We start from the raw sequence: 227,719 nt of genomic DNA on the forward strand, positions 1-227,719 counted from the left end.
AGTCGTAGCCGGCCTCGTCCTGCCGCCAGGTGCGGACCTGCTGCGCGGTCAGCTCCGGCGGCGGGTCGAGCAGCGCCATCCGGTCGCCCATCTGCTCGCAGTGCGAGATCAGCGCGAGCTGCGCGGCCTTCACCGCCTCAAGATCGATGACCCCGGCCTGGTACGCCCCCATCAGGTCCGGCGCGGCGACCATGGTGATCTCGTCGATCGCCTCCAACCCGGCCAACCCGGTACGGCTGTCGACGTCCCCGGTGAACTCGTCGGCGGAGAGGCTGGTCGGTACGGCCTCACCGGGAGCGCTGGGCGGGGCCAGGGTGACCGTCTGCTTGGCCGGGCGGGCCAGCGCGTTGGCGGCGGTGGCCTCCTCCATGGTGATCAACTTGGACCGTTCCCGGACCTGGTTGACCACGTAGCTCTTGTTGCTCTTGCGGAACGAGGCGTCGTACTCCTCCGCCGGCCGGCCCTCGGCGCGCACCACCAGCCGGAAGCGGTCCTCGCCGACCCCCTCGCCCTCGACGTCGGCCACCTCCACGGTGACCTCACCACCGGCGGCCGGCAGCGCCGCCACCCGGAAGGTGCCCAGCGCCGACGGCTCCCCGGCGGGCAGCTCCTTCGGCGCGCCCCGACCGCTGCTCTTGCGGGCCGCCGACGAGTCACCGATGCGGACGATGTAGCAGATGCCACCGCCGTTGGCGAAGTACCCGTACACCGAGTGGGCCAGGTAGCTGCCCTCGACCATCCCGCCGAAGAGCTGGACGAACTGGCTCCAGTTGGTGACCAGGGTCGGAGTGTGGAAGGGCCCCTTCTCGGCGAACCCCACGAAGGCGGTCACGGCGGTGCCGACGCCCTCGATGGGACGCGAACCGCTCTGGACCTCCTCCACGTACACACCTGGGGACAGGTACGTCGGCATGCAAGCTCCTCTGCCAGGTCGGCGGACGTTGGCCAGCCTTGCGCGCCGTACCGCCGTCGGGAAGGTCCGTAGGGACCTGCGCCGGGGCAGAGTCGCGTACCACAGGGGCAGGCCGTCCGTGATCCTGTCCGGATGGTCCTGCCCCGCGCCGGACGGGCGGACCTACGCTGGAGGTCGACCCGAGGAGGTGGCCGGGCATGCGCCAGCACCGCTCCGAGCAGGCGTCGAGCACTCCGGACCGTCCCACGTCGACCCACACCGGGCCCGCCGGTCCCGCGTCGACCCACGCCGGGCCCGCCGGTCGACGGGCCGAGGGGCACACCGTCCGGCGGGGCGAGGTCGCCCGGTCCGGACGTCCCGGTGTCGGGCGCAGCCCGCAGGAGATCATCGGTCTGCAACGGACGATCGGCAATCGTGCGGTGGCGCGGGCGATCGAGGAGGACCGGCACGAGCACGCCGCCGGCTGCGCCCACCCGCCCGCCGAGCAGGTCCAGCGGTCGGTCGCCTCGGTGCTGGGCTCCAGCGGGCGGCCACTGGACGATACGACCCGGGCCGACATGGAGTCCCGCCTCGGCTCGGACTTCTCCGACGTACGAATCCACGACGACTCGGCGGCCCGGTCGTCGGCGGCCGGGATCGGGGCGCGGGCGTACACCTCCGGCAACCACGTGGTCCTCGGCGAGGGCGGCGCCGACCGGCACACCCTGGCCCACGAGCTGACCCACGTCATCCAGCAACGGCTGGGGCCGGTCGCCGGCACCGACAACGGCTCCGGCCTGCGCATCAGCGACCCGGGTGACCGCTTCGAGCGGGAAGCCGAGGCGACCGCCCGCCGGGTCCTCGCCGGTGCTCCACCAGCGGCCACCGAGCAGCAGCACACCGACGGCCCGACGGCCGCGGAGTCGCCGGTGCAGACCGCCGTGCAGCGGGTGCCGAAGGCGGACACCGAGCCGACCAGCAGCCGCCAGCAGCCGTACCCTCCCGAGGGTCGCCGGACCCGGGGCAAGGTCAGGGAGGAGGAGCGGGCCAAGCTGCCACCGGTCGACCCCAAGCAACTCCGGCTGCGGTTCAGGTCCGCCTACGACGGCCCGGACGAGCAGGAGTTGGACACCAAGCAGGACATCGGCTTCACCCAGACCGCCACCCTGATCGCCCCGGCCAACCTGCCCCGCAACGCGGAGTTCACCTACGACTTCCGGCAGTTCGCCGCGGACCAGTACGTCTACTGGGAGCGGCAGGACGACGAGACGTACAAGAAGGGTCAGCGGACCTCGACCGCCTGGCGGCTGGACGGGCCCTACCATCCGCCGTACGACGACAGTGAGATCGACAAGACGCCGACCACCATCACGTTTCGCGACGCCCCGGGGTGGTCCCGTAACGTGGCGATGACCCCGGGCTCCTGGCTCGCCTCGTACACGGTCCGTTTCCGGTGGGAGATCAAGCTCGCCGGTTCCACGGACGAGCCCTGGGTGAGTGACGTGGTCAGCCACACCTTCACCTCCCCGTTCGACCGGCGGAACCCGGCGGAGTCCGGGCCGTTGCAGGCCGCTCCGGTGGGCAGCCGCGACTGGGACGTGACCCTGCCCTAGCGGCCGTGCCGACCGGGCTCGGCCGGGGTCCTTTCCGCAGGGCTGACCCCCACGGACGCCACTGGCGTGTCGTCAGTCCGGGTCGCTTCGGCGCTTTGCGGGCGATCAGCCGTGGCCAACGCGAGGTTTTCTCGTTGGGGCAGACGTGAGCCGACCTCCTTTGCTGCCGACCAGGCAGGATGCCCGACAGGGCCGATATGATTCGAGTATGACCAAGCGGGTGACGGTGAGTCTGCCGGATGACGTGGCGGCCTACCTGGCCGGCGAGGAAAACGCCTCAGCGGCGGTCGCCGACGCCCTGCGGGCCCGCATGGACCGGGCCGCCGCCACCGCGGCGATGCTGCGAGCGGTCGGGGTGGACGTGACGGAGGAGGGCATCGCCCGGGTCCGGGGCACCCTGCCGCCTCCGACGGCCGAGCAGCGGGCCGAGAACGCGCGACGGCGTGACCTGCTCCGGGCCGGCAACTGGCCGGAAGGTTCCGGGAGACCGGCAGATGCCTGACGAGGTCGTGATCCGGGCCGTGCTGGACGCGTCAGCGATGCTCTCCTACTCCCGGGGGCACGTGCACGTCGGGGAGTTGCTGCTCGACATCTCCGAGGAAGGCGCCTACGTGGGGCTACCCACGGTGGCGTTGCTGGACGCGTACGCGCAGACCGGCGCCGACCGACTGACCAAAGCGCGACTCAAGGTGCTGGCCACGCTGCCCGGCGTCGCGGTGCTGTCCCTAGGTGCTGCGGACGCGGTGGAGGTGGCCAACACGGTACGTCTGGTCAAGGGCGACCTGGCGCGGGCGCACGCCGTCTGGACCGCACTCGACCACGACGCGTACTACCTCACCAGCGAGCCGCACCTGGTTCCCGACGTGATCGCCCCGGAGTTGGTGCACCACATTCCGGTCGACGACGTCTGACGGGACGCTGCCCGCCCGGGAGCTTCCGAGGCGGCGTTGATCGACTCGGTTGGGCCGATATGGCTGTGTCAACCTGCCTCGGACCCCGCCATATCTACCCAACCGAGTCGATCAACCGGGACGTCAGGGGCGGCGGGGCGGGGTGGGGCCCGGCAGGACCAGCCGGCCGAGTTTGCGGTACTCCGCCTGGGCTGCGGCGACCACCATCGCCATGGTGACCGGGCCACCGGACTCGGCGGCCAGGTAGCCGGCGCTCACCGCGCAGGCCCGGATGCCGCCCCCGCTCAGCTCGAACGACCGGGCGCAGTGATCCAGGTCGACGTCGTCGGCGCGGGGCAGCTCGGTGCCGAGACACCGGTCCCAGAGGGCCCGCCGCTGGGCGGTGTCGGGGACCGGGAAGTCCACGATGACGTCGAGCCGACGCAGGAACGCCTCGTCCAGGTTGGCCCGCAGGTTCGTGGTGAGCACCGCGACCCCGTCGAACGACTCCATCCGCTGCAGCAGGTACGCGCTCTCCAGGTTGGCGTACCGGTCGTGGGCGTCGCTGACCTCGGAACGCTTACCGAAGATCGCATCCGCCTCGTCGAAGAGCAGCACCCCGTTCACCCCGGCCGCCTCGGTGAAGATCCGTTCCAGGTTCTTCTCGGTCTGGCCTACGTACTTGTCGACCACCGTGGAGAGGTCCACCACGTACAGGTCGAGGCCCAGATCTGCGGCGACCACCTCGGCGGACATGGTCTTGCCGGTGCCGGAGTCCCCGGCGAACAGGGCGGTCACCCCGTGACCGCGCCCACCGCCGGGACGCAACCGCCACCGGCCGAGCACCTGCTCCCGGTGGCGTACCCGCCGGGCCAGCTCGGCCAGCTGTTCCCGGGCGGCAGCGGGCAGGACCAGGTCGTCCCAACCGACCCCGGGCTCGACCCGGCGGGCCAGCTTCTCCAGCGCCGCCGCGTTCTGCGAGCGCACCCCGGCCCGGACGTGGTGCACGGTGAGCGGACCGGACCCGGCCAGCACCGCCTGCTGGGTGGCGGCCACCGCGGCCCGGCGTACCTGGTCGGGCCCGAGGACGTAGGCGGCCAGTTCCCGCTCCGGGTCGACGTCGGCGGCCAGCTCCACCGGCCGCCCGGCGAGGGTGTCCCGCCACAGCCGGGCCCGCTCGGCGGCGTCGATCGGGGTGGCGGTCACCAGCAGCGGCGACCGGTCCGCCCAGTACGGATCCCAGCGCAGCCGGCCGGTCAGCAGCACCGGTACCGGCAGCGCGGTGAGTCGGCGCAGCAGCCGGGCGTTGGCCGGACCGGCCGTCGGATCCAGCACGTCGACCGGTCCGACGACGAGTCCCGCGCGGCGTAGCCGGGCCTCCCGGACCGCGACCGCCAGCGCCTCCTCGGGTGCCGGGTCGGCGTGCAGCGCGTCCAGGTCCAGGGCGAGCACCGCCCGCCCGGCCCCGACCAGTGCGGCACGGGCCAGTTCGTCGGCCGCCCCGCCGGGCTCTTCCCGCAGGTAGACGAGCTGGTCACCGGCCTTGATCGCCGCCGCCAGCCCGGCCGTCGGCCCGTCGTCGGTCGGCCCGTCGTCGGTCGGTGGTGGCGCGGTCGGGGAAGCGTGGCCTGGTGGCCCGGTCGGGCGAGTGCGGTCCGCTGGCGTGGTGGGGCGAGTGTGCTCCGGTGGCGTGGTGGGGCGAGTGCGGTCCGGTGGCGTGGTCGGGCGAGTGCGGTCCGGTGGCCCGGTCGCCGGGAAGGTCGGTTGGCCCGGTACCGGCCGGAGCAGGCCGGCGAGCCGGCCCACGGTGTGCCGCTCGCCGAGCAGGTGCCCGGTCACCCGGTCCGGCACCCGCAGTGACCGGGTCAGGAAGGGGCGGTCGTCCTCCTCGACCTGGAGCAGGCCGCCGGTGACCAGGGGACCGGTGTGGGCGATCCGGGCGCGGGCGCTGCCGGCGAACGGGGCCGCGCCGCAGAGCCGCAACGCCAGCCCGATGCTCGCCCGCCGCCGGGTCACGTCGTCGTTGAGGTAGCCGTACAGCCGCTCGTACCGTGGGTCGAGGTCGGGCAGCATCGCGATCAGCAGCAGCTCCACGTCGAGCGCGGTGAGCGCGAAGTCCTCGGCCAGGTCGCGTAGCGGCACCCTTGCACCGGCGGCCCGCGACTGGTCGGCCCAGCGGTCGGCGGTCTCGACCGCGTCGGCCGCGATCTCGTCCGGCACCGGTGGGGCCGGGTCGTCCAGCAGCCGCCAGGCGTCGGAGTCGGAGACGTGCAGGCCGCGCAGCGGGTCGTCCGGGGCCGGGTCGGACTGCCGCGCGGTGACGACCGCCCGCCGGACCCGCTGCTCGACCAGGAAGAGCCGAGCCCGCAGGTACGTCGTCCCGGCCGACTCCGCTCCGGCCGACTCCGCTCCGGCCGACTCCGCCTCGGTCGACTCCGCTCCGGCCGTTGGCTGGTCGATGTGCGACGGGGCAGCGGTCACCGCTGGCCGTCCCGGATCGGACCGCCGGTGCCCTGGCGGCGCTGGCGGTCGGCGGCGGTGCCCCGGGCCCGTCGGACGCCGACCGGGGTGGCGGGTTCCGGCTCCGCCGGGTCCGGGTACCGCAGCCGTCGGGTCTCCGCGCCGACGATCTCCCGTCCCGCCGCCCGGTTCCGGGCGGCTGCCCCGTCCCGACCCGGGGCGCCGGCGCGCTCCTCGGTGGGGCCGGTCCGGGCACCGGTACGCAGCCGCAGGCCGTCGGTGACCGGCTGGACGGTGAAGCCGGTGGAGGCGGCGATCGGCGTGGTCACCACCAGGTCGAGGGAGGGCTTCAACGAGCCGCCGAGGGCGGACCAGATGTCGGCGAGCCCCCGGTCCCGTTTCGGGGGCACCGCGACGGTCACCGGCACGGTCAGGCCCAACTCGGCCAGGCCGCCGACCAGGCGTCGTGGGGGCAGCACGTCGTGGGTGACCAGGCCGGTCAGCAGCACCGAGAGCAGCCGGTGCTCGTCCTGCGGCCGGGCGGTCCAGGCGGTCACCAGGTACGACAGGGTGAAGTACCGGGGTGGCTGGTGTTCGGCGACGACCACCCCGGCGCTGTCGTACTCCTCGATCCGGCCCTCCCGGCGGTGGGCCATGTCCTCCCGGATGTCGTAGAGGAAGAGGTTGACCGTCGGGGCGTTGCGTCGCGCCTCCCAGTCCTTCGTCGGCGCGTCGAAGGCCACCTGTACGTCGGTGCCGGCGAGCACCTCCTCGGTGAGCAGCGCGTGCAGCACCTCGTCCACCTCGTGGATCACGGATTTCCTCTTCTCACCAGCCGCGCTGGACCAGGCCGGGGGGTTGCTGGGCGGGCAGTACCACCCGGAAGTCGGCGCGCAGCGTGCCGAACCCGGGGCCGGTGGCCAGCACCTCCCGGGGGCCGAGCTGGTCGCGGGGCACCACCAGCAGCTGCGCGGCGAAGGTGCCGTTGGCCGCCGGCACGGCCGGGTTCGCCGCGGCGGTCAGCCCGACGTCCCAGGCCAGCCGGACCGGTACGCCGGGCGGGAAGTCGACCCCCCGGACCGAGGTGACGAAGCCGGGCGGCCCGATCTCCGGAACGGTCACGATCCGGGGCTGGAGCACCCGGAACGGGGCCTGGGCGGTGTCGTCGAGACCGTCGTCGGCGGCCACGGTGCCGCGCACCGTCGTCGTGGTCGCCGCCCTCGGCACCAGCACGAAGGTGAGGCTCCGGCTGGCCGCCGGGGCCAGGTCGGGCACCGGGCAGGAGGTCGCGGTGCAGCCGGCCGGTCGGGTCCGCACCGGCACTCCCGAGGGCAGCCGTGGCGTGATCCGGATGCCGGTGACGGGCAGCTCACCGATGTTGCGCACGGTGTAGGTCACGGTGATCCGGCCGCCCACGTACCCGGGGGTGGGGTTGACCCGCACGGTGATCCGCACGCCGGTCACCGGTGGGGCGGGCGACGGCACGACCGGCGGGCTGGTCGGCGGTGCGGTGGTGGGTGGCGGCGTGGTCGGCGGTGGCGTGGTCGGCGGTGGCGGCGTGGTGGGTGGTGGCGGGGTCGTCGGTTCGACGACCGGGGTGACGACCACCGGTACGGACGCCGTGTTGTCCGAGGGGCGCGCGTCGACGACAGTCGAGCAGCCGGCCGTCCACTGCACCTGGTACGTCCCGGCGGTGACCCCGAGCAGCTCGACGCGTACCCGGACGGTGTTGCCCAGGCCGATCGCGCCCAGGTCGCAGCCGGGTGGGTCGAGCTGACAGGAGCCCTGCTCCGGCTCCAACGCGGCGACCTGGAGGCCGGCCGGCACGTCCAGCGTCAACTGGACGTCGATGGCCGGGCTCGGCCCCCGGTCGGTGACGGTCAGGGTCAGCGCGGTCCGCTGACCGACCGGCACCGGGGCCGGCGGCTCCAGCACCGCCGTGGCCACGTCGACCGACTGCTGCCAGGTCGGCTTCCGCTGCCGGCCGGCGGGCAACTCCCAGGTCAACCCGTCGTGGTACGCGGTACCGAAGTCGTACGTCTTGACGTACTCCGGGCTGGTCGAGGCGTCGTAGCGGCGGGCGTTGTAGGCGAGCTGGCTGCCGTCGGGTGACCAGGCCACGTCGCGGGGCCGGTGCGGGCCGTCCTCCGGGGCGGTCAGCGGGCCGGCACAGTCGGCGGTCGGGGTCTGCGGCGCGAGCACCTCGCAGTCACCACCGGCGAGGTCGGTCGTCACCAGCCCGTCCACGCCCCGACCGAAGGCGATCCGGGTGCCGTCCGGGGAGAAGGTGGGGCCGTAGTCCGCGCCGGTGCACTCCGGACAACCGTCGGCGGTCAGGTCCTGCTGGCCGGTGCCGTCACGGGCGTCGACGGTCCAGATGTGACTGTCCGCGCCGGCACCCTCCGGTTGGCCCCGGACGAAGGCCAGCGTGGAGCTGTCCGGTGACCAGGCGGGCTGGCTGTCGGCCAGCTCCCCACCGGCCGCCGGTGCCACGGTGAGCAGCCGTTGGCCGGTCTCCAGGTCGGCCACCACGATCCGGGTCGGCAGACCCGGCGCGGCCAGCGCGTACGCCACCCGGGTGCCGTCCGGTGACCAGGCCGGGTCGGTCTCCCGTTCACCGGCGGCCCGGTCGGTCAGCGGCAGCAGCGCCGCGTTGCCGCCGTCGGCGTCGACCGTCCAGAGCCGGGAGACCCGGCTGCCGTCGACGGTCTCGAACCGGTTGACCACGATCCGCCGGCCGTCCGGCGAGTAGTCGGGGCGGGCGGTCCACGGATCCCCGTTGACGGGCTGCCAGAGCAGATCCGGGTCGTCCGCCGCACCGGGATCCTCGCGCAGCACGGTCAACCCCAGGTCACGCGGGTCGGTGGCGTCCGGCCGGATGTCCTGCAGGGTCACCGTGTACCGGTCCTCGGCGGTGGTCCGGGTGACCAGCAGCTCCGGTTCGCCGCCGGTCGGGGCGTACCAGGTGGGTCGGTCGACCGAGCGGTCCTCGGCGAGGCGCAGGACGGCCTCGCAGGGGCACCAGTCGTCGCGCGGGACCCCGGTGTAGACCAGGTCGATCTCGCCCCGGGTGCCCTCGGTGTCGGTGGTCCGGCTGAGGAACGCCACCGTCGTACCGTCCGGGGACCAACTCGGCCGATGGCTCTCCCACACGTCGCTGAGCAGCAGCCGGTCGTCGCCCCCGGCGCTGTTCATCAGGTGGATCTGCCGGTCGTCCGGGATGTCCGGTGCGGCCGTGTACGCGATCCGGTCGTTGGCCGGGTCCGGGTCCCAGGCCGGCTCACCGGCACCGTCCGGCCGGACGGTCAACGGGGTCGACGGGCCACCGTCGACCGGCACCCGGTGGATCTGCGGTACGCCGCCGTCACGGCGTTCGAAGGCCAGGGCGGTGCCGTCGGGTGACCAGGTGGGCCGCCGGTTGTCACCGATACCGTCGGTGACCTGGCGTAACCCACTGCCGTCGACGCCGATCACGAAGAGGTCGTGCCAGCTGTTGACCCCCTCCCGGGTCTGCTCGAAGGCGATCCGGGTGCCGTCCGGCGACACCGACGGTGCCCCGGCCACCTGCACCGGATCGTCGGTCAGCCGGGCGATCTCCCCCGAGCTCCGACGGACCCAGAGCTGGGCCAGCTCCGACTCGCGCCGGCTGACCCAGGTGACCACGTCCCGGTGGGCGGCTGCCTCGTCGTCGAAGTGCGTCGGCCCGGCACCGAGGAAGGGCACGGAGACCGCCTCCGCCCCGGTGCCCTCGATCAGGCCGATGCTGCGGTGCCCGGTGGCCAGGTAGGCGATCCGCAGGTCGGTGACGGGTGGCAGGTCGGCCGCCGCCTCGACGGGTGCCGCGCCGCCCGGCGGGGCGACCAGCACCCACCCGCCGAGCAGGGTGGTCACGGCGACCACGGTGGCGAGCAGCGGGGATCTTCGGTGGAGACGCAACAGACACCTCGGCGGGCGTGGGCCTCGGGTGGGTCAGGTCGCCATCATCTGCCTGCGGCCCGCGATGGCACAGGGCCCGCCGGACAGGGACACGGGCACGATCCACCGGCGGTACGGGCACCGCGCCCCGCTGCCGGGACGGCACGCCGCGGCCCGCTGCCGGGACGGCACGCGTGAGAGGGGTTCCCTTCTCGACCGAAGGCGTTAACAGGGGGCCCTTCCTTTCAGATGAGGTCGTGGCGGAGGGCGTAGGCCACGGCGTGGGCCCGGTTGCGCAGGTGCAGCCGGGTGGTCATGCCGTGCACCACGTTCTTCACCGTCCGTTCCGAGTAGGACAGCTTGGCGGCGATCTCCCGGGTCTCGAACCCGTCGGCGACCAGCCGCAGCACGTCGACCTCGCGGGTGCTCAGCCCGCCCAGGGTCAGTCCCCGGGGGTCCAGCACCTCCCGTTGCAGCCGGCGCATCTGGTTCAGCAGGCGGCCGAGCAGATCGGCCGGGACACTTCCCTCACCCCGGGCCGCCGAGGTGATCACCTCGACCAGGCGGTTGCCGGAGGCCTCACCCCGGCGCACCACCCCGACCACCCCGCACTCGACGGCGGTGGCGAGCTGGGCGTCGTCGATGGCGGCGGGGACCAGGACCAGCCGGTTCTGCTCCCGGCGCAGCCGCCGCAGGGCCTGCGTCGCCGGGCCCGTGAGGGTGTCCACGACGATCAGGGTGACCGCCGCCTGGTCGGCTTCCGCCTCGTTCAGCACCCTGATCTCCGGGTGTCCCGCGAGCTGGCCGGTCACCCCCGCCCACGAGATCGGATCCGTCGCGTGCACGTAGACCGGTACCCGCTGCATCCTCGTCTCCTCACTCACCGTGCCCCGGCCGGCGTGCCGGCGGCTCGGAGAGTATGCGCGGGATGTCTTTGCGTTCACTTAACGTCGTCCACAGGGGCAGCCGCATCTGCCCGTCGCCGTACCCGGATGACCGGTGGCAGGGGCGGGAACCGTACCTACGCTCGGGCAGATGCGGGCATCGGCGAATCTGGCCAGCACCTCCGTGAGCGTCGCCCCCGGTGGGGAGGCCGAGGTGCCGGTCACCGTGCGCAACGCCGGTGACACGGTCGAGGCGTACCAGATCGAGGTTCTGGGGGTGCCGGCCGAGTGGGTGACGGTGGAGCCACCGACGCTCACCATCTATCCGGCGGGCTCGGACGGCGTCGTGGTGACGTTCCGGCCGCCCCGTTCGTCCCGGGTGGACGCCGGTGACCGGACCTTCGGCGTGCGGGTGGTCCCCTCCGAGTACCCGGACTCCGCGGTGGTGGAGGAGGGCGTCCTCACCGTCGAGCCCTTCTCCGAGCTGGCCGCACAGGTGCAGCCGCCGTCGCGCAGCGGCCTGCGGGGGGCCCGGTACCGGATCGACACCGACAACCTCGGCAACGTCACCGAGGAGGTGGCCTTCGCGGTCGCCGAGGGCACCGACCAGGTGGCCTTCGCGCTGCCCGCCGATGCCGTCGCGGTGCCCAACGGCACCCGCGCCGAGACCCGCCTGCGGGTACGCGCCCGCCGGCTGCTCTGGTGGGGCGAGCCGAAGGAGTACCCGTTCGCCGTCGAGCTGCGCCCCGGTGCCGGGCGAGCGGTGAACCTGGACGCCACCTTCGTGCAGCGCCCGGTCATCTCGGCGGGGTTGTTGAAGCTGCTCGCCGCCCTGCTGGCCCTGCTGCTGGCGTTGCTGGCGCTCTGGTTCGGGCTGCTGCGCCCGCAGGTGGAGTCGGCGGCCCGGGAGGCGGTCGAGGCGGAACGGGTCGCCCAGGCGGAGCAGACCCCGTCGGCCGAACCGGTCCCGCCGGCCGCGTCCCCGTCGGCACCGGGCGGCGGTGAGCCGGGTGCCGGTGAGCCGGGCACCGGTACGCCCCCCGGCGGCACCGGCCCGGGTGGGGTGGGTGGCCCCGGTGGCGCCCTCGGCGGTGAACAGTTCGCCGCCGCCATCACCTTCCGGACCAGCCCGAACGGCTCGGCGGAGCGCAGTTGGACCGTGCCGGAGGGCCGGACCTTCCTGCTCACCGACTTCCTGGTGGACAACGTGCAGGGCGACGAGGGCACCCTGACGGTCACCGCGAACGGCGTCCGGGTGGTCACCTACGCGCTGGAGAACTTCCGCAACCAGGACTACCACTCGGTGACCCCGATCCGGGTGCCCGAGCGGGGGCGGGTGACCCTGACGGTGGTCTGCCGCCGGCCCGGTCAGCCGGCCAACGCCCCCCGCGCCACCACCTGCCGCGAGTCGCTCTACCTCAACGGCGTGCTCACCGATCCCCCGGCGGAGGACCAGGACTGAGCCTGCTCCGGCGTGGTGGCGTCCCGGCTGACGGGCGGGCTGCTGGGCGGGGTGCCGTCGTCCTCGTCGGGCTCCGGCGAGGCGGTCGGCCGCGGCGGGTCGGGTGAGTCGGTCGGCTCCGGCGAGGGGGTACCGGTCGGGGCCGATGGGCTGGGGACGATCGGCTCCGGCTCGGTCGACCCGTCGTCGTCGGGCGGGCTCGTCGAGCCGGTCGGGATCGGCAACGGGCTGGTCCTGACGGTCCGGTCCGGCTGCGGGCGCTCGTCGGACGGCTGGCCGTCGGCCGCGCCGATCCCGCTGGTGTCACCGCTGCCGCCCGGCGTCGACTCGGTGGTGCCCGATGCCGAGGTCACCGTGGCGAAGGCCCGTGCGCAGGGGGTGCCGTTGAGGCTGAACTCCCGGGGTGCCCCACCGTCGGTGACGTCGTGGGTGCCCCGCAGCGACAGGGTGGTGGTCTGGCCCGGGGCGAGCCGGTGTGCGGCACGTACCGTCACGCTCTGCTGCTCCTGGCTGAGCTGGACGTCGTCGGCGCTGTCCACCATCCGCTGACCGTCGGGCACGGAGAAGACGAGCTGCCAGCCCGACAGGGTCACCCCGCCGGAGTTGGTGACGGTCAGCCCGGCGACGAAGGTGCCGTCCAGGTCGTGCTGGGCGGTGTACCGGGTGGCGCAACCGGCGGCGGGCACCGCCGGGGCGGCCTCGGCCCGGGTGCCCTCCGTCGGGTCGTCGATCGAGCCCAGGCCGGGTAGTTGGGTACCGAGGATGGCCAGCAGGACGGCCGCCGGTGCGGCTCCGAGCAACATCGGCCGGCGCAGTGACCGACCGGTGCGGCCCTGCCGGGGTGGCGTCGCGGCGGCGGTCCGCTCCCGACTCGACCGGTTGGTCACGGCGCGCGCCCGCCGACGCGGAGCGACCGGGTCCCGGTCGGCTCCCGGTACGGCCGGGTCCCGGTTGGCTCCCGGTACGGCCGGCGCCCGGTCGGCCCCCGGCCCGGCCATGGCCGCGCCGGTCACGGTGGTGAGTGGTCGGGGGCCGGCGGCCTCGGCCAGGATCTCGAACGCCTCGACGGCGCTCGGCCGGTCGGCCGGATCCGGGGCGAGGCAGCGGCGGCACAGCTCGGCGACCGGCTCGGGTAGCCCCGGCACGGTGGGCAACTCCGGCCCGATGCCCGCCTGGCGTTGCCGGATCAGCTCCGTCGGGGTCGATCCGTGCGCCGGTGGCCGACCGGTCAGGCACTCGATGAGCAGCAGGCCGAAGGCGTACAGGTCACTGCCGGAGACCGCGACCTCCCCGCGGGCCTGTTCGGGGGCCATGTAGCGCGGGGTGCCCAGCACCTCGCCGGTGCCACCACCGGCGGGCTGACCGATGGACTCGGCGATGCCGAGATCCACCACCTTGACCCCGGTCTCGGAGAGCATCACGTTGCCGGGCTTGACGTCCCGGTGCACCAGGCCCGCGACGTGCGCGGCGGCCAGGGCGGCGGCCACGTCCATGCCGATCCGGACGGTATCGGCCCAGTCCAGGGGGCCCGAGTCCCGCAGCCGGTCGGCGAGGGTGCCCCCGTCGACGAACTCCAGCACCAGGTACGGCACCCGACGGTGCCGGCCGTGCCGGGTCTCGCCGTAGTCGTACACGCCGGCGATGTGCGGATGGTTGAGCTGGGCAGCCGCGTACGCCTCCTGGCGTACCCGGTCGCGGAAGCGCTGGTCGGCGGCGAGGCGCGGGACGAGCAGCTTGACCGCGACGGTCCGGCGCAGCACCCGGTCGTAGGCCCGCCAGACGACCGCCATGCCGCCTTCGCCGACTGGCTCGACGAGCTGGTAGCGGCCTCCCAGCAGTTGCATCCGGCTCCTCCCAGGTGAGTCGGTCGAGACGACCCGGGGTGATCGCCTCGGCGACCGCGCCTTGGGATGAGCCGGGCCGCCTGGGTTGACGTCACCTGTACCCGGTCCGGTCCGCGGAGAAACGCGTTCGACCGGACCCGAAGGTCGCTGGCCGGTCCGGGGTGTCCCGGACCGGCCAGCGACGACGGGTCTCAGCGGGCGGTGACGACGGTCCGGGTCACCATGTCCGCGATGGTCTGACGCTTGGCCGTGAAGAGCGGAAACAGGTATCCGACGAAGAAGACGAGGCCGTCCAGCCCGTGCGCCAGGTCCCGGACGGCGGCCCGCACCGGCCCGGCCGGGCGCTTGCTCCCGGCACCCAGCAGCTGGATCCCGACCAGCCGGCGGCCCCAGCTCTGCCCGGTGCGGCCGGCCAGCCACCACCGGTTGTACGCCCAGACGGCACTGCCGGCGGCCGCCAGGGAGTAGTAGAGGACGGGGTTGGCGGGCTCGCCCAGCAGCCCCGCGACGAGGAAGAACGGTGCGGCGATCAGGAAATCGACGAGGTACGCGCCGGCGCGGACGAACCAACCCGAGAACTTCATGGTGACTCCCCTTGAGTGAACTGGCTGAGCGGTGATGGGAGAAGCCTGTCAGCGCGTCCCTGGTCAGCGCGTCGGCGACGGGATGGATCCGTACCGCCGCCGGATGGTGCCTTCGAGGACGGGGCGTACGCGAAAGTCGCAGGTCGTCACTCGCGCAGCTCCCGCTTCTCCACAAGCGCGCCGGCGCGGAAGCAGAACCGGTAGAGCACTACCTGTTCACCGGCCCGGACCTGTTCGGACAGGGGGGCCAGGTAGGTGACGCAGGTGGCTGCGGGCGGCGGCGGCTCGGTGGTCTCGTCGTCGACCGCGTGCGCCGGCGGGGGCAACACCTGGCGGACGTCGGTCTCGGGTTGCCCGATCCGGACCGCCGCGAACTGGTCGGCGGCCACCGTGGTCGGCGGTGCGGTGGCGACGAAGAAAACGGCCGCGCCACAGCAGCCGAGGACGGCGGTGATCGCGACCGTCAACGTGATCAACGCGATCCGGGAGCGGTGCGCCGACCGCCGGACCAGCAGGTCGAAGTCACCCGCAGCGTCCATCCCGGGTACGGCGGCGGGGCCGGGATGCGGGTCGGCCGTGCTCTCCGTGGCCAGGACCCGGTACGGCAGCATCGCGGCGAGCCGGAACCCGGTGCCGGTGGTCGTACCGTGGTGGAGCACGCCGCCGGCGAGGCGGACCCGCTCGCCGAGTCCGAGCAGGCCCTGCCCCGAGGTCGGCCCGGGATGACTGGCCCCCGGCCCGTTGACCACCTCGACGACGAGGGTGTCCGGCTCGTAGCGCAGCGCCACGTCGATCGGGCCACCCCGGGCGTGCCGCAGCGCGTTGGTCACCCCCTCCTGGACCACCCGGTACGCGGCGTGCTCGATCAACGGCGGCAGCGGACGGGAGGTGCCGCTGCGGGTCAGGGAGAACGTCGCTCCGGTCGACCGGGCCGAGTCCGCCAGGGCGTCCAGACTGTCCAGTGGCTGGGCGACGCCCACCTCCTCGCCGTCCTCCTCCTGGCCGAGGACGCCGAGGATCTGCCGCAGGTCGGCCATCGCGTCGGTGGCGGTGGAGCGCAGCAACGCCACGTGCTCGTCCCGCTGGGCGCCGGTGGCCGCGGGCAACGTGCCGGCGTACAACGAGATCAGGGTGAGTCGATGACCCAGGGAGTCGTGCAGGTCCCGGGCGATCCGGTTGCGTTCCCGGGTCCGGGCCTGCCGGGCCACCGCCACCTGCTGGCTGTGCAGTTGCACGTTGCGCCAGTGCATCGCGCCGACCACCCGGCGACGTCGGCCGACCGCCCAACCCACCAGCGCCGGCACCAGGTGCGTGGGGACGAAGAAGGCAGCGGTCAACACCAGGTCGACGAGGTCACCGACCACGTTCAGTTGCACGGCGGTGGCGACCCAGCAACACGCCACCAGCAGCAGCGCCAGCAGACTGCGGCCGAGGTGCCGCAGGCGGTACCCCGCCGAGAAGCAGAGCATCACCACCAGCAGCCCGCCACCGTCCCCGACGACCACACCTACCGTTGCGGCACAGAGCAGGGCGGTCAACGGACGCACCAGACGCAGCGGTACGACGACGGCGGCGGTGACGGTCGCGAGAACCGCCGCCACCGGCGCGGGGAGCGGTCCGCTGTCGTAGACGAGCGGAGCAATCGGGGCCAGGGCACAGAACGCGAGGGCCAGTACGACCTCGTAGGTCAGGCGCAGCGCCCCGACCGGGCGGATGCCGAACGTCACAGTCAACCCATTCGATCGAAGGTCCGAAGAGGACGGCATCCGGGGTGGTGACCCGGAATGCCGTGCCCCAGCCTCACAGACCTTCCGCCGACGGCACACCGACGCCGGAGGTATCCGCACCCACGGCCGGTACGACTTTCGTCGCACGCCGCGTCGCGTGGGTTTCGCCGCCTGCCCGCGCCGTGCAGTGGACACCGGTCCCGCCCCGCGGGGGAGATCACCTACAGTCTGGCCATGGCCGAACCCATCCGGGTACTGATCGCGGACGACGACCGGCTCGTCCGCGCGGGCATCGGACTGATCCTCAAGCCGCTGGTGGACGTCGACATCGTCGGGGAGGCCGCGAACGGGCGGGAGGCCGTCGAGCTGACCGTCCGGCTACGGCCGCACGTCGTGCTCCTCGACATCCAGATGCCGGTGCTGACCGGCCTCGCCGCGCTGCGCGAGATCCGTACCCTGGCACCCGCCTCGGCGGTGCTCATGTTGACCACGTTCGGTGAGTCCGGGTACGTCACGGAGGCCCTCTCCGGTGGTGCCGCCGGTTTCCTGCTGAAGGACTCGGCCGTCGACGAGCTGGAACGCGCCGTCCGGGTGACCGCGGCCGGGGAGGCGTTCCTGACCCCGGCGATCACCCGGCAGATTCTCGACCGGTTGCCCGCCTCCCGCACGCCCGATGCCGGCGACAAACTCGCCGTGTTGAGCGAGCGCGAGCGCGAGGTGATCGTGCTGGTCGCCCAGGGGCTGTCCAACGTGGCCATCGGTGAGCGGTTGTGGATCACCGAGGGGACCGTCAAGACGCACGTCAGCCGGATCCTCACCAAGCTGGAGTGCGAGAACCGGGTACAGGCCGCGTTGCTGGTGCACCGCGCCGGCCTGGCCGGCTGACTCAGCCCGGTGCGCCGCGCCGGCCTGGCCAGGCTGACTCAGCCCGGTGTCCCCGCCGCGCCGGGCGGCTGCGGCAGCCGCTCGACCAGCCGGGTGAGCGCCCCGTTGGCCATGGTCGCGCCGACCGCCGAGCCGGTGGCGATGCTCCAGCCGACCGGGCCGAGCGGGGTGCAACCGAAGAACTGACTCAGCCCCGGGGTCTGCACCACCACCACGAGTACGCCTACCGAGGCGGCGGTGGCCAGCAGGACGCCGGGGCTGGTCCCGCCGGCCAGCACGGTCTGGCCGAGCTGGGTGCCGACCAGGGAGACCAGCCCGACCGTGCCGGCCCGCCGCCGGGTGCCGGTCCACCGGGCCAGCGTCCAGCCGGCCGTCGCGCCCAGCGCGGTGGCGGTGGCCCGCAACGCGATCTCCCGGTCCAGGGTGCGGCCCAGGGAGGTGTCCGGGCCCTCCCGTAGCAGGTCCTCGCTGTGTTTCGGGTTCGGTGGCCGGACCGCGATGGCCAACGCCGGCGCCAGGTCGGTGAGCATGTTGACAAGCAGCAGTTGCCGGCCGTTGAGGGCGGACCGGCCGGTCGCGGCGGCGCTGACGATGCTGAACGCGATCTCGCCGAGGTTGCCGCCGACCAGGATGCTCAGCCCGTGCCGGACCGAGGACCACATGGCCCGCCCCTCGGCCAGGGTGGCGATGATCGTCTCCAGCCGGTCGTCGGTGACCACCAGGTCGGCGGCGGCCCGCGCGGCCGGGGTGCCGTGCTGCCCGAGCGCGATCCCCACGTCGGCGAGGCGGATCGCCGCCGCGTCGTTCGCGCCGTCCCCGGTCATCGCCACCGTGCGGCCGTGTGACCGCAGCGCCTGGATGATCCGGACCTTGTGGGTAGGCGTGCAGCGGGCGACCACGTCGGTGTCGGCCAGCCGGTTCGCCACCGCCTCGTCGTCGAGGGCGTCCAGGTCGGTGGCGGTGACCACCCGGGGCCCGGCCCCGGGGCTGATCACCTTGGCGATGGCGGCGGCGGTGGCCGGATGGTCACCGGTGATCATGATGGTGTGCACGCCGGCCCGCCGGATGTTGGCCACCGCCGGTGCGGCGCTGGCGCGTACCCCGTCGGCGAGGGCGAGCAGGCCGACGAAGGTCAGCTCCCGCACGTCGGAGTCGTCGAGGTGGCCGGCGTCGACGGAGCGTTCCGCCACCGCGAGGACCCGCTGCCCCGAGCTGGCGTGCCGGTTCAGCTCGCGGTGGATCCGGTCCCGTCCGGCCTGGTCCAGCGGCACCACCCCGGACGGGGTCCGCCGGGCGGTACAGCGGGGCAGCACCGTCTCCGGTGCACCCTTCACGCTGAGCAGCACTCCACCGTCGCCGGAGCCGGTGGTCGCGTGGTACCCCCGGGACGGCTCGAACGGCAGGTTCCCCACCGGTTTCCAGGCCGCCGCCCCGGTCTGCTCGGTAACCTCCGCCCGGCCGGCTCCGCGACGTACCGCGCGGTCGGTCTGCTCGGGCAGCTCCTCCGGGTCGTCGGCGGCGGGGGTGGCGCGCAACGCGGTGGCCAGCACCGTCCGCAGGTGCGGATCGAGCTGGTCGGTCGGGGCGTACCGGTCGCCGTCGCCGACCCCGGAGAGCAGCAGCCGTCCCTCGGTGAGGGTGCCGGTCTTGTCGAAGCAGAGCACGTCGACCCGGCCGAGCGCCTCGATGGTGCGCGGGTTGCGGACCAGCGCGCCGTGCTCGGCCAGCCGCCGGGCCGCCGCCAGCTGCGCCGCGCTGACCATGAAGGGCAACCCCTCCGGCACCGACGCGACGGCCAGGTTCGCGGCGGTCGAGGCCGTCTCGGCCAGCGGTACGCGCCGAGCCAGCCCCGCCCCGGCGACCGCCACCGCCGAGGCGAGGGCCAACGGGACGGACTTGCTGGTCAGCTTCCCCAGTCGGGCCTCCACGCCGCCGCTGGGCGCCCCCTGCCGGGCCAGCGCCAGACTGCGCCCGGCCTCGGTGTCGGTGCCGGTGGCGACGACCAGCGCGCAACCGTGGCCGGCGGCGACGGTGGTGCCCTCGTAGACCATCGACCGGCGCTCGGCGACCACCGAGGCCACCACCGGCTGGTCGGTCTTGCCCACCGGCAGGGACTCACCGGTGAGCGAGGACTCGTCGATCTCCAGTCCGACCGACTCCAGCACCCGGCAGTCGGCTGGCACCGCGTCCCCCGGTGCCAGCACGATCACGTCCCCGTCGACCAACTCGTCGGCCGACACCTCCCGCTCCGCGCCGTCGCGGCAGACCCGCGCGGTGACCGCCGAGCGGGACAGCAGCTCGGCCAACGACCGCTCGGTCCGCTGCCGGTGCACCGCGCCGACCACGGCGGTACCGCCGACGACGCCGCCGACCAGGGCCGCGTCCACAAGCGAACCGAACGAGGCGGACAGGATCGCGCCGGCGGCGAGCACCGGGGTGAGCGGGTTGTTCAACTCGTCGACGAAGGCCCGCAGCAGACCCGCCGGCCCGGCCTGCGCCGCGGTGTCCCGGGTGCGCCGACGGGCCGCCTCCGCCTCGCTCAGGCCGGCCCGGTCGGTGCCGAGCCGACGCAGCGCGGTCGACACCGGCATCAGGTGCCACGCGGTGGTCGGCGCGGTCGGGGTGTCGGCCGGGCCGGGTAGCTGGTGCGCCCGCCACACCCCGTGCGCGAACGCCAGCGCCCCCGCGCCGTTCACCGCGGCCAGGGCCCGGCCCGGCAGCTGTCCGGTCGCCGCGGTGAACGCGCCCAACGCGCCCAGCCCGGTGCCCGCCATGGCCAGCCGGATGTTCTGTCCGGTCATCCGGCGGGCCACCCCGACCGCCCCGACGATCAGCGCCGCGAGTCGCAGGTCGGTGCCGATGAGCAGGTGCGCGCCCCAGGGTGGCAGCTCGTCCGGGCCGGCCACCCCGAGGCCGCAGTCCGCCGCCGCCAGCGCCGCCCGGTCACCGGAGACCACCAGCACCACCGCACCGTCGCGTTGCAGTTGGCGTACCGACTCGGCCAGTCGGGGCCCGCCGGGCAACACCGCGTCGGCGAAGCCGTACCGCGCCCTGCCGCTCGTGCCGGCGCTGCCGCTCGTGCCGGCGCTGCCGGCGGTGCCGTTCGTGCCGGCGGTGCTGGCGGTGCCGTTCGTGCCGGCGCTGCCGACGCTGTCGTTCGTGCCGGCGCTGTCGGCGGTGCCGTTCGTGCCGGCGGTGCTGGCGGTGTTTTCGTTGCCGACGCTGTCGGCGGCCACCACCAGGCGAAGGCCGGCCTGGCGGGCGGCGGTCGGCAGGGCCTCGACGCCGGGTGCGGGTTCCGGCTCGACCCGCAGCAGCGCGGCGAGCCGATCCCCCCGGGCCAGGCCGAGCAGGCGGGTGCCGTCCGAGCGGAGCTGGCGGCTGTGCGCGGTGTCCCCGGGGTCGGTGGCCGCCAACTCGTCCAGCGGCCCGAGCCGCCACCCGTCCGCCCGGTGCAGCCCGTCGGGGGTGGCCGGGTCGAACAGCTCGAAGGCCCGCGCCGCCACCTGACCGGTCTCCACGCCCGACAGCGGGGCCAGGTCGGCCAGGCTGCCCCGGTCCGAACCGAGGACCGCGGCGTCCACCAGCACCGTGTCGATCCGGTCCAGCTCGCGCAGCACGCTGCGGTCCATGGCGATCACACCGCGCCGGGCCAGCAGGGCACCGAGCTGGGCGGCGTACCCCTCGCGGCCACTGCCGGGGGCCTTGGGCAGGCTGGACAGGGCCAGCGCGGCGGCCCGCTTGGCACCGAGGGTCGGCAGCGCGGCGGCACCCGCGACGGTCCCGGCGGCCAGCGCCTGCTTGACGTACCGTTCGGCCGGTCCGTCGGGTCGCGGCCGCGGCCGGTCACATCGGGGAGCCCGCGCGACGGCCCGGTCCGGGGTGCCGGTCAAGCCGGGTTCGGCCTGCTCCCAGGCGTGCAGCTGGGCCCGCGCCTCACCCCACTGGACCACCCGCTGGGCGCCGTCGAGCACGATCCCCGCCCAGCCGCCGGTCAACCCCTGCACCACCGCCTCGGCCAGCGGAAAGAGCACCTCGGCGCGGGGGTCGGCGCGCAGTCCCCGGCTGGCCAGCTCGTGCAGCCGGGGATGCAGGTCGATCGCGGTGAGCAACCCGGAGACCTCACCGGGTACCGGCGTCAACGGCAGGATCCGGGTGGCCGCCGAGATGGTCAGCCCGAGCGCGTCGGAGACCAGGGCGCCCAGGGTCCGGGCGGTACGCGGGCCCTCCTCCGGAGGATGTGGTGGGGGCACCTCCGGGTCCGGGTCGTGGTCGCAGTGGCGTTCGGTGCGGTCGATGGTGGCGATCAGCTCCCGCAGCCGGGGCCCCGGCTGGTCGACGGCGACCACCACCCGGCCCGACGGGGCGTTGACCCGGGCCCAGCGGACGCCGGGCAGCCGGGCCAGGGCCGCCTCCACCTGCCGGGCCAGCCGGTCCCCGCCGTCCTGGCAGACCCCGTGCACCTCGATGTGGTGGCGGCCGTCGGCCGACCAGACCCGACGCCTGGTCAGACCGGCCGCGCGGGCCAGCCGGGCCGCGGCGGCACCGGCGGTCCGCGACGCGCCGTCGACCACCCGGGGTACGCCCGGCAGCTCGGGCAACCGGGTCGGAACCGGCAACGGGGGTGCCACGGCCAGCGGACGGAGCAGACCGACCAGGCGGCCCAGCGAGGTCATCTGGTCTCGGGGCCGGACGCCGGCCGGCCGGTCACCGTCGTACCGGTCCCGTTACCCAAGCCCCTGACCTGGCCCATGTCACCCTCCCGTGCCGTTTGCCCGGCGGCCTGCCTTCCCCGCGCAGCGTCCGTCATGCCCGGTCGAGCCGCCCGGTTTCGCCGTCGCCGCGCTTCGAACGGGTGCAGCCGGGCCCGCCCGTCGGGCATGGACCGGGCCGGCGGTGGAATCCCGGTGAGATGGTCGAGCAACCCGGGAGGACGTGATGAACATGGTGTTGCAGCATCTCAGCGGGGCACACGAGATGATCCGGACATACAGTCGCAGGGTGGAGCTGCCGGTGCTGGGCGAGGTGGCGGTGCCACCACCGGACAAGGTCGCCTACTACGCAGGGGTGGGCGTGCTCGCCGCCATCGGGGTCATCGAGTGGCCGTTGGCGCTGGTCATCACCGCCGGTCACGTCCTGGCCGACCAGCACCTCTCCGGCCTGGCCAAGGGAGTCGGCGAGGCGCTGGAAACCGCCTGACGAAAACGGGTTGACCTGAAGCGGGGTTGAGGGAGCAGGCTCGACCCCATGGTGATCGAAGCGTCGGTCGACACCGACGACCGGCTGTACGCCCCGCGGCTACGGGCGATGACGGTGGGCAGCGTCGCGCTGGTCTCCCTGCTGGCCTTCGAGGCGCTGGCGGTCGGCACCGCCATGCCGACCGTGGCCCGCGCCCTGGACGGCCTGCCCCTGTACGGGCTGGCCTTCGGTGGCGCGTTCGCCTCCGGTGTGATCGCCATGGTGCTCTCCGGCATCTGGTGCGACGCGCGGGGACCCCGGGCACCGATGTGGCACGGGGTGGGCTGGTTCGTGGCCGGTCTGCTGATCGCCGGGACCGCCCAGGTGATGGGGCAGCTCGTGGTCGGCCGGCTGGTGCAGGGCTTCGGGTCCGGCCTGCTCATCGTGGCGCTGTACGTCATCGTCGGGCAGGCGTACCCGCAACGGTTGCGCCCGAAGGTCTTCGCCGCCTTCGCGGCGGCCTGGGTCGTACCGTCACTGGTCGGTCCGGCGGTGGCCGGACTGGTCGTCGAACACCTGGGCTGGCGGTGGGTGTTCCTGGCGGTGCCGGTGCTGGCCCTGCCGGCGGCGCTGCTGGTCCAACCGGGCCTCCGCGGGCTCGCACCGCAGGTCGCGACCCGCCCGGCGGAGGGTGCCCGGGCGCGGATCGCCTGGGCCTGCGTGGCGGGGGTGAGCGCCGCACTGCTGCACTACGGGGGGCAGCAGCGCGGCGCGCCCGCCGCCGTCCTGGTCGGGGTGGCCCTGGTCGGGCTGGCCGGCTCCGCGCCCCGGTTGCTGCCGACCGGATTCCTGCGGGCGGCGCGCGGGCTGCCCACCGTGGTCGGCCTGCGTGGGCTGGCCGGGGCCGCCTTCGCCAGCGCCGAGGTGGTGATCCCGCTGATGCTCTCCCGGGAGCGGGGCTTCTCACCGACCGCCGCCGGTCTGGTGCTCACCACCGGCGCCCTCTCCTGGTCGCTGGGCTCCTGGCTGCAGGGACGGGTGTCGCCGCCCCGGTCACCGGCCACCCTGCCCCGGCTGGGGCTGACCTGCCTGACCGCCGGTACGGCGACGGTGGCGCTCGGCGTCCTGCCGGCCGTGCCGGTGGCGATCGGGATCCTCGGCTGGGCCGTCGCCGGCCTCGGCATGGGGCTGACCTTCCCGTCGCTGTCGGTGCTCACCCTGGGCCTCTCCGCCCCCGGTGAGCAGGGCCGCAACAGTTCCTCCCTGCAATTGGCCGACAACCTGTGCACCGCGACCGTGCTGGCGCTGACCGGTACCCTGCTCGCCGCCAGTGCCGCCCCCGGCCCACCGACGTACCTGGCGATGTTCGCCGTGGCGGTCGGCTGCGGCGCGCTCGGTGCGGTGCTCGCCGGCCGGGTCGTGGTGCCGACTGCTCCCCCGCTCGGGGCGCTGTCCGGCTGAAACCCGTACGGGCCGGGCGGCCGGCCGGCAGGATCGGGGACGATGAACTTCCTGACCCTCCTGCCGATGGCCGTGGTGATGGTGGCCGGCACCCAACTCGTCGCGGCGGTCTTCCTCGCCTCGGGCGACCGGCCGCGCCCGGCGTCGCTGGGCTACCTGGCCGGTGCCGCGTTGGCCGTCACCACCGGGGTCACCGTGAGTTGGCTGGTCTTCCGGTTGGTCAAGGGCAGCGTGGACGACGACGGCGGCGGGCATCGGCGGATCGAGACCGTCATCGACTGGGTGGTGCTGGCCCTGCTGGTCGTGCTGGCGGTGATCGTGTTCGTCCGACGACACTCCAGCGGCCCGCCCCGGTGGATGGGCAAACTGCAACAGGCCGGCCCCGGGTACGCCTTCCGACTCGGGCTGCTGCTGATCCTGCTGATGCCCTCGGACGACATCACCATGGTGACCGTGGGGGCCAGCGCCGCCAGGCACGACCTGCCGTGGTGGCACCTGCTCCCGTTCATCCTGCTCACCCTCCTGCTGCTGGCCATCCCGCTGCTGACGCTGGTGCTGGCCGGCCGGCACGCCGCAGCGGAACTGCCCCGCATCCGGGACTGGGCGAACCGGCAGTCCTGGCTGGTCAGTGAGATCGTCATCGCCTTCTTCATCGTTCTCACCGGGGTGGACCTGCTCCGCTGACGGCCGACATCGAGGCGGCGGCGCGGGCTGACCCGTTCGGGGGACCCCGGCGGCGACCGGACCCGGCGGCGTTCCCGGTCCGCCTAACGTGACGGCATGTTCACACTGGTGGCGATGGCGATCCTCTACGTCTTCGGTTTCGTCTTCCTCTACGGCGTGATCCGGGTGGCGGTCCGGCACGCCATGGAGGATCTGGACGCCCGCCGGGCGGAAGCACACCGGATGGACCGGGCGGTCACCGCGCACGAACGGAACTTCATCCGCGAGAACGAGTTCCTCGCCAACGGCTGACCTGGTGCTTCACCTGTCGGGGGTGGGTGCGAGGATCGCTGTCGTGATGGGGACGCTGAAGACCGAGCCCGCCCGCAGCCGCCTGGACCTGCTCGCCGCGCCGGTCGCCGCCGCGCTCGGCCAGTGGCCCGCCGACGCGCCGATGGACGTCGACGACGTACTGGTCGCGCCGATCGATCCGGAGCTGGCCGACACGGCCGCGTTCTGTGCCGCGTACCAGGTGGAGTTGGCGGCCTCGGCAAACTGCGTGATCGTGGCCGGCAAGCGCGAGGGCGAGATCCGCTACGCCGCCTGCATGGTCCTGGCGACCACCCGGGCCGACGTCAACGGCGTGGTGCGGCGGGCGCTCGACGTGCGCAAGGCCAGTTTCGCCCCGATGTCCGACGCGGTCGAGCTGACCGGCATGGAGTACGGCGGGATCACCCCGATCGGGTTGCCGGAGCAGTGGCCGATCCTGGTGGACTCCCGGGTGATCGCCACCCGACACGTGATCATCGGTTCCGGCGTACGGCGCAGCAAGATCGCGCTGCCCGGTCCGGCACTCGGCGCGCTGCCCGGGGCGCGGGTCGTCGAGGGACTGGCCCGCGGCTGAAAGCTCTTGGAGGATTTCGGCCCGGAGGGGCACATTTCTTCCAAGATCTCCCTCGCGGGTCTATCACGTGTGTCGATGTTGTTGCACGTGAAACATTGCCGGAGTGCAGGTCAGTGTGGTGCGGACTCGCGCTGGGCCACCTCGGTCAGGGCGGCGAGCAGGGTCTGCGGCTCCTGAGCGCCGGTCACCGCGTACTTTCCGGCCAGGACGAAGGTCGGCACGCTGGTGACGCCGAGCTCCCGCGCGGCGGCCAGGTCGGCGGCGACCTCGGTGCTGCCGGCGGTGGAGTCCAGGTGGGCGCGGGCGGCGGTGGCGTCCAGACCGACCGAGCCGGCGATCCCGGCCAGCGCCTCCCGCGAGCCGATGTCCACCCCGTCGGCGAAGTGCGCCTGGTAGAGCGCCTCGACCAGCTCGGCGCTGTGCCCCTGCCCGTCGGCGTACCGGACCAGCCGGTGCGCGTCGAAGGTGTTGGCGGCGATCGCCCGAGCGAAGTCCATCCGCAGTCCGACCCCGGCCGCGACCTGGGTGACCTGACCGACCATCTGCTCCATCCGGTCCGGGCCGCCGAACTTGGCAGCCAGGGCCTCGACCAGGGGCACCGGTCGCGGCACCGGCGAGGGGTCGAGCTGGAACGGTCGGTACCGGATGGTGGTCGTACCGTCGTACGACGCCAGCGCCTGCTCCAGCCGCCGCTTGCCGATCCAGCACCAGGGGCAGACCACGTCCGCGTAGATTTCGATCTCCATGCCCGTGGGCAACACCCTGCTCAGGCGCTCTGTTCCCGCCCGGCCTCGGCTCAGGCGGTCTGCCCGGCGGGCGCCTGGGCTCCGGTGGCTCTGCTCGGGGTGCCCAGGCTCAGGCGGCGTACCGGGTGGGGGGTTTGCGCTCGGCGGCTCTGTCGGTCCCGAGGCTCAGGCGGTCTGCTCGCGGACCTGGCGCTTGAGCCGGGCGAGAATCGCGGTGCCGCCGCGGACCCGCATCGGGCTGATCGCCTGGGCCAGCCCCATCCGCTGGTACATGTCGTCCGGCACCGCGAGCACCTCGGCGGCGCTCGCCCCGGCCAGCCCCTCGGCGAGGATGCCGGCGAAGGCGCGGGTGGTCGGTGCCTCCGGCGGGCAGTCGAACCAGGTGGTCACGGTGCCGTCCGGGGTGACCTGGGCGCGCAGGAAGAAGGCCGTCTGGCACTCCGGCACCTGCTCCATCCCGGCCCGGTCGGCCAGCTCGGCCGGCAATGGCGGGATGACGTCGGCGTACTCCAGCATCATCTCCAGCACCACGTCCCGGGGTGCGGCGGCGAACTCGTCGACGATCTCGGCCAGCTTGGTGGGCATCTCGGGCATCAGATCAGGCTACCGCCGACGGCCGGCCCGGTATCGGGTGCCGGGCGGTGCCTCCGCCCAGCCCGGGTTGCTGCGTCGGAGCTGGTGACCGCCCCGGGTCGGCGGGTGGTCACCAGCTGCCGGAGACTGCCCGGTCTTGCCGGGCGGGGTGCCTGCCCAACGGGATCGACGAGGTTCACGTACTGGGGGCGTGTTCGCTGATCTCACTGAGCGCAGAGGTGGGGTCGAACTGCATCGCCAGGTCGCCGAGGGAGACGATGCCTACCAACTTCCGCTCGGCATCACAGACCAGCACCCGGCGGATGCCCCGCTCGCGCATGAGCGCCGCCGCCTCACCGGCGCTGGCGTTCTGCTCGATCATCACCACCTCCCGGGTGGTGATCGACCCGATCGTGGTGACTCTCGGATCACTGCACTCGGCCACCGATCGCACCACGATGTCCCGGTCGGTGACCAGGCCGGCGAGAGTGGCACCCTCGGTGACCACGACGTCTCCGATGTCCGCCTCCTTCATCACCCTGGCAGCCTCGTCCAGAGTGGTTTCGGCGGGTAGGTAGACGACCTGTCTGGTCATGACGTCGCTGACCCGGTAACCGGTCATAAGAGCCTCCGAAGCGCAGGAATCCCGATCCGAGGGAGTTACCCCGTCACGTGATCGCTACACCCCCGGCCGCCCGCAGCCGCAGCGACGCGGAACGCATCGGTCAGGTCGGCAACCCACAACCGGGAACATGGCGTCTGGAGTAGCGACAGCGTCCCGCACCTTCCCACCGAAGGGCCAGCCCGGGTGGACTTCCAACCAACGGAGTTCGACGACTTCGTCCGCAGCCGCACCCCTGCGTTGCTGCGGTCGGCCTACCTGCTCACCGGGGACCAGCACCTCGCCGAGGATCTCGTCCAGTCCGCGCTGGCCCGTACCCACCGGGCCTGGCACCGGGTGGGGCGCTCCGGCAACTTCGAGGCGTACACCCGGAAGACGATGTACCACCTGCAGGTCTCCTGGTGGCGTCGTCGACGGTTGGCCGAGTCGATGCCGGGTGACCTGCCGGAGCCGCGTGGCGCCGCTCCTGACCACGCCCAGCAGACAAACCTGCGCCTCACCCTCCACGACGCGTTGAGCAAGCTCACCGCCCGGCAGCGGGCGGTGCTCGTCCTGCGTTTCTTCGAGGACCGCTCCGAGGCCGAGGCTGCCGACGTGCTCGGCGTGACCATCGGCACGGTGAAGAGCCAAACGGCGAAGGCGCTGGCGAAACTACGGGTCGTCGCCCCGGACCTCGCCGACCCGATTGTCCCGGAAGTTGACCCGTGTTCTCTGGAAGAGGTTCTTCGATGAGCAACGACCGGCTTCGGTACGCGTTGACGGAACTGGCCGACGAGGCGCTTCCGGTCGACCTTCGGGACCGGACCCTGCGCAGTTCCCGTCGCCTCGGTATCCGGCGTACGGTAGCCGGCTCGGCCGCCACCCTGATACTGCTCGGCGGCTCAGCCGGGGCCCTGCTGGCGAACCCTCGGCAGCACACCGACCCGCCCCCGATCGCCGCTACCCTGCCGAACCCCCGGCAGCTTCCTGGGCAGGCGTGGCCGGTACCGGAGGCCGGTGGCGTCGAAACGGAGAATCCGACGTTCGGCCGACTCTTCTACCTGCCACCGTCGACCGAGGGGAACGACGGCCCCATGGCGTCGGTGCCGCTGTCGTCGTGGCGGCCCGGAACGGCCCCCGACGAACTGCTCGATCTGCCGGTGCAGACCGCCTTGAACACCGTGGCCGTCTCTCCGGACGGCCAGCGGGTCGTCTGGGTGGAGCAGGAAGGGTTGCTCTTCCGGTCTGACCTTGCCGACCCGGCACGAATCGTGGTGGCCAGTAGCATCGACGGCTCGTGCTGGGTGCCAGCGTGGCTACCGGACTCCCGGCGCCTTGGCATCGCCTTGGCTGTCGACAGTAAGCAGCAGCAGAGCGGTGACAGCAGGGAGTACCGGACCCGTTTCTTGGAGCTTCCCCGGGCGAAACTCAGCGGTGACGCGCCACGCGAAGGTTGCTTTCCGCTCTGGTCGGCGAACGGCCGGGTGTTGGCGTACACCGGCTTCGCAGACGGTCGGGCGTTCGTCACCGAGCCGGCCAACGGAACCCGCCGGACCGTACCTGGACTGGGGGCGGGCGAGAAGCACGAGACGTGGGGACTGACCAGCATCGCGCCGGACGGCCGAATGGTCGCCCTCCACGTCCGGCAGCGGGAGACGACCGCCTCCGACGATCCGGGGCCGATCGTGGTGCTGGACACCCGGACCGGTGCCCAGATCGACCTGCCGCTGGACGGTCGGCCGCTGCGCCAGGCGTACTTCCAGGCTGATGGCACCCTGGTGGCGCGGGTCTCCGCCGGCAGTGCCACCGTCCTGGTGCTGATCGGTGCCGACGGCCGGAAACTCGACGAGGTTCGGGAGCCGGTCGAGCTGAACGGCCTGCGGGTCATCTCCGTCACCCGATGATCCGGCAGTACGGTCCCGGGAGGGTGCCGCCGGGCAGACGGTTGCCGATCAGCCGCCGTCCGCCCCGCGCGACCCTGTCCGATGTAAGGAGGGGACCCTTCTCTACCGTATGCGTTAACAGGGGGCCCTTCCTTACCTGCGGAGCGGAGGTTTTTGGTGGGCTGGCGCAGTTTCGTGGCGGTCGGGGACAGTTTCACCGAGGGAATGGACGACGCCTACCCGGACGGCAGTTACCGGGGGTGGGCGGATCTGGTGGCGACCCGGCTGGCCGCCGAGGTCGGGCCGGAGTTCCGGTACGCGAACCTCGCCATCCGGGGGCGGCTCTTCCTGAACGTGGTGGCCGAGCAGGTGCCGGTCGCGGTGGCGATGAAGCCGGACCTGATCAGTTTCGCCGCTGGCGGCAACGACGTGCTGCGCCGCAACTTCGACTCGCAGTCCCTGGTGGCGCGCTACGACCGGGTGATCGGCCGGCTGCGCTCCGGCGGTGCGGACGTGGTGGTCTTCCGGTTCGCCGACCTGATGGCCCGCCTACCGGGGCAGCGGCTGGTCGCACCCCGGGTCAAGCTGCTCAACCAGGCTGTCGGTGAGACCGCCGAACGACACGGGGCGATCATGGTCGACCTCTTCGCCGACGACACGTTCCTCAATCCGATGCTCTGGAGTACCGACCGGCTGCACCTGTCGCCGGCCGGGCACCGGCGGGTGGCCGGACAGGTGCTGACCGCGCTCGGGGTCGGCTGCGACGAGGAGTGGCTGCTGGTTCCGCCGCACCCGCACCCGTCGCCGTGGCTGGCGGCCCGCGCCGCCGACCTGCGCTGGGCCGGTCGCCATCTCGCCCCGTGGGTGAAGCGGCGGCTGACCGGGCGCTCCTCCGGCGACACCGTGACCGCCAAGCGTCCGCTGCTCGGCCCGTTGGCCGACTGACATGCGTACCCTGCACGTCGCCGACGCGCTGCGGCTCGGCCCCGACGGGAGTGCCCGGCCCGGGTCGGCGGTGCTGGTCGGCGGGGAGCGGGTCGAGGCGATCGGTCCGGCCGACGAGCTGCTCGGCGCGTACCCGGGGGTGCGGGTGCGGCGGTGGGCCGGCGTGCTGGGGCCGGCGCTGGTGCACGACGGACCACTGCCGGCCGCCTCGACGCCGCGCGAGCGGGTGCACGCCCTGTTCCGGATGGGGGTGAGCGCGGTGCCGGCGGCCTGGCTGACCGACCCCGAGCTGCGGGCGGTGGCGCTGCGCAGCCGCCTCGCGGTGCCCGAGACGGGTGCCCCCCGGGTGCTCACCGTCGGTGGCCGGGCCGACCTGGCGGTCTTCGGCCCCGACGGGGTCTGCCGGGCCACCGTGCTCGCCGGTCGGCTGGTGCACCGGGCCACCTGAGCGGCCGGGATCGGCGTAGGTTGGATTTCATGTCTGTGCCGAACGATCCGAACCCGCGCCTTCAGTCGTACGCCGACCCGCAGCGCCTGGTCACCACCGAGTGGCTGGCCGAGCACCTGGGCGAGGCGGGTCTCGTCGTGGTGGAGTCCGACGAGGACGTGCTGCTCTACGACACCGGGCACCTTCCGGGTGCCGTCAAGGTGGACTGGCACACCGAGTTGAACGACCAGGTCACTCGGGACTACCTGGACGCGGAGAGCTTCGCCGAGCTGTGCGCTGCCAAGGGCATCGGGCGGGACGACACGGTGGTCTTCTACGGCGACAACTTCAACTGGTGGGCGGCGTACGCGCTCTGGGTCTTCTCGCTCTTCGGCCACGCCGACGTCCGGCTGCTCGACGGCGGCCGGCAGAAGTGGGTGGCCGAGGGCCGTGAGCTGACCCGGGAACGGGTGACCAGGCCACGGGCCGAGTACCCGGTGCCCACCCGCAACGACGCGCCGATCCGGGCGTACCGGGAGCAGGTGATGGCGCACGTCGCGGCGGGACGGCCGTTGGTCGACGTCCGCTCGCCGGGCGAGTACACCGGCGAGATGCTGCACATGCCGGACTACCCGCAGGAGGGGGCGCTGCGCGGCGGGCACATTCCGGGCGCGGTGAGCAAGCCGTGGAAGTCGGCGGCGAACGAGGACGGCACCTTCAAGTCCGCCGACGAGCTGCGCGCCATCTACGCCGACCAGCTCGGGTTGAGCCCGGACGACGACGTGGTGGCCTACTGCAGGATCGGTGAGCGCTCCAGCCACACCTGGTTCGTCCTGCGGCACCTGCTCGGCTATCCGCAGGTACGCAACTACGACGGCTCGTGGACCGAATGGGGCAACCTGGTCCGGGCACCGGTGGTGCGGGGCGACCAGCCGGGCGGCCTCGCCGGCTGACAGCGCTGCTCGGCCTCGCCGTTCGGGCCTCACCGTTTGGGCCTCACTGATGGGCGCCTCACTGTTTGGGCGCCTCGCTGTTGGGCGCCTCGCTGTTTGGAAGGGCCCCTTGTTAACGCGCGCGGGTGAGAAGGGAGCCCTTCTCTACCGTATGCGTTAACAAGGGGCCCTTCCTTACACCTTGGGGGTGGGGTTGCGGAGGTAGCGCTGGATGGTGGGGGCCACCCAGGCGACGAGTTCGGCCGGGTCGGCGTCGGCCACCGGTGGCAGTCGCAGCACGTACCGGGTCAGCGCCAGGCCGAGGATCTGGCTGGCCACCAGGCCGGCCCGGCGGGGCAGTTCCGCCGGGTCCGGGACGACCGGGGCGATCGCCGCGCCCAACTGGTCGGTGCAGATGCCGCGCATCCGTTCCGCCGCGCCCGGGTTGGTGGTGCCGGCCCGGAGCAGGGCGGCCATCGTGCCGTCGGACTCCCAGCGCCGGAAGAAGTGCGTCACCAGGGTCTCGCCGAGGCGTTCAGGGGGTACGTCGGTCAGGTCCGGCAACCGCAGGTCGAACTCGGCCGCCGCCGCGAAGAGCCCCTCCTTGCTGCCGTAGTAGCGCATCACCATCGAGGGGTCGATCTTCGCGTCGGCGGCGATGGCCCGGATGGTGGCTCGTTCGTAGCCGTCGGCGGCGAAGCGTTCCCGTGCGGCCCGCAGGATCGCCGCACGGGTGGCGTCGGATCGGCGCGTCGTGCTCATGCCAACAACCGTAGGCCAACACCTGTTGACAGGAGGAGTCGGGGCGGCTTACCTTGCCAACAAGTGTTGGCAAACATCTGTTGGCATGAGGATCGGGGGTACGGGATGCTGCCGGAGAAGACCGATGTCCTGGTGGTCGGCGCCGGGCCGGTGGGGCTGGCCACCGCGTTGACCCTGGCCCGGCACGGGGTCGAGGTCACCCTCGTCGACCAGGCCGAACGATCACCTCTGACCTCGCGGGCCGCCGTCGTGCACGCGTACACACTGGAGGAGCTGGACCGGATCGGTGCCGCCGCACCGCTGGTCGCCCGGGGCCTGCGCGCGCCGCGCTTCACCATCCGGGAACGAGACCGCACCCTCTTCACCACCAGGTTCGACAACCTGCCCACCCGGTTCCCGTACGCCCTGATGGTGTCGCAGGCGGAGACCGAGACGGTGCTCGAAGAGCTGCTGGCCAGCGTCGGCGGGCGGGTACTGCGGCCGTACCGGCTGGTCGGTCTGGACCTCGACGCCGCCGGCGCGGTGGCGCGGTTCGCCGACGGCGCGACCCTGCGCGCCCGGTACGTGGTCGGTGCGGACGGCATGCACAGCGCCGTCCGGCGGCTGGCCGGGATCGGGTTCCGCGACCCGCACGGCGGCAACGGCCGATCCGGGGCGGGCGGCGGGTCCGACGTGAGCGACCGGCCCGACGGTGGTGGTGAGGCAGCCGGTGGTGCGGGGTCGTTCGTCCTCGCCGACGTGCGGATCGACGGTGGGCTTCCCCGCGACGAGGTGATGCTCTTCTTCGCCCGGCAGGGGCTGCTCGTCTGGGCGCCGCTGCCCGACGGCGTGGTCCGACTGGTGGCTCCGCTGGCCGACCCGCCCCGGCACCCCGGGGCACGGCAGTTGCAGGCACTGGTCGACGAGCGCGGCCCGACCCGGCCGGGCCGGATCACCGAGGTGCTCTGGGGCTCCCGGTTCCGGGCCCACCACCGACTGGCCGACACCTTCCGCGCCGGCCCGGTGCTGCTCGCCGGAGACGCCGCGCACGTGCACAGCCCGGCTGGCGGCCAGGGGATGAACCTCGGCCTGCGTGACGCGGTGGCCCTCGGCAGCACGCTCGCCAGCGTCCTGACCGCCGCCGGGGACCCCCCGCGCGACCCGGTCGAGCCGCCGCGCGACCCGGTCGAGCCGCCGCGCGACCCGGTCGAGCGTCCTCGCCGGTCCGCCGGGCGTCAGGGCCGCGACGCGCTGTCGGTGGTCGACCCCGACGCCCTGCTCGACGGGTACGCGGCACAGCGCCGCCCGGTCGCCGAGCAGGTCCTGCGCCTCACCGACCGGTTGACCCGGTTGGGCACCGCGCCCGCCACCGGCCGGGCGGTACGCAACTCGGTGCTGAGGCTCGCCGCCCACCTGCCCCCGGTCCGGCGTCGGGCCGCCCGGCAGATCTCCGGCCTGGCCCAGCGCGACGACCCGAGCTGACCCCGTCCACCGCCGCCGGGCGGCTGGTCGGCCCGCCGCCGCTGGCTGGTCGACTGGCCGCCGCCGCGGGTCAGCTGGCCGCCAGTGCGTGGCCGGTCCGCTCACCGCAAGGAAGGGCCCCTTGTTAACGCGCGCGGGTGAGAAGGGAACCCTTCTCTACCGTATGCGTTAACAAGGGGCCCTTCCTTACACCTCAGGTGGAATCTGGCGGTTGTGCCGGCGGGACCGGCCGGGTCGGGGCAGTCTGCGGAGGGACCTGTCGGCGAGACCGGTGAGGGGGCAGCGTGCGACGCCCGGACACCCGGTTCACCGCCCTGCTGCTGCTGGCCGCACTGCCACCGGCCGTGGAGGCGTTCGTGCTGGTGAAGGTGAACTTCATCTCCGCGCAGGGCCTGCCACCGCAGATCACCGCCGTCTGGCCGTACGACACGTACCACGATCTGCGGTGGATCTTCGTGTACCACAACTCCTGGCTCGCCTTCGGTGTCCTGATGGTCGCCGCGATCCTCCTGCGCGGCCTGCTCACCACCGGATTGGTGGCCCTGGCCTGGCCCGGGGAGGTGGACCGGCCCAGCGTGCGCTGGCTGCTGACGCGCAACACCTTCCTGTCGGTCCTGGTCGCGCTCTTCGTCAGCCCGTGGGCGGTCGCCTCGGTGGCGGCCTCGGTGGTGGCGCTCTCCTGGCTGCTGATCGCCTCGCTGCTGCCGATGTTCCTGCTCGCGCCGTTCCTGCAACGGGCCGCCGTGGTCGGGCCGTGGTGGCGGGGGCTGCCGTCCTGGCCGCTGGTCGGCTGGTCGAGCCTGAACTTCGTACTGATCACCGTGACCGGGGCGGTCGCCTGGAGCGTGCCGAAATGGTGGACGGTGCCGGTGGCCGGCGTCGCCGGGATGCTCAACGGGTTGCTCTGGCAGCGGACCGTACGCGCCGCCGTGCTGGCTCCGCCACCGCGGCTGGCCTGGGTGCCGGTGACCCCGCTGGTCGCGCTCCTGGTGCTGGCGGTGCCGTTCGCGGTGCCGGCGCTGATCCGGCTGCTGCCCGGCGGCGGCACGAAGGTGGACGCGGCGGTGCTGACCAAGCCGCTGCCCCCCACGGTCCGGCATGCGGTGATCGTGCTGGCCGGCTACGGCTCGACCTACGACGGGACCCGACCGCCGGACCCCAACGTGCAACGTTTCTCCTACCGGGGGCTCGGCCCGACTGGCGAACCCCTGCCGTACGGGTCCACCGACACCTTCCAGTCGATCAGTTCCAGCGTGGACCTGCTGGCCGACCAGGTGGAGCGGCTGCACCGGCGGACCAACCGCCCGGTGGCCCTGATCGGGCAGAGTCAGGGTGCCATGGTGGCGCGCACCTACCTGGCGCAGCGCCGGCACCCGGCGGTGGACAGCCTGGCGATGTTCAGTCCGCTGGTCAACGCCGGTCGGGCCTACTATCCGCCACCCGGGGACCAGACCGGCTGGGGAGTCGCCACCGGTTGGCAGCTCCGGGTGATATTCGGCGGGGTCAGCCTGGTCCGGCCGGTCGCCACCGGGCCCGACGAGCCCTTCATCCGTTCCCTGCTGGACGACGCACCGTTCTACCGCAACAACCTGATGTGCCCGGTACCCGGTGTTCGGCTCGTGGCCTTCCTGCCCACCGCCACCGCCACCGAGGCCCCACCGGGGGACTACACCCAGATTCCGGTCTTCCAGCAGCCCGGTGTGCACGGCACCCTGCTCGGTCGGCGGCAGGCCCAGGAGAACCTGATCGCCTTCATCACCGGCCAGTCGATCGACCGGCCCCGCCGGGAGTACTACCTGCTGCAACGGATCAGTGCCGCCTGGCAGGCACCCCCGCTGGCGATCTGGATCAACCCGGCCTGGCAGGCGCACCGGGAACCGGACCCGGCCTTCACCGGGAAGGTCTGCCTACCGAACTGACCCGCTCCGCCCGCCGACGCCACCGGCCGTGCCGCAACAGCAGCCGGGCGGCGGCCACTGCCAACCCCGCCGTGATCAGTGCCTGCACCGGATGGAACGGCCCGATCACCAGGTGCACGCCGATCCCGAGCGTGGCGGCGGCCAGTCCCAGCCGGGTCGACCAGACCCGCCCGAGCGGCGCGACCAACCCGGCCACCCCCAGCAGTACGCCGACCGCCAGGTGCAGCCAGGCCCAACCGGTGACGTCGTGGCGGACCAACCCCTGCTCGGTGAGCGAGACGTACCGGTCGGTGCCGAGATCGTCGATGGCAATCAGCACGTCGAAGAGTGCCGCCGTACCGAGCAGGATCCCGGCCAGCAGCAACGGTCGCTCGCGCCGGTTCGGCGTACTCCCGGTCCGCACTCCTGTCGACGCCCGACGGTCCACGGTCCCAGGTTAGGAGCATCCCTCCGCCCGGTTCACCGACTTGAACGATCTGCCGACTCGGCTGATCTGTCTTTCTCCGCCAGCACCGGGCGCGTCCGGGCAACCACGAGGGGTGGACGGGGGACTACGCTGGCCGGGTGACGGTGGGGCAGCAGAGCCGGGGTGCCGGCAACGGCACGGCGAGCGGGGGCCGACGGCGTTCCCGACGCGAGGAGATCCTGACCATCGCGGTCGGGCTGTTCGCCGCCCGTGGCTACCACGGGGTGTCGATGGACGACATCGGTGCCGCCGCCGGCGTCACCGGGCCGGCCCTCTACCACCACTTCGCCGGCAAGGAGGCGATGCTGGTCGCCGCGCTGGTCCCGGTCAGCGAGGGGCTGCTGGCCGGTGGCCGGGACCGCGCCCTCGGGCATCCGGGCGATCCCCGCGCCGCGGTCGAGTCGCTGATCGGCTTCCATGTCGAGTTCGCGTTGGCCAACCCGGCGGTGATCGCCCTGCACCTGCACGAGCTGGACCGGCTGCCGGAGGAGCCCCGGCGGGAGATCCGCCGGCTGCAACGGCTCTACGTCGAGGAGTGGGTGACGGTGCTGACCGCGCTGCACCCCCGGCTGGACGCCGCCGAGGCCCGGGTGCTCGCCCACGCCGCGTTCGGCCTGATGAACTCGACGCCGTTCCTCGGTGGCGAGGTGGACCGGCTTCGCTGCGCCGAGCTGCTGCGCGCCGCCACCCTGGCCGCCCTGCTCGACCACCCCCGCAGATAGCCGGTGCCCTACCGGACATCGCCCTGAACCGACCGCGTCCCTGGGCCGTTGTACCCGTCGGCGACGATGCTGGTGCTCGGGAGGGCGTGTGGACGATCGGATCTCCGACAGCGATATCGAGCGGCTGGCGGTCTGGGTGTTGAGAGGAGACATATGGCGGTCCGCCGGGTCTCCACGGTGGAGCGGTGAAAGCCGTGACTGGGTGAAGGCCGAGCGGTTCATCGATGAGACGCACCGTGCCCTTCGGCCGGAGGCGGGGCGACTCGGCGCGCTGGTACCCGGCCTCAAGCAGATGATGGGCCGGCTGAGGGGCAGGTCCGCTTCCGCGCGTGATTGGAAGCGTGATTGGCAGCGGGTCGACCCGCCGCCCTACGGGAGATCCGATGCCACGGTCCCTGCTCCGACCTTTCGCAACCTGGCGCCTTACGGTTTGCCGGCGAATGAATCACCGATCTCCGGTGTGGAGATGTCATTGAAGAATGATGTGGAAATTCGCCTGGCGGTTGCCGCCAAAATCAAGGATATGATATCGGCCGATGCCAGCCTTGACAGGCTCCACAAAAAGGGTGCTCTGTCCGTAGTCTCGGCCTATTATTACCAGCACCGCCAAAGTCAATTCTCGACACACCTCGGTGGGCTGGATCACGGTGGCTGGCTGGCCGAGTCTGTTTTGAATCACGAGGGTGCGGTACGGCCGGAGATCACAGAGCTGCTCAAGTCCCCGCCCTCGTTCCGGTACGGCGATTATGTGCAGCAAGTCCTGGCGAGCAACCAGCAGGCGATGGAGTACGAGCGCCGGGAGCGTCTCGCGGGCAAGTGGTTGTCGACCGAGTTCAAAAGCATCGCGCCTCCGCTTGAGGCCTATCTGATGGAAGCCCGGGAGCGGGCTTCCGCCCAGCGTCAGGCGGAAGCCCGCCGGGTGGCCTGGGAGCCGCCGGTCTTCCAGGCCGGGAAGGCCGAGCAGGCGAGGGCGGCGAGCGCAACCTACCAGCCGCCCTCGGCCTCGTCGACCACTTCGAACAACCCGTGGGCGCAGCACCTGCGCGGGCCGGCACCGGCACAACTCGGCTCGAACAACCCGTACCACCCGGACAAAAACCCCGCCCGTTCGCAGCCGTCGCCAGTGCAGCACGGCGCCCCCACATCTCGGCCGGGATCCGCCCGGAGCCGGTGACCCTGGTTCCGGAGGCTCCTGTCCCGTCTGGCTGGACCGCGGGTCATCATGGTTCGCTACTGGCGTTCGCCACCCCCCCTGGAAGCTGGAGGAAACATGATCGAGTCGCTGCTGGTCGCCAACCGGGGCGAGATCGCCCGCCGGATCATCCGTACCGCGCGGCGGCTCGGCATCCGGACGATCGCGGTCCACTCGGAGGCCGACGCCGAGCTGCCCTTCGTCGCCGAGGCCGACGAGGCGGTCTGCGTGGGCCCGGCGAACCCGGCGTTGAGCTACCGCAACACCGACGCGATCCTCGCCGCCGCCAAGTCCACCGGCGCGCAGGCGATCCACCCCGGCTACGGCTTCCTGTCGGAGAACGCCGACTTCGCCCGTACCGTCGAGGCCAACGGCCTGATCTGGGTCGGGCCGGGCGCGGATGCGATCACCGCGATGGGCGACAAGATCAACGCCCGGAACCTGATGGCCGCCGCCGGGGTGCCGGTCGCCCCCGGCACCACCGACCCGGCCGCCGACCTCGACGCAGCGGTCACCGCCGCCGCCGAGATCGGCTACCCGGTGATGGTGAAGGCCGCCGCCGGTGGTGGCGGCATGGGCATGGGCGTGGCCACCGACGAGGCCGCGCTGCGCACCGAGTACGACAAGATCCGCTCGTTCGCCGAGCGGATGTTCGGCGACGGCTCGGTGCTGATCGAGCGTTACTTCCCCCGGGTACGCCACGTCGAGGTGCAGATCCTCGGCCTGGCCGACGGTCGGGTGGTGGCCCTCGGCGAGCGCGAGTGCTCGGTGCAGCGGCGCAACCAGAAGCTGGTTGAGGAGTCCCCGTCCCCGGCGGTCTCGCCGGAGCTGCGGGAGCGGTTCCTGGCCGCGGCCGTCCGGGCCGGCGAGGCGGTCGGCTACCGCAACGCGGGTACGGTCGAGTGCCTGCTGGTCCCAGGAACCAACGAATTCTTCTTCCTGGAGATGAACACCCGGCTCCAGGTCGAGCACCCGGTGACCGAGCTGGTCTACGGCGTCGACCTGGTCGAGGAGCAGCTGCGGGTGGCCGCCGGGCTGGCGCCCACCTTCGACCCGGACGCGCTCGCCCCCCGGGGGCACGCCATCGAGCTGCGGATCAACGCCGAGGACCCGAAGCGGTTCCTGCCCGGCCCCGGCAAGATCGCCACCTGGACCGAGCCGGCCGGTGAGGGCGTCCGGGTCGACTCCGGGTACGTCGCCGGCAACACGGTCACCCCGTTCTACGACAGCCTGATGGCCAAGTTGATCGTCAGCGCCCCCACCCGCGACGAGGCGATCGAGCGGGCCCGCGCCGCCGTGGCCGGGTTTGAGGTGGCCGGTCCCAAGTGCAACCTGCCGTTCTTCGCCGAGCTACTGGAGAACGACGAGTTCCGCTCCGGCGACTACGACACCGGCATCGTCGGCCGGATGCGCTGACCCTCCCTGCTCTGTCTTCCCCGGCTGGCCGGTGCGGCTCGGCTGGCCGGTGCGGCTCGGCTGGCCGGGGTCGATCGGCGGGTCTGCGCTGGCCGGGCCGGTCGGGGTTGGTCGCCTGGGCGGGTTGGAGCGGGTTGATCGACTCGGTTGGGCCGATGTGGCGGTATCCGGACGTCCTGGACCCCGCCACATCGCCACAACCGAGTCGATCACGGCAGCGGGGGTGAGCCGCGCTGGCTCCTGGGCAGCGAGCGCGACGGATGCCTCGGGTGTGGTGAGAGGGGTGCCCCGCTCTACCGTAAGTGTTAACAAGGGGCCCTTCCTTTCCCGTGGTGAGGTGGCGAATGTCTTATATGCCGGAATCTGTGGTGATTCGTGAGGTCGGGCCGCGGGACGGGTTGCAGAACGAGGATCCGATCCCGACCGAGGCGAAGGTACGGCTGCTGGACGCGCTCTCCGGCACCGGCGTGCGGCGGATCGAGGCGGTGTCGTTCGTGCATCCGAAGGCGATCCCGCAGATGGCGGACGCGGACGAGGTGTGGCGGCGGGCCGCGAAGGTCGACGGGGTGCGCTACTCGGCGCTGGTGCCGAACACCCGGGGTGCGCAGCGGGCGCTGGCCGCCGGGTTCACCGAGATCGAGGTGGTGGTCTCGGCCAGCGACACGCACAACCGGCGCAACGTCAACCGTTCCACCGATGAGTCGCTGGACGACATCGCGGCGCTGATCGACCTGCTGCACTCCGCCGGGGCGACCGCCGAGGTGATCGTGGCGACCAGCTTCGGCTGCCCGTACGAGGGGGATGTCGATCCGGCGCGGGTGGCCGCGATCGTGGACCGGGTGGTCGCCGACGGCGCGGACCGGGTGGCCTTCGGCGACACCACCGGCATGGGTACCCCGCGCCGGGTCCGCGAGCTGCTGACCGCGGTACGCGACCGCAACGCGCAGGTGCCGGTGCTGCTGCACTTCCACAACACCCGGGGTACCGCGTTGGCCAACCTGCTGACCGCGCTGGAGCTGGGGGTGACCGAGTTCGACGCCAGCGTCGGTGGCCTGGGCGGTTGCCCGTACGCGCCGGGGGCCAGTGGCAACCTGGCCACCGAGGAGGCGGTGCACATGCTGCACGACATGGGCATCGACACCGGCATTGACCTGGCCGCGCTGCTCGACGCCGCCGCGCTCGCCGAGCGTCTGGTCGGTCGCCAGCTCCCCTCGGGGGTGCTGCGGGCCGGCCCCCGGGACCGGCTGACGCCGATGCCAGCGCTCGGAGCGGGTTGACACCGATGCCGGCCCTCGGGACCGGCTGACGCCGAGGTCGGCCTGACCAGCGGCCGGTGCTCCCGAGGACACGCCGGCAGCTGTGCCGGATGCCACCGGATGCGCTAGCCTAACGATCGTTCAGGCAGGCTGGCCCGGAGGCCGGCAACGCGGCGAGGGAGTCGGCGTGACGCTCGACGGTGAGGCACTGGAGCAGCTGCGCAAGCGCGCCCGGGCGGGCGGTGCGGACAGATACCACGCGGCCAACGCCGCCAAGGGCAAGCTCTTCGCCCGGGAGCGGGTGGCGTACCTGGTCGACGAGGGCTCCTTCGTCGAGGACGGGCTCTACGCCAACGCCACGGCCGACGGGTTGCCCGCCGACGGGGTGGTCACCGGCACCGCCACCATCGACGGCCGGCAGGTCTGCCTGATGGCCAACGACTCCACGGTCAAGGCCGGTAGCTGGGGCGCACGGACGGTCGAGAAGATCATCCGGATCATCGAACGGGCCTACGCGACCGGCGTGCCGATGGTCTACCTGGTCGACTCCGCCGGTGCCCGGATCACCGACCAGGTCGACCTCTTCCCGGGCCGGCGCGGCGCGGGGAAGATCTTCTGGAACCAGGTGCGCGCCTCGGGGGCGATCCCGCAGGTCTGCGCGCTGTTCGGCCCGAGCGCCGCCGGTGGGGCGTACATTCCGGCCTTCTGCGACGTGGTGGCCATGGTGGACGGCAACGCCAGCATGTACCTCGGCTCGGACCGGATGGTCGAGATGGTCACCGGGGAGAAGACCACCCTGGAGGCGATGGGCGGGGCGAAGGTGCACTGCGCCGAGTCCGGCGTCGGGCACTTCCTCTGCAAGACCGAGGCCGACGCGCTCGACGTGGTGAAAACCTATCTGTCGTACCTGCCGGCGAACTGGCAGCAGCAGCCGCCGACGGCACCCGCCGTCGACGCGCCCGCCAAGGCCGACCTGGCCGCGTTGGTCCCGGCCAGCGAGCGGCAGGCGTTCGACATGCGCCGGTACGTCAGGGGCCTGCTCGACGACGGCAGCTTCTTCGAGATCCAGGCGCTCTGGGCCAGGGAGCTGACCATCGGCTTCGGCCGGCTGAACGGCGAGGTCGTCGGGGTGGTCGGCAACAACTCGATGTTCAAGGGTGGCGTGCTCTTCGTCGACTCGGCCGACAAGGCGACCCGGTTCGTGCAGCTCTGCGACGCGTTCAACGTGCCGCTGCTCTTCCTGAGCGACGTACCCGGTTTCATGGTCGGCAGCGCGGTGGAGAAGCAGGGCATCATCCGGCACGGGGCCAAGATGATCACCGCGATCTCCGAGGCGACCGTACCCAAGATCTGCGTGGTGGTCCGCAAGGCGTACGGGGCGGGGTTGTACGCGATGGCCGGCCCCGGGTTCGAGCCGGACGCGACGATCGCCCTGCCCACCGCGAAGATCGCGGTGATGGGGGCGGAGGCGGCGGTCAACGCGGTCTACGCCAACAAGATCGCGGCGATCGCCGACGAGACCGAACGGGCCGCGTTCGTCGCCGCCCGCCGCGAGGAGTACGAGCGCGACATCGACCTGGTCCGCCTCGCCAGCGAGCTGGTGATCGACGCGATCGTCGAGCCGCACGAGCTGCGCGGCGAGCTGATCCGGCGGTTCGTCGCCGCCCGGGGCAAGGACCGGCAGTTCTCCCGGCGGCGGCACGGCGTCACCCCGGTCTGAGCGAACACCCGGCACCATCCGCTGTCACCGGCGTCACGAGCGTCGGTGGTGGCCCGGCCACACAGGAGGAACCATGGACTTCCGGCTCAGCCAGGAGCAGGAGGCGCTGCGGGAGAGCGTGCGCGAATTCGCCCGCGAGGTCGTCGCGCCGGTCATCGCCGAGCACTACGAGCAGCACACCTTCCCGTACGAGATCGTCCGGCAGATGGGCAAGATGGGCCTGTTCGGCCTGCCCTTCCCGGAGGAGCACGGCGGCATGGGCGGCGACTACTTCGCGCTCTGCCTGGCCCTGGAGGAGTTGGCCCGGGTCGACTCCAGCGTGGCGATCACCCTCGAGGCGGCGGTCTCCCTCGGTGCCATGCCGATCTGGCGCTTCGGCACCGACGAGCAGCGGGCGCGGTGGTTGCCGAAGCTGCTCAGCGGGGAGGCGCTGGCCGCGTTCGGGTTGACCGAGCCCGGGTTCGGCTCGGACGCCGGCGGCACCCAGACCCGGGCGGTGCTGGACGAGCGCACCGACGAGTGGGTGATCAACGGGTCGAAGGCGTTCATCACCAACTCGGGCACTGACATCACCTCGCTGGTCACCGTCACCGCGGTCACCGGCACCCGGCCGGACGGCAGCAAGGAACTGTCCACCATCATCGTGCCCGCGGGTACCCCGGGCTTCACCGTCGCGCCGGGCTACTCCAAGGTCGGCTGGACCGCCTCGGACACCCACGAGCTGACCTTCGACGACTGCCGGGTGCCGGCGGCCAACCTGCTCGGTGAGCGGGGGCGCGGCTTCGCCCAGTTCCTGCGGATCCTCGACGAGGGGCGGATCGCCATCGCGGCGCTGGCCGTGGGGCTGGCCCAGGGCTGCGTCGACGAGTCCGTCCGGTACGCCAGCCAGCGCGAGGCCTTCGGCCAGCCGATCGGCAACTACCAGGCGATCCAGTTCAAGATCGCCGATATGGAGCTGCGGGCGCACACCGCCCGGCTGGCCTACTACGACGCCGCCGCCCGGATGCTCGCCGGACAGCGGTTCAAGCGGCAGGCCGCGATCGCCAAGCTGCACGCCAGCACGGTGGCGGTGGACAACGCCCGGGACGCCACCCAGGTGCACGGCGGCTACGGCTTCATGAACGAGTACCCGGTGGCACGGTTCTGGCGGGACGCCAAGATCCTGGAGATCGGCGAGGGCACCTCCGAGGTGCAGCGGATGATCATCGCCCGCGATCTCGGCATGTGATCCGGGCGCACCAGCGGCCGTCGGCCGGCGCCCGCAATCGGGTCGGCCGGCGGCACTGTCGGGAATCGGCGCGCCTGCGTCGGTAGTACGACGATCGACTGCCGTCGGTCGTACCCGGTCCGTACTCTTCCACCCCATGACTCCGGTCCATGATCGATCAGGGCGCCCGGACGGCCGTGCCGCGTTGCCGGATCTGTTGCGTGGGCACCGCCGCTCCGCCGGGCTGACCCAGGCCGAGTTGGCCGCCCTGGCCGGGGTCGGGGTCCGGACGATCCGGGACCTGGAACGGGGTCGTGCCGCGCGTCCGCAGCGCACCACCGTGGAGCTGATCGCCGGTGCCCTGGGGCTCACCGGGGTCGTCCGGACGGCGTTCCTCGCCGCGGCGCGCGGGACCGGGTCCGCCCCCGCCGCGCCCACCGACCCGATGACGAAGGACCTCGACGGTACGCGTACCGCCCTGCCGGCCGCGGTGGAGCTGACCGGCCGCGAGCAGGACGTCGCCGAGCTGACCCGACTGGTCACCGGTGACCGGCACCCCCCGGTGGTCAGCCTGGTCGGGCTGGCCGGCGTGGGCAAGACGGCCCTGGCGCTGCGGGTCGCGCACACCGTCGCGGCCGAGCACCCGGGCGGGGTCGCCGGAGTGCTGGTGGGCGAGGGGTCGGACGTCGGCGACGTACTGGCGGCGGTGGCGGCGTCCTTCGGGGTCAGCCGGGATACCGAGCTGGCCACCCGGATCGCCGGCCGGCCGGCGCTGCTGCTCGTCGACGCGGTGGAACGGGCCCCGGACCCGGTGGCCGCCGCGTTGACCAGGCTCGGCGTGACCCTGCCCGACCTGCGGATCATCGTCACCGGACGGCATCCGGTCGGGGTGCCCGCGGAACGCGTCTGGCCGGTTCCGCCGCTCGACGTACCACCGCCGGACTTCGACCCGGACGGGCCGGCGGCGTTGGCGGCGTACCCGGCGGCGGCGCTCTTCACCACCCGACTCGCCCAGGTACGCCGGGAGCCACCCCGGCCGGCCGAGCTGCCGGCGTTGGCCGCGCTGGTCCGGCGGCTGGGCGGGCTGCCGCTGGCCATCGAGCTGATGGCCGCCCGAGGCCGGATCCTCGACCTCAACGAACTGCTCGACCGGTACGGCGACCGGGTGCTGGACCTGGCCCGCCCCCCGGAGCGCATCTGGCCGGAGGCGCGTGGCGGTCTCTCGCCGGCGGCGGTGACCCTGCGCGAGGCGGTGGCGACCAGTTACCGACTGCTCGCCCCGGACGAGCGCACCGCGCTGCGTCGACTCTCCGTGTTCCGCGACCGGTGGTCGGTCGAGCTGGCCGAGGAACTGCTCGCCGACCCGGACGGCACACCTGTGGACCGGGCGCCGATGCTGGACCGGCTGCACGAGCTGGGGCTGCTCAGCGTGGCGAGCCACGGCTCGTTCCGGTTCCGGCTGGTCGACGCGGTACGCGAGTTCGCCGCCGAACAGGCCGCCGGCGCCGGGGAGGCGACCGCCGTCCGGCGGCGGCACGCCGAGATCGTCACCCGGCTGGTGGTCCGCACCGCACCGGAGCTGACCGGCGCGGGCCTGGCCGCCGCCGTACGCCGGTTGGACGAGGTGAGCAGCGACATCGCCACCGCGCTCGGGCACGCGGCGGTCGACGACCCGGTCACCGCCCTGCGGCTGGCCGCCAGCCTGACCCGGTGGTGGCGGTTCCGGGGCCGCGACGTCCAGGGCCGGCAGTGGTTGCGGCGGCTGCTGGCCGATCCCCGTACGGCCGACGCCGATCCGGTGCTGCGGGCCTGGGCGGCGCTGGGGGTGGCCCGACTCGCCGCCGAGCACCGGGCGGGCGCCGCCGAGCTGCCGGGTGCACGCGCCGCCCTGGCGGCCTTCACCGCGGCCGGTGACGTCGACGGGGAGCTGGCGGCACGGGCCGTGCTCAGCTCGCTGCTCATCGCCGCCGGCGCACCCGACGAGGCGCGGCAGCAGGCGGAGGCGGTGCTCACCCTGGCCACCGGCACCGGGCGGGTACGCGACACGGCGGTGGCCCAGAACAACCTCACCTGGCACGACATCCGCCTCGGTGACCTGGTCGGGGCCCGACGGCGACTGGCCGCCGCGGAACGACTCGCCGCCCAGTGCGCGGAGCAACGGCTGCGCCTGCTCGTCCGCGCCAACCTGGCCGAGGTGGCCCGGCTGGAGGGCCGGTACGTCGACGCGGTGGACCAGGGACGACGGACCGCGGCGGCCCTGGTCGAGCTGGGGGATCCCGGGCACCGACGCCGGGTGCTCGGCACGGTCGGGTTGGCCCTGGCCCAGGACGGCCGCTGGGCGGAGGCCGCCGAGGTGCTGGCCGAACTGCGCAGCTCCGCCGGAGGGGGCCGGGTGGACACGGCGGCCGGTTCCCCGACGCGGGGCGACCGGTCGACCGGTACGGCGATCCGGCCCGAGGACGGCATCTGCGCGCTGATCGAGGGCAACGTGGCCCTGCTGCGGGGCGACCGTGAACTGGCGACGGAGTGGTTCGCCGCTGCGGCCGAGGCGGCCACCGGCGGTCAGGACCGGCGGGACGTGGTGGAGGCGCTGGTGGGGCTGGCGGCGAGCACCGGGGACGCCGAGGTGCTGGACCGGTTGGAGCGGGTCTGCCGGGACAGCGGGATCCGGTTGTTGCCACAGGAGGAGGGGCTGCTCTACGCGCTCCGGGTGACCCGACCGGGACCGCAGGGAGGGTGGCGCGAGCGACTTGCCCCCTGACTGTCCCTCGCTCGTCGCTCGCGCCGGCACCCCCCGGTGCGCCCCCGCTGACAGGGAGACTAGTCAGCGCCATCAAGGCACTACGTACCTTTTGTGGGGTTATTAAGGCTGTGTAAGGCACTTCTGCCGGTCGTTCTGCCGGTGTCGTGGCGCGCTCTGGCCGTCGCCGGTCGTGATAGTGCGTGGTCGTCGGGCTGCGCGTCGTCGGTGAAGCGGTCGGGACGTTGCCCGCCCGGGGTCAGTGGGACCCGGCGTCGCCCGGACGGTGGTCGGCCGGGTCGGTGCTGCCCGCGGTCGCGCCCGGATGTACCGCGTCGCGGACCCGGCGCAGGCCGTCGAGGAGGGCGGCCAGCGCCGCCGGGTCGAGTTGGCCGGTGAACCACTGCTCGATGATCCGCAGGTGGCCGGGGAGGGTGGCGTCCAGCCGGTCCAGGCCGGCCTCAGTGACCCGCGCGTACGAGCTGCGCCGGTCGGAGGGGCAGGCGCGGCGGCAGAGCAGGCCGTCGCGTTCCATCCGGTCGACCACGCGGGTGACCCCGCTGGTGGAGAGTGAGGTCTGGGCGGCCAGGTCGGTCATCCGTAGCTGGTTGCCGGGCGAGCGGGCGAGGCGGGTCAGCACCTCGAACTCGACCGGGGAGAGGCCGTGCTCCTCAAGTTGCTCGGCGAACCGGGCCGACAGCCCGGCGTGCGCCTCGACGAGCAGGCCGACGGCGGTGATCCGGGGGTCGTCGAACACGTTCTGGTCCACCTGGCCAGCATACCAGTGCTTGACACGGGGAATATTGCTTTGGCTATAGTTGCTCAGGCAAACGTCGAACCACTCCATACAACCCGCCAGGAGCTGTGCCATGACTGTCAACGCCAACCCCGAGGTCACCCGGGAATGGAACGGTCTCACCATCCCCACCCCGGGCACCTACGCCCTGGACGCCGCCCACAAGCGGGTCGGGTTCGTCGCCCGACACATGATGGTGAGCAAGGTGCGGGGCGAGTTCACCGAGGCGACCGCCACCATCACCGTCGCCGAGGACCCGCTGGCCTCCTCGGTCACCGCGACCATCCAGGCCGCCAGCATCACCACCGCCCAGGACGACCGGGACGCGCACCTGCGCAGCCCCGAGTTCCTCGACGCGGAGAACCACCCCACGCTGGAGTTCCGCAGCACCGGGGTGAAGTCCCAGAGCGGCAACGAGTTCGTGCTCTCCGGTGAGCTGACCATTCGCGGCGTCACCCGCCCGGTCGACCTGGAGGTCGAGTTCGAGGGCGTCGGCCGCAGCCCGTTCGGCCAGGACATCTTCGGCTTCACCGCGAGCACCGAGATCGACCGGGAGGACTTCGGCCTCACCTGGAACGTCGCCCTGGAGACCGGCGGCGTGCTGGTGGGCAAGAAGATCAAGATCGAGATCGAGGGCGAAGGCATCCGCCAGGCCTGATCCCCGCCACGACCCGCCACCGGGCCCGCGCCGTCGACGACGGTGTCGGGCCCGGCGCCGTACCACCGGCAGGTCTTCTCGGGGCGTACCCGGGGGTGTCGGTCCGGCGGGTCGTGTGGCACGCCTCATTTCCCCCCGCCGGTGGTGGCCGGCCCCTCCGGCGGGGTAGAGATGCCGCCGGGAGCGCCGCCGCCCGGTCAGGGCCGTCCGGGTCGTGCTTGGCGGGCCGACGCTGGCCGAGACGGGTACGCGCTCCTAACGTGGGTGGTTCACACCGCGCTTCCGGGACGACGCGTTCCGATCGCGCCACGCGCCGGGAGGCCAGCATGGGCAAGGACGTCGAGCAGAGCGACTACTCCCGAGACGATCGGGTCCGCTACCGGCAGAAGGTCCGGCGGTGCCTGGACGTCTTCGCGCTGATGCTGGACGACTTCGGCTTCGACGCCGACCGGCCGATGACCGGTCTGGAGATCGAGCTGAACCTGGCCGACCCGGCAGCCGAGCCGGCGATGCGCAACGACAAGATCCTGGCCGACATCGCCGACCCGCTCTTCCAGACCGAGCTGGGGCGGTTCAACCTGGAGCTGAACGCCCTGCCCCGGCTGATCGAAGGCAACGGCTTCGCCGACTACGAGAAGGACCTGCGCGGCAGCCTCACCCGGGCCGACGAGCGGGCCGCCGACTCGGACGCCCGGATCGTCCTGGTCGGCATCCTGCCCACCCTCACCGAGCAGCACCTGGTGGCCGACAACCTCTCCGCCAACGAGCGCTACCGGGTGCTGAACGACCAGATCGTGGGGGCCCGGGGCGAGGACATCGAGCTGGACATCCAGGGGGTGGAGCGGCTCCAGACCCACACCGACTCGATCGCACCGGAAGCGGCCTGCACCAGCCTGCAGTTCCACCTCCAGGTGGCACCGGACAGCTTCGCCGACTACTGGAACGCCTCCCAGGCCATCGCGGGAGTCCAGGTCGCGGTCGGTGCCAACAGCCCCTTCCTGTACGGCCGGCAGCTCTGGGCGGAGACCCGGATCGCCCTGTTCCAGCAGGCCACCGACACCCGCCCGGACGAACTCAAGGCCCAGGGGGTACGCCCCCGGGTGTGGTTCGGCGAGCGCTGGATCACCTCGATCTTCGACCTCTTCGAGGAGAACGTCAGGTACTTCCCGCCGCTGCTACCGATCTGCGAGGACGAGGACCCGGTCGAGGTGCTGCACGCCGGCGGGGTGCCCGAGCTGGCCGAGCTGCGCCTGCACAACGGCACCGTCTACCGCTGGAACCGCCCGGTCTACGACGTCACCGACGGCCGGCCGCACCTACGGGTGGAGAACCGGGTACTCCCCGCCGGGCCGACGGTGGTGGACATGCTCGCCAACGCCGCCTTCTACTTCGGGCTGGCCCGGGGACTGGCCGAAGCCGACCGGCCGATCTGGAGCCAGCTCACCTTCAGCGCCGCCGAGGAGAACTTCCACGCCGCCGCCCGCCGCGGCATGGACGCGAGCCTGCACTGGCCCCGCCTCGGCGAGGTGCCGGTCACCAAGCTCGTGCTCGACGTACTGCTGCCGAAGGCCGCGACCGGTCTGGACCGCTTCGGCGTCGACCCGGCGGAGCGGGACCGCCTGCTCGGCATCATCGAGCAGCGCTGCCGGACCGGCCGCAACGGGGCGGTCTGGCAGACCGAGACGGTCCGGGCGGCCGAGCGGCAACGGGGCCTGGACCGACCGGCCGCCCTGCAGCACATGGTGCAGCGCTACGTGGAACTGCAACGCACCAACACCCCCGTCCACACCTGGCAGGTGTAAGGAAGGGCCCCCTGTTAACGCTTTAGGTCGAGCGGGGCACCCCTCTAACAGGTCGAGGTGGGGGCTGGACTCGGACCGGAGTGTTCAGCCGGGTCGGCGGGGGCCGGGGCGAGGCTTCGGGGCCACCGGGGAGCCCGCGTCGGTCCCGGTACCCGCGTCGGTCCCGGTACCCGCGTCGGGCATCGTCCCGGCCGGGCCGACGGATCCCGTGGGAGCGGCTGGGCCGGTGGGCCCGGTAGGAGCGGCCGGGCCGGTGGGCCCGGTGGAAGCGGCCGGACCGGCGGAGCCGGCGGAGGCGGCCGGACCGGCGGAGCCGGCGGAGGCGGCCGGACCGGCGGAGCCGGCGGAGGCGGACGGTCCTTCGGCGCCGCTCGCCGAGGCCTGGCCGGACGGGCTCTGGGACGCGCGGCTCCGCGGCTTCCGCTTCGCTGTCGCCGGACCGGAGACCCGGCTCCGGCCCACGGCCGCGGTCGGCGGGTCCGCTGCCGGGCTGGGCGGGTCGACAGCGTCGGGCGGGCCGGACCGACCGGTTGCGCCGGGTGGATCGGGTGCCGATCGTTGCCTGGGTACGCCCGGGGCCGCCCGGTCGGTGCCGGACGACAACCCCGCAGTGGTCGACCCCGTACCGGCCGCCGGAGGCGTGCCGTCGGCGTCCGGCACCGAAGACCCTGGGCCGGCCATCGAGGTCACGCCGTCCGGGTTCGGTACGGCGCGCCCGGTCCGAGCCGATCCCGCAGGTTCGGCCCCGGCCGCCGAACGGGCGCGGCGGGCGGCGGACCGTTGGCCGAGTGCGGTCACCGCGACCGAGGCACCCGCCCCGACGATGACGGCGTACGGGGCCATCAGATGCGCCGACACCTGCTCCGGGCCGAGCACCGCGAGCCGGGGTACGACCAGGAAGTACGCCAATGCCACCAGCAGCGGGCCGGCCGCTCCGGACACCGCCGTGCCGACCTGACGATGGGGCTGTCGGGCACTGCGTCTGGCCGCGAACCCGCCGATGACCAGGGCGGATCCCAGCGCCAGCGCCGCACCGGGCCAGTAGAAGTAGTCCCGGAACCAGAAGCCGGGGTTGTCCGCGCTGAGCTGCCAGATACCGAGCTGGGCGGTGGTCAGTCCACGGCCGGAGAGCACCCCGTCCACCACCGCGGCCACCGCGAGCAGCCACAACCACCCGACGGTCGCCACCAGGTTGGCACGGGCCGCCGGGGAGTGCAGCGCCCAGAGGGCGATCAACAACCCGACCAGTACGCCGACGCCCGCGTACCCGCCGGCAACGCTCTGCGGTGAGAAGGTGTCCGGTACGTCGGCCATCCGGGCCGGCACGGCGACCAGTAGTACGGTGATCATGGCGCCGACCGCAGCTGCGACGGCCAGTGTCAGCCGGCCCAGCACCCCGCCCGTGACCCGCCCGCGACCGTCCTCGGGTGGCGCCCCGCCTTCGCCCCGGGCCGGGTCGTCGCCGGCCCGGTCCCGACCGGCCCCGGTCCGGGCCGCCTCGTCGCCGGTCGAAGCCCGATCGTCTCCCGTCCGGATCGGGTCCTCCCTGGTCCGCAGCAGCCCGTCTTCGGTACGGGGCAGCCCGTCTTCGCCCCGGGCCGGGTCGCTTCCGGTACGGGGCAGCCCGTCCTCGGTTCGGGCCGGGTCGTTCCCGGCACGGGGCAGGGCATTCGCGGTCCGGGCTGGGATGTCGCCCGACGGTTCGTGCAGTCGCTGGGCGCAGGCCGCGCCGACGATGGTCGAGGTGGCCGCGATCCAGGTGGCCCAGGCCAGGCTGGCCACCCAGGCGGCCTCGTCCGGGTCCGTCGCCGGGGTGAAGTTGATGATGCCGAGTCCGTAGCCGAAGCCGAGTTGAGCCGCACCCGCGCCGGCGGCGACGCCGATCGCGGTGATGATGGATCCTGCCCAGCCCCTGGCCATGCGGGGGAGCGTAACGTCCGCGCGGCACACCGGCGAGTCGTGGCGATTGTGGTGGACTGATCGCAGGTGGCCGGTGACCCGGGGTTGACCCTGTTCGTCTCGGTCGAAGGCTGCCCGGCCCGCTGGGTGGACCCACGAGGGCCAGGAAGCCCGCCCGGAGGGGACGTGCCATGAGCGAGCCCGCGAGCGAATCATCCCGGCCGCACGAGCGTGCCACCGCCGACACCGAAACCGCCGCTGCCGACACCGCTGCCGACACCGAAACCGCCGCCCAGATCGTCGACACCGCCGCCACCATCGGCCCGAGTGCAGCGAGCTGACGACATGAGCGACGACCACCAGCAACCATCCGACGCAGCGGACGACGACCGTACCCGGGGACTTCCGCCGGTCGGGCCGGAGGTCACCCAGCGGGCCGAGCCGCCGGTCGGGCCGGAGGTCACCCAGCGGGCCGAGCCGCCGGTCGGGCCGGAGGTCACCCAGCGGGCCGAGCCGTCGGTCGGGCCGGAGGTCACCCAGCGGGCCGAGCCGTCGGTCGGGCCGGACGTCACCCAGCGGGCCGAACCGCCGGTCGGGCCGGACGTCACCCAGCGGGCCGAACCGCCGGTCGGGCCGGACGTCACCCAGCCGGTCGTACCGCCGCACCGGACCGTGGCGCCGCCGGACCGGACGGTGGCGTTACCGCTGGGGCGTACCGGGACGGGGGTGGATTCGACCGCTCGGCGGGCCGGGCCGGCGGTCTGGTCGGGACGGGCCGGGGTGCCGCCGCCCCGTCCGCCGGAGCCGGGCACCGAGTGGTACGACGACGAGCCGGTCGACCGCCGGTGGTGGGCTCCCATCGCGCTCGCGGTGGTCGCGCTGGTGTTGCTGGGGCTGCTCGGGACGGTGTTCTGGTTCGCGGTGCAGCAGGTGGACGAGCCGGGTCCGCAGTTGCCACCGTCACCGCAGCCGAGCGTCGCACCGACCACGGTGCCGCCCAGTTCGCCCGCGACCACCCCGCCGCCGACCACGGCGCCGGCCACCACCGCGCCGCCGACGACCGCCCCGGCCACCACCGCCCCGGCCGTTCCCGGGCAGGTTCCGGTACCACCGGTGGTCGGCCTGTCGCAGGCGACCGCGCAGGCGGTGCTGACCGGTCTCGGGTTGAGCTACCGGGTGGAGTACCAGCCGTCGCCGCAGCGCCCCGGCACGGTGATCGGGGTCAACCCGGGAGTGGGCGTGCCGGTGCCGGCGGGACAACAGGTGCTCCTGGTCGTCGCGGCCCAGAACCCGTCACCGACCAGCCCGGCTGCCCCGACCGCCACTGGGGAGGCGACGGTTACCCGCTGACCGGCCCACCGTCGCCGGCCTGGCCTCCCGACCGGTCGGGTCACCACTGCCGGCGGCGGAAGCCGATCATCCCCATACCGACGAACGAGACGGCGAGGCCGAGGAGGCCCGACCAGAACAGCGAGCGCCGTACGCCGTCGTCTGCGGTCCGGGCCGCCGAACCGGATCGAGCCGCCAGACCGGACTGGGCCGCCAGATCCGAATGGGCCGCCAGACCGGACGGGTCAGTCAGACCGGACTGGGCAGTCGAATCGGGACGGGACGGTGCCCCGAGGGCCGTCCCCGTACCGGTGCCGGCCGCTCTCCCGGCCGCGTTCTCCGCGGTGCCGGCCGCTCTTCCGGCCGCGTTCTCGGCGGTGCCGGCCGGTCTTCCGGCCGCGTTCTCGGCGGTGTCGGTGGCCCCGGGGACGGCCCAGGGATCGACCCAGGGTTCGGTCGGGGGTGCCGACTCCTCGGCGACGAAGATCTCCGGTGCCGGCACCGGGGCCGGCAGGCGGGTGGCGGAGTAGGCGGGGCCCCGGGCCAGGACCACCAGGGTGGTCGCGGCTCCGAGCAGCAGGAGAGCCCCGAGGGCGTAGCGGATGCGGTGTCGCTGCTGCGTGGCGGACATTCTCAGCATGGCCATCCCAGGTTCGGGGTCCGGGCCGCGCGGGGTGGAACGTGCCGGGGTGGGCGTACCGATTCTATGCCGGTAGCCCACCCGGCGGACGGAAAACTACGAGGTCAGCCCACCCGGACCGGGGTCCGGGCGACCGGGCGGCGGGTCCGCACGGTGTGCGGTCGGGGCTCAGCGATGTGGAGCTGGCGCAGCCCCTCGTGCTTGACGTAGATCGACCGCCGGCTGACCGCGTCCCCGGTCGCGTCCAGCTCGTAACCTTCGAGCCAGACCCAACCTTGGTACGTCGGCCAGTCGTGCACCTTGATCACCCGGAAGATGAGCGGGCGGCGGAACTGGACGCTCGCCGCGCGAGTCACGTGCAGAACGTCACCAGGGCGGGGAAGCACATGGGCTCCTGAAGGGTTGGCCGGCGGTCACACCGGCGGGAGCTGAACGGGGAAGGTCACGTTCCGGCGACAAGGTCGTGCCCTGTCCGCCGGCTTGGGTCGGACGGTGCTGGTCGGTCCGGCTCACTGGTGGCGTGCCAGCGTCCGATCAGCACCTGGTGCGCCCGGCTGGCGTCCCACCGCCGTAGCCGGTCGGCCTACCTCGGCGGGGTTGTCTCTCCGGGGCGGTCCCGCGTGTAACCGCAGCTCAGGAAGGTTTCACCTACCTGCTCCGGTGGGGCGAAGCAGGTAGGTCCGAAGGTCGACACCAACGGTGAGTAACCCGAGTCACACGGTTAGAGTGCATCAGTGTTCGGATACATGCAAGTTGCACCTTGGCTTTTGCCGATGCGTGAACGGCTGGCGGAACTGCGTACGTGAACACGCCACACGGGTGCGCTTGAAGCTCTCGATCCCTAGCGGCACACTGGACGCCCGTTTCGCCGTCGCGGCCGGCCGACGAACGGCACCACCCCCATGCCGCGAACGATCGCCCGCCGCCCGACGGTCGCGCCCCCGGCGGGCGTCGCGAAGTAGGCGCGATCAACCGGAGGTAGCTCGGTGAGCGCGAGTGTCTCGCTGCCCGGACCGGCCCTGACTCGAGGTGAGTCGTGAGTGAACGGCGTAGCCCCACCATCCGACGTCGCCGGCTCGGCGCCGAACTACGCCGTCGGCGGGAGCACGCGGGCGTCACCATCGAGGTGGTGGCCCAGCAACTGGAGTGTTCGACGTCGAAGGTCTCCAGGATCGAGACCGGACACACCACCGTCACCCCCCGCGACGTCCGCGACATGCTCCAGATCTACGGGACATCGGAGGCCGAGAGCGACGAGTTGGTGCAGTTCGCCCGGGAGGCCCGGCAGAAGGGCTGGTGGCATCCGTACAGCCACGTTCTCTCCGGCGCGTACGTCGGCCTGGAGGACGCCGCCCGGACGATCAGGACCTACGAGCAACAGGTCGTCTCGGGCCTGCTGCAGACCCAGGAGTACGCCGACGCGATGCTCCGGCTCGCCCGCCCCGACCTGTCCGAGGAAGAAGTAAAGCAGAAAGTCCGTGTCCGAATGGCCCGCCAGTCGTTGTTGACCCAGGACGATCCGGTCAATCTGTCGGTGGTGCTCGATGAGGCGGTGGTGAGTCGACCGGTGGGCGGCGACGCAGTGATGCGTGGTCAGCTCCAGCGGTTGGTGGAGGTGGCGCAGTGGCCGAACGTGACGCTCCAGTTGTTGCCCTTCGAGGCGGGCGCGCATGCCGGCATGGACGGCACCTTCACCATCCTCAGCTTCCACGAGCCCGGTGACCCGGGAGTCGTGTACGCGGAGAACGCCACGGGTGGGCTCTTCCTGGAGAAGAGCGACGAACTAGACAAGTACCACTCCATCTTCGAGCAGATCAGAGCAGCCGCCGTCGGACCCGAGGAGTCCATTGCACACATCGTGACACTGGCAGAGGAGCCGTTGTGGAAGTGGCGACCAAGGGGTTCCCCGCGAACCTGACGCAGGCGGTCTGGTTCAAGAGCTCCAAGAGCGGACCGAACTGCGACAACTGCGTCGAGGTGGCGTACGCGAGCAGCGCGGTCGGGGTCCGGGACACCAAGGACCGGTCCGGGCCGGCGCTGGTCTTCGCTCCGGGTGACTGGCACGCCTTCGTCGCCGGTGCCAGGCAGGGTGTGTTCGGCCGGGACTGACCGACCGGCAGCAGAGTCGAGGGGCGCGGAACCGTCCGGCAGCGTGGCCGGCCGGGACCGCGCCCCTCGCGGTGCCGGCACCGGGCGACGATTCGGGTGCCCCCACGGGTGGTCCCGTCGCCACTTCCGTCCCGACTCGTTGTACCCCTCGGTACGGCGCTGGTCGACAACCCGCCGCACGGATCCGCAGACCGAGCGAGGCAGGCGAAACGGATGACGACGATCGGGTCAGAGAACCACACCAACGGTCCGGGGAAGTCGGAACGGTTCGGTGGCAAGTACCGGGGTGCCCGCCGGGACAGCGTCCTGACGGAGGTGGTCTCCACCGACTCCGAACTCGACCGCCGGGAGACGGCACCGCCCGGCCCGGAGCAGGTCGGGGTGCCGCTGGCACTGCCCTCGCTGGATCCGAACCCGCTCACCGAGCCCTCGTTCCCGCCGAGCGGCTGGCCGTTGGAGTCGACCGAGTCCCTGGTCGACCACCCCCTGCTGCGCGGCCTGCTGATGGAGCTGCCGCCCAAGGGCAGCGTGCCCCCGCCGGGTTGGCTGGACCGTTGGTTCGAGGCGACCCGGGCGATCCTGGAACTGCTATACGTGCAGGGGGCTGGCCGAGCGCGGTGAGCTGGTGGCGGGCTCGGCCAGGGCCCGCTCGGCGAGCCGGTTGTGCCGCAGCGCGTGGCGGATCGCGATGGCGATGATGCCGAGTACGCCGACGGTGATCGCCGGCCCGGTCACGCCACCGCCGTCGAAGAGGTCGATGCCGGTGGCGGAGAGCACGCCCGGCACCGTCGCCAGGCCGGTGATCTGCAGCGGCAGGCCGATCAGCGGGTGCGCGGCGGCGGCCCGCAGGCCGTGCGGGGCCGGGGTCCGCGGCGCGGTGGCGAAGGCGGCGGCACCGGCCTGGAGCCGGCGCAACCGGCGTACGGTGCAGACCGCGACCACGGCCGCCGGTGCCATCGCGAGGGCGAGTCCGGCGGCGGCCCGGTCGGCCGGCGCGGAACCGGCGCTCTGCAGGCCAGCCATCAGCACCCCCGCGGTCAGCCCCAGCCCGGTCAGGGTGAGTACGAACAGCCAGTGCACCCGTCGGCGCAGGACGCGCGCCCGGTCCAGCCGGGGCATCCCCTCGGCGAGGAGACCGGCGGTGAGCCAGACGGCGGCGACCGCGAGCAGAACGGTGAGATGACTGTCCATGCCATGAGACTTGCCCATTATCCGGCGGAGCGAATCCGGGTCGGCACCCTGGGCCCGCCCCCACTTCACCCGTAGGGGCCATCCCACCGGGGTGATGGGGAGTTCGGCATGTTTACTGGCAACTTCCATGCCCTAGCCTCAGCGTGATCGGTCGTTGTCGGTCCGTAACCACGAGTGTCCGGACGTCGGCACCGGTCAGAGGGAGGTAGGAGAATGGGTATTCCACACAGGTCCGTCCTCGTCGGAGTGGCCGCGCTGGCCATGCTCGCGGCCGCCACCCCCGCCATGGCCGCCGAGCCGGTCGGTCCGGTCCGGGCAGCCGGTGGGGCCACCGCCGTCGCGGGCAGCTACATCGTCGTGTTCAAGGACAGCGCCGTCGGCCGCAGCCGGGTCGGTGACAACGCCAACCGCCTGGTCGGCCGGCACGGTGGCACGGTGGCCCGCACCTACGGTGCCGCGCTCCGTGGCTTCGAGGCCCGGGTCGACGCCGACGCCGCCGCCCGGATCGCCGCCGACCCCGCCGTGGCGTACGTCGAGCAGAACCACACCGTGTCGATCGCCGGCACCCAGGCCAACCCGCCGTCCTGGGGGCTGGACCGGATCGACCAGCGCAACCTGCCGTTGGACAGCTCCTACACCTACCCGAACACGGCGAGCAACGTGCACGCCTACATCATCGACACCGGCATCCGGTTCAGCCACAGCGACTTCGGGGGCCGCGCCGTCACCGGGTTCGACGCGGTCGACGGCGGCCCGGCCGACGACTGCAACGGCCACGGTACGCACGTCGCGGGCACCGTCGGCGGCGGCGCGTACGGGGTGGCGAAGGGCGTCACGCTGGTCGGCGTACGGGTGCTCAACTGCGCCGGCAGCGGCACCATCGCCGGGGTGGTCGGCGGGGTGGACTGGGTCACCGCGAACGCGGTCAAGCCGGCGGTGGCCAACATGAGCCTCGGCGGCGGCGCGAACGCCACCCTCGACACCGCCGTCCGTAACTCGATCAACTCCGGGGTGACGTACGGCCTGGCGGCGGGGAACGACAACGGCTCCAACGCCTGCAACAGCTCACCGGCGCGGACCACCGAGGGGATCACCGTCGGCTCGACCACCAACACCGACGCCCGTTCCTCGTTCTCCAACATCGGTACCTGCCTGGACCTCTTCGCCCCCGGCTCGTCGATCACGTCCGCCTGGTACACCAACGACACGGCGACCAACACGATCAGCGGCACCTCGATGGCGACCCCGCACGTGGTGGGGGCGGCGGCCCTGGTGGCCAGCGTCAACCCGACCTGGTCCCCGCAACAGGTCCGTGACTTCCTGGTGGACAACGCCACCGACAACGTGGTGACCAACCCGGGCACCGGCTCACCCAACAAGCTGCTGTACGTGGTCAACGGCAGCACCCCGCCGCCGGCCGACGACTTCTCGGTGTCGGTGTCGCCGACGTCCGGCTCCACCACGCCGGGCGGTTCGGTGACCGCCACGGTCGCCACCGCCACCACCAACGGCTCGGCCCAGTCCGTCAGCCTCAGCGCCAGCGGACTGCCCAGCGGGGCGACCGCCTCTTTCAGCCCGGCGAGCGTCACCTCGGGCGGCTCGTCGACGCTCACCGTCGCCACCTCGGCGGGCACCCCGGCCGGCTCGTACCCGGTGACCGTCACCGGCACCGGCGCGTCGGCCACCCGGACGGCCACCTTCACCCTGACGGTGACCGGCCCGGGTGGCTCCTGCTCGGGCAGCAACGGCACCGACGTCTCGATCCCGGACAGCGCCCTGGCCGGGGTGACCAGCTCGATCGCGATCGCCGGCTGCGGCCGGGCCGCCTCGGCCTCGTCCTCGGTCGCGGTGAAGATCGTCCACACCTACCGGGGTGACCTGGTCATCGACCTGCTCGCCCCGGACGGCACCGCCTACCGGCTGAAGAACAGCAGCATCCTGGACGGTGCCGACGACGTCGACGCCACGTACTCGGTGAACCTCTCGGCGAAGGCGGCGGACGGCACCTGGCAGCTGCGCGTCCGGGACGTCTTCTCCGGTGACACCGGCTACGTCGACACCTGGTCCCTGACCCTCTGACCCGACCCGGCCTGCCCGCATCTCCCGTGCGGGCAGGCCGGTGGCCAGTTTCCTGGTTGTGGTGGCTTCCACTCCTGCCGTGGTCCCCCACAACCAGGAAACTGCGCGATCCCGGGAGCCGGTCAGGCGGGCCGCCGGGCGGTGCAGGGGGTCTCGTGGCCGGCGCGGAGGATGCATCGGCGGCCGTTGGCGAGCCGGATGTCGCAGAAGACCCGATGATGCACTGTCTGGTCGTCCTCGGCGGAGACGGTGGTCTCGCCGGGGTCGATGCTCGTGATGAAGGCCAGCGATCGGGCAGCGGTCCTGGCGAGTAACTTGGCGCGAACCAGGTCCGGGGCGTCCACCGGCAGGTGGATGACGTAGCGATCACTCATGTCGGTTGGTTCTGGTCGGCGCACTGGGTCAGGTGCCAGGTCTGCCAGGCAGCCAGTGCGTTCCGTAACCGGGCAGCCTCCGCCCGGCTGGCGACGAGCGCCGTCTGCGCCGTCGTGAGTTCCTTCGCGACCCGATCGAGGAAGGCGGCGACCTCGAACAGGTCCGCACCACGGCGGCGCACCGTGAAGGTGCGCCCCCGGACCTGCCTCGGTCGTAACGGCATGTGCAGGACCGGTTGGTACGCCTCAACGGGCGGTCGGTTCGGTGCACCGGGACGAACGTCTCCAGGGGAACTGCGTCTGCTCATGAGAGGCCGGAGGAGGCTGCGCATCGCGTCGGTTTCCTTTCACTCCCGTTCGGTGGTGTCGTCTTGCCGGTGTAGCGGGGGCGGTGGGTACGCCCGGGGACGGGCTTGCGCGCTGGTGCGTGGCAGTGGAGCTGGCACGACCGGCCGGAGGGTGGACGGTCGTGCCAGCCGGCGCGGTGGTCTACCGAAAGCCGGTTGCCTACCAGGCTTCGCAGGAGGATCCGCCTGGACAACATACAATGCAAAGCATTAGATGACAGGGAGTGACCAGATCTCCTACTCGGCGTGTTGGCCGACAACCTGCGGGCGTGCGAAGATCTTGGGGCCTACCAGGAGTCGCCATGCCCCGAATTTCTGATCGCCAACGGATCGCGCAGGACATCCGTGACAAGGTCGCCGCAGGTGAGTACGCCCCCGGCGACAAGCTGCCGTCGCTGCGGGAGTTGACCGTCCAATACGGAGTGTCGGCCGAGCCCGTACGGTCAGCGCTGTTGATTCTCCAGGCCGAGGGCCTCGTCCAGGGACACCAGGGCAAGGGCGTCTACGTCACCCCGCGATCAGACCCCGCCTGACCTCCGGCCTGCCGGCGCATCGGGTGAGAAGACCCCTACATGAAGGATCCTGCGCGAACCACGCCCGGGTGGTCGCGCAGGATCCTTGATGTGGTGGGCACCGCGGAGGCGGGGCGACCGTGAGGTGTCAGTGGGGTCACGCTCCGGCGGTTGGGTGGGTCAGACCGCGAAGGTGGTGGGGCGGTCCGTGGCGGGGGCCGGTGGACGGGCCTTCCAGACGCCGGTCTTCTGCGCCGCCAGGCGACCCAGGTAGGCCGGGTTGAGGATGACGTACCGCTTCCACAGCCGCTTCGGCTCCAGGCCGAGCCGCCAGAACCACTCCAGGCCCGCCTTCTGCATCCACGGCGGGGGGTTGCGCAGCAGACCGGCGTGGTAGTCGAAGGCCGCGCCGACGGCCATCATCGGCATGTCCAGCAGCGGGCGCATCGCGTACGTGAAGATCTCCTGGCGGGGGCAGCCGAGCCCGACCAGGACGAGCCGGGCCCCGCTGGCCTTGATCCGGTCGGCGATCTCGACGTCCTCGCCCGGCTGGACCTGGCGGAACTTCGACGGCTCCATCCCGGCGATCTTGATGCCGGGGAACATCCGCTCCAACGCCGGCACCAGTCGGGCCAGGGTCTCCTCGGTGGAGCCGTACAGGTAGACCGGCAGGCCCTCGTCGGCGAAGCGGTGCAGCACGTGCAGGGTCAACTGCGGGCCGTAGACCCGGTCCGACAGTTCGGCGCGGTGCAGCAGGTTGAGCGCCCAGCGCACCGGCTGCCCGTCCGGGGTGACCACGTCGAAGGAGTTCAGCCGGGCGTTGTGGGCCGGGTCGAGTACCCCGGTCATCACGCCGTGCACGGCCAGCGCGGTCAGCGCCAGCGGGCGACGGTCCCGGGCGGCGGAGACCACCTCCTCGGTGGCCGAGGCGTAGTCGGTGGCGTCGACCATGACGCCCAACACGTTCCGCTTGGTCTGGGTACTCACGCCGGCACCCACTTGCCGACGTTGGCCTCGTGGATCTCTCGCATGATCATCGGTACGTCGTACACCTGTTTCCAGTCGGGGTAGTCAGTCTGGAACGCCTCGTTCGAGCCGATCCACCACTTGTGGTCGCCGATCCGGTTGGCCTCGACGTACTCGGTGCGCATCTCCTCGCCGGTGATCTGCTCGGCCAGTGCGAACGCCTCGCGGTTGGAGGTGTTGGAGTGCCGGCCACCGCCGAGGTTGTAGACCGCCGCCGAGCGCGGGTTGCGGAAGAAGGCCTCGAACGCCGAGACCACGTCCGAGCTGTGGATCGCGTCCCGGACCTGCTTGCCCTGGTACCCGAAGATCTTGTACGTCCGGCGTTCCATGTTGGCCCGCATCACGTACCCGAGGAAACCGTGCAGCTCGGTCGCGGAGTGCGCCGGGCCGGTCAGCGTGCCGCCCCGGAAGCAGGCGGTACGCATGCCGAAGTACCGGCCGTACTCCTGCACCATCACGTCGGCGGCGACCTTCGAGGCCCCGAAGACCGAGTGCAGGCAGGCGTCGATCGACATGTCCTCGCGGATGCCCTGCTCGTACGGGTGCCCCGGCTCGATCTCCCACCGGGTCTCCCGCTCCACCAGCGGCAGGCTGTTCGGGCGGTCGCCGTAGACCTTGTTGGTCGAGCAGTGGATCACCGGCGTCTCGACGCAGTGTTCCCGGACGTTCTGCAGCACGTTCAGCGTGCCGCCGGCGTTGACGTCGAAGTCGGTGAAGGGATCGCGGACCGCCCAGTCGTGCGACGGCTGCGCGGCAGTGTGGATCACCACAGCGATCTCGCGGCCGTACCGGGCGAAGAGCTTCGCCATCGAGTCCCGGTCGCGGATGTCGATGCTGTGGTGCGAGTATGCCGACCCCAGCTCGTCGGTGAGCTGGCGGACGTTCCAGGCGGTCGACGCCTCGGCGCCGAAGAACTCCTGGCGCATGTCGTTGTCGATGCCGACGACGTCCAGACCGAGGCCGGCGAAGTGTCGTACCGCCTCTGATCCGATCAGACCGCCGGATCCGGTCACCAACGCGACACTCACTCGCCACTCCTGGGTTCGGACGCTGGAGAAACCACCGGAGCATAGCGCGGTGTCCGATACGCCCCAGCGTGGAGCTTGGCCGGCCGTCCCGCCCCGACCTACCCCCGTGGCGGCCGGCCTAACGGGTGGCGTCGCCCGGAACGAAGCAGGGGCCCCGCATCGCTGCGGAGCCCCTGCTCAGTGGTGGGGATGGGGGGAGTTGAACCCCCACGTCCTTTCGGACACACGGACCTGAACCGTGCGCGTCTGCCATTCCGCCACATCCCCGTGGCATGACCCGGAACACCCTAGCCGCTGCGGTCCCGCTGTCTCCAGCGAGCCCGGCAGATACTACGCTGTCCCTGGCGCTTGCCACGATCGGTTACCGTTCGTGGCGGACGAAAGAGTAGCACGACAGCATTGGCCCGTCCGAGCGGGCCGACGACAGGCGGCCGAGCGGCGTGTGAGCTGCGCGCGCTTCGGCCGGATACCATCATGTCCTCGGGACCCGAGGAGGAGCCGGTGAGCGTGCTGCAACGCTTCGAGAAGCGACTGGAAGGCCTGGTCGAAGGGGCCTTCGCCAAGGTCTTCAAAGGGGTGGTCCACCCCGTGGAGATCCTCAACGCCATGCAGCGGGAGGCCGAGGCGCACAAGGCGATCCTGGCCGGTGGGCGCACGTTGGTGCCCAACCGCTACGTGATCGATCTCTCGCCGTACGACCACAGCAGGTTGGCACCGTACGCCGCCGCACTGGCCCAGGAGCTGGCCCAGTCGCAGGCGGAGTTCATCGGTGAGCAGGCCTGGACGGTCTACGGCGACGTGATCGTCGAGATCGAGCGGGGCGAGGGCCTGGACACCGGTATGTTCCGGGTCACCGCCGAGGTCTACACCGGGGGTGACGTCGCCCCGGTCTCGGCCCCCGGCTACGACCAGGGCGGATACGACGCCGGCCCGCCCGGTTACCCCTCCTACGACCAGGGTGGTGGCTACGGCCCGCCACCCGGGCACGGTGGCGGTCGCAACGTGCGACTGGTCTCCGGCGACGGCCGTACCTATCCCCTGCAGATGGGTTCGACGGTGATAGGGCGTGGTGATCAGGCCAACCTGCGACTGCCGGACGTCGGCATCTCCCGGCGACACGCCCGGCTGGACTTCGACGGTGGGCAGGTTGTGCTGACCGACCTCGGATCGACCAACGGCACCATGGTCAACGGGCAGCGGGTCTCCGCCGTCGCGCTGAACCCCGGTGACATGATCCAGCTCGGCACCACCACGCTCACCTTCCGCGTGGACGGCTAGCCGCCTTGCCGGAACTCGTCATCACGGTCGCCCGGTTCGGGTTCCTGATCCTGCTCTGGATCTTCGTCTTCACGGTGGTCGGTGTGATCCGTCGGGACCTCTTCGCGGGTGCCCGGTCGGGTCGACTGGTGGCCGCGCCGCGTGCGGTGGGTGCCTCGACCGGACAGCCGCCGGCCAAGCAGGCGAAGGTCAAGCGGGGCAGGGCCGCGCACCAGTTGGTGGTGACCGCCGGTCAGCTGGCCGGCACCCGAATCACCCTGGGCGAGGCCCAGATCACCATCGGTCGGGCCGAGGACTCCACGCTCGTCATCACCGACGACTACGCCTCGGCGCGACACGCCCGACTGCTGCCGCGTGACGGGCAGTGGTTCGTCGAGGACCTCGGATCGACTAACGGCACCTACCTCGATCGCGCTAAGGTCACCGGACCAACCCCCGTCCCCCTCGGCGTGCCGATCCGGATCGGCCGCACCTCTCTCGAATTACGGCCATGACTCTGACCCTGCGCTATGCGGCCCACAGCGACCGCGGTCTGATCCGAGACGGAAACCAGGACTCCGTCTACGCCGGGCCGCGGCTTCTCGCCGTCGCCGACGGCATGGGCGGCATGGCCGCCGGTGACGTCGCCAGCAACATCGTCATCGGTGCCCTGGCGCCGCTCGACGAGGACGTCCCCGGGGACGCGCTCGTCGACGCGTTGCGTTCCGCCGTCGGCACCGCCAACCAACAGCTCCGCGACACCGTGGAGGCCAATCCCCAACTGGAGGGGATGGGCACCACGCTGACCGCGACCCTCTTCTCCGGCAGCAAGATCGGGATGGTCCACATCGGGGACTCCCGGGCCTACCTGCAGCGCAACGGCGAGTTCGCGCAGATCACCAAGGACGACACGTACGTCCAGATGCTCGTCGACGAGGGGCGGATCAGCCCCGAGGAGGCGAGCAGCCACCCGCAGCGGTCCCTGCTCACCCGGGCGCTGGACGGCCGCGACATCGACCCGGAGTACAGCGTCCGCCAGGTGCTCACCGGCGACCGCTACCTGATCTGCAGCGACGGCCTCTCCGGTGTGGTCAGTGCCGAGACCATCGCCGACACCATGCGGGAGTACACCGACCCGCAGCAGTGCGTCGAGCGGCTGGTGCAACTCGCGCTGCGCGGCGGTGGCCCGGACAACATCACGGTCATCATCGCCGACGCCACCGACCGGGACATCGTCGAGGCGGCCCCGATCGTGGGTGGCGCCGCCGCCCGGGACCGGGGGATGGCCACCTCCGCCGACGTCTCCACGCCGGCCGCCCGGGCCTCGGCGCTCTCCGCCCCCCGACCGCCGGCGCCGGAGGACTCCTCGACCAGCCGGGACGACGAGCCGGAGCGCCCCAAGCGCCGTCCGGTCCGTACCGCCGCGATGCTGGCGGCGTTGCTTGTCATCCTCGGTGGTGGCCTCTTCGCCGGGTGGAGCTACACCCAGCGGCAGTACTACGTCGGAGCCACCGACGAGGGGCAGCTCGCCGTCTTCCGGGGGGTGCCCGGCCAGGTAGCCGGAATGGACCTGTCCACCCTGCACTCCACCAGCCCGGCCCGGCTGGACGATCTCACCCTGGCCGCCCAGGAGCAGGTCAAGCAGGGCATCCAGGCCAGCAACGAGCCGGACGCCGTCCGTCGACTGGCCGACCTGACCAACGACGACCCGACCAACCCGAACCTCAAGCCGGTCTGCCCGCCGAGCCCGGTGCCGACCCCGGAGGTCACCGCCTCCCCCGAAGCGCCGGCCTCGCCGGCGGCCAGCGGACGGCCGACCCCCCGGGGCACGGCGGCCAGCACGTCCCGACCGGCCCCGACCCCCACGCCCGAGGTGCTCCCCTCCGACCTGGCCCCGCCGGTGCTCGACCCGGCGGGCTGCCGGCCGGCCGAGTGAGCGCCGGCACCAACCCTAGGGACGACGCGTGACCGCAGCGGCCAACCCGGCAAGCTCGCCCGTGACGACGGGCGGGCAGTCCGGCGTACGCCTCGCCCGGTCCCGGCGCAACTCCGAGCTGTGGCTGCTCCTGCTGGCGATGGTGCTGGTCGCCGCCTACCAGGCGACCATCGAGGCGACGCTGCTCGACACGATCACCGCGGACTTCTGGATCCCGGCGGCGGCGCTGGGTGCGGTCTTCCTCGGTCTGCACCTGGTCATCCGGTTCCTGGCCCCGTTCGCCGATCCGGCCCTGCTGCCGGCGGTCGCCCTGCTCAACGGCATCGGGGTGGGCTACCTGCGCCGGATCGACCTGGACAACGCCGCACCGGCCCAACGGGACGACCTGGCCATCTTCGCCGGCATCGGTGGCCGGCAGCTCGCCTGGACGCTGATCTCGGTGCTCCTCGCCGCCGGGCTGCTCGCGCTGGTGCGCGACCACCGCTCGGTCTCCCGGTACGCGTACACCCTGGGGCTGGCCGGCATCGTGCTGGTGCTGATCCCGGCGGTGCTGCCGGCGAGCATGTCGGAGATCAACGGCGCGAAGCTCTGGATCCGGATCGGCAGCTTCTCCATCCAGCCCGGTGAGTTCGCCAAGCTGGCGCTGCTGGTCTTCTTCGCCTACTACCTGGTTCGCAAGCGGGAGGTGCTCTCGCTGGCCAGTCGGCGCTTCCTCGGCGTCGACTTCCCCCGGGGCCGCGACCTCGGTCCGGTCCTGGTGGTCTGGGCCGTCAGCCTCATGGTGCTCATCTTCCAGAAGGACCTGGGCACCTCGCTGCTGTACTTCGGCATGTTCGTGGTGACCCTCTACATCGCCACCGAACGGGTCAGCTGGCTGATCATCGGTCTGCTGCTCTTCTCCGTCGGGGCCTACCTGGCGTACTTCCTCGGCAGCACCGTCGGCGGCCCGTTCGCCAACTTCTACGTCCGGGCCGAGATCTGGCTGGACCCGTTCGCCGACCCCACCGACAAGGGTTACCAACTGGTCCAGGGGCTGCTCGCGCTCGGCACCGGCGGGCTCTTCGGTGCCGGTCCGGGCGGCGGTGAGCCGGGCATCCTCCCCGAGGTGGAGAACGACTTCATCTTCGCCGGCATCGGCGAGGAGATCGGCCTGTTCGGGCTCTCCGCGCTGCTCGTGGTCTACCTGCTGATCGTGGTACGCGGCCTGCGGGCCGCCCTGGAGGTCCGGGACTCGTTCGGCAAGCTGGTCGCCGGTGGTCTCTCCTTCACCCTCGGTCTGCAGGTCTTCGTGATCGTCGGTGGGATCAGCGGTCTCATCCCGCTCACCGGCCAGACCACCCCGTTCCTGTCCGCCGGTGGCTCGTCGCTGATGGCGAACTGGCTGCTCATCGCGGTGCTGCTGCGGGTCTCCGATGCGGCCCGCCGTCCGGTCGTCACCGGTGGTGGGCCGTCCGCCCGACCCGGTGGCGGCCCGCCGGAGCAGTTGCACGGCGCCAAGACGGAGGTGATCCGCCCGTGAACGCACCCCTGCGTCGTGTCGGTGTGGTGGCTATGGTCCTGTTCGGCCTGCTCTTCGCCAACCTGAACTGGGTCCAGGCGTACAAGGCCGACGACTACCGCACCAGCGACTACAACGGTCGGGTCCAGGTCGCCGAGTACGAGCGCCGGCGCGGCAACATCGAGGCCGGCGGGACGGCCCTGGCGACCAGCAAGGCCACCGACGGCAACCTGAAGTACCTGCGTACCTACCCGGCCGGGGCGCAGTACGCCCACGTGCTCGGCTACAAGCCGGTGAACCTCGGTGACACCGGCATCGAGCGGCTGGAGAACGACTTCCTCGCCGGTACCAGCGACCAGTTGATCGCCAACCGGGTGAAGGACATGTTCACCGGGGACGAGAGCGGCGGCGGTAACGTGCTGCTCACCCTCTCCCGGCAGGCGCAGAAGGCCGCGTACGAGGGGCTGCGCGAGAACCGCAACAACGTGAGCAAGGGTGCGGCGATCGCCATCGACCCGCGTACCGGCGCGGTGCAGGCGCTGGTCTCCATGCCGAGCTTCGACCCTAACCCGCTGGCCAGCCACGACACCCGGGAGGCCAGCGCGGCGTACAACAAGCTGGAGCAGGACGAGGACGGTCCGCTGCGCAACCGGGCGTTGGCCGAGGTCCTGCCGCCGGGCTCCACCTTCAAGATCGTGGTGGCCGCCGCCGCGCTGGAGGACGGGGTTGGTCAGCAGACCCAGATCCCGGCCGGGTCGAGCTGGCGGGCCTCCACCGGCGGTAACACGATCACCAACGCCGCACCGTCGATCTGCCCCGAGCGGCAGGTCACCCTGCTCAACGCGGTCACCGAGTCGTGCAACACCGGCTTCGCCCAGCTCGGCGTCCGGCTCGGCGCCGAGACGATCAAGGAGAAGGCCCGGCAGTTCGGCTTCGAGCAGGAGGACCTCACCGTCGGGCACCTCGGCGAGGGGGGCGTCCCGGTGGCGGCCAGCCGGACCGGCGACATCCAGAACCCCGACGGCGGCACCGACGAGGCGGCACTCGGCCAGTCCTCGATCGGCCAGCGGGACGTCCGGATGACCCCGTTGCAGGGCGCGCTGATCGCCGGCGCGGTCGCCAACGGCGGTAGCCAGATGCGGCCGCACCTGGTCCGCCAGCTCCTCGCCCCGGACCGCACCACCACCTACTACACCGCCAAGCCGCGCGAGCTGCGTCAGCCGGTGAGCGGGCAGGTCGCCGGCGACCTGCGGGACATGATGGTCAACGTGGTCCGGGAGGGCACCGGCCGCAACGCCGCGTTCCGCGGCTACACCGTCGGCGGCAAGACCGGTACCGCCCAGTCCGGCCCGGACACCCGCGACCACGGCTGGTTCATCGGCTTCGCGCTGGACAAGAACGGTACGCCGGTCTCCGCGGTCTGCGTGGTGCTGGAGGAGGCCGGGCCGGGCGGCAGCGCCGAGGCGGCGCGGATCGCCGGCCAGATAATGCAGGCGGCCGTCGCCGACACGGGGGGCCGCTGACATGCTCAGCCCTGGCGTTCAGCTCGGCAACCGGTACCGCCTCGACGAGCGGATCGCCAGCGGTGGCATGGGTGATGTCTGGCGCGGCACCGACCAGGTCCTCGGTCGTACGGTGGCGGTCAAGAGCCTGCTCCCCGCGCTGATGGACGATCCGGGCTTCGCCGAGCGGTTCCGGGGCGAGGCCCGGACCATGGCCACCATCAACCACCCGGGGGTCGTCGACGTCTACGACTTCGGCAGCGACCAGCAGATCGCCTTCCTGGTGATGGAGTACGTCGAGGGTGACGCCCTCGCCGCCACCCTCAACCGGGTCGGCCGGCTCACCCCGGCCCGGACGATGGCCCTGGTCGCGCAGGCCGCCGACGCGTTGCACGCCGCGCACGAGAAGGGCATCGTGCACCGGGACGTGAAGCCGGGCAACCTGCTGGTCCGCCCGAACGGCACCCTGGTGCTCACCGACTTCGGTATCGCGCGCTCGGACATGGTGGGGCAGCTGACCGCCGCTGGATCGGTGCTCGGCACCGCGTCGTACATCTCGCCGGAGCAGGCCACCGGCGCGGTCGCCACGCCCGCCTCCGACGTGTACGCCCTCGGTGTGGTCGCGTACCAGTGCCTGGCCGGCCGGCGCCCGTTCGAGGGTGACAACCCGCTGGAGATCGCCATGAAGCACGTCCGGGACAATCCCCGGGCGCTGCCCCGCGACATCCCGCCACCGGTCCGTTCGATCGTGGAACGGGCCATGGCCAAGGACCCGAAGGCGCGGTGGCAGAGCGCCGCCGCGCTGGCCGGGGTGGCCCGCCAGGCCAAGCAGCTACTGTCCCAGCAGAACCGGGGCGGCGGTCCCGCCGGTCCGATCTCCGCCGCTCCGGCCTCGCCGGCCGCGCCGCCGCCCGGCCGGGCCCAGGTGCCCGCCCGGCAGCAGCCCCGCCCGCCGGTCTCGGCCCAGCCCCTCTCACCCGTGGCCCAGCAGCACGGAGCCCAGCAGCACCGGCCGCCGGCGGCCCAGCAACATGGTTCGCCCGCGGCCCAGCAGTATCGGCCGCCGGCGGCGCAGCAGCTCCGCCCACCCGGGATGGCCCAGCAGCATCGCCCGCAGCCGGCGCTTCCGCAGCCCCGGCCGCCGATCGTGGCCCGCCCGCCGGCCGGGGCCCACCTGCCGGGTCCGCTGGCCGGGCAGCCCGCCCGCCCGCAGCAGCCGCAGCGGGCACCCTCGACCCCGCCGCAGGGTTTCCCGCCGAACCAGCATCCGATGCCGCAACCCCCCGGACGTCCCCTCGGGTACGCTCGGCCGCCGGCGCCCCAGGCCGCCCCGCGCCGGTCCAGCTCCGCGATGGTGCTGATCGTCATCCTGCTGGCCGCGGTGGTCCTGCTCTGCTCCGGAATTGTCACCTACTCCAACAAGATGGCGCTGGCCGGGGAGCCGGCCGTACCGAGCGTCACGGTCGGTGTGCTGGCTGGCGGTGGACGCGACGATCCGGCCCAGACGCCGTACCGTCGGATGGAACGGATCCTGCCGGTGGACGGCGACACGACGACGAGCGAAGGACGACAGACGCGATGACAGCGCAGGCCCGCCTGCTCGGTGGCCGGTACCAGGTCGGCGAGCTGCTCGGCTACGGCGGCATGGCTGAGGTCCATCGTGGCCGGGACCTGCGCCTCGGCCGGGACGTCGCGATCAAGATGCTCCGGACCGACCTGGCCCGGGACGCCACCTTCCAGATGCGGTTCCGCCGGGAGGCGCAGAACGCCGCGTCCCTCAACCACCCGGCGATCGTCGCGGTCTACGACACCGGTGAGGAGATCGCCCCGACCGGCGAGACCCTGCCGTTCATCGTGATGGAGTTCGTCAACGGACGGACCCTCAAGGAGGTGCTCGGCGCCGAGGGCCGGCTGCAGCCGCGTCGGGCGCTGGAGATCTGCGCCGACATGGCCGCCGCCCTGGAGTTCAGCCACCGGCACGGGATCATCCACCGGGACATCAAGCCGGGCAACGTGATGCTCACCCAGACCGGCCAGGTCAAGGTGATGGACTTCGGCATCGCCCGGGCGCTGGCCAGCGGGGCCACCACGATGACGCAGACCAGCGCGGTCATCGGCACCGCCCAGTACCTCTCGCCCGAGCAGGCCCGGGGCGAGGCCGTCGACGCCCGCTCCGACGTGTACGCCGGCGGCTGCGTCCTCTTCGAGCTGGTCTGCGGCCACCCGCCGTTCGTCGGTGACAGCCCGGTAAGCGTCGCCTACCAGCACGTACGTGAGCAGCCGCCGACGCCGAGCGACATCAACCCGGACGTCACGCCGGCGATCGACGCGATCGTGCTGAAGGCGCTGTCGAAGAACCCGCTCAACCGCTACCAGAGCGCCGGTGAGATGCGGGCGGACCTGCTCCGCGCGGCGGCCGGCCGGCCGGTGCTGGCCACCCCGGTACTGCGCGAGGACGAGACCACCCAGCTCGCCCCGCAGGCGGCCGCGGCCGGGTACCCGGCTGCCGGTGGCCCCGCCACCACCCGGCAGGTACCGGCCCGGGTAGGTGACCCGCAGCGGCGGCGTACCTCGTCCTGGTTGATCGCGGTCTTCGCCGCGGTCGGGGTGCTGGCGGTGATCGCCCTGGTCGCCGCGCTGATGCAGAACCGGGAGCCCGAGGACACCCGGATCGCGGTGCCGACCATGGCCGGTAAGCAACAGGCTGCGGCCGTCACCGAGCTGCGCGCCGCCGGCTTCAATCCGGTGATCGGCGAGCCGGTCTTCGACAGCAACTGCACCGAGGACACCGTCACCAGGCAGACCCCGCCGGCCGGCACCAGGCTGGAGCGGAACGAGACGGTGACGATCCAGATCTGCGGCGGCAAGCCCGAGGTCGAGATCCCCAACGGGCTGGTCAACTCCCAGTTCGAGAACGTCGAGCAGCAGCTCGACGACCTGGGCCTCGACGTCGAGCGCAAGGACGTCAACAGCGCCCAGCCCAAGGGGATCGTCACCAAGGTCACCCCGGGCGAGGGGACGAAGGTCGCCGAGGGTGCCGAGGTCGTGGTGGAGGTCTCCCGGGGCAACATCCGGCAGGTGCCGAACGTCGACGGGATGACCCGGGACCAGGCCAAGCGGGAGCTGGAACGAGCCGGTTACAAGGTCAGGGTCGTCGACGGCGAGGAGGTCCCGGCGGCGCAGGCCGGTCGGGTCAGCGGGCAGAACCCGGCCGCCGGCCGGTCCCTGCAGACCGGCGAGACGGTGACCATCGAGGTAAGCGTCGAGGAGCCCGAGCCCGAGCCCGACCCGACCTCGGAGAGCCCGGATCCGCCGGAGCCGACGCCGACGCCGACCGCCCCGGGCGACGGTGGTGGCGAGGGTGGCGGCCTGCCCCGCGTCGTCTCCCCGCCGGCCCGCTTCACCGACTGACCGATCGTTGCTCGCCGGGTCACCGAGGGTGGCCCGGCGGGTCGTGGGTCGGTCCGGTGCGGCCGGTCAGGTCGCGGGCCGGTCAGGTCGCGGGACGGTCAGGCGGTGGCGAAGGCGGCCAGCCGGCGGGCGTCGACCTCGGCGGCCAGTTCGGGGGCGCGCTCCAGGGCCGCCGGGTGCCCGCAGGCGGACAGCCAGTTCGCCAGCATCAGGTGACCGCCCTCGGTGAGCACCGACTCGGGGTGGAACTGGACCCCCTCGATCGGGAGAGTGCGGTGACGCATCGCCATCACCACCCCGGAGTCGGTCCAGCCGGTGACCTCCAGCTCCTGCGGGAGGGTCTCCGGCAGGACGGTGAGCGAGTGGTACCGGGTCGCGGTGAACGGATCCGGCAGCCCGGCCAACACCCCGACCGAGCTGTGCCGCACCTCGGAGGTCTTGCCGTGCAGCAGCTCGGGGGCGCGGGCCACGGTGGCCCCGAACGCCTCCCCGATCGCCTGGTGACCGAGGCAGACGCCGAAGATCGGCAGCTCGCCGGCGTACCGGCGGATGACGTCCAGGCAGATCCCGGCCCGGTCCGGACTGCCCGGCCCCGGTGAGAGCAGTACGCCGGCCGCCCCGAGCCGCCCCACCTCGGCGAGGTCGATCTCGTCGTTGCGCCGGACCTCGCACTCGACACCGAGCTGGCCGAGGTACTGCACCAGGTTGAAGACGAACGAGTCGTAGTTGTCGATCACCAGAACGCGCATCTCGTCACCGGTCCGGGGAGGGTGGGGTGTTGTTCTGCTCGGTGTCGTACGGCAGGTCGTGATCGTCACCGGCGGGGGCGTCCTCGCCGGGCAGGTCCGGGTTGCCGCCGGCCGGCCCACCGGTGTCCCCGGTCGGCTGCTCGACCTGTACGTCGTCGAAGGGCAGCAACGGCTCGGCCCACGGGAAGATCACGTACCAGAGCAGGGCGACGGTCGCCGTCGCCAGCATGACGCTGCCGAGCAGTTTGCCCGGCACCCCGAACGGCAGCTTGCGCCAGATCCACGCGTACACCGGCTCAGCCCTCCAGCTCCGACGGGCGCCCCTCGGACTTGGCCATCTTGCGGTCGAGTTCGGCGTGCACGATCAGCCGTTCGTAGTTGTCGAACTTGGGGTTGCAGGTGGTCAGGGTGAGCATGGCCTGGGTCGGCTTGGCCCGGGGCCGGCCCGGCACCGGGGCCACCACCTCGACCTGCGACGGCTTCACGATGTGGTTCTTCGACACCCGGTAGACGAACCAGGTGGTCTTGGACTCGGCGACGATGACGTCCCCGTTGTTGAGTTCGTCGAGTCGCCAGAAGGTGGCCCGGTTGCGGTGTCCGGCGACGGAGAAGTTGCCGACCTGGCCGGGCATGGCGCTGTCCGGGTAGTGGCCGGGGGCGTACCGGATGTCCTTCTGGCTCACCCCCTCGACCACGATCCAGCTCTTGTCGAGCTTGGGGATGTAGAGGCCGGCGATCGGCTTGCCCTCCACCGGTGGCTTCGGGGTGGCGGGGGCGCTCGGCGTGGCCGACGGGGCGACGGTGGGGTCGTCGGTCGGGGCCCATTCCTGGGCGAGCTGGTCGGAGAGGTCGCTCTGGTGGGCGTCGACCATCACCGACTTGCCCCAGATCTCGTAGCCGGCGAAGAGGAGCACCACCAGGCCGAAAGTGATCAGGACTTCGCCGGAGAACCGGATCCCGGTACGCAGTCGCGACCAGAACGACGGCCGGGTCAGCTCGGAGTAGACGCTCTTGTAGCCCTCGCCGGTCTGCTCCGGGCGGAGTTGGACGACGCGTTCGCCGCGTCGAGCAGGTGGCGGCGTCGCTGGTCCGTCGGCCGGGCGGTCGCTCTCCGGCATCCGGGGGACCGCACCCATCAGCGCGGTCGAGTCGAGAGCGGGGTCGGTCTGCGGGGGCCGCCGGGTCACCGCCGGGATGAGCGCGGTGGCCGAGGGGTCGACGGGTCCTTCCCGCCCGCCCGGCTCCGGACGGGGCTTGGCCGCAGCGGGACCGACCGTGGACAGGAAGGCGGTCGGCTGGTCCGTGCCGGTGCCCGGTCCGCCCTCGTGCCGGGGGTGGGCGGGTTGTTGGTGCGACGACTGCTGGTGGGCCGGATCGGGCTCGTTCGGGGTCGACCCCTCCGGTCGGTTGCCCCGCCACGGCGGGGGCGCGCTGCCCGGACCGGACGCCGTCGCCGGACGTCCGGTGGGCTCGGCAGCGGGGTGCCGGTCCGCCCAGGTGGCGGCCTCCCCGGTCCGCTCAGCACCCGGGTACCGGCCCGGCCCAGACCCGCCGGACCAGAGCGAACCAGCCGGTACGGCGCCGGTTCCCGGTTGCGGCGCGGCGGGGCGTACCTGGTGGGCGCCGGTCGGGGCGGAGTCGCCCGGCCGGGTCGTCGCCGGTGGGCCGTACCGGGAATCGGTCGGGTGGGTCGGTCGCCCGGATTCGGTCGGGTGGGTCGGTCGCCCGGATTCGCGCGGGTAGGGCTGGGGGCGACGGTCCACGGCGGGGCCGGTCTGCGGGTGCCCTGCCGGTCTGCCGGCCTGCGGGTGCTCTGCCGGGCGGCCGGTCGGCTCCGGGCGGGCCGGCGCGCGGGGTGGCAGCACGGGCGTCGGCCAGGGGCCGGCGGGCGCGCGGTGGGCCGCCGCCGGGTCGGGTCGGTTGGTCCGGGTCAGGAACTCGGTGGACTCCTCGGGCCGGCTCCGGTGGCGACCGTCGCGGTCGTCCCGCCAGTCGTCGACCGGGCGGCTCACCGGGGGACCGTCGCGGAACGCAGCGCGGTGGAGTCCTCGAACGCCGGCACGGTGACCGGCGAGACGGTCTCCCGGTAGCCGAGCTGGTAGTCGTCGACCGCTTCCTTGAACAACCGGACTCCCTTGGAGCCGGCGAGGGCCTGCTGAAGTGCGGCCGGATCGCCGATTGCTACGATCTTGAACGGTGGGGAGTACACCCGGCCGTGCAACAGCAGGGTGTTACCCACGCAGCGTACCGCGCTGGTCGACAGCACGCGGACGTTCATGATTGACATGGCCTCGGCGCCGCCGGCCCAGAGCGCGTTCACCACCGCCTGGACGTCCTGCTGGTGGACGACCAGCTCGTCGTTGCTCACCCCATCGGGTAGCACCTGGTCGCCGAGGCGCTGCGCGTCGTTGAGCTCGACGGTCACCCCGGTGCCGGTGAGCGCGGTGAACCCGGCCTGCTGCAGGCTCCCGGTGCCCCGGTCCCGCTGCTCCTTGATCGGCGTGTCCGACTCGGCCAGGGTGGCCGTGGTGTTCTCCACGTCGGCCCGCAGGGCCGCGGCCCGTCGTTCGCTGGCCGCGACCTGCTCGCGGCGGTCCTCGATCACCTGCTTGAGCTCGGGGCGTCGGTCCTCGCGCAGGGCGGTGCCGCCCGCGGTGGTGGCGGTGGTGGTGAAGAGCAGGCCGGCCGCGGCGGCGATCAACGGAACGCCGATGGACCAGCCCGGCCGCCGCTGCCGCGGCCGCCGTGGCAGCAGTCCGGCGACCAACCGCCGGAGCACCTTCTGCCAGGAGGCCGCACCGGATGTGTACTCCACCGTGCGCTCCTTTCCCGTCGCGGAGGCCGGACCCGCCGAACGCGGGTCGTCGTCCTCGGTGACCGGAATACTTACCTATATTTCGGTCACTCCGACCAGCGAAGTGACCCTGTTCGTGGCTTGAACGGGTCTTCCGGACTACGCTGGCTGACGAACATTATTGGCCATGGACCGTCGCCCTGCGTCCGGTTGTCAGGCCGGACGAGGTAGTCACCCCCTCTGGAGAGCGTCGTGCCCAAGTCACAGGTCCGCAAGAAGAAGGTGTACACCCCGCCGACGGATGTCCGTCCGACGACGACGGCGTCGACGCGTAAGCCTAGCCCGGTGTGGCTGCCGGCCTCGGCGGTCGCCCTGATCGTCTTCGGCATCGGGTGGCTGGTCGTGTACTACCTCTCCGAGCAGGAGTACCCGGTCATGTCGTGGGGCTACTGGAACCTCGCGGTCGGGTTCGGTGCCATGGTCGGCTCGCTGGCCCTGCTCTCCCGCTGGCGCTGACCCGGTTGGCGTAGGCCGAGGCCGGTCGGCGGCGTGCGGGGCTCCGGCCCGGGCGGCGGTGCGTCGACCGGGGTCGCCGCTGTGACGTTGTGGTGCCGCGTAACCCCTGCTGAGGCGCTTTCCAGCCGGTCCGCCTAAGGTGTCCGCAGGGCGGCGCGGCCCCCGGGTGCGAGGATTCTCACGTTACTGGTGGGTAACCTTGCGCGTAGGCTGCACGCGACAGGCAGCAGACCGGGGAGGCCAACTCGATGGGCAGCGTCCAGATCGGCACCACGATCCTCGCCGCCGCCATCACCGCCGTTGCGGTGTGGCTCGCGGTACGCGCGGTCATGAAGATGACCGCCGTCATCCGGCTGGGGCAACCCGATCCGACCCGCTCGGCCGACAAGGGCGCCCGGGTCAGGGCCATGCTGACCGAGACCGTCGGGCACACCCGGATGCTGCGCTGGAGCCTGGTGGGCGCGGCGCACTGGTTCGTGATGGTGGGCTTCGTCGTCCTGTCGCTGCTGGTGCTGGAGGCGTACTTCGAGGTCGTCTCCCCGACCGGTGGGCTGCCCCTGATCGGTGGCTGGGCGGTCTACGGCCTGGTCACCGAGTGGATCGGCATCCTCGGCCTGGTCAGCATCCTGATCCTGATCGGCATCCGGCTGCGCAACCGGCCGACCCGCCCCGGCGGCCGGTCCCGGTTCACCGGCTCCACCATGTGGCAGGGCTACTTCGTCGAGGCGGTCGTCCTCGGCGTACTGGTCATGGGCTTCGTCATCCGGGGCTTCAAGGTCGCCACCGACCACTTCGAGTACCCGGCCTGGGCCACCCCGCTCAGTCACGCCGTCGGCGCGGCGCTGCCCGGCTGGGAGACCGGGGTGAGCATCGCCGCCCTGATCAAGATCTCGATCTCGATGATCTGGGTCATCGTGATCTCCCTGAACGTCACCATGGGCGTCGCCTGGCACCGCTTCCTGGCGTTCCCCAACATCTTCTTCAAGCGTGACCCCGCCGGTAAGGTCTCCGGGCTCGGCGCGCTGCGCCCGATGACCAGCCAGGGCAAGCCACTGGACTTCGAGGAGGCGGATCCCGAGTCCGACCAGTTCGGGGTGGCCCAGGTCGAGCAGTTCACCTGGAAGGGTCTGCTCGACTTCAGCACCTGCACCGAGTGCGGCCGCTGCCAGTCGCAGTGCCCGGCCTGGAACACCGGCAAGCCGCTGTCGCCGAAGCTGCTGATCCTCAGCCTGCGCGACCACGCGTACGCCAAGGCGCCGTACCTGCTGGCCGGCGGCGGCAAGGACCTGACCGGCGAGGAGAAGGCCACCGCCGCCCAGCTCGCCCACCTGGACGTGCTGACGTTGGCCGAGGCGGAGAAGCCGCTGATCGGCGACGCCGAGGCTGGCGGGGTGATCGACCCGGACGTGCTCTGGTCCTGCACCACCTGCGGGGCCTGCGTCGAGCAGTGCCCGGTCGACATCGAGCACGTCGACCACATCGTCGACATGCGTCGCTACCAGGTGCTGATCGAGTCCAGCTTCCCGTCCGAGGCCGGGGTGATGCTGCGCAACCTGGAGAACAAGGGCAACCCGTGGGGCGCTCCGCAGAACACCCGGGAGGACTGGACCAAGGGCCTGGACTTCGAGGTGCCCCGGGTGGGCGAGGTCGAGGACTTCGAGTACCTCTTCTGGGTCGGCTGCGCCGGCGCGTTCGAGGACCGGGCCAAGAAGACCACCCGGGCGGTGGCCACCCTGCTCAACGAGGCCGGCGTCTCCTTCGCCATCCTCGGCGAGGGGGAGACCTGCTCGGGTGACCCGGCCCGGCGGATCGGCAACGAGTTCGTCTTCCAGATGCTCGCCCAGCAGAACGTGGAGACCCTGAACGAGGCGTTCGAAGGCCGCGAGCCCGCCAAGCGCAAGATCGTCGCCACCTGCCCGCACTGCTTCAACACCCTGGGCAACGAGTACGGGCAGCTCGGCGGCGAGTTCGAGGTGGTGCACCACACCCAGCTGCTGGCCCACCTGGTCGCCACCGGCCGGCTCACCCCGGTACAGCCGGTCGACGGCGGGGTGACCTACCACGACCCCTGCTACCTGGGCCGGCACAACCGGGTCTTCGCCCCGCCGCGTGAGGTGCTGGGCAGCGCGATCTCCGGCAACGGCAGCGCCGGCGACGGCGCGGACGCCGGTCTGATCGAGATGCCGCGCAACAGCGAACGCTCCTTCTGCTGCGGGGCCGGTGGGGCCCGGATGTGGATGGAGGAGAAGATCGGCAAGCGGGTGAACGTGGACCGGGTCGAGGAGGCCATGTCCACCGGCGCGAAGACGGTCGCGGTCGGCTGCCCGTTCTGCTCGACGATGCTCAGTGACGGGGTCAACGGCAAGGGTGCCGGCGAGCAGGTCGAGGTGATCGACGTGGCCAGCGTGCTGCTCCGCTCGGTCAGGCCCCAGCGGCCGGCGGCGGGCCGGGAGGACGAGCCGGTCGGCGGCTGAGCGCGGACCGTGGTCGACCCCTCACGCATCGCCATACTTCATTGAAGCGATCGCCGATACCGTTGGTACGCAAGCGATTCTTTCTGCGTGATGGTGAAACAGGTCGCCTTGATCCGGCCCGGAAGGCGACCTAGTGTTGGGCACCGACCGGGCCGGGAAGTCTGTCTCGCCCCCTCTCCGCGAGCGCCCGTGGGTCGGTCGGCAAAGGAGTCGATGCCGGTGGCAACCGCGCCCCTTCATCGTCGTGTCTCGGCACCGTCCCCCCGGAGCACCGGTCCGCGCCGGGCGCTTACCCGGTTGCTCGCCCTGGTCGCCGCCGTCGCCGTCGGCGCCGGGCTGCTCGCCACACCGGCGTACGCGGAGCCCACGGTCGACGAGATCGAGGCGCAGATCGACAAGCAGTGGCGACAGCTGGAGCCCACCATCGAGCAGTACAACAAGGTGCGCTCCCAGCTGAAGGTGAACCGCCGCAAGTCGGCCGACCTGGAGAAGAAGATCCTGCCGCTCCAGATGGAGAGCGAGCTGGCGATGAACCGGATCGGTGAGCTGGCCAGCCGCTACTACGTCATCGGCCCGTCCCAGGAGTTGGGCGCGGTGCTGCTGAACAGCCGGCCCGGTGCGCTCGGTGAACAGCTCACCATGCTCGACCGGGTGGCCATCCAGGAGCGCAAGGAGATCGAGGGCGTCCTGGCCATGCAGGCCAAGTACGGCACCCAGAAGCAGAAGCTCGACACGCTGGTGGCCACCCAGGTCAAGCAGGAGAAGGAGCTGGCCGCCAAGCGCAAGAGCATCACCGCCGAGATCAAGCGCCTTGAGGCGTCGATGCCGAAGACCACGGTGAAGACGGCGAACTGCCCGACCATCGACGGGGTGGTCAACGAGGCCGCACGGGTCGCCATCCGGACGGCGTGCGCCCAGGTCGGCAAGCCGTACGTGTTCGGCTCCACCGGGCCGAACTCCTTCGACTGCTCCGGCCTCACCCAGTACGCGTACAAGGCCGCCGGGATCAGCCTGACCCACTTCACCGGGGCCCAGTGGAACGAGGGCAAGGCCATCCCGCGCAACGAGGCCCGCCCGGGTGACCTGGTCTTCTTCTTCAGCGACCTGCACCACGTCGGCCTCTACCTGGGCAACGACACGATGGTGCACGCGGCCCGCGCCGGCAAGCCGGTGAACGTCTCCAGCATCAACACCATGCCGGTCGCCGGATTCCGCCGGCCCGGCTGACCGACCGCACCGACCACGAGGGCCCCCGACGGCGCGTCGGGGGCCCTCGCCGTCGTCGGAGCGGGTCCGCGAGTGAGCAAACGTGAGACGGAGTGTCATGGCCGAATCCGTTGCGGATCGATGGGGGCCTCTCTACGCTGGTGAATCGTCGGCCGGTCGCAGGTCCGCCCAACCCGGGCGGTAACGGCCGACACCGCCGAGTCGCCGCCCCAGGCGATCCGGGGACCCAGGTACGCCGGGGTGAATCCACAGCCACTGTGGTAGGGCGTCCCCTTCCGCCCGAACCCGTCAGCTAACCCGGTAGGCGGTTCGTCAGAAGGAGTACCGAGCCCGGTGGCACACCATGCCCCGCGGCCACCGTCGACCCGGTCGGCCTCCGCCGACCAGGTGACGGCTACGCCGCGCCTTCGCTGGTTCCGCTGCACCACCGTCCTCGCCGCGCTGGCGGTGACCGCCGGCATCCTGACCGGGGTGCCCGGCGCGGCCCACGCCGACCCGTCGGTGTCGGACATCGAACGCCAGATCGACCAGGACTGGAACCGACTCGAACCGATCATCGAGCGACACAACGCCGTCCGTCAGGACCTGGCCGAAAAACGCCGGGAGGCCGCTGCTCTCGGCGCCCGGATCGAGCCGCTGCGACGCCAGGTGGACGCGGCGCTGAGGAAGGTCAGCGCGCTCGCCGTCCAGGCGTACAAGGGTGAGACCGTCTCGGCGGTCAACGCGCTGCTGGCCGGCCGTACGCCGGGTGAGCTGATGAGCCGGATCGAGCTGGTCGACCGGTTCGCCCACCGGCAGCAGGAGCAGGTCCGGGCGGTACGGCTGCTCCGCGACGAGCTGGCCGCCCGCAAGGCGCCCCTGGACCGGATGATCATCCAACTCAGCCGCACCGAGGCGGGGTTGGCCGCCAGTCGGAAACAGATCGACGCCGAGATCGCCCGGCTGCAGAAACTCCGGCTCCGGGTCTACGGTCGGGGCGGCGGTGGCTCGTTGCGTCCGGCGCCCTGCCCGGCCACGTACCCGGGAGGCGCGGCCGGGAAGGCGGTCACCTTCGCCTGCGCCCAGATCGGCAAGCCGTACGTCTGGGGGGCCGAGGGGCCCGACGCGTACGACTGCTCCGGTCTGATGCTCGCCGCCTGGGCGAAGGCCGGCGTCCGGCTGCCGCACAACGCGGCCCGGCAGCGCAAGGTGACCCCGTCGGTGAGCCGGACCGAGCTGCGCCCCGGCGACCTGGTCTTCTACTACCGCGACCTGCACCACGTCGGGATGTACGTCGGTGCCGGCTGGGTGGTGCACGCCTCCCGGGCCGGGGTGCCGGTCCGGATGAAGCGCCTCGACGACAGTCCCGTGCACAGCTTCGGCCGCCCCGGCTAGGGGCGACCTCGCCGCCGCTGCCGGTGGTGAACCGGGGTCCCCGCACCAGGATCCCGGCCACCCCGGTCAGCCGCGGGGCCCGGGTACCCGCCGCCCGGCGGGGCCCTGTGCGCCGCCCCCGCCGGTCCCGCGGGGGCGGCGCCGGGTCCCGTCGAGGCTCGGCGTCCCGTCGGCGCTCGGCGTTTCGCCGGTCAGCGGGTGGGCCAGGTCTGCCAGCTCTGCCAGGAACGGCTCGGGGTGGGGCCCCGCTGGCCCTGGTACCGGGAGCCGTACCGGGCGGAGCCGTAGGGATGCTCGGCGGCGGAGGAGAGCCGGAAGATGCAGAGCTGGCCGATCTTCATGCCCGGCCAGAGGGTGATCGGCAGGTTCGCCACGTTCGACAGCTCCAGCGTGACGTGGCCGGAGAAGCCCGGGTCGATGAAGCCGGCGGTCGAGTGGGTGAGCAGCCCCAGCCGGCCCAGGCTCGACTTGCCCTCCAGTCGGGCGGCGAGGGTGTCGGCGAGGGTGACCACCTCAAGCGTGGAGGCGAGCACGAACTCGCCGGGGTGCAGCACGTACGGCTCCCCGTCGGGCACCTCGACCTCGGTGGTCAGGTCGTCCTGCTGCTGCGCCGGATCGATGTGGGTGTACAGGTGGTTGTTGAAGACCCGGAAGAGCCGGTCCAGGCGTACGTCGATGCTGGACGGCTGCAACAACTCGGGCTCGAACGGCTCCAGCGCGAGCGTGCCCGCCTTGATCTCGTCGAGCAGGTCGCGGTCGGAGAGGAGCATCGGATCACCTTAGCGACCGCCGGACGCGGAACTCGATCCGGTGCCGGTGACCAGCGCGTCGGGTCGCTTGTCGTACACGTGTTCGATAAGATGTCCACATGGCATCCTGGTCCGAATTCGCCGCTGACGAGCCTCGCCTCGCCGACGGGATCCGCGTTCTCATGCAGCAGTACGGGCCGGGCTTCGGCTACCTGGCCACCGTCCGCGCCGACGGTGGGCCCCGGGTGCACCCGGTCTCCCCGGTGATCACCGACGAGGGGCTGTTCTGCTTCGTCATCGACTCACCCAAGCGCCGCGACCTGGAGCGCGACGGGCGTTACGCGCTGCACTCGTTCCCGCCGGAGGAGAGCGACGACGAGGCGTACGTCGCCGGCCGCGCCCGCCCGGTGACCGACCAGCGCCGGGTCGCCCGGCTGGCCGAGATCGGGCGGGCCGCGCCGCAGGTCGACTGGCGGCTCTTCGAGTTCACCGTCGACGTGGCGATGCTGGCCCGGCACGGGCAGGGCCAGGCGGTGCCGGGTCAGGCCCCTGAGCGCCCGGCGGTGCAGGTCTGGCTCGACCCGCACGGCGGTGCCGGCGCCACCCGCCTCGTCACCGCCGACGTGCCGGACCAGTGGGCCGGTCGACGACGCGACCGTGACCCGCACTACTCCGCCGCCTGACGGCGGATATCCGCCGTGCGCCGCGCCGCCGGGTGCCGGCCCCGTCGTGCGGAGCCGGCACCACGGGCACAACCCCGGTCAGACCGCCCGGTACGCGCTCCACGCGCTGCTCATCCGGCTCGCCTGACCAGCGGTGAACTGGTACATGCACGAGTCGTAGCTGTAGTCCATGAAGTTGGTGATCGGGTCGAGCCCCGCCGCGCTGCAGGTGTCCCGGCCGGTCGGGCAACCCGAGGCCGCCGACGCCTCGGCCGGGGTGTCGCTGACGCTGTCACCCGTGCTGGAGCAGCCGCCCTGGAAGGTGTGGTACAGGTTCAGCCAGTGCCCCACCTCGTGGGTGCCGGTGTCGCCCTGGTTGTAGTTGGTGGCGGTGCCACCTGGCAGTGACTCGCTCAGAACCACCACGCCGTCCATGGTGCTCAGCGTGCGCTGCGGGAAGGTCGCCCAGCCCAGCAGGTTGTTGCTCAGCTGGCCGAGGTAGATGTTGAGGGTGTTCTTGCCGCCCGTACGCAGCGAGGACTTCATCGACCGCTCCGCCGAGGAGCCCTGCCTGATCGGATACCACGCCGAGTTGGTGACCCGGTTGATCTGCTGCAGCTGGAACCCGAACGCGGTGGACGCCCCGCCGGTGGCCCCGCTGAACGCCTGGTTCAACACGCTGATCTGCGAGTTGACCATCGAGTCCGGGATGTTGCCGCCGGCCCGGGTGCTGTCCCGCTGGATCACGTGCACCACCACCGGGATCGTGATGGCGGCCAGCGGACCCACGATCGCGTTACGCGAGGAGGCCCGCTCCCGCAGCGCGGCGGCCAGGTCGGCCTCCCGCGCCTGCACCTGCGCGGCGGTCAGCTCGTTGGGCTCCTGCGCCGCCACACCACCCGGCCTGATCCGAGCGTCGGCATGGCTCTCCGCGGGCTCGACGCAGACCTCGTCGGCTGCGGCGGGTACGGCGGCGACCGCGGGTGCCACACCCACGGCGGCGGTGCTGAGCAGCAGCGCCAAGGTCGTCGAGGCGACACCGGCGGCACGCCGGGTCAGCAGGGAGGGACGGGGTCCCATGGGCCCACCTCTTTCTGGCGACGCGACCGGGGGTGTGTCGCGTCGGGGCGAAAACGTGGGCCAGACGTTACAACCCATCCAAGTATTTGAGAACGTCTAAATGTTGCCGGCGTGAAACTTCTTGCCGGTGAGCCCTCCGCCATGGGCTCTGGAGGTGGGGCTGTCGAGGGGCTCTGGGTTGGAGCCGCCGAAGGGCCGGGGGCGGGGCGGTCCGGCTCGTCCGGGGGCGGCTGCTGCGTGGTGGGGGTGACTCAGGTACAGTGGTGCCGCCTGCGGGTGTAGTTCAATGGCAGAACATCAGCTTCCCAAGCTGACAGTGCGGGTTCGATTCCCGTCACCCGCTCCAGCGTGAAGGCCCTGACCAGGATGTGAATCCGAGTCAGGGCCTTCGATGTTCTGACACCCGGGCGCGAGTGCAGTCCGACGTCAGCCGTACGCCTGCGCCTGCTCCCGATACAGCTGCGCGTACCGGCCACCGGCGGCCAGCAGGCTGCGGTGATCTCCGGTCTCGACGACCTGGCCCTGCGCCAGGACGACGATCAGGTCGGCCGACGCGACGGTGGAGAACCGGTGCGAGATGAAGACCGTGACCGCGCCGCTGGCCTGACCGGCCTGCTTCGCCGTCGTGGCCAGCCGTTCGAACAGCAGGTGCTCAGCCTGCGGATCCAACGCCGAGCTGGGCTCGTCGAGCACCAACAGCAGCGGAGTACGCCGCATGAACCCCCGGGCCAGGGCCAGCTTCTGCCACTGCCCCCCGGACAGTTCCGTACCGGCCGCGTACGCCGTGCCCAGCGTGGTGTCCAGCCCCGCCGGCAGCTGCGCCGTCAGGTCGGCCGCGTCGGCGCGGCGCAGCGCCTCCCGCACTGCGTCGTCGTCGTCCAGCCGCGGCAGGTCACCCAGACCGACGCTGTGCCGGGCCGACAACTCGAACCGGACGAAGTCCTGGAAGCCGACCGCCATGCGCTCCCGCCACCGGTGCACGGGGAACCGGCGCTGGTCCACCCCGTCGATCAGGATCCGGCCGGCGGTCGGCTCGTACAGCCCGCACAGCACCTTCACGAAGGTCGACTTGCCGGCGCCGTTGTCGCCGATCACCGCCACGGTCGAACCGGCCGGCAGGCTCACCCGGACCTCGCGTAGGGCGGCGCGGTCCGCGCCGGGATGGACGAACGACACCCCGTCGAAGGTGATCCCCTGCGTCAGGCGCGGCGGCGGATCGCGGTCCGCGTCGCTGGTCGGCGGCAACAGTTCGGCCCGCAGCTCGTCGACGTGCCGGTACGCGCTGGCGATCCGGTACAGGTCCCGCACCAGCGCGACCGCGGCGGTGATCTGGTGGTTGACCTGCATGGCCAACGCGACCACCAGCACGACGCCGCCGAGGTCGCCACCGCCGACGACCGCCTGGCGGACCGCGACCAGGACGGCACCGCAGTAGGCCAACGCGAAGAGTCCCTGACCTGCGGCACGTACCCAGGCCGACCGCAGGTGCCCGGCCCAGAGCCGGTCGGTGGCGGCCCTCCAGAGGGTGTCGTGGCGGCGGCGCAGCTGCGCACCGAGCCCGAAGATCCGCAGCTCACCCGCGTACCGCACCGAGGTGCTCAACCCGAAGAGGTTGCGGGCGACCCGGGTGTTCTCGGCCGACCCGGTGCGGGCCCGGTCCTGGATCCGCTCGGCCAGCCGGGCGGCGATCAGGGGCGGCGCCACCGCCAGCGGGAACAGCAGCAGCAGCGGGCTCACCTGCGCCAGCAGTACGACGGTGACGGCCATCGCGACGGCCAGCCCACCGAGGCTGAGCACGGCGCCGAGCCCGGTGTGGAACTGCCGGGTCTCCCGCTGCAGAACGGTGAACCGGTCGGCGAGATCGGGCCGTTCGTGGTGCGCGATGCCGGGCGGCCCGTGCGACAGGTCGGCCAGTTCCCGGTCGAAGTCCAGCTCGGTGAGCTCGGCCAGTTCGAAGTAGGCGACGTGGCTGAAGTGCGCGCAGACCAGCGCCGCGACCGCGGCCACCGCCACGGCCAGACCGGCGAGCGCGGCCGAGGTGGTGTTGCCGGCCACCACCTCCCGGGTCAGCGAGGCGAGCCCGACCGCGACGAGCGGGGTGGCCACCGCCCCGACGACGGTCAGCGCGCCGGCGGTCAGGGTCCGGCCACGGCTGGCCCGCCACGCCGTCCCCAGCATCCGGCCGATCGCCCGGATCACGCCCGCACCTGGCCGAACCGGGCGGCCTGCAACCGGAACATGCCCGCGTAGCGGCCCTGTTGAGCCAGCAGCTGCGCGTGGCTGCCCTGCTCGGCGACCCGACCGCCGTCGAGCACGACGATGTGGTCGGCGCGCCGCACGGTCGAGAACCGGTGGGAGATCAACACCGTCGTCGCCCCACCCACCAGGTCGGTGAACTCGTCGAAGAAGCGCGCTTCGCTGCGGACGTCCAGGCTCGCGGTCGGCTCGTCGAGCACCAGGATCGGGCAGCCGTGCCGCAGCGCGAACACCGCGCGGGCCAGGGCGATGCGCTGCCACTGGCCCCCGGAGAGCTGCACCCCGCCGCCGATGTGCCGGGCCAGCGGCGCGTCCGGCCCGCCGGGCAGCCGGTCCAGGTCCGCCGCGATGCCGGCGGCCTCTGCGGCGGCGCGGATCCCGGACTGGTCGTCGATCGCCCGCACCGCACCGAAGCCGATGTTGTCGGTGGCCGAAACCTCGTACCGGGCGAAGTCCTGGAAGATGACCGCGAGCTTGCGCCGCCAGGCGTCCAGCGGATAGTCGGCGATGTCGGTGCCGTCCAGCCGCACCGCCCCCTGGTCCGGGGCGTGCAGCCGGGCGAGCAGTTTGACGATCGTGGACTTACCGGCTCCGTTCGCCCCGACGATCGCCGTGCACTGTCCGGCGGCGAGGGTGAGGTCGAGGCGGTCGAGCACGGCTTCCCGGCGCCCCGGGTAGCGGAAGGTCACCTGGTCGAAGTGAATCCCGTCGCGAGGGTCGGGCACGCGGGACTGCGCCGGGTCCGGGATTCGGGGGGTGACCGTGGCACCACCGGTGCGCTGCCGGTCCGGGACCTTGACCACCTCGGTTCGGAACCGCCGCACCGCGTCGTACGCCCGCATCCCGACTGTGACCTGCAGGTCGGTCTCCGGGTAGAACTCCCCGAGCCGGACGGCACCCAGCGTGGCCTGGGTGACCAGGAAGAATCCGGTGAGGCTCAGCGCACCCGACGCGGTCGCGCCCAGCCCGGCGAGGACCCCGCCGACCGCCACCACGCCGACTGCGGTGACCAGGTAGAACGGTCCCAGGTAGGCCTTCCGGCGGGCGGCCCACACCGGCGCCAGCCAGGCCCGGTACGCCGCGCCCAACTCGTCCCACAGCCAGCCTCGCAGGCCGAAGACCCGGATCTCCGGGCCGGCACCCGGCTCGACCGAGAGCCGGCGCAGGTAGTCGACGCGCCGCTCGGCGCCGTCCAGCGCGGCCCGGGCCTCGGCGTAGCGCCGCAGCCCGCGCCGCTGCGCCCGACGGAACAGCAACACGACCGCGCCGAGGACGAGCCCGGCCCACCAGGCGAACAGCACCGCCACCGCCAGGCAGTAGCCGAGCCACTCGACCACCCGGGCCAGCAGCGCGAACGCGCCGGCGGCCGCCTGGCCGGGGCTGCGCACCCCCTCCTCCAACTCCCGCACCGCCGTCCGCAGCGCGTCGGTGACCCGCGGGTCGGTCAGCGGCACGAGGTCGTCGGTGCCGAGGGCCGCAGCCATCAGGTCGTCGATCAGGACACCGTCGATCCGCCGGGCGAGCAGCTCACCCACCGCGTCCCGCAGCGGGGTCAGCGCCTCCCGCAGCAGCAGGGCCCCCACCGCCACCGCGAAGTTGGTGACCAGCAGTCGCTGGGTGGAGGCGTTCCAGCCGGCGTCGGCGACCTGCGGCACCGCGCCGAGCAGCCGGCTGCTCGCCACCACGAACACGATCGGCAGTACGCCGATTGCGGTGTTCAGGACAAGCAGGGCGGTCACCGGGCCGGGGCCGGCCAGCGGCGCGAGCCGCAGGGCCCGCGCCGGGGTCCACTGGCGGATCACGGGTTGGCGCCCAGCACGTCGGCGCAGCGGGGGAGGTCGAGGTGATCCGCCACCTGGTCCAGGTTGAACGGGTTGATGGTCGGGATCGCGGGGAGCAGCCGGACGGTCGGGGTGTCGTACTTGGCGGCGATGTAGCAGTAGTTCGGCACCAGGGTGGTCAGGTTGTCCGCGAAGAGCTTGTCGTGCGGATAGTGCAGCGAGGCCGCCGCCCGATCGACGACGAACCGCGCCCCGGCCAGGTGCAGCCGGATGCCCAGGTCGACGTCCTCCCCGCCCCAGCTGCGGAAGGTCTCGTCGAAGGCGCCGACCTCACGCAGCGTCGCGGTGCGCACGGAGACGTTGCAGGTCCAGAAGACCGTCCAGGGTGCCCGGAGCGTCGCGATGTCGTCGTCGTGGCTGCGGTAGAAGTCCTCCCGCATGTCGGGCCAACGGCCGTCGGCCGCGAGGGCCTTGATTGCGGCGTCCGCGTCGGTCGGATCCACCAACCCCCGGATCGCCTCGGCATCCTCGTTGTCCAGGTTGAAGCCGTAGACGTAGCCGATGACCGCCTGTGGTGGTCCGTCGGCGGCGTGGCTGTCCAGGTGGGCGCGGAGGCACCCGGAGTGCGGCAGTACCCCGGAGTCGAGCAGGACGCAGACGTCGTTGCGGGCCGCGTTGATTCCCACGTTGCGGGCGGCGGCGACGCGGTAGCCGTCGTCCGGCTGGAAGTGGTAGCTCAGGTCGAGCCGGTCCCGGTACGCCTCGACGACGGCTGCGGTGTCGTCACTGGATCCGTCGTCGACGACGACGACCTCGAACCGGTCCGCCGACAGGTCCTGGCGGGTCAGCGCGGCCAGGGTGTACCCGAGCAGCTGAGCCCGGTTGTACGTGGGGACGACCACGGTGGCGGTAAGCGATTGCGCCATGGCGGGTTGCTCTCTCCTGTCCTAGCTGGCGGCGCGCACGGCCGCGACGAACCGGTCGATCCGCTCGTGGGTGACGCCCGGGGTGCAGACGATGTGGCTGATCTCGCCGACCGCCGGCATGGGCCACCGGTCGAGCACGGCCGGCGGTGGGGTCCGGAACACCACGGTCAGGGCGTACCGGTGTGCCCGCCACGCCGGCCAACCGGCGGCGCTGAGGCGCCGGGCCGCGTACTCGGCCACGGCCTGGCAGCGCAGCGCCATCCGCCGCAGGCCGCCGGCTCCGTGCCGCCGTAGGTGGTACCAGAGGAGCAGGGCCGCATGCCCGTTGCGGGAGCTACTCGTGCCGTCGGGTGCCCCGCACAGGGTGCTTCCCGGGACGGCCGTGGGTAGCGGGCCGGACCGGGCGAGCAGCAGTCCGGTGGGGAATGGAGTGCCGAGGAACTTGTGGCCGCTGATGGAGAGGCTGTCCCCGCCCTGGTTGTGCAGGCCGAAGCTCGGCGGACACCCGCTGGCCAGGGCGATCGGCATACCGGCCAGCGCGGCGTCCACGTGCAGGTACTGGTCGGTCACGCCGGCGTCGGCCAGGACGGCGCGGATGCGGGGCACGTCGTCGACCGCCTCGGTCAGGGTGGTGCCGACCGTCGCGACGACGACCGCCGCACTGCCGGGGGTCCGTGCGCACCGGCTACGCAGGGCGGCGTAGTCCAGCTCGCCGCGCCCGTCGGTGGGGACCGCCACCGCCGGCATCCGCAGCAGCGCCGCGGCCCGGAGCACGCTGGGGTGGGCAGCGGTGGAGTGGAAGACGCAGGCGTGTGGGAAGCGCTGACGGGCGTGCCAGAGTCCGTACAGGATGGCCTCACCGCTGCCGACCGTGACCATTCCCCAACGACTGTCCAGACGTGCCCCGAACATCTCCGCGACCTGGTCGATCACCTCACGTTCGAGGTCCTTGGTGTGCCAGGGGAACACCGGGTCGCCGTCCGGGTCGCCGTAGTTGTTCAGCTCGTGGGAGAAGAACGGCAGCAGCGCCTCCGGCATCGGTGTCGACCAGCCCGGAAACCCCACCTTGTACGGCTCGGCCGAACGCAGCCGGTCCAGTCGATCGGCCAGGGCGGCGGGCAGCGCGCCGTCGCGTACCGGCATCACCGTCACCGGCGGGCCCGCCCCGGCGCATGGGCCTCGACCAGGTCGGCGATCGTGCCCAGCGGGTCGAAGCGGGACAGTTCGTCCTGCAACGCCCGCGCGTTGCGCCGGAAACTGTCGTCACCGAGGACCTTGCGGACCGCTGCGGCGACCGCGTCCGGGCCGGGATGCCCGGTGCGCAGGTCGAGGCCGACCCCCGACCACTCGACCCGGGCGGCCACGTCTGGCTTGTCCTCCGTGTCGCCGCAGACGACCAGCGGCACCCCGTTACGCAGGGCCGCCTGCACCCCGCCGTACCCGCCGTTGGTCACCAGCACGTCGGCGTGCGGCAGTAGCTGGTCGAAGGGGATGTAGCCCTCGACCCTCGCGTTGTCGGGCAGGTTGGGCAGCGACCGGCGCAGGTCTGTGGGCCCGTCCGGGCGGGCGGTCGCGACGACCAGCAGCAGGTCCATCCCGGCGAGTCCGCGGACGGTGGGTTCGATGAGTTCGGAAAGGTCCTCGTTGGCGAGGGTCCCCTGGGTGACCACCACCACGGGCCGGTCGTCGGCCAGTTCGGGCCACCAGGTCGGCTGCTGGAATCCGGGGGTGGGCTGCTGGGGCAGGGCTCCGACGCACCGGAAGGTCTCTGGCGCGTCGGAGCGGGGAAACTCGAAGCCCGGCGCGGTCAACTGCAGGTAGTGGTCCGGTGCCGCAGTCACGCAGTCGAAGATGAAGCCGGGCAGCTTGACGTCGACCTGCGCGAGGACCTGCTCGATGTAGTGCTGCATGCCGGCGTAGACCGTTCGGATCTCCTCGTTGAGTTGCCGGTGCCGGTCGGCCGCACCGGGGCCGGGCAGTGGGCGCTGCCCGGTCGTGAACGGCGGCGCGTCCGCGCTCAGCAGCATCGGTGGCAGGACTCCGACGCAGACTGTGGTGGGCCGGGTGGCGGCGGGCTCGCGCAGGGGGAACGGCAGTGCGCCCAGAAAGATCGTGTCATGGATGAGCACGGTGGCGGGGAAGTCGGCGAGGATCTGCCGCAGCTGGTGGTACTGGGCCACCGCCGCGTCGGCGAAGACCCGCTGCCAGAAGAAGATGTGCAGCTGCGGGCCGGGTGCCACGGTGGCGAACTCCGGGAACTCGTCTGACATCACCCGGTCGTCGAAGTCCGCGCTGGGGTCGAGCGCGACGAAGCGCATCCCCGACTCTGTGATCTTCTCTGCGAACCGCGCGCCGGTCAGGAACAGCACCTCGTGTCCGCGCCGGGAAAGGTCGGCCGCCACCGCGTACAGCGGGGTCACGTGCCCGTGAAACGGCGTTGCCGCCACGATGATTTGCGCCATGGGGTTTCCTCGACTAAGTCATCTGTACTTGAACCCCGTGATATGGCGCGTAAGGCTACGGAGCAGTCAGTCAGGCAGTAAATGCGCAGGCGTTGTGATCATCATGACCCATGGGAGCGCTTCCATATACCCATGCAGGCCGCTACGATGCCTCGCGGTTTGGGGTGGTCGCCGGTCTCACTGGGCGGTGCCGGCCAGCAGCCACCGGCGTACCGGCACCTCCAGCAGCACCCGGTCGTCGCCCCGGATGTCCCAACCGGCGTACTTGCCGGCGAACGCGGTCACGATCGGCGCGGGGAAGTCGGCGTGGTGCACCCGGGCGGCACCTTCGGCGACCACCGGGGCGACCCCATCCTCCAGGGCCAGGGACACCCGGGGATCGGCCCGGACGTTGCGGACCTTGACGCTTCGCCCGTCGCAACCGATCCACCAGACGCAGTCGAGGTACACGAACCAGACCGGGGTCACGTGCGGGGAACCGTCGCCGCGCAGCGTGCAGAGCCAGACGTTGCGCTCATCCGCCAACCGCAGCCGGACGTCGTGCGGCAGCGGAACCGTCGAACCACTCATCGAGCCATGGAACCAGGTCGACGCCCACCGCACCCCCAGCGCGGCGCAGCCCAGCGGCGGGGTCCCGCCCTCCTCCTGCCGTCGTAGGCTGGCGGCCATGCGGATCGGCATCGTGATTCTTCCCGACCAACGCTGGGCGCGGGTCGAGCACCGGTGGCGGCAGGTGGAGCAGTGGGGCTTCGACCACGCCTGGACGTACGACCACCTGGGCTGGCGGGATCTGGTGGACGGGCCGTGGTTCGACGCGGTGCCGACGCTGACCGCCGCCGCCGCAGTGACCTCACGGATCCGGCTGGGCACGCTGGTGGCGTCGCCGAACTTCCGGCATCCGGTCTCGTTCGCCCGACAGGTGACCGCGCTCGACGACATCTCCGCCGGTCGGTTGCTGCTCGGTGTCGGCGCCGGCGGGATCGGTTTCGACGCGACCGTCCTCGGTGGTGAGACGTTGCCGCCGCGACGGCGGGTGGACCGGTTCGCCGAGTTCACCGAGCTGCTCGACCGGGTGCTGCGGACCGACGGTACGACCTGGCGCGGCGAGTGGTACGCGGCGGTGGACGCGCGGAACAACCCGGGTTGCGTGCAGCGGCCCCGGGTGCCGTTCGTGGTGGCCGCGAACGGTCCCCGGTCGATGCGGTTGGCGGCCCGGTTCGGGCAGGGCTGGGTCACCATCGGGGCGGACGTCGAGGATCTGGAGGCCTGGTGGGACAGCGTGGCCGAGTTGGCCGAGCGGTTCGACCGGACGTTGGCCGCGCAGGGCCGCGACGCTGCCACGGTGGACCGGTACCTGTCGTTGGACTCGGCACCGGTCTTCTCGCTGAGCAGCGCCGAGTTCTTCGCCGCGCAGGTACGCCGGGCCGCCGACCTCGGCTTCACCGACGTGATCACGCACTGGCCACGGGAGCGCAGCTGGTACGCCGGTGACGAGGCGGTGCTGACCGAGGTGGCGACCTCGGTCCTGCCGGAGATTCAAGCCAGCTGATCGAGGCGGGCCGGGTCGAGCAGGCCGCGTATCCGTAGTGTCGTGGCGATCTCGGGTGGGCAGGTGACGACGACGGCGGCGGTGCCGACCAGCAGTGCTCCCCGGGCCGCGCAGATCTCGGCGATCGCCCGGACCTGTGCCCCGGTGGCCACCCAGTCGTCGACCACCAGCACCCGGTCGGAGGCGTCGAGGTGCTGGTCGCGGAGGCCGAGTGCGACCCGTCGGCCCCGGAAGTCCGGTGCGCTCTGCGCCCAGGTCGTCGCCCCGGGTGGCAGCCTGCCGTCGGTCGGTTTGTGTGCCGGCACGAAGCCGACCCCGAGGGCGGTCGCCGCGAGCGGGCCGAGGATCAGGCCGGTCACGGCGGGTGAGACCACCACCGTGGGACGCTCGCCCCGGAACGGCGCGACCAACGCAGGCCCCAGCTCGGCCAGGATCTCCGGGTCGCGCCACCACCCGGAGACGTCGCTTACCAGGTGACTACTGGCCGGCCCCGGATCAACCCAGCGGAACCGGCTGACCAGCCGCTCGGCCAGGTCGGCGCGGCGCGTAACCAGGTCGGCCCGGCGGTCGCCCGAGTCGGCGCGGCGCTCACCCAGGTCGGGGCGGTCGCCCGGGTAAGTAGGGCACTCACCCAGGTCGGGGCGGTCGCCCGGGTCGGTACGGCGGTCGTCCGGGCCAGGACGGGTCGGATGATCGGCCACACGTATCCCCTCAAATGCAGACTTAACATCATGATCAGGTTGACTTCGTAAGTGCTTCTCTCGTTACGGTCCGACCGATTTGTTGCAACGGTGAAAGGACCGGCCGGTGACTGGCAGCTCCCTGCGTACCCGAATCCTCTCCTCGCCGGCCGGGATCGCGGCCACCGCCGTCGTCGGTGTCGCGCTGGCCGTCGGCGGCACCGTCGGTGCCGTACAGCTGACCGCCGGACCGGCCGGGACGGCGCCGCAGCCGGCGTTCGTCGATCCGCTGCCGCCCAGCTCCGTCCCGGTCGAACCGAGTGTGACGGGGTCACCCGGCGTGACCGCTTCTCCGAGCCCGACCACCTCACCGAGCGCCTCGCCCAGCCCGAAGCCGAGCCGTACCGAGGCGGCGTCGCGCAGCCGGGCCCGCACCACCGCGCCGAAGCCGAAGCCGAGCCCACCGAAGTCGACGGCCGCGAAGCCGGCCGCACCGGCGACGACCGCGGCGAAGAAGCCCACCGCGACCGTGGTCGACAGCGGCACCTGCGGGGCCTCCTTCTACGCCTCCGGGCAGGTCACCGCGAACGGTGAGGCGTTCAACCCGAACGAGTTGACCGCCGCGCACAAGACCCTGCCCTTCAACACCCGGGTCCGGGTCACCAACCCGGACACCGGCGCCTCGGTCACGGTACGCATCAACGACCGCGGCCCGTTCATCGCCGGCCGCTGCCTGGACCTGTCCCGTGCCGCGTTCGCCGAGATCGCCTCGCTGGACGTTGGCGCGTTCACGGTGCGTTACGAGGTGCTCGGCTGAGCCCGGTTTCCGTCGGCCGTCGGTCCGGCGCGGGGGTCCAGCCGGGCAGAACCGGCTAGGACGACGGGCCAGGTTCATTCACCTGTTCACGAGGATCAGGCATGCTGTCCCTCGTACGCACGCATCCCTCCCAGTCGGGTCGCGGCCCGCTGAACCCCGGATCCCGCGCCGGCCTCGGCGCGGCCGTCGTCCTGCTCGCGTTCGTCTGCGTGCTGGAGCTGGCCGACCGCAGCACCGTCCGGTTCGTACCGTTGGCCGCCGCCGCGCCGCTGCTGGCCGCGGCGGTCACCTCCTGGCGGGTGGTGCTGGGGGTGGGCGCGGCGGCGACCGTCGTCGGCGCGGTCTTCGCGCTGACCGAGCCGACCATGTCGGTGGTGGCTGCCGTCGGCGTGACCACGGTGGCGGTGGCCACCGTGCTCTCCGGGGTGGTGGCGGCGATCCGGCAGCGGCAGGCCGAGCAGCTCGTCGAGTTGTCGAAGCTCGCCACCGTGGCCCAGCAGGCGGTGCTCCGGCCGCTCGGCCCGCAGGTAGGCACGCTCGCGGTCGCCGGCCGGTACATCTCCTCCACCGCCACCGCCGAGATCGGTGGTGACCTCTACGAGGCGATCGACACCCCGTACGGCGTCCGCATGATCATCGGCGACGTGCGGGGCAAGGGGCTGGACGCGGTCCGGCTGGCCAGCATCGTGCTGGGCTCCTACCGGCACGTGGCGTTCGAGCGGGCGGATCTGCGGGCGATCGTGGCCGACCTGGACCGGGCGGTGGCCCGCAACGTGGGCGACGAGGACTTCGTGACCGCCGCCCTGGTGGAGGAGCGTGGCGGCACGCTGACCATTGTGAACTGCGGCCATCCGCCGCCGCTGCTGTTGCGCCGGGGCAAGGTGATCCCGCTGGAGCCGCCCGCCCCGGCACCACCGCTGGGCTTCATGCCGGTGGTCCGGACCCGGGTGGAGCGGCTCGAACCCGGCGACCGGTTGCTGCTGTTCACCGACGGGTTGGGTGAGGCGCGTCGGGACGGTGAGTTCTTCCCCACCGCCGACCGGGCCTGGCGGTTGCTCGGCCACGGCACCGTCGGCGACGGTCTGGCCTCCCTGGAGGCCGCGCTTGTCGAGTGGGTGCACGGCCAGCTCGACGACGACATCGCCCTGGTCCTGATGGAGTACGCCGGGCCGCGCAGCACTCGGGCCGTGGCGGTGCCGAGCTGGGAGGTGGGCGCGGCCGAGGCGTGAGCGTCCGCCTACCCACCGCGAGAAAATTCGGGTTGTCGCTGCCTACCGGTCGGTAATATAGTGTGGTTACTGATCGGTAACGCCTGTCCGGGAAGCGGGGCCAGCGGAACATGACCCACTACAAGAGCAACCTCCGGGACCTTGAGTTCAACCTGTTCGAGGTCTTCGGCGCGGATCGGGCGTTCGGCCAGGCGCCGTACTCGGATCTGGACGTCGACACCGCACGCAGCTTCCTCGCCGAGGTCGACCGACTCGCCCGCGAGGACCTCGCCGCCAGCTATCTGGACGGCGACCGCAACCCGCCGGTGTACGACCCGGCCACCCACACCGCACCGCTGCCGGAGTCGTTCAAGAAGTCGTACCAGGCGTTCATGGACTCCGAGTTCTGGCGGCTGGACCTCCCGGGCGACCTGGACGGCACCCCCGCCCCGCGTACCCTCTGGTGGTCGCTCGCCGAGATGGTGCTCGGCGCGAACGCCCCGGTCTGGATGTACGCCTCCGGCCCCTCCTTCGCCCACGTGCTGCACGTCGAGGGCACCGAGGAGCAGAAGCGGTGGGCCAAGTTCTTCATCGAACGGCAGTGGGGCTCCACCATGGTCCTCACCGAGCCGGACGCCGGTTCGGACGTCGGCGCCGGCCGGACCCGGGCGATCCCGCAGCCGGACGGCTCGTGGCACCTGGAGGGCGTCAAGCGCTTCATCACCTCCGGCGAGCACGACCTGAGCGAGAACATCGTGCACTACGTGCTGGCCCGCCCGGTCGGCGTCGAGGGCGTCGGCGGCCCCGGCACCAAGGGGCTCTCGCTCTTCGTGGTGCCGAAGTTCCACTTCGACTCCACCACCGGTGACCTGGGTGAGCGCAACGGCGTCTACGCCACCAACGTCGAGCACAAGATGGGGCTGAAGGTCTCCAACACCTGCGAGGTGACCTTCGGCGAGCACGGCGTACCGGCCAGGGGCTGGCTGCTCGGCGAGAAGCACGACGGCATCCGGCAGATGTTCATGATCATCGAGTACGCCCGGATGATGGTCGGCACCAAGGCCATCGCCACCCTCTCCACCGGCTACCTCAACGCCCTGGAGTACGCGAAGAACCGGGTGCAGGGCGCCGACCTGACCCAGATGGCCGACAAGACCGCGCCCCGGGTCACCATCACCCACCACCCGGACGTCCGCCGTTCGCTGATGCTGCAGAAGTCGTACGCCGAGGGGTTGCGGGCCCTGGTCTGCTACACCGCCTCCTGGCAGGACCGGGTGGCCATCGCCGAGGCGGCCGGTGACGAGCCGACCGTGGCCCTGGGCAAGCGGGTGAACGACCTGCTCCTGCCGCTGGTCAAGGGGGTCGGCTCGGAGCGCGCCTACGAGCTGCTCGGTCACGAGTCGTTGCAGACCTTCGGCGGCTCCGGTTTCCTCCAGGACTACCCGCTGGAGCAGTACGTCCGGGACGCCAAGATCGACACCCTGTACGAGGGCACCACCGCCATCCAGAGCCTCGACCTGGTCTTCCGGAAGATCGTCCGGGACCAGGGCAAGGCCCTGCTGACGGTGGCCGGCGAGATCCAGGAGTTCATCACCGCCGAGGGCGGCAACGGCCAGCTCAAGCAGGAGCGGCAGGCGCTCGGCAAGGCGCTCACCGAGGTGCAGAGCATCCTCGCCGTGCTGACCGGCTGGCTGGGCGAGGCCCAGGCCGGTGACACCCGCGCCCTCTACAAGGTGGGGCTGAGCAGCCGCCGGTTCCTGCTGGCGATCGGTGACGTGATCGTGGGCTGGCTGCTGCAGCGGCAGGCCGACGTGGCCCTGCGCGCCCTGGCCGGCGAGGTCTCCCCGACCGACCAGGCGTTCTACACCGGCAAGGTCGCCGCCGCCCGGTTCTTCGCCCGCGAGGTGCTGCCCCGCATCGGCGCCGACCGGCGGATCGTCGAGGGCACCGACCTGGACCTGATGGACCTCCCGGAAGAGGCCTTCTGACCGCTTCCACCCACCCTGGCCGGCGAGCTCCACCCACCCTGGCCGGCGAGCTCCACCCACCCTGGCCGGCGAGCTCCGCTCGCCGGCCAGCGCGCTTCCGCTCTTTCCTGGATGTGGTGGACGTCCGCCCGTCCGCATTGCCTCTTTCCTGGATGTGGTGGACGTCCGCCCGTCCGGATCGCCTCTTTCCTGGATGTGGTGGCCTGATGGGGGCGTGGCGCGCTGAATCAGGGATGTGGTGACCTGATGTGGGTGTTGGCGCGCTGAATCAGGGATGTAGTCCGGTCAGGGCGACGGGAGAGCACTGTTTCCTGGAAAGAGAGCTGCCGTCTGCCGTGGGGCGGTTCCGGGCGCGGTATCGGTGGGGCGCGGGCGGGTAGGGGCGGGACAGGTCGGGTATGCGGGGGTCGGCAGCAGACGAGCACGCCCGCAGGCCACCGCACGGGGGAGTGCAGCGGACATGGGTATTGGTAGCGGCATCTTCCTGATCGCCATCGGCGCGATCCTGACCTTCGCCCTCAGAGCCAACATCTGGTGGGTCGACCTGCGCGCGGTCGGCTGGGTGTTCATCCTGGCCGGGCTGGCCGTACTGCTTACCACGCTCTGGTTCTGGCAGGACCGGCGCAAGCGGGCCCGGACGCTGATCGTGGAGGAGAACCGGCTGTCGCACCCGACGGCGATGATGCCGCCACCGCCGGACCCGCCGCCGCCCACCGCACCTCCGTCCTGACCCGCCCGGCGCCTGGCCGAGGTGCCCGCCCGGCCGCCTGGCCGAGATGCCCGCCCGGCGCCTGGCCGAGGTGCCCGCCCGGTCGCCTGGCCGAGGTGCCCGCCCGGCCGAAGTACCGGGCCGCTGCGGCCAGGCTGCGGGGATCAGTCGAGCAGGCGGTGTTCCCAGGCCCAGGCGGCGATCCCGGCGTTGGTGGCACCCCGGGCGACCAGCCGCGCCACCTCCAGCTCCCGTGGGGAGAAGGCTGCCCGGTGGGGCGCCGGCCGGGGTGGTCGGCGCGTTGAGGTGCCGCAGCAGTCGTACCGTGATCGAGGGGCTGATCAGCGCGTCGCCGGAGGCGGCGGCGCGGACCGTCTCCACCACGGAGTCCCCCGGGGACGCCGTAACCCTCGCTACGGCCTGATCGGCGCGCTGCTCGGCCTGCTGCTGGCGGGACCGTACGCGACCCTGGCGGTGCTGGCCGTCGGCGAGCACGCGCCGGTCACCTTCCCGACAGGACAGTTGCTCCTGGTGGCCGTGGCGTTGACGGGGGCGACCGCGCTGGCCGGGCTGTTGCCGGCAGACCGGGCCGCCCGGGTCAGCCCGGTCACCGCGCTGGCCGCCGGCGACTGAGCCGTCACCGGTTCCGGGGGGCCCGGCCGGCGGCCAGCGTCGACCAGGGTCCCCGGAACCGGTGCGTCGCCAGTTCGGCGGTACGCAGTTCGACCGGGACCCCGGCCGGATCCAGCAGGCCGGAGAGCAGCGACACCCCCGGGTTGTGGCCGACCAGCAGGACCGTGGTCGCCGTCGACGGCACCGTCCGGAGCAGCGCCAACAGGGTCTGTGGCAGGGCCTGGTAGATGCCGGCCTCGGCGCGGACGACCGGGGTGGCGCCGGCCGGGCCACCCTCCGGCGGATCGCCGGTCATCCCCACCGCCACGGCCTGCCAGGTTTCCCGGGTCCGGCGGGCCGGTGAGCAGAGCACCACGTCCGGCAGCAGGGTGTGCCGGGCCAGCCAGGCCCCGACGGCCGAGGCGTCGGTCTCGCCCCGGGCGCTCAGCGGCCGGTCGACATCCGGGACGCCCCGGGGCGATTCGGCCTTGGCGTGCCGCAACAGCAGCAGGGTGCGTTCGGTACCCGGGTCGTCCGTCATGGTGCCAGCTTGCCGGATTGGTGATCTCGATGCCGGGGTATGTCGATGGGAGCCGCAACCTCAGCAGTGGCCGCGGCGGTAGGAAACGCCAGCTGGACGCCAAGGAGGCGACAAGATGGGCATCGGTGGCAGTATCTTCCTCATCGCGGTGGGGGCGATCTTCGCGTTCGCCGTGGAGGCGAATCTCGGGTGGCTCAACCTGAGTGTCGTCGGCTGGGTGCTGATGCTCGCCGGGCTCGCCGGCCTGATCACCACCCTCTACTTCTGGAACTCCCGCCGCCGCCCGGTGGTCGCGGCCCCGGTCGCCGAGAACCGGGTGGTCACCGAGCGCGCCGTGCCCGTCCGCGAGCAGGTGGTGCGGGAGCACCGCGAGGTACGCGGCCCGGGCTACCCCGTCTGACCGAACCACCCGGACCTCTCGGGGGACCCGCAACGACGCGGGTCCCCCGAGTGCTGTCCAGGGGTGTCCGGGACTCGGTCGAACAGGGACTCAGGCGAACAGGGACTCAGGCGGACAGGGTCTCAGGCGACAGGGTCTCAGGCGAACAGGGCGAAGTAGATGGCGATGTGGTGGCAGATCGCGGCCACCAGGGTGCAGGCGTGGAAGAACTCGTGGTGGCCGAAGACCGTGGGCCACGGGTTGGGCCGGCGCAGCGCGTAGCAGACCGCGCCGACGCTGTAGATCGCGCCGCCGACGGCCAGCAGCACCAGCGCGGTCACCCCGCCGACGTGCAGGATCGCCGGCAGCATCACCACCGACACCCAGCCCAGGGCCAGGTAGAGCGGGGCGGAGACCCAGCGCGGCGCGTGCGGCCAGATCAGCTTCACCGCCACGCCGCCCAGCGCGCCGCCCCAGACCAGGGCGAGCATCGCGGTCGCCGGTCGGGGCTCCAGCAGCAGGACGCAGAACGGGGTGTACGTGCCGGCGATGAACACGAAGATCATCGAGTGGTCCATCCGGCGCATCACCTGGTAGCCGCGCTCCGTCCAGACCCGACGGTGGTAGAGCGCGCTGGTGCCGAAGAGCCCGCACACGGTCAGGCTGTAGATGGCCGTGCTGACCAGTGGGGCCCAGCCTGGTCGGGAGGCCGCGATCGAGCAGAGGACGATGCCGCAGACGAGCGCGACGAAGAACGCGTAGGTGTGCAGCCAGCCGCGCATCCGGGGTTTGCCGATGTCGACCGGCTTCATGCGAAGCGGTGCGGAGGTGGTCACGACTAAAGGTTACGGCACCGTAGGTTACTTTCAGGTAGTGGCACCGGTCACGATGTTCGCGTCGCCGGATGCGGCAGGATGACGGGATGCGGATCCGACCCGTCGGCCGACACGCCCTGTTGCTCGACTGCGCCGACCCGGCACAGGTCGAGGCGTGGCGCGCGGAGCTGTGGCGACGCCGCCAGGGCGGGGAGCTGACCGCCGTCGAGATCGTGCCGGGGGCGCAGACCCTGCTGCTCGACGGGGTGCCCGACCCGCACCGCCTCGCCGCCCGCCTCGCCGGCTGGACCCCGGGCCCGGCACCCACCGCCGAACCGGATCCCACCAGCGCCGGTACGCGGCCCACCAGCGCCGGCACGCGGCCCACCAGCGCCGGCACGCAGACCACCAGCGCCGAGCCGCAGCCCACCAGCGCCGGCCCGGGTGCCGGCTGGCTGGTCGAGGTGCCCACCGAGTGGAACGGCCCGGACCTCGCCGCCGTCGCGGAACACTGGCGGACCGGCGTACCCGAGGTGATCCGGCGGCTGACCGGCACCGAGTTCCGGGTGGCCTTCTGCGGCTTCGCACCCGGCTTCGCGTACCTGACCGGGCTCCCCGCCGAGCAGGCGGTGCCCCGACGGGCCACCCCGCGGACCCGGGTGCCGGCCGGCTCGGTGGCGCTGGCCGGGCCGTACGCCGGGATCTACCCGACCGAGTCGCCCGGCGGATGGCAACTGGTCGGCCGCACCGACCTGCCCCTCTTCGACGTACACGCCGACCCGCCCGCCCGGCTCACCCCCGGCACCCGGGTCCGGCTGGTGTCCGCGTGACGTCGGCTCCCGCCGGGACGCTGACCGTGCTCCGGGCCGGCGCGTTGACCACCGTGCAGGACCTCGGCCGGCCCGGCTGGGCGCACCTGGGCGTACCCCGGTCCGGTGCGCTCGACCCGGGGGCGCTGCGGCTGGCCAACCGGCTGGTCGGCAACCCGGAGACGGCCGCCGGCCTGGAGATCACCCTGACCGGCTGCGAGCTGACCCTGTCCCGGGCCGGCACGGTCGCCGTCACCGGCCCGCCCGCGCGGGTCCGGGTCGGGAACCGGCCGGCGGACGTCGACCTGCCGATCGCCGTACCGGCCGGGGTGCGGTTGCGGATCGGCCCGGTAGACCAGGGGGTACGCAGCTACCTGGCGGTGGCCGGCGGCCTCGACGTGCCACCGGTGCTCGGCAGCCGCGCCACCGACCTGCTCTCCGGCCTCGGCCCACCCCCGCTCCGCGACGGCGACCGGCTGCCCCTGGGCACCCCGGTCGGCGGCCCGGCCGGGGTCGACGTCACCCTCGGCCGGCCGGTGCCCGAGCAGCTGCGGCTGGACCTGCGACTCGGCCCGCGGGAGGACTGGTTCACCCCGCAGGCGGTGGAGCGGCTGCTCGGCACCCCGTACACGGTGGGGGTGCGGAGCAACCGGATCGGGGCGCGACTGACCGGCGCGCCGCTGCCCCGCGCGGTGGCCGGGGAACTGCCAAGCGAACCCTTGGTGCTGGGGGCGGTGCAGGTGCCGGCGGACGGCCAGCCGTTGATCTTCCTGGCCGACCATCCGACCACCGGCGGGTACCCGGTGATCGGGGTGGTGACCGACGTGACCGGGCTCGCGCAGGCCCGGCCGGGGACTACGGTGACATTCCATGGACCTCAACGCTGACCTCGGCGAGGGATTCGGGATCTGGCGGCTCGGCGACGACGAGGCGCTGCTCGACGTGATCACCTCGGCCAACGTGGCCTGCGGCTTCCACGCCGGTGACCCGTCCACCATGCGCCGGGTCTGCGCCGCCGCCGCCGATCGCGGCGTCGCCGTCGGCGCCCAGGTCGGCTACCGCGACCTGGCCGGCTTCGGCCGCCGGCACATCGCGTACGACTTCACGGAGCTGCGCGACGAGGTGACGTACCAGCTCGCGGCCCTGGACGGGTTCTGCCGGCTGTACCGGACCCGGGTGCGCTACCTGAAGCCGCACGGGGCGCTCTACCACGCGGCGGCCACCGACGAGACACAGGCAGCGGCGCTGGTGGCGGCGGTCAACGACGTCGACCACGAACTGCCGCTGCTCTGCTCACCCGGCTCGGTGCTGGCCCAACTCGCGGTCGGGGCCGGGCTGCGGGTGGTCGCCGAGGGCTTCGCCGACCGGGGTTACCTGCCCACCGGCGCGCTCACCCCGCGCACCCACCCCGGTGCCCTGCTCACCGACCCCGACGCGGTGGCCGCCCAGGCGGTCCGGCTGGCCACCGAGCGGACCGTCGTCGCCGTCGACGGCACCGTGGTCGCCTGCCCCGTCGAGTCGATCTGCCTGCACGGCGACACCCCCGGCGCGGTCGCCGCCGCGACGGCGGTACGGGCCGCGCTCACCGCCGCCGGGGTCACGCTCACCCCCTTCGCGTGAAAGGAAGGGCCCCTTCCTAACGCTTTCTGTACTAAAAGGGCCCCCTCCTTACACCTCAGGGGTCCAGGCCGCGCAGGACTAGCGGGAGCCGGGTGGGGGCACCGTCGACCACCCGGACCGGCACGCCCCAGTCCTGACGGGTCAGGTGGCAGGCCGCGTGCTCGACGTCCGCGTCGCAGGTCGCGGCCTGCGCCACCACCTGGAGCACCCCCTCGGCGACCGCCGGATTGACCACCAGCGGCCGGGACAGGTCGGTGCCGGTGCCCGCCCCGGAGAGCAGCAGCTCCGGTGGCGAGGCGGAGACCACCAGCCGGGTCGACGGTCCGTACGTCTCGTCGAGCTTCTGCCCCGGCGCGGGGGTGAAGACCACCTCCAGGGTGACCTCACCCGGAGCCAGGTCGGTGGGGCGGCGCTCGGTCCGGTGCCGGGGCCCGGCCACGGTGTCCGCACCGGTCGCGGTGAGCGCCCCCGGGGCGAGCTGGGTCAGCCGGTGCGCCGCCGACTCGACCACGAGCACCGCGCCGTCGGCGGTCAGCACCAGGTCGCTCGGCTCGGCGAGCCCACCGGCCACCGTGCCGACCAGCCCGGTCGCGGGGTCGAACCGCCGGACCGCCCCGTTGTACGTGTCCGCCACCAGCACCGAACCGTCGGGCAGCGCGCAGACCCCGAGCGGATGCTGCAGGAGCGCCTGGTCGGCCGGCCCGTCCACGTGCCCGAAGTCGAACAGCCCCTGCCCCACCGCGGTGCTCAACACGCCGTCCTCGACGTACCGGAGGGCACTGGTCTCGCTGTCGGCGACCCACAGCCGGATGCCGTCGGCGGAGGCGGCGAGGCCGGAGGGCTGGGCCAGCCAGACGTCCGGCAGCGGGCCGTCGCGCAACGCCTCCACCGTGGTGCCGGCGTACATTCCGGCGGTCCGCTTTACCGGGTCGAACCACCAGAGCTGGTGAATGCCGGCCATCGCCACGATCACCTTGCCGTCGTACCAGGCCAGGTCCCAGGGGGAGGAGAGGTCGACGGAGACCGCGTCGTGCGCGTGGTCGTCCACCGTGGAGCGCCACGGCCGGCCCGTCCCGGCCACCGTCGTCACCTCACCGGTGGCCAGCCGTACGCCGCGCAGCAGGTGGTTGACGGTGTCCGCGACCACCAGGTCGTACCCGGCCACCTCGGCGACGTGCCTCGGCAGCAGGCACAGCCCCTGCGGCTCGGCGAAGCTGGCCGCCTCGGCCGGCCCGTCGGCCCGCCCCCGCTGACCGCTGCCGATCACCCGGACCGGGGTCTCGCCGTCCGGCTCCAACTCGACCAGCCGGTGCCGGGCCGAGTCGGAGACCAGCAGGTGCCCGTCGGGCAGCGCCACCGCCTTGCCGGGGAAACGCAGCGCCGTCTCCGGCTCGGCGGGCGGCACGTACGGTCCGTCGCCCCGACGTAGCGTGCCCTTGGCCTCGTGTACCCCGATCAGCTCGTCGATCAGCCGGGTCAGTCCCTCGGCGTGACCCTCGCCGGCCATGGTGGCCACCACGTACCCCTCGGGGTCGACCACCGCCAGCGTCGGCCAGGCGCGGGCCGCGTACTGCTGCCACATGTCCAGCTCCGGGTCGTCGAGGACCGGATGGTGTACCCCGTACCGCTCGACCGCCGCCGCCAGTGCCGCCGGGTCCTTCTCGTGCTCGAACTTGGGCGAGTGGACGCCGACGGCGACCAGGACGTCGGCGTACTTCTGCTCCAACGGCCGTAGCTCGTCCAGGACGTGCAGGCAGTTGATGCAGCAGAACGTCCAGAAGTCCAAGATCAGAATGCGCCCGCGCAGGTCGGCGAGGGTGAGGTCCCGTCCGCCGGTGTTCAACCACTGACGGCCCTTGAGTTCGGGCGCACGGACGCGGGGCGAGGTAGCCATGCGATCAACCCTGCCACGCCACGGTGCACCCCGCCCGGCACCCCCGGCAACCCGCCGCCGGCCGGGCCCGCAATGCGAACGGCGCGGGTCCGGCGTCAGCGGTGGGTCACCGGGGGTGAGGCGGCTGGCCGGAGATCAACTATCGGTCACGGGCCCTTCGGCGCGGCCTTCCTGCTGCTTGCCTGTCCATACTGTTGTCCCTGCTGGGCGGGGGGCTGACCGCTGCCAGGGCCCTGCCCGGAGCCCCCGGCCGGGAAACTGGACTGCCGCATGGCCGCGGCCCTTGCGATTTCCCGCTCGACGTCAGTCGCAGTCTGGGACGTGTGGGTCTGCCGCGAACTGAAGGCCGCGGAAGGCTGCTGGCTGCTGCTCGCTCCGCTGGTCGGCCCCTGACCCGAGAAGGGGACCGGCGTGTACGCGGCCTGTGCCGTCTGCTGTTGCCTCAGGTCAGCGGCATTCTCCTGCTCGCGACGGGTCAGAAAGCTGCTGTAGACGTTGAGGCCATCGCTGGCCTCGTTCATCCTGCCGAGGTACCGCTCATCACGCTGCCTGTCGGACAGACTTCTGCCGTCGGACGGGTCGACGCCAGTCGCCGCGTACCAGCTGTTGCTTGCGCGGGCTCCCTGATAGGCATTCGCCAGCCTCTGCTGATCGTCGGAGTCGAACGGGTTGTAATTCGGCGGGCCGTGTGAAGGCATGTCGGACCCTCTCCAGTCCTTGGTCACCCTCCGTGGGTGACCGACCTCCTCGACTACGGTCCGGAGGCCCTGCGGTTCAAGAGGAACCGAGTCGATAGAGCGACGAACCTCACTGTTTATCCCGCCCGACACCGCAGCCGGGTCCGGCTCGTACGGCGGTGGTGGGACGCCGACGGGGGCTGCGGTGTCACACCGCAGCCCCCGTGACGTGCCGGGTGGTTACTTCGCCGGCTTCAGACAGAGCACCTTGTTCGGTACGTTGCCGCGCAGTTCCGCGTGCGGCTGGCTCGGGTCGGCGCACTTGTCCTTGGCGTCGACCTTGGACACGATCGTGAAGGCGCCCTCGTCCTCGCAGTTGGCCGCGAGTGCCCGCTCACCGGACTGCTTGACGCAGGAGTTGACCGCCGGGTCGAAGGCCGCCGGGTCGTCACCGCCGCCGATCTTGCCCAACAGCAACAACAGACCCAGCGGTACGGCGAGGATCAGCGCCGCCGCGACCAGGACCGCTGCCAGCACCCGTCCGTTGCGGACCTTCGGTGCCGGCGCCTCGGGCTTCGGCTCGGTTGCCTCGGGCTTGAACGAGTCGAAGCGGCTCTGGTCCGCCTCGCTGCCACCGGTGGCGCCCGGCCAACCCGGCCCGGTCTGCTGTCCACCCGCCTGGTACGGGGGCGGGAAGGCACCCGGGCCCGGCTCGTTGCCCGGCACCGCGTGCTGCACCGCCGTACCACCGACCACCGGGGACTGCGGACCGCCGAAGCGGTCGTCGCCCTCCGGCGGGGCGTCGTGCGGCCGGGTGCCGTTCATCGGGCGCTTGACGCTGGTCGGCTCGCCGAACGACGGGGCTGCGGCGGGCGGGAAGGCCGGCGGAGCGGAGGTGGGGTGCGGCTCGCCGAAGCCCTGCGGGTGTGCGGTGGTCCGCTCGTGCTCGTCGAAGCGCGACTGCGGAGTCGGCCCGGGGCCCGGCCCGAAGCGGTCGGCACCTGCCCCGAACTGGTCCGGCCCCGGCCCGAATCCGCCGGAGCCCGGCTCGAATCCGCCGGGTGCCGGCCCGAAGCCACCCGGGCCCTGGTCGGATCCGCCGGGACCCTGGTCGAACTGGCCCGGTGCGCGGCCGTACGGCTCCGGACCCCGGTCGTGCTGCCCGGGAGCGGGGCCGAAGCGGTCGCCGCCCTGGTCGGCACGGTCCGCAGCCGGCGGGAAGCCCTGGCCGAACTGCCCCGGCGGCTGGCCGAAGCCGCCCGGTCCCTGCTCGAACTGGCCCCGGCCCTGGTCGAACTGGCCCGGCCCCTGCTCGAACCGCCCGGTCGCCTGGTCGAACTCTCCCCGGCCCTGGTCGAACTGCCCGGCCGCCTGGTCGAACTGGCCCGGTCCCTGATCGGGTCGGCCCGGCCCGTCGTCGACCTGCCCACGGCCCTGGTCGAACGGGGCCTGGGCACCGTACGGGGCCGGCTCGGGGTCGCTCTGCTCGTCGCCTTCGGCGCGGGCCGGGCGACCGTAGACCCGGGGTTGGGGGACCGGCTGTCCGCCGGGCGGCAGCTCCTGGTCGGTCGGGGTGATGCGGCTGCCGGTCGGCACCGACGCGCTGGCCGAGACGCTGCCCTGGCCACCGGCCTCGTCGGCCTCGGCCGGTACGGCAGCCCGACCGCTGCCGGCCTCGACGGCGGCACGCGGGGACGGCACCAGCGGCCCCGCCGGGGGCTGGGACTGCTCCTGCGGGCTGTCGGCCGGCGGCCATCCGCCGCCGGAGCCGTACTCGTGTCCGCCGGAGTTGCCCGGCTCGTAGGCCTGCGGGCCGCCGAACCCGGCCGGCGGGCCGAAGTCGGCCGGCGGTGCGGCGGCCAGGCTCGCCCCCGGTACCCGCTGCTCCTGACCCGGCGGCAGCGGCACGGCGTTCCCGGCCGAGATGCCGGGCCCCGGTGCCGGGCGGTACACCGGCGGTTCTTCGGGGCGGTCCGTGGCCTCGGCGGCGCGGTCCGGGCCGGCGTCGTTGCGGCCCCACGCCTCGCCGGGGGCCCACGGCTCGGCGTCCGGCAGCACCGGTCGGTCGGCACCGGCCCACTGTGGTGGTTGTTCGGCCCCTCCGGCTCCCCAGGCGGCGGGTGGGGCACCCGGCACCGAGGCGCTGCCCCGGCCGGGTGGGGCAGCGCCGGGCGTCCACCCGGCGGGCTCCGGTCGGTCGTCCGGGGTGGGCTGGCCGCCCCAGCCGCCGGGCTGCCCGGATCCACTGGGCTGCCCGGATCCACTGGGCTGCGCGGAGCCGCTGGGCTGCCCGGATCCACTGGGCTGCGCGAAGTCACTGGGCTGCGCGGAGTCACCGGCCGCCGGCCACTGCGCCGGCTGGGACCGGTCGGCCTGACCGTCGTGGGGTGGCGACTGCCAGCCGGCCGGGGACTGCGGGGCCGGCGGTGCCCACGCCGCACCGGTGCCCTCGGCCGACGGTGGGGCCCAGGCGGCTGGCCGGCCCTGGTCGTCATCGGCGGGAGCCCAGCCACCCGATCGGGCGGGATCGTCCGATCCGGACGTGCCGGGGGCCCAACCGCCGGGCTGTGCCATGGCCCCGGTGGTGGCCCTGGTCGGCTGGTCCCGGGTCTCGGCGTCGTTCGGCGCGGGCCAGTTGTCGTGGGTAGGTGCCGGCTGCTGCGGCACCGAGGCAGCACCCCGGGCACCCGCCGGCGACGGCGGCTGCTGGGCCCAGTCCGGTGTGGCCGGTGCCGCTGCCTGTGCCCAGGCGGGCTGGCCGGGCTCCGCCGGTGCCTGCGCCGGCGCGGCGGCCCAACCGGGGCCGGCCTGCTCGGGCGGCGGGTTGCCGGCCCAGGCCGGTTGGGGCTGGCCGGCCTGCTCGGACTGACCGGTGGCCCAGGCCGGTTGGGACTGCTGGCCGGCGGGGCCGCCCCAGTTGCCCGGCTCGCCGTGGCCCTGGGCGGCCCAGTTGGCGGTGGCGGGCTGGTCGTTCTGGGCGGCCCAGGCCGGGGCCGCCGGCTGGTTGGCCGGTGGCGGCGGGGCCCAGCCCAGGTCGGGAGCGTTGCCGTAGCCTTCGTGTTGTTGCGCTGGCCGGTCGCCGTACGGCGCCGGTCCGCCGGCGCCCGGCGACACCTCGTCCGGCTCTCGGCCGGGGTGGTGTGAGCCTTCGGACGTCATCGGTGCGCCTCCTCCATCATGTCGGCTGCCGGCGCCGGTCGGGTCCCGTCGGCGTGGCTGCCGGCGTCGCCAGCGGTCCCGGCCGCCCGGACTTCTCGCACCCTAGCCGGTGTCCGCCCGGGGCGACCGGCGAGCATCTAGCCGTCACTCCGCGTCGCCGGACCGTTTCGAGGAGCTTCTATCGGCTCGATCCGGGTCACCGGCCGCGGTGACGGCCGGGTCCCACCGTACCGGGCGCGCGCACCGAGGTGGAATCCCGGTGTCGACCGGAACGGATGGCGAAGACCCGCCCGGGAGGTCGGGCGGGTCCGTGGGTTGCGCGGCGCTGGAGTGAGGGGTCGGGGGCTCAGCTCACGTGACGCTGAGCGATGGCGATGATCTCGTTGCGGACCGAGGGCGAGTTCGCGGAGCGCAGCGCGTGCTCGATGGCACGGGCGCGTCGGGTGGCGTCGCGGCGGTCGCGGATTCGCTTGATCATGCTCATGGTTCTCTCCTCCTGGCTTATTCGGTTGTCAGCCTGTCGTTGCCTCTAATTCAAGCGCAGAACGCGGCGGGTTGCCATCGATTATTAGGTGAGCTGCAACACCAGCCGAACGATCGAAGGTTCATCCCGTCTTTCGCCGACGTAACCGACTGCCAACGGCGACGGCCGGTGTGCCGGGGAGATCCCCGGGCACACCGGCCGTGGCGGGTGGTGCCGTGCTCAGGTCCAGGCGAGCAGGGCCGCCTCCGGGTCGCTGAGGAATTCACCGATGTCCCGCAGGAACTTCGACCCCAGTTCACCGTCGACGATCCGGTGGTCGAAGGAGAGCCCGAGGGTGGTCACCTGGCGGGGACGCACCTTGCCCTTGTGGACCCAGGGCATCTCCCGTACCGCGCCGAAGGCCAGGATGGCCGACTCGCCGGGCGGCAGGATCGGGGTACCGGTGTCCACCCCGAACACGCCGACGTTGGTGATGGTCAGCGTGCCGCCGGACATGTCCGCAGGTGAGGTACGGCCGGCCTTCGCCGTCTGCACCAGGTCGGTCAACGCGTCGGCCAGTTCGCGCAGCGAGAGCCGGCCGGCGTCCTTGACGTTCGGCACGATCAGGCCGCGCTCGGTGGCCGCCGCGATGCCCAGGTTGACGTAGTCCTTGACCACGATCTCGTCACCGGCCCAGGTGGAGTTGACCATCGGGTGGCGCTTGACCGCCAGCAGCACCGCCTTCGCCACCAGCAGCAACGGCGATACCCGGACGTCCCGCCACTCCCGGCGGGTCCGGAGCCGGTCCAGGGCCTTCATCGCCCGGGTCACGTCGACGGTCAGGAACTCCGTCACGTGCGGCGCGGTGAACGCCGAACGGGACATGTTCTCCGCGGTGAGCTTGCGTACCCCCTTGACCGGGATGCGCCGCTCCCGCTCCGCGCCGACGGCCGCGACCGCACCGGTGCCGGTCACCGTACCGGCGTCGGCCACCACGGCGGACGCCGTCGACCCGGCAACCGCGGCGGACGCCGTCGACCCGGCAACCGCGCGCTGGACGTCCTCGCGCGTGATCGAACCCGCCGGGCCCGAACCGGTCAGGGTGGCCAGGTCGACCCCGAGATCCCGGGCCAGCTTGCGTACCGGCGGCTTGGCCAGGACCGACGCCCGACCGTGACCGTTCGTCGACGCCGGGACCGTCGCGGCCGTGGTCGTCGAGGCGTCGGCCGTCGGCGCGGTGGTGACCGGCGGCGGGGCCGTCGGCGTGGCGGTGACCGTCGGCGTGGCCGCCGGTCGGGGCACGTCGGTGGCCCGGGTCGGTGCGGCGGCGGAGTGGGGCGGGGCGGTGCCGCGCCGGGGGCGGCGCTTGGCCGCGGTGGTGCGCGGGCCGTAGCCGACCAGCACGGCGGTCCGGCCGCCCGGCGCGGGGCCGCCGATCAGACCCGGCTCGACCGGCTGGTCGGCCGGTGCCACCTCGACCGCGGCCAGCGAACCCGCCGACGGTGCCGGCAGGGCCGCGTCGGGCTGGCCGGTGGTCGACACCTCGGTCGGCTCCAGCGGCGGGGCGTCCGGGTCGGTGTCGATCGCGATGATCGGGCTGCCGACCTCGACCGTGGTCCCCTCGCCGTGGAAGATCGTCTGGACCCGGCCGGCCCACTTGGCCGGGATCTCCACGGCCGCCTTGGCCGTCTCCACCTCGACGATCGGCTGGTTCAGCTCGATGACGTCGCCCACCTTGACCAGCCAGGCGAGGATCTCGCCCTCGGTCAGGCCCTCGCCCAGGTCGGGCAGGTTGAACTCCTTGATCCGTGACATCCCGCTCACCAGCCGAAGGCGCGGTCGACGGCGTCGAGCACCCGGTCGAGGTCGGGAAGGTACTCCTCCTCCACCCGGGACGCCGGGTAGGGGGTGTCGAAACCGGTCACCCGCAGCACCGGGGCCTCCAGGGAGTAGAAGCACTCCTCGGTGATCCGGGCCGCGATCTCCGAACCCAGGCCCAGGTTGCCCGGGGCCTCGTGCACGACCACCGCCCGGCCGGTGCGGCGCACCGACTCGTGGACCGCGGTCAGGTCCAGCGGGGAGAGGGTGCGCAGGTCGATGACCTCCAGCTCGCGACCGTCCTCGGCGGCGGCGGTCGCCGCGTCCAGGCAGGTGCGGACCATCGGCCCGTAGGCGAGCACTGTCGCGTCGGTGCCGGGCCGCGCCACCCGGGCCGAGTGCAGCGGGTACGCCTGCGACAGCGGGACGTCCGACTCGACCGGACCCTTCTCCCAGTAGCGCCGCTTCGGCTCGAAGAAGACGATCGGGTCGTCCGAGGCGACCGCCTGCTGGATCATCACGTACGCGTCCTGCGGGCTGGCGCAGGTCACCACCTTCAGGCCGGCGGTGTGCGCGAAGTACGCCTCCGGCGACTCCGAGTGGTGCTCCACCGCGCCGATGCCCCCGCCGTACGGGATCCGGATGACCATCGGGATGCGGACCTTGCCCTGCGAGCGGTAGTGCAGCTTGGCCACCTGGGTGACGATCTGGTCGTACGCGGGGAAGACGAAACCGTCGAACTGGATCTCGCAGATCGGGCGGAAGCCGCGGATGGCCAGGCCGACCGCGGTGCCGATGATGCCGGACTCGGCCAACGGGGTGTCGATCACCCGCTGGTCGCCGAAGTCCTTCTGGAGACCGTCGGTGATCCGGAAGACGCCGCCGAGCTTGCCGACGTCCTCGCCCATGATGACGACCTTCGGGTCGTTCTCCAGGGCTTTGCGCAGGCCGGCGTTGAGCGCCTTGCCGAGGGTGAGCGTCTGCGTGGCCATCAGTGGGCGCTCCCCTCGAACGACTCCAGGTACGTGCTGAACTGCGCCCGTTGCTGGTCCAACTCGGGCGAGCCGTGCGGGTAGACGTGGTCGAACATGGTCACCGGTGCCGGGTCGGGCATGGCGAGCACCCGCTCGCGCAGGTGCACCGACTCGGCGCGGGCCTGCTCGTCGACGGCGGCGAAGAAGTCCGCGTCGGCGATCTGCTGCCGCTGGAGGAACGCCTTCATCCGGGCGATCGGGTCCTTGGCCTGCCAGGCCTCGACCTCGCTGGCGATGCGGTACCGGGTCGGGTCGTCGGAGGTGGTGTGCGCCCCCATCCGGTAGGTGTACGCCTCGATCAGGCTGGGGCCCTGGCCGAGCCGGGCGTTGTCGAGCGCGTGCCGGGTCACCGCGTACGTCGCCAACACGTCGTTGCCGTCGACCCGGACCCCGGGGAAGCCGAAGCCGGCGGCCCGCCGGTACAGCGGCACCCGGGTCTGCCGCTCCAGCGGCTCGGAGATGGCGTACTGGTTGTTCTGGCAGAAGAAGACCAGCGGGGCGTTGAAGACGCTGGACCAGACGAAGGCCTCGTTGACGTCACCCTGGCTGGTGGCGCCGTCACCGAAGAAGGCGATCACCGCCTCGCCGTCCTCGGTCCCGGTCTTGCCGTCCATCGTGACGCCCATGGCGTAGCCGGTCGCGTGCAGGGTCTGCGCCCCGATCACGATCGTGTACATGTTGAACTTGAACTCGTTCGGGTCCCAGCCGCCCTGGTCGACGCCGCGGAACAGGCCGAGCGGCATGATGGGGTCGATCCCCCGGCAGTAGAGCACCCCGTGCTCCCGGTAGGTCGGGAAGGCCATGTCCTGGGTGCGCAGCGCCCGACCGGCACCGACCTGTGCCGCCTCCTGGCCCAGCAGGCTCGCCCACAGGCCCAGCTCGCCCTGGCGTTGCAGGGCCGTCGCCTCGGCGTCCAGCTTGCGTACCAGTACCAGGTCCCGGTAGAGGCCGCGGTACTCCTCGTCGGTGAAGTCGACGCGGTACTCGATGCCGTCGGAGCCGGTGACGGCCTCGACCCGTTCGCCTTCCGGAGTGAGCAGCTGCACCAGTTCCGGGTCGCCGGTGGCGCGCTTCCTGGACCGTGGCGCGGCTCGTCGGCCACGGGCGGTGGCCCCGGGGTCTCCCTTTGCCATGCGTCTCTCCCTGTCATGTCGGTGCTGGCGGCGGGGGTCACCCGGCCGCACGACTGGTGCGACGGCCCGGCTGGCGCCGGACCGTCCTGGTTGCCGCGCCTGGCCCGGGTGGGGCTGCCGCACGGCGTGAGCCAGGCCCGGTGTGGCCGAACCCGACTCGGGAGCGCCGGCACCAACCGCGCCTACCGCGAGGGTGCGCGGAGGGTGTGGCTGCGTTGCCGTCGTGCTCCATAGTCGCAGAGAGGTGAGCGGGCACACAGTACGGCCGGCCCTCGATCGGGTTTACGGACCAGTTCGTGACACCCGCCTGAGCTGGGCCTGACACGACGAATTCCGGGTGTCGACACGCTGTGCGGGATAGCCAACCGAGCGTCACTGGTGCACCCTGATTGATGCGAGATGACAGCGATTCGAGGGTTTTTCCTATTTGGTGGTTGTCCTCCGGTTCGCCGGAGAGCGGACGAGGAGGATGCGGTGTCCGAGCATGGAGCGGGTCCCGGGTCGCCGCTGCTCGGCCGACACCGCCCGGCCGGTTACCGACGGGTGGTCGGCGTGCACCGGGCCACCGGCACGACCGGTCCCAGCCGGGGTTACCTGCTCACCGTCGCACTGCTCGCCGGTACGGCGTCGATGCCGATTCTCGCCGCGATCAGCACCGGCTCGGCCACGATCGGCAGTACGGCCCCACCGGGCAGCGAAGCCCTGTTCATCCCGACGCCCTCGGCCGGGCCGGTGGTGATCCCCTGGCCGACGGCCAGTCAACCGGCGGTGACGCCGCCGCTGCCCGTCCCGGCAACGACCGCCACCGCCACGGCCGCCCCGGAGACTCCCGGGCCGCTCGTCCCGGTGGCCCCCGCGGCCCGTAGCGAGCCCGGCCGGCCGACGCCGCGCCCCTCGCCGCCGTCGAGCCCGGTCAGGCCGGCACCCGGACCGGATCCCTTCCCCGGCCACCCGTCGCCCGGCCCGACACCGCGTCCCTCACCGGCGCCGTCGCCCAGCCCCGCGCCGTCGCCCAGCCCGGCTCCCACCGCCACGTCGGGCCCACGGCCGGCACCGACCCCGTCCCGCCTGGTCGAGCCGACCGCCGCGCCGGGCGCGACCGCGCACCCCGATCCGGTGCCACCGGAGGAAGCGCCGGCCCCGGGTCCGGTGACCTCCGAGGCCCCTGCGGCCCCGGCCCCGTTGGCCTCCGAGGCACCCGCGGCCCCGGAGGCCTCCGGCCCGGTCCCGCCGACCCTGGCGGCACCAGTCCCGGCGGGGTCGGACGCGGAGGTGCACCCGGGCCGGGTCAGAAACCCTCGTCGGTGAGGCGTTGCCGGTTCGCCTCGATCCAGGCGTTCAGCGCGACCGGATCGTCCGGGTCGATGCCGTCGGCCATCAGCTGCGCCACCGCGGCGGTGGCCGGGCTGCGCCGCTCACCGGTGGAGTAGAGCCGGGCGAACTCCGGCACCATCTCCTCGATGGCCTCGTCGGTCTGCGTCGCCGCCCGCTCCGGCAGGGCGCGCTGGCGGGCCGCGTACCCGGCCCAGGCGCGCAGCACCCGGGGCAGCATGGCCGCGTCGTCCATGTCCAGCACCGCCCGCCGGTGCACCCAGTCGAGCAGGAACAACCCGGCGACCGCCGGGCTCCACCGCATCGGGTCGGCCTGCGGGAAGGTGGCCGCGTGGTCCAGCAGCAGGCTCAGGCAGAAGTGCAGCGAGGCCTGATCGGCGCCGTCGACAGCGTCCAGGCCGAACCGGGCGGCCTCCGGGCCGGCGAGGAACCGGCGTACCAGCTCGGTCCGCTCGGCCGCGGACAGCGGCTCCGCCGCGCCGGCGTCGACGGTGGTGTCGGTGTCGGGCAACAGGGCCAACCGGGCGCCGAACAACGCCCGGTCGGTGGCGAGGGAGCCCTCCCCGGGCAGCTCGGTCAGCTCGTCGGTGATCGCCAGGTGGCGCCCCACCTCGGCACGCATCCGGGCCGGATCCTCCTGCCGGAACCAGGTCAGCTCGTCACCGGCACACATCTGCCGGACCTGTTCCAGGATCGGCGCGGCGGGGCTGCCGACGAAGACGTCCTTGGTGATTCCGATGTTGTGGTCGACCAGGGCGACCAGGGCGTGTTCCGGTCCGCCGGCGTCGTCGTCGTAGGCGAAGGTGGCCAGGTAGGAGGTCTGGTCGCCGTACACGTCGCCGTAGGCCCAGGTGCCGGTGAGATGCACCCGGCCGAGCTGGCCGGACCAGGTAGGCGCCTGGGCGCCGGGGCGGACCTTGGCGGTCCCCTCGGCGTCGGGAACCAGGGCGGCGAAGACCGCCCGGATGGTGGTCGCCGCCGCCGTGCGGCGACGGGAGGTGACGGTCAGGAAGCCGCCGACGAACTCCCGCACGGCGGTGTTCCGGTCGGTCTCGGCGATGGCGTAGACGCTGCCGAGCAGGGCGGTGCCGAGCATCTCGGCGTCGAGGGCACAGTCCAGCCTGGTCACGTCGCGGGCGGCGTGCAGTACCGCGTCGTAAGGGGTCTTTGGCGTGGCCATGCACCGAACCCTACGCCGCCGACGCGCCCGTGACACCGGTTGCCGACCCGCCCACCCGTCGACGGGGAGGGGTCAGCGACGGGTGGCGGCCCGCAACGCCGCGCCCGCCTCGGCGTACGACGCGAGCACGGTACGCACCGGCGAGACGACGTACTCCTCGCCGACCTCGGCGACCGCGGCGGTCAGCCGCTGCTCGGCGCGGTGCCGGGCCCGACCGGCGGCCCACCGGACGACCGGACGGGTCACCACCGCCACCAGCAGGCCGGCGAGCAACCCGCCCAGCAGCAACAGGGTCGGCAGTGGAACCGCACCCACCTGTGGATTGTCCAGCGGCGGCAGCCCGATCGCCCGCAGCCCGTAGCCGAGCACGAGCCAGCCCAGCCCGGCCACCGCGGCGAGGGTCACCAACCACTGCAGCCCGCCGACGACGCGCCACCAGAGCGGACGGGAGTCCATGCCCAGGTCGGTGCCGGCGACCGCGCGGTCCAGCGCGTCCGGCAGGTCCGCCAGCCGGGACCGGGCGGCGCCGGTGACCGCGGCCGGCCAGGTGCCCGGCAGCCCCTCGCCGGCCTGGTCTGCGACGGTCCGCACGGCCAGCCCCAGCGCGGACCGCTGGGCGGCGGTGGGGTCCGGCACCGAGGTGGCGGCCAGCGGCTTCTCCGCCGGTGCGTCGGTGTCCGTGCCGGCCGGGCCGGGCAGGTGCAGCCGGCGCAGCGGATCGGGGCGCAACCGGCGCCAGCCGCGGACCAGTGGCCAGTCCGTCGCCCCGCCGGCCCGATGCCGGTACGCCTGCCCGACCGCCTCGGCCACCACCGGCACCCCGGCCGTACCCGCCAACGCCCGGTGCAACGCCCGGACCGCCGTCTCGTCGGGCCCGGCGGCCGACCTGTCCGGACCGACCAGCTCGTCCAGCCCGGCCACCACCACGTCCACGTCCCCGGCGAGCCGGCGCAACACCGCCTGGCGCTCGGCCACGGTGCGTTCCAGGGCGGCCCGCAGGTCGTCCAGGCCGCCCGGATCGACAGCCGCGGTGGCCAGCAGCGGTACGCCGTCCAGCCGGTCGGTGTCGAGCAGCCGGCGCAGGTCGGCCATGACCCGGGGCAGTTCGGTCGGGGGCAGCCGGTCGGCCTGGTTGAGCACGACCACCGTGACGTCCTTGTGCCGGTGGAACTCGCGCAGGTAGCTGGTGTGGATCACCCGGTCGGCGTACTTCTGCGGGTCGACCACCCAGACCACGAGGTCGACCAGGCCGAGCAGCCGGTCCACCTCCAACTGGTGCGAGCGCTGCACCGAGTCGAAGTCCGGCAGGTCGAGCAGGACCAGTCCGTGCAGATCGGACTCGTCGTCACCGTCCAGCACGCTCTCCCGGACGAACCGGTGCCGGGGCAACACCCCCACCCAGTCGAGCAACCGGTTCGCGCCGTCCAGCGGCCCCCAGACACAGGCGTGTGCCACACCGGTGGTGGGACGCCGCACCCCGACCGGGGAGAGACTCATCCGGGCGAGCGCGTTGAACAGGCTCGACTTGCCACTTCCGGTGGACCCGGCAAGCGCGACCACGGTGTGGTCCCGGGACAGCGCGAGCCGGGTGCCGGCCCGCTCGACGAGGGTGTGCGCGGGCACGAGCTGGCTGTCCGGCAGGTGACCGTCGACCGCCGTCAGGAACCGGCGGACCGCGTCGAGTCGCGTGAGCAGCTCGTCGGCGTCGACCCGCTGGTCACCGCGGAACGCCTGCCGCATCCGACCCACGATGTCGGTCACGGACCGAACCTCCTCGCGCTCACGGGTTGAGCCTTTCGTTCGCGACTGCGGGGCTCGCAAGCTCACTCCTCGCGCTCACGGGGTTGGCTTTTCGTTCGCGACTGCGGGGCTCGCAAGCTCACTCCTCGCGCTCACGGATTGAGCCTTTCGTCGGCCAGCCCGCTGTGCTGGCGGTTGATCTCGACCCAGGCGGCCGCGCCGCGTAGCTCCGCGGCGGTCGCCGGGTCGGGCCGGGCCTCGGCGGTCCGCGCGAGGTAGCGGGCCGCCTCCTCGTCCAGCAGCGTGCGGACCCGCTCCAGCAGGTCGGCCCGTGCCTTGGCGGCCAGCGTACGCACCGCCTGGTCACCGAAGATCGCCTGGAGCACGGTCTGCGCGGCGACGGTGGTGCCGGCTCCGGCGGCCACCTCGGCGCCGGTCGGGATGAAGGCCGTCGAGGCGAAGACCGCGATCATCACCGCCAACCCGGTCGCGTTCACCGCGTACGCGGCCGTACGGGCCACGAAGCGCCGGTCACCGCCCTCCTCGCGGACCAGCTCCAGCACCCCCCGCTGCCAGTCCCGGACCAGCCGTTCGGCACGCTCGGAGAGGTCGTCGGCGGGGTGGGCGAGCCCGGGTTCGAGCAGTGCCGCCCCGGCCGGATGGGCCCGCCACGCGGTGTGGGTGTGCTCGGCGGCCTCGGCGGCCACCCCGCGGAGCAGCGTGACCAGCTGCGACTCGATCGCGGTACGCAGCTCGGCGGCGGGTGCGGGTCGGCCGGTGACCGCCGCCACCACCCGGTCGCGCAACCGCCCGATCCGGGCCTCCAGGGTGCGGAAGAACTCGCCGGTGCCGACGAACTCCTGCCACCGGGCGAGCACCTCACCCCGGAGCAGCCGGCCGTCCCGCAGCCCCTGCTCGACGGTGCGGTGCGCCCCCCGGTACGCGGCGTCGACCCGGTCGTCCAACGCGTCGGCGGCGGCGGTCTGCTCGTCGGCGGCGGCGGCGAGGCCCTCGACGGTCGGCAGCAGGGCGGCCAGCGCGCCGTCCAGTGTCTGCCGGACCACTGCGGCGCGGGCCTCGGCGTCGGCGGCGAGTCGGGCGAACCAGGTCGACAGCGGGGCGGTGGCCCAGTCGGGCAGCAACCCCTGCCCGTCGACCTGGGTCTCCGGCAGGACGAACAGGGGCGCGGCGGCCAGGTCCTGCTCGGCGAGCATCTCGGCCAGGTGGGCGCCGACCTCGTCGGTCGCCTCCGGCGGCACCCGGTCGAGCACCATGGCGATGGCCGCTCCCCGGCCGCGGGCGCTGCGCAGCAGCTCCCAGGGGACCGCGTCGGCGTACCGGGCGGCGGTGGTGACGAAGAGCCAGAGGTCGGCAGCGGCGAGCAGCTGGCCGGCCAGGGCCCGGTTGGCGTCGACCACCGAGTCGATGTCGGGGGCGTCAAGAAAGGCCAGGCCCGGCGGGAGCGCGGGCGCGGCGACGATCTGCAGGGTGCCCGGGTCCTCGCTGGGCTCGTTGGTCCGGGTCAAACCGGGCAGCAGCTCACCCCGGCGGAACCAGCCGGAGTCGGCCGGGTTGCAGACCAGCACCGGGGACCGGGTGGTCGGGCGGAGCACCCCGGCGGTGCTCACCCGGGCCTGCACCAGGCTGTTGACCAGGGTCGACTTGCCGGCGCCGGTGGAGCCCCCGACGACCACGAGCAGAGGTGCGTCGAGCCGGCTCAACCGGGGCAGCAGGTAGTCGTCGAGCTGGTCGGTCAGCGCGGTGGTGGTGCGTCGGGCCGGCTCCGCCGAGGGCAGCTCCAGCGGGAAGCGGGCGGTGCTGATCGCCAGCCGCAGATTGCCGAGCGCGGCGGGCAGGCTGCCGTCCGCGCCGAGGTCAGGAGGGATCTGCACGGCATCCGGTTGCCCGGGGCGGGCCACGGTGGTGGGCGCGCCGGACTCTGTGGCGGGATCGCCGTGCGGAATCACCGCTAAAGCGTGCCCGACCGATGCAACAGAAGACAACCGGTGGGTAGCCGAACGTCGGGTTGCGTCGGGTCGGCTCAACCCGGATTTGACGAATGGCGTGAGCGTGGCACTATTGAGTCACGTTCACTCAACTTGACGCGGGTGCACTCCCGTCACCTGCTCCAACGGTATGAAGCGAGGAAGCGAACATGGCACGTGCGGTCGGTATCGACCTCGGCACGACGAACTCCTGCGTCAGCGTTCTTGAGGGCGGTGAGCCCACCGTCATCGCCAACGCTGAGGGCTCGCGGACGACCCCGTCGATCGTCGCGTTCGCCCGCAACGGTGAGGTGCTCGTCGGTGAGGTCGCCAAGCGCCAGGCGGTGACCAACCCGGACCGGACCATCCGGTCGGTCAAGCGGGAGATCGGCACCAACTGGTCCGTCGACATCGACGACAAGAAGTACACCCCGCAGGAGATCTCGGCGCGCACGCTGATGAAGCTCAAGCGGGACGCCGAGGCGTACCTGGGCGAGCAGATCGCCGACGCGGTGATCACCGTCCCGGCCTACTTCAACGACGGCCAGCGGCAGGCCACCAAGGAGGCCGGTGAGATCGCCGGCTTCAACGTGCTGCGGATCGTCAACGAGCCGACCGCGGCCGCCCTGGCGTACGGGCTGGACAAGGGCTCCAAGGAGCAGACCGTCCTGGTCTTCGACCTCGGTGGGGGCACCTTCGACGTCTCCCTGCTGGAGCTGGCCGAGGGGGTCATCGAGGTCAAGTCCACCAGCGGTGACAACAACCTCGGTGGTGACGACTGGGACCAGCGGATCATCGACCACCTGGTGAAGACCTTCCGGGGCGAGCACGGCATCGACCTCGGCCAGGACAAGATGGCGCTGCAGCGGCTCCGGGAGGCCGCCGAGAAGGCCAAGATCGAGCTGTCGGCGGCCACCACCACCAACATCAACCTGCCGTACATCACGGCCGGCTCCGCCGGCCCGCTGCACCTGGACGTGACGCTCAGCCGCGCCGAGTTCCAGCGGATGACGCAGGACCTGCTGGATCGCTGCAAGGGCCCGTTCGAGCAGGCGATCAAGGACGCCGGCATCAAGCTGGCCAGCGTCGACCACGTCATCCTGGTCGGTGGATCGACCCGGATGCCCGCCGTGACCGACCTGGTCAAGCAGCTCACCGGCAAGGAGCCCAACAAGGGCGTCAACCCGGACGAGGTCGTCGCCGTCGGCGCCGCCCTGCAGGCCGGTGTGCTCAAGGGCGAGGTCAAGGACGTCCTGCTGCTCGACGTGACCCCGCTGAGCCTGGGCATCGAGACCAAGGGCGGCATCTTCACCAAGCTGATCGAGCGCAACACCACCATCCCGACCAAGCGCTCCGAGGTCTTCAGCACCGCCGACGACAACCAGCCGTCCGTGCTGATCCAGGTCTTCCAGGGTGAGCGGGACATCGCGGCCTACAACAAGAAGCTCGGCACCTTCGAGCTGACCGGCCTGCCGCCGGCGCCGCGGGGCGTGCCGCAGATCGAGGTCACCTTCGACATCGACGCCAACGGCATCGTCAACGTGCACGCCAAGGACCTGGGCACCGGCAAGGAACAGAAGATGACGATCACCGGCGGCTCGTCGCTGCCGAAGGACGACATCGAGCGGATGCGCCGGGACGCCGAGGAGCACGCCGACGAGGACAAGCGTCGCCGCGAGGAGGCCGAGGCCCGCAACGTGGCCGAGGCGCTGCAGTGGCAGACCGAGAAGTTCCTCGCCGAGAGCGGTGACAAGCTGCCCACGGAGAACCGCGACCAGATCAACGAGGCGCTCGGCGAGCTGCGTGGCGCCCTCGGCGGCACCGACATCGAGAAGGTCAAGTCGGCGCACGAGCGGCTGGCCAAGGTCTCCCAGGAGGCCGGCGCGCTGCTCTACGCCCAGCAGGCCGAGCAGGGCCAGCCGGGTGCCGAGGGCCCGGGTGGGCCGGGCGGACCGGGTGCCGGGCCGGCCGGCGGCGCGCAGGCCGGTGGCACCAACGCCGGGCCGGCCGGTGGCGCGGACGACGTGGTCGACGCGGAGATCGTGGACGAGGACAAGAAGTGACAGCCCGTCCCCGCCACGTACGCACCGCACAGGGATCGAGGTAGCCGCGATGACGGATAAGCCACGAGCCGCCGACCCGGAGACCACCGGGTCGGTGCCGGGTGGCTCCGCGCCCGGCCGGCACGCCGCCGCCGAGCCGCAGGTCGTCAGCCCGGACAGTCAGCAGAACGACGAGGTCGAGCAGGAGCCGGCGGCGACCGACGCGAGCGCCGACGTCCCGGCCGACGGCCTGGTCGAGGAGGCCGAGGTCGTCGTCGACGAGATCGAGGTCGAGGAGGCCCCGGCCGGGCCACCGGTGGTGGACGCCCCGGCCCAGCCGGCGGAGAGCACCAAGCCGGCGGAGAGCACCAAGCCGGCAGCGGAGAGCAAACCGGCGGCGGAGAGCAAGCCCAAGGACGCCGCGCCGGCCCTCGGCGCGGAGCTGGCGGCCCTCCGCTCCGACCTCGACGAGCGGACCCGGGACCTGCAGCGGGTGACGGCGGAGTACGCCAACTACCGCAAGCGGGTGGACCGGGACCGGGGCGTCGTCCAGGAGCAGGCCACCGGTTCGGTGCTGGCCGGGCTGCTGCCGATCCTGGACGACCTGGACCGGGCCCGCGAGCACGGTGACCTGGTGGGTCCGTTCGGCGCGGTGGCCGAGCAGCTCACCACCGTGGTCGGCAAGCTCGGGCTCACCCCGTTCGGCGAGCAGGGTGACCCGTTCGACCCGACCCGGCACGAGGCGGTGGCGCACCAGACCTCCGCCGACGTCACCGAGCCGACCTGCGTGCAGATCATGCGTCGGGGCTATCTGCTCGGCGAGCGGCTGCTGCGGCCAGCGCTGGTCGCGGTCGCCGACCCGGAATAGTGCGAATCCGTGGCCGGGTCGTCCCGTCCGTCGACGATCGGCGGGCGGGACGACCGGGCCACGCCTGGCAGGGGGTGGACCGGTGAGTTCCAAGGACTGGATCGAGAAGGACTTCTACGCCGTGCTGGGCGTGGACAAGTCCGCCTCCTCGGACGAGATCAAGAAGGCGTACCGGAAACTGGCGCGGGAGTCGCACCCGGACCACAACCCCGGTGACACCAGGGCCGAGGAGCGGTTCAAGGCCGCGTCCGAGGCGTACAACGTGCTCTCCGACGACAACCGCCGTCGGGAGTACGACGAGCTGCGTGCCCTCTTCGGCTCCGGCGCGTTCCGGCGTGGAGCCCGTACCGGTCAGCCCGGTGGCACCCCCTTCGACGTCTCCGACCTCTTCGGTGGCGGCGCGGGCGGGGGTGACCGGCGCTTCGGCGGGGCCGGCGGCGGTTTCTCCGACCTGTTCACGTCGATCTTCTCCGGTGGTGGGGCCGGCGGTGGGCCGGGTCGCCCCGCCGGGCCGGCCCGGGGCCGCAACGTCGAGGCCGAGGTCGCCCTGGACTTCACCGATGCGGTACGCGGGGTGACCATCCCGTTGACGTTGCGCTCACCGGGGGTCTGCGACACCTGCCACGGCAACGGCGCCAAGCCCGGCACCCAGCCACGGACCTGTCCGGTCTGCCACGGGGCCGGGACGACCACCCGCAACCAGGGTGCGTTCAGCTTCGCCGAGCCGTGCCGCAACTGTCAGGGCGTCGGCACCGTCGTCGAGGAGAAGTGCCCCGAGTGCCAGGGCACCGGCGGCGTGACGAAGACCCGTACGTTGAAGGTCCGGTTCCCCGCCGGGGTGGCCGACGGCCAGCGGATCCGGCTCAGTGGCCGGGGCGAGGCCGGTGAGCGTGGCGGCCCGGCCGGCGACCTCTTCGTACACGTGAAGGTCCGGCCGGACGAGTTGTTCGGGCGTACCGGGGACGACCTGACCCTGACCGTGCCGATCACGTACGCCGAGGCGGTCCTGGGCACGGACCTGCGGGTGCCGACCCTCGACGGGGTGGTGACGCTACGGGTGCCACCGGGTACGCCGAGCGGGCGGGTGCTGCGGGCCCGGGGCAAGGGAGTCAGCCGTCGCGAGGGCCAGGCCGGCGACCTGCTGGTCACGCTGGACGTGGTGGTACCGGCGAAGGTGTCCGACGAGGCGCAGGCCGCCCTGCGGGCGTTCGCCGAGCAGACGCCGCCGGCCGGGCGGGAACATCTCGACGCGCGGGTACGTCGCTTCGGGTAACCGTGGAGTGCATGCGGAGGTGAGCGGGATGTCGGACGAGTTCGCCGGTTCGGGCGACCCTGCCTACGAGGCCAAGGTCCTGATGATCTCGGTCGCGGCGCGGATGGCGGGGATGCACCCGCAGACGCTGCGCCAGTACGACCGGCTGGGGCTGGTGCAGGCCGGGCGGGCCGCCGGTGGCGGTCGGCGGTACAGCGTCCGGGACGTGGTACTGCTCCGTGAGGTGCAACGGCTCAGCCAGGACGACGGGGTCAATCTGGCCGGGATCAAGCGGATCATCGGCCTGGAACAGTTGCTGGAGCAGGCCCAGCAGCGGCTGGCCCGGATGGAGGCGGAGCTGGACGCCGCGTACCGGCGGGTGGCCGAGCTGGAGTCGCTGGCCCGCTTCCCCGGTCGTGACCTGGTCCAGACCACCCGGTCCTCGACGGCGCTGGTGGTCTGGCGGCCCCGCCGCAACCCGGACCGCTGAGCCGGCTGCGGTTCGGTCGGATCCCCGGCGCGGTCGGTCCACCCCGTCTAGCCTGTGACCAGGTGTTGTCCGCCCGATCTGGGCCCTTGGTGAGGGGGAGTAGTGACAGGAGCGGCCAAGAAGGTGGCGCAGGCGGCGGAGGACCAGCTCGACCGGGTCGCCGAGGGCGTCCGCGAGAAGTTCGACGAGATCACCGACGCCCGGCTCTCCGGTCGCACCGACCGGGCCGCCGGCCACCGACCGCAGTCGGGCCAGGACGCCGGCCAGCGGTCGCAGTCGGGCCCGGATGCCGGGCAGCGGTCGGACGCCGACCAGGGTGCCGAGCGGGCGAAGCCCCGACCGCCGGCTGGTGGCGGCGCGGATCGTCGTCCGCCGGCTGGTGGCGGCGCGGACCAGAACAGCGAGCGCGGCCGGCCGGAGCGCCGGACCGAACGGCACGGCCGGTCGATCGGCTGACCGCCGCACCAGGCCGGTCGCTCCGGCTCGGTCGCTCCGGCTCGGTCGCTCCGGCTCAGGGCCGCGAACGGGCCGGGACCCACGGGGGGTCCCGGCCCGTTCGCTGGCTGCGGGTCGCGGGTGCGTCGGCGGCTCAGTCGAGTCGGCGGTTCTCCCGGACCAGACCGCCCTCACACCAGTCCCGGTAGACGAAGAGGGTCGGGCGGGCCAGCAGCACCCGCGAGTTGTGCGCCCAGGTGCGCATCAGCTCGTCGCCGGAGCGCTCGGCCTGGTCGACCAGCTTGCGGAACCGGCGCCTCGGGTGGGCCCGGAAGCCCGTCCGGATGCCGTCGGCGGCGTAGATGTAGAGGCAGTGCAGGGCGAACCGGCGGGCCGGACAGGTCGGATCCATCGCCAGGTCGAAGAGGGTCGTCACCAGCCGGTCTCCGGCGACCAGCAGGTCCCAGTCCTGCGGCATGCTGGTCAGCGGCACCGAATCGGGTTGGTACGCCCAGGCCCGCAACTCCGCGGGGGACGGGTCGACGGGGTTGGCGAAACCGGAGAAGCTCGATTCCTGCACGCTCAACCGGCCAACCTTCCGCATCGCGCCCGCGCCGGCACCGGCCGGCCCGCAGGCCCCCTGGGCTGCTGGGGCGACACGTTAACGCGGTACCGGTGACCTGCGGTAGCCCCTTGCTGGGAGATTTCGGCAACCGTCGGTCCGACCGGACCGGCCGTACGGGCAAGCCGCCTGGACACGGTGCCGAAGGTCACGCCGGTGAGGTGGCCGCCGGCGTCGGCGACGGCACCGGGATCCCGGTGCCGCCGGTCGCGGCGACGCGGGCCTGCCGGAGCGACCCGGGCCGGTCCCCGTCGCTCAGTCCGGGGTGGGTAGCGGCGGTCCCTCGGGGGTGGGGACCGGCCTGGCCAGCCGGGCCGCCGACCGCTGGCGCAGCCACTGCTTGAACCACGCCAGGTCAGGCAGTCGGGCCAGCATCGGCCCGGTCACCACCGTGATCAACACGTACGCGGTGGCGAGCGCCGTCAACCGGGGTTCCACCGTCCCGGCGGCGACCGCGAGCCCGGCGATGACGATGGAGAACTCCCCGCGTGGCATCAGGGCCAGGCCGGCCCGCCACCGGCCGGGCTCGGCGATGCCGACCCGCCGGGCGGCCAGGTACCCGGTGAGCAGTTTGGTCCCCATGGTGACCACGGCCAGGGTGAGCGCGGGCAGCAACACCGGCGGCATCTCCCGGGGGTCGGTCACCAACCCGAAGAAGACGAAGAAGACCGCGGCGAACAGGTCCCGCAGCGGGGAGAGCAACTCGGTCGCGTGGTGCGCCACCGGCCCGGACAGGGCGATGCCCACCAGGAACGCGCCGACCGCCGCCGACACCTGTAGCTTCGCCGCGATGCCGGCGACCAGCAGGGTGAGCCCGAGCACCCCGAGCAGCAGCGCCTCCGGGTCCCGGGCCGACAGCGCCGCGGAGATCCACCGGCCGTACCGGATGGCGACGACCAGGACGACCATCACCGTGCCCGCCGCGACGGCGAGGGCCAGGCCGCCCCGGACCAGGCCGACGCCGGCCAGCAGCGCGGTGAGCAGCGGGAGGTAGAGCGCCATCGCGAGATCCTCGATGACCAGCACCGACAGCACCACCGGGGTCTCCCGGTTGCCGACCCGACCCAGGTCGCTGAGCACCTTGGCGATCACGCCGGAGGAGGAGACCCAGGTGATGCCGCCGAGCACCACCGCGGCCAGCCAGCCCCAACCGAGCAGCAGGGCGAAGGCGACCCCCGGCGTCGCGTTGAGCACCGCGTCGATCAGCCCGGCCGGGGCGGCCGACCGCAGGTTGCCTACCAGTTCGTTGGCCGAGTACTCCAGGCCGAGCATGACCAGTAGCAGGATCACGCCGATCTCGGAGCCGACGGCGATGAACTCCTCGCTGGCGGTCAGCGGCAGGATGCCGCCGTGGCCGAAGGCCAGGCCGGCCAGCAGGTACAGAGGGATCGGGGAGAGCCCGATCCGGCGGCTGAGCCGGCCGAGCAGGCCAAGGCCGAACAGCAGGGCGCCCAGCTCGACGAGGAGCGAGGTCTCCGCCGGCATCCGGCTCAGCCGTCCGGGTCACTGTCGGCGAAGATGGCGGTCACCCCGTCGAGGCCCTGTCGGGTCCCGACCACGACCACCACGTCACCGGCCGCGAAGCGGAACGAGGGGACGGGCGAGACGATGACCTCGCCGTGCCGTAGCACCGCGACGATGGAGGCACTGGTACGCGTCCGTGCCCTGGTGTCGCCGAGCAGCCTGCCGACGTAGGCGGAACCGGCCGGAATGGCGATCTGCTCGGTGAGCAGCCCGGCGGCCTGCTCCCGCAACCCGGCGAGCTGGCCCAGCATCAGCGACGCGCCGAGAATGTCGGCCAACGCCTCCGCCTCGTCGTCGGTCAGCGGGATGTCCGCCTGACACGCGTCCGGATCGTCCGGGTCGTAGAGGACCAGGTCACGGCGGCCGTTGCGGTGGGAGACCACCCCGAGTCGGCGACCGGACTCCGTCACCAGGTCATGACGCATGCCGATGCCCGGCAGCGCGGTCTGTTCGACGCGTACTCGCACCAGCCCACGCTACTCCGCTTCACCGAAGCTCTCCGCCCCTCGTTCTCGTCGACCGCGCGGGGGCTCGGAAAGCGTTAACAGGGGGCCCTTCCGCGGTTGCGCAGGTTGGTGACGCGGCCGGCCAGGATGCGGTCGGCCCGGGCCTCGTCGGCCACGACGATGCCCTCGATCGCCGACGAGGCGGTGATGCTGGCGACCCGGGCGCGGTCGGCCAGTTGGCTGAGCAGGCCGGGAAGTTGGTCGCGGTAGAGCGCCTCGGAGCCACGTCCCACATCCACCGTGCTCAGCGCGGTCACCAGGGTGCCGGGGATCTGGCCGAGGAGTCGGTCCAGGTCGACGAAGCTACGCATCAGCTACCTCGAGAATTAAGTGCATAACCACCAGCCAGATTATTTAGTTTGTCGGATTCCGTTGGGTAGTTAACGACGTCGGCGTGACCGAGGGGCGGGGGTGGAGGGTGATGTGGGTCACCGGTTAGAGTTGAGTGGAATACGCTCAACTCTGGCTTCGTCCTAACCACTGGACACGCCTATCCGGGGGAGCCCATGAACACGGAACGTCTCACCACTAAGAGCCGCGAATCCATCACCGGTGCCGTCGCCCTGGCCAAGCGGGGCGGCCACGCGACCGTGGAGCCCTGGCACCTGCTGCTGGCCCTGCTGGACACCGACGGGTCCACCGCCGCCGGCCTGCTGCGCGCCGTCGGGGCGGACCCGGTCGAGCTGCGCCGGGCCGCCCAGCGGGCGGTGGACGCCCTGCCAGCGGCCCGGGGCTCCAGTCTCGCCGAGCCCACCCTGGCCCGCGAGTTCGTCAACGCCATCGGGGCCGCCGAGCAGATCGCCCGGCCGCTCGGTGACGAGTACACCTCGACCGAGCACCTGCTCGCCGGGCTCGCCCAGGTCGGTGGCGGGGTCTCCACCACGCTGAAGAACGCGGGGGCCACCGAGGAGAGCCTGGTCGCCGCCTTCCCGTCCGTGCGGGGCGGGGACCGGCGGGTGACCAGCGCCGACCCGGAGCAGACCTACCAGGCCCTGACCAAGTACGGCGTCGACCTGACCGCCAGCGCCCGGGACGGCAAGATCGACCCGGTGATCGGCCGGGACTCCGAGATCCGCCGGGTGATCCAGGTGCTGTCCCGGCGTACCAAGAACAACCCGGTGCTGATCGGCGAGCCCGGGGTCGGTAAGACCGCGATCGTCGAGGGCCTGGCCCAGCGGATCGTCGCCGGTGACGTGCCCGAGTCGCTGCGGGACAAGAAGCTGGTCTCGCTGGACCTCGGGGCGATGGTGGCCGGCGCGCAGTACCGGGGGCAGTTCGAGGAGCGGCTCAAGTCGGTGCTGGAGGAGATCAAGGGCTCTGACGGCCAGGTGATCACCTTCCTCGACGAGCTGCACACCGTGGTCGGCGCGGGCAAGGGCGAGGGCTCGATGGACGCCGGCAACATGCTCAAGCCGATGCTGGCCCGGGGCGAGCTGCGGATGGTCGGCGCGACCACCCTCGACGAGTACCGCGAGCACATCGAGAAGGACCCCGCCCTGGAGCGCCGCTTCCAGCCGGTGCTGGTCGGTGAGCCGACCATCGAGGACACCATCGGCATCCTGCGTGGCCTCAAGGAGCGGTACGAGGTGCACCACGGGGTACGGATCACCGACGCCGCCCTGGTCGCCGCCGCGTCCCTGTCGGACCGGTACATCACCGACCGGTTCCTGCCGGACAAGGCGATCGACCTGGTCGACGAGTCCGCCTCCCGGCTCCGGATGGAGATCGACTCCCGGCCGGTCGAGGTGGACGAGATCGAGCGGGCCGTCCGCCGGCTGGAGATCGAGGAGATGGCGCTGGCCAAGGAGCCCGACGAGGCCTCCGCCCAGCGGCTGGAGCGGCTGCGCAAGGAGCTGGCCGACAAGCGTGAGCAGCTCACCGCCCTCTCCGCGCGCTGGCAGACCGAGAAGGGGCACATCACCAGGCTCTCCACCGCCAAGGAGGAGCTGGAACGGCTCGGCGGCGAGGCCGAGCGGGCCGAACGCGACGGCGAGCTGGAACGCGCCGCCGAGCTGCGTTACGGCCGGATTCCGGCGCTCAAGGCCGACCTGGCCATCGCCGAGGAGGAGCTGGCCCGGTTGCAGGCCGACGGCGCGATGCTCAAGGAGGAGGTCGGCGCGGACGACATCGCCGCCGTGGTCGCCTCCTGGACCGGCATCCCGGCCGGCCGGCTGCTGGAGGGCGAGACCGCCAAGCTGCTGCGGATGGAGGAGTCGCTTACCGAGCGGGTCATCGGCCAGGCCGAGGCGGTCACCGCGGTCTCCGACGCGGTCCGGCGGGCCCGGGCCGGCATCGCCGACCCGGACCGCCCCACCGGCAGTTTCCTCTTCCTCGGCCCCACCGGTGTCGGCAAGACCGAGCTGGCCAAGGCGCTCGCCGGGTTCCTCTTCGACGACGAGCGGGCGATGGTCCGCATCGACATGAGCGAGTACGGCGAGAAGCACTCGGTGGCCCGCCTGGTCGGTGCCCCGCCCGGTTACGTCGGGTACGAGCAGGGCGGCCAGCTGACCGAGGCGGTGCGCCGCCGGCCGTACTCGGTGATCCTGCTCGACGAGGTGGAGAAGGCCCACCCGGACGTCTTCGACCTGCTGCTCCAGGTCCTCGACGACGGCCGGCTCACCGACGGTCAGGGTCGTACCGTGGACTTCCGCAACACGATCCTGATCCTCACCGCCAACCTCGGGTCGTCGGTGATCAGTGACCTGACGCTGGCCGACGAGCAGCGTCGGGAGGGGGTCCTGGCGGTGGTCCGGGCGCACTTCAAGCCGGAGTTCCTCAACCGCCTCGACGACATCGTGGTCTTCGCCGCTCTCCGGGGTGACGACCTGCGGGCCATCGTGGACATCCAGCTGGGACTGCTGGGCAGGCGCCTGGCGGACCGCCGGCTGACGCTGGAGGTCACCGACCCCGCCCGGGTGTGGCTGGCCGAGCACGGTTACGACCCGATCTACGGTGCCCGGCCGTTGCGTCGGCTGGTCCAGTCGGCGATCGGCGACCAGCTCGCCAAGGCCCTGCTCGCCGGCCGGATCCGGGACGGCGACACGGTCCAGGTCGACCTGGCCGACAGCAAGGACGCCCTGACCGTCACCGCCGCCTGAGCCCGGCCGTCTCCGCGCGGCCTGAGCCGGCCGTCCGCCCGCTGCCGCCCCGTCGGGTCCGCCCGTCGGGGCGGTGTCGTGACGCAATCCGGGAGTTGTCGCCCCGAAGAGGGGCGAAGTGCGCTACGCATGTGCGCATGCGTATCCAACGGATCGACCATCTGGTGCTCACCGTGACGGACCTCGACCGGACGGTCGACTTCTACACGAAAGGGCTGGGCATGCGGGTGGAGACGGTCGACGAGGGGCGCCGGGTGCTCAGCTTCGGCGGACAGCGGATCCACCTGCACGAGGCGGGCCGGGAGGTCGACCCGAAGGCGACCCGCCCCACCCCGGGCAGCGGCGACCTCTGCCTGGTCACCGACTCGCCGCTGGCCGAGGTACGGGAGCACCTGGCCGGCCTGGGCGTCACCGTCGAACTCGGACCGGTCCGACGTACCGGGGCGATGGGGCCGATGACCAGCATCTACGTCCGGGACCCGGACGACAACCTGATCGAGGTCGCCAGCTACCGCCGGGAGCCCACCGCGAGCTGAGCCCGCCCCAGGAGCTGAGCCGGCCCGCCCCGGGAGCTGAGCCGGCCCGCCCCGGAGGCTGAGCCGGCGCGTTCCGGAATGTTCGGCCGGGGCCCCGGCTGGGAACAGTGGCCGGCATGGCCGACAACCCGGGACCGGACGAGCGCCTGGCCGTGACGATCGCCGAGCTGGACGCGGCGACCGGAACACTGGCCGGGTCGGACACCCTCGCCTTCGGCGGGGTCGGCCTGGCCGGCACGATGCTGCCCGCCACCGAGGCGTACCAGCGGTTGCTTACCGCCGTGGCGGCTCGACCGGACGAGGTACGGACCCGGCTGGACTGGTTGCTCGGCAACGGCTCCCCGGCCGGTCGGGCGTACGCGGCCACCCTGCTGGACCGGCTCGACCCGAGCGCCGGGCGGGCCGCCTGGGCGGGGCTGCGGGGCGAAACAGGGGAGTTGACCACCTTCACCGGCTGCCTGATGGAGCGCACCACCCTGGGGCAGTACGCCGACGCCCGGCTCGTCGCACCGTGAACCCGTCGCGGGCGGGACTCCCGGTAGTCGGCCGATCACCGGTCGGCCTTCGAGTTCCCGCAGGTGCGCGAGGTTGTTACCGTCTGCGCCAACACACCTGGGGGGTCGAGTGTTGAACGGTTCAGTCGCGTACCTGGTCTCGGCGGTCGGCTGTCTGGTCGGGGTGGCCGGGCTGGTGATCGCCCTGGTCGCACTCCAGAAGAGCAGGTCCCGGCCGGCACCGGCACCCGCCGCGCCCGCCGACCCGTTCCGGGACGTCGACGCCGACGCGCTGCGGGGCGACCCACGTCGGCTGCGCCCCGGCGACATCATCGACGTACGTGGCCGGTCCTGGACCGTGCGCGGCTCGATCCACCTCGTCGAGGGAAGCTGGAGCTGGGCCGAGCACCTGCTCGACGACGCCGGGGGCGTCAAGCGCTGGCTCTCCGTCGAGGAGGACCCCGACCTGGAGCTGGTGCTCTGGGAGGCCGAGCCGGGGGCCACCGTGACCCCGGGCGCGCCGACCATCGACTTCGGCGGTCGCCGCTACAACTGGGACGAGACCGGACAGGCCCGCTACACCGCCGTCGGCACCACCGGTCTCGACCCGACCGGCACCATGCGGTACCACGACTACCAGGGGCCCGGTGGCGCCCGGCTCTCCTTCGAGGCGTACGGCGACGCGGGCTGGGAGGTCGCCCGGGGTGAGCTGTTGCACCGCGGCGAGGTCATGATCTACCCGCAGGGCGGTCCGGAGAAGGTGAACTGAGCGGTGCTGGTCACCCTGGACACCCCCTACGTCGACACCAGCGCCGCCGACCTGAGCCTGGCCCTCGGTGACGCCGAGCGACCCGCCCTGCACGTGCTCGACCTCGTCCTGCCCGGGCCGGTCGAGCTGCGGCTGCGCCTGCTCGGCGCCTCGCACCAGGTGCTGTTGCGCACGGCCGGCACCGAGCTGAGCGAGACCGTCGCCTGCCTGCCGGGCCGGCCGCCGGAGCTGCCCGACGCGGCGTACGACGAGGCGGCCGGTCACCGGTTCACCGCCTCGGTGCTCCGGCTGGCCCCGGCCGAGCTGAGCGCCCGGGTCGCCGAGCTGCGCGCTGAGCTCGCCGACGATCCGTACGCGCTGGTGGGTGTCTTCGGCGGGGACGTGGACGCGGTGACCGCGCTCTCGGTACGCCGGGATCCGCCGGCCGGGGCGGCCGGTTGGCGCACCTGGCACGCGTATCCCCAGACCGGCGAGCTGGTCCTGACCGAAACGGTGGTGGCACTGAGATGACGTACCGGCGGTGGTTCGTGATGGGGGTGGCCGTCGCGATGGTCGGCGTACTGCTTGCCGGGTTCGCCATCTTCTACGGCAACTTCTCCCCGCGCGGGTTCGTCGAGGACCGGTACAACCGGGCGGCGAACCGGGACATCGGCCGGGAGGCGATCGCCTACACCTCCAGCCGGCCACCGAGCGCGGTGGCCAAGGAGGTCACCGACGCCTGGCAGCCGGCCGACCAGTACGTCGACGGCAGTGGTGTCTACCTCCGTTACGACGACGACTCCGTGGTCATCCTGCCGGTCGCCGCCGGTTCGGTCATCCTGCTGGAGCGGCTCTCGACCGCGTACCCGCGCTACCACTCGACGGTCGGTGGGGGTTGGGGTTGGGGCGGCGGCAGCACCATTCGGGGCGGCGGCCCCGGCAGCGGCAAGTGAGCTTCGCGTAAGACACCCCCCTCACCCTGGAGCCTCCTGTGCAGAACCTCGTCACCGATCTGCTGGCCACCCTCGCCTACGGGGTGGTCGGCGTCCTGTTGATGGGCATCGGCTACGTCCTGGTCGACGTGGCCACCCCCGGCCGGCTCAACCAGCTGATCTGGAACGAACGCAACCGCAACGCCGCCGTGCTGCTCGCCTCCAACCTGGTCGGGGTCGGCACCATCGTGGTCGCCGCGATCGTCGCCAGCGACCACAACTTCACCCTCGGCCTGATCGGTGCCGGCGCGTACGGTGTCCTCGGTCTGCTCATCATGGCGGGGGCGTTCGTGCTGCTGGACGCGGTGACCCCCGGCCGGCTCGGTGAGATCCTGGTCGACCCGGAGCCGCACCCCGCGGTGTGGGTGTCCGCCACCGTGCACGTCGCTGCCGGCGCGATCATCGCAGCCGCGATCAGCTGATGGCGTCGACGAAGCAGCTCACGGATGGGAGAGCCTCCCGGGGGGTCGTGATCGGGTCGATGGCCGCGGTGTTCGTGGTGTTCGGCTGCTGCGTGGGTGACGACTTCAGCAATGTCTTCACGAGTGACAGCGGCAGCACGGCGGTGCCGCCGCCCACCAGCACCCAGCGCCAGGACACCGTGCCGATCCTGGCGCGGGCCGCCACCGAGCAGGGCCTCTGCTACGGCTGGAAGCTGGTGGACGGCTCGCAGGCGGTCACCGTCGGCTCCAACCTGGGCGACGGGATCGCGGTCGAGGACAATCCGGGCTGCCCGCGCTGGTTGCAGCTGGTGGCCGACGTCGACTACACCTCCGCGAGCAGCGAGTTGGAGGACTCGGCGTCGTTCCGGGTGGCTGGCTCGCCGGACCTGGACCGGGCCAGGCTGGGCGGGCTCGACACGGACCTGGCGCGGTTCGGGCTGACCGAGGAGGTCTTCGTCGACGATCCGGGCTGGGCGGTGACCCGGGCGGCCAGCGTGCTGCCACTGCTGGCCGCCGAGGCGGGTCTGGTCGAGCCGCTGGCCACCGCTCCGGCAGCGCCGGCGGCCCAGGTCACGGCCCTGCCCGATGCCGGTAGTGACCTCTGGCGGGACCGCAGTGGCTACCTCTTCGCCGTCGGGGCGCTGCTGCTGGCCGCCGTACTGTTGATCATTGTTGGTCTGGTGCAGCGCAGCCGGCAGCGGCGAGCGGCCCCGGCCCCGACCGGCCGACAGCGGGCCCGATGACCGTCGCCGCCGCCGGGGCCGTCGTCGGACCGCCCGAGGAGGACGCGCCGGTACGGCCGTACTGGCGGCTGGCCCGCGCCGCGGTGCTGGTCGCGGTCTTCGTCTGCGCGGCCTGCGGCCTGGTGTACGAGCTGGCGCTGGTGGCGCTGGGCAGCTACCTGATCGGCGACACGGTCGGGCAGGCCTCGATCGTGCTCGGCGTGATGGTCTTCGCGATGGGCATCGGCGCGCTGGCGGCCAAGCCGTTGCAGTCCCGGGCGGCTCCCGCCTTCGCCCTGATCGAGCTGGCCCTGGCGCTGCTCGGTGGCCTCTCGGTGCTCGGGCTCTATGCGGCCTTCGCCTGGCTGGACCTGTACGGCCCGGCGCTGGTCGGTACCGCCTTCGTGCTCGGTCTGCTGATCGGCGCGGAGATCCCCCTGCTGATGGTGCTGCTGCAACGGATCCGCGAGCAGTCGGCCGGCAGCGCGGTCGCGGACCTCTTCGCCGCCGACTACATCGGGGCGCTGCTCGGTGGACTCTCCTTCCCGTTCCTGCTGCTGCCGCTCTTCGGGCAGCTCAAGGGCGCGCTGGTGGTCGGCGCGGTGAACGCCGTCGCCGGGGTGGCGTTGGTCCTCACCGTGTTCCGCCGGGACCTGAGCCGCCGGGCCACGGTCACCATCGTCGCCAGCACCGTCGTGGTCGGACTCCTGCTCTCCTACGCCTGGGTGACCGCCCGCGACTTCGAGCTGACCGCCAGGCAGCAGCTCTACCGGGATCCGGTGGTGCACGCCGAACGCAGCCGCTACCAGGAGATCGTGCTTACCCGGTCGGTCGCCGAGCCCGGCCGCAGCGTCACCGACCTGCGCATGTTCCTCAACGGCGACCTCCAGTTCAGCTCGATCGACGAGTACCGCTACCACGAGGCCCTGGTGCATCCGGCGCTCAGCGGGGCCCGGGGTGAGGTGCTGGTCCTCGGCGCCGGTGACGGCCTGGCGGTCCGGGAGGTGCTGCGGTACCCGGACGTGCGCCGGGTGACCGTGGTGGACCTGGACCCGGCGGTGGTGGCGCTGGCCCGCAGCGAGCCACAACTGCGCCAGCTCAACGGCGACGCCTTCGCCGACCCCCGGGTACGGGTGGTGCACGCCGACGCGTTCACCTGGCTGCGCGAGTCGGCCGAGCGGTACGACGCGGTGGTGGTGGACCTGCCCGACCCGAACGAGACGGCCACCGCGAAGCTCTACACGGTCGAGTTCTACACCCTGGTCCGGGTGGCGCTGGCCGACGGGGCCCGGATCGTGGTGCAGTCCGGCTCGCCGTACTTCGCGCCCCGCTCGTACTGGTCGATCGAGGCCTCCATCCGGGAGGCCGGGTTCGCCACCGTGCCGTACCACGTGGACGTGCCGTCCTTCGGCAACTGGGGGTTCGTGCTGGCTGAGCCGGGTACCCGTACCCCGCAGCTGCGGCTGTCCGACGACGTACCCCGGTTGCGGTTCCTGGACGCGGAGACGCTGCGCTCGGCGGCGACCTTCCCGGCCGACCGCCGGCGGGTGGACGTGCCCGCCTCGACCCTGCTCAACCCCCGGGTGCTGGAGTACGCCCGGACGGAATGGCGAGGCTACTGACCGTTCCGGCGGGTCGCGACGCCACTTGGCGTGCCGCACTGGCCGGTTGTCGATACGGTGTGCTGATCTAGGAGAGGAGAACCGTGGTCGATTCCCAGAACACGCCCGCCCGTGCCCGGCCGAGCGTCGTCACGATTTCCAGTTATCTGATTCTCGCCTTCGCGATCACCCAGGTGATCGGCCTGATCCTGTCCTTCCTGACCATCGGTCCCACCCGGGACGCGTTCCAGGAGGCCTACCAGGGGTCGGACCCCGACGGTGCCGCCACCCTCGCCAACGTGGGGGTCGCCTTCGCCATCGGCGCGAGCGTCCTGGTGGTGCTGCTCGCGGTCGGGCTCTTCGTGCTCGCCATGCTGAACAACCGGGGCAAGAACTGGTCCCGGATCACCACCTGGGTGGTCGGTGGGGTCCTGGTCTGCTGCAGCGGTGGCGGCCTGATCAGCGGCGCGGCCGGGATGGCCGGCAACCAGAGCGGTGGCGACATCGACACCGACGCGCTGCAGCGTCGGCTGGAGGCGGACCTGCCGTCCTGGTACAACGGGGTAAGCATGACCCTGTCCGTGCTCGGTCTGCTGGCGCTGCTCGCGGCGCTGATCCTGTTGGCGCTGCCGGCGTCCAACGAGTTCTTCCGCAACAAGCCGCAGGGTTGGGAGCCGCCGGTTCCCGGCGGCAACTACCCGGGCCACCCGCAGGGACAGCCGGGCTACCCGCAGACTCCGGGGCACCCGCAGGGCTCGAACGATCCGGGCTACCCGTCGCCGTCCGGACCGCCCCAGGGCTCGGGCGACCCGGGTTACCCGCCGCCGGGGCAGTCGCCGGGCGGCCAGTTCCCGCCGTCGCAGGGCGACCAGTTCCCGCCGTCGCAGGGCGACCAGGGCCCGTCGGACCGGCCGTCTGGAAGTTGACGGCCGGATAAGCGCGCCACCGACGATCCCTCCGAGTAGGTTGCAACCCGACACCTACTCGGAGGGATCAGTCGTGTCCTGTCCCGATCCGGCACCCGTGCGCCGCCCCGCCGTGGTCACCTTCGCGGCGGCCGGGCTGCTGCTGATGGCCCTCGGTGCGCTCGGCTACGCCGTCGCCAGCCTGGTCAACCTGGCCGGCACCGTGGACCGGTTCCGCTCGACCGTGGCCGGCACCGCCGACGACGGCGAGATCGACACGGTGGTCACCCTGGTGCGGGTCACCGTGGTGCTGTCGGCGGTGGTCACCGTGCTGGTCGGCCTCCTGCTCGCCGGGCTCGCGGTCGGGCTGCTGGCCGGTCGCCGGGGCGCCCGGGTGGCGACCTGGGTGGTCGCCGGGTTCGGCGGGTGCTGTGGCGGTGGCGCCCTGGCGCTGCTGCTCGGTCAGCGCCTCGCGCCGCTGCGGCTGGCCGACGACGACCCCACGACGGCCGCCCTACTCGCCGCCGTGCCGGAGGCGTACCCGTCGTGGTGGATTCCGTTGAACGCCGGGGTTTCGGTCGGACAGCTCGTCGGTTACCTTGTGGTAATCACGTTGCTGGTGCTGCCGGCGGCGCACACCTGGTTCGCCCGGCGCACCCCGTCGACCGGCTCGACGGACCAGGCCCCGGGTGGTCCACCCGCCCAGCCGCCCCGCGACCCCGTACCCCCGGTGAGGATGACCCCGTGACGTCCGATGCGATCCCGACGCGGCGGTGGGCCCTGGTCACCGGGGCGACCGCCGGGATCGGTGCGGCCTTCGCCCGTCGGTTCGCCGCCGACGGGTGGGACCTGGTCCTGGTGGCGCGGGACGCCACCCGGCTCGACACGATGGCGGCCGAGCTGACCGGGCGGCACGGTCGACGGGTCGAGACGTTGCCGGCCGATCTGTCCACCGAGGACGGTTGTCTCGCCGTCGAGCGGCGGATCACCGCCGGGCCGCCGGTCGAGATGCTGGTCAACAGCGCCGGGATCGGCCTCAAGCGGTCGTTCCTGAACACCAGCGCCGCCGACGAGGCCCGGGTGCTGCACCTCAACGTGTACGCGGTGATGCGGCTGACCCGGGCGGCGCTGCGGTCGATGACCGAACGCCGACGCGGGGCAGTGATAAATGTCTCTTCCGTCGCCGGGTTCGCCGCCTTCGCGCCCGGATTGACGTACGCGGCCAGCAAGGCCTGGGTAACCAACTTCAGCGAGTCGGTGGGGCAGGCCGCCCTGCCGTTCGGTGTTCGGGTGTTGGCTCTCTGTCCCGGCTACACCCGCACCGAGTTTCACGAACGGGCCGGCATCGACCCGGCGACGATCCCCGCCTGGCTCTGGCTCCGGACCGACGATGTCGTTGACGCAGCCCTTCGTGACCTGCGGAAAGGCAAGTTGGTAAGTGTCCCGGCGTGGAAGTACAAACTGGCCGTGGCGGGGCTGCGGCACACTCCGCTGCGCCTGCTGCACGCCGCGACCCGGGACCGCCGCCGGCGACCGGAGCGCGCCACCGGCTGACCGGGCCCGCCACCACTACTTGCGGGTACGTCCGGCCGCTGGACAGAGCACCGTCGCACAGAGTAGCGGATCATTGCTACAGATCAGTCGCTCGCGGGGTTGACCCGAGCGGACCCCACACCTGACTCCCAGAGTTGCGCAGTACCCTCTATCGGCATGGGGGACCACGACGACCTGCGTAAATTCATCACTGACCTGGCTGTTGTGCATGGCCGGGTGGTGCTCTCCTCAGGTCAGGAGGCGGACTGGTACGTCGATCTGCGGCGCGTCACGCTCCATCACCGGGCGGCACCGTTGGTCGGCCGGGTGCTGCTCGACCTGACCGCCGACTGGCAGTACGACGCGGTGGGTGGCCTCACCCTCGGCGCGGACCCGATCGCCCTGTCGATGCTGCACGCGGCATCGGCGGACGACCGCCCGTTGGACGCGTTCGTGGTGCGTAAGACAGGCAAGGCGCACGGCCTGCAACGACGGATCGAAGGCCCCGACGTAGTGGGACGTCGGGTGTTGGCGGTCGAGGACACGTCGACGACGGGGGGCAGCGTGTTGACCGCGGTCGACGCGTTGCGCGAGGCCGGAGCCGAGGTGGTGGGTGTGGCGGTTATTGTTGATCGAGGCGCTGGTGCCGCGGTGGAAGCCGCCGGACTGCCGTATCGGGCCGCCTATACGTTGGCTGACCTCGGCCTTGTGGCGTAAAAGTTTACCGATTCGGATCTGCTGATATGCAGGCGGATCGATGCTGCTGGTGGAAGGATGTAATTCGTGGGAACTGCGTTGGCTGAAATGACCATGCCTCAGATCTCGCCGCTTGCCGGCGAGCCGATCGAACGTGCCGATGCCGAGCGGCTGGCCGGGGTGCTCAAGGCCCTTGCCGATCCCGCCCGACTGCGGCTGCTCAGCCTGATCCAGTCGGCTCCCGAGGGGGAGGCGTGCGTCTGTGACCTGACCGCGCCGCTCGGCCTCTCGCAGCCGACGGTCAGTCACCACCTGCGTATCCTCACCGAGGCCGGCTTGCTGGAGCGGGAGAAGCGCGGTGTCTGGGCGTACTACCGGCTGGTGCCGGCGGCGATCGCCACGATCGCCGACCTGCTCACCCCGCCGCGCAAGCGCGCCACCAAGAAGGCTCGCTGACGGTGACCGTCACGCTCCGGTGACCGGTCAGGCCGGTCACCGGAGCGGGCGGGGTCGTCCGTGGCCTCAGCGGTCGACCGGCGTCCGGTAGGACGCCGGTGGCTGGTACGCGGGCTCCTCGGTCAGTGCCTCGGCGGCCCGCCGCAGTCGGCGCTGCTCGGCGACGATCATCGCGCCGACCAGGGCGAGACCGAGCAGGAAGAGCCCGAGGATCGGCAGCAGGTTGTCGCCGGGGGCGGTCAACGTCCGGTCCTCGGTCTGCCACGGCCACAGTGCGCGGAGACTACCCAGCAGTGCGCCGGCCATCACCGCCAGCGTCATCCGGCGGTGCTTGTCCAGCAGCCACTGCAGCAGCTTCACGAACGAGGCCAGGCCGAGCACCATGCCGGTGCCGAAGACCGCGAGGTAACCGAGATCCCGGTCGTTGAGCGCGGTGATGGTCGGCTCGTAGAGCCCCACCGTGAGCAGCAGGAACGACCCGGACACCCCGGGCATCACCAGGGCGCAGACCGCCACCGCCGCGACGATCAGCACGATCACCGGGTGGGGCGTGAGCTCCGCCTGCGGCAGACCGGTGAGCAGGAACGCGCCGACGGCGGTGGCGATCAGCGCCACCAGGTGTCCGGCGTGCCGGGGTCGGGGAATCATCGACAGCGGCACCAGCACCGAGGCCAGCACCAGGCCGAGGAAGAGCCCCCGGGTGTGCTCCGGATACTCCGTCAGCACCGGTTCGAGCAACATCGCGGCGAGCAGCAGGCCCGGCACCATGCCGAGGAACACCGGCAGTACCACCGACCAGTGCACGTACCGGAACTGCTGGCCGGCCCGGGCCCAGCCCCGTTTGCGGGGGACGTCCGCCACGGCGTACCGGAACGCGTTCACCAGGTGGCCGGCGGAGACGATCAGCCGCTCGTACACGCCGGTGACCAGCGCGATCGTGCCTCCGCTGACTCCTGGTACGGCCTCGGCCACCCCGATGGCCGCCCCCCGGAAGACATGACCGACCCGTTCACCCAGTGCCATAAGAATCCGTTCGTCCGTCCGCCCGGACCGCCGTACGCGGACCGGTCACGTGGCCAACCAGGCTACCGGGGCCGGTCAGGGTAGCCCGGAGCCCCGCTTGACTGAGTCGCGGGTCAGCCGGTATGGCGCTCGTGGCGGCAGCCGGCGGCGGTGTCGCGGGCGGCCCGTGGCGGTGTCCCGGGTCAGGCGCGGCGGTTGGCCGCCAGCCGGGCGCGGAGCAACTCGAAGGCGATCGGCAGCACCGAGAGCAGCACGATGCCGATCAGGATCGCCTCGATGTTGGCCTTCACGAAGGGCACCTGGCCGAGGAAGTAGCCGAGCACGGTGACCCCGGTGCCCCAGAGGATGCCGCCGACCACGTTGTAGGTGACGAAGGTGCGGTAGTTCATCCGGCTCACACCGGCCACGATCGGGGTGAACGTCCGGACGATCGGCACGAAGCGGGCCAGCACGATCGACCGGGCACCGTACTTGGCGAAGAACTCGTGCGCCTTGACCACGTTCTCCTGTTTGAACAGCCGCGAGTCGGGCCGCCGGAACAGCGCCGGCCCGACCTTGCGACCGAAGGCGTACCCGACCTGGTCGCCGGCGACGGCCGCGATGGTGATCAGCAGGCAGACCAGCCAGAGCGGGTAGGTGATGTACTGCCCGTCGGCGGTGAGCAGACCGGCGGTGAAGAGCAGCGAGTCACCGGGCAGGAAGAAGCCGATCAGCAGACCGGACTCGGCGAAGACGATGGCCAGGATGCCCAGCAGCCCGAACGTCGAGATGAGGAACTCCGGATCGAGCCAGTCCGGCCCCAGGGCGACGGTCATGCTGGGCGGCACGGGGGACCTCCGAAGTCTGCCAGGGCAGAAGGCGGCACTCCGCCCTCGATAACGGCACTGCGTAGTCTAGAGCCCACCGTCCGACACCATCACCCGCATCGCCCGTCACCGGATGACCTGCCCGTTCTCGGCTCAGGGCCGCCAGCGGCGGGTGAGGGATGAAGGCGACGGATGAGGGCCGCCGGCGACGGCTCAGGGCTGCCGGCGGCGGGTGAAGAAGAAGAGGGCGGCACCGACCAGCAGGAGGCCGCCGCCGATGGCGGCGATCGTGACGACCGAAGCTCCGGTGATCGGCAGACCGCCACCCTGACCGCCGTCGTCGTCACCGTCACCGCCGCCCTGGGCTGCGGTGTCGACCACGATCTTCGCGGTGTCGTTGCCGGGATCGAGATCCACGGGGACCGTCGACCCGTTGTGGCCCAGCGTGATCGTGCTGCTGTGCCGGCCCGCCTTGTCGATCCGGAGCGAGAACGGGAACTCGGCCCGCTCGCCGCTGGGCAGCGGCCCCGTCCGGAAACAGCTGTAGTGTCGGCCACCCGGCCGGCCCGGCTCCTCGCCCTGGTCCTCGTCGCTGCGGCAGTTCTTCGGGGCGCGTACCGCCGTGGTGCCCTCGGGCACCAGCACGGCCACGATGGTGTAGAAGCTGCGGCCACCCGCGTTCAGTACCGCCGGCCCCTTGTTGGTGTAGCCGACGGTGACCGGCACGGTCCGGCCGACCTCGCCGCTGACCCGGGCCCCGTTGGCGGCCGCGTCGGCCTGCTGGTCACCCTGGACGGTGAGGACGATCTCGGTCGAGTTGTCACCCGGGGTCAACTCCGACTGGGGCTCGCCGGCCCGCTGCGGTGCGGCGGAGACCGACGCCAGACCGAGCACCCCGTCGGTGCCCCGCTCGCCGTCCTGGTTGGCCGGCGACCGCTGCGAGCGCAACGCCGCCCAGTCGGCCGGGGTGAGCCACACAGCGGTGCCGTGCTGGGTGTTCGGTGCCCAGGAGTCCCGGGGCAGGGCGAACGAGAAGTCACTGTCCACCCGGACGGCCGCACCGGGTGCCAGACTCCGGTCGAAGGTGCAGGCGAACGTCACCGGCGTGCTGTGGTGCGGCCCGGTGGCGAAGTACTCGCAGTTCCGGTACCGCTTGGCCGGCGCCAGGCTGTAGTTCCCGACGACGTAGAGGACAAGCTGCTCGACGGCCCGCTCACCCTGGTTGCGTACGGTCAGCGGGGCCGTGACGGTGGCACCCGGCCGACCGGTCAATGCCGCCTCGGCGGGCGCCACCAGGTCGACGCCCGCGCCGACTGAGACCGTCGAGCGGAAGGTGCTCCGGCCGCCGCCTGGCTCGGTCACGGTGAAGGCCAGCTCACCCCGCTGACCCGCCTCGGCATTCTCGCGCAGCGACACCACCAGCGAGAGCAGGCCCATGCTGGGCCCGTCCTCGTCGAGCACCTGGCAGGTCAGCACCGGACCGGCCGCGGAGCAGTCACCGCCGGAAGGGGCCACCGTGGCGAAACCGTCGACACCGCTGCGGTCCACCGTGACCGTCGCCGACGGCAGCGGCCGGTCGCCCAGCACGGTCAGGTCGACGCTCTTCTTCGGGCCGCCGGGCGCGAGCGCCACGTTGTTGGCGTACAGGTCGAACGCGACGGCCGGGCGGACGTCGGCCGGCTCCGGCGCGGCGGCACCGGGGGAAGCCGCCACGGCGACCACCAGGCCGACGACGCCGAGCCCGGCCAGCAGACGCCGAATCGAGCGGGTACGCATCACGGGGCTCCTCCGATGGGTGGCCCGTGGATCGTAAGCGCAACGGCCGGCTTTCGATGTCCCCCGGCGGGACGGTGCGGCTGTCGGTCGCTGCCCTAGCGGTAGTCGTCCTCGTCGCCGGCGACGACCCGGGCCTGCTCCATGGCGTCCCAGTCGGCGACCTCCAGCCCTCGGTGCGGTTCGGTCTCGCCGTCGGCCGGGTCGATCGAGGTGGCCTGCTCGACCGCGTCGGCGGCCGGGGCCTCCAGGTCACGCTCGTTAGGCGTGAGGTGGTCGCTCGGGGCGAAGTCCTCGTCGGGCTGACCCATCGTCTCTCCCTGGATAAACAGCGGAAATCTACCCACACCGTACGGGGTGTGGGCCGGGTCCGCTCGGCACGCCGGCCACCCCGGTCGGCCGATTGCCGCCCCGGAGGGCACCGGCCGGTGCCAGGATGGACGGCGTGGGCTTTCTGATCCGGTTGGCGATCACCGCGATCGCGTTGTGGGTCACCACCCTGGTCGTACCCGGGGTGGAGGTGACCGGCCGGTCCGGGGCGAACACGGCGTTTACCCTGGTCGTCGTCGCGTTGATCTTCGGCGTGGTCAACGCCGTGCTCAAGCCGGTCATCCAGGTGGTCGGTTGCGTCTTCTACCTGCTGACCCTGGGACTGTTCGCGCTGGTGGTCAACGCGCTGCTGTTCCTGCTCACCGACTGGATCGCCGGGAAACTGGACCTGCCGTTCCGGGTGAACGGCTTCTGGGCGGCCTTCTGGGGGGCCATCGTGGTGGCGGTGGTGAGCTGGGTGATCAGCGTCGTCGTGCCGGACGCCCCGGATCGCCGGTGAGCCGCTGGTCCGGGCCGGTTGTGCCGGCGCAGGGCTGTTACGGGATACTTCCGGCGATGGACAGTGCGGTCCGGCGGACCAACGGAAGACAGCGGCCACCCGGCCGACAGCGGTAAGTAAGGAGCGTTTCGAGATGCCCATCGCTTCCCCAGAGGTCTACGCGGAGATGCTGGACCGCGCCAAGGCCGGCCGGTTCGCGTACCCCGCGATCAACGTCACCTCCTCGCAGACCCTGAACGCCGCCCTGAAGGGCTTCGCCGACGCGGAGAGCGACGGCATCATCCAGGTCTCCACCGGCGGTGCCGAGTACCTCTCCGGCCCGACCGTCAAGGACATGGTCACCGGCGCGGTGGCCTTCGCGGCGTACGCCCGCGAGGTGGCGAAGAACTACCCGGTCAACATCGCCCTGCACACCGACCACTGTCCCAAGGACAAGCTGGAGAAGTTCGTCCGCCCGCTGATGGCCATCTCCAAGGAGCGGGTCGCCCGGGGCGAGGACCCGCTGTACCAGTCGCACATGTGGGACGGCTCCGCCGTACCGGTCGCGGAGAACCTCCAGATCGCCGCCGAGCTGCTCGACCGGGCCGCCGAGGGCAAGATCGTGCTGGAGATCGAGGTCGGCGTGGTCGGTGGTGAGGAGGACGGCGTCGAGAACGCCATCAACGACAAGCTCTACACCACCACCGAGGACGGCCTGGCCATGGTCGAGGCGCTCGGCCTGGGCGAGAAGGGCCGCTACATGGCGGCGCTGACCTTCGGCAACGTGCACGGCGTCTACAAGCCGGGCAACGTCAAGCTCCGCCCGGAGATCCTCAACCAGATCCAGCAGGCGGTCGGCGCCAAGTACGGCAAGGACAAGCCGCTGAGCCTGGTCTTCCACGGCGGCTCCGGCTCGCTGCTGGAGGAGATCCGCGAGGCGCTTGACTACGGCGTGGTGAAGATGAACATCGACACCGACACCCAGTACGCCTTCACCCGCCCGGTCGCCGACCACATGCTGCGCAACTACGACGGCGTGCTCAAGGTCGACGGCGAGGTCGGCAACAAGAAGCAGTACGACCCGCGGGCCTGGGGCAAGCTCGCCGAGGCCGGCCTGGCCGCCCGGGTCGTCGAGGCCTGCGAGCACCTCCGCTCCACCGGCACCAAGCTCAAGTAACCCCGGTGTAAGGAAGGGCCCCCTGTTAACGCTTACGGTCGAGAAGGTCACCCCTCTCACCGCCACGTGTTAACAAGGGGCCCTTCCTTACGCACGAGGGTCAGTGGGTGAGGATCTGGACCGCCTCGTGGACGTCGTCGGTGAGGTGGATGCTCTTGGCCAGGTCACCGAAGGGGGAGCCGGCCAGCAGCGGGCGCAGCAGCGCCTCGACCGGCAGCTCGCGGGTCCAGTAGGCCCGGTCCAGGAAGACGTACGCGCCGCTGGCCCCGTCGGTGCCGTAGAACGTCTTCGTCGCCGCCTGGAAGACCTCCTGCACGGTTCCGGCCCGGCCCGGCGCGAAGACGATCCCGCCCCGGGCCAGCCGGAGAATGGTGTCCTCCCGGATCGCGTTGGAGAAGTACTTCGCGATCCGCCCGGCGAACAGGTTCGCCGGCTCGTGCCCGTACAACCAGGTGGGGATGGCCAGCCCACCGCTGCGGGCCCAGTCCACGTCGGCGACCGCGCGCTGGTGCGGCACCCCGCCACCGGCGACCCCGCCATCGCCGGTCCCACCAGCGCCGGCCCCGCCACCGGGCGCTGCCGGGGTCGGCGTTCCACCGCCGCTGGCCGTCGCGACCCCGGCGCCGCGGCCGTAGCGTTGGCGGACCGCGAGCGCCGCCGCCGTGTACCGGTCGTGGTCGGTGAAGTCGGGCGCCTCGGCGAGCAGGTCGATCGCGGCGGTCAGCTCCGCGGCCGGGTACGGGGCGAGGAACGCGCCGAGGTTCGCCGCCTCCATCACTCCTGGGCCGCCACCGGTGACGATCAGCCGGTCGGCCCGCGCCAGCTCCCAGCCCAGGGTGGCGGCCAGCCGGTACGGCACACTGCCGCGTGGCACCGCGTGCCCGCCCATGATCCCGACCACCGACTGGGGCCCGTGGGTGGCCAGCCAGGCCCGGGTGGCGTCGGCGAGGGCGTTGTCCACCCCGTGGTCGTGCAGCCGCTGCGCCAGCGCCTCCTTCACCTCCGGCAGCGCGCCCCCGTGAGCGCGGAAGTGTTGGTAGACGCGGGTGTCGTACATTCCGGCGAAGCCGTTGTCGGCGAACCCGGCGGCGAGTTCCTCCGGGGTGTAGAGGTGCGACGGCTGGGTCGGATAGGGCAGTCCGGAGAACGGCGGCACCACGTTCGCGCCGCGCCTGACCAGGTCCGCGCCGATGTCCCGGGAGGCGAACCGGCACCCGATGAAGAGGGTGCCGGTGACCTCGATCCCGCTGAGGTCGGGGATCGGGTCCAGGTCGAGGCGGAGACCCTGCACGGTCAGTCCGGTCAGGCTGCCGGTGGTGAGCCGCTGGTCGAACGCGGCCCGGGTCTCGATCTCGGCGGGGGCGGTGTGCGGCTCGATGACGTCCGCTGGCGGTGGGGTCGGCACCCGACCATCCTTTCCGACGGCTGCGGCGATCGCACCCGGCCGTCTCCTCCGACGGGTTCGGGTGATCCACACCCGGCTGCCTTCTCCGGACGGGGCAGCTACCGAAAGGCCGTCTCTGCGGGCGGAATCCGGCTGCCGGACACGGGCCGCAACGGCGGGAGCCCGGCGGTCAGACCGCCGGGCTCCCGTTGTTCCGGGTCCTGGGGAGGCTCCGGACCTACAGTTCTAGCCGACGTGCCAGGCCGGCGACACTGGTCACCAGGCGGTGTCGGGTCATCCGTTCAGGTAGTCGACCGAGGCCAACCCCCCTCGCGCAGCCGAGGGCGAAGCGGGTTGAATGGGGCGATGCAGAACCTGTTGCCGGAGCCACCGGCCACCCTTCTCCCCGAGAACGTCGAGGCTGACGCCGCCCTTGGCGCCGCCGAACAGTCCGGCGGCGAGGAGGCGTACGCCGAGGCCGCTGCCCGTTTTCCGACCCACAGCGCGGCCTGGGCGGCGCTGGCCACCCGGGCCCTCGACGCCGGCCAGGTCGTCGCGGCGTACGCGTACGCGCGCACCGGATACCACCGGGGTCTGGACCAGTTGCGCCGCAGCGGCTGGAAGGGGCACGGCCCGGTGCCCTGGTCGCACCGCCCCAACCGGGGATTCCTGCGCTGCCTGTACGTGTTGTCCCGGGCGGCCGGGGAGATCGGCGAGGCCGACGAGGCGGCCCGCTGCGCCCAGTTCCTCCGCGACTGCGACCCCGCTGCCGGAGACGCCCTCGCCGGCAGCTGATCCGGCCGATGGATCGAGCCGGTCCACCGTCCTGGACCGGCTCCGAGACGGCACCGTTTCGTGGAAGTAGTGGCCTCATGTGGGCCACTACTTCCACGAAGCGTGGAGTTCGCGAAGAAGACCTGCTCAGAGGCCCTCGGCGACCGAGGCAGCGATCTTCAGCCAGGCATCCCGGGTGGCGGCGGAGAGGCCGCCGTAGCGGATCGGCTCGCCGGAGTCGATCAGTCGCTCGTACGGGGCGAGCAGCACCGCCCGGGTACGCGCCGCGAAGTGCTGCTGGATCGCCGGTAGGTCGATCTCCTTGCGGGACGGTGGCATGGAGACGACCGTCACCGCCTGCCGGACCAGCCGCTGCCGCCCGCTCTGCTCCAGGTGGTCGAGCATCCGGGCGGCGGTCTCCGCCGAGTCGTTCCGCGCCGACATGGTGACCAGTAACTGGTCGGTGGCGTCCATGGCGGCCTGCCAGTTCTGGGCCCGGACGTTGTTACCGGTGTCGACGAAGATCAACTTGTAGAAGCGGCTGACCACGTCCCGGATCTCGGCGAACGCCGCCGCGGTGAGCATCTCGCCACCCGTGGCGGACTCGTCCGAGGCGAGCACGTCGAACATCCCCTCGCCCTGCGAGCGGACGTACTGCGACAGGTCACCGACCCGCCCGTGCGCCCCCTGGAACTGGCCCAGGTCGCGCAGCATGTCGCGCACCGTACGGGAGTGGAAGTCCTGCTGGGCCCGCATGCCGAGGGTGCCCTGGGTCTCGTTGTTGTCCCAGGCCAGCACGTACCCGCCGCGCTTCTGCCCGAAGGTCATCGCCAGCAGCAGGATGGCCACCGTCTTGCCGGCCCCACCCTTCGGGTTGACCACCGTCACCTGACGCAGCCCACCGAAGTTGCGGCGCACCATCTCGATGTCGCGCCGCAACTCCTGCTCGTGCCGCCCGGGTGGCAGCTTGACCAGGCCGGTCTTGTTGACCATCGCCCGGAAACCGGTGGCCGCCACCGGGTCCGGGGGGCGGAGCTGCCGCCGCCGGGCGAAGTCCTCCGCCGTGGGCGCGGCGGCCAACTCCGCGGACCAGGAATCCGGGTACGCCGCCGGCCCGGCTTGTGGCGTCCCCGGCTGCCCGGTGCCGTGCTGCCCGGTGCCGTGCTGCCACGGTGGCGGGTACCAGCCAGCCGGGTCCCGGGGTGACGGACCGGGCAACCCCGGTGACAGCTGACCGGGTGGTGGTCCCGGCTGCTGGGCCGCCGGATCGGATGGTGCTCCCGATTGCTGCGCTGACGGGTCGGATGGTGACCCGGGTTGCTGGGCCGCTGGTCCGGGCGGCGGCGCGGGTTGCTGGGCCGCTGGTCCGGGCGGCGGCGCGGGTTGCTGGGCCGCTGGTCCGGGCGGCGGCGCGGGTTGCTGGGCCGCTGGTCCGGGCGGCGGCGCGGGTTGCTGGGCCGGAGGGCCCGACCGGTACGGGGGCGGCAGCGGTCCGGGCGGGTTGAACGTCGGGTCCAGCGGCCCGGGTGGGTTGAATGTCGGCGGCAACGGTCCGAGCCGGGGCCGTGCCGGTTCGGCCGGGTGCGCGGAAGTGAGCGGGCCGGGCTCCGGCGGCACCGGTGCGGGTGGCACCGGTACCGGCGCCGGTTGCGACGGCACCGGCCCGACGCCCCTGGGCGCGTCCGGCACCGGCCCGTACCCGGCTGGTCCGGCGCCGGACTGGGCCGTCCCGGCGGTACCGACCTGAGCCTGTTCCGGCACGCTGGACTGGGCCTGTCCCGCCACGCCGGCTTGGGCCTGTCCCGTCACGCCGGCTTGGGGCTGTCCCGCGACGCCGGGTTGGGCTGGCTCGGCGACGCCGGCTTGGGGCTGTCCCGCTACGCCGGGCTGGGCTGGCTTGGCGACGCTGGGCTGGGTCGCCCTGGCGGTGTTGGACTGGGGCAGTCCGGCGGTGCCGGGCTGGTGGGGCGGTGCGGCACCGGTCGAGACCGGATCGGGGGCCGGTCCGCTGGTCCGCTGCGGGGGTTGTGCCCACGGTGACTCCGGCTGGGGCCGGACCCCGGTCGTCGGCGGGCGCTGGCCCGCCCTGCTCCGGTGTACCACCGGCTCGTCCAGGGTGAAGGGCGCGCTCAGGTCGACCGGAGCCGGCGGCGCACCGCGCTGCGCCGGCACCTGGTCACCCGATCCCGGATCCGGTGCCGACGCCGCACCCGATCGCGCACCCGATCCTGGATCCGGTGCCGACGCCGCACCCGATCCCGCACCCGATCCCGGATCCGGAGTCGGTGTCGCGGACGGGGATGAGGGCGGGTGCGGGGCAGGTGCGGCGTCCGGGGCCGGAGGCGAGGGCGTAGGTGGAGGCTGGTCGGTCACCTCCGGAACTGCCCGGTGGCGAGCTGTCGGAGCCGGGTCGGCGGCGGGCTCGCCGGGGCGGGCCGGGACCGGTGGACCCGGCGGGACCGGTACCCGTGGCGGGATCGGCGTCCAGCCACCCGTACCGTCGGGTGGGCCGGTCATCGCCCACGGTGCCGGCGTCGTCCCGGTTGCCGGCGGTGGTGGGTAGCTCAGTGACGGGTACGCGTTCGCGCCGGGCAACGGCTCGACCGGCGTAGGGCCCGGATCCGCCCAGGGCTTCCCGGGTACCGCCGGTGCGTCGGGCTCCGGTGGCCAGAGCGGCTCGATGTCTCGTTCCGGCACGGGGTGCTGCCCCGGGCCCCGGACCGGGTCGTTGTGGTCAGCCACGTTCCTCCCCCATTCCTCCTGCCGAGGATAGGCTCCCGCCCGCTGCCGGTCCTGCTGACGGCGGCCGATGTGGACCAACCCTGCCTCAGCTCGTCCAGACCGCCCAGGCGCCCGGCTCTGTCCACCAGGAACGTTTCCGGCTCAGCTCCCCCTCAACCCCGTCGTCGAGATAGGGCACCCGCTCGTCACGGGGGATCACCGCCACCGCCCGGCCACGGGCTCGTCGGACCTCCAACCGCACCCGCTTCCTGCCCAACGTCCGCCGGGTGACCACGGGAACGGCCACCGCCACCTCGACCACCCCGTCGGTCGGGTCGGGCGCGGCCAGCAGGGCCACGTCACCGAGGCGCGCGTACCCTCCGGAGTTGCCGACCGCGCAGGCCAGCAGGGGGTCGTCACCGGTGGACAGGACGACGTCGTCCACCTCCACCCGGCCCCGCCACGGTAGCGGCCGACCGGCGTCGTCGACCGCCCCCAGCAGCGCGCCGTCCAGGGTCACCGAACCGCCGTCGTTGCGCAGCAGGTCGAGCCGGCGGGCCGTCCCGTCGAGCGCGGCGGTGGCCACCGCCGCCGGGTCGCGTGGCAATCCGAGCTGCGCGGCAAGGTCACGGTGCGGGGTGCCCCGGGCCGGATCGAGCGGGAGTACGCCCACCGGTGGCAGGTCCGGCACCGTACGGTTGCCGGCCAGGTCGGCGGGGCGGCGACTGGGCGGTGGGGCGTACCGGCGGACCAGTCGGCGCAGCACGGCGCGCAACTGCGCGTCGCTGGCGGTGGCCACCACGAGCCTGGTCTTGCCGTCCGGGTCGGGCCAGGTGAGCCCGTCCGGTCGGGGCGGCCCGTCGAAGCGGGCGAGTACCGCGTCGATCTCGGCGTCCGAGCGGGCGGTGACGGTCTCCACCCGCGCCCCCCGGGCGGTGAGCGCGTCCGCGCAGGCCAACACCGGCACCCGCGGGGTGGCACAACGCTCGGCCGGCTGCTGCCCGGCGGCGGCGTCGGCGGTCGGGCCGGCGCAGCAGGCTCCGCCGGTGCCGCACCCGCCGGCAGCGTTGTGCTCCGCGTCGAGCGCGAGCAACACCACGTCGTACACGGTAGGGGCCTCCCGCTTCCCGCCACGACCCCTGCTGGCCGTGCCGTCACTACTTGTTAGCCTGGCACCCCGGGCTCGCCAACCGGTCGCCACCTGGCACCCGAGCCTTCTGGAGGCGGAGAAGATGCCAGCGATCGTGCTCATCGGCGCTCAGTGGGGCGACGAGGGCAAAGGCAAGGTTACCGACCTGCTGGGTGAGCGGGTCGACTACGTCGTGCGCTACTCCGGCGGCAACAACGCCGGGCACACCGTGATCACCCCCGACGGGCAGAAGTACGCCCTGCACCTGATGCCCTCCGGGGCGTTGTCGCCGAGCGCGATGATCGTCATCGGCAACGGTGTGGTGGTCGACCCGAAGGTGCTGCTGGAGGAGATCGACGGGCTCGCCGAACGCGGCGTGGACGTCTCCCGGCTGCGCATCTCCGGCGACGCGCACCTGATCATGCCGCACCACCGGGCGCTGGACCGGGTGGTCGAGCGTTACCTCGGCAGCTCCCGGATCGGCACCACCGGCCGGGGCATCGGCCCCGCGTACGGCGACAAGGTCGCCCGGATGGGCATCCGGCTGCAGGACCTGCTCGACCCGGGCATCCTGCGCAAGAAGCTGGAACTCGCGCTGCGCGAGAAGAACCAGATCATGTTCAAGGTCTACAACCGCAAGGCGATCGACGTGGACGCGACCGTCGAGGAGTACCTCGGCTACGCCGAGCGGCTGCGGCCGTACATCGCCGAGACCCGGGTGATGCTCTGGGACGCCCTGGACCGGGGCGACACGGTGCTGCTGGAGGGTGCCCAGGCCACCATGCTCGACATGGACCACGGCACGTACCCCTTCGTCACCTCGTCGAATCCGACGGCCGGTGGGGCGTGCGTGGGGGCGGGCATCCCGCCGACCGCGATCACCAAGGTCATCGCGGTGAGCAAGGCGTACACCACCCGGGTGGGTGCCGGCCCGTTCCCGACCGAGCTCTTCGACGACAACGGCCAGCACCTACGAAAGGTCGGCCACGAGTACGGCACCACGACCGGCCGGGAGCGCCGCTGTGGCTGGTTCGACGCCGTGGTCGCCCGGTACTCCTGCCGCCTGAACGGGGTCACCGACCTGGTGATCACGAAGCTGGACGTGCTGACCGGCCTGCCCAAGGTGCCGATCTGCGTCGGGTACGAGATCAACGGCGAGCGGTTCGACGACATGCCGATGACCCAGACCGACTTCCACCACGCCACGCCGATCTACGAGGAGCACGACGGCTGGTCGGAGGACATCACCAAGGCCCGTACCGAGGACGAGCTGCCCGAGAACGCGCGACGCTACATCGCCCGGATCGAGGAGATCACCGGTACCCGGGTGAGCGTGGTGGGCGTCGGCCCCGGCCGCGAGGAGAACGTGCTGCGCCATCCTCTGCTGCCCTGACGGGCGTGGCTCGGCGGCGCCGGGGCGATCAGTAGGATGCCTCATCGTGCGGGTACTTCTTGTGGGTGGCGGGGGGCGGGAGCATGCGCTCGCGCTCGGCCTCGCCGGTGATCCTTCCGTCGAGCGGCTGATCGCGGCCCCCGGCAACCCCGGCATCGCCGGTGTCGCCGAGTTGCGCCAGGTGGTCACGACCGATCCGGCCGCCGTTGCGGCGTTGGCCGTGGAGGTCGGCGCGGACCTGGTGGTGATCGGGCCGGAGGCGCCGCTGGTCGCCGGGGTCGCCGACGCGGTACGCGCCAAGGGCATCGCGGCCTTCGGCCCGAGCGCCGAGGCGGCCCGGCTGGAGGGTTCCAAGACCTTCGCCAAGGAGGTCATGACGGCCGCGGGTGTGCCCACCGCGCGCTCGTACACCTGCACCGACCCGGTCGGCACGGCCGCCGCGCTTGACGAGTTCGGCCCGCCGTACGTGGTGAAGAACGACGGGCTGGCCGCCGGCAAGGGCGTGGTGGTCACCGACGACCGGCAGGCCGCCCTCGCGCACGCGGCCGACTGCGGTCGGGTGGTGGTCGAGGAGTACCTCGCCGGCCCGGAGGTCTCCCTCTTCGTGGTCACCGACGGCGAGGCGGCTCTCCCGCTCCTGCCGGCCCAGGACTTCAAGCGGATCGGCGACGGCGACACCGGCCCGAACACCGGCGGCATGGGCGCGTACGCCCCGCTGCCCTGGGCGTCCGTCGACCTGGTCGACCAGGTGATGGCGGACACCGTGCACCCGACGTTGGCCGAGATGCGGCGTCGGGGCAACCCCTTCGTCGGGCTGCTCTACGTCGGCCTGGCCATCACCGCCCAGGGGCCTCGGGTGATCGAGTTCAACGCCCGCTTCGGTGATCCCGAGACCCAGGTGGTCCTGGCGCTGCTGGAGAGCCCGCTCGGTGGCCTGCTGCACGCCGCCGCCACCGGTAGCCTCGCCGACCACCCGCCGCTGCGGTGGCGGGACGGCTCGGCGGTGACCGTGGTGGTCGCCGCCGAGGGGTACCCGGGGACCCCGCGCACCGGCGACGCCATCACCGGTGCCGACGCCCCGGGGATCATCCACTCCGGCACCGCTCGCCGGGATCCCGACGGCCCGCTGCTCTCGACCGGGGGCCGGGTGCTCTGTGCCACGGCCACCGGCACCGACCTGGCCGCCGCGCGGGAGGCCGCGTACGCCCTGGTCGACGGGGTGGGGCTGGCCGGTTCCCAGCACCGTACCGACATCGCCCTGGCCGCGGCGCAGGGGCGCATCACGCTGCCCGGGTGATCGCGGGGAACATTTCGGCCCCCGCGTCGAGGACCAGGTGTCCGGAGGTGTCCGACCAGGATCGCAGCCAGGGAGTCGCACGGGGGCGGACCAGGGTCAGCGGCTCCGGCGGTCCGGGTACGCCGGCTGGGCGGGCCGCCCCGTGCCGCGCGCGCTGGACGACCGGCCGGCCCGAGGCGGCTGCGGCGAGCGCCGCCGGTCGTCGAGGTTCCAGTGGACCCGTTCGTACAGCGCGATCCCGGCGCAGACGGAGACGTTCAGCGACTCCGCGGCCGGGTTGATGGGGATCGACACCGAGTGGCTGGCGATGCTCTCGAAGGAACGTGACGTGCCGGTCTTCTCGCTGCCGAGCAGCAGGGCGAGCTGCTCGTCGGCGTAGCGCAGCTCGCCGACCGCGAGGTCGCCCTCGGTGTCGAAGGCGACCAGCGGGATGCCGGTGCGCCGGAAGTGGGCGATCGCGTCGGCGCGCGAGGCGAGCACGATCGGGAGCGAGAAGACGTAACCCCGGCTGGCCCGGACCAGGCGTCGATCCGCGATGGTGGTGAGGTCGCTGTCCACCAGCACGATGCCGGCGGCGCCGAGCGCGAAGGACGTCCGCACGATGGCGCCGATGTTGCCGACGATCTTCACGCCGTCCAGGACGATGATGTCGCCGGTCGTGCGGGCCAACTCGTCGAAGCTCCACGGCCTGGGGACCCGGGCGATGCCGAACGCCTTGGGTTTCTTGTCCGTCTTGAACAGGTCGTTCATGATCGGGGCCCCGACCAGGCGGACCGGAATGTCCCGCTGCCGGCAGGCGGCGAGGACCTCGTCCGGGAGCGGGCTGGTCTCCACCCCGTAGACCTCGGTGAACTCCAGCCCGGCGCGGATGCACTCCACGAGCGGCTCGGCATCCTCGATGAGCACGGTGCGGACGGCGGACCGCGAGTGCCTGGTGACGTCCATGATCCGCTGCACGGCCGGATCCGACCGTTCGGTGATGACGTCGAGGCTTACCACGAAATCGACCCTAACAGAATCGTGATCGACCCCCGTTCGTGGCCGACCGGCCCGGGGGACGCTCCGGACGGTCCGTTCGGCCCCTCGGCGAGGTTGACACCTCGTGTCACGATCATGGCTGAACCGGCTGGTCGTGGCGGCTGGTGCTGACCAGGGAGGGGACGCCGGTGGCCGGGTTCGTCGACGCGGTGCTCGCCTTCCCCACCGTCCTGTTCAGCTTCCTGTTGGTCGTCGTGGTCGGCTACTGGCTGCTGGTGCTCACCGGCGTGTTGGACATCGGTGAGGACGCCGACGCCGACGCCACCGGCGGGCTGCTCGCCTCGGTCGGCCTGGGCGGCCTGCCCAGCGTGATCGTCCTCTCCCTGCTGGTGGCGCTGGCCTGGTTCGGCAGTCTGGCCGGCGGGGTGCTGCTCGACCAGGCCGGCTTCACCGCCGCCACCCGGACCCTGCTGTCGGTGCTGGTGCTGCTGCTGGCCGCCGGGGTCGCCTGGCTGTTGACCCGACTGCTGGTGGTGCCGCTGCGGCGGCTCTTCCCGGCCGGCTCGGAGGCGAGCCGGCACTCCTTCGTGGGTCGGTTCTGTGTGATCCGTACCGGCCAGGTGACCCGGGACTTCGGGCAGGCCGAGGTGACCGCCGAGGACGGCTCGTCGGCGCTGGTCCAGGTCCGGCAGACCGGCACCGAGCAGCTGCGCGCCGGCAGCACGGCCGTGATCTACGAGTACGAACCCGACGGCGAGTTCTTCTGGGTCACCTCGACCGAGCTCGCCTGACCCGCCCCCCTTCCCGACTTCGAGCCCCTGGCACCGACCCCTCGAAAGGAGGATGCGCGGGACCCGCCGGCGTACGCCGGGCCCGGGCCGCCGCGTACTCACCCATGGATGTCCTCACCGCCGGTATCGGCGTACTCCTGGCAGTTTTGCTTCTGGTCGTTTTCGGGGTGGTGCTGCTGGTCAGCCGGCTGTTCCGCAAGGTGGAGCAGGGCAAGGCCCTGATCGTGTCGAAGGTGCGGCGGGTCGACGTCACCTTCACCGGCGCGGTGGTCATGCCGGTGCTGCACAAGGCCGAGATCATGGACATCTCGGTCAAGACCATCGACATCGAGCGGACCGGCCACGAGGGTCTGATCTGTCGGGACAACATCCGCGCCGACATCCGGATCACCTTCTTCGTCCGGGTCAACAAGACCACCGAGGACGTCATCAAGGTCGCCCAGGCCATCGGCACCGCCCGGGCCAGCGACCGGGAGACCCTGCAGGAGCTGTTCAACGCCAAGTTCTCCGAGGCGCTGAAGACCGTCGGCAAGCAGCTCGACTTCGTCGACCTCTACACCAAGCGCGACGAGTTCCGGGACCAGATCATCCGGGTCATCGGCACCGACCTCAACGGGTACAGCCTTGAGGACGCGGCGATCGACTTCCTTGAGCAGACCCCGATGTCGCAGCTCGACGCGGCCAACATCCTCGACGCCCAGGGCATCCGGAAGATCACCGAGCTGACCGCCCTGGAGCACGTCCGGACCAACGAGTTCCGGCGCAGCGAGGAGAAGGAGATCACCCGGCAGAACGTCGACGCCCGCGAGGCCATCCTGGAGCTGGAGCGCCGGCAGGCCGACGCCGAGGCCAAGCAGCGCCGGGAGATCGACACCATGCGGGCCCGCGAGGAGGCCGAAACCACCCGGGTACGGGCGGAGGAGCGGCTGCGGGCCGAGACGGCGAACATCCGTACCGACGAGCAGCTCGGCGTCCAGCACGAGAACCGGGCCCGGGAGATCGCCGTCGCGGAGAAGAACCGCGAGCGGGTCATCGCCATCGAGACCGAGCGGATCGAGAAGGACCGCATGTTGGAGGTGATCGGCCGGGACCGGGAGACCGAGCTGAGCACGATCGCCAAGAACAAGGAGGTCGAGGCGGAGAAGCGGTCGATCGCCGAGGTGATCCGGGAGCGGATCGCGGTGGAGAAGACCGTCGCCGAGCAGGAGGAGAACATCAAGCGCCTGCGGGTGGTCGAGGAGGCCGAGCGGACCCGCCAGGCGGTGATCATCCAGGCCGAGGCCGAGGCGCAGGAGGGCCTGGTCAAGGACATCAAGGCGGCCGAGGCGGCCGAGCAGGCGGCGAAGTTCAAGGCCCGCGAGGAACTGGTTCTGGCCGAGGCCCGGCAGCAGGCCGCGGAGCTGGACGCGCAGGCCCGGATCCGGCTGGCCGAGGGGCAGCAGGCCGAAGCCGCCGCCGCCGGCCTGGCCGAGGTGCAGGTACGCGAGCGCGGCGCGGAGGCGATCGAGCGGGTCGGTCGGGCCGAGGCCAGCGTGGAGCGGGAGAAGGCGCTGATCGTCGCCGAGGCGGTCCGCGAGAAGCTCAAGGGTGAGGCCGAGGGTCTGACCGAGAAGGCCGCGGCGATGGCCGCGCTTGACGACGCCACCCGCGAGCACGAGGAGTACCGCCTGCGGTTGGAGCTGGAGAAGGAGGTCCGGCTGGCCGGCCTGGACGCCCAGCGGCACGTCGCCGAGGCCCAGGCGAAACTGGTCTCCACCGGGCTGGAGAAGGCGAACATCGACATCGTCGGCGGGGACAGCGTCTTCTTCGACCGGCTGCTCAGCTCGATCTCGTTCGGCAAGAGCGTGGACGGCTTCGTCGCCCACTCCGACGTGGCCCGCAGCGTGGCCCAGCCGTGGCTGGACGGCAAGGCCAGCTTCACCGACGACCTCTCCCAGGTGCTCGGCTCGCTCAACACCGCCGACGTGCAGAACCTCACCCTCTCCGCGTTCCTGGCCCAGCAGATCAAGGCCGGCGGCGCCAACCAGGGCAAGCTGGAGGAGCTGCTGCGGGCCGCGAAGAAGCTCGGGCTGGACGGCACGCCGGTCGCCGCGCTGAGCGGGTCGCGGCAGCACGCCGGTGAGTGAGCCGGTGACCGGCGCGGCCGGTGCGGACTCCGGGCCTGTGCCCGGCGCCACCACCGCCGCGCCGGCCCCGGCGGCCGACGCCACCGGCCCGGCCGGTTCGGCCGGCCCGGACGGCCCGGCCGGGCTGGAGGCGGGCAGCTACGAGGTGCTCCGGCGGCGGCTCGCCGAGCAGGCAGGTGAGCTGGGCCGCCGGGCGGAGCAGCTCAACGCGCGACGCCTGGAGACCTTCGGCAGCACCGAGTTGCGGCTGACCAGCACCGAGCGGATCCGGACCGCGCACAACTGCGTACCCCGGGACATCGTCTCGGTGGGCGGGCTGATGCTCTTCGGGTACAACGTCTTCATCGGCCTCAAGCCGGAGACGACGGTGGACGACGTCTTCTCCCTGCACCGCTTCGAGCCGGACCCGGCCGGCGGCGGCTACCGGTTCGACGAGGTGGGCCGGACCGAACTGCCGGGGCTGCTGCGGGACCCCCGCTTCGAGCGGGACTTCAACGAGCTGTACCGGTACTACCGGCAGACCCGGCTGTTGCAGCTGCGCCGGGTCGAGGGTCGGTTGCTGGCGGTCTTCCAGACCGGCCCCCGGGTCGACGACGTCCGGGTGCTGCGCTGGGCCGTCGGCACCGACGGCACCGTCGAGTACCTGGACAGCCGGGGCGAACGGGACCACGTCTTCCCGCCCAGCCACGACTTCGAGTGGACCCCGACGGTCCGGGAGCACCACGTGCTCGGCCGGCACCCGCACATCTCCATCGAGGGGGAGGTGTTCGTCGAGACGGTCGGTGGTGACCTCACCGTCAAGGTGGAGGACAACACCGAGACCGGGGAGGGCATCTACCGCGAGCCGGTCGACGAGCCGTTGCAGAGCCTGGCCGACGCCGAGATCGGTTACGCCCGGGTGGGTCCGCTGATCCTGCTGCGGATCCGGCCGTACAAGGAGACCGAGTGGCGGCACCTGGTCTTCAACACGCTCACCCGGCAGGTGGCCCGGCTGGACGGGATCGGGGTGGCCTGCCAACGGCTGCCGGAGGACCACGGGATCATCTTCCCCGGCGGCTACCACCTGGCCACCGGTGAGACGCGGACCTTCGACACCGAGGTCGCCGACCTGGAGTTCGAGCGGGTGGTCCGCTCCACCAACGGCGAGGACGTGCTCTACGTCTTCCACGGCCGGGCGGAGGGCCGGTCGCTGCTGCTGCCGTACAACGCGATCCGCAAGGAGGTGGCGGCCCCGATCCCCTGCCACGGGTTCTCCCTCTTCGACGACGGCACGCTTGTGGTGTTCCGGGCGGTCTCCGAGGAGCCCACCCGGGTCCATCCGATGCAGGTCTGGCAGACCCCGTTCCTCTCCGACAGCTACGCCGCCGCCCAACCCGTGGGGACCGGGCCGCTGGAACGCGTGGGCAACGCCGACCTGGTCCGGGGCATCTCGGACTGCCTCTCGGTGGCGCGTACGGCCGGTGACACCGGGGCGGCGGCCGGGCTGCACGAGTCGCTGATCGCCGCCTGCACCCGGATCTTCGACCACTACCACTGGCTGGCCGACGAGGAGCTGGGCAACCTGGCCGCCCCGCTGGCCGAGGTACGGGCCACCGCCGGTCAGGTGCTCGACGAGTACGAGAAGGTCCGTGCGCTGACCGCGCAGGCGGCCCGGGAGCTGACCGCCACCGCCGAGCAGGTCGCCTCGTTGAGTCGCCGGGTCCGGGGCGAGGCGCCACTGAGCGCCGACGACTGGGTCCGCCAGCTCGCCGGGCTCCGGCAGGCCCAGGGGCACCTGGTGACCGTGGGCGAGCTGCACTACGTCGACCAGGAGCGGATCGCCGAGTTGGCCGCCCGGCTGGACGACGACCTGGCCTTCGCCGGCCGGCGGGCGGTGGACTTCCTCAGCCGCGACGACGCCTTCGAGGCGTACCGGTCGGAGGTGGCGCGGCTGGCCGAGCGGGCCGCCGCGATCGGCACGGTCGCCGAGGCGACCCCGGTCGGCGACGAGCTTGCCGAGCGGGCCGACGGGCTGCAGACCATCACCGAGGTGGTCGGTGGCCTCGACATCGCCGACGCGACGGTACGCACCCAGATCCTGGCGAGCATCGGCGAGGTGCTCGGCGGGGTCAACCGGGCCCGGGCGGCGCTGGACGGTCGCCGGCGCGAGCTGCGCCAGGCCGAGGGGCGGGCCGGCTTCGCCGCCGAGTTCGCCCTGCTCGGGCAGGCGGTGACCGGGGCGCTGGCGGCGGCGGACACCCCGGAACGCTGCGACGAGCAGCTCGGCCGGCTGCTGTTGCAGGTGGAGACGCTGGAGGCGCGGTTCGGGGAGTTCGACGACTTCCTGGACGAGTTGACCACCCGCCGGGCCGACATCTACGAGGCGTTCTCCTCGCGCAAGCAGGCCCTGCTCGACGACCGGGCCCGCCGGGCGGACCGGATGGTCTCCTCGGCCGAGCGGATCCTGGTGAGCGTGCAGCGCCGGGTCGGCACCCTGGGCACCCTGGACGAGATCAACACCTACTTCGCCTCGGACGCGATGGTGGGTCGACTGCGGTCGGTCGTCGACGAGCTGCGTACCCTCGGCGATCCGGTCCGGGCCGAGGAGCTGGACGGCCGGATCCGGGCCGCCCGCCAGGAGGCCGGGCGCGGCCTGCGGGACCGGCTGGACCTGTACGCCGACGGCGGGGAGACGATCCGGCTGGGGCGGCACCGGTTCGCGGTCAACACCCAGGCGATCGACGTGACCGTGGTGCCGCACGACGGACGGATGGCCATCGCGGTCACCGGCACCGACTACCGGGCCCCGGTCGTCGACGAGCAGTTCCAGTCCACCCGCCGGTTCTGGGACCAGCTCCTGGTCTCCGAGTCCCCGCAGGTGTACCGGGCGGAGTACCTGGCCACCTCGATCCTGGCCGACGCCGAGGCCGGCCGGGGCACCCTGCGGCTGGACGCCCTCCAGGCCGCGGCCCTCGACCCGGACCAGCTCCGCGAGCTGGTCCGGACCGTCGCCGAGACCCGCTACGACGAGGGGTACGAGCGCGGCGTGCACGACCACGACGCGGCGACCATCCTGGGTACGCTGCTGCGCCTGCACGCCGCGGCCGGGCTGCTGCGGCACCCGCCCGCCGCCCGGGCCGCCGCCCAGCTCTTCTGGCGCTTCGGCAGCACCGAGCCGGCCCGACTGGCCTGGTCGGCACGGGCGGTCTCGCTGGCCCGGGCGCGGGCCCGGTTCGGCCGGCCCCCGCTCGACTCCGGCCAGGGGGACGCCATCGACCGGTGGCACACCGAGCTGGCCGCCGCGATCGGCACGTTCCTCGGCGAGCGCGGCCTGACCGGGCCGGCCGCCGAGGCCGACCTGGCCGGGGCGTACCTCTTCGAGGAGGTGGCCCAGACACCTGTCGGCTTCGTCACCGGGGCCGGCGCGCGTACCCTGCTCGACCGGTTCCGGCGGGCCCTCGGCGGCCGGCAGTCCCGGTCCAGCCGGGAGTTCGACGACGACCTGCGGGCCGTCGGCGACGACCTGGCCAGCCGGTACCAGCTGGTCGAGGCGTGGCTGACCGCGTTCCTGGCCACCGACGACGGACAGCTCTCCGGCTACGACCTGCCGGAGGCGGTCGCGGTCGAACTGTGCGGCCCGGACCTGCCCCGGCGGGAGACCGGGGCGGCGCTGGCCGGTACGGTCGACGGACTGCTCGGCACCCACCCCCGGCTCAGCGGGGGACGGCTGGAGCTGCGGCTCGACGAGACGCTGGCCCGGGTCGGCCGGTTCCGCACCGAGCAGGTCCCGGCGTACCGGGACTTCCAGCACCGCCGCAACGAGCTGGTGGCCGCCGAGCGGGACCGGTTGCGGCTCACCGAGTTCCAGCCGAAGGTGATGAGCGCGTTCGTCCGCAACCGGTTGCTGGACGAGGTCTACCTGCCGCTGATCGGCGACAACCTGGCCCGGCAGCTCGGGGCCACCGGGGAGAACAAGCGGGTCGACCAGATGGGCCTGCTGCTGCTGATCTCCCCGCCGGGCTACGGCAAGACCACCCTGATGGAGTACGTCGCCAGCCGGCTCGGCCTGGTCTTCGTCAAGGTCAACGGGCCGGCCCTGGGCTCGCAGGTCACCTCCCTGGACCCGGCCGAGGCACCCGACGCCACCGCCCGGCAGGAGGTGGAGAAGATCTCCTTCGCCCTGGAGATGGGCAACAACGTCCTGCTCTACCTGGACGACATCCAGCACACCTCACCGGAGCTGCTGCAGAAGTTCATCCCGCTCTGCGACGCCCAGCGCCGGATGGAGGGCGTCTGGGAGGGCCGGACCCGCACCTACGACCTGCGCGGGAAGCGGTTCGCGGTGTGCATGGCCGGTAACCCGTACACCGAGTCGGGCAAGCGGTTCCGGGTGCCGGACATGCTGGCCAACCGGGCCGACGTGTGGAACCTCGGTGACGTGCTCTCCGGCCGGGAGGAGGCGTTCGCGTTGAGCTACATCGAGAACGCACTGACCGCCAACACGGTGCTCGCGCCGCTGTCCACCCGGGACCGTGGCGACCTGGAGCTGCTGGTCCGGCTGGCGAGGGGCGACGACTCGGTCCGCCCGGACCAGCTCAGCCACCCGTACTCCGGGGTCGAACTGGAGCAGATCGTCTCGGTGCTGCGCAAGCTGCTGCACGTACAGCGGGTGGTGTTGACCAACAACCAGGCGTACATCGCCTCGGCGGCGCAGGCCGACGCGTCGCGTACCGAGCCGCCGTTCCAGTTGCAGGGGTCGTACCGCAACATGAACAAGCTGGCCGAGAAGGTCGTCCCGGTGCTCAACGACGCGGAGCTGGAGGCCGTGATCGACGACCACTACGTCGGCGAGGCGCAGACCCTGGCCGCCGGGGCGGAGGCCAACCTGCTCAAGCTCGCCGAGCTGCGCGGTCGGCTCAGCCCGGAACAGGCCCGCCGCTGGGCCGAGGTGAAGGCCGGCTTCCTGCGCGCCCGCGCCCTCGGTGGGGCCGGCGACGACCCGCTGGACCGCGCGGTCGGGGCGCTGGGCCTGCTCGCCGACCGGGTCGGCGGGGTGGAGGCCGCCATCGGCCGCGCCACCAGCCACCCCTGACCCTGCCAAGCCCCCGCCTCCACTCGCCCGGCCACCACCGCCAGTCCCTGGATGTGGTGGCCGGTAGGGCGACCGCCCGCGACTGGTTCGTGGATGTGGTGGTCGGTAGGGCGACCGCCCGCGACTGGTTCGTGGATGTGGTGGTCGGTGGGGCGGCCGCAGGCCACTTGTTCCTGGATGTTGCGGTTGCCGGTCGGCCCGGTGGGGTGCGGTGGGGGCTCGGCGGGGGTCAGGCCTTGGGGATGTCGAACAGGTTGGCGATGTTGGCGGCCAGGCCCAGGTCACCCTTGGCCTTCAGCTTGCCCGTCATGAACATCATCACCGGGTTGGCCGCTCCGGAAACGATCTTGAGGAACTCGACCGGACCCATCGTGAGGCTGAGCTTCGGCTCGTGCTGCGGGGTCTCGTTGACGGTGCAGGTGCCGTCGGCGATGACCACCTCGTAGGAGTCCGTGCCGCCGTCGGGACGGCCACCGATGTTCCAGTGGATCACCGCGTTGGTGTTGCCGGCCTTCTCCGGGCGGAAGATGGTCGGCATCCGTCCGAAGACCTCGCCGAGCACCCTGCCCCGCATCGGGCCCGACATCACCTCGGCGATCTTGGCGTCCGGGGTGGACTTGACCAGCTTGGCGAACTCCTTCGGGCCGTAGTTGGCGAAGGTGGCCGGGTCGAACTCAGTCATGGTGGATGTGCCCTCTCGCGCGCCGTCCGGTCTCGGTTACTCCGGCGTAAACCTACGCACGAGTAGATACCCCCCGCAACCGCTCCCCCCGTGTAAGGAAGGGCCCCCTGTTAACGCATTCTGTATAGGAAGGGCCCCTTCCAAACAGGCATTGGGTGGAACTGTCGGTGGGACGGGTCAGGATGGTCGCGTGCTTGACGGAATCGACGACATCCAGTGGTCACGACTCGGCCACGCCTACGGGTCGGCCGCCGACGTGCCCGACCAGATCCGCGCCCTGCGCTCACCCGAGCAGCCGGTGCGCCAGCAGGCCCTGAACGCGCTCTTCGGCAACATCTTCCACCAGGGCACCCGCTACCAGGCCAGCGCGTACGCGGTGCCCTTCCTGCTCGAACTGCTCGCCGACCCGGACACGCCGGAGCCGGACTGGTTGCTCACCCTGCTCACCTCGCTGGCCATCGGTTACGACGAGAGCTTCCTGCCCGACGGCTTCCCGGTCGGTGAGTGCCGCCAGGCGGCGCGGGGCGGACGGGAGCTGCTCGCCGCCAAGCCACCACCGTGGGTCGGCGAGGACGAGGACGAGGACGACAAGGAGTACGTCGAGTACGAGTACGTCGAGTCGCTGAGCGCGGCGGACCAGGACCGGCTCTGGACGTACGTCGCGTTGGCGGTGTACGACGCGGTCCGGGCCGGCGTCCCGCTGTTCCGTAGCCTGCTCGACCACTCCGACCCCGGGGTACGGGCCGGAGCGGCGTACGCGTTGGGCTGGTTTCCGGAGGAGGCGGCCGGCAGTCTTCCCGCCTTGACCGCACTGATCGCGGGCGGTGGCCGGGCCGAGCGAGTTGGCGGCGTCGACGCCGAACGGCCCGACGGCGCGGACTTCGAACCGTCCGACGGCGCGGAGGTCGAACGGCCCGACGGCGCGGACTTCGAACCGTCCGGCGGGGCGGACTTCGAACCGTCCGGCGGGGCGGAGTTCGAACCGTCCGGCGGGGTGCGACGGACGCCAGCCGAGGTGGCGACCGCTGTGGTGGCGGCGGGGCTGCTCGGGGCGGCACCGTACGCCGGCCTGCTGGCCGATCCGCGACCCGTGGTGCGCTGGGCAGCGGCCGTCGGGCGGGCCCGGGTGCTGGGCGCGGAGGTCGACGCGGCGACCGTCGACGAGTTGCTGCGGTGGCTGGCCGTCACCCCGGCCGGGTCCCCACACCGACCCGAGACCGACGGTCACGTGCCGTTCCTCGACGGCGACCTGGGCGGGTACGCGGCACTGGCCCTGCGGCAGCTCGGCCCGGCCTACGCCGACCGGGCCTTCGACGCGTTGCTCGACCGGCTGCCCGCCGTCAGCGGAACCGAGGCGTTGCCGGTGGCCACGGAGGCGCTGCGGACGGCGTTCCCGGCCGGCGCACCCCCCACCGGCGCGCCGGTCGCCGAGTTGCTCCCCGATCAACGGCGCCTGGTCGAGGTGCTGGCCCGTTCGCCGCGACCGTGGTTGATCGGCGAGAGCGTCTTCGGCAACTTCAGCTCGTTGCTCCGCGGGTACGGCCTGCCCGCCGACCGGGACGCGATGCGGGCGTATCTTGCCGACAGCGTCGGGGTGGCCGGCGGAGGGCCTGGCTGAGGCCGCACCGACCCACATGGGCGGGGCGGTCCAACCGACGAACATTCAGCGGACGGCGGTCCGGCGGCGGGAGGCTCGGCGGTGGATCCGGCGGCGTAGCCACCTGGCCGCCTCCAGCAGTCCGGTGACGGCCACGGACAGTCCGACGCCGACCAGGATGCCCTTGACCGGGTCGCGTTCGAAGGCCAGCCCGCCGAAGTAGCCGAGCAGCCCGCAGTAAAGGGCCCACAACGTGGCCGCGAGCGCGTCGTAGAGCAGGAAGAAGCGCAGCGGGTAGCGGACCGCGCCCATGGTCAGGGTCACTGCGGTTCGTCCACCGGGCAGGTACCGGGCGGTGGTGAGGATCATGCCGCCGCGCCGGTCCACCGCCCGGCGGGCCCACCGCGACCCGGCCCGCCGTCGGCTCTCGGCCGGTGACCGGTCCAGCCGACCGCTGCCGCCGTACCGTCCGACGGCGTACGAGAGGTGGTCGCCGGCGAGCGCGCCCAGGGCGGCCAGCACGATTACCCAGGTCAGGTCGGGTGGACCGGTGGCTGCGAAGACCCCGGCGGTGACCACCACCGTCTCCCCTGGGACGGCCGGAAAGACCGCGTCCACCGCCGTGATCACGAAGATCACCAGGTAGACCCAGGGCGAGGTGACCGTCTCCCGGAGCAGGTCGAGCAGCGACTGCATGCCCCCATGCTCGACGGTACGGCTTGACGAATGCCGCGAAACGGTGCTTCTCGGGCTAATGACTGCCTGGTGGTGGCGCTCCTTGACGTAGCCCGAGGCTGGTTCGGGGTCACGGTCCGGATCTTGGAAGAAAAGTGCCCCTATCGGGGCCTCATTCTTCCAAGATCTTCGGCGAAGGGCGAAGGGCGAAGGGCGAAGGGCGAAGGGCGAAGGGCGAAGGGCGAAGGGCGAAGGGCGAAGGGCGAAGGGCGCAAGTCTCCCACGTGACCATGGCTGTTGCAGACGCACAGCAGGCATAAAAATGGGGCAAGTCCGGCCCAAACTCCCTTCTGCTCCCCGACCACCCCCCGACCCACCCCCCGACCCACCTGCCCCGTCACCGCCGAAGCGGAACCCGATGTAGATCTTGGACACTTACCGTCCAAATAGAACGGTAAGTGTCCAAGATCTACACCCCGGCCGGGTGTGAAGAGGGCGAGGCGCATCGGCCGTGGGAGGGGGTGGGAGTCGGGGCGTTCTGCGGGTCAGGGTTGGTGGCGGTGACCGGGCGACCGAACCACCCCTGTCCCGTCAGGCCTGGGAGGCGTCGACAGCAGGCGGGGTGATTGGAAGAAAACGGCCCTGGGCCCTGCCGCAGATGCCTCGCAGGCGGGACGTCGGGGGCCGCTCGGCTAGGCGACGGGCGTCGGCAGGGCACGGGCCCATTCGACCTTGCCCTCGGCGGTGGGGGAGTGGGAGGTGAGCACCACCGGTACGTCGAGGGCCACCGACACCGCCTCCGGCCAGTCCTCCGGCGTCCCGGGGTCGTACACCGGACGGGCGTCGAGCAGCCGGGCGGTCAGTGCGGCCTGCCGATCGAGGTCACCGGCCGGACCGGGCACCAGCGGGTCGAAGCCCGGGTCCGGTGCCGAGCCGCCAGGGCGACGGGGCATCAGCGGGTCGAGGGCCCGGCCGGGGACCGGCCCGCCAGGGTCGCCAGGCACCAGCCGCTCGGTGACTGAGCCGTCAGGGCCGCCAGGGACCAGCCGGTCGGTGGCCGAGCCGTCAGGATCGACAGGGACCAGCCGGTCGGTGGCCGAGCCGTCAGGGCCGACAGGCACCAGCCGGTCGGTGACCGAGCCGTCAGGGCCGCCGGGGGCCAGTTCGTCGGGCGTACTGTAGCGGCGGCAGATCCGCAGGTCCAGGCCCCGGTCGGCGAGGTCGAGGTGGGTCAGCGCCAGGCCGTCGACGCCGCCGACCACGTCGAGGGCGTACCGGTGGGCGACCGCGTCGAAGTGGCCGAACCGGAAACGCCCCTGCCACGGGTTCGTCGGGTTGTGCGGGTCGGCCAACGGCAGTGTCGGGTCCTCGGTGACCAGCGGACCGGGGCCGTGCCGGGTGGTGACGGTCCGCAGTACGCCCAGCCGCTCGGCCTGCCCGGCCAGCCCGGCCTCGGCCAGTAGCGCCTCGGCGTTGGCGAAGGTGGTGGTGCTCCAGGTGGTGTACGGGTGGAAGCCGTGCCACTCGTCCAGCAGCACCCCCTGCGCCCCCTCGAAGACGCAGGTCCCGGCCCGCAGCACCCCGGCCAGGTACGTCCGGTCGACGATGGTCACCCGCTCGGCGAATCCGGTGAACGCCGGCAGGCAGTCCTCGACCGGCGGGGCGTCCAGCGGCCCCAGTTCGGCGGTGAGCCGGTCGGCCAGCGCGGTGAGGCGACGGCGCAGCACCACCGGGTTGTGGCAGTCGGCGACCCGGGGTGCCTCGTCGGGGTGGCTCAGCGCGTACGCCATGGTCTCGCCCACGCCCAGCCCGCACGAGCCGTGCCGGTCGTCGCCGCGGGCCAGCTCGCGGGCCCGGTTGGCGGCCCGGTGGTACGGGGTGGCCAGCAGCGCCTCGCCGTCTACGGTGAGCCGGTCGAGGGCGTCCGGCACGCCGACGGCGGCCAGGTGCTCGGCCTCGGCGGCCAGGGCCAGCGGGTCCACCACCACCTGCCGGGCCAGGTGGGTCCGCACCCCGGGGCGGAACGTACCCGCCCCGAACTGGGCGAACGTGTGGTGTCGGCCGTCACGCAGGACGACGTTGTGCGCCGCCTGGGCGCCCCCGTTGAAGCGGATCACGGTGTGCACCGGGCGGGTGGCGCAGAGCCAGTCGACCACGGTGCCCTTGCCGGCGTCACCGTAGGAGAGGTCGACGACCATGACGTGTCGCCCGCCGGCCCCGATTCCCCCACCGGTCCCGTTCGGGCGGGGGAACCGGGGCCGGCGGTGCCGGTCCCCGGCCCGGCCGGTGCCACCACCGACCGGACCGGGCGTGCGGGTGGTCGGGTTCATAGCCGGGTGACCCCACGGGTCGCCGGGCGGGTCGCCGCCGGCAGCGTCGATGCCACGGTCTGCCGGCCGGCGCGCAGCGGGGCCAGCGCCTTGGAGACCGTCGCGGTGGCCGTCGAGCCGGCCCGGTCCAGGTCCCGCAGGCCCTCCTCCAGCTCGATGGCCTCCTCGCCGAGGCCGATGGTGAGCGCGATGGTCTCGCAGACCGCGTCCAGGTCGTCGAGGGTGACGGCGTTCTGCCCGAGCAGGTCGCGCCAGAAGTCCAGCACCTTCGAGTTGCGGGCGTAGTGGCTGCCGGCGGGGAGCAGGTAGTACGTGTCCCAGCGCTCGGTGACCTCGTCGACGATCCGCCGGACCGGGATGTCCTCGCCGATCCGGTCGCCGATCACCCCGGTCACCTCCCGGTGCTTGACCCCGGCGTACGCCAGCTCGTCGCCGATGATGAACAGGTAGCCGCGTCGGCCGCGCCTGTCCCAGCTGTCGGTGGCCGTGTGCCGGGCCATGAAGTACAGCGCCAGCTCGTACGACTCCATCATCTGGCCGCCACCGCCGCCCTCCAGGACGATCCGGCCGAGGTCTTCGTCCATCCGGTTGTCCGACTCGAACTGCCCTACCTGCAGAGGCACCCGGTCGCAGGTGGCGTCGCCGATCGCGCCGAACATGATCTGCGGGTCGCGGGCGTACCCCTGGCGCTGGAGCAGGCCGAGCAGTTGCGGCAGCTTCTCCTGCAGGGTGCGGGGCACGTGCCCCATCGATCCGGTGACGTCGAAGAGCACCGCGATCGGGGTCGACTGCGGGTGCTCGGCCGAGTCGCGGGCCTCCCGCATGGCGTCCCGGGGGTCCAGCGCCGGGTGGACCGTGCGGGCCCCGCTGTCGCTGTACGAGAAGGCGCTCTTGCCGGCGGCCCGGCGGTACTTCTTGGCCGCGTCGTAGACGTTGGTGGACCAGACTCCGCTGCCCATGGCAGCCTCCTTAGGGGGTGAGGGTGAAGGGTCGGAAGGTGCGGGGGCCGTAGACCCGTTCCAGCACCTGGTCGAACTCGCCCAGCAGGTGCCAGGCGTCGTCGGGCCGGGACCGTAGCTGCCGTTGCTGGCAGCCGCGGGCGAAGGCGAGCAGCTCGCGTGGGGCGCGGCGGCCCATCAGCCAGGTCATGCAGCGGGCCGCCATCGCCAGGTCGGTGCCCGCCCCGGCCGGCTGCCGGTTGGTCACCTCGGCCGGGTACCAGTCGTCGAAGCCGGGGACCAGCGCCGGCACGGTGTGGCCGAGCGGGGTCGAGAAGCACCAGTCGACCAGGACCAGACCGTGCGCGTCCGGCTCGATCAGGACGTGCCGGGGCAGCACCGCGCCGTGCGCGATCCCGGCCCGGTGGGCCAGGCCGAGGGCGACCAGCAACCGCCGCCACATCCAGGCCGCGTCCCGCGGGTCGACCCCGTCCGGGTACGCCTGCCGCACCTCGTCCAGGCTGTGCAACCCGGGTACGGCGGCCAGCACGTTGACCCGCCGTTCGGCACCGGTGGCCGGGTCCCGGTGCCGGAAGCTCTCCACCAGCCGTGGCACGTACGGCAGGTGCCGGGGATCGCCGCGCTCGACGATGGTCTCCAGCGCGTGCACCTCGCGGGCCATCAGGTCGTTGTCGGCCGGGTTCCGGGGCAGCTTGAGCAGCCGGTCCGCCCCGACGTCGTAGAGGTCGGCCAGGTCACCGGCGTGCCGCAGCGCGCCGAGGCGGTAGTCGCCGAGCGGGACACCGCCGGTGCGCTGGGCCTGCCACCTGGTGGTGACCTGGACGAACGCGTCGGTGGCTGTGGCGCGTACCCGGTCGGTGGTGTTGCCCAGGCGGTCGGGGTGCAGGGCCGCGACCAGCTGGCGGTAGCGGCGGGCCGGGTCGTCCGCGCCGAACAGGTCGGCGTCGGTACGGGCGGCGGCGACCAGCCGCAGGGCCTCGTCTGTCCTCACCGGATCGTCTCCTCCCGGGCGGGGCGCAGCAGCGCCGGGTGCAGCAGGCGGGCGTCGCCGGCCCGGTAGAGCCGGGCGCGCGGGCCGCCCCGCGCCCCGCCCCGCTCGGTGCTGGTGCCGGTGCCCTCCACGAAGCCCGGCACGGAGAGCACCTTGCGGTGGAAGTTGCCGGCGTGCAGCTCGTGCCCCCAGACCGTCTCGTAGACCGCGCGCAGCTCGCCGATGGTGAACTCGGGGTCGAGGAAGCGGGTGGCCAGCGGGGTGTACTCCAGCTTGGACCGGGCCCGCTCCAGGCCGTCGTCGATGATCCGGGCGTGGTCGAAGGCGAGCGGCCGGCTGGTTAGCGCGGTCACCGGCAGCCAGGCTGCCTCGTCGGCGTCGCTGCCGGCGGCCGGGTCGGGCAGGTCGGGGGCGAACGCCAGGTGGGCCACGGAGACGATCCGCATCCGGGGGTCCCGGCCGGGGTCGCCGTAGCTGGCCAGCTGCTCCAGGTGCACCCGGCCGAGCCGCTCGCCGCCGAGCCCGGTCTCCTCGGCCAGCTCGCGGCGGGCGCCGGCGAGCAGGTCCTCGTCGGGGTGGACGAAACCGCCAGGCAGGGCCCAGTGCCCGGCGTACGGCGGCTCGGCCCGCCGGATCAGCAGCAGGTGCAGCGCGCCGTCGCGGACGGTCAGCGCGACCACGTCCACGGTCACCGCGACCGCCGGGTACGCCCGGGGGTCGTAGTCGGCGAGAAACTCCTGCTCATTCACGGTACGCACTCCCTCGAAGGCGTTCATCTCGATCTGAGAAGAACTCGATGTGAGAACAACGTAGCTCACGATCGGGTGACTGTCCAGCCCCGCAGTCGCTGTCTCGGTCCTTGATCGACTCGGTTGGGCGGATATGGTGGTGTTCTGGGTGCCTGGATACCGCCATATCAGCCCAACCGAGTCGATCACCGTCTGGTCGGATCGGTCAGCTTCCTGGTGGTAGGGATCGAGCCCAGGAGAGGAACCGGCGGTCCAACTCGACGGGTGTCGGGTGGGCCCCGATTTGGCGAAGCTGGTCGCCGGCGTGCGCGAGCAACGCGCCAAGCTGGATCAGCAGCGCGTCCCGTTCCCCGGCAAAGCGGCGGAGGAGCGCCTCGCGGGCCGGCTCGCACGGCCACTCCTGCCGACACTGCGAGCAGCGCCAGAGCGGACGCATCGGGGTGTGCGCGGTACCCGGCTCGTCGGCCACCGGATACCGCGAACGCATCAGGTACAGGGCGATCCGTCGGGCCTCGTCGTCGGTCAACCGGGTGACGAAGACGAAGCGGCGTACCACCTCTACGGCCGGCAACTGGGGCAGGTCCCGGATCGCCCGGTGGGCCAGGTGGAGCAGCGCTCCGACCATCTGCGCGTCTCCTCCGCCGGCCCGAAACGACGGGCACGGCCACGGCTCGCCGCAGAACCCGCAGTCCCACAACGGCCCGTACCCGAGGTGTCGGGTCTCCCAGTCCAGCAACCCTGATCCCGTCACCGCCGGTCACCCCGCATCGATCGCCTCGCCGAACCGGATGTCAGGCCGAGCTGTCGATGCCCACCCTGTCGGCTGAGACTCATCGGGTACCCCTCTCGATAGGTCGGACCGCCGAGTGGGGTCCTCCGGTGACTCGCGTGTGCAGGGCTCCACGGTGGACGTCCGGCCCGTACTCTCGGAAGAGTTGTCGAGTGATCGCGGAACGTGACAGTCGGTCAGGGTCTTGCGGCAAACGACCGGACCTGTCAGGGAAAGGTGTGGAACGCGTGGGAGTCTCTCCTTCCGAGTACCTGATTCGTGAGCTGCGACGGCGTCGGGTAGCGGCCGGGCTCACGCAGGCCCAACTCGGCGAGCGGGTCTTCTGCTCGGACTCGCAGGTGAGCGCGATCGAGACGGGAACGAAGCAGCCGACGCTGCCGTACCTGACCGCTGTCGACGGCGCGCTGGCCACCGGCGAGTTCTTCGCGACGCTCTGGACCGAGCTGGTCAAAGGCGACGCGGCCCCGGTCTGGATGCGTGAGTGGATCGAGATCGAACGCGAGGCAACCGCACTGCGCTGGTACGAGCCGGCGTTCGTGCCTGGTCTTCTCCAGACTGAGGGGTATGCGCGGGCGACCTTCCGGGCGGCGCGGGTCCCAGTAGCGGATCTTGACCGATGCGTCGCGGCACGGCTGGGACGGCAGGCGGTTCTCGAACGGGATCCAGCTCCACAACTTTTCGTCATCCTCGACGAGATGGTCCTTCGCCGCGTCTGTGGTGATCCAGGCGTGATGGCCGAGCAGGTCGTGCACCTGCTCACCTACGCCGACATGCCACATATCCAGTTGCACGTCGTGCCGCTCTCGGCTGGCATCTACTCCGGGCTCGCTGGCGCGTTCATCCTGGCGGACCTGCCTGACGGATCACGGGCCGGCTATGCGGACACCCAGCTGTCAGCGCAGATCACCGATCGACCGGAGCCAGTTGCTAGCCTTGGGCTGTCGTGGGACGCCGTCCGAGGCGAAGCTCTCCCGCTTGGACAGACACTCGACGTACTCAAGGAAGCGGCGAAGACATGGACAGTGTGACGGGTGCTCGGTGGCGTACATCGTCGCGTTCCTCGACCAACGGTGGAGCCTGCGTCGAGGTCGCCGACAACCTTGCCGTTGTCGTGTTGGTGCGGGACACCAAGGACCGCGATGGTGGGACGCTCGCCTTCTCGCCCTCGGCGTGGCGTGCGTTTGTCAAGCAGAGCGCCCTACGGTGCGCGACTTAAGTGCTCTCGTGACGAGCTTCCCGAGGAATGAACCCGGTCAAGCGCAGCTCATCATGCATGTGCCGTAGGAGGGCAAGTCTCACAGAGGATCGTGCCTGACGGTTCGCGAATAGGGCATCACCGGCATGGCCGCTCATCCGGGCTCAAGGAGAGTGGTGGCCTTGGCCTGAAAGTCAATGGCTTCTCGGACCTCAGGGCTGTCCACAGCCTGACTGGTGCGCAGCAAACTCGGTTCAAACAGGACTATAAATCGTGCGCATGTCTCCCTTACACTTCCGAAGTGGCTGACAACGAGCAGGTGTTGCTTGATCAAGTTCTGGTCCAGCGGCAAGCCGAAAGATCCGTCCCAATTCGAGACGATGAGGCCTTCGAGCTCTTCGCTTCAGAACAGGCTCTAGCCGTTCGGCAACTCTCTTCAGAGGAAGTAGCCGAGGGTGTCATCGGAGGCAGTAACGATGGAGCCATTGACGCAATCTATATGTTTGTCGATGGCGTTCTCTTGTCCGAAGATAGTGATTTGCTGCAAGATGGGTTCTCGGCAAGCAGGCTCCCACGTGGGGTCAAGCTCCATCTTTGGCTGGTGCAGGCAAAGCGGGAAACGTCGTTCACCGAGACGGCCATCGACAAAGCAGCTGCCGCGCTTTCGCGACTCCTTAGCCTGTCAGAGGATGAGGAAGATCTCCTGAAGCTCTACTCGCCGGGTACTGTGTCGCGTACGGGCTTTTTTCGAAAATCTCTTCGAGTGCTAGCTACCCGGCACCCTCAGGTAGAAATCCACTTTGTTTATGCGACTCGAGGGCGGACAACTGGGCCAAACTCGATTAATGCCAAAGTCGAAATAAAGGCACGAGATCTGGAGAGACAGCTAGCTAGCGTGATATCTGGCGCCAAAGGTCACGTTGAGTTCCTTGGAGCGGCAGAATTGTGGCGGCGAGCAAACGCCGTTCCCTCGTATACAACAGAACTCACCTATCAAGAAAATGCAACTAGTGGTAACAGTCACGTAGCACTCGTAAGGTTGCGTGACTATGTTGCTTTTCTAAAGGATGAGGATGGCCAGTTGCGGCGACATATTTTCGATTGGAATGTTCGCGACTATCAAGGTGATGTAGAGGTGAACCGCGAGATCCGTGAATCGCTGGATAATGTCGATGGCCCGGAGTTCTGGTGGCTCAATAACGGGGTGACTATCGTATGCTCAAAAGCGACGGCGGTCGGCAAGACGTATTCCCTTGATGATGTCCAAGTGGTCAACGGACTTCAGTCATCCCATACGATATTCAATTTCTTCAGGGCTGCGCCAGAGGGTCATCCAGCTTTCGATCGCTCCGTGCTCGTCCGAATCTTGGTTACTGGGGACGACCTTGCCACCCGTGACCTTGTAATTCGGGCGACTAATCGTCAAACCTCGGTACCGGCAGCCTCGTTGCGGGCAACCGACGATATTCAACGGGATATCGAAGCCTATTTTCTTGGAAGAGATTGGTATTACGATCGTCGGAAAAACTTTTATCGAAACAGCGGGCGCAGCCCGGAACGGATTGTGAGTATCTCGCTGCTCGCCCAGGCTGTCATGGCAATGGGGTTGAGTCGACCTGACAACTCCCGAGCTCGTCCTTCAAGTCTTCTGAAGCGCGATGAAGAGTACCGGCGGATCTTTTCCAAAGAAATTCCGGTGGAGATCTATCTTTGGGTTGCTCGCGCCCAGAAAGAGATCGATGCATTTCTGGCTTCTGAGGTGGCGGAGGTGAGCGTAGCTGAACGAAATAACTACCGTTTCCACTTAGCAATGGTGGCGACGTCGAAGCTTGTTGGACAACCTGTGCGATCTCCAAAGCAGCTGAGTCGACTAGCTTCGGCTGGCACGCCGCTGGCGGACGCAGGGCTGCCAGAGTCCTTGGATTTTCTTCGTGCCGAGTTTGTTATTCACACAAGTCGGACAAAGAATTCGCTCGATAAAATTGCCAAGGGCCCCGACTTTGTCGAACATCTTCTGGCGATTCCTCCAGCGGAAATGAGCAAAAACTCAAACTTTGCGGCACGTTTCATCAGAGCACTTCGCTAGCGAACGTTTCTTGGCGAAGTTCAAGCTAATGTCGATGCGGTTGTAATCCAAGGCGGCAGGGCAGTGGTGGTGATCAATGGAGTGCTGAGTGCATGGACCTGACGGGCGCTCTGTGGCGTACGTCGTCACGTTCCTCGACCAATGGCGGTAACTGCGTCGAGGTCGCCGACAACCTTGTCGGCATTGTGCTGGTGCGGGACATGAAGGACCGTGCTGGTGGGACGCTCGCCCTCCCGCCGTCGGCGTGGCGGGCGTTCGTCGGACAGTTCAGCGCTGAGCGAGGCTGGTCAGGGTGCCGGTGAGGTGGGGACGGCCGGTGCGGGGATCGTGCAGGGCGAAAGCGCCGTCGGGCGTGCTGTGGAAGCCGACCGTCGACGGTAGCCGCACCGGTGCCTTGAACTCCACCGCCACCGTGTACGCCGCCGGCAACCTACCCGCCAGCGCGGCCAGGCAGCGGGCCTTGCTCCACATGCCGTGCGCGATCGGGCGGGGGAAGCCGAACAGGCGGGCGCCCAGCCGGGAGGTGTGGATCGGGTTGTGGTCGCCGGAGACCCGGGCGTACTCCGTACCAGTCTGCGGGGTGACCCGCCAGTGGGCGGAGGCCGGCGGCGGCGTGGGACGGTCGCGGTGGTCGCGCCCGGCGCGGCCGTCGGGGGTCGGCTCCCGACGCAGGTACGTCGAGACGCCGTGCCACACCGGCACCCCGGCGACCGAGGCGAGCAGCACCACGTCGACCTGCCGGCCCCGCTCGTGCGGGCGCAACCCCTCGGCGTACGCGACCAGGTCGAGGGTCTCGCCGGCGTCGATCCGGCGGTGCACGGTGATCCGGTTGGCCACGTGCACCAGGCCGATCAGGGGCAGCGGGAAACCCGCACCGGTCATCAGCCGCAGCGCCAACGGAAAGCCGAGCACGTGCGGGTACGTCCCCGGCACCTCGTCGGTCAGCCGGAAGCCGCAGACCCGGTCGTACTCGGCCAGGTGGGTCCGGTCGACGGTGACCCCGGCGACGGCGAACTCCACCGCCGGCAGGGTGTCGCCGCCCCGGCGGCCGCCCAGCGGCAGCGCGCCGAGCAGGGCCCGCCGGTACGACGGCCCGGCCGTCGGCAGCCGGTCCAGCTCGATCCGCGTCCGGTCGGTCATCAGGCCCCCAGCAGGCTCTGGCCGCAGACCCGGACCACGTTGCCGGTGACCGCGCCGGAGGCGGGCCAGGTCAGCCAGCCGATCGTCTCGGCCACGTCCACCGGCAGGCCGCCCTGGGCGAGGCTGTTCATCCGGCGACCCGCCTCGCGCAGCGCCAACGGCATCTTGGCGGTCATCCGGGTCTCGATGAACCCGGGGGCGACCGCGTTGACGCTGATCTCCCGCTCCCGCAGGGCCGGGGCCAGCGACTGGACCAGGCCGATCACGCCGGCCTTGCTGGTGGCGTAGTTGGTCTGCCCCCGGTTGCCGGCGATCCCGGCGATCGAGGAGACCGCGACCAGTCGCCCGCCGGCCGGGACCAGTTCCCGCTCCAGCAGAAGATCGTTGATCCGTTCCTGGCTGGAGAGGTTGACGTCCAGGACGGTGTCCCACCGGTCGGGGTCCATCCGGGCCAGGGTCTTGTCCCGGGTGATGCCGGCGTTGTGCACCACCGCGTCGACGCGGCCGTACCGTCCGGCCAGGTGTTCGGCGAGCCGGGCCGGCGCGTCCGGGGCGGTCAGGTCGAGCTGGACGGCGCTGCCGCCGAGCCGGTTCGCCACCGCCGCGAGGGCGTCACCGGCCGCCGGTACGTCCAGGGCCACCACCTGAGCGCCGTCGCGGGCCAGCACCTCGGCCACCGCCGCGCCGATGCCCCGGGCCGCCCCGGTGACCAGGACCACCTGCCCGTCCAGGGGGCGGTGCCAGTCCGTCGGGGCGGTGGCCCGGCCGGAACCGACCCGGATGACCTGCCCGGAGACGTACGCCGACCGGCCGGAGAGCAGGAACCGCAGGGTCGCCTCCAGGCTGACCCAGGTGCCGTCGTCCGCGTCGCCGGTGACGTAGACCAGTTGGGCGGTGCTGCCGCGCCCGAACTCCTTGCCGATGCTGCGGGTCAGCCCCTCCAGGGCCCGCTGGGCGGTCGCCTGGCGGGGCGTGGCGCACTCCTCGGGCGGGGTGCCCAGCACGACCACCCGGCCACCGGAGGCCAGCGAGCGGGCCCTCGGGTGGAGGAAGTCGTACACCTGACGCAGTTGGGTGGAGTCGACGATGCCGGTGGCGTCGTAGATCAGCGCCCCGTTCGCCGCCCTCCGCCGGTCGGCCGCGCCGGCCGTCGTGTCCGCAGCGCCGCCTGCTGGTTCCGCCGTGCCGGTGGTCGGGTCGGTCGCGGTGTCGCGCATGGTGGCGCCGGTGGCCAGCAGGATCCGGCGGACCCGGTCGGTGAGCCGCCCGTCGCCGCCGAGCACGAACGGGGCGGGCAGCAGCGGATCGCCGGGGGTGAACCGGCGCAGTCGCGGCGGGTCGGGCAGACCCAGGCGCTTGACCAGGGCACGGCCGGCCGCCGATTGGACGAAAGTCGCGTACCTGTCGGTCATGGGCGTAGCCTACTGGTCGGTAGGTTGTCGGCAAGTCAGCACAACGGAGGCGGGTTCGTGCAGAGCATCCGGCGGGTCGCCGTCATCGGTGGCAACCGTGTCCCCTTCGCCCGGTCCAACTCCCGGTACGCCGACGCCAGCAACGCCGATCTGCTCGGCGCGGCGCTGGACGGGCTGGTCGCCCGGTTCGGGCTGGCCGGTCAGCAGGTAGGCGAGGTGGTCGCGGGGGCGGTGCTCAAGCACTCGAAGGACTTCAACCTGACCCGTGAGGTGGTGCTCGGCTCGAAACTCGACCCGCGCACCCCGGCGTACGACATCCAGCAGGCCTGCGGCACCGGCCTGGAGGCGGTGATCCTGGTCGCCAACAAGATCGCCCTCGGGCAGCTCGACGTGGGCATCGCCGGTGGCGTCGACAGCACCTCCGACGCGCCGCTCGCGGTCAACGAGGAGCTGCGGCGTACCCTGCTCCGGCTCAACTCCGCGCGTACCCTCGGCGAACGGTTGAAGCTCGCCGCCCGGCTGCGCCCGCAGCAGCCGTTCCGGCCGGAGCTGCCGCGCAACGCCGAGCCGCGTACCGGACTCTCCATGGGTGAGCACGCGGCCCGGACCGCGGTGCGTTGGGACGTCGACCGGCAGGCCCAGGACGAGTTGGCGCTCCGCTCGCACCAGCGGCTCGCCGCCGCGTACGACCGGGGGTTCTTCGACGACCTGGTCACCCCGTACCTCGGTCTGACCCGGGACCAGAACCTGCGCCCGGACACCAGTGTGGCCAAGCTCGGCGCGCTGAAGCCGGTCTTCGGCACCGACGGCCCGGACGCCGGGCGGGCCACCCTGACCGCCGGCAACTCCTCCCCGCTCACCGACGGCGCGTCCACCGTGCTGCTCGCCTCCGAGCAGTGGGCCCGGGAGCACCACCTGCCGGTGCTTGCCTGGTTCTCCTGGTCACAGACGGCCGCGGTCGACTTCGTCAGCGGCGACGAGGGGCTGCTGATGGCCCCGGCCTACGCGGTGCCCCGGCTGCTGGAGCGGGCCGGGACGAAGCTCCAGGACTTCGACTTCTACGAGATCCACGAGGCGTTCGCCGCCCAGGTGCTGGCCACCCTGGCCGCGTGGGAGTCGCCGGAGTTCTGCGCCGACCGGCTCGGCCTGGCCGCCCCGCTCGGCCCGATCGACCGGGACCGGCTCAACGTGGTCGGCTCCTCGTTGGCCGCCGGCCACCCGTTCGCCGCGACCGGCGGCCGGATCGTGGCCACCCTGGCCAAGCTGCTCGCCGAGGCCGGCACCGGCCGGGGCCTGATCTCCATCTGCGCCGCCGGCGGCCAGGGCGTCACCGCCATCCTGGAACGCTGAGCGCGTCGGCGCGGCCGCTCCGCTGCTGTGCGGAGCCTTGAAAGATCTTGGAAGAAATGTGCCCCTCCGGGGGCCGAAATCCTCCAAGATCTTCTGGCTCGTGCGCCCGGTGCGACGGCGACATGCCCTCCGGTGCCTGTCGAGCTGAGTCACCCACGACATCGCCGCCCACCAACCGCCGCAACGTAGATCTTGGACATTTACCGTCGTATTCGGACGCTAAATGTCCAAGATCTAAACCGTCGAGAGCAAAGTGTTCCGGCTCGGGCGGGGTCGGGGTTGGCAGCCGAGGACTTTGGGGAGATCTGTGGTCACCCTGGCGACCACAGATCTCCCCGAAGCGGGCCGGGGCTAGTTGTTCTTGAGGGAGTCGACGAAGGTACGCCAGCCCTGGGTGTCGAAGGCCAGGGCGGGACCGGCCTTGTCCTTGCTGTCCCGGACGGCGACAACTCCGGGAATGTTGTCCGCGACCTCGACGCACTGACCGTTGCTCTGGCTCTTGCTGCTCTTGCGCCACTTCGGCTGCACGGCCGTTCCTCCTTCTGCTACGCCAGCTTCCTGGCGGCATCGGCGATCAACTGACGAGACTTCGTGGAGCTGAGGGCCGAGCTATGCAGGTGTGTATAGGCCAGGGTAACCCGGCGCATGTCCTCCTCACGCTCCAGATACACGTCGCCGCCAAAGCTCTCGACGTAGGCGACCGGGGTGTGCACATCCTTCGGAAACTCAAGGATGGCAACCGAACCGAGCATTCCCGGGTGGGCGCCCTCACCGAACGGCAGAACCTGGATGTCGATGTTGTCGCGTTCGCTCATCTCGACCAGGTGGAGCAACTGCTCGCGCAGCACCTCCCGACCACCGACCTGGCGGTGAAGCGTGCTTTCGTCGATGATCGTCCAAAGGTTGAGCAACGGCTCCTCGGTGAGGCATGCCTGTCGCGCTAGTCGTACCTGGAGTCGTTTCTGTCGCTCGGCTGCCGCCTCGGTCATCCGCTGCTGGTCGAAGATGGCTTGGGCGTACCGCTCGGTCTGGAGTAGGCCGGGCACGGCGGCCAGCTCGAAGTTCCGGATCGCCGTCGCAGCGGATTCCAGCCCGATGTACATGCTGTACGGGGCGGGAAGCTGACCGAACTTCGCCCACCAGCCGCGCTCCTTGCCTTGGCGCTGAAGGTCCAGGGCGGTCTCCCGAAGACGGTCGTCGTCAACTCCGTACCGCGTCAGCATCACGATCACGTCGGCCCGGCTGACCCCGACGTCGCCAGACTCGATCTTGTAGACCTTGGACTCGGAACAGCCCAGCTCTGCCGCGACCTCCTTGTGCGAGACCTTCGCCGCCTCGCGGAGTCGGTGCAGCTCTCTGCCGAGCTGCCATCGCGCGATCGTCGGGCCACTTGCCCTCGCCACGTCTACCTCCAGGGTCGTGAACACCGCCAGTGTTCTCCTCTCCACCTCCGAGATCAAGGAACGCGGAGCGAATCCGCTAGTTCCATGGAATTCTTCCATGGAACTCTAGACTTCTCGCATCAGCTTTGTCACTCTCTGAGTGGAAGCCGTTACGTTCCTGGAGGTCTGATGGCTCGGCATGCGAAGAACCCAACGCGCACCGGCCCGCGGTGGCGGCTCTGGCCGTTCACCCGCCGCCGGGCGAGCCCACTCGACCGTCTGGGTCAGCCGCCGAGCTATGCCACGCCGGAGGTGTCGTACCGGGCTGTGGGGGTGGCCCGGGTGGTCTACCTGCCGGAACCGCTGTTGCTCACTCTCGCCGGGGAATACCGGGCGGGTTGCTGGTCATGACGGCCCGGCGGACGCCCCACCTGGTCCAGCAGGCCTGGTACGTCCTGGAATACCACCGGCATCACCGCTGTCCGGACTGCACGGACAGCGCCTGGTGCCGGGCGGTTCGACTCGCGCGTACCCGGCTCGCGGCCTGGTACCGCTACCGCCAGGGGCAGCGGTAACCCGCCCCACCACAACATCAGTCGCAAGGGGATGGTGATGAGCAGACGTACCCGTAGCAAGCCTGACCGGCCGGGCGCGGCCGAGATCCAGGCCGCCGAGCAGCAGGCCGCCGAGCACGAGGCAGCCAGGCAGCGGATTCTCGCCCAGGCCGAGGCCGAGCGGACCCCGCTCGACGACATCACGCAGGCCAAGCCGGATCGGCGGGGCCGACGGTGAGCGTGGACGAGGCGATCGACGACGAGGCCATCAGCGTCGTGGGGCGGCGGATGGTGGCCGTTCACGACAGTGGTCGTCCGTGCTGGCGCTGCACCGCCGACACGGTTGCCACCTGCGAGGAGCTGACGTGGTGGCGGTCGCAGCTCGCCGCCCTGGCCCCGCGAGTAGCAGTGGCCCCGTCAGCAGTGGGGGCGACGCGAGCGGCGGTGGCGTCGTGAACGACGGTCTGCCGGTCGGTCGGCGGGTGGCGTACTGGCGGCAGCGGCGGAAGATGTCGCAGCAGGTCTTCGCCGACCGGCTCGGTAAGTCCAAGTCGTGGGTCGACAAGGTCGAGCGTGGGGTACGCCGGCTGGACAAGTGGTCGGTGCTGCGGGAGGTGGCCGAGGCGCTCGACGTCGACCCGGACCTTCTCCTGGGCGAGGCCACCCCACCCCGGCCCGCCGACGAGACCACCGCCGACGTCGAACCGATCCGGGCCGCGCTCACCCGCCACCCCGGCCTGCTACCGATGACAGCCGATCAGACCCCGACCGACCCGTGCCGGTACCGCACCCGACTCGCCCACGCCGACGCCGTCTACCAGCACGCTGACTACCCGACGCTGCTCCGGCTCCTGCCCGACCTGCTCGACGACACCCACGGCCGCGTGCTCCCCGCCGAGCTGCGCATCCAGGCGTACCGGCTCACCGCACAGCTCGCGGTGAAACTCGGCGCGACGGAGGTGGCGTGGCTGGCCGCCGACCGGGGCCTGGCCGTGGCCACCGGCACCGACGATCCGCTGCTGGAAGCGGTCGCCGCCCTGCCGTTGAGTCAGGCGCTACGCGCCGCCGGCCGGCACCGCGCCGCCTTCGAGACCACGATCACCGCCGCCCACCAGATCACCCCACTCACCCCCGATTCGGGTACGCCAGCCGAACGCGCGGCCAGCGCGGCACTGCTCGTCCAGGCCGCCCTTGCCGCCGCAGACCACGACGACCCGCCGACAGTGTGGGACCTGCTCGACGACGCCACCACGCTCACCGCCCCGGACGGGCCCGAGCGGGCAGCGGTCGACGCGGCCCGGGTCACCACCGCCGCCACCCTCGGCGATCACCACACCGCCATCGACCTACACCAAACCCTGACGGTACGACCGCTGCCGATCGAGCACCGGGCCGCGTACCTGCTCGACGTGGCCGGGGCGTACCTGGCGGCCGGCGACGCACCCGGGGCGGCGCGGGCCCTGCTCGCCGCCGACCAACTCGCCCCACCAGAGCTACGGGTACGACCAGCCGGGCGGGCGATGCTTGCCGAGACGCTTACCCGGTCACCAGCCCCGGACCCGCACCTGCGAGCGCTGGCCGAAGCCGCCGGGGTGAATGGTGCCTGGTGACGAGGTTTACTCCGGATGCTTACTCGTCACGGCTGCCACGCTATCCCTGAATGCGCAACCCCGCCGGGGTCGGTGAGGGGTAGGTTAGCGACCCACCCGGATCCGGTCGGCTGCGTACAGCTCGCGGGACCCGTCGGCACGGAGGACCACGAGCACCGGGACACCTTTGCCACCGTCCCCGCCGCGTCCCGGCTGCTCATGAGCGCCGACTGGCTCGCACCTGCGGAGGTACGGGTACGCCCAGCCGGCCGAGGAGCCCTCGCCGACATCCTGACCAGATCACCAGCCCCCCCGACCCGCACCTGGTAGCCCTGGCCAGGAGTGTCGGCGTCGGTGGCCCCTGGTGATGGTGCCGCCGGGCAGGGTTGTCTAAATGGCTGGCAAGCCCACCCCCGCTTGATCGCGACAGCCGCTAGTCTGTGGGGTCAACCTGACGCGACACCATGGGACGAGGCACGTGATAACCGGTGAACTGAAGAGCAAGATCGACCGCGTCTGGGATGCCTTCTGGTCGGGCGGCATCTCGAACCCGCTGGAGGTGATCGAGCAGATCACCTACCTGCTCTTCATCAAGCGCCTGGACGAGATCGAGGCCCGGGAGCTGTCGAAGCTGGCGCGCTTCCCGGATGCCCCGGTCATCCTGCGGTTCAAGCCGGACCAGCAGGAACTCCGCTGGTCCACGTTCAAGCGCCGGGACCCGGAGACGATGTTCAAGATCGTTGCTCACCAGGTCTTCCCCTACCTCCAGACGCTCGGCAGCGACGGGTCGACGTACTCGGAGCACATGCGGGATGCCCGGTTCACGATCTCCAACCCGGCGTTGCTCGACCGGGTGGTCGACATGCTCGACAAGATCCCGATGGAGGACCGGGACACCAAGGGCGATATCTACGAGTACATGCTCGGCAAGATCGCCACGGCCGGTCACAATGGACAGTTCCGTACGTCCCGGCACATCATCCAACTGATGGTCGAGATGATGGCCCCGACGCCCGCTGACGAGATCTGCGACCCGGCCTGCGGCAGCGCCGGCTTCCTGGTCGAGGCCGGCGAGTACGTCCGCCGCACGCACCCGAACGCGCTGCACGATGCGAGGCAGCGGAAGCACTTCCACGAGGAAATGTTCCACGGCTTCGACTTCGACGCCACGATGCTGCGGATCGGCAGCATGAACATGCTGCTGCACGGCGTGGAGAGCCCGGACATCCGCTACCGTGACTCGCTGGCCGAGAGTGTGGGTGGCGAGTCGGAGAAGTACTCCCTGATCTTGGCCAACCCGCCCTTCGCCGGCAGTCTCGACTACGAGAGCACCGCCAAGGACCTCCAGCGGGTCGTCAAGACCAAAAAGACCGAGCTGCTCTTTCTCGCACTCTTCCTCCGGCTTTTGGAACCCGGTGGCAGGGCGGCTGTAATCGTGCCGGACGGTGTGTTGTTCGGGTCGAGCAAGGCGCACAAGGAGCTGCGCCGGATGCTGGTCGAGGACCAGAAGCTGGACGGCGTGGTGAAGCTGCCCAGCGGCACCTTCAAGCCCTATTCGGGCGTCTCCACGGCGATCCTGCTCTTCACCAAGACCAACAGCGGTGGCACCGACAACGTCTGGTTCTACGAGGTGACCGCCGACGGCTGGAGCCTGGACGACAAGCGGACTCCGCTCCTGCCAGTCGAGAAACTGGGGCCGGTGCCGGACGAGGCGTTGGCCGAGGGCGAGCACGCGAAGAACAACTTGCCAGATGCCTTGGCGCGCTGGTCCCGCCGGGACGGCGACGAGTTGCAGCGGGCACGGACCGAACAGAGCTTCTGCGTCCCCAAGGCCGACATCGTGGAGCAGGGCTACGACCTGAGCCTCAACCGCTACAAGGAGGTTGTGCACGAGGATGTCGAGCACCGCGCCCCGCTCGACATCCTGGCCGACCTCGAACGCCTGGAATCCGACATCCAGCAGGGCATGTCGGATCTGAAGGGGATGCTCGGATGACGGCTACGTTGGAGTTGTCCAAGCTGGCCGATGTCGCGTCGATAAATCCGAGGCTCGTTGTACGCCCAGAAGCTGAAGAGCTCATTTCGTTCATTCCAATGTCGGCGGTCGACGCCGTGACCGGAGCCACTGATAGTTGCCAGGATCGCCCGTTCGCTGAGGTGAGTAAAGGCTATACTCTTTTTGCAGACGGAGACGTTCTCGTCGCCAAGATCACGCCTTGCTTCGAGAACGGAAAAATCGCCCAGGCGCGACTCGCTCGATCGGTGGGTGTTGGGTCTACCGAGTTCCATGTGATCAGACCGAAGAGTGCGCGACTGGATGCACGCTACCTTCTCCATTTCCTGCGCAGGCCGGCGGTTAAATTGGCTGGCGAAAGGCGAATGACCGGCAGTGCCGGACAACGGCGGGTGCCAGAGTCTTATCTTGCCAATCTTGCGATTCCGATGCCTTCTATGGATGAGCAAAGGCGGATTGCAAAGGTGCTGGATCGGTCGAACGAGTTGCGCATCAAGCGCCGTGAAGCCCTCGTGCACCTCGATGATCTCGCCCAGTCAATTTTCCTCGACATATTTGGCGATCCTGTCGCAAATCCAAAGGAATGGCCTGTTGCGGCAATGTCTACGCTTTTTGATAAACCGCCTACCTACGGCACGATGATCCCAGCCTCGGCGCTAGGCGGATCTTGGCTGTGCCTGCGCGTAGCGAACATCCAGGATTGGAAGATCGACCTGTCGGACCGAAAGTATGTCGACCTTGAGGGGTCTGGTTTAAATCGTCACGTTGTGAAAGACGGCGATGTTTTGCTTGCGCGGGCGATCGCAAGCCAGGAGCATCTCGGTAAGGCCGTGGTCGCCCACCCCGGGAAAGGTCAGTGGGCGTTTGATTCTCACCTTATGCGGCTCAGTTTTGACGCTCGTCGAGCGAATCCGGAATATATCTGTGCGTTTTTTAGGAGCTCGGGTGGCAGAAGTCTGTTTCTTCGGGTAACGAGGCGTTCATCGGTACAATTTAACATCAATACAAAGGAGATTTCCAAACTGTGCTTGCCTGTGCCTCCCGTGGCACAACAGAACGAGTTTGCGGGTCGGATGCAGGAAGTTGAAGATCTTCGCGCGGCCCACCGAGGCGCACTCGCAGAGCTGGACGCGCTCTTCGCGTCGTTGCAGGATCGGGCCTTTCGGGGGTTGCTCTGATGTGAGAGGCTGTAGGGCTGTCCACTGTGGGGGGTAGACGTCCGATGAGTAACTTCGCGTTCCTGGGGGCCGACGAGTGGTCGTTCCTGTTTGACGAGGCCCGGCGGGCCGAGCGGCTTGCCGTCGCCGACCCGCGGGTCTCGTGCTTCTATGCCCGGCGCACCCTGGAGTTGGCGCTCGGCTGGCTGTACGACGCCGACGCGACGCTGAAGCGGCCGTACCGCAACGACCTCGCCGGCAAGATCAACGAGGCGACCCTGGGCAAGCTGGTCGGCCCCGACCTGCGGGCCAAGATGGACATCATCCGCAAGAAGGGCAACCGGGCCGTGCACGAGCGGCGGCCGGTAACCGAGCAGGACTCGGTGCCGGTCCTGCGGGAGCTGTTCCACGTCACGTACTGGATCGCCCGGCGCTACACCCGCGACCAGGCACATTTCCCGGAGAGCGCGGTCGTCTTCGACCCGAAGTTGATCGCCCCTGCCGACGCCGCCGACGTGCAGCAGCGGACCCAGGCCCAGGTGAAGGCGCTCGCGGAGAAGCTTGCCGCCCGGGACGCGGCCCTGGCCGCCGAGCGTGAGAAGAGCGCCACCCTCGACGCCGAGTTGGCGAGGCTGCGCGCCCAGGTCGCCGCCGCGAAGGCCGCCAACGAGGCCCGCCCCGACGACCACGACTACGACGAGGAGCAGACCCGGGATCTCTTCATCGATCTGCTGCTTGCTGAGGCCGGCTGGCGGCTCGACGGTCCGGACGACCGCGAGTTTCCGGTGACCGGGATGCCCAACGCCACGGGCACCGGCTTCGTCGACTACGTGCTGTGGGGTGACGACGGCAAGCCGCTCGCGCTGGTCGAGGCCAAGCGCGCCCGCCGGGACGCGACCGTCGGCCAGCAGCAGGCCAAGCTCTACGCCGACTGCCTGGAACAGCGGTACGGGCAGCGCCCGGTCGTCTTCTACACCAACGGGTACGACACCTGGCTCTGGGACGACACCGCCTACCCGCCCCGCCCGGTGCAGGGCTTCTACACCAGGGACGAGCTGGCGCTGCTGATCCAGCGGCGGGCCAGCCGGCAGCCGCTCGCGGAGGTGCCGATCAGGTCGGAGATCGTCGAGCGGCACTACCAGCACCGGGCGATCCGCAAGATCGGCGAGGCGTTCGCGCGGGACGGGCAGCGGCAGGCGCTCGTGGTGATGGCCACCGGCGCGGGCAAGACCCGGACCGTGATCGCCCTGGTCGACGTGCTGCTGCGGGCCAACTGGGTCAAGAACGTGCTCTTCCTCGCCGACCGTACCGCCCTGGTCACCCAGGCCGTCAACGCGTTCAAGAATCACCTGCCCAGCGTGACCACGGTCAACCTGGTCACCGAGCGCGACAACGACGGGCGGGTGTACGTCTCGACGTACCCGACCATGATGGGCCTGATCAACGAGACCGTGAGCGGCGGACGGCGCTTCGGGCCGGGCTACTTCGACCTGGTCATCATCGACGAGGCGCACCGGTCGGTGTACCAGAAGTACCGGGCGATCTTCTCCTGGTTCGACGGCCTGCTGGTCGGGCTCACCGCGACCCCGCGCAACGAGATCGACCGCAACACCTACAGCCTGTTCCACCTGGAGGACGGCGTACCCACCGACCACTACGACCTCGACGAGGCGGTGGCCGAGGGCTACCTCGTCCCACTACGGGCCTTTTCGGTGGCGACGGACTTCCACCGGCACGGCATCCGCTACGACGACCTCAGCGAGCAGGAGCAGGAGGAATGGGAGTCGCTCGACTGGGGTGACGACGGCCCGCCGGACAGCGTCGACACCGACGCGGTCAACAAGTGGCTGTTCAACAAGGAGACCGTGGACAACGTCCTGAAGACGTTGATGGTTCACGGGCACAAGGTGGCCGGCGGCGACCGGATCGGCAAGACGATCATCTTCGCCCGCAACCAGGCCCACGCCGACTTCATCCAGCAGCGGTTCGACGTGGCGTACCCGACGCACGTCGGCAAGCGCGCCCGGGTCATCACCCACAAGACCGAGTACGCGCAGAGCCTCATCGACGACTTCGCCCAGCCGGAGAAGGACCCGCACATCGCGATCTCGGTGGACATGATGGACACCGGCATCGACGTACCCGAGGTCGTCAACCTGGTCTTCTGCAAGCCGGTCCGGTCGAAGTCGAAGTTCCTCCAGATGATCGGCCGGGGCACCCGCCTGCGCAAGGATCTCTACGGGCCGGGGCAGGACAAGAAGGACTTCCTGGTCTTCGACTTCTGCCGGAACTTCGAGTACTTCAACCAGAACCCGGAACAGGCCCAGGGCAAGCTCACCGAGTCGCTCACCGAGCGGCTGTTCAAGGCCCAGCTCGACCTGATCCACCGTCTCGACCAGCGACTGCCCGCCGACGCCGGGCCGGAGACCGACGCCGACGGGACCCAGAGCGAAGCCGGCCTGCGCTGGGCGCTAGCCCGCGACCTGCACGCCCGGGTGGAGGGCATCCGCACCCACCTGGACAACTTCGTCGTACGCCCCAAGCGACGCCTGGTCGAGTACTACCTTGACTTCAGCCGCTGGCACCGGCTGACCCCGGACACGGTCGACGAGATCGGCGGCAACCTCGCCGGCCTGCCCACCTCGGTGCAGGACAACGACGAGGCGGCCAAGCGGTTCGACCTGATCGTGCTGCGCCTCCAGCTCGGCCAGTTCGACGTGGTGCCCGGCTACGAGCGGATGCGCCAGCAGGTGCAGCAGATCGCCTCGACGCTGCTGGAGCAGGCCAGCATCCCGGCGGTCCGCGACCAGCAGCAGCTCCTCGACGAGGTGGCCGGGGACGAGTGGTGGCGGGACGTGACCCTGCCGATGCTGGAGCTGATGCGGCGGCGGCTGCGCGGGCTGGTGCGGTTGATCTCGCTGGCGAAGCGGGCCATCGTCTACACCGACTTCAGCGACGAGCTGGGAGAGATCGCGGTAGTCGAGCTGAACGACATCCGGATCGGCACCGACTTCGAACGGTTCCGTGCCAAGGCCCGGGTGTACCTACGCGAGCACGAGAACCACCTGGCGTTGCAGAAGCTGCGCCGCAACAAGCAGCTCTCCCCGACCGATCTCGACGAGCTGGAACGGATGCTGGTGGCCAGCGGCGGCGGCACCGAGGAGATCGACCGGGCCCGCCGCTCGTCGGACGGGCTCGGGCTCTTCGTCCGCTCCCTGGTCGGGCTCGACCGGGCGGCGGCGATGGAGGCGTTCAGCGAGTTCCTGACCGGCCGTACGCTGACCGCCAACCAGATCAGCTTCGTCACGTTGATCGTCGACCACCTGACGCACAACGGTGTCATGGAGCCGGTACGGCTCTACGAGTCCCCGTTCAGCGACATCGCGCCGAACCCCGATTCGATCTTCCCCTCCGCCGACGTGGAACGGCTGATCACCATCCTCAAGTCGGTCCACGCCACCGCCGCACCGGCAACCGAGGTCGCCTAGCGAGCCACGCCCACGGTCAATCCCCGGCCGCGGAACGCCCTACCGTGGCCGGGGAGGATCGACGTGCGGCGTCGCCTCGGAAGATCCTGTCGCAGCCTGGCTCGTTGTGGCACCCTGACATCATGGTTCACTCACCCAGCGCATCAACGTGACCCGTCAGGTTGCCGAGAATCTCGCTGCGGCTCTCAAGGTTCGCCGACAGTCGATCGGATCCGTGATTGGCACCCTGGACTCCATCTACCTGCACGGGCAGCGGCGGGCAGGCCTGTGGCAGGAGCGCACCAATCGTCGTCTGGACGTCACGTTCACGGCGGCGCAGACAGATCAGGTAAGGGCGGCACTCGGTCAGCGGGTGGAGGTCTCGGGGCGAGTCATTCGCGCCATCGACGATGCGTTGGTGAGTGTCAAGATGCGGACCCTGGAAGTCCTTCCGAGTGGTCCTGTCACGGACCTGATCGGCCTAGACCCCGATTTCACCGGCGGCGTGGATCCGGTGGATTACGTGAGGGAAGTTCGTGGCGCGTCCTGACAACCCGACGTCGGTCTACCTGGACTCGAACACCCTGATCTACGCCATCACCAAGAAGCCGAGCTATGAGCCTGTCGCCGCCGTCCTGCGCTTGGCAGAGGCCAGCAAGATCGTTGTCGTGATCTCGAACTTCACCTACGTCGGGGTCTTTGGGGAGATCTGTCGTCGCCAGGGCGACGACAGATCTCCCCAAAGCGGGTTGGGGCTAACGGGGGCAGGTCGCGTGGCAGCAGAACCCGGGCACAGTTGCCGCCGGTCGTGACACCTTCCCGGCGTTACGCGAAACCACCGTCACAGATGTTCCGCAAGTACCAGGATGTTGTCCTCACCCACCCGCCCGAGACCACCACAACCAGGAAGTTGTCGCCTCGGGCGCGGCGGTACGCGCTGGACAGCGCCCCCACGTGGGCGGCTCGTCAGGCGAGGGAGCAGCAGGCGTCGGTGGGCGGCTCGATCCGGATGTCGTGCAGGCCGACGGTGTCGGCGTGCTCCACCAGCAGCGGTGACCAGCCACGCTGGGCGGAACCGGCCGACGAACCCCCCGGCGCGCGACGGAGCACGGTGTCGCGGATCGTGGTGTCGACGTACTCCAGCCGGCTGACCAGGCCGTCGACCTCGCTGCGCCCCCAGCCGGCGACGCGCACCCCGTACCGGGGGCCGGTCCAGGTGACGCAGACGCCCCGGATGTCGATCCGCTCGCAGATCCGGGCCTGCGGGTCGCGGTGGTACCGGTCGGTGTTGTCCCCGGCCAGCAGCCGGAACCCCATCTCCACCCCGCGCAGGCAGACCCCGCTGACCGTGACGTCGTGCACCGCGCTCAGGTAGAAGCCCTCGACCGCGTCGCGGACCCGCAGGCCGGCCACCCGTAGCCGGTTCGGGTGGTACGAGGGGCCGACGATCGTATCGACGCTGGCCCCGATCGCTCCCCAGTGCACCGCCAATCCGGTGTGCCCACCGGTCACGGTGACGTCCTGGACGGTGACGTCGCGGACCGCGCCCATCAGCGCCACCGCGTTGGCGGCCCGGTTGTCGCCGTGGTCGACGTGTACCCGCCGGACGTCGACCCCGCTGAGCCACTGCGGCGTACCCGGGTAGAGGTAGCGGCCCACGGTGAGCCCGGTGCCCCGGTCGCCGTCGTGCTCGCCGGGGCGGCTGGGCGCGGGCCGCAGGCCCAGGTCCCGCACGGACACCTGGCTGCCCAGCACGTGCAGCACCGGCCGGTCGTCCGGGGCATCGACGGTCAGCCAGGTCACCGGTCCGCCGGACGGCGGCACGGGGCCGGACCCGCTTGACCCGCTGGGCGGCGCGGGGCTGCGACCGCTTGACCCGCTGGGCGGCGCGGATACGGACGGCGCGCCGCGTACGGTCCAGCCGGCCGGCACGGTCAGCCCGTGGGCGAGCGGGTACCGGCCGGCGGGCAGGGCGAGCACCCCGCCCGGTGCCGAGTCCAGCAGTTTCTGCAGGTGTGCCCGGTTCAGCTCCGGGTCCGGTCCCAGTGATTCGGTCACGGTCACTCCGTCTCGAATCGGCAGGCGAGTTGGCGGGCGGTACGTTCCCGACGGAACTCGCCGCCTTCGGTGACGCCGAGCAGCACCGGGCCCCTGCGGTCGGCGGGCAGCCGCAGGTCCAGGATTTCGCCGTGCCGGCCGGTCACCTGGACCGGTACCGGTGTCCCGTCGACCAGGTCGACGGCGTGGACGGTGAGGTCGTCGGCGCGTACCCGGTCGCCGGTGGCCTCGGCACTGGCCCGGCCGGCCGCGCGACGGGCCGTGCGCAGCACCTTCAACGCCGCCCGCGCCGGCTTGCGTTTCGCGTACGACCGGGTGGGGTTGCGGGGCAGCGGCGGTGCCGGCGGTACGGTGCCCACCCCGATCCGGCGGTCGGCCGGGCCCTCCGGGGGCACCACGAGGAACGGGCAACCGGTGCCGGCCGGGCCGGGCGGTAGCTGATCGGGGCAGGGGAGCGGGTCGAGGCGTACCCGGTCGATCCGCAGGCCGATCGCGCTGCGGGCGGAGAAGCGGTCGGCGGCCCAGTCGGGCAGGTCGACGCGGGGCGCGCTCAGCTCGACCAGGAGCAGGTCGTCGTCGCCCAGTTCGTCGGCACCGAGGGTGAAGGTGACGGTCTGGATGCTGCCCCCGGCCCGCAGCCAACCCTGCCGGCGGGCCAGTACGGCGGCACCACGGACTCGGCCCTGCGAGCTGAGGACCACCAGCCGGGGGCGTTCCGGCTGGGCCGGGTCGGGTTTGGCCCGGTTGGCCCACCATCGGGTGCCGGCGTCGTCGAGTTGCAGGGTCACCGCCACCCGGACCGGTAGTCCTACCGGTCGTACCTTGAGCCCGATGGTGGCCGGGTCACCCACCGCCCGGCCGATGATCTGGTGGCCCCGGACCAGTTGGTCGACCACGCAGAGCGCACCCTGCTGGCCACCCGATACCACGGTGGGCAGCTCGCTGACCGGGTGCGGGACGTCGAACTCGGTGCCGAACCAGGTGCCCACCGGCATCAGCGGGCTCCCGTCGGCAGGGCCGGGTCGGCCCCCGGCACCGCCGGGGGTGGCTCGATCGTCGCGGTCGGCGAGACAGCCTCCACCCCGACCAACGGCACCCCGGCCGGCGGCGCGGTCCCGGCCGGCTCGTCCGGCGGGCCGCCGGTCAGCGGCATCCGGGTCAGCATCGGCTCCCGGTTGCGCCACATCCGTTCCACCGCCGGATAGAGCGGGTCGGCGTCGCTCTCGATGTGCCGGAACGCGGCGCCCATCGACTTGAGCAGGTGGGTGGCGGGCCAGACGTCCCACTGTGGCACCAGCGGGGTGACCAGGTCGCTGCCGCTGCGGTAGAGCCAGAGCCAGAGCCGGGCCCGGCGGACCTGCTCCTCGGTGACGGTCAGCTCACCCCGCTGGGCCGCCGCGATCGCCTCGTCCAGGGCCCGCCAGTAGTCGCCCGCGTCCTCGACGACCGTGGAGATCCCGCAGGCGCTCCACTCGGAGTGTCCGGCCTGGATCACCGGGATGCCGTACGCGGGCAGTTCGTTGCTGACGCTGCCGCGCACAGTTACACCGAGGTCGACCAGGCTCCACAGGGCGTTCTTGCTCAACGCCGTACTGGGGTGGAAGGCCAGGTGCCGGTGCCGGCGGTGGGCCGCGGCGGTGGCGGCGAAGAAGCCTGTCGAGTCGTAGAGCGCCTGGCTCGGGTGGTCCAGGAAGAGCCACTGCGCGTCGGTACGGCGGGCGGCGTACCCGGCGGTGTCGGCGAACCAGTCGGCCAGGCTGGGAAAGAGTTCCTTGTTGGTGCCGAGCGCGTCGGAGACGGCGTGGTTGAAGACCGCGACGACCGGTCTGGCCGGGTCGAAGCCGAAGCGGGCGGCGACGTGGCTGCGCAGTCGGGCCCGTTCGGTCGGGTTGCTCAGGTCGACGGCGGCGGTGACCCCGCCCCGCCACCAGCTCGGCCGGCCCAGGTTGACCTTGGCCCGCCAGGCGATCAGTTCGGCGGCGGAGTGCAGCTCGGCGCGGCGGGGCCAGATCCGTTCGGCGAACACCTCGCCGATCTGCCGGGTCAGCTCGGCCCGGAAGGTGCCGGTGCCGCTGTCGTGCTCGGGGAAGAGCCCGTACGCCTTCAGGCAGCCGGTCTGCTGGGTGTGGATGACCGGTACCCGGGCGCGGCGGGCCGACTCCACCGCCAGGCCCCACTGGTCGTAGTCGACGTGACTGGTGACCAGCGCGGCCACCGGGCCGGCGCGGAACAGCGTCTCGTAGACCGTGGAGAGGCCGACACCGAGTTCCCGTCGACGTCGGTGGTCGGCGCGGGTGGCGTGGTCGGCGGGGAGCCGGGGCAGCTTGGCCAACCGGCAGTACGTCGCGTCCGCGTACCCGGTCAGGGTCGTCTCGTCCAACGGCGCGGCCATCGGCAGTCGCCGGCCGGCCACGGTCGGCGCGGTGGCGGGGTCCTTGCGGTGGCGTTCGACGAGGTCGTACACGTCGAGCACGTCACCGGCCCCGAAGGCCAGCGCGACCCGGCTGACCAGGTCGACGTCGAAGCCGCTCCAGAGCGTACGCCGCCAGTCCGGCTCGACCCCGGTGAGCACCACCAGGTGCGCCGGTCGGATCCGGCGGATCGCGTTGGCGAAGACCAGGTTACGCAGGGTGACCCGGATGTCCTGGTGGAAGGCCTCGACCACGATCGTCTCGTGGTGCTCCTGGGGTGGCAGGTGCTTCTCCCAGTACGTCGTCGCCGCATCGAGGAACCACTGCAACTCCGTGGGTTGGGCCTTCAGCCACACGCTGGCGCCGCCTTTCCGTCGAGGTGGTGACGGTAGCCACCCCAGGTGACCGGTCAGGAGCCGAAAGGTGACCGGTGCGGGAACGGGACGCAGCCCGCAGGTGAGGACCTCTTTCAGGTAGCAACGCGGACAAATCTCTCATTTCTTCAGCGGCTCTCTCGATGATGAGGGCGGTTTGTCGACTTTGGGAGGTTTGTTATGAGAGCTGGTCGAACGGTGTTGACCGTCCTGGCCGGTGCCACGCTGGTGCTGATCTCCACGGCCCCGGCGGCGTCATCGACCCCCGCCGACGCGGCCACCGCCGGCCGGTCGGCGACCGTCACCGCAGCCGACGGCCCGCAGGGGATCACCGCAGCCGGCCCGCGGATGGTCGCGGCGGCCGACGCGGGCCCGTCGGTGGGCCGGGCGGCCGACCCGGGGTCGCCGGTGGCCACGCCGGCCGACGCGGGGCCGCAACCCGCACCCGGCGGGAGCCTGTGCCGACCGGGCCGCCCGCCGAACGCCCCGCCCACCACCGAGTACTACGACGGCAACCCCCTGTTCGGCCCGGCCGAACTGCCCACCGCCGTCCCGGTCGGCCCGCTGCTCACCGGTTACCGGCGGTTCGGCGGGCTGACCGAGAACGAGTGGGCGGCGGCCTACCTGACCGACGACCGCACCGCGCTGCGGTACCCGCCGTCGAACGGCTTCGCCCTGGGCCCGGACGGGGTGCCGATCAAGGCCCGGCAGACCCTGCTGCCCGGCTACCGGCTCGACCGGTTCGGCTCGCCCGGCGGTGCCTTCCTCTCCCCGCTCGGCACCCCGTACAGCTCCCGGGCGCTTCCCCCGCTCAACCTGAACACGCCGGCCGCCGCACCGCTTGCCAACTACCACACGTACTGCGTGGTCAAGCCGTTCCCGGTCGACTCCGGCCCGATCGCACCGTGGTTCGCCCAGCCCGGGATGGGCACCCAGTTCCAGCTCAACCCGGCGTACCTGCCCCAGGCCGGGGCGACCCTGAACGTCACCTGGCTGCTCACCAACGGTTACCTCGTCGAGGAGAACCTCACCCCGTGCGTCCCGGCCGCCGCACCGAAGCAGCAGGCCGTCTGCTGAAATTCCCCGGGTACGCCGAGAGGAGGCCCCGGTGGACCGGTACGAGGTGCGCGACGCACTGTTGGCGGCCGGGCTCTCCCCGGACGCCTTCGAGATCGAGGGGGTGCACCGGCCGGACCCGCTCCCGCCCGACTACTGGTTCCTGCGCCGGGCCGGCTCGGAGGGCTGGGCGGTCGGCGTGTACGAACGCGGCGTGGACGACGTACGCCTGCGCACGCCGAGCGAGTCGACCGCCTGCGCCTTCCTCCACCGCGCCCTGACCGGCACCTGACCAACACGGACGAGAGGTGCGACCATGGCGGAGTTCGGCGGTTACTGTGGCAGCGTGACGCAAGCAGGGGTGACGGCTGACGAGCGCTTCACTGTGCCGTTGCTCACCGCTCATGCGGCCGGAGTTCATCTCGGGATTCCGCCCAGCACGGTCAAGCAGTGGATGAGGGACGGCGACGGTGGTCAGCCCGCTATGCACTCGGTGCCTTCCCCGTCGCCGCACGGTCCTCGCCTGCCCTTCGTTGCGTTGGCTGAGGCGCAGATCCTCCGCGAGTTGCGTAACACCGGTTTGTCGATGCATCACATCCGCGCCGGTGTGGCACGACTCAAACAGGAGACCGGCGAGGAGTATGTCTTGGCGACCAACACCATCGCCACTGACGGCGAAGCATTGCTTTACAACGCGGCGACAAAGGTCGCACCTGAATGGGTGCGTGCCCACGACGGTCAGATGACCTTCCGGCAGGTCGTCGAGGCCGCCATCAAGTATGTCTCGTACGCTCCGGACGGCTTCGCTGACCGCATCATTCTTCGGCCGTATGGTGCGGCTCAGGTCATCATCGATCCACGCTTCGGGTTCGGGCAGCCTGTCTTCAGTGGCAACAAAGTTCGGGTCGAGACGATCGCTGATCTTTTCTACGGTGGCAACGAGTCCGTCGAGGACATTGCCGACGAGTACGACCTGAGTACCGACGATGTCGAAGCCGTGCTCCGGGTGATGGCGCGGCGTGCGGCCTGAGTTTCTCGCTGATCGGAATCTCGGGAAACGGGTGGTGCAGGTGCTCCGTGCCGCAGGAGAGTCCGTGCACACACTGGCAGACGTGTTCGGTGAAGGGAACGCCCAGGGGGTCGAGGACGAGTCCTGGATCTCCTATGCCGGATCTCGAAACTGGGTGGCGCTGACCAAGGATCGACGTATTCGGCATGTCACCCGCGAACGCGAAGCGGTGCGAGAGCACGACGTGATGCTGTTTGCGCTCGCGAATGCCAATCTTGGTTTCGCTGACATGGCGGGAGCCTTTCTGCTGGCGATGCCACACATACACGGCATCTGCGCCGCGAAACCCGGCGGGTCGATCTGGGTGGTGCAGCGAAACGGCGCCGTGGAGAGGATCTGGCCCCAGCCCCGGGAGTGGGACCTTCGGGCGTGGCCGTGAGAATGTCCAGCCGTCCCGATCCCGGGGTGCTCGCGGACGCCTGGTCAGGGTGCCGGAGAATGTCGGCGTGACGACGATCCCGAACGTGCTCGCCAACCGGTACGCCTCACCCGAACTGGTCGCCCTCTGGTCCCCGCAGGAGAAGGTACGGATGGAGCGGCGGCTCTGGCTCGCCGTACTCCGGGCGCAGCGGGACCTCGGCGTGGCCGTGCCGGACGGCGTGGTCGAGGCGTACGAGCGGGTCCTCGATGATGTTGATCTTGCCTCGATCGCGGAGCGGGAGCGGGTCACCCGGCACGACGTGAAGGCGCGGATCGAGGAGTTCAGCGCGCTCGCCGGGCACGAGCACGTGCACAAGGGGATGACCTCGCGGGACCTCACCGAGAACGTCGAGCAGCTCCAGGTCCGGGCGTCGCTGGAGCTGATCCGGGACCGGGTGGTGGCCACCCTCGCCCGGCTCGCCCGGCTCGCCGTGGAGCACTCCGAGCTGGTGCTGACCGGCCGCTCACACAACGTGGCCGCGCAGGCGACCACGCTCGGCAAGCGGTTCGCCTCCGCCGCCGAGGAGCTGCTGATCGCGTACGAGCGGCTCGACGACCTGATCAACTGGTACCCGCTGCGGGGGATCAAGGGTCCGGTCGGTACCGCCGCCGACCAGCTCGACCTCTTCGACGGTGACCCGGACAAGGTCGCCGAGCTGGAGCGGCGGGTCGCCGAGCACCTGGGCTTCTCCCGGGTGCTGGACAGCGTCGGCCAGGTCTACCCGCGCTCGATCGACCTGGCGGTGCTCGCCGCGCTGGCCCAGATCGCCGCCGCGCCCTCGTCGCTGGCCACCACCATCCGGCTGATGGTCGGCCAGGAGCTGGCCACCGAGGGCTTCAAGCCGGGGCAGGTCGGCTCCAGCGCGATGCCGCACAAGATGAACACCCGCTCCAGCGAGCGGGTCAACGGCTTCGCCGTGATCATCCGGGGGTACCTGTCGATGGTCGGCGAGCTGGCCGGCGACCAGTGGAACGAGGGGGATGTCTCCTGCTCGGTGGTCCGCCGGGTGGCCCTGCCGGACGCCTTCTTCGCCGCCGACGGGCTGTTCCAGACCTTCCTCACCGTGCTTGACGAGTTCGGCGCGTACCCGGCGGTGATCAACCGGGAGCTGGAGCGCTTCCTGCCCTTCCTGGCCACCACGAAGATCCTGGTGGCGGCGGTACGACGCGGGGTCGGCCGGGAGGTCGCCCACGAGACGATCAAGGAGCACGCGGTCTCGGTGGCGCTGGCCATGCGGGAGAAGGGCGCACCGGAGAACGACCTCTTCGACCGGCTCGCCGCCGACAGTCGGCTGGGCCTGACCCGGGCCGAGATCGACACCCTGGTCGCCGACCGCCGGGCCTTCACCGGCGCCGCCCCCGCCCAGGTCCAGGCGGTCGCCACCCGCATCGCCGCGGTGGTCGACGCCCATCCTGGTGCCGCCGCCTACACCCCACCCCCCATCCTCTAACCCCCTCCCGGGTGAAGGAAGGGCCCCTTGTTAACGCATTCGGTAGAGAGGGGAACCCCTCTCACGCCACCCCGTTAACAAGGGGCCCTTCCTTACCCTCGGGTGGGGGTGTCGGGGGCGGAGGTGAGGTTGGGGGCGCTGGCCGGCTCGGCGATGCCGCCGGGGGCCTCGGCGATCTCCGGGTCCTGGGCGGTCTCGGCCGCGATCAGCGGTTGGTCCGGCGGCATGACCTCGGGTGCCTTGTTGGCCACGATCACCGCCGTGCCGTAGGCGCAGATCTCCATCCAGAGTTCGCCACAGTCCCGGCTGTCGAAGCGCATCCCCACCACGGCGTTCGCGCCGATCCGCCGGGCCTCCTCGGCGAGGCGGGCCACCGAGTCGGTACGCCACCGGGTGAGGTTGTCCGGCGCCATCGGGTCGTACGCGCCGCCGCGCAGGTTCTTGACCCCCTCGCGGTACGGGTTGCGGGTCCGGGCCATCGAGGACACCACTTCGCCGAGGATCTGGCGGATCTCGTAGCCGGGCAGTTGATCCGTCGTCACGACCAGCACGTCTCTGATGCTGGCAGAGCCGGAGCGGGGGGATCGTCGGCCGTGCCCGCCTGGCCGGATGCTGCAAAACGGCGCGGCGCGGACGACCGGCGATCGGTTGGCCAACCGCACCGCCACGGTGTGAACCGGCAGCGCACCGGTCGCAACCTCCCGACCGGCCCGACACCGCCCACCGGTGCCGACACCCCGACCGGCTCGCCCCGCCCCGGGCGCCGACATCCTCACCGGCTCGACAACCTCCGACCTGCCCCGCGACCGGGGCGTCAACCGCCGAACCACCCGGGTCGGGAAGGTGCTCCAGGTCGGTCGTACGACGAGCGCCGCCGGGTGGGCGAAGCCGCTTCCGATAGACGCACGTCGACTGGCTCCGGACGCTGCTGACGGCGTTGACGAGGGGTGGATCGAGGTCGGCGTATGTAACGATTCGGCGTACCGAATCGCCGGTAAAAGCCCTGCTCCGTCTGCGTGTCGTAGCTGTTGCGGTGAATCACCCGCACCCCGGACGTCGGTAATGTGGATCACTGTCCCGGCTGCCGCCGGCCAGTGCGTCCGAGGCCGTATCTGCCAGGTAGGCTAGCTCCGCTCGCCCGTAGTGGGCCGGCACCCAACTGCGTACACAGTCAGGAGTGCCCAGTGCCTCGCGTCGTCGTCGACGTCATGCTCAAGCCCGAGATCCTCGATCCGCAGGGCCAGGCCGTCGCAAACGCGCTGCCCCGGCTCGGCGTCAACGATGTCGCCTCGGTTCGGATCGGTAGGCGGATCGAGATCGAGTTCACCGGTGAGCCGGACCTGGACCGGGCCCGGGAGATCGCCGACAAGCTGCTCGCCAACCCGGTCATCGAGGACTTCACCATCCACGCGGTCGAGGCCGACGAGTCCGTGGACGCGCACCCGTGACCGCCCGTGTCGGTGTGGTGACGTTCCCTGGCTCGCTCGACGACGGGGACGCGGCCCGGGCCGTCCGGATCGCCGGCGCCGAGCCGGTCCGCCTCTGGCACGGCGAGGCGGACCTGCGCGGGGTCGACGCCGTCGTGCTGCCCGGTGGCTTCTCCTACGGCGACTACCTGCGCTGCGGGGCCATCGCCCGGTTCGCCCCGGTGATGGAGACGATCGTCGACGCCGCCCGGGGTGGCCTGCCGGTGCTCGGCATCTGCAACGGCTTCCAGATCCTCTGCGAGGCCCACCTGCTGCCCGGCGCGCTCACCCGCAACCAGCACCTGCACTTCCGCAACCGGGACCAGGTCCTGCGGATCGAGGCGACCGGCACGGCCTGGACGAACGCCTTCCAGCCCGGCCAGGAGGTGCTGATCCCGGTCAAGAACGGTGAGGGCTGCTTCGTCGCCGACACCGCGACCCTGGACCAGCTCGAAGCCGAGGGCCGGGTCGTCGCCCGGTACGTCGGGGGCAACCCGAACGGTTCGCAGCGGGACATCGCCGCGATCACCAACCAGGCCGGCAACGTCGTCGGCATCATGCCGCATCCCGAGCACGCGGTGGAGGCCCTCACCGGTCCGTCCCTGGACGGTCTGGGCTTCTTCACCTCGGCCCTCAAGCACCTGGTGGGAGCACCGGCGTGACCGGTCGTGTCGGGATCAACGGTCGGCTCTACCGCCCGCTGGGTGACCGCGGGCGTAGCGAGGAGATGTCATGACCACCCACCCGGACCCGGCGGTACGCCACAACCCGGGCGGATTCCCGGCGGAGCCGCCGACCGGCCCCGTCGCGCCCCAGGGCGGCCCGGCGTACCCGGCCGGCCCACCCGCCTCCGCCACGCCGGCACCTCAGGGCCCACCCGCTTTCGGTACCTCCGCGCCGGCCCCGCAGCCCGACGGCCAGGACGCCCCGGTCCCGCCGGCCCGCCCGGTCGGCTCCCCGGTCCCGCCGGCCGCTCCGGTCGGCTCCCCGGTCCCGCCGGCCGCTCCGGTCGGCTCCCCGGTCCCGCCGGCCGCTCCGGTCGGCTCCCCGGTCCCGCCGGCCGCTCCGGTCGGCTCCCCGGTCCCGCCGGCCGCTCCGGTCGGCTCCCCGGTCCCGCCGGCCGCTCCGGTCGGCTCCCCGGTCCCGCCGGCCGCTCCGGTCGGCTCCCCGGTCCCGCCGGCCGCTCCGGTCGCCGCGCCCGTGCCGTCGGCTGCCGGGCAGCCTGGTGACGTACCGTCCGGTTCCGCCGGCCAGCCGCCGGCGCCGCGTGGCCCGCAGGGCTCGACCACCCCGGGGCCGGCCGCCGGCCCCGTCGCGGCCGGGGACTGGTCCGACGGCGTGGACACCGTGCCGCGCGCCACCGACACCCCCGAAGAGCTGCAGCCGTACGCCGAACTCGGGCTCCGGGACGACGAGTACGACCGGATCCGGCAGATCCTCGGCCGGCGGCCCACCCAGGCCGAGTTGGCGATGTACTCGATCATGTGGAGCGAGCACTGCTCCTACAAGTCGAGCAAGGTGCACCTGCGCCAGTTCGGCGAGAAGGCCCCGCCCAGCGACCGGATGCTCGCCGGCATCGGTGAGAACGCCGGTGTGGTGCAGGTCTCCGAGAAGCTCGCGGTGACCTTCAAGGTCGAGTCGCACAACCACCCGAGCTTCGTCGAGCCGTACCAGGGTGCGGCGACCGGTGTCGGCGGCATCGTCCGGGACATCCTCGCGATGGGCGCCCGCCCGGTCGCGGTGATGGACCCGCTGCGCTTCGGTGCGGCCGACCACCCCGACACCGCCCGGGTGCTGCCCGGCGTGGTGGCCGGTGTCGGCGGCTACGGCAACTGCCTCGGCCTGCCCAACATCGGCGGAGAGGTCGTCTTCGACCCCTGCTACCAGGGCAACCCGCTGGTCAACGCGCTCTGCCTCGGTGTGCTGCCGGTCGACCGGCTGCAGAAGAAGGAGGCCGCCGGCCCCGGCAACGTCGTGGTGCTGATGGGCGCCCGGACCGGCCGGGACGGCATCGGCGGAGTCTCCGTGCTGGCCAGTGCCACCTTCGACGAGGGCAGCGAGCAGCGCCGCCCCTCCGTGCAGGTCGGCGACCCGTTCATGGAGAAGCTGCTCATCGAGGCCTGCCTGGAGCTGTACGACGCCGAGCTGGTCGTCGGCATCCAGGACCTCGGCGGCGCCGGGCTGACCTGCGCGCTCACCGAGACGGCCGCTTCCGCCGGCACCGGCATGCGGGTGTGGTTGGAGCGGGTGCCGCTGCGCGAGGCCTCGATGGAGCCGCAGGAGATCCTGGCCAGCGAGTCCCAGGAGCGGATGCTGCTGGTCGTGGCCCCAGACAAGCTGGAGGCGGTGCTCAAGACCGCCGAGAAGTGGGGCGTCTGGGCCACCGCCATCGGTGAGGTCACCGCACCGGCCGCCGACGGACAGCCGGGCCGGCTGCTGATCACCTGGCGGGACCACCTGGTCGTGGACGTGCCGCCGGGCTCGCTGGTCGACGACGGTCCGGTCTACGCCCGTCCGATGCGGGAGCCGGCCGACCTGATCCTGCTCCAGGCCGACCGCGCCGAGACGCTGCCGCGTCCGGCCGACCCGGACGCCCTGCGCGAGACCGTGCTGCGCATGATCGCCGCACCGAACCTGGCCGACAAGACCTGGATCACCGAGCAGTACGACCGGTACGTGCTGGGCAATACCGTGCTCGCCCAGCCGGAGGACTCCGGCGTGATCCGGATCGACGAGCAGAGCGGGCTGGGCGTCGCCCTGTCGCTGGACGGCAACGGCCGGTACGCCCGGCTCGATCCGTACCACGGCACCAGGCTGGCGCTCGCCGAGGCGTACCGGAACGTGGCGGTGACTGGCGCGAAGCCGATCGCCGTGACGAACTGCCTGAACTTCGGCTCGCCGGAGGACCCGGGCGTGATGTGGCAGTTCGCCGAGGCCGTCCGCGGCCTGGCGGACGGCTGCCTGGAGCTGGGCATCCCGGTGACCGGCGGCAACGTCAGCTTCTACAACCAGACCGGCGCGGCGGCGATCCACCCGACCCCGGTGGTCGGGGTGCTCGGCGTGCTGGACGACGTGGCCAACCGGGTGCCGATGGGCTTCGTGTCCCGGCCGGGCGGCGAGCACGACCAGATCTACCTGCTCGGTGAGACGCACGTGGAGCTCTCCGGTTCGGAGTGGGCCTGGGTGACCCACCAGCACCTGGGTGGCGTACCGCCGCAGGTCGACCTGGGCCGGGAGCGGGCGCTGGCCGAGCTGCTGGCCGAGGCGGCCCGGGTCGGTCACCTCAGCTCCGCGCACGACCTCTCCGACGGCGGGCTCGCCCAGAGCCTGGTGGAGTCCTGCCTGCGCAACGGCGTCGGTGCCCGGGTCGGGGTGCCGGAGCGGTTCGTCGGTGGCTCGATGCCGTTCGTCTTCCTGTTCAGCGAGTCCGCCGGTCGGGCCATGGTCTCGGTTCCGCGTGGACACGAGAAGGCCTTCACCGCGCTCTGCTCCGAGCGGGGAGTGCCGTGGGAGCTGATCGGGGTCACCGACGCGGGCTTCGGCGGCTTGGACGTGCACGGCCAGTTCCAGATCGGCCTGGATGAGCTGCACCGGGCGCACACCTCGACGTTGCCCCGGCTCTTCGGCGGCCCGGCGGCCGTCGAGGCCGCGCAGGCGGTCACCCCGGCCGGCCTGGCGACCGCACCGGTCGGCGCGGTCGCCGCGGCCCCGCCAGCGGGTGCTGGCTCTGCGGCTTCGCCGGCGGGTGCCCCGGCTTCGCCGGCCGACACCCGGGGTGAGTCGGGGTCGTCGGCTGGGACCGAGGCGGCCGGCGAAGCCGACGGAGGGGATGAGTCGGGTGCGCCGGCCGCCGGGGCGAGCGCTCCGGCGGGGCCCTCGGTAACCGGCGCGGCCACCCCGGACGAGGCTGCCGCGACCGGGCCCACCGAAAGCACGCCGGTACCGCCGGCAGCCCCGACGGCGCAGCCTGGCCCGGCGCAGCCTGGTCAGACGGTGCAGCCTGACCCGACGCAGTCCGGTCCGGCGCAGCCTGGCCCGACGACGCAGCCTGGCCCGGCGGTGCAGCCGGGGTCCGGAACGCAGTCTGGCCCGGCGGCCACCGACGAGCGCTGAGGCGGTGGACCCGGCCTTTCACGGCCAACCCGGATCCGGGGCCCGGTTCGACTGGGGACTGGCCGGGGCGGCCGAGCTGGGCCGGGTCTGCGCCGTGCTCGTGGTGGTGGACGTGCTCTCCTTCACCACCTCGGTGGAGATCGCGGTCGGTCGGGGCATGCGGGTGCACCCGTTCCCCTGGGGTGCCCAGGCTGCCGACTACGCCCGCCGGGTCGGCGCGGTGGCGGCGGTGGGCCGTAGCCGGACCACCCCGGACCACCCCTGGTCGCTCTCCCCGGCGGCGCTGAGCAGTGCGCCGGTCGTGGCCGACCTGGTGCTGCCGTCGGAGAACGGCTCGGCGATCAGCGCCGCCGCGAGCGCCACCGGCCGTCCGGTGGTCGCCGCCTGTCTCCGTAACGCAGCCGCCGTCGGACGCTGGCTGCACACCCAGGGGTACGGTTCCACGGATGCCCCGATCGGAGTCGTCGCCGCTGGTGAGCGGTGGCCGGACGGGTCACTGCGCCCCTCGGTGGAGGACCAGCTCGGGGCGGCCAGAGTGCTGGACGCCCTCTCCGACGTGCCGGGCGGGCTCTCCGTCGAGGCGGCCATGGCGCTGGCCGGTCTGGCGAGCACCCCGGACGTGCCGGCGGCCGTACGGGGCGGCGTCTCCGGCCGGGAACTCGCCGACCTCGGCTTCGCCGCCGACGTGACGGCCGCGGTGCAGCTCGACGTCTCGGAGGTGGTGCCGGTGCTGCGCCACGGGGTCTTCGTCCGCGTCTGAGCCGTCCCGCTCCGGTGCCTGGCGCGGTCCGCGCCTGGGTCGTCGCCCGCCGTACCGCGGTCGGTGCCGGAAAGCAGCGGGGGCTGCCCCGGCAACGCGGGACAGCCCCTGCTCAGATCACCTGCCGTCGGTCAGTCGTCCAGCCAGTCGAGCCGGCGACCACCACGCTCCGGCGGCGGTCCGTCCGGCCGCCCCCGGCCGGGCTGGTTCTGGTCACCGTAGTGGCCGCCGCCCTGCTGCTGGTCGTAGCTCTGCTGGTCGTACCCACCGTCGCGGGGCCGAGGCGGCTCCTGACCGTATCCGCCCTGCTGCTGGTACCCGCCACTCTGGTCGTACCCACCCTGCTGGTAGCCACCGGACTGGTCGTAGCCGCCCTGTTGCTGGTACCCGCCGGACTGGCCGTAGCCGCCCTGTTGACCGTAGCCCCCGCCCTGCTGGTAGCCGCCGGACTGGTCGTAGCCGCCCTGTTGCTGGTACCCGCCGGGCTGGCCGTAGCCGCCCTGTTGGCCGTAGCCACCGGTGGCATCGCCCTGGTCGCCGTAGCCGCCGGGAGCCTCACCGCGCTGGTCGTAGCCGCCGCCTGCGTAACCGCCGGATGCCTGCGGCCCGCCGTGCTGCTGGTCGTACCCGCCGCGTCGGTCGTCGTAGCCCTCGTAGCCCGGCTGACCGCCGTAGCCGCCGCTGGCCGGCTGGCCGCCGGTCGACTCCGGGGACCGCCCGTACGGCGAGGCCCCCGACTGACCGTAGCCCGGATCCGGGTCGGTGGCGGGCTGGTAGAGGCCGGTGGCGTACGGGTCGGCCGGCGGCGGGTAGGACGTGGTGCCCTCACCCTGGTAGCGGCCGGTCGGCTCGTCGTACCGCTCGCCGTAGCCGGCTCCGCCGGCCTGCGTCGGCGGGTACTCGGCGCCGCCGGGCGCCCCCGGATAGTCCCGACTCCCGTAACCCCCACCGGAGGCCGGCGCGTTGCCGTAACCGGCGCCGGAAGCGGGCGCGTTGCCGTAACCGGCGCCCGAGCCTGACGCGTTGCCGTAGCCGGCTCCGGAGGCCGGCGCGTTGCCGTAGCCGCCCTGACCCGGCGACTCGTCGCCGTAACCGCCGGCACCGGACCAACCCTGCTGGCCGGCGGTGTTGAAGGGCTGCGGCGGTGCGCCGTACGGGTCCGGCGGGACGTCGTCGACCACCGGCTGGTGCATCATCGTCGGCGCGTCACTGAGGGCAGCGCCGCCGACCATGGTCGGGTCGGGGCCGGCGTCGATCCGGTTCACCACCCGGGTCTGGTCGTCCGCGCCCCGGAACGTGCCCCGGGCGTTGGGGGTGGCACCGGCGGCGGCCGGCGCGTCCTCGTCGACCTCGGGCTCGTCGGCGTTCTCCCGACGCTTCATCCAGAGCAGCACGATGGTGCCCACCCCGATCGCGACGAACAGACCCCCCAGCAGGATCAGCAACCAGGAGCCCATGCCACCGGAGTCGTCCGCGGAGGACGCCGCCGGCTCCTGCTCGACCCCCTCGGCGCCCTCGGTGGGCTCCTCGTCGGGCTCCTCGGCCTCCACGGTCGGGGCCGGCTCCGCGGTTGGTGACGGGGTGGGGCTGGGGCTCTCCTCGACCCTGATCGGCAGGCTGATCCGCTGACCGGTGAGGCTCTGCCCGGCCCGGGCGCTGATCGTCTTGCGGGCGATCGCGGTCTCCCGGCTGGCGCCGAGCTGGAGCTGGCCGGGGGCGATCGGGTTCTGGGTGGAGCCGCTGAACCGGAAGTTGCCGTTGCCGTCGCTGGTGGTCTCGTGCCGCCGCCCGTTCGAGTCGAGCAGCAGGACGTTGGCGTTCGCCACCGCGTCGCCGTTGGCCTCCACGGTGACCTTGCCGGAGACCGCCCGGACGGTCTGTACCTCTTCCTGCGTGGGCTCCGGCTCCGGCGGTGGCGGCGTCTCCGTCTCCGGTCGGCCCTGCACCCGGACCTGGACGCGACCCTGACCACCACCGGTTTCGCTGCCCTGCGCGGCGACGGTCGCGTTGGCGTTGCCGTTCGGCGCGTTGCCAGCGGCCCGGAGCACCACCTGCTGGGTGGCCGCACCGCCGCCGAGGGTCACCTCGCCGCAGCCGTTGGCGCAGCTCACGCCGTTGGGTAGCCCGTTGACACTGATCGTGGCGGTCTCGCCGTCGTCACCACTGAGCTGCACGGTCAGGGTGGCCTGGCCGCCGGCCTGGAGGTTGACCGAGCCGGGTGACACGCTGACGTCGACCGCCATCGCCGGTGTGGCGGGGACGGCGACAAGGGCGCCGGTCACCAGCGCTACGACCACACCGGCCCGCTTCCAGGCACGTCGGTGTGTGGACACGTCCACCGCCTTCCGGTCTGACCTCCCCGGCCAGGGTGCCGGGGGCCGAGGATCATCACGGTACGAAATACGCCGTCGGCAACTATGCCTTGTCTGACCGGATCGGCGCGACCCAGGGCCAGCGTCGGGCCTTGGGTCGGGAGGCCGTATCGTCCCGTCGTGTCCTCTCCGAACCGTGGGTCTGACGCGCTGAGCAGCGCACTTGCCGCGCTCGATGCCGGTCGTACGCCCGAACGGCCGGTGTACCGTGAGGCGGTCCGTACCTTGTTGACCGCATTGGCGGATCGGGTGCCTGGCCGATCGGTGGAGGTGCGGGTCCCACCTTACGGTGCAGTTCAGTGCGTTTCCGGCCCACGACACACTCGTGGTGCGCCGCCGAACGTGGTGGAAATGGATCCGGCGACCTGGCTCGCGGTGGCCACCGGGCGACTGCCGTGGGCGGAGGCGGTGGCGCAGGGGCGGGTACGGATGAGCGGGGCGCGGGCGGACCTGTCCGGACATCTCCCGCTCTGACCAGGGGGCGCCACCCGAAAAGGGTGACTCCCCGCATCGGAATCATGACTTTCTGTATCGACTGTTGCTCGCGTACACTGTCAGGCGACGACAGTGGTCCCGGCCTCGGCGTGCGGAGTGCGGCAGGCCCGCAACCGCCTCGCCAGGCCAGTCCAGACCAGCATGAGGGAGCGGCAGGTGCCCCGAGGCGACGGCCGGCTGAGCCACGACCTTGACCCCCAGCGACCCGGCCCCCAGGACGCCTGTGGCGTCTTCGGAGTCTGGGCGCCCGGGGAAGAGGTGGCCAATCTCACCTATTTCGGGCTTTACGCATTGCAGCACCGTGGTCAGGAGGCCGCCGGCATAGCGGTCAGTGACGGCTCCGGTGTGGTGGTCTACAAGGATCTCGGTCTGGTCGCCCAGGTCTTCGACGAGCCCACCCTGGCCAGTCTGCGCGGACACGTGGCGATCGGGCACGCTCGCTACTCGACCACCGGCGCCTCCACCTGGGAGAACGCCCAACCGACGCTTCGGTCGACCAAGGCCGGCACCACCATCGCACTGGCCCACAACGGCAACCTGGTCAACACCGCCGAGCTGCAGCGCGACGTGCTGGAGCGGGGGATCGACTCGGACGGTGCCACCAACGACACCTCGTTGGTGACCATGCTGTTGGCCGGCCGTCCCGACCTCTCCGTCGAGGCCGCCGCGCTGGAGGTGCTGCCGCAGCTACGCGGCGCGTTCAGTTTCGTCTTCATGGACGAGTCGACCCTCTACGCCGCCCGCGACCCGCACGGGGTGCGCCCCCTGGTGCTCGGCCGGCTGGAGCGCGGCTGGGTGGTGGCGAGCGAGACCGCCGCCCTGGACATCGTCGGCGCGAGCGTGGTCCGGGAGGTGGAGCCGGGTGAGCTGATCGCGATCGACGCCGACGGCCTGCGCTCCGCGCGGTTCGCCGCCCCCGAGCCCAAGGGCTGTCTCTTCGAGTACGTCTACATCGCCCGCCCGGACGCCCACATCGCCGGGCGCAACGTGCACGCGGCCCGGGTGCAGATCGGTCGGCAGCTGGCCAAGGAGCACCCGGTCGAGGCCGACCTGGTCATCCCGGTGCCGGAGTCGGGCACCCCCGCGGCCATCGGGTACGCCGAGGCCTCCGGCATCACCTACGGTGCCGGCCTGGTGAAGAACCCGTACGTGGGGCGGACCTTCATCCAACCGTCGCAGACCCTGCGCCAGCTCGGCATCCGGCTCAAGCTCAACCCGCTGCGGGAGAACGTCCGCGGCAAGCGCCTGGTCGTGGTGGACGACTCGATCGTGCGCGGCAACACCCAGCGGGCGATCGTGCGGATGCTGCGCGAGGCCGGTGCGCTGGAGGTGCACGTCCGGATCTCCTCGCCGCCGGTCTCCTGGCCCTGCTTCTACGGCATCGACTTCGCCACCCGCGCCGAGTTGCTGGCCAACGGACTGGACAACGACGGCATCCGGCGCTCCATCGGCGCCGACACGCTGGGTTACGTATCGCTACCCGGTCTGATCGCGGCGACCGAGCAGCCGAAGACCCGGCTCTGCCGGGCGTGTTTCGATGGTGAGTACCCGATCGAGCTGCCGGCAGGGAACCAGATCGGCAAGCACCTGCTCGAAGGCATTGGGCGGCGGGTCGCGACCGCGCCACCGGACGCCCCGCACCACGCCACCGAAGAACTCGTCGCCACTCCCGGCGGCGCGACCGTACACCGCCCATAGCACCACCCGGCGCGACGCCGCGACGGCGACGGTGACCTCGGCCCGACCGGCCGGACCGCCACCAGCCCGGCACGCGAGAACCAAAAAGGGGAGAACCGTGACGCACGTGTCCGAGCGCAGCGGCGCAGGAAGCAGCCCGACCGGCGCTGGCGGCGACCGGCCCTGGACGGCAGGAAACGGCCGGTCCGGCCGCAAACGCACGGTCTCCTACGCGGATGCCGGGGTGTCCATCGAGGCGGGCGACCGGGCGGTCGAGTTGCTCAAGTCGAAGGTGCGCCAGACCCGGCGGCCCGAGGTGATGGGTGACCTGGGTGGCTTCGCCGGCCTGTTCCGGCTGGACACGTCGAAGTACCGGAACCCGATCCTGGCCTCCTCCACCGACGGGGTGGGCACCAAGCTGGTGATCGCCCAGCAGCTCGACATCCACGACACCGTCGGCATCGACCTGGTGGCGATGGTCGTGGACGACCTGGTGGCCTGCGGGGCCGAGCCGCTGTTCCTGCTCGACTACATCGCCACCGGTGAGGTGGTCCCGGACCGGGTCGCCGAGATCGGGGCCGGTATCGCCGACGGTTGCCGGTACGCCGGTTGTGCGCTGCTCGGTGGCGAGACCGCCGAGCACCCGGGTGTGCTGCGCCCGGACGAGTACGACATCTCCGCCACCGGCGTCGGGGTGGTGGAGGAGAGCGACATCCTCAGCCCGGAGCGGGTCGAGGTGGGCGACGTGGTGATCGCCATGCGCTCCTCGGGCCTGCACTCCAACGGGTACTCCCTGGTCCGGCACGTGCTGCTCGGCGCCGGCCGGATGCGGCTGGACGTGGTGATCGAGGACTTCGGTCGGCAGCGCACCCTCGGCGAGGAGCTGCTCACCCCGACCAAGATCTACGCCCAGGACTGCCTCAAGCTCATCGCCGAGGCCGAGGTGCGGGCCCTGGCCCACGTCACCGGCGGCGGCATCCCGGGCAACCTGGTCCGGGTCCTGCCGGAGCACGTGGACGCGGTCGTGCACCGCCCCACCTGGAAGCCCCAGCCCATCTTCGACCTGATCCAGACCAAGGGACGGATCGAGGACCCGGAGATGGAGGCCACCTTCAACATGGGTGTCGGCATGTTCGCGATCGTCTCGGCCGAGGACGCGGACCGCGCGTTGGCCACCCTGACGGGTCGGGGCGTCGACGCCTGGCAGGCCGGCGAGATCATCGAGGGCACCGGCGCCGTGCAGATGGTCGGCCACCACACCCGGGGATGATCCGCTCGCGGTGATCGTACGAGCACCTGATCGGGGGTTCACCCGAGTGGCCATCGCCGCCTAGCCTGAAGGGCACCCTCAGGTGCTCCGGAGGTGACGATGGCTGCTCGGGGACGCTCGTTCGGCGGCATGCGTGGGCTGGCCACGGTGCCGTCCTACGTCGTGATGCAGCCCACCACGCTCTGCAACCTCGACTGCGCCTACTGCTACCTTCCGTTGCGGGCGGCGGAGCGGCGGATGCCGGTGTCGGTGGCCGAGGCGGTGGCCGGGTCGGTCAACCCGTGGGCGGCGGACGGGCGCTTCTCCGTGGTGTGGCACGGTGGCGAGCCGCTGGCCGCCGGCCGGGAGCAGCTCGCCGCGCTGATCGCACCCTTCGGCGCGGCCGTCGAGCACCACGTGCAGACCAACGCCACGCTGATCGACGACGCCTGGTGCGAGTTCTTCGCCGAGCGGCAGATCCGGGTGAGCGTGAGCGTGGACGGGCCCCGGGAGCACAACGGGGAGCGGACGACCAGGGGCGGGCGGCCCGCGTACGACCGGATCCTGCGGGGGGTGGCGGCACTGCGCCGGCACGGGCTGCCGTTCTCGGCCCTGGCGGTGGTCAGCCGCCCCGCGCCCGGCCTCGCCACCGAGCTGTACGAGTACTTCCTCTCCCTCGGCTGTGACGTGCTCGGCATCAACATCGAGGAGACGGAGGGGGTCAACACCCGGACCAACGCCCACGATCCGGCGACGGTGACGTCGTTCTGGGCCGAGCTGGTCGCGGCCTGGCGGCGTGACCCCCGGATCCACCTGCGGGAGGTCGAGTGGTCGCTGCGGTACGTCGCGGCGACGCTGGACGGCGAGGCCGACGCGGTGCTGCCCCGCCGGCTCGACCCGATCCCCACGGTCGGCTACGACGGCTCGGTGACGGTGCTCTCGCCGGAGCTGGCCGGGTTCACCGACGCGAGGTACGGCGACTTCAGCAGCGGCAACGTGTTGCGTACCCCGTTGGTGGAGATCCTGGCGGCGGCCGAGCGGACGTCCTGGGTGGGTGAGTTCCTCACCGGGGTCGAGGCCTGCCGTTCGTCCTGCGCCTACTTCGGGTTCTGCGGTGGTGGCCACGCGGCCAACCGCTACTTCGAGCACGGGCGGTTCGACGGTACGGAGACCGAACACTGCCGCAACAGCAAGATCCGCCTACTGGATGGAGTGTTGGAGCATGCCCGAGACCACCAGGGACCGGCAGCCGGAACGCACCGGAGTCGAGCTGACGGGTCCGATCGCCGAGCGGGTCAGGGACGCCGCTGACGGCCTCACCGCACTGCTGCACGAGGCCGAGGCCGCGCGTCGACGCCGAGCGGAGGTGGCGGGTGACGACGGTGCCAGCGCGGTCTGTGCCTGGAACCACTTCGAGAACATCCCGACGTTCTACAACTGGAACAACCGCCCTCGCTGAGCGGTGCCGCCCCGGTGCCGGGGCCTGCTGGTCGAGCAGGCCCCCGCATCGGCGTCGGGTGTCTCACCGGCACATGCGTGAGCACGCGGGGCTCACCGCGTGCTCAGATGCGACCGGAGGTCAGCGGGGCGAACGGGCCCAAGGATCGGGGTCCTCGCCCGTGTGGTCTTCGTCATCGTCGTCGACATACTCTTTGTAGTCGTCGTCGAAGGTGTGATCCGACTTACCAGCACCCGCCAGTTCGCGCTGCAAGGCGGTGAGGTCGGTGTTCGGGGAGTGGTACTTCAACTCCCGGGCCACCTTCGTCTGCTTGGCCTTAGCACGGCCGCGCCCCATGGCTCGACCCCCTCGCACAGAATTCGGGGCAGCCCGAAGGCGGGCCCCGATGACGTTAGGCATCTCTCGTGGCTCTTACGGTACATGGGGATGCCAGTGTTCGGCACCTCGGGTCACCGGCGGCCGGATCAGCGCGTCGTAGTCGCCCGGCCGTCACCAACTGTACCCGGTAAGGAGCCCTCTCCTGGCCTGGCCGTGACACCGGGCGATCAGCACGATAAGGGTCGTACAGGCACGAAACGCCACGGCGCGGTTCGCCCGGGGAGCAGCCACGGTTCTCCCGAGGGCCGACCCCTGTCTCAGCGCAGGTGGATGCTGCGCAGTCGCCCCACCTCGGCCATCCGGCGCTCGGCGAGCCGGTCGGCCGCCACCGCCGGCGGCACACCCTCGGCGTCGGCGAGCCGCAGGATCTCCCGGGTGGTGTCGTAGATGCGGGTGGCACGGAGCTTGGCCCGGTCGAAGTTGAAGCCCTCGATCTCGTCCGCCACCTGGATCACCCCGCCGGCGTTGACCACGTAGTCGGGCGCGTAGAGGATGCCCCGCTCGGCGAGGAGCTTCTCGATCCCCGGGTGGGCGAGCTGGTTGTTCGCCGCACCGGCGATCACCTTCGCCCGCAGCGCCGGGACGGTGTCGTCGTCCAGGGCGCCGCCCAGCGCGCAGGGGGCGTACACGTCGATGTCGGCGGCGACCAGCGCGGCGGCGTCGTCGACCAGCGTCACCTGCGGATGGGTGCGACGCGCCCAGTCGAGGGCACGCGGGCTGACGTCGGTGGCCACCACCTCGGCCCCGTCGTCGAGCAGGTGGCCGGTGAGGTGCCGGCCGACCTTGCCCAGCCCGGCCACCCCGACCCGCCGCCCGCGCAGCGTCGGATCGCCCCAGACGTGCTCGGCGGCGGCCCGCATGCCCTGGAACACCCCCCAGGCGGTGAGGACCGAGGAGTCGCCGGCGCCGCCGTGCTCCACGCTGCGGCCGGTGACGTACCGGGTCTCCCGGGCGACCACGTCCATGTCGGCGACGTACGTGCCGACGTCGCAGGCGGTGTAGTAGCGCCCGGCCAACGACTCGACGAACCGACCGTAGGCGCGCAGCAGCGCCTCGCTCTTGACCCGATCCGGATCACCCCAGATAACCGCTTTGCCGCCGCCCAGGTCCAGGCCGGCAAGAGCGTTCTTGTACGCCATGCCGCGCGAGAGGTCGAGCACGTCGGCCAGCGCGGCCTGCTCGCTGGCGTACGGGTAGAAGCGGGTGCCGCCCAGCGCGGGACCCAGCGCGGTGGAGTAGATCCCGATGATCGCCCGCAGTCCGCTCTGCGTGTCCTGGCAGAACACGACCTGCTCGTGACCGGTGGATCCGGGGTCGTCGGTGCTCGCGAATACGCCCATGGCTTGCTCCTGGTGTCACTGTTGCGTCCTCGTGGGACGCGGACCTGGTGGACACCGGCGGGGGTGCTGCCGGTGCTGACGAGCCTAATATCGGCCGACGACGTCGTGCCGTCCGTGTCACCGGTGGTCCGGGCGCTGACGTCGGCCAGAACCGTTTCGTGGGAGGATCGCGCCGTGCCGTCGCTCTTCGCTTCGTACCTGCGGGTGTACGAGCCGCTGACCGCCTTCGACCGGGACCGTCAGTCGTTCTGGCGGCGTTACGTCTCCGAGGGGCGGGCGGTCGCCCCGCTGGACGGACCGGTCCGGCAGCGGACGGCGGTGATCGAGGCGCTCGGCGCGGGCTGGACCCGGCTGCCCGACCTGCCGGACGAGGCGTACGTGCTGGAGACCGACGAGACGCTGTTGGTCTGTCCCTGGAACCTGCGGATCCGGGTCGCTGAGGCGGCCCTGAGCGCCCGGGACGGCGTGCCCCCGGTGCTCGCCGACGCCTTCGTGCCGCCGGTGCTGGCCGGTCAGGCCAAGGCGGTGGTCGAGGACTGGCGCAGCGGCGCCCGGGTGCTGGAGCACGGGGTGCCCCGGGTGCACGAGCAGATCGCCACCTGGGGGGTGCCACTGCGGTGGTTCGTCCTCTTCGACGCGGCGGAGCGCAGGCAGGTGACGGCGCCGGACCGGCGGGCCCTGCGGTACCGGACCGACATCGCCAAGTCCCGCCGCCGGGCGTCCCGGGCGCTGGCGGTGCTGCGCAAGACGGTGGGGGACGTGCCGATCACCGAGGCGGTCGAGGAGGCCGCCCGATGGTTGGAGGAGTTCCACCCGCGTTCGGTGGTCGAGCTGGACTACGGCGGCCTGGTGGACCTGCTCTCGGACGAGACGCTGACCACCGACGACTCCGCCGAACTGGTCGCGGCGGGCCTCACCGGGCTCTCCAACGGCGAGGCCGAGGAGGCGTCGGCGGCGTACGACCAGTTGGTTGCCCGGTGGCGGGCGGTGCAGCTGCTGGAAAGGTGCAATTAGCGCAAAACGGCGTCGGGAGCGCTCCCAAGATGGGGGAAGCTCGTAGCTGACGCATCACGAACCGTGATTATGAGTCCGAATAAGATACTTTCTGCCGTGTAAAAGTCGTATAAATCGGGCATGGTTCATCCGTCCGTCTAGGGACCTTCGGCCGTTCGGCCCATGTCGGACATCGGGGACTAGCCGGACCATGGGAGACGCGTCGACCGGCGGGACCCCGGCCGATGTCTATACACGTGGAGGAGTGACCGATGGCATCGCGAACGCATGAACCAGAGCCGCTGCTCACACCGGCCGAGGTGGCGTCGATGTTCCGTGTCGACCCGAAGACGGTGACCCGGTGGGCCAAGGCAGGCAAGCTCAGTGCCATCCGGACACTCGGAGGCCACCGCCGCTACCGTGAGTCGGAGGTTCGAGCCCTGTTGCAGGGGCAGATCCCCCAGCAGCGGCAGGGCGACTGAACGGGGTAGTTCCACGAGAGTTCTGCTCAGGGGCAGCGGATGACGATCCGCCGCCCCTGATCCGTGTCCGGCCCGGACTGGCCCGGACCAGTTCGGGCCGCTCTCGCCTCGGGCCGGGCCGTGACTATCGTCACTCGGCGAGCGTGATCCGGATGCCCACCGTGCCGTTCTCCCCCCGCCGTAGCCGGCTGCCGAGCAGGGTGAGCCGGCCGAGCAGCTGGTACTTCCGCTTGAGCAGTTGCCGTACCCGTCGGGTGTCGGCGGGGTCGCAGAGGCTGGCCCGACCGGGCGTCTCGGGCCCGTGCGGGCGGCCCCGGACGTCGCAGGGCGCGACGGTGACCGCGCCGCTGCGCCGGATCCGCTTCACCTTGCCCGAGTCGGCCACCGTCCAGACCGCCAACGTGTCGCCGTCCTGGACCGCCCAGACCGGCGTCGGCACCGCCCGGCCGTCCTTGCGAAACGTGGTCAGCAGCACGTACTTCTCCGCCGCCAGGCGGTCCAGGTCGGTCATGCCGCCAGGGTACGGCCCCGTCGGGCGCTCCGAAGCCCGGTTAACAGGAAGGTGGACCGCGTGATTCCGGTGACCGAACAGCCACGGGCCGGCGACGCGTACGGCGAACTGCTGCGGGACGCCCTCGCGGTGGCCACCGGGATCGGGCCCCGGCCGTTGGTGGGTGGTCGACTGCCCCGCCCGGTCATCGAGATCATCGAACGGGACGACGGGCTGATCAACGGCGCACCCGCCGCGCACTACCTGGACGAGCCGGCGGACTGGCAGCCGTACGACCACCGGGCGGTGGACCGGGTAGTCGGTGCGACCCTGGACATCGGCACCGGCGCCGGCCGGATCGCCCTGCTGCTGCAGGAGCGGGGCGTGCCGGTGACCGGGCTGGACACCTCGTTGGGCGCGCTGCGGGTCAGCCGCCGGCGCGGGGTGCGCGACCTGGTCCACGCGACGGTGGACGAGCACGTCGCCGACGGTCGGCGGTACGACACGTTCCTGCTGCTCGGCAACAACCTGGGGCTGATCGAGGGGCGGGACCGGGCCCCCGCCTTCCTGGCCGCGCTCGCCGCGCTGGCCCGGCCCGGCGCGCAGGTCATCGCGCACGGCACCGACCCGTACGGGACCCGGGACCCGGTGCACACCGGCTACCACGAGCGCAACCGGCGCCGGGGCCGGCTCGGCGGGCAGCTCCGGCTCCGGCTGCGCTACCGCGAGCTGGCCACCGACTGGTTCGACTACCTGTGCTGCTCGACCGAGGAGCTGGCCGAGCTGGTGCACGGCTCACCCTGGCAGCTGGTGGACGTCGACGACCGGGACGCCCCCTACTACCTGGCCACCCTCCGACTGAGTGGCTGAGCACCGCCGACCCGACCGCTGACCCCCAGCCCGCCGGGCGACCCGATCGGATGCCGGCCACGAGGACCGCGATGGCCGGGATGGCCGGGGGACGGCCGTGAATGCCGCAACGACCGGCCTCAGCGGTCGCCCACCGGGCCCGGGTGCCCGGGAGGTTCCCGGGGGTGCCGGAGCCCGGCGGGGTCGTCCTGACGGCGGTGCTCAGCGCTCCACAGCGGTGCTCAGCACTCGACGGTGGTGCCTCAGAGCTCGACGGTGGGCGGAAGCTGCTCCGGCGGGAGACCGCCGTCGCCGTCGACCACCTCGTCCGGGGTGCCGTCCTCGTCGAGGTCCACCATGGTCACGTCGACCTTGCCGTCACCGTCGGTGTCGAACTGGAACAGGTCGGCCTTGCCGTCACCGTCGGTGTCCACCACCCAGACGTCGGTCTGCCCGTCGTTGTTGGTGTCCGCGCGCAGCAGCTCGATGCGCTCGTCGCCACGGGTCTCCACGGTCTCGGTGCTCCCCGTGGCCACCGCGGCCTCCGTGTCCGGCGTGCTCGGCAGAATCTCCGGTGCCTGGCTCATCGACTTGTTCCTTCCCTTGGTTGACCGCCGTCTGTACCCGATCCGGTCCGTCCCCACGCCTGCCGGGCCCGTCATCATGCCCGACCGGGACCGTCGGCAGGTCCGCTGGGTTCACCGGCTGTGTCCGTCGGCCGTACCCGTCAGCCCTGCCCGTCGGCCCCGGGCATGCCGGGCCGGTCGGCGCTGCATAGGGTCGCGGCATGAGCGAGTGGAGCGAGCGGCCGGACCCGGGTGACCCCCGTGGTGGCACCGGCGATCGTTGTGTCGTGGTCGGGGCCGGCACGATGGGCCTCGGCATCGCGTACGTGGCGGCTGGGGCCGGCTACCTGGTCGAACTGGTCGAGGTGGACCCCGACCGGGCCCAGGCGGCCGGAAAGCGACTGGCCGACCTCTGGGACCGGGCGGTGGGGCGCGGCCGGCTGACCGCCGAGGAGGCCGCCGCGAACCGGCGACGGCTCACCCTGGTCGGCGGGTTGGCCGAGGTAGCCGCGGAACCGGCCGTGGTCGTCGAGGCCGTACCGGAGCGGTTGGAGCTCAAACGGGCCGTACTGCGCCAGGCCGCCACGCTGCGCCCGGCGCTGCTGGGCAGCAACACCTCCAGCATCCCGATCGCCGAGCTGGCGGCCGGGCTGGACCGCCCGGAGCGCTTCCTCGGGCTGCACTTCTTCAACCCGGTCTGGGCGATGGCGCTGCTGGAGGTCGTGGTCGGCCCGGCCACCGCCGAGCAGACCACCGCGGCGGGTGTCGCGCTCGCCCGTCGGCTCGGCAAGGACCCCGTCGTGGTACGCGACCTGCCCGGCTTCGCCACCTCACGGCTGGGCGTGACGCTCGGCCTGGAGGCGATCCGTATGCTCGCCGACGGGGTGGCCAGCGCGGCCGACATCGACAAGGCGATGGTGCTGGGCTACCGGCATCCCGTCGGTCCGCTGGAGCTCACCGACCTGGTCGGACTGGACGTCCGGCTGGACATCGCCCACACGCTCCAGGCCGCGTACGGCGACCGGTTCGCCCCGCCGCCGCTGCTGGAGGAGTTGGTGGCCGCGGGCCGGCTGGGCAAGAAGTCGGGGCACGGCTTCTACCGCTGGGTCGACGGGTCGAAGGTGGACTCCCCGGACGGGGAGCCGACCCGATGAGCGGTGGACTGCGGGTCACCGAACACCCGGACCGGTTGGTGGTGACGCTGGACCGGCCGGAGAAGCGCAACGCCATCGACGCCGACCTGATCGCCGCGCTGCACGAGGTCTGCGCCGAGTTGGAGGCCCGCCCGCGGCTGCTGCTGCTCACCGGGGGTACCGAGGGCATCTTCGCCGGCGGGGCGGACATCGGCCAGCTGCGGGACCGGGGTCGGCTGGACGCGCTCGCGGCGATCAACTCCGCGGCCTTCGCCCGGGTCCGGGCCCTGCCCATGCCGACCGTGGCGGCCGTGGACGGGCCGGCGCTGGGCGGCGGCGCCGAACTGGCGTACTCGTGTGATCTTCGAGTGTGCACGGACCGGGCGGTCTTCGGTCAGCCGGAGGTCCGACTGGGGATCCTGGCCGGTGCCGGCGCGACCCACCGGTTGCCGGCGTTGATCGGCGAGGCCCGGGCCAAGGAACTGCTCTTCACCGGCCGGCGGGTGGACGCCGCCGAGGCGCTGCGGATCGGCCTGGTCAACCGGGTGGTGGTCGAGCCCGGCGAGCTGCTGGACGTCGCCCACGGGCTGCTCGACGAGATAGCCAAGGGATCGCCCCTGGCGCTGCGGCTGACCAAGCTGGCGGTGGACGCCCCACCGGCCGCCCATCCGCACCTGGACCTGGTCAGTCAGGCGGTCCTTTTCTCCGACGAGGAGAAGCACCGCCGGATGACCGAGTTCCTGGAGCGGGGCCGCACCCGCCGCCCGGCGGACTGACCCCGGCGGTTCAGCGACGGCGCGCCGCACCCGGTGGGGTGCGGCGCGGCGGGTCAGCGGTGCAGCCGCACCCCGGCGTCGTCGAGGGCCCGGATCAGCGGGGCCGACTCACCGAAGCCGATGATCAGCACGGCCTCCGCCTGGTAGTCCCTGATCTCCTGGGCGGCGGAGCCGAAGTCGACAGGCGGGGCCTCGGGGCTGTCCGGCGGCTGATAGGTGATCAGCTTGACCCGGTCGTCACCGATGCCGGCCCGCTCCAGCTCGGCCTGGACGTACCCCTGCAGGCCCTCGCCGTAGGAGTCCTTGCGGGCCAGCAGCACGATCCGGCGCGGGCCGTCGCGCAGGATCACGTCGGCCAGCGCCCGACCCTGGAGGCTGTCCGGTGGGGCGGTACGGAAGTAGAGCCCCTGATCGTCCACCTTGCTCAGGCTGGCGTCGGTGTTGGAGGGGGAGAAGAGGATCCGGCCGGCGGCGACCACGTCCGGCAGCACCTCCCGGGAGATCCCCGAGGCGCCGGCGCCGATGATGACGTGCACCCCCTCGGCGACGTGCGACGCCACGGTGGCCTTGGCCACGGTCGGGTTGGTGCCGTCGTCGCCGTCGATCCACATTATCGGCTCGCCGAGCACCCCGCCGGCCTGGTTGATCTCCCTGAGCGCCAGCGCGGAACCCGCGGCCAGCGGCGGGTACGCCAGAGCCAGGTCACCGGTACGCGGCAGCAGGCCGCCCAGGACCAGCGGGGCACCGGAGTCCCGGAGCACCGCCGGAGTCTGCTTGCGCGCCCGCGGCGGTGCCTTGGTGCTCGCGTTCGACTCGTCACCGGCACCGACGAACTCGGTCTTGCCGTCGTCGATCTTCTGGTCGTCGAAGTGCAGCGTGGCGTAGCTGGCGGTGGCCGGCTCACCGGTGTCGGTGAAACCGGCCCGGTTCAGCGACACGCCCCGGTACTCGATGTCCTGACCGTCGCGGGCCAACTCCAGGCACTTCGCGACGTCCTCGCAGCGTTGCCCGCCGTTGGTGACGCCGACGATCTGCTTGGCGATCGCGGCCGGTTCGGTGCTGCCGGCGAGCTGGGCGGCCAACGCGCTGATCACCACGGCGTCGTACGACTCCGCGGCGTACAGGAAGTCGGTGAGCTTCGGGTCGACCGCGCGGAGCCGGTTGGTGAAGCTCTCCGGCAGCCGGGTCAGCGGGGTCGTGCCCTTCATGCCGTCGACCAGGTCGGCCCGGTCCTTCAACTCCGCGGCGAAGGAGTTCTGCATGTTGCCGTCGCTCCCGTAGAGGCGCACCGGTCGGGTGTCCGCCTCTTCGGGCTCGTCCGTCCCGCACGCGCTGGTGGCGAGCAGGAGCGCCGCGGTCACCGCCAGTGCGGCGGCGCGCGGGACTCGGGTACCGAGCATGGTCGTCCTTCCTGCGGGAAAGGTCCGCTGCGCACCTTAGCGTGCTGTCGGAGCAGGTGGGTGTCAGGAGCCGGATCAATTGACCGCCACGCACCGCCGGGCACCGAACGTCACCGGGTCACTGTGCAGCGTGAGCGACTTGACCTATCCTCCTACTGTGCGGCGAGTGACGGACCTATCACAGCAGCTGGTCGACGATGCCACCGCCATTCTCGACTCGGCGCTGGACGGCGACGGGGTCGGGGTGGCGCAGGCGTTCGACACGGTCGTCGACCGATCCGGGCTGGCCGGTGCCTACGAGGTGGCCTGGTGCCTGGCCGCCACGATGGTCGGGGACGGCCCGCGCGGCTCGGGTGCCGCGCTCGACTTCCCCGGCATCGACCAGGCCGGGTACGACACCCGCTGGGTCGCCCGGTTCGTCAGTGCGTACGCCAACCACGACCAGGACGCCGGCGAGGCCCTGTTCGGCGCGGCGGTGGCCGACGGTCAGCTGCCGGACTGCCTGGCCACCCTGGCCGGGTCGACGGTGGCCACGCTGCGCAGCCGCGCTCAGTAGGCGTGGTGGGCGGTCAGCGGCTCGTACTCGTAGCGTTGGGTCACGAAACGGACCTTGAAGTTGACCCCGTCGCGCACGTTGGTGGCCACCACCACCCAGCCGGACTTGGCGGGCAGGTAGGTCCAGTAGTTGCACTTGCCGGTCTGGTCGATGAAGATCACGCAGGCGTCGACCGCGAACGGGCTGGCGTTGCGGACGTTGATGTCCCGGCAACGGGTGCTGGTCCGGTACGGCCCGGCGTCGCCTCCCGAGCCGGCGCGTTCGAAGTACGACCGGACTGAGCCGCCGTAGCAGCTGGCCGTGGTGCCGAACTGGTTCTGCGGCGCGGCTTCGGCCGGGGTGCCGAGGGCGGCCACCGACACCGCGACCGTCGTGGCCAGCACCCGGGCGATCTTGACTGACATACCCACCTCCAACTGCTCGATCCGACCGTCCGCAATGGACGGATGATGCATCGCGATGATGGTACGCGTCGATGGATGCCCTGTCGCCCCCAGCCGTCCCCGGCCGGTGTGGTAGCTCTGTTCACATGCCGGAGGCCATGCTCAGCAAGATCCGCAAGCTGTTGGCCAAGGCCGAGGACCCGGCCTGCACCGCCGCCGAGTCCGCCGCGTTCACCGCCAAGGCCACCGAACTGATCGCCCGGTACGGCGTCGATCAGGCCCTGCTCGCTGCCCGTGACCCGGGCGTCGACCCGGTCGGTGACCGGGTGGTGGACGTCCCGGCCCCGTACGCCCGGGACAAGGCCGGCCTGTTGGCCGCGGTCGCCGATCCGCTGCGCTGCCGCTGCGTACGTCGCCGGGACGGCGCCGGGTACCAGCTGCACCTGTTCGGCTTCGCCAGCGACCTGGCGCGGGTCGATCTGCTCTTCACCTCGCTGCTGGTGCAGGCCGCACACGGCCTGGCCGGGGCGATCGTGCCGGCAGGCGAACAGCCGGCCGCGTTCCGCCGGTCCTGGCTGGCCGGCTTCGCCCAGGTGATCGGTGAGCGGCTACGCCAGGCCGAAGCGGGGGCGGCCACCCGCATCGACGGCCCCTCGTACGCCCTGGTGCTTGCCGACCGGTCGGACCGGGTGCAGCGGCGGGTCGCCGAGGTCTATCCCCGGCTCCGGACCGCGCCACCCCGACGGCTGGTCGGCCGGGGGTTCGGCTCCGGAGTCGAGGCCGGTCACCGGGCCGACCTGGGCGGCACCGCCATCCCCACCCCGTCGCCACCGAACCCCGCTCTGCCCGCCTGAGCCGCCCTGGTGGGCGCGGGGCGGGGTCAGGCGAGCGAGGCGCGGTAACGGGTGAGCAGCTCGTGCCAGCCGGCGGTGAGGGCCTCCCGGTAGCCCTCGGCCGCCGCGCCGTGCCTGTCGAAGTGCCGGTGCTCCACCGTCACCCGGGTCTGCCCCGGGCCGTCCGGCTGGAACCACACCTCCACCTCGCTGGCCGTGGCCGGATCGGGCAGCGGTGCCCGGTCCGGCCCGATCTGCCAGGTGAAGACCAGCCGGTGTGGTGGATCCCAGGTGAGAACTCGTCCCCAGTCGGCCCGGAAACCGTGCGGGCCGATCTCGTAGAGCATGCCGCCGGCCCGGGGCTCGACGCCCAGCTCGACCAGGGCCACCGGGCCGGACCAGGTGTACTCCCGGACCCACCAGCCGGCCAGGCCGCCGGTGAAGCCCGCGAATGCCTCCTCCGGGGGGACCGGGACCACGAGACTGCTGCGTAGCGAGAACCGCGCGCTCTCCTGCCGGACGTTTGTGCTCCCCTGTCCCATAGGCCCGGACCATACCCCCTGGTAACACCCCCCGCAGCCCGCCGAAGTGTGTCGTCGGCGCATTGGTCCAGTGAGGTGGTGCTGGCCGGGGCGGGCCGAGAATCGCCGGCTACCTCAGCCCTTGAGGAGGCCCAAGGTCGCGCCAGCCACTCTGAGGCCGATCTGCGTCCGGGTTGCCCAACGGCTCATGTCCGGGCGGGTTCGAGAAGCCGGGGCCGACCGCACCGGCGCTGCGTGTGTCCGGGAAAAGGAAAATCCTCACCGGCGTTTCCGCAGGTGAGGATTCCTGTAGCCCGGCGAAAGGCTATGTGGCCAGGGGCGGGGTCGAACCGCCGACCTTCCGATTTTCAGTCGGACGCTCGTACCAACTGAGCTACCTGGCCGTATCTTCGGCTCATCGTACCCGTAGTGGGGCACCTGGGCCGATACGCAGAACGCCGCGCGAAGAGCGCGGCGTCGGCGCTGCGGTCCTGACGGGACTTGAACCCGCGACCTCCGCCTTGACAGGGCGGCGAGCACTCCAACTGCTCCACAGGACCTCATGTGTTGCCTCCGGCCGGAGCCGGATCGTGCCCCCAACGGGATTCGAACCCGTGCTACCGCCTTGAAAGGGCGGCGTCCTGGGCCGCTAGACGATGAGGGCGGCCCCGCCATCATTGCACACTCGCAACTTCAAGCGGACTTGCTCCCATCCGGCCCCGCCGGAGGCTTCGAAAGCATACGTGATGCTCGGCCGCTCGACCAAACCGGTAGGGCGCTGGGCGCTGTGTCCCGGGAAGTGCCAGGTCAGCGCGCCTTCGTGATGCCGTACCGGTCTTTGATCTCGGTGATCAGCCGGGGGCAGGCGGTGACGGTGGCGGTGCGGTCCCCGCCTCCGTCGTGCAGCAGGACGACCGCGCCGGGGCGAACCGCCTTGTGGACCCGCTTGGTGAGGGTGGCGGCGGTGGGCTTGGCCCAGTCCTGCGGGTCGACGGTCCAGTGCAGCGACCGCATGTCGAGCTGCTTGGCGACCGCCACCACCTCGGCGGTCCACCGGCCGCCCGGCTGGCGGTAGAACGGGATCTTCGCGTCCGGCACGGCCGCCCTGATCGCCTTGTTCGTCCGCTTCAGGTCGGCCCGGATGGCGGCCAGCGGGCGGCGTCCCAGGTCCATGTCGTGCTGCCAACTGTGGTTGCAGAGCTGGTGGCCCTCGCGGGCGATCCGGGCCACCAGCTCCGGGTGGCGGCGGGCCCGGGTGCCGACCACGCAGAAGGTGGCCTTCACCTTGGCCTCGCGCAGCTGGTCCAGGATCCGGGGGGTGTAGACCGGGTCCGGCCCGTCGTCGAAGGTCAGCGCGACACCGCGTACCCCGGTGGTCTTGCGCAGGCCGGCGGGGAGCGCGGTGGGACGGGGCCGTACCGGTGGTGGCGGTGGCGGTGAGGTGCGGGTCGGGCTCGGGGTGGCGGCGGGTGTGGGGACGGGCCCGGTGGTGGCTTCGGGAGTGGGCGACGGTGCGGACGACCAGGCGGGCGCGGCACCGGGTTCGGTTCTGCTGTCGGGCTCGCCGCAGCCGGTGACGAGCAGCAGCAGGCCGAGGCCGACGGCGAGAGGGATGCGGGCGTTCAACGTTCGCTCCCGGGGATGGCGGGGGTGGCGGACGCTCAGACGCTAGTCGAGGCCGCCAACCTCCGGCACCGCCGGTCGGTAGGCCCTGGCGGTGACCGTTCCGGGCGCTGCCCGCACCGCTGGTCAGTCCGCCGTCGACTGTTCCAGGGAGTCCCGTACGGCGCTGGCGAGCGAGACCGCCTCGGCCAGGTCGATCGGGCGGACCACCCCGGCGGGCAGCGTGTCGGCCCGCCAACCCGGCCCGGCGGCCAGCACCAGCAACGGTCGGCGGGGCACCGCGAGCAGGGCGGTGAGCTGGCGCGGGTCGGCGGTGGCCCGGGTGTGCGACCAGACCACCACGCCGGCCGGGCCGGTGCGGTTGACCGCCTCCACCAGCGCCGCCGGGGGCACCCGGGCACCGAGCATCCGGTACGCCACCCCGGCCTCGCTGAGCGCGGCGGCCAGCGCCTCCAGCGGCAGGGTGTGCTGTTCCTCGTCGGCGCAGGAGAGCAGGATCCGGGCCGGCCCGGTGACCGTGCCGGCCCGGACGACCGTGGCGAAGGACTCCGAGACGCAGCGGGAGACCAGGTGTTCCACGTCGATCAACCCGGCGGTGGCGGCGTGCCGCTCACCGATGCCGGCCAGTACCGGTCGCAGCAGCCCCTCCCAGGTGGCGATCACCCCGTTGGCGGCCAGCGACTGGGTGATCGCCAGACTGATCGCCACCGGGTCCAGCCGCATGGCGGCGCGGGCCAGGCCACGGGCGGCCGGCCCGGCCCGGCCGACCGGGATCGCGGTGCCACCACCGTCGCGGCGCAGGCGCGGCTGGCCACCGTTGACGTGCTGGCCCGGCTCGGGTGCCTGCCGGGCCCAGCGGGCCGCCTCGGCCGGACTGACCCCCTCGTTGGTCAGCCGGCGCATGATCTCCAGACGGGCCAGGTCGTCCGGGGTGTACCGGCGGTGGTGCCCCGGCACGTGGTGGCTGGGCCCGAGCCCGTACCGCTGGTGCCAGGTGCGCAACGTGGTGACCGCGACCCCCAGCCGACGGGCCACCGCGCCCGCGCTCAGCGCCTCATCGGCCACCCGACGGCTCCGTGGGCCGGAGCAGCCGGTCGAGCACGCCGCCCAGCCAGGGCGCGTACGACCGGGGGTCGACGTCCAGGTCGGCCGCGACGGTTGCCGGGTCCGCCCAACGCAGCTCGGCCACCTCGGCCGGGTCCGGTCGGGGCGTCACCTCCGCCGGCAGGCTGCCCCGCAGCACGTGGTCGTACTCGAACTCGACCCGGCCGGTGAGCGGGTCCTCGGCGTAGTAGACGTACACGCCGATCTCGGTCAGCTCGACCGGCTCGACGCCCAGCTCCTCGCCGAGCCGGCGGTTGGCGGCCTCGACAAGTGACTCACCCGGCAGTGGGTGGCCGCAGCAGGAGTTCGCCCAGCGCAACGGAAAACGGGTCTTGACCTCGGCGCGGCGTTGCAGCAGCACCTGTCCGGCCGGATCGGTCAGCAGCACCGAGAAGGCCCGGTGCAGCCGGCCCGGCGGCTCGTGGGCGGTCGACACGGTCTCCTCGCCGATCGCCTGGCCGGCGTCGTCGACCAGCTCGACCAGGTGTCCCTCCCGGGACGTCATGAGGCACCTCCGGTGACGCGGGCGGCAGCCAGTTTGCCGGAGATGAGCACCATCGGCACACCGACACCGGGCTGGGTACCCGATCCTACGAAGACCACGTTGGACAGTGTGCGGTGCAGGTTGGACGGGCGGAACGGCCCGGTCTGGAAGAGGCTGTGCGCGGCGGCGAACGGGGTGCCGGCGGCCATGCCCTGCTCCGCCCACTGGGCCGGGGTGATCGCCCGGAGCACCTCGACGCCGTCACCGAAGCCGACGTACCCGCGCTGTTCCAGGGTGCCGATCAGCTGGTCGGAGTAGCGGCGGGTGAGGTCGCCGGGCCAGTCGAAGGGGGCCTTCTCCAGGTTCGGCACCGGGGCGAGCACGTAGTAGGTGTGCCCGCCGGCCGGTGCGACCGACGGGTCGGTCCGGCTCGGGTTGGTGACCAGCAGGGACGGGTCGCTCATCAGCTCACCGCGCCGGATCACCTCGTCGAAGGTGCCCTTCCAGGGCCGACCGAAGTGGATGTTGTGGTGGGCGATCTTCCGGTAGCCCTGTCGGGAGCCGACGTGCAGCACCACGCAGGAGGGCGAGTAGGTGAGCCGGCGGGTGCGGGTCGGCGGTAGCAGGTCGCGGTAGGCCACCGGCAGGTCGGGGTTGAGCACCACCACGTCGGCCGGGATGAACTCGCCGTCGGCGGTGGTCACGCCGGTGGCCCGGCCGTGGGCGGTCTCCACCCGGGTCACCGTGGTGTCGTACCGGAACTGGACGCCGTGCTTCTCGGCGGCGCCGGCCATGCCCCGGGAGACCGCGTGGATGCCGCCGCGCGGGAAGTAGACCCCGGCCACCGAGTCCAGGTACGCGATGACCGTGTAGATGGCCAGCGCGTCGTGTGGTGCCAGTCCGGCGTACATCGCCTGGAAGGAGAAGATCCGCTGGGTACGGGGGTCCCGGAAGAACTGGTTGATCTTGGTCTGGAGTCGGCGGAACGCGCCCGAGGCGAGCAGCTTCAGCAGGTTGCCGGTGAGCAGGTCGGTCGGGGCGTCCAGGTTGCGCTCGATGAAGTCGGCCCGCTCCAACTGCCACAGCCGCCGGGCGTAGTCGACGAACCGCAGGTAGCCGTCGGCCTCCCGGGGACCACACACCCGGGAGATCTCGGCGGCCATCCGGGTGGTGTCGGTGATCACGTCCAGCGTGGAGCCGTCCGGGTAGTACGCCCGGTACGCCGGGTCCAGCGGCATCAGCTCGACCCAGTCGGAGAGCTGCTCACCCACCGCGTCGAGGGCCTCGGCTATCAGGTCCGGCATGGTGAGCACGGTCGGACCGGTGTCGAACTCGTACCCGTCGACGCTGAGCCGCCCGGCCCGCCCGCCCGGCACCGGTTCCCGCTCGACCACGGTCACCTGCCGGCCACTGCCGGCCAGGTGCAGCGCACAGGCCAACCCACCCAGACCGGCGCCGACGACCACCACCCGGTCCGTCCGTCCGTTCACCGTCCGCACGCCGCCCACCTCCTGGAAAGACTGCTCATCATGCCTGCCGCCGGGTGGCGGCCGTGGCCAGACCGACAAGCGCGGTACGCGCCGTCTCGTCGATCGGTGCGAGGTCCAGCGCGGCCAGCGCCTCGGACACCCGGTCGGCGATCATCTGCTCGATCCGGTCCACCGCCCCGGTGGTGGCCACCACCTCGGCGAGGTCGGCGATCTCCCGCTCGTCGGTGGCACCACCGGCGCGGTCCAGGGCCTGCCGCTGCGCCGGATCGGCGGCCTGGCGGGCCAACATCAGCAGCGCGGTGGGCTTACCGGTGCGCAGGTCGTCACCGGCCGGCTTGCCGGTCCGCGCCGGGTCACCGTAGACGCCGAGCAGGTCGTCGCGGAGCTGGAACGCCTCGCCCACGGCCAGGCCGTAGCGGGTGTACGCGACACCCAGCGGCTCGTCCGGGCCGACACCGGCCAGGCAGGCCCCGAAGAGCATCGGCCGTTGCACGGTGTAGCTGGCGGTCTTGTACCGGGCCACCCGCAGCGCCCGGTCCACCGACCAGTTCGCCGCGTCGCTCTCACCGAGCACGTCGAGGTACTGCCCCGCGATCGTCTCGACCCGCATCTGGTCGTAGCAGCGTCGCACGTCGAGCAGCCGGTCCGCGCCGACGGCGGCCCGCGCGAGCAACCGGTCGGCCCAGACCAGGCAGAGGTCACCGACGAGCACCGCGACCGAGTCGCCGAACCGGTCGGGGTCGCCGCGCCGACCGGCGGCGACGTGCTGCGCGGCCAGCGCCCGGTGGGCGGTCGGCCGCCCCCGGCGGGTCGCCGAGGCGTCCATCACGTCGTCGTGGACCAGGGCGAAGGTGTGCAGCAGCTCCAGGGCGGCCAGCGCGGGCAGCACCGCCGGCAGCGGAGTGTCCCCGCCGGCCACGCCGCGCCAGCCCCAGTAGGCGAAGGTCGGACGGACCCGCTTGCCGCCGGAGAGCACGCACTCCCGCGCGGTCGCCGCGAAGCCGCCCATGGCTGCGTCGATAGCCCGCAGCGATTCGACCTCGTCGGAGAGGAAGGCGGCCAGGGTGTGGTCCACCGCCTCGACCAGGTCCCGCGTGTACGCGGCGAGCACCGCGCCCACCGGATCGTCGCCCTCGGTCGGCCGGTCCGCCGTCAGGCGGAGGTCATTTTCCGCTACTGCGTCGTTGGCCATGTGGACGAGCGTACCCTAGGGTTACGAGTTGCGTCGATTGGTGCGTCGAATTCGAGGGAGGGCCACGGTGGACATCGACCTCACCGCTGCCTATGACCGCTGTCGTGAGCTGCACAGACGGCATGGCCGCACCTACTATCTCGCCACCCGCCTGCTGCCCGCATGGAAACGGCGGCATGTGCACGCCCTGTACGGCTTCACCAGGTACGCCGACGAGATCGTCGACCGCACCGAGGACCTGCCCCCGGCCGAGCGGGCCGCCCGCCTCGACGACTGGGCCGGCCGGTTCCTCGCCGGACTGCACGGCGAGCCGGTCGACGACCCGCTGCTGCCCGCCGTGCTGCACACCATCGCCGTCTTCGACCTGGACCGGGACGACTTTGCGTCGTTTCTCAAGAGCATGGCGATGGACCTGACCGTCACCTCGTACCGCACCTACGACGCCCT

At 72.0% G+C, this 227,719-nt stretch carries 204 protein-coding genes, 5 tRNA genes, 2 pseudogenes and 1 riboswitch (2 of these 212 cut by a window edge); of the genes and pseudogenes, 119 read left to right on the plus strand and 92 right to left on the minus strand.

Annotated elements, in window-relative coordinates:
* Window positions 1-913, minus strand: partial view of a phage tail sheath family protein gene (locus ACN28G_RS26300; protein ID WP_091432570.1) — the 5' portion only. It extends 638 nt beyond the left edge of the window; only the first 913 of its 1,551 coding nucleotides appear in the window; the start codon lies at window positions 911-913; its stop codon lies beyond the left edge, outside the window.
* A gap of 197 nt (window positions 914-1,110) precedes the next feature.
* Between ACN28G_RS26300 and ACN28G_RS26305 the strand changes: the two genes are divergently transcribed.
* The 3 genes from ACN28G_RS26305 (at window position 1,111) to ACN28G_RS26315 (ending at window position 3,416) form a co-directional block, all read left to right on the plus strand.
* Entirely contained in the window at window positions 1,111-2,505 is a 1,395-nt protein-coding gene (locus ACN28G_RS26305; protein ID WP_421480565.1) for a DUF4157 domain-containing protein, read from the plus strand.
* Window positions 2,506-2,713: 208 nt separating this feature from the next.
* Window positions 2,714-3,007: a hypothetical protein gene (locus tag ACN28G_RS26310; RefSeq protein ID WP_091432573.1), complete on the plus strand. Its 294-nt coding sequence runs from the start codon at window positions 2,714-2,716 to the stop codon at window positions 3,005-3,007.
* On the plus strand, window positions 3,000-3,416 hold the full coding sequence (locus tag ACN28G_RS26315) for a hypothetical protein (RefSeq protein WP_091432576.1): 417 nt from the start codon (window positions 3,000-3,002) through the stop codon (window positions 3,414-3,416). Before ACN28G_RS26310 ends, ACN28G_RS26315 begins: the two co-directional genes overlap by 8 nt.
* A 123-nt stretch (window positions 3,417-3,539) precedes the next feature.
* Here the strand turns inward: ACN28G_RS26315 and ACN28G_RS26320 are convergent, their stop codons facing one another.
* From ACN28G_RS26320 to ACN28G_RS26335, 4 genes are all read right to left on the minus strand, one after another.
* Window positions 3,540-5,876, minus strand: a complete 2,337-nt coding sequence (locus ACN28G_RS26320; RefSeq protein WP_421480566.1) for an AAA family ATPase — start codon at window positions 5,874-5,876, stop codon at window positions 3,540-3,542.
* Window positions 5,873-6,670, minus strand: a complete 798-nt coding sequence (locus ACN28G_RS26325; RefSeq protein ID WP_421480567.1) for a DUF4255 domain-containing protein — start codon at window positions 6,668-6,670, stop codon at window positions 5,873-5,875. The genes ACN28G_RS26320 and ACN28G_RS26325 overlap by 4 nt, the downstream gene beginning before the upstream one ends.
* Window positions 6,671-6,683: 13 nt before the next feature.
* The gene (locus ACN28G_RS26330; protein ID WP_421480568.1) at window positions 6,684-9,791 is read right to left on the minus strand and encodes a hypothetical protein; all 3,108 of its coding nucleotides are present in this window, start codon (window positions 9,789-9,791) and stop codon (window positions 6,684-6,686) included.
* Window positions 9,792-10,015: 224 nt separating this feature from the next.
* Window positions 10,016-10,636: a helix-turn-helix transcriptional regulator gene (locus ACN28G_RS26335; RefSeq protein WP_091432588.1), complete on the minus strand. Its 621-nt coding sequence runs from the start codon at window positions 10,634-10,636 to the stop codon at window positions 10,016-10,018.
* Window positions 10,637-10,805: 169 nt separating this feature from the next.
* Here ACN28G_RS26335 and ACN28G_RS26340 point away from each other — a divergent pair, with 169 nt between their 5' ends.
* The gene (locus tag ACN28G_RS26340; protein ID WP_421480569.1) at window positions 10,806-12,116 is read left to right on the plus strand and encodes a hypothetical protein; all 1,311 of its coding nucleotides are present in this window, start codon (window positions 10,806-10,808) and stop codon (window positions 12,114-12,116) included.
* Here ACN28G_RS26340 and ACN28G_RS26345 read toward each other — a convergent pair.
* The 3 genes from ACN28G_RS26345 to ACN28G_RS26355 form a co-directional block, all read right to left on the minus strand.
* A complete protein-coding gene (locus ACN28G_RS26345) occupies window positions 12,068-13,960 on the minus strand; it encodes a protein kinase domain-containing protein (protein ID WP_421480570.1) in 1,893 nt (630 codons plus the stop codon). The genes ACN28G_RS26340 and ACN28G_RS26345 overlap by 49 nt on opposite strands.
* A gap of 191 nt (window positions 13,961-14,151) precedes the next feature.
* Entirely contained in the window at window positions 14,152-14,544 is a 393-nt protein-coding gene (locus tag ACN28G_RS26350) for an RDD family protein (RefSeq protein ID WP_091432598.1), read from the minus strand.
* A gap of 146 nt (window positions 14,545-14,690) precedes the next feature.
* Window positions 14,691-16,271, minus strand: coding sequence for a sensor histidine kinase (locus ACN28G_RS26355; RefSeq protein ID WP_421480980.1), 1,581 nt, complete (start codon window positions 16,269-16,271; stop codon window positions 14,691-14,693).
* Between the two features lie 234 nt (window positions 16,272-16,505).
* Between ACN28G_RS26355 and ACN28G_RS26360 the strand changes: the two genes are divergently transcribed.
* Window positions 16,506-17,156 (plus strand): response regulator, encoded by a 651-nt coding sequence (locus tag ACN28G_RS26360; protein WP_091432602.1) that lies wholly within the window; start codon window positions 16,506-16,508, stop codon window positions 17,154-17,156.
* 38 nt (window positions 17,157-17,194) lie between these two features.
* Here the strand turns inward: ACN28G_RS26360 and ACN28G_RS26365 are convergent, their stop codons facing one another.
* Window positions 17,195-21,832 (minus strand): HAD-IC family P-type ATPase, encoded by a 4,638-nt coding sequence (locus ACN28G_RS26365; protein ID WP_421480571.1) that lies wholly within the window; start codon window positions 21,830-21,832, stop codon window positions 17,195-17,197.
* A 268-nt stretch (window positions 21,833-22,100) separates the two neighbouring features.
* Between ACN28G_RS26365 and ACN28G_RS26370 the strand changes: the two genes are divergently transcribed.
* The 5 genes from ACN28G_RS26370 (at window position 22,101) to ACN28G_RS26390 (ending at window position 25,362) form a co-directional block, all read left to right on the plus strand.
* Window positions 22,101-22,355 (plus strand): hypothetical protein, encoded by a 255-nt coding sequence (locus ACN28G_RS26370; protein WP_421480981.1) that lies wholly within the window; start codon window positions 22,101-22,103, stop codon window positions 22,353-22,355.
* A gap of 48 nt (window positions 22,356-22,403) precedes the next feature.
* Window positions 22,404-23,795 (plus strand): MFS transporter, encoded by a 1,392-nt coding sequence (locus ACN28G_RS26375; RefSeq protein ID WP_421480572.1) that lies wholly within the window; start codon window positions 22,404-22,406, stop codon window positions 23,793-23,795.
* 42 nt (window positions 23,796-23,837) lie between these two features.
* Window positions 23,838-24,479 carry a GAP family protein gene (locus ACN28G_RS26380; protein ID WP_091432605.1) on the plus strand — a complete coding sequence of 214 codons (642 nt, stop codon included), beginning with the start codon at window positions 23,838-23,840 and terminating at the stop codon, window positions 24,477-24,479.
* A 96-nt stretch (window positions 24,480-24,575) separates the two neighbouring features.
* Complete coding sequence (locus ACN28G_RS26385) at window positions 24,576-24,770, plus strand: hypothetical protein (RefSeq protein WP_091432607.1); 195 nt, start codon at window positions 24,576-24,578, stop codon at window positions 24,768-24,770.
* A 46-nt stretch (window positions 24,771-24,816) separates the two neighbouring features.
* On the plus strand, window positions 24,817-25,362 hold the full coding sequence (locus ACN28G_RS26390; RefSeq protein ID WP_421480573.1) for a YbaK/EbsC family protein: 546 nt from the start codon (window positions 24,817-24,819) through the stop codon (window positions 25,360-25,362).
* 110 nt (window positions 25,363-25,472) lie between these two features.
* Here ACN28G_RS26390 and ACN28G_RS26395 read toward each other — a convergent pair whose 3' ends face one another.
* The 3 genes from ACN28G_RS26395 to ACN28G_RS26405 all read right to left on the minus strand — a co-directional run bounded on the left by ACN28G_RS26395 (window position 25,473) and on the right by ACN28G_RS26405 (window position 27,303).
* Window positions 25,473-26,108, minus strand: coding sequence for a DsbA family oxidoreductase (locus ACN28G_RS26395; protein WP_421480574.1), 636 nt, complete (start codon window positions 26,106-26,108; stop codon window positions 25,473-25,475).
* Window positions 26,109-26,273: 165 nt separating this feature from the next.
* Window positions 26,274-26,702, minus strand: a complete 429-nt coding sequence (locus ACN28G_RS26400; RefSeq protein ID WP_421480575.1) for a SufE family protein — start codon at window positions 26,700-26,702, stop codon at window positions 26,274-26,276.
* A gap of 175 nt (window positions 26,703-26,877) precedes the next feature.
* Complete coding sequence (locus tag ACN28G_RS26405; RefSeq protein ID WP_091432619.1) at window positions 26,878-27,303, minus strand: CBS domain-containing protein; 426 nt, start codon at window positions 27,301-27,303, stop codon at window positions 26,878-26,880.
* A gap of 186 nt (window positions 27,304-27,489) precedes the next feature.
* Between ACN28G_RS26405 and ACN28G_RS26410 the strand changes: the two genes are divergently transcribed.
* The 5 genes from ACN28G_RS26410 to ACN28G_RS26430 all read left to right on the plus strand — a co-directional run bounded on the left by ACN28G_RS26410 (window position 27,490) and on the right by ACN28G_RS26430 (window position 31,490).
* Window positions 27,490-28,035 carry a SigE family RNA polymerase sigma factor gene (locus ACN28G_RS26410; RefSeq protein WP_421480576.1) on the plus strand — a complete coding sequence of 182 codons (546 nt, stop codon included), beginning with the start codon at window positions 27,490-27,492 and terminating at the stop codon, window positions 28,033-28,035.
* The gene (locus tag ACN28G_RS26415; protein WP_421480577.1) at window positions 28,032-29,186 is read left to right on the plus strand and encodes a hypothetical protein; all 1,155 of its coding nucleotides are present in this window, start codon (window positions 28,032-28,034) and stop codon (window positions 29,184-29,186) included. The genes ACN28G_RS26410 and ACN28G_RS26415 overlap by 4 nt, the downstream gene beginning before the upstream one ends.
* 156 nt (window positions 29,187-29,342) lie before the next feature.
* Entirely contained in the window at window positions 29,343-30,110 is a 768-nt protein-coding gene (locus ACN28G_RS26420) for an SGNH/GDSL hydrolase family protein (RefSeq protein ID WP_421480578.1), read from the plus strand.
* 1 nt (window position 30,111) lies between these two features.
* Window positions 30,112-30,558 (plus strand): imidazolonepropionase-like domain-containing protein, encoded by a 447-nt coding sequence (locus ACN28G_RS26425; protein WP_421480579.1) that lies wholly within the window; start codon window positions 30,112-30,114, stop codon window positions 30,556-30,558.
* Between the two features lie 29 nt (window positions 30,559-30,587).
* The gene (locus ACN28G_RS26430; protein WP_091432634.1) at window positions 30,588-31,490 is read left to right on the plus strand and encodes a sulfurtransferase; all 903 of its coding nucleotides are present in this window, start codon (window positions 30,588-30,590) and stop codon (window positions 31,488-31,490) included.
* A 174-nt stretch (window positions 31,491-31,664) separates the two neighbouring features.
* Here the strand turns inward: ACN28G_RS26430 and ACN28G_RS26435 are convergent, their stop codons facing one another.
* Complete coding sequence (locus ACN28G_RS26435) at window positions 31,665-32,231, minus strand: TetR family transcriptional regulator (protein WP_091432639.1); 567 nt, start codon at window positions 32,229-32,231, stop codon at window positions 31,665-31,667.
* Between the two features lie 105 nt (window positions 32,232-32,336).
* Between ACN28G_RS26435 and ACN28G_RS26440 the strand changes: the two genes are divergently transcribed.
* Complete coding sequence (locus ACN28G_RS26440) at window positions 32,337-33,692, plus strand: FAD-dependent oxidoreductase (protein WP_421480580.1); 1,356 nt, start codon at window positions 32,337-32,339, stop codon at window positions 33,690-33,692.
* 284 nt (window positions 33,693-33,976) lie between these two features.
* A complete protein-coding gene (locus ACN28G_RS26445; RefSeq protein WP_421480581.1) occupies window positions 33,977-35,611 on the plus strand; it encodes an esterase/lipase family protein in 1,635 nt (544 codons plus the stop codon).
* Here ACN28G_RS26445 and ACN28G_RS26450 read toward each other — a convergent pair.
* Window positions 35,583-36,038, minus strand: coding sequence for a DUF7144 family membrane protein (locus ACN28G_RS26450; RefSeq protein ID WP_421480582.1), 456 nt, complete (start codon window positions 36,036-36,038; stop codon window positions 35,583-35,585). The two genes, ACN28G_RS26445 and ACN28G_RS26450, sit on opposite strands and share 29 nt — an antisense overlap.
* Before the next feature lie 137 nt (window positions 36,039-36,175).
* Here ACN28G_RS26450 and ACN28G_RS26455 point away from each other — a divergent pair, with 137 nt between their 5' ends.
* The 7 genes from ACN28G_RS26455 to ACN28G_RS26485 all read left to right on the plus strand — a co-directional run bounded on the left by ACN28G_RS26455 (window position 36,176) and on the right by ACN28G_RS26485 (window position 46,351).
* Window positions 36,176-36,799, plus strand: coding sequence for a TetR/AcrR family transcriptional regulator (locus ACN28G_RS26455; protein WP_091432649.1), 624 nt, complete (start codon window positions 36,176-36,178; stop codon window positions 36,797-36,799).
* 88 nt (window positions 36,800-36,887) lie between these two features.
* Window positions 36,888-37,973 (plus strand): hypothetical protein, encoded by a 1,086-nt coding sequence (locus ACN28G_RS26460; protein WP_421480583.1) that lies wholly within the window; start codon window positions 36,888-36,890, stop codon window positions 37,971-37,973.
* Window positions 37,974-38,069: 96 nt separating this feature from the next.
* Entirely contained in the window at window positions 38,070-39,407 is a 1,338-nt protein-coding gene (locus ACN28G_RS26465; RefSeq protein WP_091432656.1) for an acetyl-CoA carboxylase biotin carboxylase subunit, read from the plus strand.
* Between the two features lie 344 nt (window positions 39,408-39,751).
* Window positions 39,752-40,684, plus strand: a complete 933-nt coding sequence (locus ACN28G_RS26470; RefSeq protein ID WP_421480584.1) for a hydroxymethylglutaryl-CoA lyase — start codon at window positions 39,752-39,754, stop codon at window positions 40,682-40,684.
* A 166-nt stretch (window positions 40,685-40,850) separates the two neighbouring features.
* Complete coding sequence (locus ACN28G_RS26475; protein ID WP_421480585.1) at window positions 40,851-42,383, plus strand: acyl-CoA carboxylase subunit beta; 1,533 nt, start codon at window positions 40,851-40,853, stop codon at window positions 42,381-42,383.
* Between the two features lie 73 nt (window positions 42,384-42,456).
* Window positions 42,457-43,611: an acyl-CoA dehydrogenase family protein gene (locus ACN28G_RS26480; RefSeq protein ID WP_091432667.1), complete on the plus strand. Its 1,155-nt coding sequence runs from the start codon at window positions 42,457-42,459 to the stop codon at window positions 43,609-43,611.
* Between the two features lie 136 nt (window positions 43,612-43,747).
* Window positions 43,748-46,351, plus strand: coding sequence for an ATP-binding protein (locus tag ACN28G_RS26485; RefSeq protein WP_421480586.1), 2,604 nt, complete (start codon window positions 43,748-43,750; stop codon window positions 46,349-46,351).
* A gap of 238 nt (window positions 46,352-46,589) precedes the next feature.
* Here the strand turns inward: ACN28G_RS26485 and ACN28G_RS26490 are convergent, their stop codons facing one another.
* The gene (locus tag ACN28G_RS26490) at window positions 46,590-47,099 is read right to left on the minus strand and encodes a MarR family winged helix-turn-helix transcriptional regulator (RefSeq protein ID WP_091432673.1); all 510 of its coding nucleotides are present in this window, start codon (window positions 47,097-47,099) and stop codon (window positions 46,590-46,592) included.
* 100 nt (window positions 47,100-47,199) lie between these two features.
* Between ACN28G_RS26490 and ACN28G_RS26495 the strand changes: the two genes are divergently transcribed.
* Together ACN28G_RS26495 and ACN28G_RS26500 are read left to right on the plus strand one after the other, a co-directional pair.
* Complete coding sequence (locus tag ACN28G_RS26495) at window positions 47,200-47,784, plus strand: YceI family protein (protein ID WP_421480587.1); 585 nt, start codon at window positions 47,200-47,202, stop codon at window positions 47,782-47,784.
* A gap of 326 nt (window positions 47,785-48,110) precedes the next feature.
* Window positions 48,111-49,586: a glutamate--cysteine ligase gene (locus ACN28G_RS26500; RefSeq protein ID WP_091432680.1), complete on the plus strand. Its 1,476-nt coding sequence runs from the start codon at window positions 48,111-48,113 to the stop codon at window positions 49,584-49,586.
* A gap of 921 nt (window positions 49,587-50,507) precedes the next feature.
* Here the strand turns inward: ACN28G_RS26500 and ACN28G_RS26505 are convergent.
* Window positions 50,508-51,479: pseudogene (locus tag ACN28G_RS26505) on the minus strand (hypothetical protein); the annotation flags it as partial.
* Window positions 51,480-51,676: 197 nt separating this feature from the next.
* Between ACN28G_RS26505 and ACN28G_RS26510 the strand changes: the two are divergent.
* Both ACN28G_RS26510 and ACN28G_RS26515 read left to right on the plus strand, forming a co-directional pair.
* Entirely contained in the window at window positions 51,677-51,826 is a 150-nt protein-coding gene (locus tag ACN28G_RS26510; RefSeq protein WP_421480588.1) for a hypothetical protein, read from the plus strand.
* A gap of 4 nt (window positions 51,827-51,830) precedes the next feature.
* The gene (locus tag ACN28G_RS26515; protein WP_421480589.1) at window positions 51,831-52,835 is read left to right on the plus strand and encodes a PASTA domain-containing protein; all 1,005 of its coding nucleotides are present in this window, start codon (window positions 51,831-51,833) and stop codon (window positions 52,833-52,835) included.
* A gap of 40 nt (window positions 52,836-52,875) precedes the next feature.
* Here the strand turns inward: ACN28G_RS26515 and ACN28G_RS26520 are convergent, their stop codons facing one another.
* Window positions 52,876-53,445: a hypothetical protein gene (locus ACN28G_RS26520; protein ID WP_421480590.1), complete on the minus strand. Its 570-nt coding sequence runs from the start codon at window positions 53,443-53,445 to the stop codon at window positions 52,876-52,878.
* Between the two features lie 113 nt (window positions 53,446-53,558).
* On the minus strand, window positions 53,559-53,840 hold the full coding sequence (locus ACN28G_RS26525) for a hypothetical protein (RefSeq protein WP_091432693.1): 282 nt from the start codon (window positions 53,838-53,840) through the stop codon (window positions 53,559-53,561).
* Between the two features lie 650 nt (window positions 53,841-54,490).
* Here ACN28G_RS26525 and ACN28G_RS26530 point away from each other — a divergent pair.
* The 3 genes from ACN28G_RS26530 to ACN28G_RS26540 all read left to right on the plus strand — a co-directional run bounded on the left by ACN28G_RS26530 (window position 54,491) and on the right by ACN28G_RS26540 (window position 56,184).
* On the plus strand, window positions 54,491-55,372 hold the full coding sequence (locus ACN28G_RS26530; RefSeq protein WP_091432696.1) for a helix-turn-helix domain-containing protein: 882 nt from the start codon (window positions 54,491-54,493) through the stop codon (window positions 55,370-55,372).
* Entirely contained in the window at window positions 55,342-55,563 is a 222-nt protein-coding gene (locus tag ACN28G_RS26535; RefSeq protein ID WP_091432700.1) for a DUF397 domain-containing protein, read from the plus strand. Before ACN28G_RS26530 ends, ACN28G_RS26535 begins: the two co-directional genes overlap by 31 nt.
* 213 nt (window positions 55,564-55,776) lie before the next feature.
* Window positions 55,777-56,184 carry a hypothetical protein gene (locus ACN28G_RS26540; RefSeq protein ID WP_091432703.1) on the plus strand — a complete coding sequence of 136 codons (408 nt, stop codon included), beginning with the start codon at window positions 55,777-55,779 and terminating at the stop codon, window positions 56,182-56,184.
* Here ACN28G_RS26540 and ACN28G_RS26545 read toward each other — a convergent pair.
* A complete protein-coding gene (locus tag ACN28G_RS26545) occupies window positions 56,152-56,754 on the minus strand; it encodes a hypothetical protein (RefSeq protein WP_421480591.1) in 603 nt (200 codons plus the stop codon). The genes ACN28G_RS26540 and ACN28G_RS26545 overlap by 33 nt on opposite strands.
* A 213-nt stretch (window positions 56,755-56,967) precedes the next feature.
* Between ACN28G_RS26545 and ACN28G_RS26550 the strand changes: the two genes are divergently transcribed.
* Window positions 56,968-58,833, plus strand: coding sequence for a S8 family peptidase (locus ACN28G_RS26550; RefSeq protein ID WP_421480592.1), 1,866 nt, complete (start codon window positions 56,968-56,970; stop codon window positions 58,831-58,833).
* A 122-nt stretch (window positions 58,834-58,955) separates the two neighbouring features.
* On the opposite strand, the gene ACN28G_RS26555 is transcribed toward ACN28G_RS26550, so the two are convergent.
* Together ACN28G_RS26555 and ACN28G_RS26560 are read right to left on the minus strand one after the other, a co-directional pair.
* Entirely contained in the window at window positions 58,956-59,207 is a 252-nt protein-coding gene (locus tag ACN28G_RS26555) for a hypothetical protein (protein WP_421480593.1), read from the minus strand.
* The gene (locus ACN28G_RS26560; protein ID WP_091432714.1) at window positions 59,204-59,539 is read right to left on the minus strand and encodes a DivIVA domain-containing protein; all 336 of its coding nucleotides are present in this window, start codon (window positions 59,537-59,539) and stop codon (window positions 59,204-59,206) included. Before ACN28G_RS26560 ends, ACN28G_RS26555 begins: the two co-directional genes overlap by 4 nt.
* Window positions 59,540-59,856: 317 nt before the next feature.
* On the opposite strand from ACN28G_RS26560, the gene ACN28G_RS26565 reads away from it, so the two are divergent.
* The gene (locus ACN28G_RS26565; RefSeq protein WP_091432717.1) at window positions 59,857-60,087 is read left to right on the plus strand and encodes a winged helix-turn-helix domain-containing protein; all 231 of its coding nucleotides are present in this window, start codon (window positions 59,857-59,859) and stop codon (window positions 60,085-60,087) included.
* 159 nt (window positions 60,088-60,246) lie between these two features.
* Here the strand turns inward: ACN28G_RS26565 and ACN28G_RS26570 are convergent, their stop codons facing one another.
* The 3 genes from ACN28G_RS26570 to ACN28G_RS26580 form a co-directional block, all read right to left on the minus strand.
* Window positions 60,247-61,017 carry a WecB/TagA/CpsF family glycosyltransferase gene (locus ACN28G_RS26570; RefSeq protein ID WP_421480982.1) on the minus strand — a complete coding sequence of 257 codons (771 nt, stop codon included), beginning with the start codon at window positions 61,015-61,017 and terminating at the stop codon, window positions 60,247-60,249.
* A gap of 32 nt (window positions 61,018-61,049) precedes the next feature.
* A complete protein-coding gene (locus tag ACN28G_RS26575; RefSeq protein ID WP_091432720.1) occupies window positions 61,050-62,120 on the minus strand; it encodes an NAD-dependent epimerase/dehydratase family protein in 1,071 nt (356 codons plus the stop codon).
* A 181-nt stretch (window positions 62,121-62,301) separates the two neighbouring features.
* Window positions 62,302-62,387: transfer RNA gene (locus tag ACN28G_RS26580), tRNA-Leu, on the minus strand.
* A gap of 207 nt (window positions 62,388-62,594) precedes the next feature.
* Here ACN28G_RS26580 and ACN28G_RS26585 point away from each other — a divergent pair.
* Genes ACN28G_RS26585 through pknB form a run of 7 tightly spaced genes read left to right on the plus strand, consistent with a single transcriptional unit; the run spans window position 62,595 to window position 71,724 of the window.
* Window positions 62,595-63,398: an FhaA domain-containing protein gene (locus tag ACN28G_RS26585; RefSeq protein ID WP_091432724.1), complete on the plus strand. Its 804-nt coding sequence runs from the start codon at window positions 62,595-62,597 to the stop codon at window positions 63,396-63,398.
* Between the two features lie 5 nt (window positions 63,399-63,403).
* Window positions 63,404-63,892, plus strand: a complete 489-nt coding sequence (locus tag ACN28G_RS26590; RefSeq protein WP_091432726.1) for an FHA domain-containing protein FhaB/FipA — start codon at window positions 63,404-63,406, stop codon at window positions 63,890-63,892.
* The gene (locus ACN28G_RS26595; RefSeq protein WP_421480594.1) at window positions 63,889-65,313 is read left to right on the plus strand and encodes a protein phosphatase 2C domain-containing protein; all 1,425 of its coding nucleotides are present in this window, start codon (window positions 63,889-63,891) and stop codon (window positions 65,311-65,313) included. The genes ACN28G_RS26590 and ACN28G_RS26595 overlap by 4 nt, the downstream gene beginning before the upstream one ends.
* Window positions 65,314-65,341: 28 nt before the next feature.
* Window positions 65,342-66,832, plus strand: coding sequence for an FtsW/RodA/SpoVE family cell cycle protein (locus ACN28G_RS26600; protein WP_091432730.1), 1,491 nt, complete (start codon window positions 65,342-65,344; stop codon window positions 66,830-66,832).
* Window positions 66,829-68,334 (plus strand): peptidoglycan D,D-transpeptidase FtsI family protein, encoded by a 1,506-nt coding sequence (locus ACN28G_RS26605; protein WP_091432732.1) that lies wholly within the window; start codon window positions 66,829-66,831, stop codon window positions 68,332-68,334. The genes ACN28G_RS26600 and ACN28G_RS26605 overlap by 4 nt, the downstream gene beginning before the upstream one ends.
* Before the next feature lies 1 nt (window position 68,335).
* Window positions 68,336-69,895 (plus strand): serine/threonine protein kinase, encoded by a 1,560-nt coding sequence (locus tag ACN28G_RS26610; RefSeq protein WP_091432733.1) that lies wholly within the window; start codon window positions 68,336-68,338, stop codon window positions 69,893-69,895.
* Entirely contained in the window at window positions 69,892-71,724 is a 1,833-nt protein-coding gene (gene pknB, locus ACN28G_RS26615) for a Stk1 family PASTA domain-containing Ser/Thr kinase (protein ID WP_421480595.1), read from the plus strand. The genes ACN28G_RS26610 and pknB overlap by 4 nt, the downstream gene beginning before the upstream one ends.
* Window positions 71,725-71,822: 98 nt before the next feature.
* Here pknB and ACN28G_RS26620 read toward each other — a convergent pair whose 3' ends face one another.
* Genes ACN28G_RS26620 through ACN28G_RS26635 form a run of 4 tightly spaced genes read right to left on the minus strand, consistent with a single transcriptional unit; the run spans window position 71,823 to window position 75,288 of the window.
* The gene (locus ACN28G_RS26620) at window positions 71,823-72,473 is read right to left on the minus strand and encodes an aminodeoxychorismate/anthranilate synthase component II (RefSeq protein ID WP_091432737.1); all 651 of its coding nucleotides are present in this window, start codon (window positions 72,471-72,473) and stop codon (window positions 71,823-71,825) included.
* A 4-nt stretch (window positions 72,474-72,477) separates the two neighbouring features.
* Window positions 72,478-72,765: a hypothetical protein gene (locus tag ACN28G_RS26625; RefSeq protein ID WP_091432739.1), complete on the minus strand. Its 288-nt coding sequence runs from the start codon at window positions 72,763-72,765 to the stop codon at window positions 72,478-72,480.
* Between the two features lie 4 nt (window positions 72,766-72,769).
* On the minus strand, window positions 72,770-74,485 hold the full coding sequence (locus tag ACN28G_RS26630) for a class E sortase (protein ID WP_421480596.1): 1,716 nt from the start codon (window positions 74,483-74,485) through the stop codon (window positions 72,770-72,772).
* Window positions 74,482-75,288 (minus strand): DUF881 domain-containing protein, encoded by an 807-nt coding sequence (locus tag ACN28G_RS26635; RefSeq protein ID WP_091432744.1) that lies wholly within the window; start codon window positions 75,286-75,288, stop codon window positions 74,482-74,484. Before ACN28G_RS26635 ends, ACN28G_RS26630 begins: the two co-directional genes overlap by 4 nt.
* Window positions 75,289-75,519: 231 nt before the next feature.
* Between ACN28G_RS26635 and ACN28G_RS26640 the strand changes: the two genes are divergently transcribed.
* The 4 genes from ACN28G_RS26640 (at window position 75,520) to ACN28G_RS26655 (ending at window position 80,858) form a co-directional block, all read left to right on the plus strand.
* A complete protein-coding gene (locus ACN28G_RS26640) occupies window positions 75,520-75,783 on the plus strand; it encodes a cell division protein CrgA (protein WP_091432746.1) in 264 nt (87 codons plus the stop codon).
* A 248-nt stretch (window positions 75,784-76,031) separates the two neighbouring features.
* Window positions 76,032-78,257 (plus strand): (Fe-S)-binding protein, encoded by a 2,226-nt coding sequence (locus ACN28G_RS26645; protein WP_091432750.1) that lies wholly within the window; start codon window positions 76,032-76,034, stop codon window positions 78,255-78,257.
* A gap of 213 nt (window positions 78,258-78,470) precedes the next feature.
* Complete coding sequence (locus tag ACN28G_RS26650; RefSeq protein ID WP_091432753.1) at window positions 78,471-79,484, plus strand: NlpC/P60 family protein; 1,014 nt, start codon at window positions 78,471-78,473, stop codon at window positions 79,482-79,484.
* Between the two features lie 184 nt (window positions 79,485-79,668).
* A riboswitch (cyclic di-AMP (ydaO/yuaA leader) is annotated at window positions 79,669-79,807 on the plus strand.
* Window positions 79,808-79,817: 10 nt separating this feature from the next.
* On the plus strand, window positions 79,818-80,858 hold the full coding sequence (locus ACN28G_RS26655) for an NlpC/P60 family protein (protein ID WP_421480597.1): 1,041 nt from the start codon (window positions 79,818-79,820) through the stop codon (window positions 80,856-80,858).
* A gap of 191 nt (window positions 80,859-81,049) precedes the next feature.
* On the opposite strand, the gene dcd is transcribed toward ACN28G_RS26655, so the two are convergent.
* The gene (gene dcd, locus ACN28G_RS26660) at window positions 81,050-81,628 is read right to left on the minus strand and encodes a dCTP deaminase (protein WP_091432758.1); all 579 of its coding nucleotides are present in this window, start codon (window positions 81,626-81,628) and stop codon (window positions 81,050-81,052) included.
* Between the two features lie 98 nt (window positions 81,629-81,726).
* Here dcd and ACN28G_RS26665 point away from each other — a divergent pair, with 98 nt between their 5' ends.
* A complete protein-coding gene (locus ACN28G_RS26665; RefSeq protein WP_091432761.1) occupies window positions 81,727-82,290 on the plus strand; it encodes a pyridoxamine 5'-phosphate oxidase family protein in 564 nt (187 codons plus the stop codon).
* A gap of 78 nt (window positions 82,291-82,368) precedes the next feature.
* On the opposite strand, the gene ACN28G_RS26670 is transcribed toward ACN28G_RS26665, so the two are convergent.
* On the minus strand, window positions 82,369-83,349 hold the full coding sequence (locus ACN28G_RS26670) for a zinc metalloprotease (RefSeq protein WP_091432765.1): 981 nt from the start codon (window positions 83,347-83,349) through the stop codon (window positions 82,369-82,371).
* Between the two features lie 272 nt (window positions 83,350-83,621).
* On the opposite strand from ACN28G_RS26670, the gene ACN28G_RS26675 reads away from it, so the two are divergent.
* Window positions 83,622-83,695 (plus strand) — tRNA-Gly (locus ACN28G_RS26675).
* A gap of 80 nt (window positions 83,696-83,775) precedes the next feature.
* On the opposite strand, the gene ACN28G_RS26680 is transcribed toward ACN28G_RS26675, so the two are convergent.
* The 6 genes from ACN28G_RS26680 to ACN28G_RS26705 form a co-directional block, all read right to left on the minus strand.
* Window positions 83,776-85,548 carry an ABC transporter ATP-binding protein gene (locus ACN28G_RS26680; RefSeq protein ID WP_229688281.1) on the minus strand — a complete coding sequence of 591 codons (1,773 nt, stop codon included), beginning with the start codon at window positions 85,546-85,548 and terminating at the stop codon, window positions 83,776-83,778.
* Window positions 85,545-87,407: an ABC transporter ATP-binding protein gene (locus ACN28G_RS26685; RefSeq protein ID WP_421480598.1), complete on the minus strand. Its 1,863-nt coding sequence runs from the start codon at window positions 87,405-87,407 to the stop codon at window positions 85,545-85,547. The genes ACN28G_RS26680 and ACN28G_RS26685 overlap by 4 nt, the downstream gene beginning before the upstream one ends.
* Window positions 87,404-88,312, minus strand: coding sequence for a glycosyltransferase (locus ACN28G_RS26690; protein WP_091432771.1), 909 nt, complete (start codon window positions 88,310-88,312; stop codon window positions 87,404-87,406). The genes ACN28G_RS26685 and ACN28G_RS26690 overlap by 4 nt, the downstream gene beginning before the upstream one ends.
* Before the next feature lie 21 nt (window positions 88,313-88,333).
* Window positions 88,334-89,455, minus strand: coding sequence for a pyridoxal-dependent decarboxylase (locus ACN28G_RS26695; protein WP_139135545.1), 1,122 nt, complete (start codon window positions 89,453-89,455; stop codon window positions 88,334-88,336).
* A 5-nt stretch (window positions 89,456-89,460) separates the two neighbouring features.
* Window positions 89,461-90,774 (minus strand): glycosyltransferase, encoded by a 1,314-nt coding sequence (locus ACN28G_RS26700; RefSeq protein WP_139135546.1) that lies wholly within the window; start codon window positions 90,772-90,774, stop codon window positions 89,461-89,463.
* A 177-nt stretch (window positions 90,775-90,951) separates the two neighbouring features.
* Window positions 90,952-91,455, minus strand: a complete 504-nt coding sequence (locus ACN28G_RS26705; RefSeq protein ID WP_229688282.1) for a pyridoxamine 5'-phosphate oxidase family protein — start codon at window positions 91,453-91,455, stop codon at window positions 90,952-90,954.
* Between ACN28G_RS26705 and ACN28G_RS26710 the strand changes: the two genes are divergently transcribed.
* Window positions 91,442-92,323 (plus strand): LLM class flavin-dependent oxidoreductase, encoded by an 882-nt coding sequence (locus ACN28G_RS26710; RefSeq protein WP_091432783.1) that lies wholly within the window; start codon window positions 91,442-91,444, stop codon window positions 92,321-92,323. The two genes, ACN28G_RS26705 and ACN28G_RS26710, sit on opposite strands and share 14 nt — an antisense overlap.
* On the opposite strand, the gene ACN28G_RS26715 is transcribed toward ACN28G_RS26710, so the two are convergent.
* Window positions 92,311-92,877: a phosphoribosyltransferase gene (locus ACN28G_RS26715; protein ID WP_373868339.1), complete on the minus strand. Its 567-nt coding sequence runs from the start codon at window positions 92,875-92,877 to the stop codon at window positions 92,311-92,313. The genes ACN28G_RS26710 and ACN28G_RS26715 overlap by 13 nt on opposite strands.
* Window positions 92,878-93,130: 253 nt before the next feature.
* Here ACN28G_RS26715 and ACN28G_RS26720 point away from each other — a divergent pair, with 253 nt between their 5' ends.
* The 5 genes from ACN28G_RS26720 to ACN28G_RS26740 all read left to right on the plus strand — a co-directional run bounded on the left by ACN28G_RS26720 (window position 93,131) and on the right by ACN28G_RS26740 (window position 98,358).
* Window positions 93,131-93,820 (plus strand): septal ring lytic transglycosylase RlpA family protein, encoded by a 690-nt coding sequence (locus tag ACN28G_RS26720; RefSeq protein WP_091432787.1) that lies wholly within the window; start codon window positions 93,131-93,133, stop codon window positions 93,818-93,820.
* 101 nt (window positions 93,821-93,921) lie between these two features.
* Window positions 93,922-95,049, plus strand: coding sequence for a PP2C family protein-serine/threonine phosphatase (locus tag ACN28G_RS26725; RefSeq protein ID WP_091432790.1), 1,128 nt, complete (start codon window positions 93,922-93,924; stop codon window positions 95,047-95,049).
* 110 nt (window positions 95,050-95,159) lie between these two features.
* Window positions 95,160-97,016: an acyl-CoA dehydrogenase gene (locus ACN28G_RS26730; RefSeq protein WP_421480599.1), complete on the plus strand. Its 1,857-nt coding sequence runs from the start codon at window positions 95,160-95,162 to the stop codon at window positions 97,014-97,016.
* Window positions 97,017-97,476: 460 nt separating this feature from the next.
* Entirely contained in the window at window positions 97,477-97,746 is a 270-nt protein-coding gene (locus ACN28G_RS26735) for a DUF6458 family protein (RefSeq protein ID WP_091432797.1), read from the plus strand.
* 192 nt (window positions 97,747-97,938) lie between these two features.
* Window positions 97,939-98,358: a hypothetical protein gene (locus ACN28G_RS26740; RefSeq protein ID WP_139135547.1), complete on the plus strand. Its 420-nt coding sequence runs from the start codon at window positions 97,939-97,941 to the stop codon at window positions 98,356-98,358.
* A gap of 4 nt (window positions 98,359-98,362) precedes the next feature.
* Here the strand turns inward: ACN28G_RS26740 and ACN28G_RS26745 are convergent, their stop codons facing one another.
* A complete protein-coding gene (locus tag ACN28G_RS26745; RefSeq protein ID WP_421480600.1) occupies window positions 98,363-98,878 on the minus strand; it encodes a SixA phosphatase family protein in 516 nt (171 codons plus the stop codon).
* 115 nt (window positions 98,879-98,993) lie between these two features.
* Here ACN28G_RS26745 and ACN28G_RS26750 point away from each other — a divergent pair, with 115 nt between their 5' ends.
* On the plus strand, window positions 98,994-99,278 hold the full coding sequence (locus tag ACN28G_RS26750) for a DUF6458 family protein (protein WP_091432808.1): 285 nt from the start codon (window positions 98,994-98,996) through the stop codon (window positions 99,276-99,278).
* 137 nt (window positions 99,279-99,415) lie between these two features.
* On the opposite strand, the gene trhA is transcribed toward ACN28G_RS26750, so the two are convergent.
* Window positions 99,416-100,093 carry a PAQR family membrane homeostasis protein TrhA gene (gene trhA, locus ACN28G_RS26755; protein ID WP_091432811.1) on the minus strand — a complete coding sequence of 226 codons (678 nt, stop codon included), beginning with the start codon at window positions 100,091-100,093 and terminating at the stop codon, window positions 99,416-99,418.
* Window positions 100,094-100,179: 86 nt separating this feature from the next.
* Between trhA and ACN28G_RS26760 the strand changes: the two genes are divergently transcribed.
* The 3 genes from ACN28G_RS26760 to ACN28G_RS26770 are packed head-to-tail and all read left to right on the plus strand — an operon-like array spanning window position 100,180 to window position 102,501.
* Window positions 100,180-100,902, plus strand: a complete 723-nt coding sequence (locus tag ACN28G_RS26760; RefSeq protein WP_421480601.1) for a 5-oxoprolinase subunit B family protein — start codon at window positions 100,180-100,182, stop codon at window positions 100,900-100,902.
* Complete coding sequence (locus ACN28G_RS26765) at window positions 100,800-101,768, plus strand: biotin-dependent carboxyltransferase family protein (protein WP_421480602.1); 969 nt, start codon at window positions 100,800-100,802, stop codon at window positions 101,766-101,768. Before ACN28G_RS26760 ends, ACN28G_RS26765 begins: the two co-directional genes overlap by 103 nt.
* On the plus strand, window positions 101,752-102,501 hold the full coding sequence (locus tag ACN28G_RS26770; RefSeq protein ID WP_421480603.1) for a LamB/YcsF family protein: 750 nt from the start codon (window positions 101,752-101,754) through the stop codon (window positions 102,499-102,501). The genes ACN28G_RS26765 and ACN28G_RS26770 overlap by 17 nt, the downstream gene beginning before the upstream one ends.
* Before the next feature lie 55 nt (window positions 102,502-102,556).
* On the opposite strand, the gene ACN28G_RS26775 is transcribed toward ACN28G_RS26770, so the two are convergent.
* The 7 genes from ACN28G_RS26775 to pdhA form a co-directional block, all read right to left on the minus strand.
* Window positions 102,557-104,395 (minus strand): NHL domain-containing thioredoxin family protein, encoded by a 1,839-nt coding sequence (locus ACN28G_RS26775; protein WP_421480604.1) that lies wholly within the window; start codon window positions 104,393-104,395, stop codon window positions 102,557-102,559.
* Between the two features lie 146 nt (window positions 104,396-104,541).
* A complete protein-coding gene (locus ACN28G_RS26780) occupies window positions 104,542-105,120 on the minus strand; it encodes a hypothetical protein (RefSeq protein WP_421480605.1) in 579 nt (192 codons plus the stop codon).
* A 192-nt stretch (window positions 105,121-105,312) separates the two neighbouring features.
* Window positions 105,313-108,231 carry a hypothetical protein gene (locus ACN28G_RS26785; RefSeq protein WP_421480606.1) on the minus strand — a complete coding sequence of 973 codons (2,919 nt, stop codon included), beginning with the start codon at window positions 108,229-108,231 and terminating at the stop codon, window positions 105,313-105,315.
* A 346-nt stretch (window positions 108,232-108,577) separates the two neighbouring features.
* Window positions 108,578-108,715, minus strand: coding sequence for a hypothetical protein (locus ACN28G_RS26790; RefSeq protein ID WP_175440401.1), 138 nt, complete (start codon window positions 108,713-108,715; stop codon window positions 108,578-108,580).
* A gap of 219 nt (window positions 108,716-108,934) precedes the next feature.
* Window positions 108,935-110,509 carry a dihydrolipoamide acetyltransferase family protein gene (locus ACN28G_RS26795; RefSeq protein ID WP_421480607.1) on the minus strand — a complete coding sequence of 525 codons (1,575 nt, stop codon included), beginning with the start codon at window positions 110,507-110,509 and terminating at the stop codon, window positions 108,935-108,937.
* Between the two features lie 5 nt (window positions 110,510-110,514).
* Entirely contained in the window at window positions 110,515-111,504 is a 990-nt protein-coding gene (locus ACN28G_RS26800) for an alpha-ketoacid dehydrogenase subunit beta (protein WP_421480608.1), read from the minus strand.
* Window positions 111,504-112,679, minus strand: coding sequence for a pyruvate dehydrogenase (acetyl-transferring) E1 component subunit alpha (gene pdhA / locus ACN28G_RS26805; RefSeq protein ID WP_091432834.1), 1,176 nt, complete (start codon window positions 112,677-112,679; stop codon window positions 111,504-111,506). The genes ACN28G_RS26800 and pdhA overlap by 1 nt, the downstream gene beginning before the upstream one ends.
* 474 nt (window positions 112,680-113,153) lie before the next feature.
* On the opposite strand from pdhA, the gene ACN28G_RS26810 reads away from it, so the two are divergent.
* Window positions 113,154-113,987 carry a hypothetical protein gene (locus tag ACN28G_RS26810; protein ID WP_421480609.1) on the plus strand — a complete coding sequence of 278 codons (834 nt, stop codon included), beginning with the start codon at window positions 113,154-113,156 and terminating at the stop codon, window positions 113,985-113,987.
* Here ACN28G_RS26810 and ACN28G_RS26815 read toward each other — a convergent pair.
* From ACN28G_RS26815 to ACN28G_RS26825, 3 genes are all read right to left on the minus strand, one after another.
* Window positions 113,968-115,191 carry a hypothetical protein gene (locus ACN28G_RS26815; protein ID WP_421480610.1) on the minus strand — a complete coding sequence of 408 codons (1,224 nt, stop codon included), beginning with the start codon at window positions 115,189-115,191 and terminating at the stop codon, window positions 113,968-113,970. The two genes, ACN28G_RS26810 and ACN28G_RS26815, sit on opposite strands and share 20 nt — an antisense overlap.
* A 72-nt stretch (window positions 115,192-115,263) precedes the next feature.
* Window positions 115,264-116,931, minus strand: coding sequence for a GTPase (locus tag ACN28G_RS26820; RefSeq protein ID WP_421480983.1), 1,668 nt, complete (start codon window positions 116,929-116,931; stop codon window positions 115,264-115,266).
* Between the two features lie 152 nt (window positions 116,932-117,083).
* Entirely contained in the window at window positions 117,084-118,898 is a 1,815-nt protein-coding gene (locus ACN28G_RS26825; RefSeq protein ID WP_091432843.1) for a GTPase domain-containing protein, read from the minus strand.
* Window positions 118,899-119,086: 188 nt separating this feature from the next.
* Between ACN28G_RS26825 and dnaK the strand changes: the two genes are divergently transcribed.
* From dnaK to ACN28G_RS26850, 5 genes are all read left to right on the plus strand, one after another.
* On the plus strand, window positions 119,087-120,979 hold the full coding sequence (dnaK, locus tag ACN28G_RS26830) for a molecular chaperone DnaK (RefSeq protein ID WP_091432846.1): 1,893 nt from the start codon (window positions 119,087-119,089) through the stop codon (window positions 120,977-120,979).
* Window positions 120,980-121,028: 49 nt separating this feature from the next.
* Entirely contained in the window at window positions 121,029-121,826 is a 798-nt protein-coding gene (gene grpE / locus ACN28G_RS26835; protein WP_421480611.1) for a nucleotide exchange factor GrpE, read from the plus strand.
* An 82-nt stretch (window positions 121,827-121,908) separates the two neighbouring features.
* Window positions 121,909-123,099 carry a molecular chaperone DnaJ gene (dnaJ, locus tag ACN28G_RS26840; RefSeq protein WP_091432852.1) on the plus strand — a complete coding sequence of 397 codons (1,191 nt, stop codon included), beginning with the start codon at window positions 121,909-121,911 and terminating at the stop codon, window positions 123,097-123,099.
* A 28-nt stretch (window positions 123,100-123,127) separates the two neighbouring features.
* On the plus strand, window positions 123,128-123,568 hold the full coding sequence (locus ACN28G_RS26845) for a heat shock protein transcriptional repressor HspR (protein ID WP_091445714.1): 441 nt from the start codon (window positions 123,128-123,130) through the stop codon (window positions 123,566-123,568).
* Window positions 123,569-123,670: 102 nt separating this feature from the next.
* The gene (locus tag ACN28G_RS26850) at window positions 123,671-124,024 is read left to right on the plus strand and encodes a hypothetical protein (RefSeq protein WP_421480612.1); all 354 of its coding nucleotides are present in this window, start codon (window positions 123,671-123,673) and stop codon (window positions 124,022-124,024) included.
* Between the two features lie 133 nt (window positions 124,025-124,157).
* Here the strand turns inward: ACN28G_RS26850 and ACN28G_RS26855 are convergent, their stop codons facing one another.
* The 4 genes from ACN28G_RS26855 to ACN28G_RS26870 form a co-directional block, all read right to left on the minus strand.
* Window positions 124,158-124,589 (minus strand): hypothetical protein, encoded by a 432-nt coding sequence (locus ACN28G_RS26855; protein WP_091432858.1) that lies wholly within the window; start codon window positions 124,587-124,589, stop codon window positions 124,158-124,160.
* Window positions 124,590-124,880: 291 nt separating this feature from the next.
* Window positions 124,881-126,110: a cation:proton antiporter gene (locus ACN28G_RS26860; RefSeq protein WP_091432861.1), complete on the minus strand. Its 1,230-nt coding sequence runs from the start codon at window positions 126,108-126,110 to the stop codon at window positions 124,881-124,883.
* A 5-nt stretch (window positions 126,111-126,115) separates the two neighbouring features.
* On the minus strand, window positions 126,116-126,616 hold the full coding sequence (locus ACN28G_RS26865; RefSeq protein ID WP_421480613.1) for a cation:proton antiporter regulatory subunit: 501 nt from the start codon (window positions 126,614-126,616) through the stop codon (window positions 126,116-126,118).
* Between the two features lie 74 nt (window positions 126,617-126,690).
* Window positions 126,691-126,966, minus strand: a complete 276-nt coding sequence (locus ACN28G_RS26870; RefSeq protein ID WP_091432872.1) for a hypothetical protein — start codon at window positions 126,964-126,966, stop codon at window positions 126,691-126,693.
* Between the two features lie 195 nt (window positions 126,967-127,161).
* On the opposite strand from ACN28G_RS26870, the gene clpB reads away from it, so the two are divergent.
* The 14 genes from clpB to ACN28G_RS26940 all read left to right on the plus strand — a co-directional run bounded on the left by clpB (window position 127,162) and on the right by ACN28G_RS26940 (window position 138,879).
* Window positions 127,162-129,753 (plus strand): ATP-dependent chaperone ClpB, encoded by a 2,592-nt coding sequence (gene clpB / locus ACN28G_RS26875; protein WP_421480614.1) that lies wholly within the window; start codon window positions 127,162-127,164, stop codon window positions 129,751-129,753.
* Window positions 129,754-129,890: 137 nt separating this feature from the next.
* Entirely contained in the window at window positions 129,891-130,289 is a 399-nt protein-coding gene (locus ACN28G_RS26880; protein ID WP_421480615.1) for a VOC family protein, read from the plus strand.
* A 116-nt stretch (window positions 130,290-130,405) separates the two neighbouring features.
* Window positions 130,406-130,804: a hypothetical protein gene (locus tag ACN28G_RS26885; RefSeq protein WP_091432882.1), complete on the plus strand. Its 399-nt coding sequence runs from the start codon at window positions 130,406-130,408 to the stop codon at window positions 130,802-130,804.
* A 112-nt stretch (window positions 130,805-130,916) separates the two neighbouring features.
* Window positions 130,917-131,552, plus strand: coding sequence for a DUF4178 domain-containing protein (locus ACN28G_RS26890; RefSeq protein ID WP_091445718.1), 636 nt, complete (start codon window positions 130,917-130,919; stop codon window positions 131,550-131,552).
* A gap of 3 nt (window positions 131,553-131,555) precedes the next feature.
* Window positions 131,556-132,062 carry a DUF2617 family protein gene (locus tag ACN28G_RS26895; RefSeq protein ID WP_091432886.1) on the plus strand — a complete coding sequence of 169 codons (507 nt, stop codon included), beginning with the start codon at window positions 131,556-131,558 and terminating at the stop codon, window positions 132,060-132,062.
* A complete protein-coding gene (locus tag ACN28G_RS26900; protein ID WP_091432890.1) occupies window positions 132,059-132,484 on the plus strand; it encodes a DUF4247 domain-containing protein in 426 nt (141 codons plus the stop codon). Before ACN28G_RS26895 ends, ACN28G_RS26900 begins: the two co-directional genes overlap by 4 nt.
* 38 nt (window positions 132,485-132,522) lie before the next feature.
* A complete protein-coding gene (locus ACN28G_RS26905; RefSeq protein ID WP_091432893.1) occupies window positions 132,523-132,945 on the plus strand; it encodes a DUF350 domain-containing protein in 423 nt (140 codons plus the stop codon).
* A gap of 59 nt (window positions 132,946-133,004) precedes the next feature.
* A complete protein-coding gene (locus tag ACN28G_RS26910) occupies window positions 133,005-133,709 on the plus strand; it encodes a hypothetical protein (RefSeq protein WP_139135548.1) in 705 nt (234 codons plus the stop codon).
* Window positions 133,706-135,310 (plus strand): polyamine aminopropyltransferase, encoded by a 1,605-nt coding sequence (locus ACN28G_RS26915; protein ID WP_091432899.1) that lies wholly within the window; start codon window positions 133,706-133,708, stop codon window positions 135,308-135,310. Before ACN28G_RS26910 ends, ACN28G_RS26915 begins: the two co-directional genes overlap by 4 nt.
* A gap of 83 nt (window positions 135,311-135,393) precedes the next feature.
* Window positions 135,394-136,215, plus strand: a complete 822-nt coding sequence (locus ACN28G_RS26920; protein ID WP_421480616.1) for a hypothetical protein — start codon at window positions 135,394-135,396, stop codon at window positions 136,213-136,215.
* Window positions 136,216-136,288: 73 nt separating this feature from the next.
* Complete coding sequence (locus tag ACN28G_RS26925) at window positions 136,289-136,942, plus strand: hypothetical protein (protein WP_421480617.1); 654 nt, start codon at window positions 136,289-136,291, stop codon at window positions 136,940-136,942.
* The gene (locus tag ACN28G_RS26930) at window positions 136,939-137,748 is read left to right on the plus strand and encodes an SDR family NAD(P)-dependent oxidoreductase (RefSeq protein WP_091432907.1); all 810 of its coding nucleotides are present in this window, start codon (window positions 136,939-136,941) and stop codon (window positions 137,746-137,748) included. Before ACN28G_RS26925 ends, ACN28G_RS26930 begins: the two co-directional genes overlap by 4 nt.
* Window positions 137,749-137,904: 156 nt before the next feature.
* Window positions 137,905-138,444, plus strand: coding sequence for an orotate phosphoribosyltransferase (gene pyrE, locus ACN28G_RS26935; protein ID WP_091432912.1), 540 nt, complete (start codon window positions 137,905-137,907; stop codon window positions 138,442-138,444).
* Window positions 138,445-138,537: 93 nt separating this feature from the next.
* On the plus strand, window positions 138,538-138,879 hold the full coding sequence (locus tag ACN28G_RS26940) for an ArsR/SmtB family transcription factor (protein ID WP_091445720.1): 342 nt from the start codon (window positions 138,538-138,540) through the stop codon (window positions 138,877-138,879).
* Between the two features lie 66 nt (window positions 138,880-138,945).
* Here ACN28G_RS26940 and ACN28G_RS26945 read toward each other — a convergent pair whose 3' ends face one another.
* The 4 genes from ACN28G_RS26945 to ACN28G_RS26960 all read right to left on the minus strand — a co-directional run bounded on the left by ACN28G_RS26945 (window position 138,946) and on the right by ACN28G_RS26960 (window position 142,792).
* Window positions 138,946-139,902 carry a DUF368 domain-containing protein gene (locus ACN28G_RS26945; RefSeq protein WP_421480618.1) on the minus strand — a complete coding sequence of 319 codons (957 nt, stop codon included), beginning with the start codon at window positions 139,900-139,902 and terminating at the stop codon, window positions 138,946-138,948.
* A gap of 182 nt (window positions 139,903-140,084) precedes the next feature.
* The gene (locus ACN28G_RS26950) at window positions 140,085-140,717 is read right to left on the minus strand and encodes a DedA family protein (protein ID WP_091432919.1); all 633 of its coding nucleotides are present in this window, start codon (window positions 140,715-140,717) and stop codon (window positions 140,085-140,087) included.
* 204 nt (window positions 140,718-140,921) lie between these two features.
* Window positions 140,922-142,484, minus strand: coding sequence for an LPXTG cell wall anchor domain-containing protein (locus ACN28G_RS26955; protein WP_421480619.1), 1,563 nt, complete (start codon window positions 142,482-142,484; stop codon window positions 140,922-140,924).
* A 95-nt stretch (window positions 142,485-142,579) separates the two neighbouring features.
* Window positions 142,580-142,792, minus strand: a complete 213-nt coding sequence (locus ACN28G_RS26960; RefSeq protein ID WP_091432928.1) for a hypothetical protein — start codon at window positions 142,790-142,792, stop codon at window positions 142,580-142,582.
* 125 nt (window positions 142,793-142,917) lie between these two features.
* On the opposite strand from ACN28G_RS26960, the gene ACN28G_RS26965 reads away from it, so the two are divergent.
* The gene (locus ACN28G_RS26965; RefSeq protein WP_421480620.1) at window positions 142,918-143,310 is read left to right on the plus strand and encodes a phage holin family protein; all 393 of its coding nucleotides are present in this window, start codon (window positions 142,918-142,920) and stop codon (window positions 143,308-143,310) included.
* A 133-nt stretch (window positions 143,311-143,443) separates the two neighbouring features.
* Complete coding sequence (fbaA, locus tag ACN28G_RS26970) at window positions 143,444-144,466, plus strand: class II fructose-bisphosphate aldolase (protein ID WP_091432932.1); 1,023 nt, start codon at window positions 143,444-143,446, stop codon at window positions 144,464-144,466.
* A 100-nt stretch (window positions 144,467-144,566) separates the two neighbouring features.
* On the opposite strand, the gene ACN28G_RS26975 is transcribed toward fbaA, so the two are convergent.
* Window positions 144,567-145,871 (minus strand): LOG family protein, encoded by a 1,305-nt coding sequence (locus tag ACN28G_RS26975; RefSeq protein ID WP_175440404.1) that lies wholly within the window; start codon window positions 145,869-145,871, stop codon window positions 144,567-144,569.
* 345 nt (window positions 145,872-146,216) lie between these two features.
* Between ACN28G_RS26975 and ACN28G_RS26980 the strand changes: the two genes are divergently transcribed.
* The gene (locus ACN28G_RS26980) at window positions 146,217-146,645 is read left to right on the plus strand and encodes a DUF3151 domain-containing protein (protein WP_091432935.1); all 429 of its coding nucleotides are present in this window, start codon (window positions 146,217-146,219) and stop codon (window positions 146,643-146,645) included.
* A gap of 126 nt (window positions 146,646-146,771) precedes the next feature.
* Here the strand turns inward: ACN28G_RS26980 and ACN28G_RS26985 are convergent, their stop codons facing one another.
* Both ACN28G_RS26985 and ACN28G_RS26990 read right to left on the minus strand, forming a co-directional pair.
* Window positions 146,772-148,997 (minus strand): chromosome partitioning protein, encoded by a 2,226-nt coding sequence (locus ACN28G_RS26985; RefSeq protein ID WP_421480984.1) that lies wholly within the window; start codon window positions 148,995-148,997, stop codon window positions 146,772-146,774.
* A 454-nt stretch (window positions 148,998-149,451) separates the two neighbouring features.
* The gene (locus ACN28G_RS26990) at window positions 149,452-150,453 is read right to left on the minus strand and encodes a hypothetical protein (protein WP_421480621.1); all 1,002 of its coding nucleotides are present in this window, start codon (window positions 150,451-150,453) and stop codon (window positions 149,452-149,454) included.
* A gap of 124 nt (window positions 150,454-150,577) precedes the next feature.
* On the opposite strand from ACN28G_RS26990, the gene ACN28G_RS26995 reads away from it, so the two are divergent.
* Window positions 150,578-151,867 (plus strand): adenylosuccinate synthase, encoded by a 1,290-nt coding sequence (locus ACN28G_RS26995; protein WP_091432945.1) that lies wholly within the window; start codon window positions 150,578-150,580, stop codon window positions 151,865-151,867.
* Window positions 151,868-151,913: 46 nt separating this feature from the next.
* On the plus strand, window positions 151,914-153,164 hold the full coding sequence (gene purD, locus ACN28G_RS27000; protein WP_421480622.1) for a phosphoribosylamine--glycine ligase: 1,251 nt from the start codon (window positions 151,914-151,916) through the stop codon (window positions 153,162-153,164).
* 96 nt (window positions 153,165-153,260) lie between these two features.
* Here the strand turns inward: purD and nshR are convergent, their stop codons facing one another.
* Window positions 153,261-154,163: an NshR/TsnR family 23S rRNA methyltransferase gene (nshR, locus tag ACN28G_RS27005; protein ID WP_091432954.1), complete on the minus strand. Its 903-nt coding sequence runs from the start codon at window positions 154,161-154,163 to the stop codon at window positions 153,261-153,263.
* A gap of 143 nt (window positions 154,164-154,306) precedes the next feature.
* On the opposite strand from nshR, the gene ACN28G_RS27010 reads away from it, so the two are divergent.
* The 3 genes from ACN28G_RS27010 to ACN28G_RS27020 all read left to right on the plus strand — a co-directional run bounded on the left by ACN28G_RS27010 (window position 154,307) and on the right by ACN28G_RS27020 (window position 162,130).
* Window positions 154,307-154,933, plus strand: a complete 627-nt coding sequence (locus tag ACN28G_RS27010; protein WP_421480623.1) for a hypothetical protein — start codon at window positions 154,307-154,309, stop codon at window positions 154,931-154,933.
* Window positions 154,934-155,079: 146 nt separating this feature from the next.
* Window positions 155,080-157,059 (plus strand): SPFH domain-containing protein, encoded by a 1,980-nt coding sequence (locus ACN28G_RS27015; protein ID WP_421480624.1) that lies wholly within the window; start codon window positions 155,080-155,082, stop codon window positions 157,057-157,059.
* Window positions 157,052-162,130 carry a DNA repair ATPase gene (locus ACN28G_RS27020; RefSeq protein ID WP_421480625.1) on the plus strand — a complete coding sequence of 1,693 codons (5,079 nt, stop codon included), beginning with the start codon at window positions 157,052-157,054 and terminating at the stop codon, window positions 162,128-162,130. Before ACN28G_RS27015 ends, ACN28G_RS27020 begins: the two co-directional genes overlap by 8 nt.
* Before the next feature lie 229 nt (window positions 162,131-162,359).
* Here ACN28G_RS27020 and ACN28G_RS27025 read toward each other — a convergent pair whose 3' ends face one another.
* Window positions 162,360-162,812 (minus strand): SCP2 sterol-binding domain-containing protein, encoded by a 453-nt coding sequence (locus ACN28G_RS27025; protein ID WP_091432959.1) that lies wholly within the window; start codon window positions 162,810-162,812, stop codon window positions 162,360-162,362.
* A gap of 190 nt (window positions 162,813-163,002) precedes the next feature.
* Between ACN28G_RS27025 and ACN28G_RS27030 the strand changes: the two genes are divergently transcribed.
* The gene (locus ACN28G_RS27030) at window positions 163,003-164,430 is read left to right on the plus strand and encodes a HEAT repeat domain-containing protein (protein WP_421480626.1); all 1,428 of its coding nucleotides are present in this window, start codon (window positions 163,003-163,005) and stop codon (window positions 164,428-164,430) included.
* 45 nt (window positions 164,431-164,475) lie between these two features.
* Here ACN28G_RS27030 and ACN28G_RS27035 read toward each other — a convergent pair whose 3' ends face one another.
* From ACN28G_RS27035 to ACN28G_RS27060, 6 genes are all read right to left on the minus strand, one after another.
* Window positions 164,476-165,105: a DedA family protein gene (locus ACN28G_RS27035; RefSeq protein ID WP_091432963.1), complete on the minus strand. Its 630-nt coding sequence runs from the start codon at window positions 165,103-165,105 to the stop codon at window positions 164,476-164,478.
* Window positions 165,106-165,776: 671 nt separating this feature from the next.
* Window positions 165,777-167,414 carry an adenylosuccinate synthetase gene (locus ACN28G_RS27040; protein WP_421480627.1) on the minus strand — a complete coding sequence of 546 codons (1,638 nt, stop codon included), beginning with the start codon at window positions 167,412-167,414 and terminating at the stop codon, window positions 165,777-165,779.
* Window positions 167,411-168,373 carry a hypothetical protein gene (locus ACN28G_RS27045; protein ID WP_091432972.1) on the minus strand — a complete coding sequence of 321 codons (963 nt, stop codon included), beginning with the start codon at window positions 168,371-168,373 and terminating at the stop codon, window positions 167,411-167,413. Before ACN28G_RS27045 ends, ACN28G_RS27040 begins: the two co-directional genes overlap by 4 nt.
* A 10-nt stretch (window positions 168,374-168,383) precedes the next feature.
* A complete protein-coding gene (locus ACN28G_RS27050) occupies window positions 168,384-169,364 on the minus strand; it encodes a serine/threonine protein kinase (protein ID WP_091432975.1) in 981 nt (326 codons plus the stop codon).
* Window positions 169,361-170,113, minus strand: a complete 753-nt coding sequence (locus ACN28G_RS27055; RefSeq protein WP_091445732.1) for an NUDIX hydrolase — start codon at window positions 170,111-170,113, stop codon at window positions 169,361-169,363. The genes ACN28G_RS27050 and ACN28G_RS27055 overlap by 4 nt, the downstream gene beginning before the upstream one ends.
* Window positions 170,114-170,318: 205 nt before the next feature.
* The gene (locus ACN28G_RS27060) at window positions 170,319-170,738 is read right to left on the minus strand and encodes a hypothetical protein (RefSeq protein ID WP_421480628.1); all 420 of its coding nucleotides are present in this window, start codon (window positions 170,736-170,738) and stop codon (window positions 170,319-170,321) included.
* A gap of 383 nt (window positions 170,739-171,121) precedes the next feature.
* Here ACN28G_RS27060 and ACN28G_RS27065 point away from each other — a divergent pair, with 383 nt between their 5' ends.
* From ACN28G_RS27065 to ACN28G_RS27080, 4 genes are all read left to right on the plus strand, one after another.
* Complete coding sequence (locus ACN28G_RS27065; protein WP_421480629.1) at window positions 171,122-171,931, plus strand: helix-turn-helix domain-containing protein; 810 nt, start codon at window positions 171,122-171,124, stop codon at window positions 171,929-171,931.
* Entirely contained in the window at window positions 171,928-172,119 is a 192-nt protein-coding gene (locus ACN28G_RS27070) for a DUF397 domain-containing protein (protein ID WP_421480985.1), read from the plus strand. Before ACN28G_RS27065 ends, ACN28G_RS27070 begins: the two co-directional genes overlap by 4 nt.
* Before the next feature lie 280 nt (window positions 172,120-172,399).
* On the plus strand, window positions 172,400-174,184 hold the full coding sequence (locus ACN28G_RS27075; RefSeq protein WP_421480630.1) for an AIPR family protein: 1,785 nt from the start codon (window positions 172,400-172,402) through the stop codon (window positions 174,182-174,184).
* 92 nt (window positions 174,185-174,276) lie between these two features.
* Window positions 174,277-174,486 carry a DUF397 domain-containing protein gene (locus ACN28G_RS27080; protein ID WP_421480631.1) on the plus strand — a complete coding sequence of 70 codons (210 nt, stop codon included), beginning with the start codon at window positions 174,277-174,279 and terminating at the stop codon, window positions 174,484-174,486.
* On the opposite strand, the gene ACN28G_RS27085 is transcribed toward ACN28G_RS27080, so the two are convergent.
* Window positions 174,452-175,324: a MaoC family dehydratase gene (locus ACN28G_RS27085; RefSeq protein ID WP_421480632.1), complete on the minus strand. Its 873-nt coding sequence runs from the start codon at window positions 175,322-175,324 to the stop codon at window positions 174,452-174,454. The two genes, ACN28G_RS27080 and ACN28G_RS27085, sit on opposite strands and share 35 nt — an antisense overlap.
* The gene (locus tag ACN28G_RS27090) at window positions 175,324-176,736 is read right to left on the minus strand and encodes a 3-oxoacyl-ACP reductase (protein ID WP_421480633.1); all 1,413 of its coding nucleotides are present in this window, start codon (window positions 176,734-176,736) and stop codon (window positions 175,324-175,326) included. Before ACN28G_RS27090 ends, ACN28G_RS27085 begins: the two co-directional genes overlap by 1 nt.
* Before the next feature lie 57 nt (window positions 176,737-176,793).
* On the opposite strand from ACN28G_RS27090, the gene ACN28G_RS27095 reads away from it, so the two are divergent.
* Window positions 176,794-178,086, plus strand: coding sequence for an acetyl-CoA C-acetyltransferase (locus ACN28G_RS27095; protein ID WP_091432985.1), 1,293 nt, complete (start codon window positions 176,794-176,796; stop codon window positions 178,084-178,086).
* A 351-nt stretch (window positions 178,087-178,437) separates the two neighbouring features.
* Here ACN28G_RS27095 and ACN28G_RS27100 read toward each other — a convergent pair whose 3' ends face one another.
* Window positions 178,438-178,614: a DUF397 domain-containing protein gene (locus ACN28G_RS27100; RefSeq protein WP_421480634.1), complete on the minus strand. Its 177-nt coding sequence runs from the start codon at window positions 178,612-178,614 to the stop codon at window positions 178,438-178,440.
* Window positions 178,615-178,631: 17 nt separating this feature from the next.
* Window positions 178,632-179,513 carry a helix-turn-helix domain-containing protein gene (locus ACN28G_RS27105; RefSeq protein ID WP_175440406.1) on the minus strand — a complete coding sequence of 294 codons (882 nt, stop codon included), beginning with the start codon at window positions 179,511-179,513 and terminating at the stop codon, window positions 178,632-178,634.
* 567 nt (window positions 179,514-180,080) lie between these two features.
* On the opposite strand from ACN28G_RS27105, the gene ACN28G_RS27110 reads away from it, so the two are divergent.
* From ACN28G_RS27110 to ACN28G_RS27140, 7 genes are all read left to right on the plus strand, one after another.
* The gene (locus ACN28G_RS27110; protein WP_421480635.1) at window positions 180,081-180,260 is read left to right on the plus strand and encodes a hypothetical protein; all 180 of its coding nucleotides are present in this window, start codon (window positions 180,081-180,083) and stop codon (window positions 180,258-180,260) included.
* Window positions 180,261-180,474: 214 nt separating this feature from the next.
* Window positions 180,475-181,632 (plus strand): helix-turn-helix domain-containing protein, encoded by a 1,158-nt coding sequence (locus tag ACN28G_RS27115; RefSeq protein WP_421480636.1) that lies wholly within the window; start codon window positions 180,475-180,477, stop codon window positions 181,630-181,632.
* A 457-nt stretch (window positions 181,633-182,089) separates the two neighbouring features.
* The gene (locus ACN28G_RS27120; RefSeq protein WP_421480637.1) at window positions 182,090-183,607 is read left to right on the plus strand and encodes a type I restriction-modification system subunit M; all 1,518 of its coding nucleotides are present in this window, start codon (window positions 182,090-182,092) and stop codon (window positions 183,605-183,607) included.
* Window positions 183,604-184,803 carry a restriction endonuclease subunit S gene (locus ACN28G_RS27125; protein ID WP_421480638.1) on the plus strand — a complete coding sequence of 400 codons (1,200 nt, stop codon included), beginning with the start codon at window positions 183,604-183,606 and terminating at the stop codon, window positions 184,801-184,803. The genes ACN28G_RS27120 and ACN28G_RS27125 overlap by 4 nt, the downstream gene beginning before the upstream one ends.
* 44 nt (window positions 184,804-184,847) lie before the next feature.
* Entirely contained in the window at window positions 184,848-188,270 is a 3,423-nt protein-coding gene (locus ACN28G_RS27130) for a DEAD/DEAH box helicase family protein (protein WP_421480639.1), read from the plus strand.
* A 148-nt stretch (window positions 188,271-188,418) separates the two neighbouring features.
* The gene (locus ACN28G_RS27135; RefSeq protein ID WP_421480640.1) at window positions 188,419-188,799 is read left to right on the plus strand and encodes a hypothetical protein; all 381 of its coding nucleotides are present in this window, start codon (window positions 188,419-188,421) and stop codon (window positions 188,797-188,799) included.
* Window positions 188,786-189,061: a hypothetical protein gene (locus ACN28G_RS27140; RefSeq protein WP_091433013.1), complete on the plus strand. Its 276-nt coding sequence runs from the start codon at window positions 188,786-188,788 to the stop codon at window positions 189,059-189,061. The genes ACN28G_RS27135 and ACN28G_RS27140 overlap by 14 nt, the downstream gene beginning before the upstream one ends.
* A gap of 154 nt (window positions 189,062-189,215) precedes the next feature.
* On the opposite strand, the gene ACN28G_RS27145 is transcribed toward ACN28G_RS27140, so the two are convergent.
* From ACN28G_RS27145 to ACN28G_RS27155, 3 genes are read right to left on the minus strand one after another with little or no spacing between them, the layout of a single operon-like run.
* The gene (locus ACN28G_RS27145; protein WP_421480641.1) at window positions 189,216-190,307 is read right to left on the minus strand and encodes a hypothetical protein; all 1,092 of its coding nucleotides are present in this window, start codon (window positions 190,305-190,307) and stop codon (window positions 189,216-189,218) included.
* Between the two features lie 2 nt (window positions 190,308-190,309).
* Window positions 190,310-191,302, minus strand: coding sequence for a hypothetical protein (locus ACN28G_RS27150; RefSeq protein WP_421480642.1), 993 nt, complete (start codon window positions 191,300-191,302; stop codon window positions 190,310-190,312).
* Window positions 191,302-193,074, minus strand: coding sequence for a hypothetical protein (locus tag ACN28G_RS27155; protein ID WP_421480643.1), 1,773 nt, complete (start codon window positions 193,072-193,074; stop codon window positions 191,302-191,304). Before ACN28G_RS27155 ends, ACN28G_RS27150 begins: the two co-directional genes overlap by 1 nt.
* Window positions 193,075-193,272: 198 nt before the next feature.
* Between ACN28G_RS27155 and ACN28G_RS27160 the strand changes: the two genes are divergently transcribed.
* From ACN28G_RS27160 to purB, 5 genes are all read left to right on the plus strand, one after another.
* Complete coding sequence (locus ACN28G_RS27160; protein ID WP_421480644.1) at window positions 193,273-194,169, plus strand: glycohydrolase toxin TNT-related protein; 897 nt, start codon at window positions 193,273-193,275, stop codon at window positions 194,167-194,169.
* 31 nt (window positions 194,170-194,200) lie between these two features.
* A complete protein-coding gene (locus ACN28G_RS27165; RefSeq protein WP_091433024.1) occupies window positions 194,201-194,440 on the plus strand; it encodes a hypothetical protein in 240 nt (79 codons plus the stop codon).
* Window positions 194,441-194,464: 24 nt separating this feature from the next.
* Window positions 194,465-195,178 (plus strand): DUF433 domain-containing protein, encoded by a 714-nt coding sequence (locus ACN28G_RS27170; protein WP_091433027.1) that lies wholly within the window; start codon window positions 194,465-194,467, stop codon window positions 195,176-195,178.
* Window positions 195,168-195,596 carry a DUF5615 family PIN-like protein gene (locus tag ACN28G_RS27175; RefSeq protein WP_091433030.1) on the plus strand — a complete coding sequence of 143 codons (429 nt, stop codon included), beginning with the start codon at window positions 195,168-195,170 and terminating at the stop codon, window positions 195,594-195,596. Before ACN28G_RS27170 ends, ACN28G_RS27175 begins: the two co-directional genes overlap by 11 nt.
* Window positions 195,597-195,663: 67 nt before the next feature.
* Window positions 195,664-197,088 carry an adenylosuccinate lyase gene (gene purB / locus ACN28G_RS27180; RefSeq protein WP_421480645.1) on the plus strand — a complete coding sequence of 475 codons (1,425 nt, stop codon included), beginning with the start codon at window positions 195,664-195,666 and terminating at the stop codon, window positions 197,086-197,088.
* A 92-nt stretch (window positions 197,089-197,180) separates the two neighbouring features.
* On the opposite strand, the gene ACN28G_RS27185 is transcribed toward purB, so the two are convergent.
* Window positions 197,181-197,744, minus strand: a complete 564-nt coding sequence (locus ACN28G_RS27185) for a YbjQ family protein (RefSeq protein ID WP_175440716.1) — start codon at window positions 197,742-197,744, stop codon at window positions 197,181-197,183.
* 528 nt (window positions 197,745-198,272) lie between these two features.
* Between ACN28G_RS27185 and purS the strand changes: the two genes are divergently transcribed.
* The 4 genes and pseudogenes from purS (at window position 198,273) to ACN28G_RS27205 (ending at window position 203,427) form a co-directional block, all read left to right on the plus strand.
* Window positions 198,273-198,536: a phosphoribosylformylglycinamidine synthase subunit PurS gene (gene purS / locus ACN28G_RS27190; protein ID WP_091433035.1), complete on the plus strand. Its 264-nt coding sequence runs from the start codon at window positions 198,273-198,275 to the stop codon at window positions 198,534-198,536.
* A complete protein-coding gene (gene purQ, locus ACN28G_RS27195) occupies window positions 198,533-199,216 on the plus strand; it encodes a phosphoribosylformylglycinamidine synthase subunit PurQ (RefSeq protein ID WP_091433038.1) in 684 nt (227 codons plus the stop codon). Before purS ends, purQ begins: the two co-directional genes overlap by 4 nt.
* Before the next feature lie 538 nt (window positions 199,217-199,754).
* Window positions 199,755-202,343, plus strand: a pseudogene (gene purL / locus ACN28G_RS27200) (phosphoribosylformylglycinamidine synthase subunit PurL); the annotation flags it as partial.
* A 328-nt stretch (window positions 202,344-202,671) separates the two neighbouring features.
* The gene (locus tag ACN28G_RS27205) at window positions 202,672-203,427 is read left to right on the plus strand and encodes a 2-phosphosulfolactate phosphatase (RefSeq protein WP_091433040.1); all 756 of its coding nucleotides are present in this window, start codon (window positions 202,672-202,674) and stop codon (window positions 203,425-203,427) included.
* Window positions 203,428-203,558: 131 nt separating this feature from the next.
* Here the strand turns inward: ACN28G_RS27205 and ACN28G_RS27210 are convergent, their stop codons facing one another.
* Window positions 203,559-205,760, minus strand: a complete 2,202-nt coding sequence (locus ACN28G_RS27210; RefSeq protein ID WP_421480646.1) for a carboxypeptidase regulatory-like domain-containing protein — start codon at window positions 205,758-205,760, stop codon at window positions 203,559-203,561.
* Window positions 205,761-205,919: 159 nt separating this feature from the next.
* On the opposite strand from ACN28G_RS27210, the gene ACN28G_RS27215 reads away from it, so the two are divergent.
* From ACN28G_RS27215 to amcA, 5 genes are all read left to right on the plus strand, one after another.
* Window positions 205,920-206,273 carry a sterol carrier family protein gene (locus tag ACN28G_RS27215; RefSeq protein WP_175440409.1) on the plus strand — a complete coding sequence of 118 codons (354 nt, stop codon included), beginning with the start codon at window positions 205,920-205,922 and terminating at the stop codon, window positions 206,271-206,273.
* Window positions 206,274-206,450: 177 nt separating this feature from the next.
* A complete protein-coding gene (gene purF / locus ACN28G_RS27220; protein ID WP_091445741.1) occupies window positions 206,451-207,992 on the plus strand; it encodes an amidophosphoribosyltransferase in 1,542 nt (513 codons plus the stop codon).
* 97 nt (window positions 207,993-208,089) lie between these two features.
* Entirely contained in the window at window positions 208,090-209,241 is a 1,152-nt protein-coding gene (gene purM, locus ACN28G_RS27225; RefSeq protein ID WP_091433046.1) for a phosphoribosylformylglycinamidine cyclo-ligase, read from the plus strand.
* Between the two features lie 129 nt (window positions 209,242-209,370).
* On the plus strand, window positions 209,371-210,531 hold the full coding sequence (amcB, locus tag ACN28G_RS27230) for a cyclophane-forming radical SAM peptide maturase AmcB (protein ID WP_305778285.1): 1,161 nt from the start codon (window positions 209,371-209,373) through the stop codon (window positions 210,529-210,531).
* Window positions 210,443-210,679 carry a multiple cyclophane-containing RiPP AmcA gene (gene amcA, locus ACN28G_RS27235; protein WP_091433049.1) on the plus strand — a complete coding sequence of 79 codons (237 nt, stop codon included), beginning with the start codon at window positions 210,443-210,445 and terminating at the stop codon, window positions 210,677-210,679. Before amcB ends, amcA begins: the two co-directional genes overlap by 89 nt.
* 120 nt (window positions 210,680-210,799) lie before the next feature.
* Here amcA and ACN28G_RS27240 read toward each other — a convergent pair whose 3' ends face one another.
* Both ACN28G_RS27240 and ACN28G_RS27245 read right to left on the minus strand, forming a co-directional pair.
* Window positions 210,800-211,015, minus strand: coding sequence for a DUF3073 domain-containing protein (locus tag ACN28G_RS27240; protein ID WP_091433054.1), 216 nt, complete (start codon window positions 211,013-211,015; stop codon window positions 210,800-210,802).
* A gap of 299 nt (window positions 211,016-211,314) precedes the next feature.
* Window positions 211,315-212,397 carry a Glu/Leu/Phe/Val family dehydrogenase gene (locus ACN28G_RS27245; protein WP_091433058.1) on the minus strand — a complete coding sequence of 361 codons (1,083 nt, stop codon included), beginning with the start codon at window positions 212,395-212,397 and terminating at the stop codon, window positions 211,315-211,317.
* A 174-nt stretch (window positions 212,398-212,571) separates the two neighbouring features.
* Here ACN28G_RS27245 and ACN28G_RS27250 point away from each other — a divergent pair, with 174 nt between their 5' ends.
* Both ACN28G_RS27250 and ACN28G_RS27255 read left to right on the plus strand, forming a co-directional pair.
* Window positions 212,572-213,411: a hypothetical protein gene (locus tag ACN28G_RS27250; RefSeq protein ID WP_421480647.1), complete on the plus strand. Its 840-nt coding sequence runs from the start codon at window positions 212,572-212,574 to the stop codon at window positions 213,409-213,411.
* A 251-nt stretch (window positions 213,412-213,662) separates the two neighbouring features.
* Window positions 213,663-213,872, plus strand: a complete 210-nt coding sequence (locus ACN28G_RS27255; protein WP_007073996.1) for a BldC family transcriptional regulator — start codon at window positions 213,663-213,665, stop codon at window positions 213,870-213,872.
* A gap of 130 nt (window positions 213,873-214,002) precedes the next feature.
* Here ACN28G_RS27255 and ACN28G_RS27260 read toward each other — a convergent pair whose 3' ends face one another.
* On the minus strand, window positions 214,003-214,383 hold the full coding sequence (locus tag ACN28G_RS27260) for a PPOX class F420-dependent oxidoreductase (protein ID WP_091433064.1): 381 nt from the start codon (window positions 214,381-214,383) through the stop codon (window positions 214,003-214,005).
* A gap of 69 nt (window positions 214,384-214,452) precedes the next feature.
* Between ACN28G_RS27260 and ACN28G_RS27265 the strand changes: the two genes are divergently transcribed.
* Window positions 214,453-215,232, plus strand: coding sequence for a class I SAM-dependent methyltransferase (locus ACN28G_RS27265; RefSeq protein ID WP_421480986.1), 780 nt, complete (start codon window positions 214,453-214,455; stop codon window positions 215,230-215,232).
* 242 nt (window positions 215,233-215,474) lie between these two features.
* Here ACN28G_RS27265 and ACN28G_RS27270 read toward each other — a convergent pair whose 3' ends face one another.
* Entirely contained in the window at window positions 215,475-215,798 is a 324-nt protein-coding gene (locus ACN28G_RS27270; RefSeq protein WP_308472687.1) for a hypothetical protein, read from the minus strand.
* A gap of 200 nt (window positions 215,799-215,998) precedes the next feature.
* Between ACN28G_RS27270 and ACN28G_RS27275 the strand changes: the two genes are divergently transcribed.
* Together ACN28G_RS27275 and ACN28G_RS27280 are read left to right on the plus strand one after the other, a co-directional pair.
* Window positions 215,999-216,931: a 3-hydroxyacyl-CoA dehydrogenase family protein gene (locus tag ACN28G_RS27275; RefSeq protein ID WP_091433067.1), complete on the plus strand. Its 933-nt coding sequence runs from the start codon at window positions 215,999-216,001 to the stop codon at window positions 216,929-216,931.
* Complete coding sequence (locus ACN28G_RS27280) at window positions 216,928-217,686, plus strand: enoyl-CoA hydratase/isomerase family protein (protein ID WP_091433069.1); 759 nt, start codon at window positions 216,928-216,930, stop codon at window positions 217,684-217,686. The genes ACN28G_RS27275 and ACN28G_RS27280 overlap by 4 nt, the downstream gene beginning before the upstream one ends.
* Before the next feature lie 53 nt (window positions 217,687-217,739).
* Here ACN28G_RS27280 and ACN28G_RS27285 read toward each other — a convergent pair whose 3' ends face one another.
* On the minus strand, window positions 217,740-219,086 hold the full coding sequence (locus ACN28G_RS27285) for an ABC transporter substrate-binding protein (protein ID WP_421480648.1): 1,347 nt from the start codon (window positions 219,084-219,086) through the stop codon (window positions 217,740-217,742).
* 166 nt (window positions 219,087-219,252) lie between these two features.
* Here ACN28G_RS27285 and ACN28G_RS27290 point away from each other — a divergent pair, with 166 nt between their 5' ends.
* Window positions 219,253-219,642 carry a hypothetical protein gene (locus ACN28G_RS27290; RefSeq protein WP_091433075.1) on the plus strand — a complete coding sequence of 130 codons (390 nt, stop codon included), beginning with the start codon at window positions 219,253-219,255 and terminating at the stop codon, window positions 219,640-219,642.
* Here ACN28G_RS27290 and ACN28G_RS27295 read toward each other — a convergent pair.
* Complete coding sequence (locus tag ACN28G_RS27295) at window positions 219,636-220,097, minus strand: hypothetical protein (protein WP_091433078.1); 462 nt, start codon at window positions 220,095-220,097, stop codon at window positions 219,636-219,638. The genes ACN28G_RS27290 and ACN28G_RS27295 overlap by 7 nt on opposite strands.
* A gap of 74 nt (window positions 220,098-220,171) precedes the next feature.
* Here ACN28G_RS27295 and ACN28G_RS27300 point away from each other — a divergent pair, with 74 nt between their 5' ends.
* Entirely contained in the window at window positions 220,172-220,879 is a 708-nt protein-coding gene (locus tag ACN28G_RS27300; RefSeq protein WP_091433080.1) for a DUF2786 domain-containing protein, read from the plus strand.
* A 26-nt stretch (window positions 220,880-220,905) separates the two neighbouring features.
* On the opposite strand, the gene ACN28G_RS27305 is transcribed toward ACN28G_RS27300, so the two are convergent.
* The 9 genes from ACN28G_RS27305 to ACN28G_RS27345 all read right to left on the minus strand — a co-directional run bounded on the left by ACN28G_RS27305 (window position 220,906) and on the right by ACN28G_RS27345 (window position 227,272).
* A complete protein-coding gene (locus ACN28G_RS27305) occupies window positions 220,906-221,400 on the minus strand; it encodes an SRPBCC family protein (RefSeq protein WP_091433083.1) in 495 nt (164 codons plus the stop codon).
* 309 nt (window positions 221,401-221,709) lie between these two features.
* Window positions 221,710-221,783 (minus strand) — tRNA-Phe (locus tag ACN28G_RS27310).
* An 82-nt stretch (window positions 221,784-221,865) separates the two neighbouring features.
* Window positions 221,866-221,939 (minus strand) — tRNA-Asp (locus ACN28G_RS27315).
* 31 nt (window positions 221,940-221,970) lie between these two features.
* Window positions 221,971-222,043, minus strand: a tRNA-Glu gene (locus ACN28G_RS27320).
* Between the two features lie 143 nt (window positions 222,044-222,186).
* A complete protein-coding gene (locus ACN28G_RS27325) occupies window positions 222,187-223,005 on the minus strand; it encodes a polysaccharide deacetylase family protein (protein ID WP_091433087.1) in 819 nt (272 codons plus the stop codon).
* Between the two features lie 123 nt (window positions 223,006-223,128).
* Window positions 223,129-224,067: a MerR family transcriptional regulator gene (locus ACN28G_RS27330; protein WP_421480649.1), complete on the minus strand. Its 939-nt coding sequence runs from the start codon at window positions 224,065-224,067 to the stop codon at window positions 223,129-223,131.
* A complete protein-coding gene (gene idi, locus ACN28G_RS27335) occupies window positions 224,057-224,611 on the minus strand; it encodes an isopentenyl-diphosphate Delta-isomerase (RefSeq protein WP_421480650.1) in 555 nt (184 codons plus the stop codon). Before idi ends, ACN28G_RS27330 begins: the two co-directional genes overlap by 11 nt.
* Complete coding sequence (crtI, locus tag ACN28G_RS27340; protein WP_421480651.1) at window positions 224,608-226,089, minus strand: phytoene desaturase family protein; 1,482 nt, start codon at window positions 226,087-226,089, stop codon at window positions 224,608-224,610. Before crtI ends, idi begins: the two co-directional genes overlap by 4 nt.
* Window positions 226,090-226,117: 28 nt before the next feature.
* Window positions 226,118-227,272 carry a polyprenyl synthetase family protein gene (locus tag ACN28G_RS27345; RefSeq protein WP_421480652.1) on the minus strand — a complete coding sequence of 385 codons (1,155 nt, stop codon included), beginning with the start codon at window positions 227,270-227,272 and terminating at the stop codon, window positions 226,118-226,120.
* Between the two features lie 67 nt (window positions 227,273-227,339).
* Here ACN28G_RS27345 and ACN28G_RS27350 point away from each other — a divergent pair, with 67 nt between their 5' ends.
* Window positions 227,340-227,719, plus strand: the 5' portion of a protein-coding gene (locus ACN28G_RS27350; protein ID WP_091433102.1) for a phytoene/squalene synthase family protein. It continues 583 nt past the right edge of the window; only the first 380 of its 963 coding nucleotides appear in the window; the start codon lies at window positions 227,340-227,342; its stop codon lies off the right edge, out of view.

Source organism: Micromonospora sp. WMMA1923, from assembly GCF_049179195.1.
GTDB lineage: Bacteria > Actinomycetota > Actinomycetes > Mycobacteriales > Micromonosporaceae > Micromonospora > Micromonospora yangpuensis.

Bases quoted from the DNA above. Each gene is read 5' to 3' on its own strand.
- ACN28G_RS27090 (WP_421480633.1), bottom strand. From the start codon at position 176,736: ATGACCGACAGGTACGCGACTTTCGTCCAATCGGCGGCCGGCCGTGCC.
- ACN28G_RS26310 (WP_091432573.1), top strand. From the start codon at position 2,714: ATGACCAAGCGGGTGACGGTGAGTCTGCCGGATGACGTGGCGGCCTAC.
- ACN28G_RS26345 (WP_421480570.1), bottom strand. From the start codon at position 13,960: ATGCAACTGCTGGGAGGCCGCTACCAGCTCGTCGAGCCAGTCGGCGAA.
- ACN28G_RS26560 (WP_091432714.1), bottom strand. From the start codon at position 59,539: ATGCGCAGCCTCCTCCGGCCTCTCATGAGCAGACGCAGTTCCCCTGGA.
- ACN28G_RS26555 (WP_421480593.1), bottom strand. From the start codon at position 59,207: ATGAGTGATCGCTACGTCATCCACCTGCCGGTGGACGCCCCGGACCTG.
- ACN28G_RS26425 (WP_421480579.1), top strand. From the start codon at position 30,112: ATGCGTACCCTGCACGTCGCCGACGCGCTGCGGCTCGGCCCCGACGGG.
- ACN28G_RS26690 (WP_091432771.1), bottom strand. From the start codon at position 88,312: ATGGCGCAATCGCTTACCGCCACCGTGGTCGTCCCCACGTACAACCGG.
- ACN28G_RS26585 (WP_091432724.1), top strand. From the start codon at position 62,595: ATGTCCTCGGGACCCGAGGAGGAGCCGGTGAGCGTGCTGCAACGCTTC.
- ACN28G_RS26765 (WP_421480602.1), top strand. From the start codon at position 100,800: ATGGCAACTGGTCGGCCGCACCGACCTGCCCCTCTTCGACGTACACGC.
- ACN28G_RS26965 (WP_421480620.1), top strand. From the start codon at position 142,918: ATGGACGGCGTGGGCTTTCTGATCCGGTTGGCGATCACCGCGATCGCG.
- ACN28G_RS27245 (WP_091433058.1), bottom strand. From the start codon at position 212,397: ATGGGCGTATTCGCGAGCACCGACGACCCCGGATCCACCGGTCACGAG.
- grpE (WP_421480611.1), top strand. From the start codon at position 121,029: ATGACGGATAAGCCACGAGCCGCCGACCCGGAGACCACCGGGTCGGTG.
- ACN28G_RS26955 (WP_421480619.1), bottom strand. From the start codon at position 142,484: ATGCGTACCCGCTCGATTCGGCGTCTGCTGGCCGGGCTCGGCGTCGTC.
- ACN28G_RS26385 (WP_091432607.1), top strand. From the start codon at position 24,576: ATGTTCACACTGGTGGCGATGGCGATCCTCTACGTCTTCGGTTTCGTC.
- pyrE (WP_091432912.1), top strand. From the start codon at position 137,905: ATGGGGGACCACGACGACCTGCGTAAATTCATCACTGACCTGGCTGTT.
- ACN28G_RS27240 (WP_091433054.1), bottom strand. From the start codon at position 211,015: ATGGGGCGCGGCCGTGCTAAGGCCAAGCAGACGAAGGTGGCCCGGGAG.
- ACN28G_RS26470 (WP_421480584.1), top strand. From the start codon at position 39,752: ATGTCTTATATGCCGGAATCTGTGGTGATTCGTGAGGTCGGGCCGCGG.
- ACN28G_RS26350 (WP_091432598.1), bottom strand. From the start codon at position 14,544: ATGAAGTTCTCGGGTTGGTTCGTCCGCGCCGGCGCGTACCTCGTCGAT.
- ACN28G_RS26485 (WP_421480586.1), top strand. From the start codon at position 43,748: ATGACTCCGGTCCATGATCGATCAGGGCGCCCGGACGGCCGTGCCGCG.
- ACN28G_RS26880 (WP_421480615.1), top strand. From the start codon at position 129,891: ATGCGTATCCAACGGATCGACCATCTGGTGCTCACCGTGACGGACCTC.
- ACN28G_RS26725 (WP_091432790.1), top strand. From the start codon at position 93,922: ATGCTGTCCCTCGTACGCACGCATCCCTCCCAGTCGGGTCGCGGCCCG.
- ACN28G_RS26570 (WP_421480982.1), bottom strand. From the start codon at position 61,017: ATGGTCGACGCCACCGACTACGCCTCGGCCACCGAGGAGGTGGTCTCC.
- ACN28G_RS26775 (WP_421480604.1), bottom strand. From the start codon at position 104,395: ATGGCTACCTCGCCCCGCGTCCGTGCGCCCGAACTCAAGGGCCGTCAG.
- ACN28G_RS26760 (WP_421480601.1), top strand. From the start codon at position 100,180: ATGCGGATCCGACCCGTCGGCCGACACGCCCTGTTGCTCGACTGCGCC.
- ACN28G_RS27085 (WP_421480632.1), bottom strand. From the start codon at position 175,324: ATGACCGACCGGACGCGGATCGAGCTGGACCGGCTGCCGACGGCCGGG.
- ACN28G_RS26595 (WP_421480594.1), top strand. From the start codon at position 63,889: ATGACTCTGACCCTGCGCTATGCGGCCCACAGCGACCGCGGTCTGATC.
- ACN28G_RS26670 (WP_091432765.1), bottom strand. From the start codon at position 83,349: ATGGGACCCCGTCCCTCCCTGCTGACCCGGCGTGCCGCCGGTGTCGCC.
- ACN28G_RS26495 (WP_421480587.1), top strand. From the start codon at position 47,200: ATGACTGTCAACGCCAACCCCGAGGTCACCCGGGAATGGAACGGTCTC.
- ACN28G_RS26510 (WP_421480588.1), top strand. From the start codon at position 51,677: ATGAGCGAGCCCGCGAGCGAATCATCCCGGCCGCACGAGCGTGCCACC.
- dnaK (WP_091432846.1), top strand. From the start codon at position 119,087: ATGGCACGTGCGGTCGGTATCGACCTCGGCACGACGAACTCCTGCGTC.
- ACN28G_RS27170 (WP_091433027.1), top strand. From the start codon at position 194,465: ATGGCGGAGTTCGGCGGTTACTGTGGCAGCGTGACGCAAGCAGGGGTG.
- clpB (WP_421480614.1), top strand. From the start codon at position 127,162: ATGAACACGGAACGTCTCACCACTAAGAGCCGCGAATCCATCACCGGT.
- ACN28G_RS27150 (WP_421480642.1), bottom strand. From the start codon at position 191,302: ATGCCGGTGGGCACCTGGTTCGGCACCGAGTTCGACGTCCCGCACCCG.
- ACN28G_RS26440 (WP_421480580.1), top strand. From the start codon at position 32,337: ATGCTGCCGGAGAAGACCGATGTCCTGGTGGTCGGCGCCGGGCCGGTG.
- ACN28G_RS26610 (WP_091432733.1), top strand. From the start codon at position 68,336: ATGCTCAGCCCTGGCGTTCAGCTCGGCAACCGGTACCGCCTCGACGAG.
- ACN28G_RS27275 (WP_091433067.1), top strand. From the start codon at position 215,999: ATGAGCGAGTGGAGCGAGCGGCCGGACCCGGGTGACCCCCGTGGTGGC.
- ACN28G_RS26540 (WP_091432703.1), top strand. From the start codon at position 55,777: ATGACGACGATCGGGTCAGAGAACCACACCAACGGTCCGGGGAAGTCG.
- ACN28G_RS26900 (WP_091432890.1), top strand. From the start codon at position 132,059: ATGACGTACCGGCGGTGGTTCGTGATGGGGGTGGCCGTCGCGATGGTC.
- ACN28G_RS26465 (WP_091432656.1), top strand. From the start codon at position 38,070: ATGATCGAGTCGCTGCTGGTCGCCAACCGGGGCGAGATCGCCCGCCGG.
- ACN28G_RS26705 (WP_229688282.1), bottom strand. From the start codon at position 91,455: ATGCCGATCCGCATGGCCGCCAGCCTACGACGGCAGGAGGAGGGCGGG.
- ACN28G_RS26980 (WP_091432935.1), top strand. From the start codon at position 146,217: ATGCAGAACCTGTTGCCGGAGCCACCGGCCACCCTTCTCCCCGAGAAC.
- ACN28G_RS26860 (WP_091432861.1), bottom strand. From the start codon at position 126,110: ATGCCGGCGGAGACCTCGCTCCTCGTCGAGCTGGGCGCCCTGCTGTTC.
- pknB (WP_421480595.1), top strand. From the start codon at position 69,892: ATGACAGCGCAGGCCCGCCTGCTCGGTGGCCGGTACCAGGTCGGCGAG.
- dcd (WP_091432758.1), bottom strand. From the start codon at position 81,628: ATGCTCCTCTCCGACCGCGACCTGCTCGACGAGATCAAGGCGGGCACG.
- ACN28G_RS26665 (WP_091432761.1), top strand. From the start codon at position 81,727: ATGGCATCCTGGTCCGAATTCGCCGCTGACGAGCCTCGCCTCGCCGAC.
- ACN28G_RS26735 (WP_091432797.1), top strand. From the start codon at position 97,477: ATGGGTATTGGTAGCGGCATCTTCCTGATCGCCATCGGCGCGATCCTG.
- ACN28G_RS26820 (WP_421480983.1), bottom strand. From the start codon at position 116,931: ATGCGGCAGGCGTTCCGCGGTGACCAGCGGGTCGACGCCGACGAGCTG.
- ACN28G_RS26910 (WP_139135548.1), top strand. From the start codon at position 133,005: ATGGCCGCGGTGTTCGTGGTGTTCGGCTGCTGCGTGGGTGACGACTTC.
- ACN28G_RS26365 (WP_421480571.1), bottom strand. From the start codon at position 21,832: ATGACCTCGCTGGGCCGCCTGGTCGGTCTGCTCCGTCCGCTGGCCGTG.
- idi (WP_421480650.1), bottom strand. From the start codon at position 224,611: ATGACGTCCCGGGAGGGACACCTGGTCGAGCTGGTCGACGACGCCGGC.
- ACN28G_RS26480 (WP_091432667.1), top strand. From the start codon at position 42,457: ATGGACTTCCGGCTCAGCCAGGAGCAGGAGGCGCTGCGGGAGAGCGTG.
- ACN28G_RS26400 (WP_421480575.1), bottom strand. From the start codon at position 26,702: ATGCCCGAGATGCCCACCAAGCTGGCCGAGATCGTCGACGAGTTCGCC.
- ACN28G_RS26500 (WP_091432680.1), top strand. From the start codon at position 48,111: ATGGGCAAGGACGTCGAGCAGAGCGACTACTCCCGAGACGATCGGGTC.
- ACN28G_RS27125 (WP_421480638.1), top strand. From the start codon at position 183,604: ATGACGGCTACGTTGGAGTTGTCCAAGCTGGCCGATGTCGCGTCGATA.
- ACN28G_RS27025 (WP_091432959.1), bottom strand. From the start codon at position 162,812: ATGACTGAGTTCGACCCGGCCACCTTCGCCAACTACGGCCCGAAGGAG.
- ACN28G_RS27040 (WP_421480627.1), bottom strand. From the start codon at position 167,414: ATGAACCCGACCACCCGCACGCCCGGTCCGGTCGGTGGTGGCACCGGC.
- ACN28G_RS27305 (WP_091433083.1), bottom strand. From the start codon at position 221,400: ATGGGACAGGGGAGCACAAACGTCCGGCAGGAGAGCGCGCGGTTCTCG.
- ACN28G_RS27110 (WP_421480635.1), top strand. From the start codon at position 180,081: ATGAGCAGACGTACCCGTAGCAAGCCTGACCGGCCGGGCGCGGCCGAG.
- ACN28G_RS26515 (WP_421480589.1), top strand. From the start codon at position 51,831: ATGAGCGACGACCACCAGCAACCATCCGACGCAGCGGACGACGACCGT.
- ACN28G_RS26950 (WP_091432919.1), bottom strand. From the start codon at position 140,717: ATGACCGTCGCCCTGGGGCCGGACTGGCTCGATCCGGAGTTCCTCATC.
- ACN28G_RS26360 (WP_091432602.1), top strand. From the start codon at position 16,506: ATGGCCGAACCCATCCGGGTACTGATCGCGGACGACGACCGGCTCGTC.
- ACN28G_RS26815 (WP_421480610.1), bottom strand. From the start codon at position 115,191: ATGGCCACGCCAAAGACCCCTTACGACGCGGTACTGCACGCCGCCCGC.
- ACN28G_RS27045 (WP_091432972.1), bottom strand. From the start codon at position 168,373: ATGGGCAGCGGAGTCTGGTCCACCAACGTCTACGACGCGGCCAAGAAG.
- pdhA (WP_091432834.1), bottom strand. From the start codon at position 112,679: ATGGCAAAGGGAGACCCCGGGGCCACCGCCCGTGGCCGACGAGCCGCG.
- ACN28G_RS26730 (WP_421480599.1), top strand. From the start codon at position 95,160: ATGACCCACTACAAGAGCAACCTCCGGGACCTTGAGTTCAACCTGTTC.
- ACN28G_RS26340 (WP_421480569.1), top strand. From the start codon at position 10,806: ATGCGGGCATCGGCGAATCTGGCCAGCACCTCCGTGAGCGTCGCCCCC.
- ACN28G_RS26545 (WP_421480591.1), bottom strand. From the start codon at position 56,754: ATGGACAGTCATCTCACCGTTCTGCTCGCGGTCGCCGCCGTCTGGCTC.
- ACN28G_RS26430 (WP_091432634.1), top strand. From the start codon at position 30,588: ATGTCTGTGCCGAACGATCCGAACCCGCGCCTTCAGTCGTACGCCGAC.
- ACN28G_RS26710 (WP_091432783.1), top strand. From the start codon at position 91,442: ATGCGGATCGGCATCGTGATTCTTCCCGACCAACGCTGGGCGCGGGTC.
- ACN28G_RS26305 (WP_421480565.1), top strand. From the start codon at position 1,111: ATGCGCCAGCACCGCTCCGAGCAGGCGTCGAGCACTCCGGACCGTCCC.
- ACN28G_RS26960 (WP_091432928.1), bottom strand. From the start codon at position 142,792: ATGGGTCAGCCCGACGAGGACTTCGCCCCGAGCGACCACCTCACGCCT.
- ACN28G_RS26335 (WP_091432588.1), bottom strand. From the start codon at position 10,636: ATGCAGCGGGTACCGGTCTACGTGCACGCGACGGATCCGATCTCGTGG.
- ACN28G_RS26785 (WP_421480606.1), bottom strand. From the start codon at position 108,231: ATGACGTCCGAAGGCTCACACCACCCCGGCCGAGAGCCGGACGAGGTG.
- ACN28G_RS26885 (WP_091432882.1), top strand. From the start codon at position 130,406: ATGGCCGACAACCCGGGACCGGACGAGCGCCTGGCCGTGACGATCGCC.
- ACN28G_RS26845 (WP_091445714.1), top strand. From the start codon at position 123,128: ATGTCGGACGAGTTCGCCGGTTCGGGCGACCCTGCCTACGAGGCCAAG.
- ACN28G_RS26695 (WP_139135545.1), bottom strand. From the start codon at position 89,455: ATGCCGGTACGCGACGGCGCGCTGCCCGCCGCCCTGGCCGATCGACTG.
- ACN28G_RS27035 (WP_091432963.1), bottom strand. From the start codon at position 165,105: ATGCAGTCGCTGCTCGACCTGCTCCGGGAGACGGTCACCTCGCCCTGG.
- ACN28G_RS27060 (WP_421480628.1), bottom strand. From the start codon at position 170,738: ATGGTCGGAGCGCTGCTCCACCTGGCCCACCGGGCGATCCGGGACCTG.
- ACN28G_RS26800 (WP_421480608.1), bottom strand. From the start codon at position 111,504: ATGGCCACGCAGACGCTCACCCTCGGCAAGGCGCTCAACGCCGGCCTG.
- ACN28G_RS27270 (WP_308472687.1), bottom strand. From the start codon at position 215,798: ATGAGCCAGGCACCGGAGATTCTGCCGAGCACGCCGGACACGGAGGCC.
- ACN28G_RS27280 (WP_091433069.1), top strand. From the start codon at position 216,928: ATGAGCGGTGGACTGCGGGTCACCGAACACCCGGACCGGTTGGTGGTG.
- ACN28G_RS27345 (WP_421480652.1), bottom strand. From the start codon at position 227,272: ATGGCCAACGACGCAGTAGCGGAAAATGACCTCCGCCTGACGGCGGAC.
- ACN28G_RS27300 (WP_091433080.1), top strand. From the start codon at position 220,172: ATGCCGGAGGCCATGCTCAGCAAGATCCGCAAGCTGTTGGCCAAGGCC.
- ACN28G_RS26395 (WP_421480574.1), bottom strand. From the start codon at position 26,108: ATGGAGATCGAAATCTACGCGGACGTGGTCTGCCCCTGGTGCTGGATC.
- ACN28G_RS26770 (WP_421480603.1), top strand. From the start codon at position 101,752: ATGGACCTCAACGCTGACCTCGGCGAGGGATTCGGGATCTGGCGGCTC.
- ACN28G_RS26650 (WP_091432753.1), top strand. From the start codon at position 78,471: ATGCCGGTGGCAACCGCGCCCCTTCATCGTCGTGTCTCGGCACCGTCC.
- ACN28G_RS27160 (WP_421480644.1), top strand. From the start codon at position 193,273: ATGAGAGCTGGTCGAACGGTGTTGACCGTCCTGGCCGGTGCCACGCTG.
- ACN28G_RS26790 (WP_175440401.1), bottom strand. From the start codon at position 108,715: ATGAGCATGATCAAGCGAATCCGCGACCGCCGCGACGCCACCCGACGC.
- amcA (WP_091433049.1), top strand. From the start codon at position 210,443: ATGCCCGAGACCACCAGGGACCGGCAGCCGGAACGCACCGGAGTCGAG.
- ACN28G_RS26795 (WP_421480607.1), bottom strand. From the start codon at position 110,509: ATGTCACGGATCAAGGAGTTCAACCTGCCCGACCTGGGCGAGGGCCTG.
- ACN28G_RS26380 (WP_091432605.1), top strand. From the start codon at position 23,838: ATGAACTTCCTGACCCTCCTGCCGATGGCCGTGGTGATGGTGGCCGGC.
- ACN28G_RS26945 (WP_421480618.1), bottom strand. From the start codon at position 139,902: ATGGCACTGGGTGAACGGGTCGGTCATGTCTTCCGGGGGGCGGCCATC.
- ACN28G_RS26915 (WP_091432899.1), top strand. From the start codon at position 133,706: ATGACCGTCGCCGCCGCCGGGGCCGTCGTCGGACCGCCCGAGGAGGAC.
- ACN28G_RS27260 (WP_091433064.1), bottom strand. From the start codon at position 214,383: ATGACCGACCTGGACCGCCTGGCGGCGGAGAAGTACGTGCTGCTGACC.
- ACN28G_RS27130 (WP_421480639.1), top strand. From the start codon at position 184,848: ATGAGTAACTTCGCGTTCCTGGGGGCCGACGAGTGGTCGTTCCTGTTT.
- ACN28G_RS27080 (WP_421480631.1), top strand. From the start codon at position 174,277: ATGGACCTGACGGGCGCTCTGTGGCGTACGTCGTCACGTTCCTCGACC.
- ACN28G_RS27285 (WP_421480648.1), bottom strand. From the start codon at position 219,086: ATGCTCGGTACCCGAGTCCCGCGCGCCGCCGCACTGGCGGTGACCGCG.
- ACN28G_RS26565 (WP_091432717.1), top strand. From the start codon at position 59,857: ATGCCCCGAATTTCTGATCGCCAACGGATCGCGCAGGACATCCGTGAC.
- ACN28G_RS26995 (WP_091432945.1), top strand. From the start codon at position 150,578: ATGCCAGCGATCGTGCTCATCGGCGCTCAGTGGGGCGACGAGGGCAAA.
- ACN28G_RS26745 (WP_421480600.1), bottom strand. From the start codon at position 98,878: ATGACGGACGACCCGGGTACCGAACGCACCCTGCTGCTGTTGCGGCAC.
- ACN28G_RS26870 (WP_091432872.1), bottom strand. From the start codon at position 126,966: ATGCGTAGCTTCGTCGACCTGGACCGACTCCTCGGCCAGATCCCCGGC.
- ACN28G_RS26550 (WP_421480592.1), top strand. From the start codon at position 56,968: ATGGGTATTCCACACAGGTCCGTCCTCGTCGGAGTGGCCGCGCTGGCC.
- ACN28G_RS26435 (WP_091432639.1), bottom strand. From the start codon at position 32,231: ATGAGCACGACGCGCCGATCCGACGCCACCCGTGCGGCGATCCTGCGG.
- ACN28G_RS26750 (WP_091432808.1), top strand. From the start codon at position 98,994: ATGGGCATCGGTGGCAGTATCTTCCTCATCGCGGTGGGGGCGATCTTC.
- ACN28G_RS26370 (WP_421480981.1), top strand. From the start codon at position 22,101: ATGGTGTTGCAGCATCTCAGCGGGGCACACGAGATGATCCGGACATAC.
- ACN28G_RS27255 (WP_007073996.1), top strand. From the start codon at position 213,663: ATGGCATCGCGAACGCATGAACCAGAGCCGCTGCTCACACCGGCCGAG.
- ACN28G_RS26520 (WP_421480590.1), bottom strand. From the start codon at position 53,445: ATGTCCGCCACGCAGCAGCGACACCGCATCCGCTACGCCCTCGGGGCT.
- ACN28G_RS26415 (WP_421480577.1), top strand. From the start codon at position 28,032: ATGAGCAACGACCGGCTTCGGTACGCGTTGACGGAACTGGCCGACGAG.
- ACN28G_RS26940 (WP_091445720.1), top strand. From the start codon at position 138,538: ATGCCTCAGATCTCGCCGCTTGCCGGCGAGCCGATCGAACGTGCCGAT.
- ACN28G_RS26390 (WP_421480573.1), top strand. From the start codon at position 24,817: ATGGGGACGCTGAAGACCGAGCCCGCCCGCAGCCGCCTGGACCTGCTC.
- ACN28G_RS26375 (WP_421480572.1), top strand. From the start codon at position 22,404: ATGGTGATCGAAGCGTCGGTCGACACCGACGACCGGCTGTACGCCCCG.
- ACN28G_RS26700 (WP_139135546.1), bottom strand. From the start codon at position 90,774: ATGGCGCAAATCATCGTGGCGGCAACGCCGTTTCACGGGCACGTGACC.
- fbaA (WP_091432932.1), top strand. From the start codon at position 143,444: ATGCCCATCGCTTCCCCAGAGGTCTACGCGGAGATGCTGGACCGCGCC.
- ACN28G_RS26620 (WP_091432737.1), bottom strand. From the start codon at position 72,473: ATGCGCGTTCTGGTGATCGACAACTACGACTCGTTCGTCTTCAACCTG.
- ACN28G_RS26315 (WP_091432576.1), top strand. From the start codon at position 3,000: ATGCCTGACGAGGTCGTGATCCGGGCCGTGCTGGACGCGTCAGCGATG.
- ACN28G_RS26645 (WP_091432750.1), top strand. From the start codon at position 76,032: ATGGGCAGCGTCCAGATCGGCACCACGATCCTCGCCGCCGCCATCACC.
- ACN28G_RS27295 (WP_091433078.1), bottom strand. From the start codon at position 220,097: ATGCATCATCCGTCCATTGCGGACGGTCGGATCGAGCAGTTGGAGGTG.
- ACN28G_RS26405 (WP_091432619.1), bottom strand. From the start codon at position 27,303: ATGACCGGTTACCGGGTCAGCGACGTCATGACCAGACAGGTCGTCTAC.
- amcB (WP_305778285.1), top strand. From the start codon at position 209,371: ATGCGTGGGCTGGCCACGGTGCCGTCCTACGTCGTGATGCAGCCCACC.